The following is a 199,483-nucleotide window of genomic DNA, read 5'->3' on the forward strand; positions in this document are numbered from 1 at the left end:
GCGATCCGGAATACGACCGCATCGCGCACCCCGATCATCACGCCGGAGTCCGCTCATGATGAACGACACCCTTGATGGTCTGCCCATGCCGGCGGGCTTCGGTGCGCTCTCGGCGCTCACCGACGCCATCGGCCAGGAATTGCGCGGTGGCTCGCGCGTCGAGACGCGCGGCAAAGTCCTGGAAGTCGTGGGCACGCTGATGCGCGTGACGGGGCTCGAAGTGCGGCTCGGTGAATTGTGCGAGCTGCGCGCCCCGAACGGACAGTTGCTGCAGCACGCGGAGGTGGTCGGTTTCTCGCGCAACGTCGCCGTGCTCTCGCCGTTCGGCCGCGTGGCCGACATCTCGCGCTCGACTCAGGTGATCGGCCTCGGGCGGCCGCTGTCGGTCCCCGTGGGCGATGCGCTACTCGGGCGCACGATCGACAGTCTCGGCACGCCGATCGACGGCGGCGGGCCCCTCGGATGCACCGAGCATCGCCCGATCTTCGCCGATCCGCCGACCCCGATGAGCCGCCCGATCATCGACCGCGACCTGCCGACGGGCGTGCGCATCGTCGACGGCCTGATGACGCTGGGCCTTGGCCAGCGCGTGGGCATTTTCGCGCCGGCCGGCGTCGGCAAGAGCACGTTGATGGGGATGTTCGCGCGCGGTGCGCAGTGCGACATCAACGTGATTGCGCTGATCGGCGAACGCGGCCGTGAGGTGCGCGAGTTCGTCGAACACATTCTCGGCGAGGAAGGCATGGCGCGCTCGGTCGTGGTGTGCGCAACGTCGGACCGGTCCTCGATCGAGCGCGCCAAGGCGGCGTTCGTGGCGACCGCCGTGGCCGAATATTTTCGCGACCGTGGCATGAGCGTGCTGCTGATGATGGATTCGCTGACGCGCTTTGCGCGCGCGCAGCGGGAGATCGGCCTGGCTGTCGGGGAGCCGCCAGCGCGGCGCGGCTTCCCGCCTTCAGTCTTCGCCGAGCTGCCGCGGCTGGTCGAGCGGGCGGGATTGTCCGAGCACGGCGCGATCACCGCGCTCTATACCGTGCTGGCCGAGGACGAGACGGGGGGCGATCCGGTCGCCGAGGAAGTGCGCGGCTTGCTCGACGGCCACATGGTTCTTTCACGTGAGATCGCCGCGCGCAATCAGTATCCGGCCATCGACGTGCTCGGCAGCTTGTCGCGCGTGATGCCGCTTATCACGACGCGCGAGCACATGGATCGCGCAGGACACGTGCGGCGGCTGCTCGCGAAACACAAGGAGATCGAGACGCTCCTGCAGATCGGCGAATACCGGCCAGGCGGCGACCCGCTCGCCGACGAGGCCGTTGCGCGCATCGACGCGATTCGCGCGTTTCTCTGCCAGCGCACCGACCAGTTCTCGTCGCCGCGCGAGACGGCTGCCGCACTCGCGGCGCTCGCGAACTAAGACCCGAAGGCCTCCGATGATCGTCGTAGTCGACACGTGCGCGCCATGAAAGACAGACGACAGTCCGCCTTCGGTCTAATGCTCGACAAGCGGCGGCGCCTGGACCGGTCGTTACGCGAAACGCTTGGCGCGCAGCGCGCGGAACTCGAGCAGGCCGAAGGTTTTGCGCGCGAAAAGCAGGCGGTGCGCGATGAAGCGAATGGCGTGCTGAACGGCTGCGATCACCGGATCGAGGCGATGCTCGCGGGCCAGGAGGCGATGTCGCTGCCGCATTTCAACCAGTTGCGCGAATACCGCGTGGTCCTCGTCGAGCGCGTGACGGCTGCCGAGGCCGAGCTGCGCCGGGCCGAGGCCGATGTCGCGCGTCGGCGCGACGAGATTGCCGATACGCGCGCGCAGATCGTGCGCAACGAAGGGCAGATCGACGTCATCGAGCGCCGTATCGAGAAGCTCAAAGCCGAGGCGGAGCGCGAGCACGAAGATCGGCAGGACGACGAGATCGAGGAAATCATGGTTGCACGGGCAGTTCGGCTGCGCGCTGCCGCGATCGAGACAGGAGAGACGGTATGAACAGGTACGACGGCGCGCGTGCGGCAGTGGTGGAAGCCCCGTCGCTCAATGGCGTATGGGTGGCGTGCGTGATCGAGGCGCTGCTCGCGCATGGCGTACGCAATGCCGTGCTGTGTCCCGGCGGCCGCGCAAGCGCGATGTGTCTGGCTATGGAGCGCGATGCCCGGGTGAACGTGGCGCTCGTGAGCACCGACGAGCGCAGTGGCGCGTTCGCTGCCCTCGGCATGGCCAAGGCGCACGGCGCGCCCGTGGCGATCGTGACCACGTCGGGTTCGGCGGTGGCCAATCTGCTGCCCGCACTCGTCGAAGCGGAGGCGAGCGGCATCCCGCTCGTGGTCGTGAGCTGCGACCGGCCGCGCCATCTGCGCGGCACCGGCTTCGGACAGATGGCCGATCATCTCGGTGCAACGGCTGCGGCGACGCGCGCACAGGCCGATCTCGACGACCCCGCCGATGCACCCGATGCGGTCATGCGCGCACGGCTGAAGCTCGATGCGGCGCTGCGGCAGATGACAGGCAGCATACGCCCCGAACCGAACGATTGCGGGCACACGTCCGCGCGCCGCGTTGCACCCGGTCCGATCCATCTGAATGTGCCGTTCGCCGGCGTGTACGATGCGCTCGAAACGTTGCCCGTCCGCGCCGTGACGGTTGCGGCCCTGCGTGCGCCGCTCGAGGGCGAGCGCGACGCGCGCGCGGATGCGCACGCCGCGGCCAATACGACCACCGGTGCTTGGAGCCAGGACGATGCTTCACGCTTGGCCGGGCGTATCGGCCAATTGCGCGCGCAACGGCGCGCGAATGGCGAACCGAGTGAAACGTTGGCCGCCGGCACGGTAAACGGACTCATCGTCGCGGGGGCCGAGCCTGGCGCGACGCGCGACGCAATCCTGGCGTTTGCGGCGGCCACGGGCTATCCGGTGCTGGCCGATGTCGGCAGTGGGCTGCGTGCCCACCCGTGCGCTCGCGGCCCGCAGGCGGCACCGGCTGCGGGAGCCCTGATCCTCAATCCGTTCGACGCACTCGCATCGCGCGCGCCGATGTCCGATGCGCGTTGCGAATTGATCGTGCGGTTCGGGCTGGCCCCCGTGCTGCCGACGCTTCACGAATTCCTGAAGGCGAACGCTGACGTGCCCGTCGTGAAAATTGCCGCCTGCGCCGACGAACGAGATTATCTGCACCCCGCGCTCGATTCTCGCGATTTGCTGAGCGGCGTCGATGCGCCCGCGCTGGGTCGGCTCGGTACGCAGCTTCGCACCCACGTGGGCGAGGCGGGCGAAGCGTGGCGCATGCGCTGGGCGGACAGGGCGGCCCATGGCATGCGCGTACGCCGTGCCTGCGTCGCGCAGCTCGCGTGGGGCGAAGTGTCGGCCACGCATCGACTGCTCGATGCCGAGGGGTTCGCGTTCGTTCATGTCGGCAACTCGATGTCGGTGCGGCACGCCGATATCGGCTATGACGTTCGCACGAGCGCTCAGGATCTTTATGTCAGCCGCGGCGTGAGCGGCATCGACGGCACGCTCTCGACGTTCCTCGGCGAAGCGCTTGCACGCCGCGAGCCGGGTCTGCTGCTCGTCGGCGATCAGGCGCTGCTGCACGACCTCGCGGCGCTTGCCTGCGCGCAGCGTGTCGATGTGCCGGCGTGCGTCTGCATCCTCAACAACGGGGGCGGGGCGATCTTCGACTACTTGCCGCTCGCGGCCGATCCTGACTATGCGCGCACGATTCGCAACCGCTACGGCTTCGACTGCGCGGCGCTCGCACAGGGGTTCGGGCTTCGCTATCGAAGGGCCGTCTCGCGCGTGACGCTCGACGAGGCGCTCGAGGCGGCGCGCGGTCATGCCGGTGTGACGCTGGTCGAGCTCGTCGTCCCGCCGCATTCGGGCATCATGCAGATGCAAGCGCTCGCGCAGGCGCTGGGGACGATGTGATGGGACGCCTTCTCCGATCGCTTGATCCGCCGAATTCCAACCGGGCGCTCCGCTTCCCGTACGTCCAGCAGGAGTGCGCAGGCGCGACCCCGTTTGGCGCGGCGGGCGCAGCCGCCGATCCCGTCGCGGCGTCGCGCGCGGCGCTCGAACGCTATGCGAATGCCGAGGCGCCGGACGAAATTTTTCTCGCCGACATGCAGTCCCGGATCGACGCCGCCAGCCTCCATGCCGAGCGAACCCGACGCACCGATGACGCGCTGCGCGTGCTGCTGTTGAGCTACAGCGGCGCCGGCAATACGGGAGCCGATCTGCGCACGATCGAGACGATCGCGCAGATCCAGGACGTGTTCGCACACCGGGCCCCGCGCATCAAGCTTTTCGCGCTCGGTACGCTGTTCGATCATCGTGTGCTCGCGCGCGTGAAAAAATACGATACGCCGTTGCCATACCTGCCCGATGCGCTCGAGGCGGCCGTGGCCGAGGCCGACCTCGTGCTCAACGTCGAAGGCTCCACTTATACGTCGAAGTTCTCCGATTCGCTGGCGGGCATGCTGATCGGCGGTGTCGCGCTCGCGCATGCACACGGATGTGCGGCCGTTTCGTACGGCGTCGACAGCGGCGCGATGAGTGCGCCGCTGCAACGGTTCGTGCGGCGCAATGCGGAGCGCGGCCTTGTCATCTGCCGCAATAGCGCAGCGTGTGCGCAGTTGGCCGAACTGGGCGTGTCGGGCGAGCGCGGCGCGGACGCCGCCTGGCGCTGGCGGGCGCGTGCGCGGGGGATGGGGTGCGAGCGCGACGGGCGCGTTGCTGCGCTCTGCGTGAAGAACCCGTTCTGGTGGCCGGTGTACGCCGATGCGCCGCAGGCGCGCGCACTCGCTGCCGCCGGCGGGGAATCGCCTCTGCGTTATGGCCCGCTGCACTTTCATAGCTGGGATGCGGCGCGCGAGCGCACCTACGAGTCCTATCTGAAGCGCTTCGCCACCCTCGGCGCAGCCTTGCTCGAGCGCGGCTATGAACCGGTGATCGTCGGCATGGAGCAGCTCGACGAGGCAGCTTGCCACGATCTCGCGGCACAGTTGCCGTTCGCGGTGCGCATCGTGGCGCGCGGCCATGCGGACCTGGAAACCGTGGCCACTACGGTCGCGCATGCCGACTGCGCGGTGACGACGCGCTATCACGCGGCCGTGCTGGCCGTGTCCCATGGCGTGCCGGTTTTTGGGCTTTCGATGGACGAGCGCATCGACCGGCTGCTCGACGAGGCGGGCCTCGGCAAGTGGCACGCGCGCTGCGACGACGACGGCGCGACGGCGCGCGCGCTAGAACGTATCGCCACCCTCGAGGACGGCTGCGAGCGGTCGCGCATCGTTGCGGCCTGCGAGCGTTATGCCGGCGCCCAGCGCGCCGTGTTCGAGCAGATGGGCAGGAACCTCGCCGCGTGGGTCGAGGCAATTCATTTCGGATGACGACGGAGCCTGGCGCCCCATGACGCAAATGTTCTTGCAACTGCCCGGGCTGAACGCCTCGGTCCTCGACTTCCTGACGCTGGTGGCGCTTTGCAGCACGCGTCTGATGGTCGTCATGAACATGTTTCCGCCGACGGGCGACACGATGATGCAAGGCACCACGCGCAACGCCACGGTCATGCTCTGGAGCACCTTCATCGCCTACGGACAGACGCCGCTGATCCCGCAGCTTCATGGTGCGGTGCTCGTGGCGATGGCCGCGAAGGAGGCGATCATCGGGCTCGTGATCGGCTACGCGGCGTCGCTGATCTTCTGGGCCGCGGACAGTATCGGCGCTTATATCGACGACGTGGCGGGCTATAACAACGTGCAGATGAGCAACCCGACCAACGGACAGCAGACCTCGATCACGTCGACCCTCCTTTCGAACTGCGTCATGACGGCGTTCTGGCTGCTCGGCGGCATGACGTTCCTGCTCGGCGCCGTCTACGAGTCCTACCACTGGTGGCCGCTCGCGAGCGCGACGCCGGTGCCTTCGAACATCCTCGAAACGTTCGTTATGCACGAGACCGATTCGCTGATGGAGATCGTCGCGAAGATAGCGGCCCCGATCACGGCAATCCTGGTGCTCGTCGACATCGGTTTTGGCTTCATCGGCAAGAGCGCGCAGCGGCTCGACTTCAACACGCTGAGCCATGCCGTGAAGGGACTGCTTGCGGTATTGCTGCTGGCACTGCTCGTCGGTGTGTTCATCGACGAAGTGCACAGTCAGCTCGCGCTGACCGATATTGGCCCGCAGATGCGAGCATTGGCGGGACAGCGGTAAGTCAGGGCGCCGCGCTCCGGCGGCCGGGTGCCGCTCGGCCGCGGCCCCTCCCGTTTTGAAGCGGCCCAACATCGGGCGATGCCGTACCGCTTTTGCAGGGCCAGGCGTAGGTGATTCGACCTATCGCAACTGTTTCGACAGCCTGGTCAATTCGCTTTGCAGCGAGGAGAGCTCGGATTGGATTGCGCTCAACAAGCGTTGCGCTTGCGGACGCAGGCGCTGCGTCTGGAACGCGGCCCAGTCGGCTCGTATTGCCTTCTCGTAGTTGCGCAGCTTGTCCTGCGGGGCCGCCCCCAGCTTGTTGATTTCGCTTTGCTGCAACAGTTGCTCCATCTCGCTCGCGAGCCCTTTGAGCTGCGCGTATCGGGAGGACAGGGCGTTCGCCAACCTGCGCTTGCCCTTTTGCGTGAACGTGGAGCGCAACGCCATGCCCCACGATACCGGAGACGGGCCCGAGGCGATCCGGTTCGCCGCATTGATCGCTCGTTGCAACCCGGAGGCCACGTTCGTGTGATGGGCCGCGATGTCGTCGAGCGGATCGGTCGCGGGGCGCGAGGGCTTCTTGCGCAACGGCGCCTGTGGCATATCGATGAGACTCTGGTTGCTCGTCCCGGTGCTGCCCATGTCGGGGTCGGGCCGACGCCGGAAGAGGTCGTCGAGTCCGGCCCAGTCGTCCTGATCGGGCACTGCCGTGGAGGCGCTCCTCGTCATCCAGTCGCTGAACGATGGCGCGCGCGTCAAGCGCGGGCCGTTGCCGCTCGTGGCGGCTGGCGGCAGCGGCGGCGGCTGCTGGAATGGTTCTGCGTTGCCGTCACTGCGCACCGGTCCGGTGGACGGCTCGGGCGTGGCATCGTATTTCGCCGCGCGCTTTGCTGCGCCGGATCCGCTGCGGCTGGCGCGCGTTTTCAGGTTCTGCAACTGACCGCCCGCGGCCGGCAACGCACTCGAGTGCGGTCCTTGCCCGGCGGTTGCTGCCTTCGACGGTTCGGGCGAGCCGAGGTCGATACTCGTGGGAAGAGGTGGAAGGGTGGGAATAGTCACTGCCATGGTCGGAGGTCCGTTCGCCAAACGTGGTCAAGGAGAATCGATTCGACTGTAGTGTGGCGGAGCGTTCGGCGACGCAACGGTGCGAACTGGCGAGCGACGAGGCGAAGGGGGAAGCGGCCTGGCGCGGGTCGTCGGATTCGCCGCATGGCCATGGCCGTCACGGACGTGCACGTCGGTCCGTGCGCTTGCGGAAAAATCCAGAGCGATCGATCATCGCTCACCGGCGCTGCTTCGAGCGCTTCGCAAGCCTGCGTTCAACCGAGGCCAGCTCCGAGTAGACCGCCTGGAGCCAGCGTTGCGCTTCGGGACGCCAGCGCCGCGTCTGCGCGAGAGCCCGGTCGGCGCGCAGCGCTTTTTCGGAGCGCTGAGACGCTTGCCCATCCTCCGGGGCCACACCGCGCCGGTTCGGTTCACTCTGATCCAGCAGGCGCCGCAATTCGGCCGCGAGCCCCACGAGATCCGCGCGCTGCACCAGCAGGCGGTCCGTCACCGTGCGCCGGCCAGCGCACGTGAACGTGGCGCGCAACGCCTGTGTCCACGATTGCGGCGATGGGCTCGTGGTGATCTGCCGGGCCTTGCTGACCGCCAGCCGGAAGCCGACGGCAAGCTGCTCGTGAAGGTTGGCGGTGTCGCCGAGCGGGTCGGGCGTTGCACGCGACGGTGGCAGGCGCTCAGGCGCCGCGGCGCCATCTCTTCGCTCCCGCGTGCTCGAGGCGTCACCGGCCTCGCCATCGCCCGACGGCAGGCCATCGACGGGGCCATGCTCCGCCCCGTCGTTGCCCGCGGGCTCAGCGGAGCCGAGCGTCGTATTCGGTGGCAAAGACGAAGGACGGTTGCTGTCGCTCATGGTCGGAAGCGTCTTCGATCAAATGCGTTCGCTGGCGGTCGTGCGCGCGAGCAGTTGCCGGCACAGCGCCGGGGCAATCTTGCCGCGATGGACGACGACTTTCTCATGGCCTTGCCTCGCGCGCGCGTCCTGCCACTCGCGGTTGTAGCCGCGTTGTTCGTCCGATTTGACGTGCGCGGCGGCGAAGAGCGTGTCGGGCAGCGTGGCCAGTTCGCAGGCATGCACGGCGCGCTGGGTGTGGATGTGCAGCCACATAGGGCGAGGCAGCGTGCCGTTGCGCAGGGCCGACGGCTGGAGCCTGAGCTCGAACAGCGTGCAGGGCTCGCCGCTCAGCGGGGTGGCGGCGGCCGGCGCCAGCGCGCGTTCTGCGACGAGGTGCTCGACATGGTCCTGGATCGGAAACGGATAGCGTTTCATGTGCTCGATGGTGTCGCCCGGCAGACGTGCGCGCAGCGAGCGCGCGAGGCCTTCCGCCTGGGCCTGCAGCGGACGAAGCTGCTCGATCTTGCGATGGAGATCGTCGGCCTCGGCGCCGCTGAGCCCCCAGCGTTGGCGCGGCACATCGAGCACATTCAGGCAGTCGCGCATCGCGCGGGCCTCGTTCGCGAGGCGCCCGATCACGTTCTCGGTGACATATGCAGCATTTTCGGGTGAGAGTTGCCAGCGTGCCTGAGAGACCTTGCGTTGCTCGGCCGGGAGGTCGAATGCGAGCAGCGCGTCCAAGCGTGCGAGCCGGTCGGCGATGTCGCCGCGATCCGGCGGACTGGCTGCCGACGAATCAGCCGCCGCAGAGGCGGCCGTCGGCGCCTGCTCACTGTTCAGCAGGATGTAAGTGCCGAGCGCGGTGCGTGCGAGACCTTCGGCGCGAGGCGCTTCGGGGCGACCTTGCGGATCGGCCGCGCCAGGGACCGCGTAGGGTTCGCGCGAGGCGAGCGGCCCCGGCTGTTCACTCTGCTGCCTGCCCTCGCGCGTCTCGAGCGTCTCGATCGATTCGGATTCAGTCTGCGATGCGGGCCCGCCCCGGCCCGGCTTGCTCTTGGCTTTGCTGCCTTTGGCCTTCCCCTTCCCCTTACCTTTGCCTTTTCCCTTGCCCGCGCGGGCGGGCTGTGACGCCGAGGGCGAAGCCGCTGCGGTAGCGTCGAATGCGAGGGCGGCCGGGACGGCGCGCGCGTCGGGCGCCGGCGCCGGCTGCGGCTCACGCGAGAGTTCGACCAGCCGCAAGGCGTCGTTCGCGACCATCCAGGACAGTTCGATGAGCGGGACGCTCGCAGCGAGCGGCAACGTTGCGAAATCGGGATCGTTCCGATGGGTAGCCAACGACTCCTCGAGCGCCGCCGCGAACTCGGTGAGCCGCGCGATGAAGCCGTCCAGCACGATGCACGCACTCTCGGCGAGCGGCTCGCGCGGCGCCCTGGCCCGCCACGCGAGCAATTCTTCGCGGACCGATTGATAGGCATGGAAGATGTCGGAGTTGAACGTCTCCATCAACGTGAGCAGGCCGTTCTCCCCGTACAGTTTCCCGGCCGCGGAATCTCCGAGGGAGAGGCTTGCCACGGCCAGATGGATGGTTTCGCTGTCGGCAATGGCGCGCATTACGTTGAGCCGGCTCGAGAAGGCGACCACTGCATCGATGCGGTGGTTCGCCTCGTAACCAACGCTGGCGCCAGCCGGCAGGTACGGCAGATTCGTTCCAAGCGTCGCATCGATGTCGAGCAGGTGCGCAGCCGCGGTGGCTTGCGCGCCCCAATATTCGACGAACGGCGCCCGGCGCACCGACAACGAGTCCGCGCCGGCGCGCAACGCGGCAACCTCCTCCTCGGGGAGTTGTCTGCCCGACTCGCGGATCGTCGGCAAGTGGCCCCAAAGATGCGCGAGGCTCTCGTTGAACCGAGCCAAGTGCCCGCTGTACGCCGTCGTCAACAAGCGGGCCATCTCGGGGTGCACATAGCTCATTACGTCGTCGTAGATCTTCTCCAACTCGCTGTCGCTAATCATGCGGATTGCTTCCGCGCGCGGCAGGCTGGCGCGGTGCAGGAACAGCGCCGGGCTCGCCTCGATGATTTCCATCCGCGTGCGTATCGTCCAGTCGCCGGCGCCACCGTGCACGACGGACGCCTCGGCGTCGATCGGATGCCACTCGGCCAGCTTGTCGCGCACAGTCCTCACGAGCGCAGCGCCGGCCCGCTTCGCCGCCATCCCGCGATGCGAGCCCGACGTGCCCGGCAGCGCCGCGCGCGGCGCCGGCGTCCCCGCGGGTGCGCCCGTGGGCCGCTGCCTCAGCGACAGGTCTCTGAGCGAAGCCGAAAGCGCCGACGCGGCGGCGCTCGAGGACGGTTGTGCCGGCGTGGGCTCGGCCGTGCTGGACGCCCGGGCCGTGGGCGAGGGCGGTGACGACAGAGAAGTCTGGGATACGTCCATGAGCGAATTGGGCGCTAGATCATTCGGCTGGCGTGGCGAACAGGCCGGTCAATAGGGCGAGACCCATGGATGCAGATGGCTGATCCGTGGGCCTTCGCCTTCGGCCCAACCGATCGCATACTGGCTCGTGCCGGTGCGCGAAGGCGGCGCGTCCGCCGCATCGCTTGCGCGCACGCCATGACCGATCGTTCGGCCGTGGTCATACAGCGCGTTGATGCGCCCGCCGGGATGGCGTCCGGCGATTTCGTCGAATGCCTGCCGCGTGGTGGCGCGCAGGGCGGATTCCGGCCTGCCGAGCTCGTGCTCGCTGATCTCCGCGATCACGCGCAGCAGGTCCGCGCCCGAGCGAAAGGTCCCCGTGCGCGCGGTCCGGTTGTCTTGGCGCACGCGGGCGCGCATCTGCGCCGGCGTCTGGGCGATGTGCATCTTCAGCGCGCGCCCAAGCGCCGCCGGCGAGATCAGGCGCGAGAGCGCCGGGTCCGCAAGCGCATCACGCAAACCGGACTCGATCTCGTGTTCGATCGCGGCAGCCTGCTGGCCGCGCGCCGCGCTTTCGGCGGCGCGGCGGCGCTTGTGAGTGCGCACACCCTGCATGGTCTCGTGCGCCTCGCCGAGTTGGCGCTCGATCCCCTCGAGCTCGTCCGACGCGTCCATATGCCTCGCGCTCAGCGTGGCGTGCATTTCGAAGGTCTCGCGGTGCTTGTCCTCGTACTCGAGCACGGCGCCTTGCAGCCGGCTCACGATGATTTCGAGCCTTTCGCGATCGGGGCCCGCGTGGCCCGCCATCGCGGCTTCATCGATCGCGGGCGCCGCCGAAGAACGGCGCATCGGCGTTTTCGCGAGCTGCGCGCGTTCGGCGCCGAGCCGCTGGATCATGCCGTCATAAACGGGAGGCAGTTTTGGCGCGACTTGCCTGCCCAACTTGTCGATTTCGTCGTTTTGCGCCTTGGCCGGATCGATGGCCTTCAATTCCTCGGCGAAGGTGCGTTGCGCGCTCGCCAACACGCTGGTAAGGGCGTCCTTGTGCGTCCGGAGATGCTCGGCCAACAGCTTGAACTGCTGAAATGCCCGCCTCGAACTCTGGCCGCGATAGACGTGGTCGCGGACCAGCAGCTCCTTGGTCGGGGAGGGGCCGGTCCCGAACGCGGCGATCATGCCATCGGTTTCTTCGAGCAGCCTCGTCGCCGCCTTCTGGGCCAGCCCGCCGCTGTCGTCGACGAACGGCCTGTAGCCGGGAATGTGCTTCAGCGCAGTGAACGGAAACTGGTGTTCGAGGTTGACCCCGATCAGATAGATGGCGATCTGACGCACGACGCCTGTCTTGGCCATGTCCGCAAACGGCTCCACCTCGAGCTGAGACATCAGGTGGAAGAAGCCGGCCAATGCCTGCATCGCGTCCGTGCTACTGGCTTCTCCGCCAGCGGCGTCTTCGATGTGCCGGAATACGTCGTCGGCCGCTCGCTTGAATTGCTCGCCCGGCGTTGCCGATCGGTCTCGGCGGCCGGTGCGCTCGGGCGTCCAACTGTCGATCCAGGCGTCGATGCTGCGCTCGAGTTGCTCGTTGACCGGGTCAGCCTGCTTGCTGAAGAGCGACTTGAACGAGGTTTTCGCGATGTCCGACGCCGTGCCGAGGGCCGACCACGTGCCGAGTTCCTTGAGCTCGTCCCGGTGCGCCACCGCCAGCGCCTCTTGCGCGACCGCTTTGCGGCTGCCCTTGAGCAGACGGATTTCGCTCTCGAGTGCGCTCATGCGATCGGGCACGGTGGAGGTGGCGGCAGACGACCGCGGCCGGGCCGGCGCAGCGGGGGCAGGGCCCGCTTCCTCGAGTTTCGCTTGATATTGTTCGAGCAGGTCGACTTTGCGCGCCAGCGCAACGCCGTGGCGCGCCATCTTGTCGAATGCCGTCTTGCATTGCTGCGCCAGCACCGACACGTTCTGCTGCGCGCTGCCGCGCTTCGCTTCGAGCAGGTCGATGAGCTTACCGACTTCAGCTTCGGATGCCGGCTGTACGGCCTCGGCCTGCCCCGGCTCGGGCGGCCGCCTCAGCGCCGCGAGCTGCGCTTCTTTATCGCCGAGCGCCCGTGCGCGTTGGCTCACCGCCGCGATGTCGGCATGGGTTGGTGCGGCAACCGCATACGCGAGCGCGGCATGCAGCGCCGTTTGCCGGTGTGGTGGCGGTGTCGATGAACCAGGGCGGGCGAGCTTCGCAAGTGCGTCGGCCTGCGGCCTGCGCACTTGCGAGGGGCCGGCCTGGCTGGCGGGGCGACCCGCTTGGAGCGACGAAAGGTGTTCGAGCCTGCCGCCGGGGGCCGCACTCGGCGTACTCGACGGCTGCCCGAGCGGGCTGTCCTGGCGGACGTCCTGGGCGCCTTCCGACGGTGTGAGGTCGGGCGACGGCGAAGTCGGGCTGACGGTTTCGATTCCCATGATGGCTCGGGCGTGCGTGTGGTTGGGCCGCTGCGTAGGCGAAGTGTCGGCGCGGCGCGAATTCTCGGTGTTATCTGTGATGCTAGAAAGGCGGGCCGCATCGCTTGCGGGCGAATGCGAAGGGGCTGCTAGCGATGCGAAGCACGGCCCGCCTCTCGCGGCAATCAGTTGTTGTTGCCCGGCTTGGACATGGTGTTCTGGAACGAGTCGAAGATCTGGGTCATCATTCCCATTTCCATGCCGCCCGTCATCAGCTGCTCCAGCTGGGCGATATCCGCGTCGTTCATGCCCATCAACCCGCCGGTGATGCCGCCCATGACGCCGCCGATAACGCCGCCGACAACGCCTTCGGCGCCATTGAGGACTTTCTTGCCTACGCCTTCAATCGCATGCCCCGCCTTGCTGAAGTCATGCTTGACGCCATGCCAGAAGCTATGCCACGACATGATGTTTCTCCTTTGATGAGTTGGAAAAGCGGCAATCGCCGCGCTCCGACAGTAGCGGGCGTATCGCGTCGGGCAGGGAATCGATGCGAAGACATAGGTGGACCTGCGAAGCGCGGCACGGCGCCCGACGGATGGCAAGTGCGCCGCGCGCACGCTAGTCTCGCCGCATTCGCAAGGCCGCGATCAGTGCCTCGACGTTGGCATACGCGATGGTCGTTTCGATCGCCGGCGCCGCGGTGCTCGGTCCGGGCGCGAGGCGTAGTCCAAGCGCATGGTCGAGCTGCGCCTCGAGCTGGCCGGCCCATGTGGCCGCCGCTCCGTGCGGCAGCGCGTGCGCTAGCTGATGCAGCGCCTGCCGACCTTGAGTGCCTCCTGCATGGACGCTCAGACGCGTCGCCACGAACGCGAAAGTCGACGCACGCGTGCTCGGATCGGCCTCGGTGGCCTCGTTCGTGCGAAAGGCCATCAGGCGCGCCTCGTCTTGCAGGGAAAGGCCTCGGAGCAAAGACGCGTCGCGGGCCAGCGCTCGCGGCGGTATGCGCGCCAGCAAGGGGAGCCGGGCCTCGTGTATCCGCTCGACCAGATCGTCGTCGAGCGGCCCGGCCTCGTGACGGGCAAGCGCCTGCAATGGGCGTTCGAGGCGGGCATCGGGCAGCGCATCGAGCGCGCGCACGACGATCGTCAGCATCCGCGGCATATCGTGCGGGGGAGCGTCGAGCTCGGCCGCTCTTGCCAGCAGTTCTTCCTGCCGCTGCGCGGGAATGGCCGCAAACCGGTGTGGCTCGAGTTGATTGGCGAGCAGGTTCAGTGTCTCGTCGCGCAGGCGCGGATCGTCGAGGCGGCGCAGCGAATTGAGAATGCCGTAGGCAATGCGCCATCGCCCTTCGGCGCCCACGTGCTCGAGCATGTCATCGCGATGCGGCATGCCGGGTGTGCCAAGCAACACCATGTCGAGCACCCGCCGTTGCTCCTCGGGCCGGCTGAAGAGCGCGATCGATTCCGCGAGGCGGGCCAGCGTGAGGTCGCGGTCGGCACCCTCGAGATAAGGCAGCTGCGTGTCGAACAGATCGAGGATCAGTTGCTGCGTCGGAACAGGCGGGGGCGTGTATTCGAGCGCGGAGATCAACGACGTCACTATGACTTGCGCGGCATTGGACGGTATCGGGCTCAACCGACGCGCTTCGTCGAACATCATCGGCACGGTCTGCGCGAGCCCTTCGTCGAGACGTAGCGTGAGATGCCGCTCGAGCGCGTCATGTCGCCGGCCTTCGGGTACCTCTTCCAGGTGTTGCCATGACATGTACGCGGCATCGCCGATCGCCTCCGCGAGCGTTGCTAGCGCGTCCGCCCTCTCGCCGAGCGGCAATGCGTGGAAACGCTGCGGCGCGAGCGCCGTCTGAGCCAGCCGAAATGCGTCCTCCAATGTGCTCGCAACGGCAGAGGCGCCGATGATGTTGCGCACCGCGCCGGCCCGCGCACTCCGACCGGCCTGATCGAATTGCTCGAGCAACTGCTCCTGTGCTTGTGCGAGGGCGCCACGAGCCTGCCGGGGGACTCGGGCGTTCAGTTTGACGGCGGCGGTGGCGCACGCCCGGAGCAGCCAGCCGCAGCGGTCGACGACGTCGTCGGGGCGCGGCACGCCGTGGAGGTCGTCCGAGCCGGCTTGCGCCAGGGCGTGCATCAGCACGTCAGGATCGCGGTTTCGCAGCAGGTACCGGCCCGCCGACTCGTGGGACATCAGCTTCAGGTATCCGTAGCGCTCCTCCGGCGTACAGAGCAGGGCGTCGAAGAGCCTGCGCTGGCTCGGTGGCTGGAGCCGGCTGGCGATGTGGGCGATTGGGCCGCTGCGCAGGAACCGCGCCATGGGTTGACGCCGGATCATCGACCATCGAAACACGTGCATGGCCGGCTCCTCGCGCCACCGTGCGGCGCTTGCCGGTGCGGTAGGGGGCACGCTCGGCGCATCGCCATCCGATACTGTGCGCCGTAACCGCTTGAGCGGTCGTTCGCCGCCGTCGCCCGGCCGCGGGGCGCTGACAGTTTGCCTCGCGGCGGTGCGTCGCGCTTCGGACAGGCCGGCCAATGCGGTCAGCGGCCCGCCGATCGCCGGCGTGCGTTCGGCCGCGGGTGGTCGTGCCGGCCGGGAAGGACCCGCCCCGGCTCCGGCGTCGGACGGCACCGTGACAGGAGAGCCGGGCGAGGCCGGCAGATTTAAATCGATCATCGAGGTTCGGTAGGTCGGTAGTTTGGTAGGTCGCAATGAGGCGTGTCAGGCGGCGCGCCGTTCTAGGACGGCACCGCGCTGAGCGCGCAAGGCATCGAGCTGCGCTCGCGCCTGGCGGCGCTCGATAGCGCTCTTGGCGTCAGGGGAAAGCGCCCGCCCATGCTGCTGCAGCAGCGCGCGGCCGACCTCGGATTGCCCGGCATCGGCCAGCGCCAGCGTGTCGACTACGCGCCGCAGCAATGCCGGTGGAAGCCGGCGGCCGCCGGCGAGGCGTTCGAAGAGCTCGGCGAACTGTTCCTGAAACGGGGTTTTCGGCAAGGAGAGGAAACGCTCGGCGATGGTCTCGAGCGCGACACAGATCTCCTCGGGCCGTCGCGCTCGATCCTCGAGCGCGGCGCGCAGCGTGCTCAGTTCGCCCCCCATCCGGCTCGTGCCTTCAGCGGGCAAGAAGGCTTGGTCGAGACCGGGGCGCACGACTTGCCCGGCGCGGTAACGTGGCGCGCCGAATTCCTGCGCGAGCGCTGCCAGCCCGCGCCCGATTCCCGCGCGCCCGCCCAGCCGGATCGCGAGCAGCCGCTGTCGCGGCGCGGCCTGCGCGAACCCGCGGAACAGATCGTCGACGATCGCGCGGCGCATGGCCGGCGGCGCGTGCTCGCCGGCGATATGGCTCAGCACGACTTCCTGCAGGCGCGGGTCAAACCTCGGCAGCGCCGACGAAAGCTGGCTCGCGGCTTCCTCGGGTACGGCAATCGGGCTCGAACTGCTTACCCGTCCCCCAGCGCCCGGGTTGGCTTGCACGGCGATAGCCGAGAACAGCGCCAGCGTGTCGCGCTGCGGGGAGCCCGGCTGCAACTGCCTTGCAGTCCTGTCCCACAACGAGAGGACGTCGGCGGCTTGCTGAGGCGGCAGCGTCGGCAGCCGCTTGAGTTCGGTGCTCAATACCTGCGCCAGTGTGCGCGGTTGCAGCGTACCCGCCTGCGCGATGAACCCGTCGATCAGCGCCTGAGGCAACACGGCGGTGTCGCCTAGCACGCTCGAGACGAGATCGGATGCGCTGTCGGCAGGCAACGCCCGCATCCGTTCGAGCACGGCCGCAATGATCCGGCCGCTTTCGGCTTCGCCGAGCGTCGCTCGCGTCGCCTCGTCGGCGACGGTGCTGCCGATCAGATTGACAGCGGCACTGACGAAGGCGCCGGGCTCGCCAAGCCTCTTGACGAACGAGAGTACGGCCTCACGGCCGGCCGGCATGGCCTCGTCGTAGGCGTCGAACATATCGTTGATCGCCGCGTCCTGATTCGTCGCGTTCAGGCGGGGCCATACTTGCGCATGCAGTTCCAGGAGTTGGCGGGCGTCCTCCGGCCGGGCGCCGGCAAAGTGGGACAGACTCGTGGCGAACGCCAGCAGCGGCAGTTGTGCTATCGCTTCGCGCTCGCGGTGCTGCGCGGGAACGGCGGGAGCGCAGGCCAGCAGGACGGCCCGCACTTCGCCGCGCGCCTGGGCGTCGAGCGTCGGATAGAAAGACACGAGTTGGCGCATCTGATTGGCGGCGTCGTGCACCGGCGCCGCCGCGGCCGCGCGGTCCTCCATTGTGTGCCCCGCCGCCGCTTCGCGGACGGCTCCCGGGACCGCGCGCAGCAGCGCGATGGTCTGCGACACGGTGCGCCGCATGACTTCGGGCTCGACCCTGATGCCGTCGCGCAGCGCCTCGCGAACAAGCGTGTTGAGCATCACTCGCTCTCGTCGGCCCGAGCTGTTCAGCGACTTGCTTGCAGCGGCGCGATGAATCGCTGCGAGCGCTGCCTGCCGTTCGCCCTGGCTCAGGTTGCCGGCGCCCGCGGCCAGCAGGTTCTGCAGGTAGCGCGCTGACGAAAGCCGGCCGAACGGGCTCGAGGCAGGCCCCGTCTTGTCCCGGATCGCCTGCGTCAGCGATCTCGCGACGGCGGCACGCATCTCGGGATCTTCACCGAACACCGCGCTCAGGCGCCGGTCACGCGCGGGCGCATCGCCATCGGCCGGCAGTCCGCCACGGACCATGCACGAGAGCGCGCGAGACAGGCTGCTCGCGTCGACCTTACGGCCCGGCTGCGCGGTCGCATCGAGCAACTGGCGCAGCAGATCGCCATAGACGGGAATCAGTTCGACCGGCGCGGGGTAGCCCTCGTCGACCGTCTGTTTAAGCCGACGCTCGAGCGTCTCGAGTACCAGGTGCAGCGCTTCGTCCCTGGGGCTGCTGCGGCCTTTGACGGTTTCCATTGCGTAGGTTGCCGCATGGATCATGGCAGCGGGCGGGAACAGGGCGCTGCCTAGCACGGAGCGCTTCTTGCCGCGGGTGCGCGCGATGTCGGCGCCCGCGCTGCGCTCGCCGCTCCACGCCAGCCGCGCGGCAAGCAGTTCCCGCAGCAGGGCGGTCGACTGCACGCCGCGCAGGCTGCGCGCCGCCACCCCGATCGAGTCGAGTGCGTGCGACTGCGCCGCGTCGCTCCCGCTGAACCGGCTCGTCGACAACTGCCCCGTGACGGCGATCAGTTCCTTGGCGAGCTGCACCCGGTGCCGCGTTTGCATATGCGGCTCGGTCATTTCACGCAGGATCAGGCCGAGCACGTCGCTGACGGTTTGCCGATCCCCCGAAGCATGGCCGAACTGCGGCAGTTGCGCCGCCATGGCCTGCAGCAGCTCGAGGCGCTGGGCGGAGCCGACGACCGGCCGATGCCCGAGATCGATCATCCTGTCGTCGCGCTCGAGCAGATCCTTCACGAACTTGACGAAATGATGGCGGTGGCCGCGCAGCGCGGCCATGTTCGACGCATGCTTGATCAAAGGGCGCAGCGCAGTCCTGTTGTCGGTGTAGGAAACCGTCACGTCGGCGCCCCCCGCTGCGCGGGTGAGCCGGGAGATGCTGCAGGCCTCGATGTAGTTCGACACCCAATGGTTGCGCTGAGCGCTGTCGCCCAGCCATGCCCCGAACGCCGCCGGATCCGAGGGCAGCGCGAGCCGATCGAGCGAGACGAAGAGACTGGTCGTGCGCCGCTGTGCGATCGCCATTGCCGAGTGCTGGAGATCGCTCACTCCACGGCGGCTGTCTCGGATATCCCAGCCGTCATCGAGCGTGCGCGCAAAGCGCAGCGCCTCGTCGCGGTCGAGCGAGCCCATCACGTCGCCAAGCCGATCGAACAGCGCGACCCGTGCGAGCGAGGCAGCGCCGTTTTCTCCGTAATCGTCGGTGCCGAGCGTCGCGTGGACTTCGCTGGTCGTCGGCGCGTCGACCCCCAGTGCGCGACTGGTCAGCGCGCGGGCGAGCCGGCTGCGCTCCGGGCCTTCCGCGGGCGCGAAGTGCATCGCGACGCGAGCGAGTTCGATGCGCGTGTCGAGCGGCGTATGAACGCCTATCGCATTCGTCATCACGCGCTCGATCAGGCGACCGAGTTCGCGATCGCGCGCAGCAGGATGTTGCACATTGCGGGTAATGCTGACCGCAAGCACGGGCAACTGCGCCAGCGCGTGCCGTTGCACCGCGAGTTCCGCCATGCGAGCTTCGACGGTCTCATTCGACACCGGTGTATGCGCGGCGGGAGTGAGCAGCGGGGAGTGGGGCGGCAGCAGGATAGGCGCGGCCGCAGCCGGCGGGGCTTCGCCCTCGATCCATACGAGCGCGTCCCCGGCAGCGTCGAACAACCGACCGAGCGCATCGTGCGTTGCGCCTTCGGGGCAGGCGGCGCGTAGCGTCACGACGGTTTGCGCGGCGTCGCGCAGGACCTGCGAGATGTCGACCGCGCCGCTGCCCAGATTTTGCAGCAGGGCGCGATCTCCGGAGTCGGCCGCGCCCATCAGCGCGCGCAGGTCTCGCGCCGTGTTCGAGGCGAGCGAGGCCACGCCCTCCAGCACATGCGGGTCGCCGCCGCCTTGGTCGAGTTCGAACACGGCGGGGTGCAGCTCGCGTAGCGCGGCCACGTGCCCCAGCACGGTGGCTTCGGGCGGCAGACGATGTTCGGCGACCGCCTGTGCGACGAAGCAATGCGTCACGTCCGACTCTAGCGTCGCGAGGGCCGTGCGCGCCTGCTCGATCATCGAGCGAGCGGCGCGCAGAACCGACGATTCGTCGTCGCCATCGTCCTCATCGTCGAATGGGCCGAACGCCGTTTCGATCGTGGCAAGCGCCGCGTGGAGCTGGTCCAGATGCGCTCGAGCGGCTTCGATGTGTTCGCCCAACGCCTGCAACGGCAACTGACCACCGGAGGGGCTGCCGGCATCGAGCCGGCCCACATGAGCGGCGACGAGTGCGGCCATCGCGCCCGCACGCGCGGCCTCGGCCGCTTCGCACGCGCGGTGTGCGGCCTGCTGCGCGAGGGCCAGGACGACAGCGGGATCGTTCGATGCCAACTGGGCGCTCAACCCGTCTTCGGCAAGCGCGGACGAAGACGACGACGAGGCTGCGCCGCGCTCTGCGCCGCCTGCGCCCCGTGGGCTGCCGGGCCGGGGCGCGCCGATTCCCGCGATTTGCTCGACGAGTGCGGTGGCGCTCAGGGCGTCATATCTGCGCGCCGTGCCGCGGGGTACGAGCGCGAGCGTGAGCTGGCCGTCGTGTGCCGCTTTCAGCGCGCGCTGCCGGGGGTCGTAAAGACGCGGTTCGTCGAGCAGAGCCAGCTCGATAGGGGGCGCATGCTGCGGCTCCGGGCCGTGTCCTGCAGCGTAGGCTTCTTGCAGCGCCTGCGACCAGGCCGAGCGCCGCCAGGCGAACGCGAGCGGCGAGCGCCTGCCTGCCGGCGCCGCTCGGCCTTGCGCGCCCGGCAGGTTCCCCAACGCGCCGTGACTGCGTGCGGGCGAGCTCGAAGGCGGCCTGCTCTGCGAAGGCGCGCCCTGCGGCGCAGTGGTTACGGGCGACGTTTCTGCCGGCGCGTAGGGGTTGCTCGTGGAACTGAGCGATGAAGGGCGCATAGGATAGGGGCCTCTTGTCGGCGCTGCCAGGATGCCCGGCGGCGTGTTCTACTTTGCAACGCAACCGATGCCAGGGACGTTGCACGGCAAGCGGCCGCCGTCGAGCGAAATCGGAATGCGCAACGCGAAGACGGAGGCCAGGCGAGACAGGTCATCGATCGCTCCGTCACCGTGAATCGAGGGGGGCCTCAGGCCGCGCGTGCTGCGTACCGCAGGCTGCTTCGCTGGCCGACGCGGTCGAGGACGATGTCGACACAGGGCCCGATACCGATACGGCTCGTGTCCAGTGCGAGGTCGGGGTTGACGGGCGCCTCGTAGGGCGCGGTGATGCCCGTGAAATCGGGCAGCATGCCGCGGCGAGCCTGCCGGTAAAGCCCTTTGACGTCGCGGCGCTCGCACACGTCGAGCGGTGTCGCCAGATGGATTTCGACGAAGCGCGAGGGGCCGACGATTTTCGCGGCGAGCGCACGGTCCGCGCGGCGCGGCGAGACCAGCGCAGCGAGCACGACAAAGCCCGCCTCGTTGAAAAGCCGGGCAACCTCGGCTGCGCGCCGTACGTTCTCGCGGCGTTCGAGATCGCCGAAGCCGAGATCGCGCGAGAGGCCGCGCCGCAACTGATCGCCGTCTAGGACATAGCAGGCCCGCCCTTGGGCCGTGAGCCGCGCGGCCAGCCCACAGGCGAGCGTCGATTTGCCGGAACCGCTGAGGCCCGTCAGCCAGATCGTGTTTGCCGGCGCGGGGACGTTTGGCGAATCCGCTGCCGTAGCGGCCGTGAGTTTGGAGTCTAGGTCGAACATGGCTATCTTCCGGTCGGGTGAGCGTAGCGCCAGCATAGGAGCCGCACGCGGCCGTTTCGCCCCGGTGGGCGAAGCCCTGTCGTGAACCGCGAAAAATTCGCTCCCCGCGCGTCGGCGCGTGAGCGTCGGCCGGGATTCGAAAAAATTTCGCCTGGATTGCCCTAGGCTACTGATCATGAAGTCAAATCGAAGTCGACCGGCCGATCTCGTCGAGCGCATCGCCGGCTCGCCCCGCGGGAACCGCGAAGCTTGCCGAAGTCAAACCGACATTTCGAAATAGCCAGAGCCCGACACGCTCAATCGGGCGTGCCTGTCGCTCCTGCAGAGTCGGGCGAGGCAACGGGCTCCGCTGCGGGCGCCTGTGCATATTGGCGCTGCTCCGCACGGCTCAGGAGTGCGAGCAACGACGGCTCATGCAGCTTGTCCAACATATTTTTGATTTCTCCCTGGCAGTCCTCATCGGCATCTTCATGCCATAGCTCGTTTAGTCTTGCGAGCAGTTGCTCGACCTCTCCACGGGCGACGTCGTCTTCTATATCCCAAAAACAGTTCGAGATTCGGGTCGATATGGAAAAACTGCGATCCCACCGCACCAGCTTTTCGTAACTATCGTGCATTTGGTTTCGAGGAGTAAGCTGTCCGAAAAATGGCTCGCGCAACAGCTCCTCGGACGACGGCCTGCTTTCCGGAGGCTTCCGAACCATACTCGATACGACAGAGAGCATTTCCGCCTTATCCTCGCTCGTCATCGCCGCCAGTTCTTCCGCAAAGGGAAACGCCTCGATGGTCAACAGTTGATCATCGAAGCCTCTTACCCCAGGTTCGAATGTCGAATCTTTTAAAAAATGCGCAAATAATTGACCGGCACTATAAATGTCGCTCCTCTCGTTCGCAATCGACATGGACAGCGAGTCTGTGTACCCCTTCGCGCCCGGCTGTCTTCTTTTTCCCATTTCAGTTCCGTTACCCATATCGATCAGCTTGAATATCTTTTGATCCCGATCGTACATCACATTGCTAATCGAAATGTCCGAGTGCGCTACGCCCTCGTCCGCGCACCGCGCGATTGCGATAAGAACATCGGCTACGACCTGCTTCGCGAGGTCTACATACTCCCGATCGGTGATCACGTTTGCTCCCAGACCCGCCATGCCCTTATCGATTAATTCTCTGACATTCTCTCCGTCTATTTTCTCGCAAAGTATTCCAAATTCGCCATCAATTTCGACTAGCTCGTATACTTGCATCACGTGAGCAGTTCGGGTCAGCGCGGCAGTGATTTGAAATTCGTTGATGATGGATTGCTTTTTCTCGCGAATCAGAGATTCGATTGCCGCGACGTGGGACGTTAGATCGCCTCGAAGTGTTGCATATAGGTCACGGGGCAAAGGATTGTGCGGGTCGGTTCGCAGGATAGCCTTGAAGACGAACTCCCTCCCAAGATTCTTCCCGTTCTTGATCAGGTCTTCCGAGAGCCTTACCGAGTAGGCAGTCCCGTATCTCCCGCTTCCGAGCCGCTGCTTGAGAGATTGTGCCGCGTCGAGCGACGTAGGGGAGCCCGCCAGGCGCACCTGTCGGAATCCGGCGTTGGCCTCGGCGGCGCCAGGCTTCATCGCGGCTAGTGCGGCGGCCAGGGTCTGCTTGATCGGCTCTTGACTAAGCGTGGCGACCAAACTGGGGCTCAGTGTATCGAACGCAATCTGGTCGCCGCTCGCTTGTCGTCGGTGCCTGCGCGCGGCCCTAAGCATCCTATCGGGACGACCCGATTCAGATGGATCGAAGGGCGCCCGGGGCTTCTCGGGAACGCGATGTTCGCTCATAAAAGAAATCGATCGCCGATAGGATTGACTCGGGGGCAACGCCGGGCGGGGAGGTGCTGCCCGTACCGGGGTGAACGGCATACGGGGACTAGGAAGGTCTGCACGTCGTTGCCGCGTGGGCGTTGCGGGCCCGGCTTCGGGCGTCGAGTCACCATCGCGCTGACGCTTGAACCCGAATCTGGGCGATGCCAACGGCACGCTCGAGGCCGGATGCTTCCCTCGAGGCGTCCCGGCTTGCGTCGACACGGCCAGCCTCGAACGCGCCGAGGTCGCACCTTTTGCCGGTGATGGCCTCAGGTTGGCGAAAGCGGGGTGCGCCGGCGGCAGCGGCCGTTCATCGGCAATTCTCGCCTCTGGCGAGCGCTCGTCAATGCTCCCGTAAGAATGGGCGGGTACGTCAAGAGGCGGCAGATTGGTCTTCATCGCGATTCACTTAGAATATTTTTGCCGGGTTTGTAGCCGGAAAGACACATCGCGCGCTCGTCCGTCGATATTTTCCTCGGCCCCCGCACCCAGCTTGGGGATGGCGTGGCGCGTCATGCGCCATTCGAATACCGCAAGCCAAATTGTTGCGAGGCACCGCACGGCCGTGTCTCGATGCATGTGGCGGACGACGCGCATGATCCGAGGCTAATCGGCATCTCGCCACGATGCCGGCCATCCACCGAAGAATGCGCGCGGCAAGCGAACCCCGGTCTTCAACGGCAACAAACGAACCTAAAGACCCACTCGCGAACGGAACCCGAACCGGTGAATCTTGGCGCCAATCGCGGGGTGTTGAAAAATTTATGAATCCCCGCCGCTCCGCTGCTTCGCACGCATGGATGAACATTCGTTGTGCGCGCGGTGAACCGGGCACGGCGCGTCTATCGTCCAGGCTCATCGAAACCTCGCGGACGCCCCGAGATGGACGCCATGAACCTTGCCGTTACGCCGACGCGCGCCGCACGTGCGTTGTCGATCCTGCCCGATGCGGCGCCGGAACTGCTCGAGCTGAGCATCGAGCGCGTGGCGGAACACCATCTGCCCTGCATGGGGCTGCGCCGCGTACGCCTTGTCGTCACCGGCGAACCGGTGCTGAGCACGACGCTCGAGATGGGCGAGACGCTCGTTGCCGTCGCCGACGACGTCGTGCCGGACGCCACCGTGACGTTCGCACCCGAAACGCTGCGAGCGGCGCTCGACGCCCCGCGCCTGTTCGATGCGCGCATTCCCGAGTTTGCTTCCGGCATCCGGATCGAAGGACATGAACTGACGGCGCAGTATCTGCTGCAACTGCTCAAGCGCCCCGAGCCGCGCGTGCTGACGCGCTTCGGCTATGCGAGGGAGCTTGCTCCGCGTTGGCTGGAGCATGTCCCCGAATGCGACACGCCGGATCCGGCGCGTGTGGTCGAGTCGCTCGTCGCAAGCATCCCGCTGCGCCTGCGGGGTGCGCTTCACTGGCCCGCACTCGACTGGTCGCTCGAGGAACTGATTGCGCGCCATGGTTCCATGCCGCTGCGGCATGACAGCGTGGCGGGCCGTCCCGAAACGCTGGGCGATTTTCTCGGGTCGTGGCGCAGCGCGGCGGCCGGCGCCGACGCGCCGTATTCAGCCGGCTGCCCGCTCTCGGCGCAATTGGCTGCGCTGTTCCCGTTCCCGCTGTTTGCGGCCGGCGCCTATCACCCGGTCGCCCAGCTCTGGGCCGGCGTGCGCCGCGAGCACACGCTCGTCACGCCGCTGCATTGCGATATCGCCGCCTCGTTTCTCGCGCAGGTGCATGGCCGCAAGAAGTTGTGGCTCTACGCCCCATGGCAGCGCGAGCTGCTTTATCCAATCGAGGGGTTCAACACCTATCAGCCGTGCTGCGTCGATGTGGCCCGACCGGATCTCAGGCGCTTTCCGCGGTTTGCGCAAGCCCGTCCGATCGAGGTGATCGTCGAGCCCGGCGATCTGCTCGTGATTCCGACGGGCTGGTTCCATTGCGTCTGGGCGCTCGATGACGTGATTTCGGTCAGCCGCTTCATGGACGATACGTGGGCCGTGACGAAGCATGCGGCTGTTCAGCGGGCGTCTGCCTGACGGGCAGCCCCGTATCTCCAAGAGGAACCTTACTCATGCCAGACGATTTTCGCATCGGCTCGCACTCGCCGGCGATCGATTCACCCGCCAGTACGCCGTCGTCACCTGCGTCGCCTCACTCGCCCCCCGGATCGCGGCCCTCGCCGCCGGCTCCGAGCTCGACCTCGCATTCGGCTTCGTCGTTTGGCCGCCTCGGTCATCTGAGGGACGTCAACACGGCGCGCATGCAACGCGCCAACGCCTCGCCGCGCGCGGGCCAGACGAGCGGCACCTCCGGCGCCGCGCATCCGCTACCTGCCTCGTCGCGCGCCTCGGAGACGCCGCACGACACGAGGTTCAAATACGGCAAGCACAATGTGCCGCCGTTCAAGCGCGCGCATTTCTTCGGCTTCCCCCGGCCGCTGCGCACCCGCTTTTCGGCCCCTTGGCCGCAAAGCGGCGGCAATGAGCATTTCAATCGCGGTTTCAACTGGGGTGCGAGCGGTGGCTTCGGCGGCGGCCTTGGCGGCATCGGCCGCTTCGCGCTGCCGGCCATGGGCATGTTCCTTGGCGCGGACCTCGGCATGATGGCAGGGGCCACACTCGGGGCGGACTTTCTCATGCCCGGCTGTTTCATGCCGGGCCTTGATTTGGGGCTTGGCCTCATGGGCGGGGCGGCGCTCGGCGCGCTGGGCTGGGAGGCCGGCCGAATGTTCAACCGGTTTTCGGGCGGGCAATCGTCCGGCAGCGCATACCAGGCCCACTACATGCATCCGCCTTACGGTGGTGCCGCGGAACCGCCCGCGCAAGGCTATGCGCAGCCTTACGGCCCGAATCCCACGCCGTACGCGAGTGCAATGCCCGTCCAGGGCTACGCTCATCCGCCGCAGTACCCGCCGACCTATCCGGCCTACACGCCCTATACGCCGTATCCCGCATACGGTGGCGGGTACGGGAGCGGGCCGGGGTGGGGGTCGATGTTCGCGGGCGCGGCGTTAGGGGGCCTCGGCTTCGGTATCGGCGAAGCGATCGGCGCCGATCTCATGTTCGATGCGATGTTCTGACCGACGATGCGGTTTCCGCCGCATTCGATCGCGCCGAACCGATCGGGAACAACCGGCCCTGCCAGCGGGTAGGGCCGGAGACGTCGATCAGAAGTTGATCGTGATGCTGCCGTGCAGCGGCATGCCCCCGTTATCGAGCAGCGGGTTGTTGTTGAACGGGTTGTTGTCCGGCATTCCATTGGTGGCGCTACTCGGCATTGCGCCGGGCATCCCGCCGGGCATCCCACCGGGCATCCCACCCAGCATCCCGCCGGGCATGCCGCCCCCCATCCCGCCGGGCATGCCACCGCCCATGCCTCCCATCATGCCGCTGCCGTTTTGCTGCGACATCTCCATCATCATCATCAACAACATCATCATCAACTCTTCCAACATCATCATCATGGAAGAGGAGCCCGACATACCCGACATGCCTGGAAGCATGCTGGTCGAGCCCGGACTGCCAATTGCGCTTACGCCGTCCATTGCAACCTCCTTCGAAAAAGATCGATCAAGAACGTTTTGCCGCAGACAGGGCGCGCTTGCACAAGCCGCGAGGCGCATCGCTGGTGAGCAACTGGCAATCGATAATTGGCAATTGGCAGGCGGGACCGGCATGGCGGCGATTTCAGTTAAGCACTGGGGCGTAACGGTCCTATTGCGCATCCGAAGCGCACGGCGGAAATGCGAAGCGATGGTGTTCGCGCGAGCTTGGGCGGGCAGAGCAGACGCCAAGCGGCGCCAGCTTGCCGAGGAACGGCGGCAGGGCCGGCCTCAGGCGTACCCGTGCTCGCCGAGCATCGCCAGCCGCGTGCGTAGCTTGCCGCGAGCGCGGTGCAAGCGAGCCTTGACGGTCGTCACCGGGCACCCGGTGATCTGTGCGATCTCGTCGATCGAATGGCCGAACAGGTAGGCGAGGGCCATGGCGAGGCGTAGGTCTTCGGAGAGCACATCGAACGCTTTGGCAAGCAGATCAGGCGTCTCATGATCGTGCCAATACTCAAGCACGGCGTCGGGGTTAGCCAGCTCCACGTCGAGCAGAGTGTGCCGTTGCTCGCGCAGCGCCTTCAGCGCGCAGCGGTAGGCGATGGCCATCAGCCATGTCGAGACCGCACATTCGGCGCGGAACTCGCGTGCCTTGTTCCACACGACGAGAAACGTATCGTTGACGATTTCCTCGATCAGCGAATCGTTCGCGGATAGCCGGCGCACGAAGCGAGAGAGACGCGCGCGATAGAGCTCGTAAAGCCGCGCAAGCGCCGACGGTTCGCCGGCCGCAATGCGCGCGACGAGCGGCCGGTCGGGGTCCGTCAGGGGCGCCGTGCTCAGCGGTGAATCGACAGAAAAGCCGCGGCTGCCGTTCAGCGCATCGAACTCGGCACGGACCGCGCGCTGGCCCCGCGCGTCGCCGATCTCGTGCAACGTGCCGATGATGCCGACGATCCGTCCCGTGGGGTCATGAAGCGTTCGCTTGTATAGACGCACGGGACGCACGCCGCGTGTGGCGTGCCGCATGCCGGTCGCGTAGATCTGGGTGCCGCCGCGCGCGAACAGTTCGAGGTCGGCTCGATGGTAGGTGAGCGCGAGGTCGGACGGCGCGATATCGTAGACAGTCTTGCCCTGAATGCCTTCGCGGCCGGCGCCGAGGAAACGTTCGAAACGATGGTTGGCGCCGGTATAGAGGCCATTGACATCCTTCAGGAACACGGGCGAGTCCATGCCGTCGACGAAGCCGAGCAGCCGTGGCAGGTCGGCGCCGTCTTCGCGCGCGAGGCGCATGAGCTGCACCTGATCCTTCGCTCGCTTGATGATCGGCGCCGGGCGTTCGAGATCGGCGCGACAGGCCGCGTCGTTTGCACCCTGGGCCACCAGCGAGATGACGTCCTGCGCACGCAGTTCGGGCAGCACCGGGATGAGGTAGCCGTCGGGGCCGGCGTCGGCGCGCAGCCTGCCGAGCTCCGAGGCGGCATCGGCGTTCTCGCAATCGACAAAGATCACGGCCGGCGAAGCGGCGGCGATCGCCAGGGACGGTTCCAGCCTGCGCACACCGTGCGAGCGTACCGCACGCGGTATCGGGCGGTCGGCCTGGCTGGACCAGAAGAGACGAGGTTCCGTCGCGTTGCCCACGGTCATTTCTTGTGTTCCTTTCATGTTTCAGGCGCTGCGCTCGAAAGTGTCGCGGAGTAGAGGAAAGTCGGTTTTACCTGCCTGAGTCTGAGATCGGGACGCATTACCTGTGTTAACGGTAGCGCGGCGCTCGATTTGCAGGGTGACATACGTAGGGGTAATCCTGGTCAGGATTTCCTCGATGGACAGAAGCGCCCTATGCAACCAAGCCAACCGGCGAGCCTGCCGATCGGGCAGGGCGCGGGGTCGAACGGGGCCCGGTGCACCCATCGCGTCAGCGGCGACCCGACCGGCCGATGCGCGCATCGGCTTGGCCGATGTCGATCTCGAACCGGTCGGACTCGATCGCAGGCCCGAGTTCGATCTCGTAGAAGCTGTCCTCGTCCCCATGATCGCGATCGCTATGGTCGCCAGGTCGAGTGTGGCCAGCCGGCTCGGAGCGTTGGCTCGAGACCGAACTGGTGCGTGCGTCCCCGGCGAGCGCCGCGAGCGCATCGCGAACCTCGGCGCTTTTGTGGCTGCCGCGTCGCGCGTCCTTGCCTGTGCGTGAAAGCGGAATGTGCGCGAGCGCCTGCGCGACGGGCGAAGCCAGCGAGAGCCACGCTGCCTTGCCGACGACGCGCGCCTGACCGAGGCGGAATGCGGCCCGCGTGCGCCGGGAGGATTGCTCGCGGCGCCATGTGTAGTAATCGGTCGTGCCGTCGAGTCTGCCGGCCGTGATCTTGCGGCCGCCGACCGACAGCGTCAGTTCGTCGGCGATATCGGCGCGCGTCTCGAGCTCGTTCACCAGTGTGTCGAGCGAGGCGTCGAGTGCCTTGAAATCGAGCTGCCGGTCCGACGGCGAATAGGCTTGCGCCTCGGGCACGTCCAGCGCGAGCTTCAACGGTTCCCCCTTGCGCTTGAGTATCGCGAGCAGGCGGGCCATTTCCGTCTTCTGAAAGCGTGCGCGCTCTCCGGCAGAGTAGTGAGCCGTGATCGGTGTGCTGCCTTGCGTGATGACCTGGCCGTCCTTTTGGTCTCCGTAGTGCGTCTTCCAGGGATGGCCCTGGTTTGCGAGTATGTCCTTCTTGACGTTAACGCCAAGGCTGAATGCCGCGCCGAAGGTATTGGCTGTCGCGGCGACGGCAGCCGCTCCCCCCATCGTCATCGTGTAGCGCTCCTCTTCGCCGGCGGTCAGCCGCTTCGCCAGCCGCGTCGCTTCCACCTGCGCGCGGCCGTCGCCCGTAAAGAGCGCTTGCGCGTCGGCATCGCCGATCGCCGCGAGCGCCCGGGCGGCTGAAGCGAGCTTTTCGCGCACGGCCGCCGTGTCGCCGGCAGGCAGCTTTGCAGCCTCCTTCAGACGTGCCTGTGCTGTCTCGAAGTTGACCCAGTCGCGCAGGCTGGCCTTTAGGGTTTGCCGCTTGCCGGCCAAGCGCGTCGTATGAAATTGCGCCTGCGGTCCCGACTCGGGCGCGGCGCCCGCCTTGTGCTTGAGCAGCGCGCGCGTCGAGGCAACCACTTTGCCGAGCAGCAGACGGCCCATGCTGTCGAATCGCATGCGGTAGGGGGTCTTCCAGGCGCTTGTCACGGCGCCGGTGTTGAACTTCGCCTCGTGCGTTTGTGCGAACTGCGCGTCGAGCGCTTGCAGCGCGGCCTGGCTTCGTTGAGCGCGGTCGGCTTCGAGCACCTCCGTCACGAGGTCGAGCTCTCGTGACGGCACGCCCGGTGCCGCCGGTGCGGCGGGGTCGCCGCTGGACCCGGTCTGGGCCGACGGCGGATGTCGTGTCTCGATCCCTGCGCGGACCAGACCGAGCAAGCGCTCATGATCGCCCTGGATTTGCGTGAGCTTGTCTTTTCGTTGTGCGCGGTAGTCGGCGTAGGCCGTCCAGTTGTCAAGCGGCCGCAACTCGTCGTTCGTGCTGTCGTCGGCGGCGACCTGCCGGAGTGTTTCGAGCAGCTTGCCGCGCGCCCCCGATTTGACCGCCGGGTCGCGCGAGCGGCGCTCGCCGAGATAGATGCGGTAGGCCTCGGCACGCGCTTGTTGCTGCTTCGCGGCCTTGCCGCCCATGAGATCGGCCGATTTCGCCAGCGCGACGATGGCGCGCGTGGCCTTCGCTTCGCCGTCCTTGCTCGGGCCGGTGCTCAATTGGTATCCCACATAGGCGAGTGCGCCGACCGCGACGGCAGCCACGGACATGCCGAACGTGGCCGGCGCGGTCGGCGCGAAAATCGCCATCAGCGTCGCCGTCAGGCTGGCGGCGCCGTTGACATAGCCCAGGCCGAGATTGAGCTCATTGCCTCTGTATTCCACCTTGGCGCTTTCGGATGCGGCCTTGTACTGCGCCTTGTACTCGCTGCGGAAACAGAATGCTGCGAATGCGATGCTCAGATCGTCGCCCGCGGCACGCAGTTTCCGCTCAGCGAGGTGCCATGCCGCGGAACCCTCGGGCTTGCTCGCGCATTCGGCCTGTGCGCGTTCGAGCTCGGCCAGCGCCGCTTCCATCTCGTTGACGTCGGCGCTGATCTTGCCAAGCTGCGTCAGCAGTTTCCAGGAAGCGCCTGCGACGCTAGGGCCGTTCTTTCCGCTCGGCGGCGCATCGGCCTTGCCGTACGGCATCACTTCCTCGGTGCCCGAATTGCGAAAGCGCAGCTTCGCCGAAAACACCGCGAGCGCGCTGCTGACGGCCGTCAGCACGAGCTGTACGGTCGAGATGGCGACCTTCGCCGGGGGATGCAGGCTTGCGCCGATCTGCACGGCGCCGAGGATGCCGTTGGCCGTGGAAGAGGTGAGGACGGGCTGCCGGTGCAACGCGCCTACGCCGGCTCGCTTGAAGCTGTCGAGGATTTTCCCCATCTCCTCGTCGTCCGTGCCGATCGCCTTCAGGAAGGTTTCGACCATTGCCTCGTAGTAGTCGCCTTTGCCGGCGCCTTCGGGCAGCAGCCGCTCGGCTCTGCGCTCGGGCGGAATCTCGTCGGCATGCGCGCGTTCGAAGTTCAGGGCGAGAAGATGCGAAAGCTCGGGGATCGAGACCTTCTCGACGAGGCTGTCGCGCCATCCTTCGCAGATTTGCATTGCGGTTTGCTCGTTCCACCCGTCGACGTGCAGGGCCGGCGGTTGCGGCACTTTCCGCATGTCGATCATCTGCTCGAACCGGTCCCTGATCGTGCCGCGCGGGGGTTTGGTCGACGCCACGATGGGCGACGACGTCCCATGCACGGGCGCGGTATCGTGCGCGACGCTCGTGTCGGTGAACGTGGGCAGCGGTGAGATCGGATTGAATCGAGGCATGAAAAGGTCCTGCGGAACGGACAGATCGGTATGGTGCATTCTCGTCGGCCATGCTAGACAGCCAAGATGACGGTACCGGACGGTGTGCGATGCGATGTGCAGGAAGCCGAAGCAAGTGGGCGAGCTTGCCCTGGCACGGTGCAAGGATGCGACGCGGCGCGCTCAGGTGAGCGCGAATTCGACGCGCGGGCGGCCTGCCGGCGGCGCGGGGGCGCGCTCGGCATCGAACAGGATTTCGAAGCAGAGCACGGCCGAGCGCATGGCCCGGTAGCCGCCGAACGCGCGCTGCAGCGGATCGTGCTCGTCCAGTGCCGCCAACGCGTGCAACCATCGCTCGCCGCCGAGCGCCCGGCGGACGTGCTCCAACAGTGTCGCGCACAGTGCCGCGTCGTCATGCTCAGCGGCGATGAAGGCGAGATAGACATAGGGCAGACGTCCTTGGGGCGCCGGCAGCAGCGGCCTGCCGCGCAACGCGGCGACGGCGTTGTAGGCCGGGCGCGCCCAGGCGATGGGCCGCGCGTAGCGCTCAACGTGGGCCTGCCGCAGCGGCGCTTGATCCCATGCGGCGATCGTTGCGCGGATACGTCCGTCGTCGCCGAGCGCCAAAAAGAAGTCCTCCGCGCGTAGCGTGTCGCAGCGCCCGCCGGGTTCGAAATCGTCGACGCCGATCACGGGCGCCCAGGCGCCCCCGGTCCGCTGCGTGGCGAGAAAGCGGACGATCTCGGGCAACTCGTCCGGCCGCGCGCGCCTGATCGCCGCCTGCGTCGATGCAGGAGGACGCCGCCGGGCGCCCAGGTGAAGCGCATGCGTTTGCAGCCGGCTGAATCGCCGCAGGCGCGGCATGCCGGGGCGCCCGCTCGCGAGGCTGCGCAGCGCCGCTTCGTTGTCTTCATAGACGAGCGTGTAGCAAGGCAGGGGTTCGGCCTCGTGCAGTGCACGCAGTTCGCCGAACAGTCGCGCGACCAGCCCGCGGCCGCGGTGAGCGCGATCGACGCGCAAATCGGAGACGAGCGCCGCGCGCTGTGGCACGCCGTCGAGCAATACGGTCGCCACGCTGCGCGCGAGCGTGGCCACGATGGCGTCCGTGGCCGCCTCGCGGCAGACGATGGTCTGCATTGCGCCCTGCAGGCGGGATGCGGCGAAGTAGGACGGTTCGCGCCGCAGGCTCAGCGCGACGGCGCCCTCGATCCAATCGGCCGCCATGCGGGCGCGCAGCTGTGCGTCATCGTCCGGCTGCGCGATCGAGAATCGGTATCCGCTCATTGGCCGAGGTTGCGGCGACGCTTCGGGGCGGCAACCGACGCACCCGGTTCCGGGCCGTCCGGCAGCCAGAGCCGCGGGCCCGCGGCCAGCCAATGGCGCACGAATGCAGAGTAGGTTAGCGGCGCGGCCGTCGGATCGTCGCGCAGGCGCCGTGGCGCGTCGTGCCAGCGAGCGGCCGGATAGCGATGGTGGACGCGGTGCAGCGAGCGGTGGAGCATGAGCCAACCGAGCCCGAAGGGCAGCACGATGTCATGCGTGATGTCGCCGGGCTCTCGGTGCGTAGCGGCCCGCGCGATGGGCACCCCGTAGTGCTCTGCTTGCGTCAGCATGAAATCGAACCATGCGAGGAGGACCGCTGGAAGCGCATAGGCCCAGAGCACGGCTTGCGGCGCACGCCATGCGCCGAGGGCGACGAGCGTGAAGAGCCCGAGCATCCAGCCGAGCGCAACGCTGCGCTCGCGGCGCCTCGAGCGCGGCACCATCGGCCAGCCGACGCGGTTCTGATGCCAGGCGATCCACGGCAGCTCCAGCGGCGCGAGCGCCCAGATCCATCGCGTGCGCCAACTGAGCGCATAGAGCCGGCCTTCGGGGTCGGCCTGCGTGCAACTCGCGCGATGGTGTTGCAGATGGAAGTAGCGATAGGCTGTGAAGTTCACACCGAACAGCGCGGCGCAAAACAGGCCGACGGTATCGTTCGCACGGCGATTCGAGAGGAAGGTGCCGTGAACCGCCATGTGCTTGGCCTCCTGGCAGCCGGCCAGCAGCAGCGCCTGCGGCAGGCATAGCAGCACCCGCAGCCAGAGGTGTGGCGTGATCGCAAGCACGATCGTGTTGAACGCGACGATGGCGAGAAACAACAGGCTCGGCAGATCGGCGTGGCGGCTCGGGCGCGCCGCTACGGCAACGGCAGAAATCATGGGGGACTCCGGCTCGATCAAAGGAAGGAGGCGAGCGTGCGCGTGACGCTCGTGATCCACGCCGCGGGCAGGCGTTGCCAGACGGGGGCGAGCAGCGAGAGGGGGACCGTGCAACGCAGCAGCACGCCATAGTCGAGCGAGCGCTCGTGCGGAAAATAGTCGCGCTTCGCGCCGACGATCTTCGTAAAGCCGCGCCGGTGGTAGTAGCGCAATTGCGGATCGAACGGCCGGCCCCGACGGCGACGGTAGACGTAGTCCTCCACGCTGCCGTGCGGATGGCGCTGCCGCCATGCGCGCAGCCCGGGCACCGGGGAGCCGAGATAGATATAGCGCCAACCGCGCGCGAGCGCCCGAGGCCAGAAGTACGCGAACAGCGCGTCGACGCCGGCGGCATCCCGGCTGCTCAGGCTGATGCCGAACAGCGACCGGCTGTCGTGCGGCGACGTCGCTGCCACGCATGACTGCCAGGTTTGCGCGTCGCGATCGAAATCATCGGGCACGGGCTTCAGAAAAAGCGAGGCGAGCAACTTTCCCGTGTGCACGCAGAACGCTCCCATCGCGAGTTCGGGATGAGCCTCGATCCGTGCCAGCAGTTGGGTTCGCGACGCCGCCTGGACGGCGTTCCACTTCTCGTGCTCGAGTTCGAGCAAGGCGGGCAGGTCGCCGGGCGTCAGAAGCCGGGCTTGGGCGCGAACCCGGCTCGTGAGGCGAGCGGGTGCGGATGGGGGCGCAAGAAGGCGAAGGGCGCGGTCCATGGTGGTGAAGGGTGGCCAAAAAAGTACGTGGGGCAAAGGCCACAAGGGCATTGCAACGACCGCCGGTATTGAGCCAGACTCATGTGTCAGCGCGATGTCGTATGCTCCGAAACCCTGATTCGGTTCAACCTTCGCCCGATAAGGTCGATATGGCCATAGTGGAGCGCCGGCGAATCCGGTCGACGGCGCCACGGCAACCGGCATGGCCGGCGCAGCCTGACGCGACGTCAGTCGAACGCCGCCAAGGGAATCAACGATATGCAGCCTTCTTCTGGTGCTTCGCCGCTCGAGCAAACCGCCTCGTGCGCGCCGGCTTCATCGGCTTTGCCGGCTTCGGCCGTCCAAGCCGGCGGGGCCACGGCGAATGCGGCGATGCCGCCCAAGCCCGCCTTTACGCCGCCGGCGCCGCCCGCGACGCAGACGGGCCCGCACGGCATCCGCTTCGACTTCAACGACGGCTGCCGCGTCGCGTTGCCCGAGGGCGGTTGGCGCGTGCGGCTGCGCGATCTCGACACCGGCAACGTTATCTTCGAGACCGAACTCGACGCGGGTCTCGTGCTGAGCTCGAAAAAATACTTCGTGCGCTTCTCGATCGAGGTTTGGCGCCGCGAGGCAGCGCCCGACGCGCCGCCCTTGTTCGCGCATCACTACGGTGCGGAAGGCCGGCCGGTGCTGATCCAGTTTCCGGTCGGCACGATCGGCGATGTCGTCGGGTGGCTGCCGTATGCCGTGAAGTTTCAGCGCAAGCACCGATGCCGGTTGACCTGCGCGATGTCCGACAAGCTCATTGCGCTCTTCGCGAAGGCCTATCCCGAGATCGAGTTCGTCACGCCCGAGGCCGTGCGCCCGCAGCAGTATTACGCCACGTACAACCTCGGGCTCTTCTTCGACGATAACGAGTGCGTGCGCCAGCCCTGCGATTTCCGGCTAGTGGGCCTGCACCGGACGGCGGGCTACCTGCTCGGCGTCGATCCCGCCGAGGAGCGGCCCAGCCTCGCGCTCGACGACGACAGCCGCCCGATCGACGAGCCTTATGCCGTGATCGCGGTCCAAAGTTCGACCCAGGCGAAATACTGGAACCACCCCACGGGCTGGCGCGAGATCGTCGCGTTCCTGAAGGCCCACCGCTATCGCGTGATCTGCATCGATCAGAAGGCCACCCATGGGTTCGGTTACGTCTGGAACCACATCCCCTACGGCGCCGAGGACGAGACGGGCGACAGGCCGCTGCAGGAGCGCGTGCGCTGGCTGCGCCATGCGAGCCTGTTCGTCGGCCTGTCGAGCGGCCTTTCGTGGCTGGCCTGGGCGGTGGGCACGCCCACGGTGCTCATCAGCGGGTTCACGCACGAGACCAACGAGTTCGCCACGCCGTTTCGCGTGATCAACTATCACGCCTGTAACAGTTGCTGGAACGATGTGCGGCACCGCTTCGATCATCAGGACTTCTTCTGGTGTCCGCGTCACAAGGACACGCCGCGGCAGTTCGAGTGCACGCGGCTGATCACGCCGGAGCAGGTGAAGACGGCGCTGCGGCGCATTCCGGCGTTCGGGCAATTGGGGCGCTAGGGCGCGCGTCGTCGCTCGTCAATAGCGATAGCTCAGATTCAATTTCATCTCGGAGCCCGAGCGGAATTGCGTCGAGGCGTCGGCCGAGACCGACCAAGCGCGGCCCAATTGGGCCTGCAAGCCCGCCCCCAGCGAGACGATTTCGCGCGCAAGCGCTGCGCCGGGCGCGGCAAATGCCGTCCCATCCTGCGCGAACACGGTTACGGCGCGCGCGCGGCCCGCGAGCTCCGCGGCATACGTGAAGTCGAGGTGCAGTCGTGCTGGCCGTTCGGCACTGCCGAAAGCGTGCGCGAGCGAAATGCCCGCGTACGGCTGCAGGCTGTGAACCGTGTCGGCGCCGACGGCCAGGTCCTGTCCGCCTGCGCCCGATTCGACGAACCCCTGACCATGGACATAGGCCCAGCGCAGGCCGGCGCGCGGCGTGAGCACCGCGCCGCCGAAATGCATCGGCAAACTGGCCTGCACGGCGCCGGTCACCGCTTGAATCAGGTGGTCGCCTTCGGCCGTATCGGCGCCTGCGCTGCCGAACGGGCGCGTTTGCCCGGCCCAATGAACGCCGTAGCCAACGAGTGCGGCGGCCTGAAGCGGGCCGAGGGCATGGCTGCCGTACAAGGCGAGACGCAGCGCATCGAAACGGCCCGTGTCGGGCGAGCCGTATTCGCCGATCTGCGCATGTTCGAAGCCGAGCGCGCCGCCGACTCGCGCGTGATCGTCGCCGCGGTCAAGCCCCGCAACGGCGCCATAGCGATGCGCCCCATAGCCTGAAACATTGTCGTATCCATCGGCGCGCGCATAGCCGCCCATGGCCGTCACCCAGGCGCCGCCGTGCGCGGCGGCGGATTGCGCGCCGGCCGGTGTCGCGAGACGATCGAGTACGAGCGCATCGGTTGCCTGCGCGGCCTGGACGACGGTCGAGCCGAGCGCGGTGAAAATGGTGGTATCGATCGGAGCGACGACCGCGGCGCCGTTCACGAGTTGGAGATCGACCTCGGTCGCGCCGTAGCTAACGCTCTGGGTCAGGCCGTTCAGGTTCGCGCCCGCTGTCGTCTGCGAGGACACGGAGTCGAAGCGCCCGTTGATGGCGTTCGCGGTCAGCAGCGCATAGGCCCGCGCCGAATACGTGCCGGGGTCGTAGAGCACCGATAGCCCGCCGGAAAGGGTCGCCGTTCCAAGCACCCTCAATTGCGATCCCGCGGTCGGGCTGACCTCGATCACGAGCGCCGCGTTCGAAGCCTGGACATAGTTGCCGCCGACGGTCAGCGTGCCGATCGTGCCGCCCGGCATGACAGTGCCGGCGTTCGCGACCGAGCCGCCGACCGAGCCGTGCCCGCGCAGGGTGCCCGCGCTGCGCACGCTCACGTCGCCGCCGAGCGATGCGCTGTCCTGACCGAGCTCGCCGACGATCAGCGTTCCCGACGAGACGACGGTGGCGCCTGAGAAGGCGTGGTTGTCCGCGCTGACGATCGTCGTGCCGATGCCTTGCTGAATCACCGTGCCGCTGCCCGCAATCGTGCCCGCATAGGTCGAGGTCGTCGTCTGATCGAAGATGACCGTCCCATTGTCGAGCAGCGTGCCGTTCGCGCCGAGCGCGGTGGAGGTGGCGATGCCGCCGCTGGAAACCGTCTGCGTGCCGCCGCTGCCGATGACGGTGCCGATTGCGATGCCGCCCGAGGCGATGCTCTGCATCGCGCCAGTCGAGAGCGTGGTGCCGGAGACGAGACCGCCGCTCGCGACGGTCTGCGTGCCGCCCGACGTGACTGCCGTGCCGAACGTCCTGCCGCCGTTGCTGACGGATTGGACGCCACCGCTGCCGACAGTCGTTGCGCTGGCGACTGCCCCGGAAAAGACGTATTGGGCGCCGCCATTGGCCACGTCGGTGCTCGTCGCCGTGCCGCCGGACGAAATGTTTTGCACGCCGCCGCTGCTGATCGTCGAGCCCGAAGCGATGCCGCCGGCAAAGATGTACTGCGCGCCGCCGCTGCCGACAGCGGTGTTGCTGGCCACTCCACCGCCGAAGACGACTTGCGAGCCCACGTCGAGGACGGCGGCACCGATCGCCGAGCCACCGCTGCTCACGTACTGGTGTCCTCCGCTGCCGACGACGGTTCCGCTGGCCACGCCGCCCGACGAAACGTACTGGGCGCCGCCCCCGCTCGCTGTCGTCGCTACGGCCGTGCCGCCGAACAGAAACTGCGCGCCGCCGTTCAGCGTCGTCCCCGATACCGTGCCGCCAGTCCAGACGTTCTGCTGGGCGCCTGTCGCGATCGACGCCCCGGTCGCGGCTCCGCCTGAAAGAACGTTCTGGTAGCCGCCGCTCGCCACGGCTGTGCCGATGGCCAGCGCGCTGCTGACGTACTCGTTGCCGCCGCTGCCGACGGTGGTTGCGCTTGCCACGCCGCCGGAGTAGACATACTCGTTGCCGCCGGAGAGCACGGTGGTGCCCGAGGTTGCTCCGCCGAGCAGATACGCGCCGCCGCCGCTGCCCACGGTCGTGCCGACGGCGGTGCCGCCCGCGAGGATCGTCTCGCCACCGCCGCTCACCACGGTCCCGATGGTCGACGCGCCGCTGCTAACGTATTGATTGCCGCCGCTCGAGACAGTCGTCGCGCTGGCCACGCTCCCCGAAAAGATGTATTGGGCCCCGCCGCTGAACACGGTTGCGCTCGACGCCGAGCCGCCCATTAGGAATTGCGCGCCGCCAGCGACCTGTGTCGCGAGGGCGGACCCGCCCGTCCAGACGAACTCGTTGCCGCCGCTGAGGGTCGTGCCGCTCGCGAGCCCGCCCGAGTTGACGAACTCGGTGCCGCTCGAGAAGACAACGGTGCCCGATGCCGATCCGCCCGACGAGATGCTCTGCGCGCCCCCGCTGCTCACGAGCGTGCCGACGGCAACCCCTGCGCTGTTGATATAGACGTTGCCGCCGCTTTCGACCGTGGTCCCGCTCGCCGTGCCTCCTGCGTAGACTTGCTCGACGCCCGCGCTACCGATGATGGTGGCGCTCGCCACGCCGCCCGAGTAGATCGACTGAATGCCGCCGCTGCTGACGGTCGTGTTGGTGGCCGTGCCGCCAGAGAGAAACTGCGTGCCGCCGCTGCTGACGATCGTACCGTACGCGACGCCACCGCTGGAGACGTATTGACCCGCGCCGCTGGCGAGCGTCGTGGCGCTGGCCACGCCGCCCGAGAAGATGCCCTGAACCGAGTTGTCGGTCAGCGTGTTGCCGATGGCCGCGCCGCCGTAGAGGTCCTGTTCGGCCGTGGCCGAGAGCACGTTCGATGTCGCTACGCCGCCGGAGATCACCTGGAGGCTGCCCGAGAACGTCGTATCGGTGACCGATCCGCCGTAGACGTACTGGACAGCGGTCGCCCCGCTCACGACGGTGCTCGTGACCGTCCCGCCATCGACTTCCTGATAGCCGTCGTAGACGGTCGTGCTGGTCACCGCACCGCCGCTGACATATTGCGCCGCGAGGCCGCCGCTGATCACGATGTTCGCCGCCGTCCCGCTGTCGATTTCCTGCGTGCCGCCATCGGTCACCGAGGTATCGACGATCGAGCCGCCGAGCCCGAACTGGACGCTGCCGCTGTTGACGGTCGTGGCGCTGGCCACGCCACCTGCGAAGACGCCCTGCTGTCCGCCTGAGTTCGCGGTCGTGCCGATCGCGGCGCCGCCTGAACTGACGCTCTGGAACCCGCCGTTGAGGGTGGTATCGGTGGCGATCCCGCCCGAATTGACGGTCTGCATCTGACCGCCGTTGAGCGTCATGCTCGTGCAGGAGGTCGGGCAGGTGTACTGCGCTTGCGCGGACTCGATGAATCCGGCGCCAGCGGCAAGCGTCGCAAGCAAGACCGCAAGCAGCCTGGAATGCTCGCGCCGGCGCCGGCCGAACAGACGCAGGCCGTACTTGCGGCGGTAGGCCAGCGATGTCATGCGGAAAGCCTCGTAAATACCGGGCGCGGAGGGAAATGCGCTACAAATTGCTGCGCCCCTGGGAACCGGGGCGCCCCTGGCAGACTTTCGTCCGCGTACCAGGGGTTACGGACGAAACGCGGAAAAGTTTAGTCATGCTTTCCCTGCAGTCCCCGCGTGATCCGCATTCTTCGGGCCTCCGGCGTGCGGAATCGACGCGTCTCGCGCGGGTCGCAGCCCAGACAGCTTCGGATGTCAAGCGCCGTTCGAACCCAACCCGCTCAGATAGGGCACGATCAGCACGACCTGCGTGCGCAAGGGAGCGGCGCCGGCACCCGTGGACGAAGCCCCGGAAGGTGGCTGGCCGGCGGGCGGTGCGGCTGAGGCAGCCGCCTGCGCCGGTAAGGCAATCACGGCGCAGCGGCGCGGCCTGACCTCGGCCTGAGCCTGCTGCGTCGCACTGGCCCCTTGGGCATCGTTGGTCAGGCGAATCGTCAGCGCCACGTGCGCCGTGCCGCTCGGCGTGCCGTCGCCAGGCTCGACCACCGGGGTTACGTCCAGCGCAATGCCGGTCGCCACGTCGAGCAGTGCGTTGCCGCTGCCGTCGGCGGTTTCGTCTGCGCCGCGGTCGACGGCCTCGACGAGACGGTTCTCGTAGCGATTGACGTTGACGGGCGTGCCATCGACGGTCGTCATGTCGCGCGCGAGTTCGATGTGTGCGCGTCCATCATGCTCGAACGTGCGCAACTGAGTCAGCATGTCGGCGCCTTCGTCGTCGGTGTAGGCCACGCGCGCGGCGCCCGGGTTTTCGGCGGCGCGCCACGGCAACGGCAGGGCCGCGAGCGCATCGTTATCGACTTGCGCGACGTAGGTGACGAGGCGCACGATCGTCGGCCGCCGATCGTAGGACTCGATCATCGCGACGTCGGCGGCGAGCCGCTCTGGGCGGTCGCGAACGAGCACGGCGTTGTTCGTTGCGTCGGCCTCGAGGATCGGCAGCGGCGTTTCGTATTCGATCGGCGTGACGCCGGGTGTGAGCGGCTGTTCGCGCGCCGTGCGGGCGCGCTGGCGTATCAACGTCGCGACGCCGGGCTCGACGATCACCCGGCCACCCTGGCGTTCGTCGCGGTCCGAGGCGCGCGCCGACGTGAGCTTGACGACCCGCACGGCGGTGCGCGTGCGCTCGCGCGCGCCCCGCTCGAGCGCACGCGCGGCCTGTTCGACGTGCGTGACGAAGGCGGGCGGCCCCGTGACGGTCACGACGCGGGCGCCTTCGTCGAGTTGCGGCGGGAAGCGCGGGTCCGCGATGTGCGTTTCGCGCAGGACGCTAAAGAGTTCCTCGGGCTCGGCGTAGTCGAGCCGGATCGCGAGCGTGCGGCGCGCCGACGTGCGCGAGACGCGCACCACCGTGCCGTCGTAGTACCAGTCAAGGCCGCTGTCGGTCGTCGCCACGTCGAGGAAATGCTGCGGCGTCATATTGAAACGACCGGCAATTCGGCTATCCACGTCGGTGGCGACCACGATGGGCACATGCCCCTGCTGCGAGAGTTCAGCGAGCGCATCGCGCACGCTCGCGCTTGCGGCCGAATACTCGAAGCGCGAGCTCTGCCAGGGGGGGACGTCGGCTCGCGCTTGCGCCGCGCTTGCGGCGGCCACGCAGGCAGCGAGGGCGAAACGGCCTGCGGCGCTCCGGCGCGCGGTGCGCCGGCCCGAGGTAGCGAGGGCCGCGAAAAGGCGGTCGATTGTCATGGGGCGATTCCTTCGTCGATCTGTAACGGTTGGTCGTTGGCCGGCTCCCGCGGCGCGTCGTTCTGCGCGCCGTCCTCGGGCTCCGGGCCCAGGTTGAGCCGGTAGCCGGCGCCGTACACGGACTGGATGGTCCACGACACGTCGGCTTTTCTGAGTTGCGTGCGCACGCGGCTCACGTACATGTCGACCGAGCGCGTTTGCACCATCACGTCCCAGCCCCAGACGACGGAGAGCAGGTCCTGCCGTTGCACGACCGTGCCGGCGTGCGTGGCCAGATGCCAGAGAATGTCGAACTCCTTGGTGCCGAGCGCGTGCGGCGTTTCGCCCACGACGAGCGTCTGGCGTCCGCGGTCCAGCACCACGTCGTCGACGAGCAGCTTGCGGCCATCGTGCTGGCCCGACTCCGCGCGTCGCAGCACGGCGCGCACACGGGCGAGCAGCACGGCACGATCGAGCGGTTTCACAAGAAAGTCGTCGGCGCCCGCGTCGAGAATCTTCGCGATGTCGGACTCGGATGAATGAACGGTTTGAAAAATCACGGGCACCGCCGAGCGCGCTCGGCCGCGCACGTGCGCGAGCAACTGCTCGCCCGTGAGCCCCGGCACGTCCCAATCGAAGATGAGCAGGTCGGCCCATTGGTCGGCGAGATAGTTGCGCGCCTCGAGTCCGTTTCGAAACGACGCGACTTGATAGCCCTCGGCCTTGAGCCATGAAGTGAGCAGCGCGTGCTGCGCCGGGTCGTCCTCGACCACGAGCACGCGCACCGGCTTGCCCGAAGCGTTCTTCTTCATGGCGTCGCTTCCTCGCGCAATGGTTGTTTCATCAAAGTGCTCCTTGCTTGAATACGTGGACCGCGGCCGTGGCCGCCGGCGTATCGCCGGGCGCAAGGCACGGCAGCCGCATCACGAAGGTCGTGCCGGCCTCGTCGTTGGGTTGGGCGTGCAGCGTGCCGCCATGCATGCCGACGATCTGCGAGGCGAGCTTCAAGCCGAGCCCGAAGCCTTTCGACGAGCGGTTCGGCTGCATGTCGAAACGCTCGATACGACCTTTCGCGCGCAGTCCCGGCAGGCCGCCGGCCTGGTCGCTGACGTGAATCTCGGCGTGACCGTCGCCCACTTTGAAAAGAATCGTGACGGTGGAGCCGGGGCGCGAAGCCTGGATCGCGTTGTCTACGAGGTTCTGGAATGCGCGTGCGGTGAAGCTGCGCACGCCTTCGATCCATACCGCCGCTTCGTCGGGCAGCCACAGCCGCAGCAGCACGCGTCGATAGACCGCCGCGACCTCGAGCTGGGGCACCAGCTCGCGCACGGTCGCGCGCAAGTCGAAGCGCGAAAAATCGTTCTTGCGCAGATTGCCGAGCACCGACGAGAAGATGAAGTTTTCGCCGAGGGTGAGCGCATAACGCGCGAGCCGGCCGATCTGATCCATCCCGCCGCACTGGTCGAAGGCTGGCGCATCGCTTTCCGCAAGCTGCGAGAGCGCAATGATCGAGTTCAGCGGCGAGCGCAGATCGTGCGACAGAAAACGCAGCGAGGCGATGCGTTCGTCGAGCCCGCGGCGCAATGCCGTGACATCGATGAGCGCGACGGTTGCGTCGATGCCGCCGTGCGCCGGCGCCCGGTTGCCCGCGCCGGCTTCGACGTGGGCCAGCTTGAGCCAGAGCCAGCTCTCGCCGAGCGGGATCTCGAGCCCGCGCGCGAGCGCATCGCAGAGGGCTTCGTCGTTTGCCATGGCGCCGCTGGCCGCGTTTTCGCTCAGCGCGCCGAACACCTGCACGAGCGACGCGCCCGTTGCAACCGGGCGGCCGAGCATCTGCTGGGCGCGTGCGTTGGCGACCACCACGTGGTGCTCGCCGCCCGCGCGGCTGAAGGCGACGGTGCCCCACGGTTGGCTGTCGAGCAGCGCTTCGAGCCGCGCGATTTCCGCGTCGCGTACAGCGGCGGCCTGCGCATGGGGGAGGGCTGGGGTGGTCATGGTTCGATGATCTTGGGCGTCAGCAGGAACAGGCGTTCCATATGGGAGTCGGTTTGCTGGGTCGTTCGGAAAAGCCCGCCAATGACCGGAATCTTCGATAGTCCAGGCACGCCCGATACCGTATGCGAGCGATCGTCGACGCCATAGCCGGCAATCAGCAGCGCCTGCCCTTGCGAGATGAAGGCCGAGGTGTTGATGTTCGTGCTCGTGATGACCGGCAGGTTCGAGACGGTCTGTGAGCTCAAATGACCGTCTTGAATCGTCACGTCGAGCTTGATCTGCGTGGTGCCGTTCTCCTGCACGACCATCGGCAGCACGCGCAGCGAAACGCCCGTCGAAACCGTGTAGAGATCGGCCGATGCATAGCCCGCCACCGGCACGAAGAAGCGTGTGACGTTGTCCATGACCGCTTCGACGTTGTTGAGCGTCGTCACCTTCGGGCTGGCGTCCACCTTGGCCTTGTCGGTCTGGGTGAGCGCGTCGATGCGCGACAACAGATAGCGGCCTGCATCGCCGAGCACAGCGGAAAGCGACATGCCGAGCGGCGCAGCGTTCACGCTCGTGCCACCCGCGAGAGAGGTCGTCCCGAACGTCGGCGCGAGCGTGCCGTTATAGGTGCTTTGGGCCGCACCCGCGCCCGTCTGCAGATCGACGTGGCTGTTGTGCAGCGTCCAGTCCACGCCGAGCTGGTCGAGTGCGCCGTCCTGGACTTCGATGATTTGCGCCGAGATTTCAATGAGCTGCGGCTTGACATCCAGACGCTGTAGCAGTTGAGGATATTGGAACATGCGGTCCGGGGTGTCGCGCACCAGGACCGAATTCGTGCGCGGGTCGGCTTGAAACACGGGCAGCGTTTCGTCCTTGCCGCCGTCGTCGGGCGGCGCCTCGTCTGGACTCGCCGCGGCGCGGGCTTGCTGCAACTGCCCAGACGGCATCGGCGCGCCGCCGTTGCTGCCCGGCGGCAACGGCGGCAGGGCGACGTAACCGGCGCCACCGCGGCCGTTGCTCATTCCGCCGCCCGTCGAGCCGTACACGTCGCGCGTCGGCGTGTTGCGCGCCACATAGGCGAGCTTGCGCGATGGCCCCGCTAGTGCGCCGCTCCCAGATTGCGGGTGATACATATTGTTGAGCAGCGTGGCGACACCCGGAATGGTGACGTTCTCGCCGTCGACGTTCACCGTCCGGTCCATGGCCCAAGCGTGCGCGAGCGGAAACACGCGGACTTCGTCGCCCATGCGGCGCGTACTCTTGCGGTCCACACGCTGCGCGAGATCCTTGATCATCTTCACGTACGACGGCGGCCCGCTGACGATCGCGACGCCTTGTGCCGCGTCGTACGTGAGCGGGAAGCGTTTGTCTGCCACGCCCATCTGATCTAGCGTTGCCTGTAGCTCGCGCACGGACGTGCTGTCTAGATCGACGACGGCGTTCGTCATGTCCGACGGGGCGACGATGTCGAGCACCGTTCCGTCGTAGTACCAGATGAAGCCGAAGGTCGCCGCCAGCGTATCGAGAAAGCGCTGGGGCGGCATATGGAAGCGCCCGCTGACGGTGCCCGACACGTTGCTGCCGATCATGGCGGGAATGCCTTGGCTCGCGGCGAAGTCGCGCAGGACGTCCTTGACGTCCTTACCCTCGGCCGCGTATTCGATCTGCGGGCTCTTCCAGTGCACGACGGCTGCCTCGGCCACCGATGCGCCGGCGAGCGAAGCGAGCGTCACGCCGATCAGCGCGAGGGCAGCGACGCCGCGTGCGGCGCGCTTGCGGCGGGTGGGCGGACCCGGAGGCGGGGTCGAACGGAGCGGTTTGAATGACACGGCTTGAACTCCCTGTAGGGCTGCTGCTCAGTTATTCAGTAGTACGAATTGATGTTCCACCCGATGACGAGCGGGGTGATCGGAACGGCGCTGCCGTCCGGAGCACATGTGCTGGCTTGGTAAGGCATCGTCTGCCCGCTGTATGACACCCAACTGGTGAAAATTTGGATCAGGTACCCGTTCTGGTTCGGCATGAGCGGTAGGACGAGGTTTTCGGTGATGCCCGAGGAGGTGTCCTTGATCCCGGGCGTCTGTGACAGGTTTCGGCCGATCGTGTGGTTGTCGTCGTTGTTTCGGACGATCACCTTCTGCTCCAGGTGGCCTGAGAGGCCGGTCATTTGGCAATATTGTTCGCTCATATGCCCCCACACCGACGCCGTGATCACGCCGGGCCGAGCGAGCGTGAGCGTCCATGATTGGGTGTAGACGTACCAACCAGCGCTGTTGATCGTCACATTCGCCCCGTCGGGATAAGCGCCCGTGTATTGCTGGCAATAGCCGAAGTCGGGCGAGGGGTTGGGGCCGATGATGACGAGGCAGCCACCAGACCCCGCGCCGTTGTCGATGCGCGTCGCGTCCTGCCAGGTGCCGCCGATGCACGAGAGCATGTGTCCCGTTCCGTCGACGCTCAATTGCCCGACGCCGCCGAGCGACGCCCCGTTGTCACACGGCGAGCCCAACGTGTTCGTGGCGGTCATGGCCATCTGTGCCGCCGCGACCGTGCCCGTGCCGAGGTTGAGGTTGCCGTTGTTGTCGACGATCAGCGAATGCCAGGACGAGCCCGTGTATTCGTAGGGAATGCCGGTGTCGAGCGCGAGCGCGACATCGCCTTGCACGGCGCTGGCGCCCGTGGGCAGATCGGCCTGGCTCGCCACGGGGTCGCGCCAGTAGAGCGAGCCCGCGCTTTGCCAGTAGCCGGCGCTCGAGCACGAGAGCACTTGGCCGGAGGCATCGGTCGTGATCTTGCCGGCCGAGTTCGCGATGCCGGCGCCGCAGGCGCTGTCGCTTTGTCCGGCCACGTGGGTCTGGTCGGCTAGATAAATCGGCACGTGCATCGTGTTGGCGTCCGCATAGCCGGGCACGCCGACCCGATAGAGAAAGTCGCTGTTCGTGTTGCTTGGCCCGCTCGAATAGATTTCGGAGACGAGATGGCCGGGGCCCGTGGCCTTGCCCGTGCAACTCGCGCTGCTCGGGTTCGGCGTATTCGCGACCCACGAGCCGTAGGCGCCGTAGGCTGCGCTGTTGGCTGTGTGGGAGGTGCCGGGCTTGACTGCGGGAATCGAGCCGCCGCCGGCGCCCGAGTTGGCCGCGATATAGCCGAGCTCGATATCGGGAATGGTCTGCCCGCCCTCGGTCACGAGCAGTGCATCGAGTCCGCCTGTCGATGGCGCGAACACGAGCAGGCAAGGGGTCTGGCCATAAACGTTTTGCGCATTGAGGCCTGGCGGCAGATAGCTCGACAGTTGCAGGCCGCTGGGCGCGGTAAGCGGCACGACGGCGGGCGTGGTGGCGGTGGCCGACGAGGCGAGCGTGGCGTAGTTGGCCTGCACGAGCTGGGTCGCCGCACCGGCCACTTGCGATTGGAACTGCGCGGCCTGCTGATCGCGAATGTTCTTCATCGACGTATCGATGAGCATCGACAGGCCGATGAGCATGACGCCCGCGACAAAGAGCGCCCCGACGCTTTCGACCAGTGTGACGCCGCGTTCGCGCGCACGCGAGCGGCGGGCGCCGCGCGAGGCGAACGATCGGGTGGCGGCAGGCTGGCGGCGCATTGCCTTAGCCCCGCGTGACTTGAGCCATCCAGACGGGCGTGCCGTCCGAGATGCTGTTCGCGATGGCGGCGGGCAACGGAATGCTGAGGCCCGGCTGGCCGGTCGGGACGAGGGAGCCGCCGCGGGCGACGCCGGCGAACACCGAGCCGTGCGCGATCTTGGCGGTGAAACTCGGGAGCGAGGCCGACGTCGGCGACTGCGCGTAGACCACGACCGTATTGCCCTCGACGTAGTTGTTCCACAGCCCGTCGGAGGCATAGTGCGCGATCTTCTTCAACTGCCCCGGCGGGATCGAGCCGATGAACGAGGGATCGGCCGATTGCAAATAGCTGATCACCGACTGCCGGTACGCTGCCATGTTGAGCGCTTGGGCTTGCGCTTGCGCGCTGCTGCTGGCCTGCGCGACCGATTGCATCTGCTGCTGGCCGAAGGTCTGCCAGGCGCCGACGACCGTGGCGATGACGGCAAAGGTAGCGAAAACGTACATGGCGTCTCTCCCTCGTTCGCGAGGCCGGCCCGGGGCGGATGCGCCAGGGCCGGCATCGGGCTGACAGGCGTTAGTTGGAAGTCCAGACGATCGAGTTGGCGTTGGCGTCGCTACAGGCTTTCGTCGCGTTTGTAGGCGAGACGGGCGTCGGAATTGCCCCGGCGCCATTGACTGCGACCTGCGTGAAGCCCGAGGTCGTGCCCGTCAGCGCATCGACGCACACGTCCTGCGGCACGTTGGCGTAGCTGATCGTGAACGTGGTGGTCGCACCCGTGAGCGTGACCGCGCCGCCCCAGGCATTGCTGATCGTCGAGTTCGTGGTGTTCACGGCCATGCCCTGGGGCACGGCGCCCGCAGCGATGATCGGCCCATCGAGCGCGCCGGTCCCATAGTTGCCTTGCGTCGTCATGTAGAGCTTGCGGGCAGCGGTCTGCATCGAAGAAAGCTGCTCGAGCATCGTGTTGGCGTTGGCGCTGCCGAACGCCGTGCGCAGCAGCGCGATGGCGCCGATCACGACGATCGCTGCAATGCCGAGGTAGGCGATGCCTTCGAGCAGTGAGGCGCCCCGTTGGCGGCGTCGCGCGCGCGGCGTGCTGCGCGGTAGGGCGGCGGGCTTGACGATGCGACGGTCCGGTTTCATGTGATTCCCCCAATAAGCCAAAAAAATGTCCGGCGTGACCTGAGGCCAGGCGTTCGTCCGGTTATTTCAATGATCGCGACACCGCCGCGATCTCCTGCTGGATGCCGAAGAACCCGGTTACCAGCCACGCGATGACGACCGCAAGCAACACGATCGACATACTGTTGAGCACGCGCATCTGCGTGCCGACGATCTCGACACCGTCTTCGAGCCACTCGGCGGCCAGCACTTCGAGCGCTTGCGCAAAGCCGCTGTACTGCGAGTAGATGCAAAGATCGTCGACGATCTCCGACGACGGGAAGCGATATCCGGTGGCGCGCAGCGCCTCGCCCGCGTTCAGGCCCGACTTCACGCCGAACAACGTGTCGTCGATCCGCGCGCGCAACCAGGGCGCGGCCGTGGCGCCAAGCCGCACGAGCGACTTCTCGACGGTGAAGCCACAGGTCTGCAGCGACGAGAACGCCATCAGAAAGCCGCTGCCGATCACGAGCCGATAAAGCGAGTAGGGCGGCACGCGATCGAGCAGGACGCGCAGGCGTCCGTTCCAGTTCGGCATCGACCACGCCACCAGCGCGCAGAAGGCCATCGTCAGCGCCACGACGAGCAGCATCCAGCGCTGCGTGAACTGCGACATCAGATAAAGCGAGCGTGCCGCGCCGTGCCAGCCGCGCGGGTCGGTGAAGATCGCGAACTGCGGAATGACGCGCGTACCGAACACGTAGATGTAGGTGAAGACCATCAGCAGGACCATGCTCGGATAGGTCACGCCGCCGATGATCGACGAGCGGATCTTGCGACCCGCCACGACCACCCGCGTGACCGATTCGAGCGCCTGCTCGATGCGGCCGGCCTGCTCGCCCGCGAGAATGATCATCTGCTCGGATTGCGGCACCCAGCCCGACATGCCCTCGGCCAACTGTCCGCCGTTTTGCACTGTACGGCGCCAGTCCGCAAGCGCGATGGCAAGCGCCTCGTTCGGTTTGCGGCCGTTGTGCGAAGCTCGCGCTTCGAGGTCCTCCAGCACCTTGAGCAGCGGCAAGCCGTTGCCGAGCATCTTGCTGATCTTGCGGTAGATCCGCAGGCGCGCGTTGGCCGTGAGCTGTAGCTTCGCCCACCAGCGGTTGACGTCAGGCAGCCGCATGACGGATCCCTCCGGCCTGCTCGCGCAGGTAGTCGTCGTATTCGCCGCGCGAGGTCAGGTGTCCCACCACGCGCTCGGCCATGCGCGGATCGACGAGCCCGCCGAGGACCTTGCGGATCGCATGGTCCGTCACGGTCTCGCCGCCGAGCTGGCCGAGCCAGTAGCCGAGCGCGCCGGCCTTGTCGCCATCGCGCAGGTAGGCGAAGAACCGGGCGTCGGGCCGGATCACCTCGGCGACTACCGAGCGGCCGATCGTGCCGCGCTGACGGCAGTGCGCGCACCCGGACCCGACGACGCAGATATCGGCGAGGCGCGCCCCGGCGATCTGGTTCACACGCGCGACGAGCGCTGCATCGAGTCCGTCGCGCACCTGCGCAAAACGCAGCTTGCAATGCGGGCACAGCAGCTTGACGAGCCGCTGGCTGACGAGGCCCGTGATCACCGATTCGTCGGTGACCATGCGCAGAGGCAGACCGAGGTCGATCAAACGGTCGACGATCGAGATCGCGTTGTTGGCATGCACCGTCGTCCAGACCTGGTGGCCCGTCATCGCCGCGCGCAGGGCGCTTTGCGCCGATGCGCCGTCGCGCACTTCGCCGATCATGATCGTGTCGGGGTCGAGCCGCATCGCATTCGAGATCGCCGCCGCGAACATCGCCGAGCGGGCTTCCTCGCCTGCCGCATTGACCACGGGCGTTTGCACGGCGCCGGCGATCGGATATTCGACCGGATCCTCGACGGTGATCACGTGGATCGAGCCGCCTGTGTCTCGAATCGCGCTTGCGAGCACGCGCTGCAACGTGGTCGACTTGCCCGAGCCCGTCGGGCCGCTGATGATGTTCATGCCGATCGGCTGTTCCTTCAGGAACTCGAGTGCGGCGGCATGTTCGGCGGTAAAGCCGAGGCTTTCGAGCTCGGCGTCGTCGCCGGCGTCGTTGTAGAGCAGCCGCAGGACCATCACGCTGCCCACGCTCGTGGGCGCCGTGGCGATACGTACGCCGAACAGTTGATCGGGCAGCTTGTCGCGATCGCCAATGGCCGCGTCTTGCCGTTCGGTCGGCTTGTAGGTGTTGTCGGCGACGCTCGCCATCGCCGCATAGAGCGTGGCGAGCAACCGCTCGCCGTGCTCGCGCGTCTGCTCGCGCACGCGCACCAGTTCGTTGTGCACGCGAAAAAGGATCTCGGTGGAGTGCCGATGCACGCGAATGTGAATGTCGGAAGCGCGTTCGCGGCAAGCTTGCGCGATCAGTTCCTTGGCGACGGTCTGCATCGCCGTGTGCTCGAGCGGTTCGATGCCGTCGGCCCGGTGCTCGCGATAGGCGCGCGCGATCATGTCGAGCGCGACCGATACCGTGTGGTAAGGCTTGCGCATGCGCTCGAGCCGCGCGCGATAGGAGAGCACGTACGGGTTCATCTCCTGGCCCTCGGCGATGAGCAGCCGCCCGTCGTCGAGCAGGCACAGGAACTTGCCTTCTTCTTCGCTGGCCGCGAGTTCGCCATGGTCGCTGAGCGTCTTGGCGCAGGGCGGCTCGGTCTTGCGTTCGCCGTTGGCTCTTGTCACGGCGGGTTCGCCGGCTTTCGCCGTGGCGGCGGGTACGACGCCGTCGCGCCGCCACGCCGGCTGCAGGGGCTGCGGCGCTACGTCGGCGGCTGCGCCGATGCGGGGGAGAATGTTCGCCATTGTCAGTACCTCGGCAACGAGGGGATGCCGGGGATGCTGGGGATACCGGCGCCGACGCCGCCGGCCGCGGGCGCGCCGGCGTAGCTTTGCTCGCCCGCCGGCAACGTGTCGATGGCCATCGGCAGCGCCACGGGCTTGCGACTGTGCGCGAGTTGCGCGAGCACTTCGCCAGGCTTGACGGAGACGATGCGCATACCATCCGGCAGGGTGTCGCCCGCTTTCACTTCGACCTCGCCCTGATCGCGACTCCAGAGCGTCGCGTAAAGCGACTTGCCGATGCCCTCGACCGCGTGCACCACGAAACCACTGCGTTCGCCGGCGGCCGTGAGGCGAGTGAGCTCGGCGTTGCGCTGCGCGATTTGCGCTTCGGTTTCGAGTGCCTTCAGGCGTGCCTTGAGCACGAGCGTTTCTTCCTCGAGCCGCGTGAGCGCCTGCGCGGTCGGGGAGGTGATTGCAGGCTCGGGCGCGGTCGCCGTCGGCGCCGCTTTCGTCGATGCCTCCGACGGTGACGCGGCCGCTCGGACCGGCGTTGCGTCCGGCTGCAGCTGCGAGATGCCGGCGTGCGAGACGGCCGCATGCGCAAGCGCGGCGCCCGTGCCGGATGGGGGCACGGCAACGGCCGAGGCCGGCGCGGCGAACGCGGGCCCGAGCGCAAGCGTCAGGCCCGTCAGCGCCAGGCATCTCAGCGCCGCGCCCATGGCGTGCGCGTGTTGGCGCACGGCTGGAGCAAAGATCTCAGTTCGCATAGACGACTCCTTCGATGGACCACGTTCCGTCCTGGTAAGTCAGACGTTGGAGCCGCACGCCGGGCGCATCGAGCGCGGGCGCGATGCTTGCCGGGGAGAGCCCGGCCAGATCGGCCGAGAGGTGCCAGACGCGCCATGTGGGCGGCGGCGGGCGGTGAGTGAGCGGTGCGGCGAGACGTTCGTTCTGCGTGGGTTCGGGCCGCGGCGCAGCGTCGAGCTTCAGCTTGATCGAGAGTGACTGAAACGCATTGAAGAGACGCTCGCGCACGCGGCTTTCCGGCAGCAGCGCATCGTCGCCGCCGGGCGTAACGGTGAGCGGGACGTGCCAGGCGGCATGGTCGCCGGTGCCGTCGACCTGCGCTTGCGGAATCTGGCTCAGTAGGAACGCAATGGCCGAGTCGTGGCGGTCCCAAACATAGCTCGCCGCCGTGCTCGAGCATTCGTAGCGCGACAGTTGCCAGCCGCCCGGGGCGAACTCGCCGAATCGTTCGAGGCAGCGTGCGGCGAGCGCCGAGGGCAGCGGTTCGAACGCCCAGGGGTGCACAGCGGCGACCGGCTGCTTCTGCGCGGCCGCGACGATCTTGCGCTGCGCCTCGGCCATTCGCGCAAACGCGAGCGCTTGCTGGTGCTCGCGATACTTCACGTATCCGACCGCCCCCGCGCAGAAGATTACGGCCAGTGCCGCGGCGGCGAGCGGGAGGCGCAGGCTGCGTCGCGCGCGCCCGAGGGCCCACCAGCGATGGACGTGCGGCTTGCCGCTGCGGCGCGGCATCAGCTCTTCGAGGCTGCGCCGATAGAAGTTGTGAAAGCCGAGCGGCTCGAGTTCCTCGTCGCCGATCACGACGTTCCAGCCGCCGAGCGCGTAGTCGGCGAAGAGCCGCTCGAACACTTCGTCGCGCGTGCCGATCCAGTCGCCGTTCGGCAGGAACAGGTTGTCGCGCACGGCGAAGTACGCCCAGCGCCCGTCCGGCACTTTGAATGCGCCGATCCAGTTGGGTGCCGGCTGCTGGCGCCCGTCGTACATCGCACCTTGCCGCACAATCGCGGACGAAACCATCGTCGCCAGCGACAGCATGCCGGGCTGGACGCCATCGGCGAGGTTCGCGAAACCGGCTTCGGCATGATCGCGCTCGATACGCACGAGCAGCAGATCGAACTGCAGCTTGCGCGCAAGTTCGAGCGCTTCCTTGCGCAGCTCGCGCCGCCGCGAGAGCGATTGCCAGAACAGGCCGCTGACGAAGCGGTGGCGGCCGAGCTGGATGATTTGCGCGGACATGATGGGGTTCGTCTCGTGCCTGCGCTCAGGCGCCCGATGCCGTGCGCACGGTCAGCGGCGTGATCAGGATAACGATCACTTCGCGCGAGCGCCGGGCGTCGTAGCCGCCGCCGAGGAGGATGTTCGAAGGCTTGCCGACGCCTTGCTGGGTCGAGTTGTCGGCTGCGCCCTCGTAGCCGCTGATGACGAGCGTCTCGCCCGATTTCATGGCCACGCGCTGCAAGAAGTTGCGCGTGTCGATCTGCGGAGTCTGGATCTGCAGCGGATTGGCACCGCCGCTCGAGACCGTCTGCAGCGCATCGAGCACGGAGAGATTGGTGTAGAACTGCATCAACACGGTGCCGTCGTCCAGCATGTGCGGCAGCAGCGTCATGTTGAAGCCCGTGGTGACGGTGCCCGGCGTCAGCGAGGTTTGCGAGCCGACGTTCGCGGTGTTGGTGGTCGAAATCGACGCCAGATAGCCCTGCTGCGTGGCGACTTGGATCGGCACGGGCTGGTTGTTGAGTGTGGTCACCGAAGCCGAGGTCTTGCGTCGCACGGCTCCCTGCTTCGAGAGCGCCGAGATGAGCGCCGCGGTGCCGTCCGCCCGGCTGTTGGGCGAGATGACCTGGGCGCCGAGCGTGGTCGCGCTGGTTAGGCCCGACGTAAAGGCGCTCGTTAGCGAGAAGCGCGAGCCGAGTGCCTGATAGACGGCGCCCCAGTTGATACCGTAACTGTCGTCGGCCGACAGCGTTACCGACAGCACGGTGACGTTGACGAGAATCTGGCGCGACATTACGCGGTTTTGCTCCTCCATGAATCGCGCGACGCGATCGAGCACGTCGGGGGTATCGGTCACGGAGATCGAGCCCGTGGCCGGTGCCGATACCACGTGGCCGTAGGGCGAGAGCATCGCTTTGATGGCGGATTCCAGGCTGCCGAAGATCGACAGCTGCGAGTTCACCGCCGTGGTCGACGTGTTGTTGGACGACACCCCGTTGCTTGTGCCGCTGCCGTTGCCGCCGCCACCAGCGATGCTGCCTGCGACGCCCGCGCCCGAGCTCTGGGTGCCTCCGGTGTTGCTTGCTTCGCTGACGACATTCGCGTTGACCGACGAATCACCCGGCACCGCGCTCACCTGGAACGTGCGCGTGTCGGTGAAATAGAAATCGATGGCGCCGTCCGTGTACTTCCACGAGACGCCGAAGCGTGCGCAAGCGGTATCGAGCAAGCCCTTCAAATCGCCGCTGCGATAGAGAATGCGCACGCTCGACGCCATGAAGCCTGTGTTGGCAGTCGCAGCAGCCACCGCCGCGCCGCGCCCGGTCGGCAGCGGCGGCAAGTTGACGGTCTGGTTGGCCTTGCCGAGCCCAGCGGGTGCGCCGGAGAGGGCGCGTTCGGAAGCCACGACGGCATCGGCCGACACCTTGGCCGGCACCTGCGCGAGTCGCGTGATGCGTTCCGAAAACTCCTGCAGCGAAGCGACCTGGCGATCGAACGTGACGGGCTGCGAAAAGACGGGCGGCAGGCCCGCCGCCTGCGCGAGCTTGACGGTTCTGCCCGACAGCCAGATTCCGTTGTCGACGACCACATCGTCGATCGTGTGCGTGCGAATGTTGCCTTCGCGGGCGGAGGCCAGCATCTTGCCGCTCTGCTCGGCATCGCGGTGCGCGGCATCCGAAACCGATTGGAGCAGGCCCGTGCAGCCGGCCAACAGCAATGCGAGGAGGGCGAGGACGACTTTCATGACGCGGCTCCGTGGGCAACGATGCGCAGCACCTTGTTGCCCTTGTAAAGAATGGCCTGGATCGGCGTGTCGCTCTTGTCGAGCGCATGGACGACGGCGTGCAGCGCGTCGTCGAACGTGCCTGTGATGGTGGCGTCGGCGTCGATGCCGAAGTCGACCGGCACTTCCCACACGAGTTGCCAGCCAGCCTCCTTGGCCCAGCGCGAAAGCGCCGTCTTCACGGTGCGGTCGGAGACTTCGAGCCGCCAGGTGCGCGAGGTTTCGTCCGCCGGCACAGCGAAAGAGCCGGCTTGCGTCGAGATCGCCGAGGACAGGGCAGCGTCCGGCGGTTGAGCGGGCGCGTGGGTGGGTGCGGCGAGGGTCTTCGATGCCGCTGCGAGGGCGGGGGTAGCCAACGTTTGCGAGACAGGTGCGATGACCGCCTTGGTTGCGACTGCAGCCGACGTACCGGTTTTTTGCAAGCCTGCCGCAGCGGACTGAACCGACGGCGGCACGCCGGGGGACTGCGTCTGCGCCGCCAGGAGAGGAGGCTCCGCACGCGGCGCGGCGCCGGGCGCGGGTGCCGGGGCGGCCAGCGCCGTCGGCATGCTGGGCGCAGCCGCTTGCGGCTGGGCGGCGAGGGCGGCCGCAGCGCCGAACGGCAGCGCGCGCGAGTGCACCGTAACCATCTGAAGATTCGTATCGATCTTCGCGCTAACTTCGGGAAGACCCGCGAGCGCTTCGCGCAGCGCCGCCACGAAGGTGCGCCTGCCGTGCCAGCTCACGGGGGTCTCCGCCCACGCGCCGGCATTGGGCAGGTTGATGCTGTAGTCGGCAGGAACAATACGCTCGAGCGCTTCGCGCAGCGGGACGTCATGTCCGCCCGCGCTGACATCGCGGGCTTGCAGCCTGCCGAGCACGTCTACGCGCCCGGCTGCAGCGGCCTGGCGCGGCGCGGCCAGAGCCCTGCCAGGTTGGCCGATGCCCGCCACGAGGCCCGCCGTGACGGCGGTGCAGATCAGCGCGCGGCGCATGGCCCGACTCCATCCCATGATCCCGTCCGACGGACGTTTCCCGCGCTGGAGCGAGGGGCGTATGTTTTTTCGGCTTTGCTTCCGCCGTGCCGATTCTTTAAAGTCACGAGTGCGTCGTCATTGCAACGCTTCACGGACCCACCAACATGACCATTGAATCCAGCGGCTTGCGCGACCTCACGCGCGAAATTCTTGCGCTCGTCGATCTGCCCCAGACCTTCACCGATATCCATATCGAGCAGGATCGCCCGATCATGATCAAGACGCCGCAGGGCTGGATCGAGACCGGCGACAGCACACCCGTGATGATGGAAGAGATGCGCCCGATGCTCGAGGCCATCGACGAGCAATGGGAAACGCGACTCACGCAAGGCGCTATCGATCGCCCGTTCGTGCTCACGCGCTGCAGGCTGCGTTGCAACGTCTATCGCAGCTCGGGTGGCCGCAAGACCGTGATCTCGATCCGACGTTTGCCGCTCGAACCGTTGCCGCTCGAGAAGCTCGGGTTGCCTGCCTACATCCGCACGATGCTCGATGCGACGAAGGGTATCGTCCTGGTGACGGGGCCGACAGGCTCCGGCAAAACCACGACCATCGCTTCCCTGCTCGACCACATCAACCGAACCAGAAACAGTCATATCGTCACCATTGAAGAGCCGATCGAGTTTTACCTCGACGGCCGCCAATCGATTATTTCGCAACGCGAAGTTCCGACCGATACCCCGAGCTTTTCGGCAGGACTGCGCGAAGCGCTGCGACAGAAACCCGACGTCATCATGGTGGGCGAAGTGCGCGACCTCGAGACGGCCGAGACGGTGTTGCAGGCCGGCGAATCCGGGCACCTCGTCTTCGCGACCATGCATATCAACAGTGCCGCGAGCACGCTCTCGCGGCTGCTCTCCTTCTTCCCCTCCGAGCAGCGCGAGCGCCACGCTGCCTCGCTCGCGAATTCGCTGATCGGCGCGATCTGCCAGAGCCTCGTGCCGAGCGAAGACGGCCAGTCGTTCGTGCTTGCAAGCGAACTCCTCTTCAATACGAATCAGCAAGTGAGCAAGCTGCTCATCGATCCTGAAAAGATGCATTTCATTAGTGACTTCATTCGCCGCAAGGAGGACAACATGTCCCGTTCTTTGAACGAGCATCTCGCTTCGCTTGTGGCCCGCAACGCCATTTCCGCGCGCGATGCGATGCGAGCCGCCTATAACCGGATGGAACTTCATGAAATGCTCCTTGGTTCGGTGAAACGTTAGTGCCAGCTGAAAACGATTTGGATGCGTCGGGCACTTAAATTTTTCTTTCCGTGGGTATAAAGCTTTTATTAACCATCGGGTTCATCCCAATGGTCAGCGTGGCGCGCATGCAATCGCGCGTCCTCGCGCGAGGCTTCGCAAACCGTGCGTTCGCTTCGGGCCGCGGAGCACGGTGTCGATGAGGGGCCGGCTATAAAGAGGTCACTGCCGCCTCGTGCTTCGCCTCGGGCGGTCCGCCTATCACATCGAGACCGAGCGAGGAACACCATGCCCGTGACGGGACCAGCCCATACCAATCCGTTCGTCGACGGCCTCAACAGCACCGACGCGAGCACGCCGTCTTCCACGTCTTCACCGAGACCGTCCACACCCACGGTCTCGTCGTCTCGACCACTTGGATCGACGGGCGTGCTCGGTCGCCTGAGCTCACATTCCTCGCGAACACAAAACGTGCGGGCTAGCGGCAACCCATTCGATACGCCGAGGGTTAGCACCAACCCATTCGATACGCCGAGGGTTAGCACCAACCCATTCGATACGCCGAGGGTTAGCACCAACCCGTTCGATACGCCGAGGGTTAGCACCAACCCATTCGGTACGCCACGGGTCAGTATTCATGAGCCCGTTTCGACGATGCGGCTCGGCATGAACGAATCGGACAATCCCTCGCGCGCGCACACGCCGCGCGATGCTTCGGCGAACGAGGAGCCAGTCGCCGCGGCGGAACAGGAACGTGACGGCTCGGATCGTCCGCTCGTGGAGCCGGAACCGGGCGTGCGTCTTACGCCGCTGAAGATTCCCCCTCGCGCGTCGCTCGACGAAGAGTGGGACTCGCCCGTGTCCGTGCTCGACCTCCATACGCCCCATGCGCCTGCGTCGGTACCGGGCTCGCCGCACGGTGGCCCTTCACTTGGGCCGCGCGCCGATACGGCGTCGGCATTCGCGAAGCTGCGCAACAGGCACGGGGTTGCCTCGCCGCCTGTCACCCCGCATTCGCCGCACACGCCGCGGATCGATGCGGGACAGAAACACGAGGAGCCCGTACCCGACCTCGAGCCGGCGGAAGCGCCGCATGAGCAAGGCACTGCGGCGGCCCGGCCAGCGAAGCAGCCTCAGAACGTGCCGAACGCGGCGGCCGAATTCGCCGAGGAAACGATGGAATCGACAGGGCAGTTCATGACCCCCATGATCCAGGCCCAGATGTTCGCGGCCGAGAGCCAGATGTTCATATCGATGGTTCAGGCGCAGGTCGACGTTGCGAAAGCGGCGGCGTCCGCCGTCTCGGATGCAGCGCGAAAGAGTTAAGCCCTAAAGCCGAAGCCGTCGAAGGTAACAGACCGTCACAATCAATCGAAAACAAGACGCGCCATTGAGACGATGCATCCAACGACCCACACGTCGGAATGCAGATCCCCTCGATTCAGGAGCGCGTCATGTTCTCGAGCGTCTACTTTGTCCTTGCCTCTTCCCTCTGTGCGGCCGATGCACTACCGGCATATGCGCGCCTGGGCGGCGAGGGGCGTCTTGGCGAGGCCTGTGCAACGCTCGCTTCGCGAGCGGAGCGTGAAGACGAACCCGCTGACCCCGTCGTGTTGCAAGCCTATGCGGACATTCAACTCGCGCTCGGCCGGCTGATCGAGGCCGAGGAAGGCTACCGCAAGGCACAGCGCGCGATTCGCCAGTCGCGCGACGCGCTGCGTATCGCTTCTTGCCGGAACGCCGGCTGGCTTGCATTCTTCCAAGACCGTTTCGGCACGGCCGTGGCTTGCTTCAATCGTGTCCTCGAAGAGTCCGAGGCGAGCGCGGCGCAGCGGTTCGAAAGCCGCCTCGGCAAGTCGCTCGTCCTGCTTCATCTCGGATGCCTGGGTGCGGTCGGCCAGCAACTCGATATGCTCGAGCAAACCGCCGAACAGGCGGGCGCCGGCGGCTTCGCGGACTTGGCCGCATCGCTGCGCTACGACGCGCGCATTCAGCATGAGTTGCGCGGGGCCGAGTTGCTGCGCGACCACATCTACTGGCGCTCGGCCGCGCAAGGCGTCATGCCCGATACGTTTGGCGCGATGGCGCCGGCGCCGTTGTCGGCTTCGATGCCGTTGCTCGCTCAGCGGCTCGAATACCTCTCTCATCTGCACCGCTTCGCCTTCGGCGAAAAGGGGCTCTGCGAGCGATTCGATCCGCATCTGAAGTGGGCGGCCGCGAGCGGCCTTGCCGAATACCATCGCAGCCTTTGCCTCGAGGTCTCCGTCGCTGCTGTCGCCACGCAGGCTCCCCACACGGCGGAGACCATGCTCGGTCACTGTCGTGTCGGCAACGGGGTCGCTCATCAGCATAAGCGCTGGTATCTCGAATATCTCTATTGCCTCTCGAAGGTGCGGCAGCAGCAGGGGCGCGGACACGAATCCACGGAGCTGTATGGCCGTTACGCGCTCGCGTCGATCAGCCATGTGCGTGCCGACAGCATGCTCATGCCCGTGGTAACCGCCGAGGCCGCAAGCCCCGCGGGTGCCCAGCCGCGCGCCGACGACGTGAGCACGCGATTGCCTGCGAAGTACCGCCGCGCCTATCGCTACTTAATGGAGCATCTCGACCAGCGCGATCTGTCCGTGCGCGAGCTGGCCGCGCAGATCGGCGTGACCGAGCGCGCGCTGCAGGCCGCGTTCAAGACGCATCTCGGACTTTCTCCGAGCGAACTGATTCGCCAGCGGCGCATGGAGCGTATCCGCGAGGAACTCACGCGCGAGAACGGCGGCGTCACCGGCGTGCTCGATGCGGCTCACAAGTGGGGCATCCAGCACCGCTCGACGTTGATCAACAGCTACCGGAAGGTCTTTCAGGAAGCGCCCTCGGAAACACTCGCGCGTTGACACGCCGGACCGAGCCGCGCTGCTCAATCGCCGTTCATGTAGGAGGAGCTTGTCATGGAACCGGTCAAACCGTTGGATCCGATCGAACCGTTCAATCCGCCGCGCATCATCGAGACTGAGCGTCTCTGGCTGCGTCCTTTCGTCGAGAGCGACGCTGAGCAACTCTACTATGCGCTGCTCGGCGATCCCGAAGTGATGGAATGGCTACCGCGGCGTACGCTCGAGTCGGTCGACGAGGCCATTCTCTATATTCGCGAGTGCGACGCAGGGTGGAAAAACAAGACGATGTTCACCTGGGTGTTCGAGGACAAGCAGACGGGGCATTTGTGCAGCATGCTGGAGCTGCGTCCGGCCCTGCCGCGCATCGAGCTCGGCGTGGCGTCGGCGCAGCGGCTCGCGTGGCGCCGCCGGCGTGCATCGCTCGAAGCGTTTCGCAAGGTGCTCCACTGGACGATCGCCCAGCCGAACGTCTACCGCGTCTACGCTTGCTGCGCGCCGTCCGGCAAGTCGGCTCCCACCATGGAAAAGCTCGGCTTCAAGTACGAGGGACGTCTCGTCAATTGGGAGCCGCGGCCCAACCGCGGCCTCGTTGCCGATGACGCGCTGCTTTACGCGCTGACGCGCACCGCGCCCACTGCTGCGGAGGCGATAGCGGTGGCCGATGCGGACAAGACGCCCACGCCGGCAGCGGGCGAGCCGCAGGAGACCTCCACTCAAGAAGATGGGCGTGACATGCTGCCGGCCTGATCGGCAAAGTCGAGTGTGTCCCGTGCGAAGGCGCGGGACCTGCTGACGAGAGATTGGTCGGCCGATCGGTCGATTGCACGCGTGTTTCGCCGATGCCGCCAATGCCTTCATGCAGCCAATTCCCTTACGTGGCTAATACCCTTATGCCACTAATGCGGCCGATGCCGTCTGTGTGAGGGTTGCCGCGCCGGTTGCATCGAAGGCGGCACGCAATGCGCGCCTACGCGAGGCGAGCGCCTAAGCATGATTGCATTGAACCGTTGCGCTCGCGGCGGCAGGTTGAGCTCGCGCTCTCGCTGCCGCCGTGAGTCCGGGCCGATGGTTTATCGGCTGCCGGTATTACTGACCAGCAGGCTGATGGGCGTGCTGCGGTTGGTGCTTGTGGTGCTTCTTCGAATCGTGGCCGTGGTCCTTGGACTCGGTCTTCTTCGGTTCGGCCTTGTGCGTCGGTTCGGCCTTGTGCTTCGGCTCGGCCTTGTGCTTCGGCTCGGGCTTGTGCTTGCCTTGCATGTTGCCGAGGTGCTTGTCGAAATCCTTGCCGAATAGCTTCGAGGGATCCTGGCCCGGGTTGAACTGCGTGGGCTGCTGGAACAAAGAGAGGGAAGTCGGGGTGATCGTGGTGGGGGTGACGCCAGCCATCTGGATTCTCCTGCGTGTTGAAGATTATGACCGGACGACGCCGACGAGCGGCGTCGCGCTGCGAAAACAGCACTCGCACCACAAGCGCGAGCACTGTCCTTGCGCAGTGTCGTGAATCCGCTCGGCCGTGCCCGGGCACGGCGCGAAGACAACACTTCGTATGCGAAGCCGCCCGCATCTTTCAACGCAACCATCGCAGCAACGGCTCCATCGCCTCGTCGCCATAGCCCAAGCCCCAGCACTCGCGGCGCACGATGAGCTCGAGGTTGCTGCCCTGGGCGGACGGATTGTCGACGATCGCGGCGACGAAGGCTCCGTCCTCGATGCGCTCGACCGCCCACACGCAAAGCGCGCCCGCCGCGCACAAGAGTTCGAAGCGCAGCATCTCCTGCTCGAACGCCTTGCCCGTCTTCTCGCGTATCCAGGGCACCCGGGCCGCGACTTCCGCGTTCTCCAGCAGCGTGCGACAAAGCTGCACCGCTTCTTGCGATGCGACGATGAATACACGCAACCGAGGCGTAATGAATTTCCACTCGAAATCATCCCCGTGTTCTGCCATCTCGAAGCGAAGTCCTTGATTTGTCGTTATACGAAACCGGGAACGATCGGACGAATCGATCGCCTTTCGCCCCGAAAACGCGCAGCGGTGGCGCAGGAGGCGAATTTTTTGTCGGGCCTGCAACTTTTTTGGGCTGGAGGCGCACTCACGTGTCACGTACCGGGCATTCGCCCGGACCACTCTCGAGCCAAACGATGATTTTTTCCACCCACGGTGACCGGACTCACCTGCGCGTCTGGGCATTGCTGCCATCGGTTGTCAACGGCACGGTCTGCGCGGACGAGCGCACCGACGTCGAGCGTCATTTGTCCTGCTGCACTGCCTGCCGCGAGGAACTGGCATTCCAGCAGCGGCTGCGCGCGGCGATGACCGCGAGCCCCGCGACCGTCGCCCCCGACCTCGAAGCCGGGCTCGAACGGCTCTTCGAGCGCATCGACGGACATGCCGGAGAGCAGCGCCGGCCGCGCCCACTTTCACTCCGTTGGGCGCAGCGTCCGTCGGCGAGCGCGCTCGCGTACGGGCTGGCCGCGCTGCTCGTGCTCGGGGCCGGCGGCACGGCGCTGTTCCGTTCGGGGCTTGGCGATGCGGTTCGGCCCGCCGTCTATCGCACACTGTCGTCCGGCTCACCGGCGCTCACGCAGCCCGGGACACCGCGCGCGACAATCCGGCTCGTCGTCGACGCCGCGATGCCCATCGGCCGGTTGCAGGCGCTGTTGGCCTCGCTGGGCCTGCAGATCGTAGGCGGCCCCGGCGCCAATGGCATCTATTCGCTTGCCCCGGCTGCAGGCGAGGCCAAGGGCAATCTCGCCGAACAGATCGATACGCTGCGCGCGACCCCCGGCGTGCGCTTTGCCGAGCCGATCGAATACGGCAGCTCCTGACCGTCGGTCCGTACTTCGCATCCCCGTTCGACTCTTCGCCGGTTGCCGCACTGCGGCGCCTGCCAGGGCGCTACCTTGATCGTGCGCCGGCGGTAGGCATCAAGACCCGTGCCGCCATGTCGGGCGCATCGCAACGTGACCGTTCGGGGGAACATGAACATGAGCTTTTTGCGCAATGCCTGGTACGTCGCCGCGTGGAGCGGCGAGGTTTCCGTCGAGGCGCCGATGCGGCGCGTGCTGCTTGGCGAGCCGGTAGCCCTCTTTCGAGACAATGACGGCCGGCCCGTGGCGCTGGCCGACCTCTGCCCGCATCGTTTCGCGCCGTTGTCGCGCGGGCGCGTGCGCGATGGGGCGATCGAGTGCCCGTATCACGGACTCACCTTCGACGGGACGGGCCGTTGCGTGCACAATCCGCACGGCGACGGCCGCATTCCCGAGGCGGCGCGCGTTGCGTCCTATCCGCTCATGGAGCGCTATGGCGCCGTCTGGATCTGGATGGGCGAGCCGCAGCGCGCCGCCCAGACGCCTCTGCCCGATTTCGGCTATCTCGATCCGTCCGAAAACGAAACGAGCACCGGTTATCTGCTCACGCGCGCTCACTACCAACTCAGCGTCGACAATCTGCTCGACCTCAGCCACTTTCAGTTTCTCCATCCCGATACGCTCGGCACCCCAGCGATCACAGCCGGCACCATGGACTTCGAGGACGACGGAGAAACTGTTTGGGCGCGACGCGCGACACAGGGCGAGCACCTGCGCGATGCCGTCGCGCTGCCTTTCGGCGTGCCCCCGGGCATGCCCGTCGACCGCTGGCTCGACGTGCGCTGGAACGCACCGGCGTTGATGTCGATCGAGGTAGGCGCAACGATTGCGGGCCTGCCGCGCGAGTTCGGCTTGACCTCGTTCTCGGGCCACTTCCTGACGCCCGAAACCGAGGCATCGACACATTACTTCTTCGGCTTCGGATTGCCGAAGAAGCTGGGTGCTCGTGCGACGGAAGTAGTCGAGTATGCCGTAGAGATGCTGATGGGGCCGTTTCGCGACGAAGACCTACCGATGCTGGAAGCGCAGCAGCAGGCGTTGGGCGAGCGCGAATTCTGGTCGGCCCGGCCGCTGGTGCTTCCCATCGACGGCGGGGCCGTGCGTGCTCGCCGCATCATGGAGCGCAAGCTCGACGCAGAGCGTGCGCAGAGCGCCGAGACCGCGGGCACCGAGGCCGGCGGCGCTGAGACAGCGGATCGAGGTCGCTGCGGCGAGGACGGGCCGGGGAACACATGCGCCGGCCATCGGCGTGAAGTGCGGCTCGTGCAGGTGGGCTGAGTGAGCACGGGCGCCATCGTGGGTGCCATCGTGCCCGATCTCCTGTTTTTGCCGGCGGGCGGCTCGCGCAATTTCTTGCGGCAAGCGTTCCCCCCGATTGCCTCGAGGCGAGCCGTCGGCGGCTTTTTCTATCGTGACAGCGTGCGCTCGAGCACCGCACGCTCTTCTTCGACGTTATAGCGGATCCAAGCGGGTACGACGATGCAGGGCCACCAGCCATCCTGCCCGATCCAAGGGAGCGCGCCCTTGCAAAGGGGACAGCACACCGCGCTGGTGGGCTGCGTCGTTATCGTCCTGGTCATGCTCTCGATCGGCGCGAGCGCTTTGTTCGGCGGCCGCGAGGATGCGCAGGAGCGCGTCGTGGCGCTATCGAGCAGTGCATTGCCGGCTATGGAGCGCGCGCTCACGCAGGTGCTGCACGGCTACGACAGGGCGCTCCAGAGCGTTGCCGCCAGGGCCGGCGGCATCGAGGCGCAGGGGTTGCGCACTCCGGCGCGAACGCTCTTCAGCGGGCTGACGCCGCTTCCTTGCCTCGGCTCCATCGTCGTGCGCGACGAACATGGCCTGCTCGTCGCCGATTTCCCGACCGGGGCGGGTACGATGTTGCGCGCCGACGCCAAACCCAACCGGCAACCCTATTTCGCGCCGCAGCGCCTCGATCCGGGCCGCGGACTTGACGTCGGCGCGGCGCACCGAGCCGGGCAGCCCACGATGCTGATGCTGAGTCGCCGCGTCGACAAGCGCGACGGCGCCTTCGGCGGCGTCGTGACGGGGGCGGTGGACGCGACGTGCTTGCGGCGCTTGGTCCCCGATCTACACGTGAGGCCGCACGGGCAGGTCGCACTGCTGCTAGTCTCGAACCGGGACGCGAAGCCCATACCCGATCTCTCCGGCACCGTCATCGGCCTCGACGAGAGCGGCGCCGAACCGTTCAGCGTCATGCCGGCGAGTGTGAAGGGTGCTTTCTCGAACGACATGCCCGTGCAGAGCGCGCAGCGCCTTTATTTTTTCAAGCACCTCGATGGGTTGCCGCTGATGCTCGCCGTTTCTTTTGCCGAGGACGACGTCTATCGCGCCTGGCGTGCGCACGCGATCGACATGGCTGCCTTCATGCTCGCGTGTACGGTCGTCTTCCTGGGCCTGGCAGGCTATCTGGCGCTGCTGATCTCGCGGCGCAACCGGATCGTGGCCACGCTGCAGCAACTCGCGCGTCTGGATGAACTGACACGGCTCGACAACCGCCGCTCGTTCGACGGCCGGCTCGAGACAGAATGGCGCCGGGCCGTGCGCGACGGGCGGCCGCTCTCGATACTGTTCGTCGATATCGATCACTTCAAGAACTACAACGACAGCTATGGCCACCAGGCTGGCGACGCGGCGCTGGCGGCCGTGGCGCGTTGCATCGTGGCGAACCTGCGCCGGCCGGCCGACTTTGCGGCACGCTACGGTGGCGAGGAGTTCGTCGTGGTCCTGCCCGACACCGACGAGACGGGCGCCCATGCAGTGGCGCAGACGCTGCGCCGCGCGGTCGACGAACTCGACGTCAATTGTCCCGGCGCGGGACGCCACGTAACGGTCAGCATCGGTGCCGCGACGAGGGCCGCGCACGCCGAACGCGAGCCGAGCGCGCTCGTGAAAGCTGCCGATGAGGCGCTCTACCTGGCCAAGGCCGCGGGGCGCAACAGGGTACTCATGGCCCGTTTTGCCTGAGATAAGGTCGCGCCGCCGATAAACGCGCGGGCTTCGTGACTTAGGAGGCGGCTTCGCGCGCAGCGCGTCGGCCGCTGCCGACTTTTTCCATACTCGGCTCCTACATGGCGCATAGGTGTCCCGCCGCTCGTTCCGCATGGCGGGGGCATCATCGCGTGCGCCGATCCGCAGGCGGAAGTGTCGAGGAGCATGGGACATGAAAATAGGAAACTGGATTTCGGCTTGCTTCAGCGATGCGAGCGGCGCCGATCGGGGAAAGACGAGCGGCAGGCGCAACAGCACGCCGTCGAGCCGGCGCTTGTCCGGAAGCAGCGTGCTGAGCAAACTGACCTCGCTCGGCAAGGGCAGCAGCAAAAAGAGCAAGGGCAACGCGGGGGCGAGCATGGAGCGCCCGCCTTCGTCCGATCCGGGCCGCTCGGCCCTCGTCGAAGATGCCGTGGAGTATCTGCGCAGCGGCGGCCGTTGGCAGGGCGCCCCAAAAAAAGAGAGCGAGTCCACGGGCAAGACCGAAGGCGAACCGACGCCGAATGAAACACTGCCTAATGCGAGTGGGCACAAAGGCTCCCTTGCCGAGTTGTCGGCGCAGACCTCGATGCGCGACACCGCCTTGCGCATGGCCGCGCATGCCGTGCGATGGATCCCGGAAATATCGGCAGAAGAGACCGCGGCGGGCGCGGGCGCGCATGGCGTCTTCTCCGGTTCGGCGTTCGTGCCTCGTCCCGCCATACGGCCCGGAGAGGAACTCGACGGCAGCGAGGCGCCGCTCGTCGGGCAACAGCGCGAGATCGACCCCGCGCCCGTGCGCGCATGGCTGGCCAACCGCGGGATCGAGACTGTGCCGAACAGCGGCGCCGGCATGAACTGCCTGTTGATCGCGCTGCTGCAGCATGCCACGGGCCGCTACGACAAGGACTTCGAGCCAAAGCTGGCCGACGAAGCGCAAAAGTGCCGCGCCGTGCTCGAGCAAGCGCACCCGGAGATCGCCGAACTCGACCGGATGCTCTATGCGGACGAGCCGGCAATCAAAAGCGCGCTGGCCTATATCAACACTCGCTGTGGCGCGAACCTCGACGTGCATTGGGTCGAACCGCATGCGGATGGCCATCCCGTGCGCTGGCTGCGTTCGAGTACCGGCGAAGATCCCGTCGCGATCATCCGCTTCGGTAACCATTTCGAGGCGCTGCGCTCGGCGGCAGGCAGCGAACCGCCCCATCACGAAAGGGGCGGCGACGACTCGGGCTCGCTGAGTTCGGGCAATGACGAGATGTACACCGACTTTGCCAAACGACTCGGCATTCACCACGGCAGCAGCGGCGATCTCAGCCCTCCCAGCGAGTTCGATCTGGGCGGCGGCGGAGATGATGGCTTTAGCGACAGTGGCAGCTTTTCGATTCGGTTCGGTGGCAACAACGAGGCGCACGTAAGCGAAAGCGAGAGCGAGTTCGAGACCGAGGTCGATATCGATCCCCCGACCGGCGATGGTCGACTGGCGGAAGCGTCGGGCGGCGCCGGTGTGCTCGGCAAGGTGAAGCAGGCGATCAAGGACGGCATCGCCGTCATGCGCGATCCTGACAAGCGCTATTACCATGGCTTTGGTATCTCGTCGACGACAACTTCGACGCCAATCCGCAGCAACACCTGGACGCCGCAACCGAAGCCCTACAAGGGCTTCCGCTACGACAACGACGTGGCGGTCGGCCTGCAGTTCAGCGAAGACGCGCTTCCGCCGGGCACCGAGTCCGCGGCATTGCGCCAGCGGCTCGTGCAACTCGCGCAGGACAAGGGCCTGACGGAGCACGAGGCCGCGCGGCTCACTCAGTCGCTCAAGAGCGCATTCGGCACGAGTGCGGACCCCGCGCGCGACGCACTGGCGGCGCTCGACATGATGCTCGACACCAGCCTCGTGGACGGTGTTCGCACGGTGGGTTTTCGCCAGCCGCCGCGTCCGGCCGGTATCGACGGCGTCTGGACGCTGGCACAGCACATCGTCACCCCGGCCTCGAGCGAGGGCGGCAACCGCCCGCTGCATGACGACATCGGCGTACGGCTGATCGGCAAGCTGTCCGTGCCGTCCGTGACCTCGCGCCCGGCTGGCGCCGATCCGGCGCTCGGACAAGCGGACGCCGCGATGGTGGGGGAGTCGATGGCCGTGTTTCTGCGGGCGTCGCGCGAGGCGCTGGCCGAAGCCGACCCCGCCGGCGTGCGAGGCAGCGATCCTGCGTCGGTGTTCGCCACAGGCCGCCTCGGCGAGGCGACCCGGGGCCGCAGCGCCGGGCGCAACTGGCCGGGCCGCGACGGCACGCCCGTGCCGAACGACCTCACGCGCGCGCAAAAGGCGCTGCTTGCCGTCAAGAACCAGCTCACGGCGTGGTCCGATCACGTGAGCGATCCCGCCAGAGCCGGCACGGCGTTCGCAGTGGACAAGGCCGCCGCAAAGGCGATGAAGCCGTTCGCCACCACGGTCGCGACGCCCGAGCCGACGCGCGTCGCCGTGTCCGGCCGGCCGGAGGAGCCGGCGATGACGCATCCTGTGCTCGAAGGGCCATCGCGTGCACGGCCGCGCGAAGCGCCGCCCGCGCCCGAAATCGTGTCCCGGCTCAACGACGCAGCGGCGTTGAAAGCCGTCTTCGACGAGAATCCCGATCTGCTGAGAGGGATCCAGCGCCCGGCAGTGTTCGAGGCGCTCAGCGCGCTGCGGCAAGAACAGGTCGAGACTGCGGGACTGACGCCGGAGCAGATCAAGGCACAAACGGACGCACAGGCGAACAAGCTGACCGGCCCCGAAACCGTGATGCTGACGCACGCCCTCGATCTCGCGTTCGGCAAGGATTTTGATCCTGCGGGGCAGGCGCTCATCGCGTTGCGGGCGCTGCAGTGCACGAACCTGCTCGACGGCTTGCGTCAGGTGGGCGGGCATGGGCCGGTGCCGGCGGCGCCCGAGGGTGCCGACGGTGCATGGCGTCTCGCGCAGGAAATCGTGCAGATTCCCGGCGGCGTCGGCAAGAGCCTGATCGCCAAGCTCACACCCGCGCCGGCGGTACCGCGCGATCCCCGTACGCATGCCTCGGTGGCCGACAAGGAGCGGCTCGTGCTCAATGTTTTCCTCAAGGCTTCACAGCGCCTGCAGCAGGAAACCGTCGCATCGGCTGGCAACAAGGTCGCGCCTGCCTTGAAGAACGATCCGGCCTCGATTTTCAGTCACGGTCGGCTTGGCGATGTGACGCGCGGGCGCAGCGAGCAAGACTGGCCCGGCCGCGACGGCGCGGCGGTACCGCGGAATTTGTCGATCGCGCAAAAAGCGCTGCTCGCCGTACGCGACGAATTGCGCGCGCTGGACGAGCACGCCGGGGATCCCGAGCGCCTTGCCACGCCGTTTACGCAAGGCACGCATGGTTGCCGGTTTGCGATTCCGATGATTCGCAACGGCATACTGACCGACGAGCCCCGCGATCTGAACGGCAAGACAAGCGAGTTTCGTGCGATCGAATCACGCCTTGGCAAGGGCTTCGGCAAGCACGTGGACCGCGCCATGCGCAACCCCACGGGCTGGGGCAAGTTCAAGTCCGATCTGCGGCGCATCGTGTCGCCGTTCACGGGCAAGAGCCCGTTTCTCACGCACAATCACATCGCCGAGGAATCGCCGGCGCGCGGCATCGGCGTCGTCAACCAGGGCGGCACCCACGCCGCGCGCGCCCAGGCCGACATGATGGAGGCCGTAGCCGCGGCGATCGACGCCACGCCGCAGTTGAAGCGGGACGCTGTGCGCGACGATGAGCACGGCAACGGCGCCTTGCGACTGGTCGTGCGTGCGGAGGTCGCGCGGCAGGTGAAGGCGCAGGCGCTTTTCATGACGCGCCATTCCACGCCGAAGCGCCTGCTCAATTTCACGAAAGACAAGCTGATCGCCAAGCTGGTCGACGAGCTCGCGCCATCGGCGCCGGGCGATGCCGACGAAGCCGAGCACGCCGCCAATCAGGGCCTGCGCGATGGTTTGCGTGCGCGTGTCGCATCGATTGTCGAGCAAGAGAACCAGGATGTGTTGACGCCGCACACGTTGCTGCGCTGGGCGGCCGACGTCGGCGGCCCCGGCAGCCCGATCGCGGCCCAGAGGCTCGTGTCCAACGAGGCTGCCGATCCTCGCTGGCGAGCGTTCAGCAAGGACTTCATGCTGCTCACGAAGGGCAGCGAGCCGCCGATCGCGATGGAGCCGTTCAAGGGGAAGGAGCGCAAGGACGTGGCGGATATGCTGGCCAAGGTCATCGCCGCCGAGGAACTCGGCTCTGCGATCTCGCTCGACAATGCCGGCAACGTGACGGTGACGACGAAAGGCGTTCAAGACACCATCACCGCGGTGCTCTCGGGGTTCGTGGCCAAAGTCCACGTCGATCTGGGCGGCGGCCTCGTTCGCACCGTGCAGTTCGAATCCTCGAACACGACGGACCGCAGCCAGGTGCGCGTCACGGTGCAGACGCTCAAGAAGGTGGAGACGGGCGTGGGCGGCTCGCTCGGCACCGGGCCCGTGCCGCTGAAGGGCTCGATCGACGTGGGCTATGCCTACGATGTCGTGCACCAGGAAGGCGCAGTACTCGGCTTCCCGCGCAATCTGACGGGCGGCTCGCCCGGCGATCGCGCGGCCAGCGCACGCAAGGCCGAGGTCGTCAAACTGCTCGTCAACCATCCCGCAGTGGGTGGCGCAGGCGGCGACTACGCGCGGCCCGGCAATGAGGAAGACCGGCGCTCGCTGATCAAGAGCGCGTTCCACGCATTCGGCGACGATCTCTCGATCGGCTACTTCGAACAGACGCGCAGCGATCATACCGGGTCCGGCTCTGTCGGCGCCGTCCTCGGTCTCGAGGGACTCGATCTCGATGTCTTCGGGCATCAGATCGCGGGCGTGGTTGGAGCAGGCATCGACGGGCGCTACGAAGGCGCCACGATGCGTTACCGCGACCGCTCCGGCTTCTTGAGGACTGAGCGCGACACCTCGCAAGGGGCGTGGCACGGCGGGGTGCACGGCGGGCTGACCGGTGTGCTGGGGTTGGGAGCGATCGACCCCGACCCGCACGCCTCGCCGCCCGATCCCGTCTCCGACGTTCTCGCGATGCCGACGTCGCTCTACTCGGCCAGGGCGGATGTTTGGCGCAAGGGCGTGACTTATCAGAGCAGCGCGATCGTCCAGGATGGCGAGGAGCATCCGACGAGCTATGCCACGCACACGTACCTGCGGCCGGCCGACTTCATCCGCAACACGCGCGATCTGCTCCCCGAGATGGCGGAAGGCAAGAGCCGCAAGTTCTTCGGGGCCGAACACAACCACGACGATCCCGCGATTCGTGCCGAGCGGCTTGCGCTCGAGGAGGCGTACCTGAAAGAGTTCTCGGCCTGGGCCGTCAGTCAGCGCGATACGACGGCCACGCCGCAGATCTATTACGAGTTCGACGCCAACGTGGCAACCTCGAATCAGTTGCGGGCCTACGAATACGTCATGGCGCGCAGCGGCAGGCTGGCCGAGGCGAAGCAAGCCCGCAGCGACATCGAGACGATCCACGCCGATCCACGTTACCGCGAAGCCCACTTCGTCACGTATCCGCAGCACCAGCAGGAAGGGCGCACGGCCGGCGTCAACGGCATCTTCGGCGTCACCTACGCCGGCGCGGGCAACCGCGCACAGCAGGTGCTCACGTTTACGTGATCGCGCCTGCCGGCCGGGGCGGCCCCAAGCGCTCCGCGGGGCCGCCCGGCGGAGCGCGGCAGCGCTTGCGCGAGTGCGCGGCGAGCGCCTGGAGTTGCCGCCGAGCCGATGATGTCGAATACTTCCGGCTGCAACAGGTCGTTTTCCGCCGGGAGTGGCTGTGAATCTGAAATTTCTCGAGACGTTCATCTGGGTGGCGAAGCTGCGTAGCTTCAGCCTCGCTGCAGACAAGCTGCATTCGACACAAGCTGCGATTTCGAGTCGCATCTCTTCTCTCGAGGACGATCTCGGCAGCAAGCTGTTCGTCCGCGATCCGAAGGGTGTGAGCTTGACCCGCGAGGGCGAGCGCGTGCTTGAGCATGCCGAAGCGGTTTGCGAGTCCGTAGAGCGGCTGCGCGCCTCGCTCGCCGACGGCTCGCTCGCAGCCGGCGCCATTCGCATCGGTGCGATGGACAGCGTCATCCACTCCTGGTTCATCGATTTCGTCAAAGATGTAGCGCAGCATTATCCGAACCTCGATATCGAGGTGACGTCGGATACCGCGCTCAATCTCATCGACCAACTGCGCCGTGGCGCGCTCGACATCGTCTTCCAGACCGACATGCTGCGGGACGAGACGATCCGCAGCGCCGAGCTGCTGCGTTTGCCGATTGCTTGGGTGGCGTCGCGCGAGTTCGCGCAGCTCGATGCGGCTGGCGGCGACACGCCCGAGCAGGCGCTGCGCACGCTCAGCCGCACGCGGCGCATCATTACGTTCTCGCGCCATTCGCGGCCGCATCAGGATCTGCTGCTGCTGCTGCGGGCGTACGGCATCAACGACGCTCGCGTGAGCTGCGTGAACTCAGTGGCCGCCATGCTGCAACTGACGCAAGCCGGCTTCGGTGTGGCGGCGATGCCGCGCGCGCTCGCGCTCGATCGGATCGAACGCGGCGAGCTGGCCGTCATCGAGGGGCCCGTGTCGCCTCCGCCGATGCCGTTCGTCGCAGCTTGGCGCGACGGCATCGAGTGGGCGCAGCGGCTCCTCGAGATCGCGTCGGTTACGACGCGCCGTGCGGCGGAGCGGCTTGGGGAAGGAGCGGTGTAACCGGCGCCGCAAAGCGGCGAAGGGGGTGAGATGAGGGTGAAGTGAAAAAAGGGCGCATGACAGCGCCCTTTGTGCCGATTATTGCGCGCCCGAACGACCGCCGTTGCAAGCGACGCCCGAAGCGCGGGGCGCCTGATCGGCCGGCCCCCCCGCACTGCCGCTTGTCGTCACGCCGCAGCGGCAGCGCCCTCCACCGCCACGTCGGCCACCGCACGCGCCAGGTTGTCGAGCAAAGACTGCCCCGACGCCACGTCGTTCAGGGGGTACTTGAACGAGTAGAACGCGTGCCCCGTCTCCGGATGCAGCGAAAGCGTGCCCCGTCCGCTCGCGTCGAGCTCGAAGTTGATCTTGAGCAGCAACTCGAACGCACGCTTTTCGTTGCTCGACGGCTTGCCGAGGTCGACGTACACCGACAGGTGGTGCTCGTCGATCTCTTCGTCGTGAATGAACGTGATGATGTGATCGCCAGCCTTGATGCGGCCGCCGGAGGCGAGTGCGCGTGTGTCGGTGAAGCCGAGTACGCGGCTCAGTTCCGTGAGGACGCGTTCATAGTGCGGGTTGGCCATTGCGGTCTCCTATTGGAGGATGTCGGTTGATGGACGATGTGACGAGACTTAGGCGAGAGGGCGCGTAGCCGTCTCGGACGACGTGGATGCGTCGCGGCGCCAGCCAGCCGCTTGCGGGCGCGCTGCATCGCCGCCTGCCGCGGCCGGACGGAGCGACGACTCCGGCTTGTCGATCAGCGGCTTGAGCAACTGCATGTCGAACTTGCGCGAGAAGTCGACGCCGGACATGAGGTGGAAGTTCGTCTTGGCCCCGAGGAACGTCTTGGCCGATTCGCGCACGTCGCTTTCCTTGCCCGACGTGATGACGATCGGATCGAGCGAGGCGCGGCGGCGGTAGCGCGGGTGATCGGCCTGGCCGGCCGCCTTGTCCATCGATTTTTCGATCGCCTTGGCCTGCACCGACATCGGATCGATGACGGGGATGTCGATGCCGCGTTCCTTGAGGTAGTTCTCGATAAACGGCTTGTAGGCCGGATAGTGCGTGCAGCACAAAAAGACGGACGTCGCGTCGGCGGGAATCCGGTCGACGATCTCCTTGATGTCGGCCATCATGATCGCGCGTGTCTCGGGCTTGCTGTACATCTGGTCGAAGTTGTTGATGAACGGCGCCCAGTTCGGCGCACCGATGGTCGTCGTCATTCGTTCCTCTCGATTGCCGAGTTTCTCCGCGCTTTCGTTGATCGCCTTCAGGTAAGCCATCGAATTGATCGTGGCAGGGGTGGCCAGGACGGCTGGACGCGCGCCGCCCGTCTTGACGATTTCGTCGGCGGTCACCTCGATCAGATTCAGTACTTCGATGTTCTTGACCTGCTCCAGAGCGTGCGGGAACGTCGTGCAAGCCGTGTTGCAGGCCATGGCGATCATATCGACGCCCATTTCCTCGCTGGCGCGCAGACCGTTGCCGACGAGCGTGATCAGCTGCGGATGCGCTTCGCTGCGCTTGGCCAACTCTTGCGGCGTTGCATCGGCCGAGGTGAAGACCGGGACGTCGTTCGGCCCGCCCGTGTTGAACTCGCTGAAACGGCCGTACGGCGCGTTGGCATGATCCACGACGATCGTAAACCGCGCGTTGTGCGGCGAACGGTATTGCAGATAGCCCGCGAGGTTCTTGGTGGCAATGAGGCCGCCGTTGCTCGAATCGAACGCGGAGATCCGGAAGGGTGCGTGGCCCTTGGGCGTCTTGCTGGCGATCATGGGGTCCGTCGGCAATTCCGTCTGCGTGATGGCGCGCACCAACGAGAGCATCCTGCCGTGCGTGCTCGGCGAGAAGCCGTCGACCCCGGAGGTTTTGCCGTCGATCTCTTCATCGACCTTGGCGCCGCGCGTCACGCCGTCGACCGCGCCTGCAGCCATCGAGGCTTCGATCATCTCGCGTTGCTGATCGGGTGTGTGCAGCTTGTCGAGTTTGCCGTGCAGTTGCAGCACGGCCGCCCCAAGCGCTTCGGCCCCGAGGTTCGAGTTCCACGACGTGATCTGGTACTTGGCAGTCGGTACGGCAGCCATCTCGCTGCCGTCCAGCGCCTTCGGAATGCCGGGGCGTCCGCCCATGCCCGCTTCGTTGCCGCCATCGCCGACACCGAACGTCGGGATACCGCGGTTGTGAGCTTGGATCAGCACTTCGTCGACAGCGCCGTTGACGTTGTCGATCGACACGCCGCGCATATTGCTTCGGTAGCCGTTCACGTTACGGCCCGGCAACTCGATCGCGCCCACGAAGTCGGGTTTGTACTCGTCGAGCAGCCGGTTCGCGTGCGGCGCAGCATCGGCTTGCTTGTGGTCGAAGTTGACGAACTCGGTGAATTGCGCCGATTCCTTGTTCGCGACGGCAAGAGGAGCGCGCGTCGGTGCTTCGTTCGGCTTGTCCGTCACGATGATGACGGTCTTGCCGACTTGCTGCAGCGCGTGCGCGAGTGCTGCCGTCCCCGGCGGCCCATCGGTTTCCGGCAGCGGCAGGCCCGTTTCAGGATGCGCGCCGACCGAAAAGCCCGTCAGCAAAATGACCTTTTTAATGTGTTCGGGTGCCAGAGCGCGGGCCGCCTGAATCAAACCCTCGGGATTTTTGAAGTGTTCGATATTGCGGCCTTTGAACCATGTCAGAACATGCTTATTCATTTCGGCCGTGAATTTTGCATCGACATCCGTTTGGCTGCGCGCGAGCGTGGCTCGAACCTGCGAATGCGATGCACTCTGCGTACGCGGCGTGCGAGGCATATTGGAAAGCGCGCCGTGCGTTGCGCGCGGGCTGCTCGACTGTACGGTGGGTTCGGATTGACGCGCTTGTCCCGTTTGCGCCGATTCACTACTCGACGGCAATTCGGGCAGATGCGCCGAATTATTAATCGAATCGATTGCCATATTAAAACTTCCTCGGAGAGTTGACAAAAAGAGGCCCGCTCAGGCAGTAGGCCTGATTGCGGTGTCATCGGATATGCGAAGTGACGAGCGAATCTTAGGCGTGCAGTATCACGGCGCCGCCGATGGGGCGAACGTTCGATCCGAAATGCGAAGGAAAAGTGAAAACCCGGTGAGGGGCGTAAGTTTGATGCGTGCGGTATTGGTCGCGGCAGGAGGAAGATTAATTAAACTGTGTCATCGATTATTAAAATCGAGTCAACTTTATTCGATTTTCGTGTGTGAAATCGATTTAGAACGGCAACACGGGGCGACGCGACTCAGTCTGTCAATGGTTCGAATAGATTATATTGCGCCAATACGGCGCGTGCCATTTGCACGAGCAACGCCGAATCCTCGTTTTCTTCGTCGCGCGGGTAGGCAATATAGTAAGTACGCGGCGCAAGTGCCGGCCGAGTGACGAGGTACTGCAGCATCCCGCGGTCCACGTCGGCTTGGACGATCGATCTGGGCAGCGCAGCAATGGCATGCCCCGCTGCCACCAGTTGCGTGATCAGCGAGATGGAATTGCAAGTGCTGTAATTGTCGAGCGACACCCCGCCGGCGCGGAACCACTCGGCGGCTGCGCCAAACAGCGTGGAGGGCGGCGGCGTCAGGACGATGGGCAGATCGACGAGATCAGCCGGTGTCGAGGTCGCACGGGGCGGGGCGAAGCGGGCGGCCGCCACCCAGCACAGCGGGGCGCGGCCGATCGCGATGTCGACGATGCCGGGGGCCGAAACCGGCTCCATGAGAATGGCGACGTCGAGTTCCTTGCCGTTCAGCTTGCGGCTGAGCGCGCTCCCGATGTCGATCGTGAGTTCGACGCGCAGCGACGGGTAACGGGCTTTCAACTGCGTCAACATATCGATGAGGCCGCTCATGGCCGTCGATTCGTTCGTACCGAGCCGCAGGAGGCCTCGGAACGGGTTCGTCGCGCGCGCGGCATCGCCGAAGTCGTCCGCGAGCCGCAGGATTTTCTCGGCCTGCGCCAGCAGCCTGCCGCCCAGCGCGGTCAACTCAGTCCGATAAGCGCCGCGCTCGAATAGCTTGCTTCCTAGGACCTCCTCGAGCTCGTGAATCCGCGCGGAGATGGTGGGCTGCGTGAGATGCAGCCGCCGGGCCGCCGCGTGGAACCCGCCGAGCCGCGCGACCCAGTAGAAAGTCTCGATTTGCCGCAGTGATGCCCGCATGAGGGTGCCTTGATCGGAAATTTCTATCGAAATGGACCGAGATGTCCGATTAGGTTCAATCGGCGGGCGGATTATAGACTGTTAGATGGTGCCGCCGTCAACGCCGCCGGCTCGGACCGGCCATTCGTTTGTCTGTGGCCCCGGCGTCCACTCTTTTATTTTTCGAATTCTTTCAAGGCCAATGAACATGGAGACCTCGAGCTTTCACGCCCTCACGCCCGCGCAGTTGCGCGCCGCCATCCGCCGAGGCGATTGGAGAAAGCCCACGGCTGGCCTCGCGCCCCGCTACGTGCAGGTCAATCTCGCGATCCTGCCTGCTGCCGACGCGGCGGAATTTCAGCGCTTTTGTCAGCGCAACCCGAAGCCGTGCCCGCTGATTGCCGTGTCGGAAGTCGGCGATCCTCGCATGACGATGCTGGGCGCCGACCTCGACATTCGCACCGACGTACCGCGTTATCGCGTTTTCCAACACGGCGAGGAAGTGGCGCAGCCGAACAACGTGCTCGACTATTGGCGCGACGATCTGGTGACGTTCGCCATCGGTTGCTCATTTACGTTCGAGCATTCGCTCATCGAGCATGGGATCGGCATTCGCCACATCGAGCAGGGGCGCAACGTGCCGATGTTCCGCACGGGCGTGCAGACCACGCCAGCCGGTAAGTTCTCCGGACCGATGGTCACGACGATGCGCCCGATGAAAGCAGCGGACGCGATTCGCGCCATCCAGATCACCTCGCGCTTTCCGGGCGTGCATGGTGCGCCTGTGCATATCGGCGATCCTTCGCTGATCGGCATTTCGGACCTGAGCAAGCCCGAGTACGGCGACGCCGTCGACGTGCGCGAAGGTGAGATCCCGGTGTTCTGGGGCTGCGGCGTCACGCCTCAAGCCGCATTGCTGCAGGCCAAGCCCGAGTTCTGCATCACGCATGCGCCGGGATTTATGCTGATCACGGACCTGCTCAATAGCGATTACGCCGTGATCTGATTTCGGCGCAGGCAAAAAGGAGGCCACCGGGGGGCGCCAGCGGTCGGCTACGGGCCGCATCGTTGGAGCAGCCCCTCGAGATGTTCGTCGCGGATGCCATGGGCCTGCAGCCGTGCGACGGTCTGGGCCAAATACTCGAGCGCACTGCCGTGCGGCCTCGCAGCGTGTCGCAGTACGTGTCGCACGAGCGTATCGGTAGTATCGGTGGTATCGGTGACTTCGCCCGCATGGTTGGGCGCCCCTTTGCGCAGCACAAATGTCAGGGCCATGACCTCGCGCCCGCCGTCTAGCAGGCAGGGGAGCCAGCGTGGCCGGTAGGAGTCCATGACGAGCTCGCGGTCCCAAAGCGCCGCAAGCGCTGCATCCACATGCTCGGCATCGATTCGATGCGCGACGCCGCGGCATTCGCCGCCCTCGTCCAGCGCCAGCACGAGCCGCGGCCTTTTGTGCGTGCCTCGGCTGACGCAGGACCATAGACATAGCTTGCGATGGTAGCCCTCGACGAGAGCGCCAACGGTCTCGGCTGCGGGCAGCGCAGGCCGCCAGATGCGTGATCCATACGCGAAAAACCAGATCGGTGCGCCCGGCTGATGGACGTCGAGGGCCTCGCGCAACAGCCATGCGCGTTGCTCGTCGCTCAGCATGCCGCGAGGATTCCATACATTGCAGCGAGCCGCACTTTTGCTCCTTTCGGCAACGAATAGGCGACATTGGCCGGTGTATTGAATGACCGACGGTAGTGTCGTTCAATCGATGCGTGTTGGCATTCTACGAATGCCGCGCTGATAGAACATAATCGAAAATGACTGCCCCAAATGATCGGGTATTTTTATTGGAGGGGCCAGGCGGAGGAGGAACATTGCCGGAGTGTCGGCGCCGATATCGATCGGGCGCCGGGCTCGCCTGTGGTGGCGAGTCGCGTTGCTTGCGGCACGTTCGCGATTTAACCCCTGGGTTTGCCGCCAGTCATGAGTTCCGTTTTCATCGCCTCCGGCAACGACGTTTGATGAATGAGGTCTTCGTACAGATTCAGCAGATCCGAGTGCCCGGCTCGTTCGGCGCGCGCTAAAGCAGTCGTCCCATCCGCACTTCGCGCTGCGATGAGTTCCACCTTGACGGCGTCGGGTAGGTTGGAATGGCCGATTTGCTTGACGAAGCGCATGACCGTGTAGGCATCGCCGCGTTCCATGGCGTGCGCGAGCGCAGGCGTGCCTTGAGCGTCCTTGGCCGCCAGCAACTGCGACTTGATGGTCACCGGCAACGTCGAGTGCAGGATCGTTTTCATCAGGAGCCCGGCCGCTGCGGCGTTTCCGGACTTCGTCGCCCCCAATAACGCGGGCGCGCCCTCGGGATCCTTTGCTTCCAAGAGATCGGCCTTTACCTGTGCCGGGAGGTTCGCCTCCGCGACTACCTCGGCGAAGGTCTCGATGGTATCCAAACTGTTGTAATGGGGCACTTGCATCATGCTGTTGAACACCGGCATGCCGAGCTGAGCCATGACTCCGAGCAGCTTGGCGTGCATGTGCGGCGGCAGCCCCGCCTTGTCGAGCAATCGGCCGTATGCGCGCACGGCTTCGCTGTTGCCGAGCGTAAGCGCTTCAGAAAGCATTGAAGTGCCGGAAGCTTCTCTCGCTTCCAGCATGCCCGCCAGTTTTTCATGATCGATGTGAGCGAGCCCGGTCTCGCTCAGTTGAGCTGCAACGAGATCGAGCGCTTCCGGTACGTTCTCGCGTAGGGCGAGGCCGATCCGTGCTTTGACGACGCCTTCCTCGGCGGTGACCGCTTTGCCCTCGAACCCCGCGGGCATGGTCTTCGACATGACCGCCACCGCAGCGGCGTTCGCATAGCTGACACCAGGGTCGACGAAATCGCGAAATGTAAGGCGCTCGAGCGAATGCAGATCGGTCACCCTGACTCGTTTATGCGTAAGGGTATGGTTCGGGTCGTAGAAGGTTACGACGTAGACCGGTGTGCCTTTGTCGGGATCCGCTTTGACCTTTATCGTCATGGCCATAGCATGCCCCGTGTAGGACTGCGCCGCTGTCTCACTATAATCCGCCACATTGAGGACGGCCGAGGCATGCGATTGCCCGGTCGATTCCAGCTTTTTGAACGCGTTCGCCAGTGACGCGCCGAAACGATCGCTGTCCACGACCGCGCGAGCCGCATCGGGACCCAGCCCTGCGCCATGCAAATAGTTGCGAGGCTGCAAATACTTGTCGCGCCATGCTTTGTCGACAAAATTATCGTAATGCAGTGGGCCGGAGACGGACAGCTTGTCGAAGTCGAACTTGCCGTCGTTGTCGTCGGAAGCAAGGCAATAGGCGAGGGCCAGGTGTCTGCACCACAACTTGTCCACAGTGGTGTCGGTGGGTTCCATGCCTTTTTCGAACGCGATCTGACCGTTCAGGTTGGTCAGCGTTCGTTTCGACGAAAAATAGGGTGCCTCCTTCGTCAACCGGGCGGCGGGAGGCTCGGAGAACAGTGCCGAGAAGGTCCGCCGAGGAACGCGATAGCCGTCGTCGGCCATCTTTCGCGCGCCGTGGGTGTAGAGCAGATGCTGCTCTTGCGGCGCGATCGTCCCCTCGCTCCAGGCATGGTACTCGAGCCGTTCCGCCACTGCGTTTCGGACTTCGGGAGGGAGCGCCGGATCGCCGATCACGCTCATGAAGTTGTCGAAGGCCTTCGCGTACTCGGGCCGCTCGTCCGACTGGTAGTACTGGACTCGCGTGCTCAGGAGGGCGGGCAACGATACTGCCGCACCTACGACAGTAGCGCTCGGTATCGCGTTGGCGACCTGCTGCGACCGATGCAACTGCTGCTGCAAGGGGGAGTGGGTGCGCAAGCGTGCCTGCTGGACCGAGAGCCACATCGTCAGCGCTTCACGGGCAGCCGGCGTATTGCCCCGCATCGTTCGGGCAAGCTCCGTTTCGAGCTCGTCGCGCTGCTCCGGCAGCAAGCTCTTTGCGTACAGATATTGCTCGGACGCGGACTTCTTGAACCACCGCTTGACGCGCTTGTCGGAAAGCGTCGACATATCGGCGACGGCCGTCTGCACGTCCCACGGTTTCTGGCGAGCCATCGCTCGCGGCGGCACTTTAGGCGCAGTGCACTGCAAAGCACTGGCAGTAGGCGGCATGGCGGGCGCTTGCTTCTTGAACGGAGACAGGCATGCCAGCGGCCCTGACAAGGCCCGGCGCGCATTCGACGAGGGGCGCTGAGCCGTCGGCGTAGCGGCGGGCGCCGAGGAGCGATCGGCCGACAACGCTTCGGGCGTAAGCACCGGCGCGGCCGAATTGATAGGCGTGGGCACGCTGACCTCCAGGATGTGGTCTTGGCGAGTAACGGCGACTTCACCGTGACCCCAACGTACCGAAGCCATGTTGCGGATTGCGCTGCACCATCCGCAGTCGAGCTCGAAATTACGAAGTCGCAGGTAACGTTTTCATTTCGCGCTCGTTTTAGAGCGCTTCGATGAGTTCGCCCGGTTGACTCAGGCAATACTCTGCGCAGGCTTCGTGCGCCGCATTCAAGGCTGCGTTGACGGTTACGCCAGCATCGGCCCGGGCGCACAGAGAAATCACGATCGGCGGGGGCGCCGGGCGCATAGGTATCTCGGCGAATTCGCCGCTCGAGAGGGCGTCGGCCACGAACAAGCGCGGGATCGCGGCCACGCCGTAGCCGTCACGTACGAGCTGTACGATGGCGGCCACGGACGGCGAGCAAATGATCCGCATCTGGTCGGTCCGCATGCCATGCTCTATGGCAAGGCCATGCACGATGTGCTCGAGCGCGATCTGTGGGGTCGTTCCGCGCCCGAAGGTCAGCACCGGTCTCTTGAGGATCTGCTGTGCCAGGCCGTCGGAATGCTGCGCGAGCAGGTCGCGCCGCGCGATCCAGCGCACCGGATAGCTGGCGATGGCACGGGACACCACGCGGGCGCTGTCGACGCCTTCGACGCGCAGCGCCACATCGAGTTCGCCCGCGAGCAGCCGCTTTTGCAATGCGGCGCTCGTGTCGACCGAGAGATCGACCTCGAGCGTCGGAAACCGCGCGTTCAGATGCGAGAGGTAATGCGCGAGCCAACTATGTACGACCGTCTCGTTCACGCCGAGCCGCAAGGTGCCGCCGACAACCGGCTCGGCGCCGGCCGCCTCCCGCAGCGCGCGCGTCGCGTCGATCACGTCCCTCGCGAAGCCGACGAGATATTGACCGGCCGGGGTGAGCAGGAACGTGCGCGAACGCCGGTCGACGAGCTCGCATTTGAGCTCGTCCTCGAGCGTGCGGATGCGCAGCGAGATGGTCGCCGGCGTGGCGTGAAGACTCCGTGCCGTCGCCCGGAAGCTCTGGAGCTGGGCGAGCGTCACGAAGGTTTCTAAGAAGCGGGTGTTCATCGCACCAAGGCCCCTTCACGCCGGCCGGGTTCAATCGGCCGAACCGTAGCCACCGCCGCCCGGGGTTTCGATGACGAACACGTCGCCACGCTGAACGACCGTCGTATGTGTGGCGCCGAAATGCTCGATAGTGCCATTGGCTCGCTCCACCCAGTTGCACCCGGCGCGTCCCTGTTCGCCGCCTGCGAGGCCGAACGGCGGCACTTCGCGGCGGTTGGCGAGGATGCTCGCCGTCATGGTGCGCGTGAAGCGAATACGCCGCACCGCGCCGTCGCCGCCCGATTGACGGCCCCGGCCGCCGCTGCCGCGGCGGATCGCATGCTGCTCCACGACAACGGGGAAGCGCCATTCGATGACTTCCGGATCAGTCATCCGCGAGTTCGTCATGTGCGTCTGAACCACCGAGGTGCCGGGATGGTCGGGGCCCGCGCCCGAGCCGCCCGCGATCGTCTCGTAGTACTGGTGGTCGTCGTCGCCGAACGTGAAGTTGTTCATCGTGCCCTGCGACGCGGCCATGATCTTCAGCGCGCCATAGAGCGCGTCCGTCACGGCCTGCGAGACTTCGACGTTGCCTGCCACGACCGCCGCCGGATAGACGGGGCTCAACATCGAGCCTTCCGGAATCACGATGTCGAGCGGACGGAGCACTCCCTCGTTCATCGGAATCGAACCGGCCAGCAGCGTGCGGAATACGTAGAGCACGGCTGCCTTGCACACCGAGCGCGGCGCGTTGAAGTTACCGGGGCGCTGCTCGCTCGTGCCGGTGAAATCCACGCGCGCCTGGCGGCGCTCGCGGTCGATCGTGACGCATACGCGAATCTGAGCGCCGTCGTCCATGCCGTAGGTGAACTCGCCGTCACCGAGTGCGCTGATGGCGTTGCGCACCGCTTCCTCGGCGTTGTCCTGCACGTGGTTCATATAGGCCAGGACGACCTCGGCGCCGTAGCGGCGCGTTGCGGCCAGCAGTTCGGTCGTGCCGCACTTGCAGGCTGCAATCTGCGCCATGAGATCGGCAATGTTCTGGTCGATGTTGCGCGCGGGGTAGGGGCCCGAGGCGAACAGCGCTCGCACCTGGGCTTCCAGGAACGTGCCGCCGTCCACGATCTGTACGTTGTCGAGCAGGACGCCTTCCTCTTCGATGACCGTGCTGTTGGGGGGCATCGAGCCCGGCGTGATGCCACCGACATCGCCATGGTGCCCGCGTGCCGCCACGTAGAACAGCAGTTCGTCGCGCTCGGCCGCGTGCACGGGCATCACCACGGTGATGTCGGGCAGGTGCGTGCCGCCGTTGTAGGGCACGTTCAGCATGAATGCGTCGCCACGCTTCATCGTCGCGCTGTGCTCGCGGATCACCGTCAGCACGCTGTCGCTCATCGAGCCGAGGTGCACCGGAATATGCGGAGCGTTGGCGATCAGGCCGCCGTTGCGATCGAAGATGGCGCACGAGAAGTCGAGACGCTCCTTCATGTTGACCGAGTACGAGGTCTTCTCGAGCGTCACGCCCATCTGCTGCGCGATCGACATGAAGACGTTGTTGAAGATCTCGAGATGAACCGGGTGGACTTCGGTCGTGATGACGTTGGCCGGTTTGGCTGCGCCCTCGCGCTCCACGTCTTCCTGGTCGAGCCGCAGCGTGCCGTCCTCGAGCATCGTCGCGCGCCAGCCAGCGAGCAACACGATAGTCGAGATGTCTTCGGTGAGCAGCGCCGGGCCCGTGAGCGAGTCGCCGACCGCGAGCGTGTTGCGGCGCACGAGGGGCACGTCCGTCCAGGCGCCGTCAGCGAACATGGCAATGCGCGTGCCGGCCTCGATGGCCGTTTCGGCCCGTCCATGCGCTTGTGCATGGCCGACGGCCGCACCGTTCTCGGTGATGCCCACGGCCTCGATGGCGATCGACTCGACCACCAAGGGCTTCGCTTCCATCACGAATCCGAAACGCTTCTGATGGAGCGCCTCGAAGGCGGTCTTCATCGCGAGCGCATCGCCGAACGGGACTTCCAGGGTCGAGTCGGTGTTCTGGTACTTCAGGCGTGCGGAGCGAATCGTGCGCACGCGCTGGCGCGGCACGCGCTGGGCGAGGACCTCGTCCACGGCCGCGCCCTCGAGTGCCTGATAGCTCTCGCGCAGCGCTGCCACGGTCTCGTCTTCGAGCACGGACTCGATGGCCTTCTCGCGCAGCACGCGCAGATCGGCCAGGCCCATGCCGAAAGCCGACAGCACGCCCGCGAACGGGTGCAGCACGATGCGCCGCATGCCGAGCGACTCGGCCACGGCGCAAGCCGCCTGGCCGCCTGCGCCGCCGAATGCGCACAGCGCGTAATCGGCGACGTCATGGCCGCGTTCGACAGAGATCTTCTTGATCGCCTGCGCCATGTTGTCGACGGCGATCGTGAGGAAGCCCTCGGCAATGGCTTCGGGGGTCATCGTGCGGCCCGTCTCGGCGCTCACGCGCGCCGAGAGGGTTTCGAACTTTTCGCGGACGGTCGCCACGTCGAGCGGTAGATCGCCGTTCGGCCCGAAGACGTGCGGAAAATGATCGGCTTGCACGCGGCCGAGCATGACGTTGCAGTCGGTGACCGTCAGCGGGCCGCCGTTGCGATAGGCCGCGGGGCCGGGATAAGCGCCGGCCGACTCGGGCCCAACCAGGAAACGGCCGTTCTCGAAGCTGCAGATCGAACCGCCGCCGGCGGCCACGGTATGGATGTCCATCATCGGCGCGCGCACGCGCACACCCGCAACCTGCGTTTCGAAGACACGCTCGTAGGCGCCGTCGTAATGGGCGACGTCGGTGGAGGTGCCGCCCATATCGAACGTAATGACCTTACGCTCGCCCGCGGCTTCCGACGTTTTCACCGCACCGACGATGCCGCCGGCCGGGCCCGAGAGGATCGCGTCCTTGCCCTGGAAGTGCGTTGCTTCGGCCAGGCCGCCGCTCGATTGCATGAACATCAGCGGCACGCTGCCCGTCTGAGCCATGACGCGCTCGACGTAATCGCGCAGCACCGGCGAGAGGTAGGCGTCGACCACGGTGGTGTCGCCGCGCCCGACCAGCTTCATCAGAGGGCTGACGCGATGGCTCACGGAAATCTGCGTAAAACCGCATTCGCGCGCGATCTCGGCCACCCGCAACTCATGCTCCGGGAACCTGTAGCCGTGCATCAGCACGATCGCGATCGACGTGATGCCGGCTTTGCGCGCCTCGGCCAGCGCGCTGCGAGCATGCTCCTCATCGAGCGGTGCCAGCGTATTGCCATGCGCATCGACGCGCTCGCGGATCTCGGCGACGCGCTCGTACATCTGCGAGGGCAGCGCGATGTGACGGGCGAAGATGTCGGGCCGCTCCTGGTAGCCGATGCGCAACTGATCGGCGAAGCCTTGCGTGATGGCCAGCAGCGTGCGTGCGCCCTTGCGCTCGAGCAGCGCATTGGTGGCGACGGTCGTGCCCATCTTGATGACTTCGATGCGCCCGTGCGGCAGCGCTTCGCCGGCTTCCACGCCGATCAGTTCGCGGATGCCCTGAACGACGGCGTCGCGATAGCGTTCGGGGTTCTCCGAAAGCAGCTTGTGGGTGACGAGCGAGCCGTCGGGACGACGCGCGACGATGTCTGTGAACGTGCCTCCGCGGTCCACCCAGAATTGCCAGCGGCCGGCGCCTGCGCCATGCGTCGAAGGGGCGCTACCTTGCTTGTCGTGATTCGAAGTCATCTCCATCGGTCTCCTCAAATGGACATACGGCCGTGGTTCCGAAACGAAGACGGTCCATCGGCGAGTGGAGCGGATTATCGAAGCGTGGTCGAACCAGTGTCGAGGAAGAAATTTGAATGTTGGTTACAAGAAATTTTTATGCGCATACCTGCGAACTACACAGCACGAGCGGTTCAACCGGCGGCGGAGACGATGGGGGGTGGGATAACCCTGACATTTCTGTCAAGGAAATATTGACACTGACGGCTGCAAATCCTCGCTGGCGCGTGACGTTTAGGCGACTTAGTATCGTTTCCATCCTTGAAGGGAAACTCCGATTCGGTCGCATGCATCTTGGCTAGGGCAGCGGCCGGTAACGCTTTTACACACGATCCACCTGGAGACTAGCTATGACCACAAAAGCACAATACGCGGGGGACGCGCAGGGAGCAGCAGCGGCCGATGGGCCGTTCGGCTGGTATCGCCGTGCGAGTGCGAGCGCGCGGCGCGCGTTCTGGAGTTGCAAGATCGGCTATGCATTGGACGCAATGGACACGATGTTCCTCGCGTTCGTCATTCCGGCGATCATGGCAACCTGGGGTATTTCGCGGGCCGACGCCGGCCTTGTCGGCACGGTGACGCTGCTGTCCTCCGCACTCGGCGGCTGGGTGGCCGGCATCTTGTCGGACCGCATCGGCCGTGTAAAGACGCTGCAGGTCACGATCGTCTGGTTTTCGGTCTTCACATTCCTTTGCGCACTTGCGCAGAGCTACGAGCAGTTGCTCTGGGCGCGCGGCTTGATGGGCCTGGGTTTCGGCGGTGAATGGACGGCGGGCGCCGTGCTGATCGGCGAGGCGATTGCCGCGGGCGATCGCGGCAAGGCGGTCGGCACCGTGCAGGCGGGCTGGGCGCTCGGTTGGGGCGTCTCGGCACTGCTTTATACGGTCGTCTTCTCGCTGCTGCCTGGCGAGATGGCTTGGCGCGCGCTTTTCGCTATCGGCCTGCTGCCCGCGCTGTTCGTGATTCCGCTGCGCCGGATGGTGCAAGAGCCTGAAGTCCACGCACGGCAGAAGGCGCGCGAAGCGAGTTCCGGCGAGCATAGCTCGTTCCTTCAGATCTTCAGCAAGTATGGCGCCACGACTTTGCGCGCAGCGATTCTGACGACGGGCGCTCAAGGCGGCTACTACGCGATCACCATCTGGATGCCGACGTGGCTGAAGACGTCGCAGCATTTGAGCGTGGTCGGCACGGGTGGCTATCTCTCGGTGATCATCGTCGGTTCATACATCGGCTATCTGACGAGCGCGGCGCTGAACGACCGCATCGGCCGGCGCTTGACGCTGATCGGCTATGCCGTGGCTTCGATGGCGATCGCCTTTGTCTATACACGCATCCCCATGAGCAACGGCATGCTGCTTGCGCTTGGGTTCCCGCTCGGCTTTTGCGCCTCGGGCATCTTCGCGGGCATGGGCGCGTATTTGTCGGAGTTGTTCCCGACGCGGGTGCGCGGCAGCGGCGCCGGTTTCTGCTACAACTTCGGCCGTGCGGTCGGTGCAACGTTCCCGTTCTTCATCGGGATTGTTTCTAAGACGATGACGCTCGGCGCGGCGATCAGCGTGTTCGCGGCTTCCGCTTATGGCCTCGTGATGCTCGCCGCATTGATCCTTCCCGAGACGCGCGGCGCGCAGCTCGAGGATTGATCGACCTCGCTTGGCGCCTGGCCACGCCCAGGTGTCCGAGCGTGCCGTTGCAGGGCTTGAATCCGTCGCGGTCGATTACACGACCGCGACGTTTTTTTGGGAGCGCGCCGCCTGCATGGTGGCGCGCTTCGGTCGTTCGTCGAGCACGAAGCGATTGAACCATCCCGTCACCGTCAGTTCACTGTGCGTCGTGCATCGTGCGATCGTTCAGCCTGTCTTCGACCAAGCGCTTTACGCTTTTCGTCGCTTTCCGATTTAGGCCCGGTGGCGAGTGCACTTCCGACAAGCGGCGGAAGTTTCCAAGATGCGCACGCGCCTTCGCGTTTCGTGTTTCTCGACCGGATTTCGCAAGCGGGACAATAGAAACGCCCTGCTCTCGGTAGCGTACCAAGCTCGGGAGCGAACGCGGCGCTGACGCCCAGCGCCGTACACGCCCTGTGCCCCTGCGGCCGTCGCACCCGCCGCTACGCCAACCATTGCCTCGATGGGCGCCAAGCCCTGTCGGCCGGACATATTCGAACAACATGACGAGCACCGATAATAGCGACAACCTGCCCGATTGCATCTGCGTCGATCCACAAGAAGCCCTCCATCAAGTCCGCGCGCTGTGCGCGCAAAACAAGCTGGCACAAGCCAGGACGCTATGTCGTGAGATCTGCGTTGCAGAGCCGACGTCGGTCGAGGCATTGAATCTGCTCGCGGCGATCGCGTTGCAAGCGCGTGATTATGAAGACGCCATTGCCACGATGCGGCAGGCGCTTCTTGCGGGCGGCAATGCGGCCGTGACCCACTTCAATATTGGCGTGGCACTGCGCGAACTGGGTCGTTTCGACGATGAGGTTGCCGCATACGACGAATCGTTGGCGCATCGCCCCCGCTTCTTCGAAGCGTGGTTCAATCGTGGTAACGCGCTGCGCTTGCTGGGACGTCACGATGAAGCCATTGCGAGCTTTGATCACGCGATAGCCATCCGGCCGGAATGCGCCGAGGCGTTCAACAATCGGGGCAATGCGCTGGGTGACCTAGGCCGGCACGGAGAAGCGATTATCAGTTTCGACCGTGCATTGACTTTGAAGCCGGATTACGCCGTGGCGCATGACAACCGGGGCAATGCACTCGAAGGTCTCGGACGTCATGACGATGCACTGCGCAGCTACGAGGAGGCGCAGCGGTGTGCGCCTGACTACGCGGATGCTCACTGGAACGAAAGCCTGTGCCGATTGCTCATCGGCGACTACGCCAGGGGCTGGGAGAAGTACGAATGGCGTTGGCGCACCGGCACTTATGTTCGCGATGAATGGCCCCGATTCTCGGTGCCGTTGTGGCTCGGACGCGAATCGCTTGCGGGTAGAACCATCCTGCTGCACGCAGAGGGCGGGCTGGGCGATACGCTGCAGTTCTGCCGCTTCGCGACCTCCGTTTCCACGCTCGGGGCAAGGGTGCTGCTCGAAGTCCAGCCACAACTACACCGCCTGCTGACGGGTCTGGACGGGGTGGACGAGCTACTGGTGCAGGGGCAGCGGCGACCCGCTTTTGATTTTCATTGCCCACTCATGAGTTTGCCGCTCGCGCTTGGAACGCAAAGTGACGCGATCCCCGCGTCGCTACCGTATATCACCCCTGATCCGGAACAGGTGTCCGCCTGGGGGCGACGGATCGGAGAGGACCGCGATCGGCTTCGCGTCGGGCTCGTCTGGGCCGGCAATCCGCGACTGGGCATCGCGACCTCGCACGCGATGGACAAGCGGCGCAGCATGCCGTTTGCGCGTTTCGAACCGCTCTTTGACTTGTGCGGTATCGACTTCTACAGCCTGCAAAAAGGCGATGCTGCGCAAGCCCAGCTCAGGGGCAGTCCGCTCGCGCAGCGTGTCATCGACGTCACGGATCAGATCGAAGACTTCGCTGATACGGCCGCGCTCGTTGCGCATCTGGACCTGGTCATCGCCGTCGATACCTCGACTGCCCACCTGGCGGGTGCGATGGGCAAGCCCGTATGGCTCCTGAATCGGTATGACACGTGCTGGCGCTGGTTTCTCGAACGGTCCGATTCGCCGTGGTATCCCAAGGTAATGCGAATTTTCCGTCAGCCTGAGCCGGGCAACTGGCACGCTGTCGTCGATGAAGTCGGCGACGCGCTTCGACAGCTGGGCGATGGATTTAACCGTGCAGAGACATCCGGACCAGGAAATACACAAGGGTGGCAGCACACGCGGTAAGCAGAAGCCCCGCGCGCGTCGAGAAAGTGACAATGGCCGCTATGGCAATGGCCGCAACGGCGGCTGCGGGCGCAGTGTTGATCTCGGTCCAGGCAATGTACACCACGAAGTTCAGAAAAACGGCCATGGGCAGTACTCGCTCGAGTAAGCCGCGCGCCGTGGGGCCCAGACGCAACCGAACGAACACCGGCAGTACCCGCACGGTTATGCTCGTTGCAAACAACGCCAGAATGGCGAGGGCATGCGAAGAGAAGCTCATGCGCCCGCCCTCCAGAGCCGCCACGTGCTGAAGCCTATGCTGGGGAGCCAGAACCAGGCCCGGCCTAAGAGCGTGAACAGCAACAAAGCGACAGCAACGCAGAGCCCGATTTCCAAAAGCCGGCGACGCCATGACGCCGAAATCTGGGGTACACGAGCCTTGAGTTGACCAAGGGACAACACCAGCAGCACAGCACTCGCAGGAAACCCCAGATTGATGTCCCCAACAAGCAGGCTGTGCGGGATCAATTGAGTTGCGAACGCGCCGACAAGGGTAGACAAAACCCAAGCGCCGTAGATTGTCAAACGGATGGCGAGAATGGATGCGTGAGGGTCATGAGGCCGCTCCACGGCATAAGCCTCATCGCCCAACAAATGCGCAAAAAAGGCGCGTCGCACAGGGTGCCGGGGCAATCGCGAGGAAGTGGTAAAGGCGATTGGGATGTATCGGCAGTTGATCGAAATAGCCATTAACAGCATGGTCAGAATACCGAGTCCTTGATCGGCCAACGGCAGCAATGCAAACTGCCCGCTTCCGGAGAAGCCGAGCAAACTGAAGATCAGCACGTCGACCGCCCCCCAGTTTGCCTGTGCTGCTAACACGCCAAAGAGCATGCCGATCGGCAGGAGGGCCACCCCTGTGGGGACAGCGCGGAGAAATGCCGTCCACGGACCATCCGGCGCGATCGGAGAGGCGTGTGTCCCCGACGTCATGCGGTAGCCTCGGCCGAAAGCGTTGCCTCGCTAGCGCGGCGCTCGTGTGCCGGGCCATAGGCACGCTTGTGCCAACGATTGATTTCGATGACCCAAATATCCCGATGCCCGATGGTACCCTGCGCCGGCGCAATATCTGTCGCGTAGTGAATGTAGCGTTCGTCGTCAATCAACACGGCCTGATTCTCGCCAAGAAGCTGTTGATGAACGATTTGGCGAGACACCGGGTCAATGACCTGCGTTTCCCCACCGGCGACGTTGTGGCGCCCTGCGATAACAATCACGCTGAATTCGTGCCCGTCGCGATGCGGTCCCTCTGGCACAGTGACGCCCTTGAATTCGGCGTTTGCTACCACACGGATCTGATTGACGTTGAGGTGGTAGCGTTCATTTTCATCGATTGGGAGCGCATCGAGAACGGCCACCATCAGCGGCGACGGATCGCACTCGAGTTGTTCGCGATGGCGCATTACGCCGCCGGCCTCAGCCAAACGGATGTATTCGGCCGACTGGACGTACTTGCGCTGTGGCAGCAATGCAAAGATCCATTGTCCTTCCTCACGATAGCCGAAGTACTGCGACAGGCGTATCTGTCGCAAGCGCTTCAAACTGTGCCCGTCACGCGGCATATTGTTGAAGGATTCCAGCACTTGCTCAGGCAGCGGCGGCGTATCGATCACGGCGTAGCCGTGCGTTTTGAAGTGGTCCGCACCGGTTACGGTGGCACGCTCCAAGGCGTGTGCGTCCATGAAGTTTTTCCTCGCTGGTAGATCAGGCTGGTTGCAGGTCGAATGTGGCAATTTCGAAGGGTTGCAGCGATTCGATGTGCTTGCGTGTAATTCCTCGATAGAAGTCGCACGCCGATGGTTCGACGACATCGATGGCGGCATATTTCTTTTCGAGCGGGCCAAGACAGAGGCCGGCGCAAAAACCTTCGATCTCGCATCCATGGCAAAAACTTGGATTCTCGTGGCGAAGCTTGGCATGCTCCACGTAGGCAGGTGCATCAAGAAGGCTCGTTCCTTCCTCTATGGAGCCCAGCAGCGTCGAACCGGCCTTGCATGCAAAAACCGAACCGTTCGGCTCGATGCTGAACTGCGCACCTTTAGCCGAACAATTCTTGAAACCGCGTTCGGAGACGGCATCGTGGCCAAGGAGTACCTGGAATATTTGATGCCAGTAACCCGTCAAAACCACACCGCGCTGCCGACCATATTCGACGACGCGCCACAAGCGCTCGACGATGTTCTGTGCTCCGTAACGGGCATAGAAGCTCGGATCGAAATCGACCACCACGCCGATCTCGCCTGCGCCAACATCGACCGCCAAATCGACGATGGATTCGTCGAAGTCATCCCAGGTAGCAGATGTCAGCGCCGCATTGATTGCGATTCGATTACCTTTTGCCTGTAGGCGCCGCAGACCCTGCATAACTAACGGCGTACTGTCGTCACCGTTCTTTAGCGGACGACTCGGGCTTGTGGGTGAATCAAAGCTAACGCAGACCGCAACACGATGGGCAGCAAAACTTTCAGCGACTTCATCGGTGATCAGAGAGCCGTTCGTCACGGTGGAGTAGGCGATGTGCATGCCATCACGCTCGCCATTGCCAAAGCGGTCGAGGACGGCGGCGATGGCCTTCCAGTTAAGCAATGGCTCGCCTCCGAAGAACTGAACCATCACACTGCGAACGCCAGAGGCGCGCGAAACTGCCAAGGCGTTCTCGACGTAGCGCACTGCATCGTGCGGCTTCATGTGCCTGTTCTTCGGGTCGTACTGGTGATCGAACCGCTCTTTGGAGGCATACATTGAATCGTTGAGATCGACCTTGATCTCATCGCGGGCCCTCAGTCGACTGAGGTCGACCTTGGCCACTTCGGCTTCCGCCGACATTTCCTTTCCTTGAATTCCTTCGAAGCAATAGGTACAACCGAAATTGCAGGCGTTGGCCAGAATGAGCTGAATGATGTTGACTTTCTTCTCGATCTCTGTCGGGGTGTTTTTGTCTGTAGCCTCGTCAACTACTATAAAACCGCGCGCCAATAATTGCTGGATCAACTCGACCTCCCGACTGGAAGCCTCGTCTTCGATCCACGATGTCGGTAGTGCTCGACCTGAACGAAATCCCTGCAAGACATTGAGTGCGGCATCATCAAGCATACACAGCCCACCGCGTTTGCGATGATAAACTGCAGTGCGAGCACCCACAGCAAGTTCAACAACGTCCTTAGACAGGGTGTATCTATTGTTCACCATGTGCATCGGGCCTTCTTGCATAATTAGATAAATACAAGGAACACGAGTCGCGTTTGTGAAGCTACGCGACTCGTGCAGGCCTTACTTGCTCAGACGAGTCTTGAGCAGCATACGCTGGTTGCCCGGCAGCGTGCCACCAACAGTCCCGCCTACCGTGCCACCCACCGTACCGCCGACCGTGCCGCCAACGGTTCCACCTACGGTGCCGCCGACCGTACCGCCCACAGTGCCGCCGACCGTGCCGCCAATGGTGGAGATATTCAAAGAGTTGCCTTGCATTGAAATTCCTCGTTGCGTTGAAAATGGGCCAGTGTCCGGCCCGCTGAATGCATCCGTCGTGCGGATGCAAACTCTGATCCACACAGACTGGTAGCCAAGGTACGCAACGGGTATTAGTGAACCGCACATGTCCTACTCATAGCAGGGCACTCTCTTTGTGCGCTACCGAAGACAGCGCCGTGACGTTGTGTGTCAGCGGTATGCTGTCCAAGTCGGGGAAATTCTTAATAATTTGTAGATAAAGCAGTCTATCACGCGCCTTTGGAAGACTGCCCGTCCCGTATAGAAATTAATCTGCATAAAAAGAATTTCTTACCGCAAGACGTGAAAACGTTTACAACTGATAGCAGCCGATAGGGGCGTGCGAAATGCATCGGCTATATCACTGACTTATTATCGGCAGGCATGGATCTCCGGTGCCTCATCTAACGCATTCCATTACACACGAGTTGGCGTGAGCGGCCTTGTAAACTCTCGCGGCTTGCCATTTACTCTTGCTTTTTGCGCGGCACGCGAATGGCACGAACGACGCAGAGCTGGGCGGCAATCGAATTCGAGGGTGTCGATCTGGGCGACAAGCTCCTGAACCGGCGGGCGGGTTGGCTTTGAACGCATTCGGCCAACGCCGCAGGCGTCTTCGCGAAGTTGTAGACGACTTCGCCGATCAGGCTATGAATCCAGCTTCGGTCAGCGATTGTTTAGCTGAAACAAACGAAACACTGCGTGCCCGCAGGCAACACACGGGCGCCGCAAAAGCGCAAGCGCGCGACATTCGACATTCGACATTCGACACAACAGGGAGTCTCATGCGAGCAGATCGGGGCAGCGGAACCGCTGAATACGTGGCGATGCATCGCGCAGCGCATCAATTGCTCGATGTGCCGGCCATCTTCGACGATCCGTTCGCCGTAGTCATGACAGACCCGCGGTTTGCGCGAGCGTTGCTAGCGGATCCAGAGCCGGAGCAGCGGTGCCTGGCGCCGGGCCGTCGAGCGTTTTTGGCTGCTCGCAGCCGTTATGCTGAAGATCGGCTCGCGCTTGCGATCGAGCAAGGTTGCGAGCAGTACGTCGTGCTCGGCGCTGGTTTTGACACCTTCTGCCTGCGAAACGTAGACAAAGCGCTTCGGGTTTTCGAAATCGATCATCCGGCGACACAGGCAATCAAATTGGCCAGGCTGCGGGAGGCGGGGATCGGCATGCCGGCGAGGACCTCGTTCTACGCGGCCGATTTCACGCGTCAATCGTTAGGGGAAATTCTGCGCGAAGCTGGGGTAGACCATCGCCAACGCACGTTTGTGTCATGGCTCGGCGTTGCGCAATATCTGCCGACCGAGACGGTTCGCGCGGCGCTGCAAGACATCGGCTCGTTCGGCTCCCCGGTCGAGATCGTCTTCGATTACACCCTTCATTACGACCTGCAGAGCGCTGCGCAACGACGCGTCTTCGACGAGTGGCGCAGTCTCGCCGATTTCGGGGGGGAGCCGTTTCGAAGCATGTTCACTCCAGACGAGGTGATCGCGTTGTGCGCTTCAGCCGGATTTTCGGCGGTCACAACTGAGAGCCTCGAGGAACTGAATGCACGCTATTGCGCGCCGGCCGGCAACGGATTGCGAATCGAGGGGATCAATCAATTGGCGTACGCCGCCGTGCGCTAGCGTCCCGCCTTTCGCGCGACGACAGTCGGAAACATCCTCGCCCGATCGTCGATGAAGCGGATGTCCTCGAATCCAGCCTCTTCGAGTTGCCGCGCGGTCTGCGCGTGCGTGCGAAATGCGCTCCATTTCGCTTCGATAATCCGTACGAAAAGCAGATGTTGGAGGGCGAGGGCCGTGTGATCTATCGCCGCTGCGTGCCAGGGAGATTCGGCAGACAAAGCGGGCGGGGGTGTCAGAAAGCTCGTGACGAGGTGACCTCCCGGCTTCAGCATCTCGAAGAACGTACGATACAGTGCCGTCACGCGCGCATCGTCGGGCTCGTAGATGTTCAGACCGTTGCTCGTGACGACGTCCGCCTCCTCGGAAAACCCGGGCTGCCAGGCGTCTGCGCAACGGAGCGAGACTCGATCGGCCAGGCCCCGCTGCGACGCCAGCGTAGCGGCGCCAGCCAGCGCCTCCCTGTCCAGATCGATACCCATCAGCCTGACGTCCTGATGTTGCGCGTAATCGAGCAGCAGCAATTCACCCATGAGCCCGCACGGCACCGATGCCATGACGGCCCCCGGGCGCAGCAGCGCCTGCAATTCGGTGCGGAAGAGACCGAACCGCTCGCGAGTCGCGAGCGTTGCCGGCAATTTTTCGAAGACTGTCTGCTCAAGGCTGCCGTCCGCAGCCGTGCCGGGAATGTACGTGACGACACGATGTGTCCACTGCGCATTGAGCCCGCGATTGATGAGCAGGAAGCGACCCAATTCAAAGCCCGTCAGTTCATCGAGCAGCGCGAGTTGCCGCTCGACGCTCGCGCCAGGGGCATCGCCCCCCTCGCGCAGGCGGCCCCTTATTGCCTCGAGGCGCGCCTCCCATGCCACGTCCGAATCTGCGCCATGAGAGATGACTGTGGTCGATGTGTGTCCCGTCATTCGTACCCTCCGAAATGGGAGGATTTTAAGGCAACGTCATGCGAAGTCGAGAGGCGCGCTTGCGCGGTAACGCGATATGCCTTGTTGAACCGCGGCTTGCTCGTGCTGCATCAATCTCCCTGCCCAATTCTGCCCGCGCCGGCATCGGACAGCACGATCGACTCGACCTGACTCGTTGGATCGAGGTGCGTGATGCCGCCCGCTCCCGGGCCCGATCCCGTCGGGGACGACGAGAGGTCGACGAGTTTGCCGTTGACTAGCGAACCGCTATCGGTCAGATGGCCGGACGATCCGAAGCGTTTGACCAGGCGCTGCTCGCTGATGCCCGTCGTTTCGAACGCGTTGTTTTGCGATGTCACGTTGGCATCGACGCCTATGCCGAAGTTGTACTGGAAGCGATTCGACTGCGTCGAACTATCCTGATAGAGATTGTTGGCGACTTCGACATTGCCGAATCTCACGCGCGGGTCTCGCTGCGACAGGCCCGAGAACAGGTTGTGGTCGATCGTGACGTTGAGCTTGCCCTTGTCGCTCGTCATGCCATCGCTCGAGCCAATCAGGATCGACTTGTTATGGCTCAAAAACTGGTTGTAGGAGAAGGTGGCGTAGTTCGCCCCGTCCGTGAAGTCGATCTGATCGCCGGAGATGGACCCGGGCGGCGCGGAGCCATCCGTGAACGTGTTGTGATCGACCCAGAGGTTCTGCGTACCTTTGGCCTCAATACTGTAGACGCGCCCGTGCGGATTGCCTTGCGCATCCTTCCCGGGGAAAAAGTCGTAAGGCGAACTCATCGTCAAATTGCGGATGATGATGTTGTGCGAATTGCTGACGTTGAAACCGCCGCCGGAAACGCCGGCATCCTTTCCCACGCCGATGATCGTCGTGTTCGGGCCGACATTGATCATGTCATGATTCAGTTGGTCCTTCTCGTTGGCGAAATCCCGCTTGGTCAGTTCCTTGCCGTTGCCATCCTTGTTTAGATCGATGTTGCCCTTGATCAGGATGATCTTCGGTGTTGAATTCGATCCATTCGTGGCGTTGTTTCCGCCGAGCGCCTGGACCAGTTGCTCGCGGTTCGTGACCGTGTAGACATGCGAAGAATCGGCCTTCGAGCCGCCCGTCACGCCGCCGTTTTGCGCACCCCATCCATGTCCTGCGGCCAGCGTCTCCCGAGAATGGTTCCCACCGCTGCCAGCAACCGGGGATGGACTGCCGGTCGATGAATGCGTCGCCGGCTTTTCGGACGGTGCGGGCTCGTTCTGCTGATAATGAACGGGAGTCGGATGGCTCGCATGATGCGGCGACGTCGGGGTCGGCGAATCTTTGCGTCGGTGGGCGCCATGACGATGATGAGACGAGGACTTCCGCGTTCCGTTCTGTTGCTTAATCAGATTGGTGAAATCCTGGTGAAGACTGCCCAGTTGAGTTTCGAAATCCCGCTCGAGCGAGGCCAACTGTTGTTGGACCATCGAATCGAACTGCGTCGATCCGGAAGGTGGCAATAGCGGGAAAAGACTGCTCGAATTGACCGTCGTCATCGCGCGCTCCGGCAGGATGGGCTGAGAGGGGCCGAGGAGAAGGGCACCCAACGCGAATGAGATTAAGGCGCTCGCAGCCAAGCAGATCGGGTGCAGCGAAGCTGTGTATTCGGATGCGAAGCGTGCTCAGGAGACCAGATGAGACGCGGCCCGTCCCCGCTGGCGCTGTAACTTCAGCGTCCTTGGGGCATCTTCCCGCAAGCTACGATCCCGGATGGAGGTCTGCGCGCGATGGGCAGCCGCCGTACACCGCGCCTGAAGCCCGATCGCGGCTATCGGGGAGAACACGGGAAAACGCGGCTTCACCGGCGTCTGGCCTTGGCGCTCGCTTTCTTGTCCTTCTGTTTGTCGGGCCGGGACGAGCCCGCGCCGGTAGCGGCCCGCGCCCGAACCGGCACACGCTTCAATTGATCGCGGCAGTCCTGCACTTCGCGCCTGATCTCATAGTTTTCCCGTACGGCGCTGGTGATTCGTTCGTTGCGATCGACCCGGCTGGCGGAGATAAGAATCTTCGTCCCGGCAGCAAGATGCTGGTCGATCAGATCGAGCAGCGCGTCGGCAGCGGGAGGAACCGCGTCGGGCGGCCCGGCCAGGCGGGCAGTCAGGGCGCGCACGGTTGCACGCAACCATTGCCGCTTCGCCGAATCGAAGTCCGCGACATAACGCCACTCGAGACCGAGTGTGAAAGACTCAATCTCTTCGATCTCGCGCGCGGCGATCGTCGCGGCATGCTCGGTGGGGTGCCGGGTACCGACCGACGCAATCAGCTGTTTGCGCGTGGCGTCGATGTCTTTGGCGGCGCTGTCTACGACAGCGGTCTGTCGCTCGGCTGCTTGCTGGAAGCGTAACGGGTCCAGTATCGGCTCGCGGCTCAGCGTCTGCGCTCGTTGGTATACGTCCGAAATATCAGCGAGCACGCCCAGGGTGTAGTGAATGGATCGCGCAGCCCGCGCCAAACGCCGAGTGAATTGCAACGTGCGTAATGCACGTTCGCCGGCAACGCCGCGGGTCAAATGCCTGTTTCGCCCCAAGGCCAGCACATCCGCGGCTCGGTCACCCGCGCGTTGCGCTTGGCCTGCGAGGCGCTGCAGATGGGCCGCGCAGCCTGCGGTTGGCCCTTCGTGAATAGTGCGGCGTGCCTGCGCGCAGCATTCGATCAACTCCGCGAGGGTGTGTTGTGCCGTGGCGATCGCACTGAGGTTCAGTTGCAAATTGGCGTGGTTTTCGATAATGGCCGTATTCGCGTCTGCCGGAGGCGAAGGCATCCTGGCGATGTGCGCTTGCACGTCCCGCGCCGCCTCGCGTGAACTTGCGATCAGTTCGCGTTCGGCCGCTTCGGCTTCCTGCGCCGCGGCCCGCTCTTTCGGGGAAGGGTCGAACCAGACGACGGGGAGCGATTGACGCAGTTCGTAGACGCATTGCAACGCTGGCGTCATCGCAGCGGAAGCCTGTACGCTGAAGTTCACCGAATCGTCGTGAGCGATCTGAAACGCGCTGTTCAGAAGCCGCGTACGCTGTCTCGCACAGTCGGCGGAGAACTGTCGAAGCGCGGGACCCCACACCCGCCCGGAGGCCGACACCGCGCTGTCTGCGGCCAGCGCAGCTTTGCGCACGTTGTTCGCGGCGTCGAGCATATTCGCGTCTCTTCCCAGCATGCTTTCGCAATATTGCTCGAGTGCGGCAAAGGGCAGTGCCAGGCGGCCTGCATCGAAACCGCCCGCATCCTGCGGAAACGTCGACGCCTGCAGCTTGCCGCGCAGCGTCTGGCACCGTGAAAGCAGATCAACGTTGATCAACAGCTCCTCAGTCGTAAGGGCGCCTATGCCCGCGGTCGGGTCAGGGTCGGTTGCCAGCGACTCGCGCGTCAGCGTCGCCATCGTCGAGAACAAGCCGATCAGCGCCTCGCGCGTTTGAAGCAATGCCGAGTCGCGCGCTCCGACCAGGTCCGCGCGCCACTGCTGCGCCTCGGGCGCTGACCGCGCTGCATCCGGCCATGACGCCGTCGAGTCGCCGAACACGCGCAGCGCATCGTCATACGCGCGAGCAGCCTCGTACCAGGATTCGAATCGGGCGGTGAGATCGCCGAGCGAGCGCGACGGATCGCTCGGGCGTGCCTCTGCTGCCGCGAGAAGCTCGCGAGCATGGCCCATCGGCGCAGTGAGTGCCGAGCGCAACGTGCCGAGCAACGCCGGCACGTTCAAATCGCCTCGTAAGAGAAGCGGAAGCGCACTCAAAACATAACCGAGAGACGAAACGGCGGAGTCGCGCTGCTCCGCCCATTGTGGTCGTGTGTCCATCGCACCGGCGGCGGACCGGCGGCCTAGCGCATCGGAGATGGTCTGGAGCTCCGCATCGAAGCCCTCTACCGGAGCCGAGTCGAGCGGCAGCGCGCGAAGCGCGTCGCTTTCGCAATGGTCGAGTGCCGCGCGCAAAGGCGTGAGCACCATCTTGAGCGCACGCAGGTCGCCACGTTCGACACCATGCCGATTGCGCTTGTACTGGATAATGCCCGTAAGCAACCAAGCCTTGATGGCGAACCGCTCCGTTTGGGCGTAGCAATGCGCAGCAGCGCCCTCGAGTCGCTCGAGCTCGCCGGAACTCAGGCCGACCTTGCGCGCAACATCGAGTGCGGCGTGGTATTGATCGGCAGCGGTCTGCCAGCTACGGCCGGCATCCTCGCACTCGAAAAGGGTTTTTCGGAGCGGCCCGTGAATGTCAAAGTTCTGGAATACATCTCTGAAGTCCGTGGTGGCGGAAATGGGATGAAGGGTTTCCGCCTGACGACGCAATTCGTCCGCCCCGTCGGCTAGTGCCTGCGCATCGGCTGGGATGCTCGACAAGGCTACCCATTCCTGCAAGGCCTCCCGACGCTGCGCCCGCCGCGCACCGCCCGACCAAAAATCAGGATGTCCTGCAAGCGACGATTCGGCTTTGACGAGGAAGTCGTCGCTGGTGTCCGACTCCCCTTCGTCGATCGATGAAGTCGACGAACTTGACGCGCTATCGTGCAAACGCATCTCGTCGAACTGCTGGAGCAGGGCGCGCTGAAAGCGCGGCCCGCGCACAATGGGTTGGTCTGCTGCGGCCGAGAGAGCATCGTTGCCGCCGAACTGCGGCGTGGCGGCGCGTCCCCCTCGAGGCGCATGGCGCGCCTGCACAGGGGATCTCGGCAAAAACGCCAGCGCCCCCCGTGGCGAGAGACTGCCGCTACCGGATGGCGTGACTACCGGGCCGGCGTCGGGGGGGGCATCTGCGGCGGAGGGTGGATCGAGCGGCGCGATAGTGCTCGGCAGAGTTGAGCGATCAATGGGCATCGTTGGTTACATGTGCGGATCGGCTCGCGTCAAGCGAGTCGATCGTCGTGGGCCCACGGCGCGGGCTAAGGTTCAGGCGGAAATCGTCAGCATCGCGGAGCGTAGCGGAGGCGGCGAACCTGAAAACACCCCCTCGCGAAGAGGCGTTGCACACAGCGAACACCGATCAGACCCGTATCAACCAGATGGTATGCGAGCGCGTTCGTTCATCGCCTCGCTCTCTGCGAGTGTCGGGCAGGGAAATATTGGGGAATCGATGTTCGCTACGGCACAACGGGAAAATTGATGAAATTCGGCGAGAAATCACGTTATTTCACCGCACGACAGATATCGATATCTTTTACGCCGAGAAATCGTTACTTCGCTTCGATTGTTTTTAATATTTATCCGGCTCTACATGGGATCGATCGATCCAAAAATGATGAGATTCGACATGAGCGCTATGGAACAACGGCTCGTTTGAGTTTGCTTAACGCCTCACAAGCTGTCTAATCATCTATACCATCGATAGATGCAGATTTTTGTTGCACCCCGATTTTCATTGCCGTTCGAATCAGATTTGGCTTCGCTCCGAGCGACACGTTTTCGCTGATTTGATCAACATCAGCCACTTGTCACTGCATTGTACCGACGAAGCCTGGCCATTGCCGGTTGGACCATGCATTCCACCAGGAATGCGAATTGAATTTACAGCATCTGTAGCCGCTCGGCGGCATGACAATCGAAAATCCCGATGACATTTAAAACGACACCCAGTTCTGCGCAAACCACTTACTACTCTCCGAGCGATACGACTCAGACGGCCGAGCCCCATGAATATGTGCAGGGTAGCCCGAGCCGCCGGTCAGTACCGAGCGAACTCGCGCCGCTGTCGGCGCGTCCAAGCCGCGACCGCAGCCAAACCACCGACCATAGCTATAGCTATAGCCCTAGCGAACGCTACGACCCGAACAGCGCAATGAGCGTATTCAGCGCCTGGGGATCGATGCTCTCCGACGATCCGGGCGCGGGACTCGAGAGCAACTGGTTTCACGATCAGCGCAGCCAGTCTGCGTGGGGCGGTAACGCATCGCAACACGGCAATACGACTCATACGAGTGCTGATGCGCCCCCCAGCAGCACGGCCGCCCCAGACTTCCTTAGCGATCTGGCGTCGGTCTTCTCCGCGCCCCCGGGCACTGAACACGAAGGCAGTTGGTTCCATGACCAACGAGCCTATTCGCGGTGGAGCCGTGCGGCCCAAGATAGCGACACTTCCTATGTGAGCGCGCAGACCTCTTTCACCAGCACGACATCGAGTCTTTCATCGCTCTCGGAAGCCGCGAGTCACGTCGCGTCGCATGTACCTCGTTCGAACGCGGGGAGTCGATCTTCAACCTCTATTTCGGGTTCTCATCTCACCAGCAGTGTTTCGTCCTTGCATGCGCTTTCCGAGGCGGGCAGCGCCCCGCAATCGAGCGCGGCGGAACGGCAGAACCGTCTGCCGTCCGTGTCGTCGGGCGGATACAACGCAAGCCTCACCGGCTCGGAACGGGGGGCCATCGCCACGGCGCGCGACGCCGGGCGTTTCCGCGTGGATTCCATCGCGGGCTCCGGATACAGCGCGCGAAGCATGACCGGCTCCGAGCGGCAGGCTATCAACAATGCTTTCGGCACTGGGCGATTCGGCCGGGCGCAAGGCTCGACCACCGCCACGTTGACTCGCGACGGCGGCCTCGGCTCGGAGGAAGCGCGTCGAGCCGCGAAAGGCAAGGGCGTTGCCACCAGCACCGCCAGTACCGCTAGCACCGCCAGCGAGTGGATTGCCGCGTCGAAGATTGTATTCAGCGATGGGGACGGCGGGCCCTTGCCGTCCGACCACTACGTGTATCCGCTGCACACCGATTCACGTGCATCGGGTCTTCCCCCGGAGCGGCCGGCACCGCGTCCGCCGCGCCGCTGACCGCTGCGGCCGGCATTGACCATCGTGCTTGCGTCAAGCCGGCCGGTCGCGCCGGCGGGGCGTTCACGCGCGTAGCCCCCTATTGCAGGCGATCGAGACGGCGCCGCCACCGCGCCCTTGCGTAACCACGAACAACCGGTATCAGAGAGAAAGATGTATTGCAGACGGATAGACAACGTTTCGCTCCCGATCAACCTGTCCCTGTCTCGTCGCCGCGACGAGCAAGAGCCTCCCGCACAAAAGCGGCGAAACGATGCGTCGCATTTCGAGGCGCTCACGTGGATCAACGATCAACGCCGCCGCTCGAATGAGCTTCGGCAGACAGCGGTAACCCGGCTGGACAAAGCGAAACCCGGCCAGAATGTCGAACTCGACCATCTCGCGCTGACCGAGTTGCCTGACTTCCTGGCAGAGCGGGCGTGCGGCGCAAAAGCGATCTCCCTCGCCGGCAACAGTCTGGCAGCGATTCCTCGCGCGATCTTGAGCTTTGAAAAGCTGAAGAAGCTGGATGTCTCCGGTAACGAACTCGGCGCGCTGTCGCCGCAGATCAGTCAGATGACGAAGCTGCGCGAATTGAACGTGTCGCACAATGGACTCAGCGAGCTTCCCGACGAAATCGGGGGAATGTCCAGTCTCGAACATCTGAACGTGGGCGACAACGCGCTCGGAAACCTGCCGCCGACAGTCGGCGGACTGGGCGCGCTCAAGACGCTCAGAGCGAGCGGCAACATGATGAAAGACCTGCCGGCGGAAATTGCGCGCTGCACGCAACTCGAGACGCTCGACCTGTCGCGCAATCACTTTGCGCTGCTGCCCAGCGAGATCGGCACGTTGGCGAAGCTCGAAACGCTGAATGTCGCGAAAAATCAATTGGCGGACGTCATCGACACGGCGCCCGTCGTTGCACCCGACGAGCCGGCCCAACCTCGCGCGGCCGCGCGCTACCGCGCGATTCCGGAGTCGATCGGCAGGCTGAAATCGCTGCAGCGCCTGGATGTCAGCGGCAATCCGTTGGCCACGCTGCCGAACAGCTTCGGCCCTTTCGAATATGCGTCGAAAAGCCGACTGGAAATAAAGCTGCAAGGCGCAGGCACGTTTTTGTCAAAGGGCATCCGCATCCAGATCGATAACACGCCGCTTCCCGTCGAGCTCGAACGAGATGGACGCCTCGGAAAATTGACCGGCGTTTATGCGCCGCGACCGCCCGTCTACGAGCCGTTGTACAGTAAGCAATTGAACCGGGCCGAAGAGGCGGGTGAGGATGACGGCGAAGCGCCGCAACCGTTCGAAGCGAGGCCACAGCCGCTGGCGCAGATGGCAGCAGTCATGCCCGAATTGCTATCGGCCTACTCCGCGCTCGGCGCGACAGGCGCCGACGTCGCTGCGCTCAACGAGCTCCTGAGACAGGCAGCCATGCACCAGGTCGCTCGCGCCGGCGTCATGGAGCAGGCGCCCCCCCAGCACGCGCGCCCCGAGCACGCGGTCCAACTGCCGCAAGAACCTGCCCATCCGATACAGACTGCGAGGTTTACGCCGCCCCCATCCGTGCGCGGCACGGGCGATGGAGCGACTTTCGAATTTAAGCCGCCGCGGCACAAGGCCGTCAGTACCGGCGCACACAGCGTGTTCAGCGACTCGTCGGAAGATCTCGACGACGAATTCGAGGTCGAATCTCTGTCACACGTGCGCAGCGTGCCACCGGTGGTCAAGACGCACCCGGCCGCCGGGACCGGGCAGGTGAATGCCGCGCAATACTCCGGCGTCGCGCGGACCATGCCGTTGTTCGGCCCTGCACCGGTTCCGGTCGTGCCCGCACAAACGATCGGGACGCAGCCGGTCCCGATGGCTTCGACCTCGGCCCAGCCGACGCCGATCACGTTCGCGCAGCCGATGCCTGCCGACCCGATTCTCGCGGGTGCATACGCGCATGCGTCGCCGGTCGACTCGAACGCCGAATTGATCGCGCAGATCGTTCAACAAGTGGCAAACATGATGCGGCCGCGCGAACCCGTGCCGCCGCCCATCTATGCCGCGCCGGTCTCCAGCGAGAGCGAGGAGTGGTTCGACTATACGGAAGCGGCATTCGGCGACCCGGACCATCAGTTCAACCTCGATATGATGGGTCTTCACGACGTGCTGCACAGCTCTCTGTACGGTCTAGCCGACGCGCACCGCGGACGCCTGTATTTGCAGGACGAAGAGCTCGATCACCGCGTCGAGCAGGCGAAGCTGCGCGCGACGCGCAGCCCTCAGCCCGGTGAGACGCTTGCGCGCAACCTGCGCGCGCTCGGCGGCATGATGTTCCGTCAGGATGTCATTTGCCGTCTCGCGGAATCGGTGGCTGAACTGAACAAGCAAAAGAAAGCGGCGGACCCTACCCGTTCGCACCTGATCGAAGACCCGCTACTGATCGCGTTTGTCTATCAGACCATCGTCTGCCGAAGCAACGAACTTCAGATTATCGGCTTTGGCGAGATGCGCAACTCTTTGGAAAAAGACCCCAACCTGCAAAAGATTTTTGGTCTCGTCGTATCGCCGGAAAAACTGCCGGAAATCCAGGCGCAGATCATGAGCGAAGTGCGCCGGGCAGAGAGCAACGACGGTGGCAACGATACTCGGGCGTTCCTCCATGCCCAGCCCTTCTGGAAAGAGTTCCTCGAAAGCCAGAAGAAAGCGGTAGCAGCGGAATGGCGCGTTAGACACGGTTTCCGGTAATGCGCCGTCGCAGTCGGCGAAACAGCGTACCCGTGATCTGAATGGGACAAATCCTGATGGGACACAATAAGTTTTCAATTTTTTCGTGCGGCGGAAGCCACGCAGCCAGCTGCATTCCGCCCGCACCGCGGCCGAACCATGGCCGCACGGCCGGTAACGATGGGCCGCAGCCGGTTTCATCGAGGGCCGCAGGGCTCGACGCGAGACTCGCGCCGCTGAGCCCGAGACGACGCGCGGCGTTTAGGAACGAACTCGACAACTGGGCCAAATATGCAAAGAAAGACAGAATGGGCGAGCCGACTGAAAACCGGGTCGAAGCCGCCGAGCGCATCGCGACGGCCGAGATCACGCAGGCGCGCGAGCTCGACGTATCGGCGCTGAAGATCAGACGCCTGCCCGCACGGATCGACAAGCTCCAGGCATTGGTGAGGCTCAATGCAAGCAATAACGAGCTTCAGCGCGTGCCGGAGGAGATCGGCGCCCTGTATCGGTTGCAGTCACTCGACCTCAGCGGCAATGAACTGCACGAGCTACCGACGTCAATCGGGCGCCTGGCACAGCTCACGCGCCTGAATGTCAGTCGCAACCATCTGGCGCGGCTGCCGGACGAACTGGAAGGGCTCAGCAATCTGCGCAGCCTCGACGCGCACGCGAACCAGTTGTCGCGAGTGCCCGCGTCGCTAGGCAAGCTGTCGCAGTTAAAGGAAATCAATCTGCACAAGAACAGGATATGGACGCTGCCCGACGCATGGGATGGCCTGTTCAAGCGCCTACGGCAGATCGATCTGAGTGACAACGCGCTACAACAATTTCCCGAGGTGTTCAAGCCCGGCATCGAACCCATCGAAATTCGCTTGCAGAACAACCCGATCGCGCGGCTGCCTGTCAGCTTCGGCGGTTTCGAATATGCGAGCTGGCTCAATGATCATGAGCTCCGTAACGCGTTGCGCACCATCTTCGTTCATACGGAAAACACGGGGCTGCGCATGGGGCTCGTTCAGGAGGGGCTCCTGCAGCCTGGTCGCGGCATCGATGCTGCGCAGATTCCCCTGCGCGCGAGCGAGCGCCCTGCCGCACCCGGCGAGTTGGAGGCAGACGTCGGATCGGTGTACTCGGTGCTCGACTATATACGCGAGCACGGGCAGCCGGGGCAGATCGAGGGGATCGAGCGCGTCGGATTGACCGAGCCGCCAGGCCCGTCGGGGCCGAACGTATCGGGCGGGCCGCCGGACTGGACCAAGCCGAAGCCAGAGACCGATGCATGGCTTAGCGAACAGGCGCAGGCCTATGCCAACCGACATGGCGCTGCGCCTGCTGCGCAGCCGCAACTTCAGCCACTGCAGCAACCCGTGTCGTTCGACTGGGCAGCCTGGGCGCATGCGGGGCTGCCTACGGCAGCCGCAACCAATCCGCGCACGGCAACGCCACGCTTCAATTTTCAACTGGGGCCTCAGCCGGCGCAGCCAGCGATACAACCGAGGTCTCAGCACACAACACCGCAGATGTCCCATCAGACGTCGGCGGGCGTCGATGCCCATCTGATTGCACAGATCGCCGCGCAGGTGCTGCACGCACGGCAGCCCACGCCGGCGCCGACGCCAGTACCGGTTCGGCCTGCAATGCCCAAGCCTGTCGCGCGGCCAAGCCCGCTCGCCGAGCCGTCGCCGTTCGTCACCGGAATGGGAGTAGGCATCGGGGAGTCGTCGGCCAGCACCCCGCCGTGGGGCGCCTCACCGCTCGCGAACAGGAGAACGTCGGCCGCGGCGGGTGGCGCCCGCGTCCCGCCAGCGTGGATCGCTCCCACGAAGGCCGCGGATCCGCCGGAGGAGCAATCGATCGACGAAGCCTATCCGTGGGGCAGTTCCTCATATGGTGAGGTGTACTCCCAACAGGGTTATGCGATGACCCCGCCGGGCCATGCCGAGGACTACCGCAATGCGGACGGTTACGGCTCGCAGCACTACGACGAACCTGCGCGGGAAGATCCGACAGACTTTCTGACGCAAATCGAAGAAGCGATGACCCGGTTCATGTCGATGTAAGCAAACGCCGGGCGTCAACGAGTCGCCCGGCTACGCACGAACCGCGAACGTCATCAGGCTACCGGTATCCGGCAAACAAACAACAGGTCACTTATCTTGAGCAAAGTCAACAGCACCTCCGATCTCCAGTCCATGTACAGTGCGCAGGCCGACGACCCATCCGGTCCGCCGTCGCGCGTCTCGTCGTCGCGCAGCCTGGGCGCGAGCAGTGGCGTATTGCGGGATCTGTCTCCGCGTCGCTCCAGCGTGTCGTCGGCAAGTACCTCGTATGCGAGCGCGGCAAGCTCCTTCGGCAGCGAGCACGGCTCGAATGCGGGCTCGGCATATGCGCTGTCGCGCACGAGCAGCGCACGTTCGAGCGATAGCGCATGGACCTTCTACTCCAAACCGCACAGCGAAGTCGGCTCCGTCGCGGATGCCTCCATCGACGACATAGTCGAGCAGATGTCGCAGGCGAGCGCGCGATACTCGAACGCTTCCGTAGCGAGCAGCGGGCACAGCACCCATAGCAGCAGCCGCATCGAAGTCGATCCGAATTCGGGCAAGGCGCGCTATGCGGACCGCTCCTCTTCTTCGAGCAAGGCCTCCGAAGTGCTGTCGGAAGCGGGGGACCTGCCACCGTATCGCCGCAGTCTATCCATCGGAGGTGGACGCAGCAGCGTGGGTTCCGATGTGTCCTCCCACGCAGCGTCGGCGGCCTCGTCCCCTACGCCGTCGCGTAGACGGTCTGGCTCGAGCAGCGCGACCTGGAGCGAGACGGGCAGTTTCCATCTGTCGGACCACAGCAGTATCGGGGCGGCGCTCGCCACGCGTCGAATGGGCTATTCGAGCGATTCGTCGCGACGTCTTACGTCGGACGAGGGACCGAGCAAGGCGAGCGGCGTGCCACCAAGCGTACACGGCAGCCAGTACAGCATCGCGCCGAGCTATCGCGCGAGTCTTACACCGTCATCGGAGTTCGCGGTGCGGGCGGCATTGGCGGGCGGCCGTTTCAATCGCTCGGATTCCCAGACGGACCGCCGATCGTCCGTGTCGGCGAGCACAGTCAGCAGCCTGCATCTGAGTGAGGAAAACGACAGACTCACGCCCCTCCCGCCGTCGCGGTTCCGCCCGGTCCCCGAGTCGGTGTCGAACGCGCCCAGCGAAATTCGCTCCGCGCTCAACTCCTCGCGGCTCAGCACGGCGTTGAGCTCCTCCCGGCGACTCGGATCCACCGGGATTGCGCCGCGCGTCGCGCGGGCGGATATAGAAGCGCTGTCCAATGCGAGCGTGCTGGAAGGGAATCTGCGTCCGGCCGGACGCAGAAACCCGCAGATCTCGCCCGATGAATTTTGGGCCTTCTTGGACAAGTAACAATGGCCCTGCGCACCGCGCTTTAGCGTACGCCCGCCAAGCGCAGTGATTCGTCGATGGCATCGATCAAACGCTCCACGATGCGCGCTATATCGTCGGCTGTGCAAATGAAGGGCGGCGCCAGCAACACGTGATCGCCCGACGCGCCATCGACGGCCCTCCTATCGGATCGACCATCAGCTCCGCTCGATCTTTGTTGATTCGCTGCCGTCGACGAGGGTTCGCATTGATACGGCAGCCGCCACCCGGGCCACGCTAACGTGCGTGCTCATGCCAATTCGCACAATGAGCCATTAACTGGAGAGAGGGCCATGAAGATCGCGCCCGGTTCAGACGCCTCCGGCAGTTCGGATATCTCACGGGTCGGGGGCAGCGCGTCCGGACCCACAGCGGCTGCGTCAAGAAAACGTGCGCGCTCACCGGGCTTGCTATCGGAGCTTGCGGACATTTCCCGTCCCGCGCCGGCCTTGCGCCGCAGTGCGTCCACGTCCAATCTCCCAATCGCGTCGGAGGTCGAAACGCCGCTCTTGCACGAAGTGATTGGAACGGCGCGCGCCGGCGAACTCGACGCTCGTTTCGGCAGCCTTCAGCCGGTTCGAACCAAGAACGACGACGGGATTCACGAGTGGGAGCGTGATGCTCGAGGGCGGCCGCTTGTGCACCCCAATCGCCTGCCGTTGCAGGACAGGACGGGGGCACAGCCGGGGCTATCCAGAGCCGAGTTTGAGCGCGCGGTGGATATTGAAGCGCTCAAGCGCAAGGAAAAACGCTACATCTGGGCAGTAGGCGCCATGGGTCGCGTGTTCGTCGGCGAGGAACTACCGCTTGGTCCTGATCCAGTCAGTGGAAAGACGCGCTATCAAGGCCACCCACTGCTTGTAGCAGGCGGCAACGCCCGTATCTGCGGCGAATTTGACTACAACGCCCAATCGGGCAAGCTCAAGCTGATCAATAAGTCCGGACGTTACTCGCGATACGAAGACCGTTCCGAAGCGCACCTAAGCGAAGTGGCGAGCGTGATCGGTCAGTGCGTGGCGCCGCTCGGCCTCGAGGTCGAAACTGAGTTCCTGTCGGGCAAGGAACCAGAGCCCTTGATTCTGCCGAATGTCGATCCTGCGCGTGTGTCGGGTGGGATCCGTACCGAAAAAAGGGCAGACGAGAACTGAAGCGTTTGCCTCCCACCGGCGAGGTCCTCGCCCGTGACTCAGCGCCCCCACTGCCCATTTCGGTCGAGCCTCGCATACGGTTCGAACTTGCCGTCGTGCACCGTCACGGCCATGAACGCTGCATTGACGCGATCTCCCTTCTGATCGAACGCAATGTCCCCGGTCGCGCCGTCGTACTTCTTCAGCGCGTGCAGCGCGGCCTCGATATCCTCGGGCCGGCTCGATTTCGCGTGTTTGATCGCCTCCGCGGTCACGCCCACCGCGTCGTACTCATACACCGAATAAGGTCCCGGTTCGCGGCCATATGCTTTCAGATAGGCTTTCACGAACTGGCGGGCGCGTGCGTTGTCGAGAAATTGCGGCAATGGCGAAGTTGTGACGATCATGCCTTCGACCGCCTCGCCACCCTTTTCGATGAGCGAGCGATCGGCTGCTCCGTTGCCCATGAAATACCCGATGCCAGACTTGGCCTCGCGCAAATTCTTAGCAAGCACCGCTGCCTCGGTGTAATACCCCGTGAAGTAAAGCACGTCAGGGTTCCGCTCACTCACCGCTTTCACGGTGGCGAGATAGTCCTTCTGTCCGGGCGAGATCGCATCGTCATACACCACGTCCACACCGTCGCGTTTGAGCGCCACCACCGCACTTTGGGCGAGTCCTTGCGAGTACGTGCTGCCATCGTTCATCACGGCGGCGCGCTTGGCATGCAATGCCCCTTTCATGAGGCTCGCCGCGAGCACACCTTGTGCGTCGGTGCGGCCAATGGTGCGAAACGCGTTATGCCAGCCGTGCTCAGTCAGTTGCGGAAACGTCGAAGCATCCAGCACGTATGGAATGCGCTGAACGTGAAATACGCGCAGCTCCGGCAAGGCGGCGCTCGAGCAATACCCACCCGCGATGGCCACCACGCCTGCAGCAGCAAGCTTGCCAGCCGCTTGCGCCGCTTGATCCGCATCGCAAGCATCGTCTTGCGAGATCAATTCGATCTTTTTGCCCAGCACGCCGCCGGCCGCGTTGATCCTGTCCACCGCGATTTTCGCGCCATCGACGATGTCGATGCCCGCGTCTTTGTAGCTGCCAGACAAGGGGGCGAGGACCCCCAGCTTGATCGTTTCGGCCGGTCCGCCGGCGAACGCAGCCGCTTCGGGGAGTCCCGCCGCCAGCGCAACCACGAGCGACGCGACAGGGTAACGAGCGAACCGGAAGCGAAGCGAGATCCAACGCGCAGCGATGCTACGACTTCTCTCGATTGTCATTTCGTCGTCTCCTAGATAGTCGTCCACGGGCCGCACGCGAGTCGCAACCGTTCGAACGCTCCACCGGCGACTGCGACGCCCATTAGCTTGCATTGTAGGCATGCGATCGTGAACTTTCGCGCCGAGTCATCACACTCGGTAAGTACCGGCCTGATGCCCAAGGTCGGAGCGACGCGGCTCAACGCAGTAGCGCTGGGTAAGAATCGAACCGAGAAAAGGTGCGGACCCCAATGCGTCAAACCGTAGTCGCATCGATGCCAGCTTGCTCGCCCGCGCTTAAAGACATTCGATCTCAGCGCGCAGGGGCGCGGCGACGAATTCCAATAAATCAATTGACAGTGAAAGAGAATGGATTCCGATCTGTTTTACAGGAAATTCTGAGGACGCGGCGTGTTGACCAAAAAAGGCGCAATGAAAAAGGTCGCCGCCGTTCAATGACGAGTCGATGTCGATCTTCAGTAACAACATAAAGTCGGACCATATAAAGCGACTACTAAAAAAGTGCGGGAGCGTGCTCGCCGTCTGCAAGCTACCGGGTCCGCCTTTTTTCAGCCATGCGAGCACCCGCTTCGTGCAGACTGGGCTCGCCGCCGTGGAAAATCATGCCGTCATCGGGCTTTCACGATTCTCCGTAGGTGCATTTTTTCCGGTGAGAATTTATGCGTCCCACATATTCGACGACGATAAGTAACATATGCCTATTTCCGGGTCGTTATCCGAAATAGATCGAAATAATCCCCCACGGCCCCTTGTAGTCAGGCTACTTATGCGCTATTACTAGTTCCGAAGTTTGGCTACATACGCGCGGCAAGCCGTTTCGACCAAAAGTCGTCATCGGCATCAATCCTCGCCGCATCGCATGACTCAGTTTCATCCGTAAGACGCTTTGTGCCGGGACCTCGGTCCCGCGCGTTTGCTCGCCCATGCGCGGCGTATGGCGCCCGTTGCGAAGCGGTGCATGACCAAGCCATCAATCACGGAGACAAGCCCATGCAGGCAAAACGTTTATCCCTCGCATTCGCTTCCGCAGCACTGTGTCTGTTCGCTCAGTCCGCGGCACACGCGGTCGAGCCCGTCACGGATAGCGCATTCATGGACGACATGGCGCATCGCCGTGCCGATATGCTGGTGCGTCAGCTGACGCTCGACGAGAAGTTGCAACTGATCCACTCGAAATACCAGATGAGCGACGTGCCGGGCGGCGGCGCAGGCTACATCCAAGGCGTGCCGCGCCTTCACATTCCCGATATCAACATGGTCGACTCGGCCACGGGCTCGGGCAGCACGGTGCAGCCGAGCACGACGTTTCCCGCGACGATCGCGCTCGCGGCCAGCTGGGATCGGTTCCTGGCTTACCGCTTCGGCGCCACGATCGCCGATCAATTACGCGAGCAAGGTTTCTCGATGGGGCTAGGCGGGGGCACGAACCTAGCGCGCGATCCGCGCGGCGGCCGTCTGTTCGAGTATCTCGGCGAGGACCCCGTGCTCGCGGGCGAGATGCTGGCGGCACGCACGCGCGCGACCCAGGACCACCGCGTCATTGCCACGGTCAAGCACTATGTCGGCAACGAGCAGGAAACGAACCGGTTCGGCGGCAACGACACGATCGATGAGCGCACGCTGCGCGAGCTCTATCTGTTGCCGTTCGAGATTGCAGTGAAGCAGGGGCGGCCCGGCAGCGTGATGTGCAGCTACAACAAAATCAACGGCGATTACGCGTGCGAAAACGCACACGTGCTCAACGATGTCTTGAAGGGCGATTGGCGCTTCCCGGGCCAGGTGCAATCGGATTGGGGCGCCGCTCATAGCACAGCCAAGGCGATCAACGCCGGGCTGGACGAAGAGGAAGATGTCGGCCCGACCGTATTTTTGACCCCCGACCTCGTCAAGCAGGCGCTGACTAGTAATCAGATCACGCAAGCGCGCCTGGACGACATGGTGCGACGCAAGCTCTACGTGATGATTCGCACCGGCGTGATGGACGACCCGGCCAAGGGCGGCCAGCCGATCGACTTCGACGCCGCTCGACGTTTCGCCCAGCACGCGGAAGAGCAATCGATCGTTCTCCTAAAGAATCAAGATCGTCAATTGCCGCTCGATGCGGCTAGCGTGAAGAAGATCGCCGTCATCGGCGGCCACGCCGACGTCGGTGTCATCACCGGTGGCGGCTCGGGCGATACGCGCGACCCCGTGACGGGCGCATTCCCCGGCTGCGGCGGGCTCACCTTCCCAACGTCGACGGGTTGCAGCTGGTGGCCCAATCCGTGGATCAAAGTGCCCACGCCCCTCACGGCGGCGATCAAGAAGCTCGCTCCGAATGCGACGGTCACGTTCGCCGGCAGTGAAGACATGCAATCGCCGTTCAGGGCCTACACGCAGCAGGAAATCGATGCGGCCGTGAACCTGGCGCGGCAATCAGATGTCGCGATCGTCGTCGTCACGCAACCGTCCGGCGAAGACTTCGGCGAGCTATACAGTCTCGCGCTCTCCAATCCCTCGAATCAAGACGCCCTTGTCCAGGCCGTGGCGCAGGCCAACCCTCATGTGATCGTCGTGCTCGAAAACGGAAACCCGGTATTGATGCCGTGGAAGGACCAAGTGTCTTCCATCGTCGAAGCCTGGTACCCGGGTGAAGGCGGCGGCAATGCGATCGCCAACGTGCTGTTCGGCAAGGTCAATCCTTCGGGCAAGCTGCCGGTCACGTTCCCCTTGCGCGATGCGGATACGCCTACTTGGAACAACGGCACGCCAGCGCAAAACCCGGTCTACGCCGAAGGCCTGAAGATGGGCTATCGCTGGTACGACGCGCAAAACATCCAGCCGATGTTCCCCTTCGGGCATGGCCTGTCGTACACGCACTTCGCTTATTCGAATCTACGCGTCCACCCCAACTTCGACGGATCGACGACGGTGTCGTTCTTGCTGCGCAACGACGGCCCCGTGGCGGGCGCCGAAGTCCCGCAGGTCTATTTGGCAGGCTTGAGCGATCCGGTCGAGCCGCCGAAGCGACTGGTCGGATGGGAGAAGGTTAGTCTGAACCCGGGTGAGATGCGCCGTGTGCGCGTGACGGTGCCCGCACAAATGCGGCGTATCTGGGATACGAGCAAAAACCGTTGGAAGATTGCCAATGGCGGGCGGTTCTACGTGGGCGCTTCGTCGCGTGACATCCGTCTCGAGCAATAGCAAAAAAAATAGCAGTCTGAATCGGAGGCAAAGTTAGGATGCCTAAGCAACGTCGGCACTAACCGAAGCCTGCGATGGCCGATCGAGCATTCCTCGGTCGGCCGCTTTTTCCGTAGCGTCGGCCCCGGGTCGCGCGTCTTGCGTTACGGGCGCGCGCTCCGGTTCGCGGTTGCGCTGCATCTGTGCAAAAACGTTCTTGCGATGCATCTCTTCCGTTCCGCCGGCGCTGATCATCGCGAGCGCATCGGCGACAAACGTCGATAGCGCGCCGCTTCGGTACCCGTCGCTTCCGTGAATCGCGAGCAGGTCGAGCGCCGATTGAGTCAAGTCCTGCGCGGCGACGATCTTGGCGATGGAGCAACTCTCCAGTGCCTGCGCTCGATCCCTCAGCAGTTCATCGAGCGAGGCCAATGCCATCCAGCGCGAACGCTGCGCGCGCATTCGCACGTCGACGAGCCTGCGCTGCACATGCTGATGGGTGTCGACGGCCACGCCCAGTATGCGGCGTGCAGCCGCGTGTCGAAGTGCGTCTGCGAGGAACGGTTCGACCACGTTCGCGCACATCAGCGCGAAATACGCGGTATTCATCGACGCGATGCGCATGAGCGCGTGCAGGCCGTCTCGCGGCGAGCCGAGCAGATGCGCGGCATCGATGCGCACGGCGTCGAAGCGCAGCTCTCCGATCGGCAGATCGCGCACGCCGAGCGTGACTTGCGGGGCGCTGCGAGCCACTCCGGCCATGCCGCCGTCGATCAGCACCATTGCCGTTTGGGGTTTGGCGGCGGCCTCGTATCGCGCCGCCACGAGCATGAGCGATGCGTGCGGCGCCAGGCTGATGTTGTACTTATGACCGTCGAGCCGCAAGCCGTCGCCGTCGTCGCTCAAGCGCGTTTGCAGCGCGCGAATCTCGCTACCCGTGCCGCTTTCGGAGATCGCGGTCGCCCCCGGCTCACCGCCGACGAGGCGCGGTAGCAACGCCGCCCGTTGCTCCGGCGTGCCCAACGACTGTATGGCGTCGATCAGCGTCGCCTGGTTTGCCACCGCCATCGCGAATCCGATCGAACGCATCGCGCCGCACAGGCCTTCGAATGCCGCGATGAATTCGAAAGGGTCGTGTTCGAGCAACGGCAGGCGCCATATTCCAGCATTCGTGACGGCATGCCATGCCTGCCAGTCGAAGCCGTTGCCATCGCCGCTGCCGGCGCGTGCATGGCGCAGACCGAGATCGCGATAGCGCCGGTTTTGCCGCAGTTGACGCTCGGTGTAGGCGAAGTCCATCGCATTGCCGCGCAAGGCGTCCCGCAAGTTCGAATGCGCGAACTATAGGTGTGACGATAGCGGGGCGAAACTGGCAGGAATGTCAGTGAGTCGCTTGCTGGGATTAGATCGAGCGATGATCGCACCGTGACGAGGTACGCGACACCGCAGCGAGACCAGGCGGCGCTATCGCCCGCATAGAAAATGTCAATTGGGGAACGGTTGGCGTTCATCCTAGATTCAATAGACGACGCACTGCGTCTCGCCCGACGCTGCGCGCGTTCCCCATACCGCAGAATATGATCGGCCACGAGAGCCGACACGCGGGTCCTGTCCATGAAGGAGGCTCACAATGGCTCAGTTGAAAGGCTCCAAGACGGAAGACAATCTCAAGGCCGCATTTGCAGGCGAATCGCAAGCGAATCGCCGCTACCTGTATTTCGCGGCGAAAGCCGATGTGGAAGGTCAGAACGACGTGGCGGCGCTATTTCGCTCGACAGCCGAAGGCGAGACCGGCCACGCTCATGGTCACCTCGAATATCTCGAAGCGGTAGGCGATCCGGCAACGGGATTGCCGTTCGGCACGTCGCGGCAGAACCTGCAAGCGGCCATCGCAGGCGAAACGCACGAATACACCGACATGTATCCGGGCATGGCAAAAACCGCGCGCGAGGAAGGCTTCGACGAGATCGCCAATTGGTTCGAGACGCTTGCCAAAGCCGAGCGTAGCCACGCCAATCGCTACACGAAAGCGCTCGAAGCCTTGTCCGATTGATCGCGGGTTGCGCGGTCGTCCATCGTTCGCCACGGCGGCGCCTGCGTTGCGCGGATAAGGCTCGCGCGTTCGGATCGAACGGTATCGACACCGCTTGCGGCAGCCATGGGATCGTCACGGAGCGCAGCCATGCCCCACAAAGAAGGAAGTCTCGAGGCGCCGACGCGGCATCCGCTCGATTGGCGCTCCCCGGACTTTTACGATCAAGCCGCGATCGATACGGAACTCGCTCGCGTCTTCGATATCTGCGCAGGATGCCGGCGCTGCGTGTCGCTATGCGGCGCGTTTCCTTCGCTGTTCGACCTCGTCGATGAAACCGACAGCGGCGAGGCGCATGATGTCGAGCGCAGCGCGTTCCCGAAGGTGGTCGATCAGTGCTACCTCTGCGACCTTTGCTATATGACGAAGTGCCCCTACGTCCCGCCGCACCCGTGGGACGTGGATTTTCCTCATCTGATGCTGCGTGCGAAAGCGGCGCGTTATCGACGCGGCGAAGTCGCGCTGCGTGACAAATTGATTTCCAACACGGATGCGCTCGGCCATTTGGCGGGCATTCCGGTCGTCACGCAAGCCGTGAATGCGGTCAATAACACCAAGCCCGCGCGCGCCGCAATGGAGCATGCGCTGGGCGTCGATCGCAACGCCTGGCTGCCCGGCTTCGCGGCGCGAAAGTTTCGCCCGCATGCCAAGCCCTCGCCCAAACACGCGGTGCGCGACGGCGAGCGTACGCCGGGGAAGGTGGCCGTTTATGCGACCTGCTACGTCAACTTCAACGAGCCGGGCATCGGCCACGACTTGCTCGCCGTGCTCGAGCACAACGAGATTCCGTACGTGCTCGTGGACAAGGAGGCATGCTGCGGCATGCCGTTGCTCGAACAAGGCAACCTCGAGGGCGTGGCGGCCAAAAAGGAAAAGAACATCCCTGCGCTCGCTCGTTATGCCGACGAAGGTTTCGCGTTGTTGGCGGCGATCCCAAGCTGCGTGTTGATGTACAAGCTGGAACTGCCGCTGATGTTCCCCGGCGACGCGCATGTGCGGGCCGTGGCCGAGGCGTTCTGGGATCCGTTCGAGTACTTCGTCGCGCGTCATAAGGACGGCCTGCTGAAGACCGACTTTAAGCATGCGTTGGGCGCCGTGTCGTATCACGTTCCTTGTCATGCACGCGTGCAGAACCTGGGCCGAAAAACCTACGACATGCTTTCATTGATACCGGGAACCGCATTGAAGGTGGTCGAACGCTGCTCGGGACACGCGGGAACGTTCGGTGTGAAGAAAGCCTTTCACGCAACCGCAATGCAGATTGGCAAGCCCGTCTTCAAGGCGATGTCCGAGCCGCAGCCTGCCTATATCGCTTCGGACTGCCAACTCGCTGGCCATCACATTGAGCAGGGTATCGGAGCGCAGGGAGTGGAAGTCCCGACGCTCGCCCATCCATTGACGCTTCTGCGCAAGGCATACGGAATCTAGGGCGTCGGTTAATGCAGTTGCGAGGAAATGTAAATGACCATCTCACGCAATTCCCTCTTGACCCTTGAAGCCTACGCAAAAATTCGTGACCGCGCGAGAGCCGAAGTTATCGAGCACAAGAAGAGTCGGTACGTCCAACTCGGCAATCATCTGACTTTTCTGTTCGAAGATGAAACGACCATTCGGTATCAGATACAAGAAATGCTACATATAGAAAAAATTTTCGACGAAGAGGGAATTGCTGCCGAGTTGGCGGCGTATTTACCGCTTGTGCCGGACGGCAGCAACTTCAAAGCGACGATGCAAATCGAGTACGAGAACGAAGCAGAACGGCGGGCGGCGCTGGCACGCCTAATCGGTATAGAGCGCCGGGTGTTTATGCGGATTGGGGACGAGCCGCCCGTCTACGCAATCGCGGACGAAGATCTGCCGCGAGACAATAGTGAAAAAACTTCCGCTGTTCATTTTCTTCGTTTCGAATTGACCGATTCGCTTAGGTGTGCCGCCAAGGCCGGTGCACCGCTGGCGTTGGGCTGCGACCACGCGCATTACCCCATAACGGCGTGCGAAATCAAGCCCGACGTAGCGCAATCGCTCGTGGCCGACCTGGATTGAAATTGGGGTACGTTTGCACCGCGCAAACGATTGCGTGTTCCGTTTATTGCGCGAGATGACAGATTTGATCGCCATTATGAGCGCTGAAATCGTTTCGGAATCACTTCGTTACATATCGCCCGATTGCGGGCGACAAAAAATATTCTAATATTGACACCTCTCACAGGAATTCACATCGGGCGTGGTGCCTCGCTCGGATGATTGGCTATGCGCGATATTTAGCGTGGCATGATTTTTGTTACGTCGTCGCGATGGTATGCTTTCTGCACTATTTTCCCATGCACGAGCGAGAACGCCTTTTGTGCGTCAACCGAGGGCAAAGTCGCACAGCCGTTGTGCGATTTTGATTCGCAGTAACACCAGAACAAAACAATGTGTGCAACCTGGCGGTCGCCGGGAGTAGGCCATTCTCGTCGACCAAGTGTCGCAGCCGGGCCAGGCTGCGTGGAGAAAAACATGTTCTTTGAGGAATTGACCGACGACGAGTGGGCTCGTCTAGCGCCGCTGGCTGCGGACGAGCCTGTGCATCCGCATCGCCGCGGCCGGCCTCGCGCCGAACCGCGTGTCGTAGCCAACGCGGTGCTCTGGATATTGACTACGGGTGAGCGGTGGTCCAAATTGCCTGCCCGCTATCCCTCCGGACCGACGTGCCGGCGACGTTTCGACGACTGGCTGGCCGATGGCACCTTGACCAAAATTATCAAGGTGCTATCGGAATTCGGCCGCACGTTCGCCTATGTGCCGCAGCCCGAGGCCGCCCCGCAGACCCCGGCGCCCAAGGCCGCGCCCGTGCCGGCGCCTGAGTCGCCGCGTCTGCGCGGCGTATTCTGGACCAACCCCGAGTCGTGGCAGTCGACGAACGGCGAGTTCGACGGCAGCGAAGCGAACGAGCGCGCCGCCGCGATCAACGCCTGCTCACATACGGTACGTGGCGAGGTGCCCGTCGCTTCGTCTCGGCGCGCCCCGACGCTCGGTGCGCAATTGCGTGCGAGCGACGATCATTCGCACGACGCGCAGCGCGTCGATTCGATGATCGTGACCAAACGCTCCGAGGAATACCGTCGTCACATCATTCACGCATCGGCCCAACCCGTCGCCAAGCAATTCCAACTCACTTATCGGGCGTCGACCGAAATCGTCAAGGACGGCCGGCGCGTCGAACGCTCTGGCTTGATCGGGCCGCGCTTCACCGATCGCGACAGCGCCGAGCGCTACGCCCTGGACTGGGCGCGCGATTGGATTGATCGGCACGAAGCCGCCGCTCAACCGCGCCTCGAAGTCGTTGCGGATGCCAGTGCCAGCGAGACGCCGCAAGCCGATGCGCAACCGGGGGTGCAAGCCGAGGCTGGCGCACCGGTGGCCGCGGCCGCTTCGCAAAGTGCGCCCCCGACGATCGAGCCCAGCTTGATCCGCAGCAATCGCACGCCCGAATGGCTGCTTCACACGCACGCGGACGGCCGCGGCGATGCGAAGCCCCCCGAGGTGCTGTACCACGCCTGAGCGGGGTCCGCCAAGCTGCCCCCGCTCGACGTAACGGCCTTGTGGTTCGGCTGTGCGCGCTGAACGCGAGCGCGCACAGCCTTCGGCTTGCTCCACGCGGTAGCCGAACCTGCTCGCCTCACATCGAAAGCGCCCAGCGCCTGTCCGACTATCGTGGAACCGGCCCGCCCTCGCGTGTCGATCGGATACGCGTGTGCGCCGGTGTGCGATTGCGCCGGCGCCACGCGGGCATCGAACGAATTCACCACCGAGCAGACAGCCGGACATCGGAGAAGTCACATCATCACCTGGCGTTGAGACCACCAAAGTGTGACAGGAAGTAAATCGACAAAAAAACCGTAACCGGCTTGTGTTGGTGCGCATGGCGGATTGCTTGCGTCTGCCACAAAAAAATCCGAAAGATTATCGGCTCACGCGAACTCCGAAATTTTCACGGTATTTTTCTGCCCTTGCTGTCAGCTTTTTGTTGGTGCCTGATAACCGCTCTGCCGGTCGGCGCGCTCGCCAGCAAGCGCGTCCACCATGATCCATTGCACCCCGTTTCTCGTTGTTTCTTGAAGGGCCACCACCATGAATGTGACCATCATCGGCTGCGGCTACGTCGGCCTCGTGACGGCGGCTTGCCTCGCGGACGTCGGCAACGATGTCTGTTGCTTCGACGTCGATCGGGACAAGATCGATCTGCTCGAGTCAGGGGGCATTCCGATTCACGAACCCGGCTTGCACGAAATCGTCGCACGCAACAAAACGGCAGGGCGGCTGTCGTTTACTACCGATCCGCATCGCGCGATGACGCAGCGCGAAGCGATTTTTATCGCCGTCGGCACGCCGAGCGGCGAAGACGGCTCGGCCGATCTGCAGTACGTGCTCGCCGCCGCCAGCGAGATCGGTCGCTACATCGAAGGCTTCACCGTCGTCGTGGACAAATCGACGGTGCCGGTGGGCACCGCGCGGCGCGTGCGCGACGCCATTGCCGAGCAATTGGCGCAGCGCGGCGTGGATTGCATGTTCTCCGTCGTTTCGAACCCGGAGTTCCTGAAGGAAGGAGCGGCCATCGAAGACTTCACGCGGCCGGAGCGAATCGTCGTGGGTTGCGATGAAGACGTTCCCGGCGAGCGCGCGAGAGAGACGATGAAGCGCCTCTATGCACCGTTCAACCGCAATCGCGAACGTATGCTGTTCATGGACGTGCGCTCGGCCGAGTTCACGAAGTACGCCGCCAACGCCATGCTCGCCACGCGCATCTCGTTCATGAACGAGCTTGCGAATTTGGCCGAGCGCGTGGGCGCCGACATCGAGTCCGTGCGTCGCGGCATCGGCTCCGATCCGCGCATCGGTTATCACTTCCTTTATGCGGGCTGCGGTTACGGGGGGTCGTGCTTTCCGAAAGATGTGCGCGCGCTGATGCAGACTGCGCAAGACTACGGACATTCGCTGCGCATTCTCGACGCCGTGTCGTCCGTGAACGCCGCGCAAAAGCAAGTGCTCGTCAACAAAATCGTGGCGCGCTTCGGCGAAGACTTGAGCGACTGCGTATTCGGCGTGTGGGGCCTCGCGTTCAAGCCCGGCACCGACGATATGCGCGAAGCGCCGAGCCGTGTCGTGATCGGTGCGTTGCTCGAGCGCGGCGCGCGCGTCGTTGCATACGATCCGGTCTCGATGAAAGAAGCCAAGCGCGCGTTTGCGGCCGATCTGCGAAGCGAACCGGCTGCGCTCGCTCGGCTGACCTTCGTGGAAGATCAGATGGACGTGGCGGCCGCCGCCGATGCGCTCGTCGTGTTGACCGAGTGGAAGGCGTTCAAGAGCCCGGACTTCGACAGTCTCAAAGCGCGCTTGAAGCAGCCTATCGTGTTCGACGGGCGCAATCTGTACGAGCCGAGTGCGATGGAGGAGATCGGCATCGAGTATTACTCGATCGGGCGGCCGCGTAGCGGCGCGCCGCTGCACGAGGAAGCGCTTCAGCCTCGGGACGCTGCCGTCGCCGCATACGGACGGTGAGGGTTTCCGGGAAACGCTGATCGCCGGCGGTTTCGTTTCGGCGCGAAACCGTGCGGCGGCACGGGTTCGAGCGCGCGGGTGGGCGAGCGTGTATCATCGCCCCCGCGCCGCTCAAATCCCGAAATATCCTCCCGAACACGATGTCTGTCGCCGAACTCAAGCGCCGCCGCACGTTTGCGGTCATTTCCCACCCCGATGCGGGTAAAACCACGCTCACCGAAAAGCTGCTGCTTTTTTCGGGCGCGATTCAAATCGCGGGCACCGTTAAGGGTCGGAAGAGCAATCGCTATGCGACCTCCGATTGGATGGAGATCGAAAAGCAGCGCGGCATCTCGGTGGCCAGTTCGGTCATGCAGTTCGAATATGGCGACGCCGTCATCAATCTGCTCGATACGCCGGGCCACGAGGATTTCTCTGAAGATACCTATCGTGTTCTGACGGCCGTCGACGCCGCGGTCATGGTGATCGACGGCGCCAACGGCGTCGAGGCGCAGACGCTGAAGCTGCTCGAGGTTTGCCGCAGCCGTCGCACGCCGATCGTCACGTTCATCAACAAGCTCGATCGCGAGGTGCGCGCGCCGCTCGATCTGCTCGACGAAATCGAGCAGCATCTCGGCGTGGCCGCCGTGCCGTTCACCTGGCCCATCGGCATGGGCAAGGAATTCCAAGGCGTATACGACGTTACGCGCGATCAGGTGCGCGTTTTTCGTGCGGGACAGGATACGGCCGGGGGCGCGGTCGAGACGTTGTCGAGCCCGAGCGATGAAGAAGGCGAACGGCGTTTCGGCTTTGCCTGGAAGAAGGCAAAGGAAGAAATCGACCTGATTTGCGCGGCGACCCCCTCGTTCGATCGCGAAGCGTTTTTGGCGGGCCAGCAATCGCCCGTGCTGTTCGGCTCGGCGATCAACAACTTCGGCGTCAAGGAAATTCTCGACGCGCTGGTCGAGCTCGCGCCGCCGCCGTCGATGCGCATGGCCGTGCAGCGGCCCGTGCAGCCCGACGAGGGGAAGTTCACCGGCGTCGTGTTCAAGGTGCAGGCCAATATGGATCTTGCGCACCGCGATCGCGTCGCGTTCATCCGGGTGTGCTCGGGGCGTTTCGAGCGCGGCATGGCGCTGAAGGTGACGCGCTCGGGCAAGACGTTCCGCGCCAACAACGTGGTGACGTTTCTTTCGCAGCGGCGCGAAACGGTGAGCGAGGCTTATCCCGGGGACATCATCGGCATTCCGAACCATGGCACGCTGAGCCTGGGCGACACGCTCACCGAAGGCGAAATGCTGCAATTCGTCGGCTTGCCGTTTTTCGCGCCGGAAATTTTCCAAACGGTGGAAGTCGTCGATCCGATGCGCGCGAAGCAGTTGGGCGAAGCGCTCAAGCAACTCGGCGAAGAAGGCGCGATTCAGGTGTTTCGTCCGGCACATGGCGGCTCCATCATTCTCGGCGCCGTGGGGCAACTGCAGTTCGAGGTCGTCTCGCACCGGCTTTCGGCCGAATACAAGGTCGACGTGCGCATCATGCCGGCTCGCTATCGGATGTCGCGCTGGGTGACGTGCAGCGATCCCGCGGAGTTGCGGCGCTTCACCGATGCCTATGCTGCGCGCATGGCGTTGGACGCCGCCAACGCGCCAACGTACCTCGCTTCGCATATCTCCGAAATCGAAGTTGCGCAAAAGGCGTGGCCGAACATCGTGTTCAACGAGTTGCGCGAGCATTCGGGCGCGCCGTTCAAGAAGAACATGTAAGCGGGTAGGGAGCGTGCAGGTTCGCCGCCGCGACGACGAAGCGCTTCGGCTAGTCCATGAGACCGGGCAGTTGCGCGGCAAGCGCATCGACAGCGAGCCGCACGCGCAGCGGTAGATGCGGCGTCTGCATCCATAGCGCGTAGGCGTCGTAAAGAAACTCGCGTCGATCAGGCAGCAACTGCACGAGCGTGCCCGCCCGGATTCGTTCGCGCACGAGCCAGTAGGGCACCCAGGCGAGGCCCATCCCATCGGCCGCCGCGTCGGCGATGGCGTCGAGATCGTCGAGCCGAATCCGGTTCGACGGTGTGACCTCTTCGACGATGCCATCTTCGCGCGGAAACAACCATGGTCGCACGCGCCCCGAGCGGCGGTAGATCACGGCTTGATGCCGCGCTAGCGTTGCGAGATCGCGAGGCCGCCCATGCGCTTTCAAATATCGCGGCGCGGCGCATACCACCATGCGCTGCCGCGCCACACGCCGGGCCACGACGCCGGCGTGGTCTTCGAGATCCCCCGTTCGTATCGCGAGCTCGTAGTCGCCTTCGGCCAAGTCGACGAAGCGGTCGTTGAACGACAGATCGAGTTCCAGTGACGGATGCCGCTTCGCCAGTTCGTAAAGGATCGGAGCGACGCAGCGCCGGCCGAAATGCACGGGCATCGTCACGCGCAGCTTGCCGCGCGGCTCCGACAGTTGATCCGCGGCGAGTGCATCGGCGGCTTGCGCTTCCGCCAGCACGATGCGACAGCGCTCGTAATAGGCGCGCCCGAACTCCGTCAGGGCTTGCCTGCGTGTCGTGCGTGTCAGCAAGCGCACACCGAGCCGCTCTTCCAGAAACCGGACATGCTTGCCGACCATCGGCCCCGATAGCTCGAGGGCATCGGCCGCGGCCGCGAACGAGCCGAGATCGACGGCTTTGACGAACACCGCCATGCTGGTGAGACGATCCATGATTCGAAACCGTTAGTTATTTCTGTTTTAGTCAATGGAGATTTTTCGCGAGAACGGCTACGTGCATAGTGTATTCAATCCGTTTACTTTCGAGTGATTCGATATGACACGTGTCGTTCGGTTTCATCGCCATGGCGGCCCTGAAGTGCTGCGCATCGAAGATGTCGATCTGCCGGGCGCAGCGGCCGGTGAAGTGCAAATTCGCGTGAAGGCGCTTGGGCTCAATCGCGCCGAGACGCTGCTGCGCAAGGGGACATACATCGAGCAGGCTGTATTCCCGTCCGGGCTCGGCTTGGAGGCTGCGGGCATCGTCGAGACGGTTGGCGATGGCGTAGAGGGCTTCGCGCCCGGCGATGCCGTGAGCGTCGTTCCGCCGTTGTCGATGGTGCGTTGGCCGGCTTACGGCGAGCGCGCCACGTTTCCGGCCGAACTCGTCGTCAAGCATCCGGCGGCGCTCGGGTGGGAAGCCGCCGCCGCCGTTTGGATGTCGTATTTGACTGCCTATGGCGCGCTGATCGATATCGCGGCGCTCGCCAAGGGAGAGTTCGTTGTTGTGACGGCTGCGTCGAGCAGCGTCGGCCTGGCGGCGATTCAGATCGCCAATGCGATCGGCGCGATCCCCATCGCAGTGACGCGAAGTTCCGCCAAGCGGCAGGCATTGTTGGAACAGGGCGCCGCTCATGTCGTCGCATCGGCGGAAGAGGATCTGGCGGCGCGCTTGAGCGAAATCGCGGGGGCGCCAGGCATCCGCGTCGTCCTCGATGCGGTGGGTGGTCCCATCTTCGAACCGCTGACGGCCGCGATGTCGCGCGGCGGCATCCTAATCGAGTACGGCGGCCTCAGCACGCAGCCGACGCCTTTCCCGTTATTCGCAGTCCTGAGCAAGACGCTGACCCTGCGTGGTTATCTCGTGCATGAGGTCATTAGCAGTCCTAAGCGATTGGACGCGGCGAAGGCGTTCATCATGCGGGGACTCGGATCGGGCGCATTGCGACCGGTAATCGCGAGGACGTTTGCCTTCGAGGATATCGTCGCGGCGCATCGCTTCTTGGAGTCGAATGAGCAGTTGGGCAAGATCGTTGTTATGGTGTAGGCCGCTTTATGCGCATAAATCATGTTTTACATTGTGCAAATGGTGCGCCGGATCAGTGTGCGGCGGCGCTTCCGGCCTCGTTCGCGGCGGCTTGGCCGTGCGCCCAGTCTTGTGCCGAGCCGCCCATGGCCGCGTACCACTGCGCGGTGTCCACATAGCGTTGCCCCTTGGCTCTCGCATAACCCAGGCGCGCTTGCGCGTAGAGCCGTTGCGCCTGCAACACGTCCACCAGGCTCGCCGTCCCGACGCGGTAGCTTTCCTGCAATAGACTGAGCGAGCGCTCTGCTGCATCCAACGCCGCCCGTTGCGCGGCCAGCTCTTCAGCGTCGTGTTGCAATGCGCGCAAGGTATCGGCTACTTGCCCGAAGGCTTGCAGTACCGTTTGCCTGTAGACGCCGAGTTGCGCCTGAAATGCATCGACGGCCGCCTGCTTCTGCGCTCTCAATGCGCCGCCGTGGAACAGCGGCGCCGTAAGTTGGGCAGCGACGGCCCATAAGCCGTTTGCCGAATCGAAGAGCGGGCCCATCGAAGCGGCGCTTTGCGTCCATGCGGCGCTGAGCGTGACGTGCGGATAGAGCTGCGCGGTCGCGACGCCGATCGCGGCGCTTGCCGCATGAAGCTGGGCCTCGGCCGCGCGCACATCGGGGCGCTGCACTAGCCACGCCGACGGTAGCGCAACGGGAACGTCGGCCGGCAGTGTCAGCATGACGAAGTCGAATGACGGCGGCTGCCATTGCGCTGGGGTCGCGCCGACCAGGATCGCCAGCGCATGCTCGGCGGCGCTCAACTGTTGCGCGAGCGGCGGCGACAGGGCGAGATCGGCCGCCAGCTGGGCTTGCGCGGCAAGCAGGTCGGCCAACGCCGCCTTGCCGACATCGCGCTCGATCGAGACGAGTTCGATGTTGCGGCGATCGATCGCGATGATGTCGTCGACCGCGCGCAACTGTTCGCGCGCCCCGGCCGCGATCAACGCTTGCGTCACGGTGTTGCCGGTCAAGGTCAAGTAGGCCGCGGCGAGTTGGTCGCGCTGATACTCGGCTAGGGCCATCTGCGCCTCGATTTCGCGGCGAGTGCCACCGAACAGATCGAGCGCGTAGCTGACGGTCGGGCCGACGCTCAGCAGGTTGCTCGTGGTACTGCCGCCTGCGCTGCCTGCGCGTAGGGAGCGCGCCCGGTCGCGCTCGGCGCTCGCGTCGATGTCGACTTGCGGATAGAGTCCCGCGCGCGCAACGCGGATGGCTTGCTGTGCTTGCGCGAGCGTCGCGCGTGCCGTGTCGAGCGTCGGGCTGTCGGCGATGGCGCGCGCGACGGTGTCGTCGAGGGGCGGCGATTCGAACGCCGTCCACCACCGTTGATCGAGATTCGCGCCCCATTGCAGCTGTTGAGCGGCGTCGGCCGGGCCGGCGCCCGGCAGCGCGAAGGGCTCTGCGAGGTACCCCGTTACCGCCGGCGTCGCGGGCCGCGCAAAGTCCGGGCCGACGGCGCATCCCGCGAGCGCGCAAAGGCCCAGAGTCAGGGCCAGCGCCAGCGCGATGGGCGTTGTGTGCGCAGAGCGCGTCGTATCGGCTACGGCGCGACCGGTGACGGACACGGTGCGGTCATTCATAGCGGAGCGCCTCGATGGGGTTGAGCCGCGAGGCCTTCTTGGCGGGGTAGTAGCCGAAGAAGACGCCGACTGCTGCGGAAAAAACAAAGCCGCCGAAGATGGCTGCGGGCGAGAGCAAGGTGGGCCAATGGGCGATGACGGTGACGAGCTCCGACGCGGCGATGCCGAAGACGATGCCCCCGATGCCGCCGCTCACGCTCAAGAAGATGGCTTCGACGAGAAACTGGAGCAGCACGTGCAGCCTGCGAGCGCCAACCGCCATGCGTAATCCGATTTCGCGAGTGCGCTCGGTGACCGAGACGAGCAGGATGTTCATGATGCCGATGCCGCCCACCAGCAGAGAGATCGACGCAATCGCGGCCAGCAAAAGCGCCATGATGCGGCTGCTGCCCTCGGCTGTTTGCGCGATCTGGCTCAGGTTGCGCACGGCGAAGTCGTTATCGTCGGAAGGGCGCAGGCGGTGACGCCGGCGCAGCGTGTCGGTCACTTGCCTGATGGCCGTCTGCACGAGTTGCGGGCTCGCCGCTTCGACGTAGATCTGGTTGACGTAGCCGGTGAGGCGAGGCGGGATGCCGTAGGGGTTGGGAACCGGCGGGAAGTAGGGGTTCGCGCTCGTCTGCGCCTGGCTCGGCACGGCGACGCCCAGCACTTTGCGCTCGGCGCTGCTGAACGGGATGATGACGACGTCGTCCTGATCCTGTCCGAACGCCGTTTGTCCCTTGGGGGCGAGTAGGCCCACCACACGCAGCGCCGCGCCTTTGACGAGGATTGTCGCGCCGATCGGATTTTCTCCCGCGGCGAATAGTTGCTGATAGACCGTTTGCCCGATGAGCGCGACCATGGCGGCATCGCGGTCGTCTTCTTCGTTCACGGCCCGGCCCGATGCGATATGCCAGCCCGTCGTGTCGAGGTAGGCCGGCGCGATGCCTTGGATGCTCGTCGACCAATTGCGCCCGGCATATTCGATTTGGCCCAGTTGCCGGATCAAATAGCTGACCGTGCCGACAGCCGGATCTTCGCGCTTGAGCGCGCGCGCATCGTCGACGGTCAGCGTCGACGCGCTGCCCGAGCCGGCGCGCACGCCCGTCGACGTCGTCGCGCCGGGCACGATGACGAGCAGGTTGGTGCCGAGGCTCTCGATCTGCTTGCGCACGGCCTCGTTTGCGCCTTGGCCGATCGCCACCATCGCGATCAGCGCGGCCACGCCGATGAAGACGCCGAGCACGGTCAGGGCAGAGCGCATCTTGTTGCGCCACAGCGCGAGCGCGGCAGCCGATAGCGTCATCTTCGCGAAGCCGGAGTGCGTGGCGGCAGCAGGCCGCAGCGGCGCGAGCACACCCTCGCCAGCGACGGGCGATGCAGGCGATGCGGACGCGGCTTCGGGCGGCTTCTCGCAGTTCGAGCACTGAGGCCCGTTCGGGCTGCTCGATGCAACAGGCCCAGATGCTTCGGTTACGTCGATCTTTGCATTCACTGCTGGCGCGCGGCGCTCGTCCGAAACGACGCGGCCGTCGCGCATCGTTACGGTGCGATCCGTGTATTGCGCGATATCGGACTCATGCGTCACGACCACGATCGTGACGCCTTGCTCGCGATTGAGCGTGCGCAGCATCACCATGATTTCGTGCGAGGTCCGCGAATCCAGGTTGCCGGTCGGTTCATCGGCGAGCACGATGCTCGGACGCCCGATCAACGCGCGTGCAATCGCCACACGCTGCTGTTGCCCGCCCGATAGCTGGCTCGGCCAGTTGCGCTCGCGTGCGCTAAGGCCGACGAAGCTCAGCGCCTCTCGTGCGCGCGCGAGCCGCTCGGCGTGGGTCGCCGGCCCTTCGGCGGAATAGAACAGCGGCAGGGCGACGTTTTCGAGCGCGCTGGTTCGCGCGAGCAGGTTGAAGCTTTGAAAGACGAAGCCGATGCGGCCGCTTCGAATACGCGCCAGCTCCGGCTCGGTCAGCCTGGCCGTGTCCGCCCCTTCGAGAAGATAGCGCCCCGAGCTCGGCCGATCGAGACAGCCGAGCACGTTCATCAAGGTCGACTTGCCCGATCCCGAGGAACCCATGATGGCGACGAATTCGCCGCGTTCGATGGTAAGGCTCACATCGTCGAGCGCGTGCAACTCGGTGCCGCCCGCCGCGTAGATCTTGGTCGCGTGGGTGAGTTCGACAACGGTATCGCGCATCGCCGGCCTCGCTGTGTCACATCCGCAGGCGCGGCGCGGCGGCCGGGGCAGACCCCGTCCCCGAGCGCTCGCTCGTTTCGCCGATGATCACGGCGTCTCCCTCGTGCAGATCGCCGCTCGTTATTTCGGAGTACGAATCATCGTCGAGGCCCGTCGCAACCTTGATCGCGACGGGCCGCCCGTCGCGCAGCACCCACACATGCGGGCCGCCGAGGCTGCGTTCTTGCGTTGCCGCCTGCGACGGCGCAAAGCGCAGCGCTTGATCGGGCACTCGCAGCACCTGCGGGCGCGTTTCGATGACGATCCGCGCGGTTGCCGTCATGCCGGGCTTCAGGGTCAGGTCGGGGTTCGACGCGCCGATCACGACGTCGTAGGTCACGACGTTCTGCACGGTCTGCGGCGCTTGCCGCACCTGCATCACTCGGCCCGAGAACTGCCGCTTCGGAAACGCTTCGACGGTAAACGTCGCCGAGGCGCCTTCATGCAAGCCACCGATGTCGCTTTCGCTGACGTTCGTGTCCACTTGCATCTGGGTCAAATCGGTCGCGATCAGAAACAGCGTCGGCGTCTGAAAGCTGGCCGCGACCGTTTGTCCGATCGTCACGTTGCGCGACACGACGGTGCCATCCACGGGGGACACGATGTTCGTGTAATCGAGGTTCACCTGAGCCGTTCGCAACGCGGCGCTGCGTTGCTCGATGGCCGCGGCGTCGACTGCCACCTGCGCGCGCGCCTGGTCGTACGCGCTGCGCGCATTGTCGGCCGCGTCTTGCGAGACGATACCGTGGTCGAGCAACTGCATCGCGCGCGAAAAAGCGTTCTTTGCATACGCGAGCAGCGCGCGATCCTTGGCAAGCTGAGCGCGCGCGTTGTCGAGCTCGGCCCGCGCTTGGTCGACGATGGTTTGATAGGGCCGGGGATCGATCTTGGCGCAGAGCTGCCCTTTGCGCACGCGCGTGTTGAAGTCGCAATACTGCTGCTGAATGACGCCCGAGACATAGCTGCCGACGATGATCGTCAGCACCGGGTTCACGGCGCCCGTGGCGTTGACCGAATGCACGATGTCGCCGCGCGTGACCGGTAGCGTCTGGTAGTGCGGTGCAGCGGGGCGCGTGTAAAACCACCATGCGGCAATGACCGCTCCCACGACAGCCAGGACGGCAGCGGCGGCGGCCACATAGGCAAAGGGCGCCGCCCTGGCCGATTGCAGCTTCGTCACGCGTGTTCTCCTTTTTTCGGGAGCGACGGCGCGGCTGTAAGCGGAATCGCCGGTTCGCGTCGAGCGTCCCGATGCGACCATCATCGTGGTGCCTATGCTCGCGCAGCTTGACGCTTGTCAAACGATTGGCGTTCTCATCTGCGTAAAGTGCTGAAATGGCCCCAGAACCTTCCCCGCCCCGGCGTGCTCGTCTAGGCGCGTATTCGAAGCGCGTCTCGATACCGGTTGCGCTCGCGCTGGTTTTTGCGCTCGCCGCGAGCGCCTATGGGGCATGGCGTTTGTCGGCGATCTTCAGACCGGAGAGCCCGCCGCCTCGCATCGTCGTGTCCGGCAACATCGAGGCGCACGAGAGCGTATTGAGCGTGACGCAAGTGCAAGCGCCGATCATCTTCCTTCCCTTCGACGAAGGCGCGCGTGTGGCGCGCGGCACGGTGCTCGCGCGGTTGGACGACCGGCTCTATCGGCGTCAGGTCGACATTGATCGCGCCAATCTCGACGTGCAGGCGGCGCAAGTGAGCGCCAATCGCAGCACGCTCGACGCCGCGTCGCGCAGCGTCGAGAGCGACCGCTTCGACTTCGCGCAGAAGCAACTCGATTTCACGCGCGCCGATACACTCGCCAAGCACGACGCCGTTTCGCAGCAAGCGCGCGACCTTGCGCTCACGGCGAAAAACCAATCGGCCGCATTGCTTGCGCATGATCGCGCCTTGGTCGAGGTGGCGCGCAACGCCGTCTCGCTGGCGATGGCCAACGTCGAGGCGGCACGCGCCAAGCTCGCGCTCGATGAGACGACGCTTTCGTACACCGAACTGCGCGCGCCGTTCGACGGTGTGATCGCCGTGCGTCAGGCCGAGCTGGGGCAGCTGGCCGGCCCCGGCGTGGCCGTGTTTACGCTCGACGAACTCGATCACGTTTGGTTGCGCGCCTACGTGAACGAACCCGACATCGGCCGCGTTCGGCTTGGCGATAGCGTCGACGTCAGCACCGACGCCTACGCTTCTAAGGTCTACCGAGGCCGCGTGAGCTTTATTTCGCCGCAGGCCGAGTTCACGCCGAAGACGGTTGAAACACACGCGCAGCGCGTGACCCTCGTCTATCGCATCCGCATCGACATCGATAACCCGACACACGAATTGCTGCCGGGCATGCCGGCCGATGCGTCCATCGCTGCGCGCGCGAGCGGGCAATGAGCGCGCCGGCTGTCGTCGCCGAACGGGTCGGAAGGCGCTTTGGCGCGGTCCAAGCCGTGCGCGAGGTCACGCTCGCCATCGAGCGCGGCGAGATCTTTGGTCTCGTGGGGCCGGACGGCGCGGGCAAGACGACGCTCATGCGCATGCTGGCCGGCGTGCTGCGTCCCGACGCGGGGCGAATCGTGCTCGAAGGGATCGACGTGGCCGCCGATCCCGAGCAGGCCAAGACGGTGCTCGGCTACATGCCGCAGCGGTTTGGCTTGTATGAGGATTTGACCGTCGACGAAAACGCATTCTTCTACGGCGAGATTTTCGACGTTCCGCGCGAGCGTTATCGCGTGCGCGTCGCGCAGCTGCTCGAGGCGGCTGGGCTCGCGCCTTTCAAACGCCGTCTGGCCGGGCAGCTGTCAGGCGGCATGAAGCAAAAGCTCGGGCTCGTGTGCGCGCTCATCCATACGCCGAAGGTGTTGCTGCTCGATGAACCCACCACCGGCGTGGACCCGGTCTCTCGGCGCGATTTCTGGGAGATCTTGTATCGCCTGCGCGACGAAGGCGTGACGATCGTCATGTCGACGGCCTACATGGACGAGGCGCAACGCTGCGGACGGCTTGCCCTGTTGCACGAGGGGCAAGTGCGCGAGTGCGCGACGCCTGCCACGCTCAAACGCGCGTTGAGCGGCGCGCTGCTTGCGATCGCCGGCAACGATCCGCGCGCCATTCGCACGGCGCTCACGTCCGCGCCGGGCGTTCTCGGCATCCTGCTCATGGGCGATCGCGTGCATGTTCACGTCGATGATCGCGCGCTGCGCGTTCCCGAATTGGAAGCGCGGCTCGATGCGGGCGCGGTCGCGCATGCGCCGATCGAAACGGTGGAGGCCAGCATCGAGGACGTATTCGTCGCGCTCGTAGGGGAGGCGGTATGAGCGCGTCTTCGCCGCCCGAGCCTTCTTCGGCGAAACCGCCGGCGCCGCTGCCCTCGTCCCCGGACGCGCAGCCCGCGCGCGAGAGCGTCGTGCTCGCCCGTGGTCTAACCAAGCGCTTCGGAAAATTCACCGCCGTCGACCGTCTCGATTTGACGATCGGCAAGGGAGAAGTCGTCGGCTTCATCGGGCCTAACGGCGCGGGCAAGTCGACCACGATCCGCATGCTCTGCGCATTGCTGACGCCGAGCGCGGGGGCCGCATCGGTGGCAGGATACGACGTGGCGAGCGAGCCGGAATCCGTGCGCGCCCATATCGGCTATATGTCGCAGAAGTTTTCGCTGTACGACGATCTGACCTGCCGCGAGAACTTGCGGTTCTTTGCTGGGATTTATCGTGTGCCGCGCGCATTGCTCGGCGAGCGCATGCGCTTTGCGATCGCCATGGCCGGCATCGAAGGCCGCGAAGACGCGCTCGTGAGAACGCTCGCGGGCGGGTGGCGTCAACGGCTCGCGCTTGGCTGCGCCATCTTGCATCGCCCGCCCGTGCTGTTTCTCGACGAACCGACTTCGGGCGTCGAGCCGCAGGCGCGCCGGCGGTTTTGGGACCTCATTCATCGGCTGGCCGGAGAGGGCGTGACGGTGCTCGTCTCCACGCACTACATGGATGAGGCCGAGTATTGCAATCGGATCGCATTGATCGACGCGGGACGCTTGATCACGGTCGGCAGCCCGAGCGAATTGCGCAGCGAGCAATTGGGCGGTCGATTGTTCGAGCTAGACTGTGCCTCGCTCGGCGAGGCCGTCGCCATTTTGCGCACCATGCCGGCCGTGCGCGACGCCGCCATCTTCGGCGACAAGCTGCATGTGCTCGTAGCGGATTCGGGCGACACGCCCGCCGCGTCGGTTGCTGCGGCGTTGCCGGCCCGGCTGGCGCAAGCCGGCATCGAAGCGTCCACGCCGCAGCCGATCAGGCCCGGCCTCGAAGATGTGTTCGTGCAACTCGTGTCGCGTCAGAATCGGCGCGCGACGAGCGAACGCATGGCCGGAGACGCCGCATGAACCTGCGTCGCCTAATCGCCGTTGCGCGCAAGGAAACGCTACAGATCTGGCGCGATCCGCGAAGCCTCGCCATCGCTTTGCTGATGCCTTTGATGCAAATGCTTCTGCTGGGCTATGGCGTCAGCCTCGATATCCGGCACGTGCCGCTGTGCGTGCGCGACCAGGCGCACACCCAGGCTAGCCGCGAACTCGTCGCGCGGTTCGTCGCGTCGGGCTGGTTTGCACCGCAGGGGGAGCTTGAAAGCGAGCGGGCGGGGCGCGAGGCGATCGACCAAGGACGTTGCGCCGGTGTCGTGACCATCCCTGTCGACTTTTCGCGCGTGCTGGCGACGACAGGCGTCGCGCAACTGCAGACCGTATTCGATGCGACCGATACCAACACGACGAACATCGCAATCGGCTACGCCCAAGGGGTGATCGCGCAAACCGCGGCCGCATTCGAGGCGCGCTGGGCTGCCGATCACGGCGTGCCGCCGCCTGCCGTGGGCACGGTCGATTTCCGGCCGCGCGTTTGGTACAACGAAGGTTTGGACAGCCGCAACTTCATCATTCCCGGGGTGGTCGCGGTGATCCTGGCGCTCGTCGGCGCACAGCTCACGTCGTTGACCGTCGCGCGCGAATGGGAGCGCGGCACGATGGAGCAATTGATTTCGACCCCGGTCACCGCGCTCGAACTCATGCTCGGCAAGCTGATTCCGTACTTCGCGATCGGTTTCGTCGATGCCGTCTTTTGTCTCGTGGGCACGGTTTATTGGTTTCATGTGCCGTTTCGCGGCAGCTTGCTGACGCTCGCGGCGACGACGGCGATGTTTACGCTCGTCGTGCTCGGCATCGGCTATCTGATGTCGGTGCGCATTCGCAGCCAGCTTGGCGCGAGCCAAGTGGCCTTGCTGTTGACGATGCTGCCAACCACGATGCTCTCGGGCTATACGTTTGCGATCGAACAGATGCCCGCGCCAATCCGCGCGCTGACGCTGCTCGTCTACGCGCGCTATTACGTGACTATCTTGCGTTCCGTATTTCTCAAAGGCAGCACCTTGGTCGATCTCGCAGTTCCGTTCGCCGCGTTGGCGTGTTACGCCTTCGTGATCGGCTGGCTCAGCGTTCGCGCGTTTCGTAAGCACCTCGATTGATGTATGGGTTCATTCGTTCGATTGGGACATAAGTTAAAGGTCGGAGCCGGCGATGTTCGAACGCGTGTACGCGATGCTCGTGAAAGAGTTTCTCGAATTGAAGCGAGACCGCTGGGCGTTGTTTCGACTCGTCGTGCCGCTCGTCTTGCAAGTGTTCATCTACGGCTACGCGGCGACGTTTACGGTGAGCCATGTATCGACCGCCGTGCTCGACCTCGACGGCAGCCAAGCCAGCCGCGATCTCATCGCACGCTTCACCGCCAACGGCCGCTTCGAGATCGTCGATTTCCCGCGCTCGCAAAAGGACATCGCGCATGAATTGGATGCGGGGCGCGCACAAGTGGCGGTGATCATTCAAGCAGGCTTTGCTCGCGCGCTGCAGCAAGGGAGGGGGGCGCCGTTGCAGGTGCTCGTCGACGGGACGAATTCCAATACGGCGTTGATTGCGCTCGGCTACGTGAGCAAGATCGTCGCGCAGTACCAAGGCGATTGGTTGGCAACGGGATGGCATGCGCGCGCCGGCGCGGCGCCCCCTGCGATCACCGTTGCGCTGCAAGAGCGGCCGTGGTTCAACGAAGGGCTCGACGACAGATGGTTCTTCATTCCCGGCGTGGTCGGCACGCTTACCTTGCTGCAGGTGGTCAGTCTCACGGCGTTCGCCGTCGTGCGCGAACGGGAAGTCGGCACGCTCGAGCAAATCATGGTGAGCCCGATTCGCCCCGTCGAATTCATTCTCGGCAAGACCGCGCCGTCGTTCTTGATCGGTCTTGGCGATGTTGCGATCGTCGCCACGCTCGGGGTGGCGTGGTTCGACGTGCCGTTCGTCGGCAGCATCTTCGTCATGTTGGTCGGCGTCATGCTGTTCTTGCTCGCGGTCATCGGTCTCGGCTTGCTGCTGTCGACTTTCTCTCGCACGCAACAGCAGGCGTTCGCGCTCAATTTCATCCTCGTCAATCCGATCTTCATCTTGTCGGGCTTCGCGTTTCCGATCTCGGCGATGCCGCGTGTGCTGCAATGGCTGACGTATCTGAATCCGTTGCGCTATTTTCTCGTGGTATTGCGCGCAGTCTTTCTGAAGGGCGTCGGGTTCGGCGTCCTTTGGCCGCAACTCGCGGCGATGACGGCGCTCGGACTCGTGATGTTGGGCGTGAGCGTGGCGCGCTTCAAGAAGTCGCTCGATTGATGGGCGGGCAACGCAGGCGGGCATCGCCTATGCTTACGAAATCGGTATTTCGCGCCGCGTGCGGCGCCTTCTCCTCCCATCCTCCACCCTCGTTAGACGCGCGCTATGACCGTCCGCAATCTCGATGCGCTGTTTCAACCGAAATCCGTCGCCGTCATCGGTGCGTCGCTTCGCCCGGATAGCGTTGGCGCGAAAGTGTGGCGGCGGGTACGCGAAGCCGGGTTCAGCGGCCCCGTGTGGCCCGTCAATCCGAAATACGCGGAACTCGACGGCTGCGCCGTGTTTGCCGATGCGGCCGATTTGCTCGAAGCGCCGAGCGTCGCGCTCATTTGCACGCCGAGCGAGACCTGGGTCGATGTCGTCGGCAAGCTCGGCCGCCTTGGCACGCGTGCGGCGGTGATCGTCAGCGATACCGACGATGCAGGCTCGCCAGTCGTGTCGCGCGTGCTCGCGGCGGCGAAACCGCACCTGCTGCGCATCGTGGGGCCGGGCAGCCTCGGCGTCGTGACGCCCGCGGTCAACGCGCACTTCGGCGCGCCTTCGTCGATGGTGAAAACAGGGGGCGTGGCGTGGGTCTCGCAATCGAACGCGCTGACGAACGCCGTGCTCGGCTGGGCTGCGGCGCGCGGGCTCGGGTTCTCCCATGCCATCGCACTGGGCGGGGAAGCCGATGTCGATGCGGGCGATGTCCTCGACTATCTCGCGAGCGACCCGGCAACGCGGGCCATCTTGCTCGAACTGTCCGTCGTGCGCGCCGCGCGCAAGTTCATGTCGGCCGCGCGCGCGGCGGCGCGCAACAAGCCCGTGCTCGTGCTGCGCACCGGCCGCTCGGATCCTTCCGATGCGCTGTATGGCGCGGCGTTTCGGCGCGCGGGCATGGTGCGCGTCGATTCGCTCGACGATTTGATCGACGAAATCGAGACGCTCGGCGTGGGGCGCATTGCCGCGAGTTCGTCGGCGACCCTCATCACGAGCGACCGTGGCGTTGCAGCGCTCGCGGCCGATGCGTTCGCCGCGGCCAACACGACGCTCGCTCACTGGCCCGATGCGGCGCAGGCAACCGTGGCTCGCGCTTTACCGCGCGCAACGGGTGGCAATCCGCTCGTGCTCGGCAACGACGCCAAGCCTGAACATTTCGGGCTCGCCTTGGAGGCGCTCGCACCGCATCGCGAAACCGGCACGGCGTTCGTGGTCCATGCATCGACGCTGGGCGCGCCCGTGGCCGAGGTCGCGCGCGTGTTGATCGAGCGCCAGCGTTTCGCCTACCGCGGCGTGCTTGCTTGCTTTTTCGGGGGCGTGGACGACGAGACGCGCGATGCGCTGCGGGCGCACGGCATCGCCTTGCATTCGACGCCGCACCGGCTCGCCCGCGCCTTCGCGCGTCTCGTCGATTATCGGCTCGGCCGCGAACTGCTGATGCAAACGCCGCAAGGATTGCCCGCGCAGGTGCCCGTCGCGATCGAGGCTGCGCAGGCGAGCGCGAAGGCGGCACTGGCGGCGGGGCATACGATGCTCGAAGGCGCCGATGCGGCCTCGCTGTTGAGCGGATTCGGGCTCGAGGTGACGAGCGATGCGGATTCGGCCGCGCCCGCGCCCGCCGAAGGCCTGCACGACGATGAGCACATCGTCGATGTGACCGTGACGCTGCGCGACGACGCCGACTTCGGCCCCGTCTTCGAATTCACCGCGCCGCCGGCCGACGAGGCGTCAGCGCCGTTCTCGGTGTACGGTTTGCCGCCGCTGAACCCGATCCTCGCGAGCGAGATCGTTTCGCGTTCGCCCTACGCGCAGCGCGCGCCGGTCGCGCCCGTGCTCGATGCGTTGACGGCGTTGTCCGAGGCCGTCTGCTGCGTGGAGCAGATCGTCGGCTTGACGGCGGTGCTGCGGGTCACGCGCACGCGTGCGCGGCTCGTCGGATCGCGTCTCGCGCTCGGGCAACAACGCGGCCGCCTTGCCATCGTGCCGTATCCGCGCCAACTCGAAGAAACGCTCGATTGGCGCGGACGGCGGCTGACGATCCGTCCGATCCGGCCCGAAGACGAGCCGGCCCATAGCGACTTCATCGCCGGGATGACGCCCAACGATTTGCGCATGCGGTTTTTTGGCGCGGTGAGCGGCTTCGATCACTCGCAACTCGCCCGCATGACGCAGATCGACTACGACCGCGAGATGGCGCTGATTGCCACGACGGAGGAAAGCGGGCACGCACGCACGCTCGGCGTCGTGCGCACGATCACCGATCCCGACAACGAAAATGCGGAGTTCGCCGTGGCCGTGCGCTCCGACCTGAAAGGACTGGGCCTCGGTCGAATGCTGATGGAGCGGATGGTGGCCTACGTGCGCGGGCGCGGCACGCGTTGGATCGTCGGCGAGGTGCTGCGCGAGAACGCGCCGATGCTCGGTCTCGTCAAGGCTTGCGGCTTTACGATGAGCCCCACGGCGGACCCGGCCGTCGTCGAGGTCAAAATGCCGCTGCAAAGCGACATGCGCGCACCTTAGTGCGATTGGTAGGCCTCGCTTTGCACACTTTGCGGCCGGGCGCGCGTTGGTGCGTTGCGTGCCCGGCCGCTGACGAAACGCTAGCCCGGGGGCCAACTGCCCTGGCCGTCCGTCAAGCGGCCAGCTTCGCGGCGGCTTCGTCCACTTGCGTGCGGGAAATCGCGAGTTCGTCGAGCCATGCATCGGCATACACGGCGCCGGTTTCGCGCTCGAGCCGCGCGATCGTGGCGGCGTTGCGCACGGCGTCCTTCGGGGTAGCCAGGAACGGCTTGACCGATTGACCTGCTTTGAAGGCGTCGAACAGCGGCACGCGGATATCGTCGGGCAACGCGCGCGTCCATTGATAGGTCTTGCCGCCGAAGGTCAGTGCGGGCGGTAGCGCACGCTCTTTCTTCGCCGCGGCGATCAGGCCATAGGCGCGCGCCGCTTCGCCGATCTTCTCGGGGGAAAACAGTTCGTCGGGCGTAATGTCGAATTGAGCGATGTGCGCTTCGATCGCTTGCATCGCGGCCGCGCGGTCGTCGCGTTTTTGCTGCGCGCGCTCGACGATGGTGCGCAACTCATCGGCTTCTTCGCTCGTGATGGTGAAGCTGGCTTGCTTTTGCTGCAGTTCGGAAAAGCGCTGGAATTCGAGATCGGTCAGAAGTTTTGCCATGGAATCGAACGACGGCGCGCACGCACGGGGTGTCGCGCGCGCTTTTTTGAAGGGTCGCCATTCTAGCGCCCCTTGCGGCTGCGATCCAGCGTCGGACCTGTCGTGCGCGTCAGCCTTCGTGGCAGACCGCTTCGATGTTGTGGCCGTCGGGATCGAGCGCGAACGCGCCGTAGTACCCCGGGTGGTACTGCGGCCGCAGGCCGGGCTCGCCGTTGTCGCGGCCTCCGGCGGCCGTCGCGGCGCGATGAAACGCATCGACGACGCCTCGATCGGCCGCATGAAACGCGATATGAACGGGCGGATCGTTCGGCGTGCCGCGGCTGATCCAAAAATCCGGCACGCCGCCGGCGCCAAAGCCCGCTACGTCCGTGTGTCCCGTCACGGCTGCCGTGAATTCGCGCAGCAACTCATAGCCGAGCGGGGCGAGCGCCAGCTGATAGAAGCGCTTGCTTTTCTCGAAATCGCTTACCAGTACGCCCGTATGGTCAATCATGTCTTGCTCCTTGCAAGTGGTGGATCGGTGGACTCAATGCTTGAACGTGAGGCCCAACTCTTCCGCCTATCGGTTCATGCGCCTTCGTCGCCGTGGGGCGCATCGTGCTCGTGATCCAGCGACGACGCGTTGGGGCCGTCGCCGACGCGATTGATCGTCCCTTGCGCCAAAGCGACGAGGGTTTCCTTCTCTCCATCGATGACGTAGACGCTGCATTGGCAGATGGCATGGCCGCGCCCCGCGTAGATGAGCTCGGCGCGCGCGAGTAGCGTCCCGCGCACGGCGGGCCGCAGGTAATTGATCTTGTATTCCCCGGTGACGACGCGCGGCCCGAGGGCGAGTGCGCCCGCGAAGGTGAGCGCGTTGTCGGCCAGGTAGCTCGTGACGCCGCCGTGGACGAACCCATGCTGCTGGCGCAAATCGTCGCGGATCGGCAGTTGCAGGGTCACCTCGCGCTCTCCGATCTGGACGAGCTCCGTGCCGAGCAGCATGCTGAACGGTTGCGCGTGCAACGCACCGCGCGCGAGGTCGAAAAGATCGGTCATGCCGTGGCCCCTTCGGGGCAGGGCCCCGTGTCATGTCGCGTTCCACTCTAGGAAGGCCGGGTGCACGGCGTCAAGGTGACGTGAGTAGGCGCTCACGTCCAAGACGGCCCGCCAAAGCGCGCAAGCGACCGGTGGCAACGGTTGTCCGGCTGTGGGGAGCGCCCTCAAGCAAATCGCGCGATTGCCGTAAACCCTGATGACCGCCGCTTCGGCATTGCTTTCGTTTTCCTTTCGGATATTCCAGATGTTCAGCAAGATCAAGCTCGCTTCGGGCCTGTTGTTCGTATTGGCCGCGTTTTGCCTGTTGCAGCTCGTCACCGGTGGAATCGGGTTCTGGTTCTTGACCAGCACGCACCGCGACGTCGGCCAACTGGCGAACGTGGCGCTCGTCCAAGTGAACGCCGTCAACGAGACCACGCAACACCTCATGGACGCGCGCATCAACCTGTCGCGCGCGGGGACGCGGATGATCGGCGGCGGCGCGGAACCCACCGCCATCGTCGAGCATGCCCGCGAGCAACTGGCGCTGGCCGATAAGTCGTTCGCGCGCTTTACCGACGCGCCGAAAGCGAGCGACGAAAACCGTGCACATGCCGCGGCGCTGGCCGAGAAGTATCAAGCGCTGCATACGGCGCTCGGCGAACTCGTGCAGTACCTGGACGGCAACAATGTGAAGGCGTTTCTCGATCAGCCGACACAATCGTTCCAAGACGCCTTCCTCAACGAACAGCGAGCCTTCACGCAATTCGGCGATGCGCGAAGCAGCGCGTTGCTCGAGTCGATCGATTCGCGCCTGGCGATGTTTCGCGGCGTGAGCCTGGCCATCCTCGCCGCGCTGCTCGGCGGCACGGCGATCGTTTACGCGGCGCTCAAGCGCGGCGTCGTCGCCCCCCTCGAAGAAGCCGGCCGCCATTTCGAGCGGATCGCGCGCGGCAAGCTCGTCGAGCCGATCGCCTCGCGCGGCACGAACGAAATCGGGCGGCTGTTCGCGGGCCTTGCCCGCATGCAGGCCAGCGTCGCCCAAACCGTGAAGACGGTGCGCGACGCCGCCGATTCGATTCACACGGGCGCCGATGAAATCTCGACGGGCAACGCCGATCTGTCGGCGCGCACCGAAAACCAAGCGGCTTCGCTCGAAGAAACGGCCTCGAGCATGGAAGAGCTGACGACGACGGTGCGCCAGAACGCCGAGCACGCGCGCGAAGCTCACGCGCTGGCCGATGAAGCGCTGCGCTCGACGTCCGACGGTGCGAGCGTCGTCGATAGCGTCGTCGACAAGATGCGCGGCATCGCGCAAAGCTCGGATCGCATCGCCGAAATCATCAGCGTCATCGATGGCATCGCTTTCCAGACGAACATTCTTGCGCTGAACGCGGCGGTCGAAGCCGCGCGCGCAGGCGAACAGGGGCGCGGTTTCGCGGTGGTGGCAGGCGAAGTGCGGGGCCTCGCGCAACGCAGCGCTCAATCGGCCAAGGAAATCAAGGCGCTCATCAGCGAATCGGCCTCGCAGATCGAAGGCGGATCGGAACTCGTCGAACGCGCCGGCAATGCGATGCAGAAGGTGTCGACGTCGATCTCGCGCGTGGCGCAGATGATGGGCGAAATCAGCGCGTCCTCGCTCGAGCAGAGCACGGGCATCGAGCAGGTCAATCAGGCGGTCGTGCAGATGGACCGCATGACGCAACAGAATGCGGCGCTGGTCGAAGAGGCCGCTGCTGCGGCTTCTTCGTTGCACGATCAGACGCGGCAGCTCAAGGAAGCGGTGTCGGTCTTCGAGATTTCGCCGGCTGTGCTCGGCGACGCACGCTTCGCGGCTGCCGCTCATGCGGCGGTCAGCGAGCCGGTCCTCGCTTATCGGCGCTTTGAAGGACTCGGCGACGGCCGCTAGAGACGGCGCGGCGCTGGGGCGCTCAGACTCGCCCGAGCCGACCTCCGAGCGAGCTTACCTAGCGCCGCTCAGTATGGCAACGAGGCGTACGCCGTGGCGAGGTGGTAGGGCGTGGTGGAGGGCATATCGGCGCGCGCCACGTCGCCTTGCGGCGTGACGCATTCGTACCAGCCGCGCGGATGGAGGAAACGCGCTTGAAAGCGCGGGATTTGCAACGCGAGCGTTTCGAGATCTTCATCGCGGCCGCGCGTGGCGAGCGCGCGCAAATACTCGGTTTGTGCCCAAATTCGCTGCGTTGCGTCTTTCACGCCGCCGCTTTCGTCGAGCGCAGCGCAGACACCGCCCGTCGCCCGATCGATACCGTGGCGCTGCGCGAAATCGAATGCGCGCGCGAGTTCCGCCTCGAGTCCTGACGCGGCAACCACCGGCCCCGCTCGCTTGACGAGATAGAACCACTCGAATTGATGCCCCGGCTCGAGCCGATTGTCCGCACTGCCGATGGGCAACTCGGCGATCGCTCCCGTGGGCGTATGAACGAAGCGGCGCGCCACCGATTCTGCCAATCGCGCGAGCGCCGTTTCATAAGCCGGCTCGCCCGTCGTCTCGTAGGCGGCCAGGTAGGCTTCGGTCAAATGCATGAGCGGGTTCTGCAGCGCTCCGGTACGCACCGTGGCGAAGTCTTGCGTGAGCGCGGCGTGAAGCACGCCGTCCGCCGCGGCGAAGCGGGCTTGAACCAGCGAGGCCGTTTCGGCGATCACGCGCAGCGCATCGCGATCGCCCGTGGTCGACGCGTAGTGCGCGCAGGCGAAGATGACGAACGCGTGGGTGTAGAGATCCTTGGTCGCATCGAGCGGCGCGCCCCGGGGATCGACGCTGTAAAGCCACCCCCCGTGCTTCTCGTCATGGAAATAACGACACATCGCATGAAAGAGTTGCTCGGCATGCGCGGCTTCCCCCGCCTGAGAAAAGACGAACAACTGCCGGGCGCAAGCCATGGCGCGATAGCGGACGGGGGGCAGGGGTGCGTGATCGGCGGCGGCGACGGCCTCGTACGGTAATTGCAACGCGCTGTTGAAGCCCGGCCCGCGCCAAATGGGCAGGACGGTTTGCGCATAATGCGTACGAAGGGCGGCGGCTTCGGCCGCGATCGAACGATCGATCGAAACGGACATGATGCGAAATGGCTCGGCGACGAGGTGGCGCGTGCCTCGTAAAGCATCGCGCAAAGCGCAAAGCATAATCCAAAGGCGCGGCGCGCGGCAGGTTGGCCGATACCAAAGGACGAGGACGAAAGGAGGGCTGGACCGTGGCGAACAATGTGGAACTCGTTTTAAGGCTGATTCTCGCCGCCATCCTCGGCAGCGTCATCGGGTTCGAGCGCGAGCGGCAATCATGGGCGGCGGGGCTGCGCACGCATATGCTCGTCTGCGTGGGCGCGGCGCTCGTCATGCTCGTTTCGCAATACGGCTTCGCCGAGGTGTTGAGCCGCCCCAACGTCGTGCTCGACCCTTCACGAATGGCCGCGCAAGTCGTCTCCGGTATCGGCTTTCTCGGGGCGGGTGCGATCTTGCTGCGCGGCGAGGTGATTCGAGGGCTCACGACGGCCGCGAGCCTATGGTCGGTTGCCGCGATCGGCTTGGCCGTGGGCGCCGGAATGAACACGGCCGCGATCGCTGCGACCATCATCATTCTTGCGATCCTCGCCGGCATGAAGCCGATCGAGCGGCGCTACATCGCCGTCCGGCTGCGGCGGCGGCTCTCACTGCGCGCGGACCGTGGCGCGCTCACGCTCGACGCACTGCGCGCGATTCTCGGGCCGGCGAGCGAGCGCGTGAAGCAATTCATCGTTCAGCAAAGCGAAGAGGCCCCCGATTGCGACGATATCGTCATCGGCTTCGCACGCATGCCGCCGAGCGAGTTCGAGAAGCTTTGCCAGACGCTGCGCAACGCGCCGGGCGTGCGGGCGCTGCGTGAAGACGCCGCGGACGGCGAGGAGAGCGGCAACGGGCATGCAGACATCGGCGAGGGCCGGTGACGGCCGATTCCCGTGCGGCTGAGGGGACGCAGGCCCGACCGATCGTGAGACAATGCCGCGTTTGCAACACGCTCGATCACCATTCCAATGCGCCGCGCCATGCCGCGGCCGCTCCCACACGCCATGGCAGATTCCGCAGCATCCTTCTCTTCTCGTTCACCAGGCGCGAGACCGGCGAAAGGCCGGGCGCGAGCGGCTTCCGCGGGCGATGAGCACAGCGCGGCGCGCACCGCCGTCGATCCGCAACCGCACCCGCACGTACTGCGTGACGATGCCGGCGAGGCGGGCGAGAATGCGCCTTCGCTGCACTTCGATCCGCGTCAAGGGACGCTGCTCGGCTTCGAGTTGCCCGCCGAGGCTTTCGTGTCGATGTCGTCCGGAGGGCAGCGCGCGGCGGGCGAGCCAGTAGGAGTAGGAGCGATCGAAGGCGCGAGCTTGCCCGTAGAGAGTGGGCTTGCCGAAGAGAAGGCCGTTGCGGCACGGGAGCCCATCGCTGGCGAGAAGCCGGTTGCACCGCTGCCCGTCGCCAGTGAGAAGCCGGTCACGGCGCAGCAACCCATCGACGGTGAGACGCCCGTTGCAGTCGATAAGCGGGCCGTCGCGCGCCGGAGTGGCGGCACGGCTAAAACCGCTGCAGCCCAAAGAAATACACCTACCGCGCTGCAGGGTGCGAAGGGGGCGGGCGACGCGGCCCATGCCATCGCCGCTGAAGGCGCGGCGACCTTGTCGAAGGCCGAAGCGCCGGAGTTGGATCAGCGAGCCGAGGCGAGCGAAGCGAAGGCGGAAGTCGCAGCCGGTTCGCCGGACGAGGCTTCGCCCGCTTCCCAAAGCGCGCCGCTGCTCTCGCCCGGGGCGGCGCTCGCTAGCGTGCGCCAGCAAGGCTCACGGCGGCCTGCCGACACGATGCGCGCCGCAGCGAAAGGCGCGGCGGCCCAAGCGGGCGCGGGGACCGGAAGCGCTGGCGACAGCACGCGCGCCGGGCGCGGCGCGCGGGCGCTTCCGCTTCCACCCGCAGAGCAACCCGACTTCGCCCGTGACGCCGAGGACGATACGGCGCAGCCGTTCGACGGTCCGGAGGCGAACGCGCTTACGCAAACCGTTGCGTCGCTGCAAGCAGCGTTCGACCAAGCGCAGCACGCGGCACAAGCTCGCTGGCGGCGTACGCGGCACTGGCTCGCGCTCACCTTGGCGGGCCTTGCGGTATTGCTGATCGTATCGGTGGTGCAGACGGTTGCGCTGATCGGGTTCGTGCATCGCTCGGAGGCTGCGCAGCAGCAAGCCCAATCGGCTTCGAGCCAGCAGCAAGCGGCGTTGGCGAGTCTGGCGAGCGCGGTATCGGCGCTACCGGTGCGAGGGCAAGCGGCGCAACGATCGGCATCGCCTGCGGATGGCGCTGCCGCAGCGGGCAGCGCGCAACAGCCGGCCAAACGCGCCACGGGGGCGCATGCCCGGCACGCCGCCGAAAGGTCCAAGCCCGCCACGCATTGACCTGCAGTCGGCCGCCCGGTGAAAGGATCGGGCGCAACGGTCGAGGCAGGTCGCCAGCATGCGCTGCGAGCGCTGCCTGCGCGGGCCTCAAGCGCGCTCGACGCCCTTCCACCGCTTGAGCAACAGCGCGTTGGTGACCACGCTGACGCTCGAGAACGCCATCGCAGCCCCCGCCAGCATCGGGTTCAGCAACCCGAGCGCGGCGAGCGGAATGCCGATCAGGTTGTAGACGAACGCCCAAAACAAGTTCTGCTGGATCTTGCGATAAGTGCGGCGCGAGATGTCGATCGCATCGGCGACGAGCGCCGGATCGCCGCGCATCAGCGTAATGCCGGCTGCGTGCATGGCGACGTCGGTTCCCGTGGCCATGGCGATGCCGATGTCGGCTGCGGCCAGCGCGGGCGCGTCGTTGATACCGTCGCCGACCATGGCGACGATCTGCCCCGTGCCTGCTTTCAATTGCGCGACGATGTCGGCCTTGTCCGCGGGCAACACCTGGGCGTGGTACTCGTCGATGCCGAGCGCGGCGGCGACGGTGGCGGCTGCGCCGCGATTGTCGCCCGTGATCAGCACGCTTTTCACGCCGCGTGCGGCCAATTGTTCGACGGCGATGCGCGCGGTCGGCTTCACGCTGTCGCCGAACGCGATCAGCGCGAGTGCGTCGGCAGGCGCAGCTCCCCCGCTCTGGCGCATCAGCCAGGAGATCGTGTTGCCCGCGGCCTCCAGTTGCGCCGCGCGCTCGCGCGCCGCGGGCGGCGGCTCGATGGCCAGTTCGGCAAGCCAGCGTGCGTTGCCGACGCACAGCGTGACGCCGTCGATCTGCGCTTGCATGCCGCGGCCAGCGACGGCTTGCGCCTGCGCGGCGGCAGGCAGGCGCGCACGCGCGTCGCCCGTTGCGGCCGTCGCGGCCGAAGGCGGCTCGCCCGCGGTGCGCGCTTCGTACTCGGCAACGAGTGCGCGAGCGAGCGGATGATCGCTGCCGCGCTCGACGGCGGCGGCCAGCGCAAGCGCCTCGTCATGCGACATGCCGAGCGGCTCGAACGCGGTGAGCTGGGGCTTGCCGACCGTCAGCGTGCCGGTTTTGTCGAATGCGACGATGGACACGCGCTGCGCGAGTTCGAGCGCTTCGGCGTCTTTGATCAACACGCCGTGTCGTGCCGCGACCCCCGTGCCCGCCATGATGGCAGCCGGCGTAGCTAGCCCGAGCGCGCATGGGCAGGCGATGACGAGCACCGACACCGCATTCAGAATCGCCGTCTCCACCGAAGCGCCGGTCAACAGCCACAACCCTAACGTGGCTGCGGCCAACGCGAGGATCGCGGGCACGAACACGGCGCTCACGCGATCGACGAGCCGTTGAATGGGCGCTTTTTCCGCCTGCGCGCTTTCGACGAGCCGGATGATGCGTGCGAGCGTGGTCTCGGCGCCCGTGGCCGTCGTCGTCACCTCCAGCGCGCCTTCGCCGTTGATCGACCCGGCCGTCACATGCTCGCCCGGCCCTTTCGCGACCGGCAGGCTTTCCCCGGTGATCAACGATTCGTCCACGTGCGTGCGGCCTGCCGCGATCGTTCCGTCGACCGGCATGCGTTCGCCGGGCCTGACGACCACTACCGTGCCGACGCGCACCTGCGCCAGAGGCACCTCGCGCTCGTTGCCGAGTTCGTCCTTGATGTGCGCGCGCTCCGGCCTGAGCGCGCTCAGCGCGCGAATGGCGTCGGTCGTTTCGCGTTTGGCGCGCGCTTCGAGCCATTTGCCGAGCCGCACGAGCGTGATGACGACGGCGGACGCCTCGAAATACAGGTGCATCGTCTCGCCGGGATGCGCGATCATCTGCCACACGCTCAAGCCGTACGCCGCCGACGTGCCGAGCGCTACGAGCAGATCCATGTTGCCCGCTCGCGCGCGCACGGCCCGGTAAGCGCTCCCGTAAAAGCGCGCGCCGCACACGAATTGGACGACGCTTGCGAGCACGAGCTGCAACCAGGCGGGTAGCGCGGCTTCGACGCCGAAGGGGGCGCTGAGCATGGGAAGCATGAGCGGCACGCTGAGCAACGCCGACAAGGCAACGACGGCCAGCTCGCGCTGGGCGCGGCGCGCGCGGGTTCCCTCGGCCGTCGCCGAAGCGTTTTCGCCGGTATCGGCCGCTTGCGTTGGCGACACGACAGGCTGCGCCCCGTACCCTGCATCGACGACGGCTTTGACGAGCCGGTCGATATCGACGGCTGCGAGCGGCTCCGATGTGCGCACCGAGGCGCGCTCGGTCGCGAGGTTGACGGAAGCGGCGGCGACGCCGGGGACGCGCGCGAGGGCTTTTTCGACGCGGGTGGCGCACGAGGCGCAGGTCATGCCCTGGATCTCGAGTTCGGCGCTCGGTGCGTCGGCGATGTCGGAAGGTGCGAGTTCGGTCATGGGGATTCTGACGACGGAAACGGCGGGGCCGCAACAAGACGATTCACTATCGACCTTCCCATGATTGGAAGGTCAAGCGATATCGGCGGCTGCCGGCCGGACGGGCCCGCCGGGCAGATTGTGAGACTGGCCGGAAGAGCGCTGAGCGTCAAAGCGGCGGGCGCGAGTGTTGCGGCTTTATCCTCGAGTTTTCGCTGATCCTTGCTTAGCGGCCGAGGATACGATACAACGCTCTCGCGATTCGAGCGAGAATCGACGTGGCGCGAGATCCTGGCCGGGTTGAACGCCGTACAACGGCGAAGGCGCAGTCGCCTGCCCGATGCCCTCGTAAAAACAGACCGTACACATGACAACAAAAACTCGAAACCTCAAGCTGCCCGCGGGGGCCCGCTCCTGGCTGGCGTGTGTCGCCGCCGTCGTTTTTGCCGGGTGTGCCGCGCCGGTCAAGGCGCCGCCTCCACCGCACGCGACGGGCTGGACTCAAGACGAAGTCGTGGATTCCTACGTGTTCGGCTATCCGCTGGTCGTCATGACGACGGCGCGCGCCGCGGCGTTGGCAGGGGCCGGCGCCGGCACGGATCCGGGCACGGTGCTCAACACCTTGCACCCGGTGCCCGTGACGACGACGGAGGGCGACGGACGGCCGCCGCTGGCGGACGTCGACACGCTATCCGCGAACGCGTGGCTCGATTTGTCGCAGGAACCTGTTCTCGTGTCCGTGCCCGACACGCATGGGCGGTTCCTCGATGCTCGCGTGCTCGACATGTGGACGAACGTGGTTTGGTCGACGGGGCCGACCGCCAACGCCAGAACCGGGGCGCCCAAGCCGCAGACCATCGCGCTCGTGCCGCCGGGCTGGGATGGCCAACTGCCGTCTGGCGTCGTACGCGTCGCGGCGCCGGCCAAGGATCTCTGGCTTGGCGTGCGCATCGCTGCGCTCGATGCGAGGGCGGTGCCGGGGGCTCGCCGGTTGGAGAACGAGGTGCGCGTCGTGCCGCTGTCGGCCTATCTCGCCGACGAACACGAACGCCATGCCGCGCGCGGCAAGCACGCGAAACGGGGGCGGCGCGCGAGCCAGGCCGATGCGGCGGATCCGAACGAAAGCGTCGCCGAGGCATTGGCCGGGCTTGCCGCGAATGCCGCGGCCGTCGCTCAGCTCGATGCGGACGCTTTCTTCCGCAAATTGGCCGATGCGCTACGCGAGAATCCGCCATCGACCGACGATGCCCATGCCGTCAAGGTGCTGGCCGATATCGGGGTGACGCCGGGGGAGGCGCCGCATTTTCCCGCCGGCTCGGCCGAAGCGATCGCGGCGGGCGTTGCCGAGGGTTTCAAGCGCGTGCAGACGCCGCCTGTCAACGCCATCTCGGGCAACGGCTGGAACTGGCTGGGCGAGAGCGTGGGCCATTACGGCGACGACTACGCATTGCGGGCGTACGCAACCTATGCCCATCCCGGTGTCGCGACCAAGCAGGACGAAGCGTTCCCGGCCGCCTTGGTCGATGGGGCGGGCAAACCGCTCGACGGCAACCGCGCTTACGTGATGCATTTCCCGTCCAGGGCGCTGCCGCCCGTGCGCGCCTATTGGACGATCACGGCCTACACGGCGAACGGCGAATTGGCTCCCGGGCGGTTGCCTCGTTACTCGATCGACTCGCACGATCGTTTGCGCCGCAATCGCGATGGCTCGATCGACGTCTATGTGTCGTCGAAGCCACCGGCTCGCGCGCATCGGTCGAACTGGCTGCCCGCGCCGCCGGGGCCGTTCCAACTCGTGATGCGGCTATACGCGCCGCAACCGAGCGCGACCGATGGCAGCTGGCTGCCGCCGCAGGTCGAATCCCGATAAGCGGGGACCTGGGCGCGATGCGCATCTCAACGGAGTGGGGCAAGCGAGCGTGAACGGAGCAGTGCGATGACGAACGAACCGAAGGGCGGCGCGCTGGCCCGCTTCGGGGAAACCATGCGGTCGCGCGGGGCGCGTCGCACTGCAATCGGCGTGGTGATAGCCATCGCGCTGTATGGACTGCTGGGCTTTTTCGCGGCGCCGCCGCTGATTCGGCATATCGCCGAACAGCAGCTCACACAAGCGCTTTCACGGCCGGTGTCGATTCGCAGGGTGACGCTCAATCCATACACGCTGCGTCTCGAAGTCGATGGCTTGCGCGTGAGCGAGCCCGGCGGCGCGGGCGAGTTTGCCGCCATGGAGCGGCTGGTCGTGCGCGCATCATGGATCACGCTGCTGCGCTTTGCGCCGATCGTCACCGAGTTGCGCATCGATTCGCCGCGGGTCAACGTCGTGCGCTACGACACCCAGCGTTTCAACTTCAGCGATATCGTCGAGAAATTCTCGAAACCGTCGAAGCCGCAAGCGGGGCCGACCTTGTTCTCGGTCTCGAACATCGCCGTCGAAAACGGCCGCGTCGATTTCGACGATCGGCTGCTTGGCATGCGTCATGTCGTCGAGTCATTCTCGCTAGGCGTGCCGTTCATCGCCACACTACCCGCGCAGACCGACATCTTCGTCGTGCCGCGCTTGTCCGCGCGCGTGGACGGCAGCCCGATCGAAATCAGAGGGAAGACCAAGCCGTTCACGAAAACGCGCGATTCGGACGTGGCCGTCACGTTCCATGGCCTCGATGTGCCGCACTTGTTGTCTTACGCGCCGGCCAAACTGCCGCTGGAAGTGCAAAGCGGCAAGCTGGCCGGCGATTTGAAGCTGCGCTTCGTGATGTCGGGGGACAAACCGAGCTTGACCGTCTCGGGCACGGCCGATTTGACCGATGCAAGCATCGTCGATCCGGCGCATGCGCCGTTTTTCTCGGCCCGTGCGTTGCACGTGGCCGCGGCGGGACTGCAGCCGCTTGCGGGCGTCTATCGCTTCGACGAAATCCGGCTCGACCAGCCGGCGCTGCATTTGACGCGCGAGCATTCAGGCGAACTGAGCATTGCGCGCGCGTTTGCTCCGGCGCCCGCGTCTTCGCCCAAGGCGGCGGCCGCTGCCGGCGAGCCCGTCACGCCGGCCGCGAGCGCCGCCCCGACCGCTGCCTCGGCGGCGGCCTCCGCGCCCGATGCGGCGTCTACGCCGGCCGCGAGCGCCGCCGCCAAACCGGCGCCGCTCGATGTATCGATCAAGCATTTTGCACTGAACGACGGTAGCGTTGCGCTCGAGGATCGCGTGCCCGATCGCCCCGTCGCGCTCGATTTGACCAACCTGAAAGCGACGCTCGACGATTTTTCGACGCTTGGCTCCGCCAAGGCTCGTTATGCGATCCAAACGGCGCTCAAGCAAGGCGGCAGTATCGGGGCGACGGGCACGCTCGCATTGGCGGCGAAACGCGCCGACGCCAAACTGTCGATCCAAGAGTTGGCCTTGCCCATCGCGCAGCCCTATTTGGACGGGGTCACGCGTGCGCGCATCGCGGCAGGACGGCTGGGAGCATCGCTCTCGCTCGACGCCGACTGGTCGCGTCCGGCGGCCGAAGCGCGCGTGGGCGCGGGGGAACTGACGCTGAAGGCGTTGCAACTGACCGGCGCCGATACCGCGAAGGGGGCCGCGCCCGACATCGCGCTGGCGCAGGGCCGTGTCTCGCTCAAAGGCATCGATGTGGCGGCCCGCACGGCGGACATCGAGCGTATCGAGGCGACGGGGCTGTCGGTGACGGGCACGCGAGACAAGAACGGCCGCATCAGCTTGACACAGCTGGCCGAGCCGCCGGAATCGGCACCGCATTCAGAGCCGGCTCATGCGACCGCCGCCGCCCATGAGCGGCACGCGCGCGAGCCCAATCGCGGCGATGTATCGAAACCGGCGAGTGCGGCGCAAGCGGGCTGGCACTACCGGATCGGCGCACTCGAGGTAAGAGACGCTTCCGCCGATATCACGGACGAAGCCGCGCCGCGCCCCGTGAAGCTGCACATCGCCCCCTTGCAGCTCGATGTTCGCAACGTCACGGAAGACCCGCGCAGGCCGCTTGCCGTCAAGCTGGAGGCTTCGCTCAACGGCAAGGGGACGCTGAATCTGGACGGCGACCTCGTGTCCGCCCCGCTCGCCGCCACGCTGACGGTGCACGCGAATCGACTCGATCTCTCGCCCTTTGAACCGTACTTCGGCAACCGGCTCAATGCAAAAATCGCGGCTGCCCAGTTGAACGCGCGGGGCCAGTTGAAAGTCTCGCTACCCGCGAGCGGCGCCCCGTCGTACTCGTATCGCGGCGGCGCGGCGCTCGTCGATGTCCGCCTGCTCGACCGCATCAACGCTGCGCCGCTCGCCGGGTGGGGCACGCTCGGGATCGGCGGCATCAACGCGCGCTACGACGAACACGGCGTCAATCTCGACATTGCCCGCGTGACGTTTGCGCGGTTCTTCGGACGTGTATTGCTCGATTCGAACGGTAAGCTGAATCTGAACGATGTGCTGGCAGAGGGACGCGCCGCATCGGAAGCGTCGGCCCAACCCAAGCAAAAAGCATCGACGACGACCGCACACGTGCAGACCTCCCCGCCTACCGGCCCCGCCTCGACGCCGTTGCATGCCCGCATTGGCCAGGTGGTGTTGCAGCAAGGCCATGTGAACTACACGGACGACTTCGTCAAGCCAAACTACACGGCCAACCTCGTCGACATCGCGGGGACGATCGGCACGTTCGGCACCGATGTCGCAACGCCGGCCCCGGTGGACGTCAGCGCGAGCTTGGCGGATAACGGGCCGATCGCGATTCGCGGCACGGCCAATCCGCTCGCGCCCAAGCCGATGCTCGATCTGAGCGCCAGCGCGCACGACATCGGCTTGAAGAATCTCACGCCCTATTCGCTCAAGTACGCAGGCTACCCGATTACGCGAGGCAGCCTGAACGTCGATCTTCATTACAAGCTCGAAAACGATCAGTTGACGGCGCAGAACCATCTATTCATCGACCAACTGACGTTCGGCGAGCACGTGCAGAACGATACGGAAACGCACTTGCCCGTGCGTCTCGCGATTGCGCTGCTGAAAAATTCGAGGGGCCAGATCGACGTCAACATCCCAGTTTCCGGATCGCTGTCGAATCCGCAATTCAGCTTGGGTAGCCTGATCTGGAGCGCGGTCGCGCATCTGATCGAGAAGGCCGTCACCGCGCCGTTCTCGCTGCTCGCGAACGCATTCGGAGGTGGCGCGAATGGCGAGGCGAGCGCGCAACAGCTGCAATTCATCGCGTTCGCCCCGGGTTCCGCGGCGCTGACCGATCAGTCGCGCGAGAAACTGGATACGCTTGCCAAGTTCATGAACGAAAAGCCCGCGGTGAAGCTCGAACTGAGCGGGCGCGCCGACGCGAACGTCGACATGCCGGGGCTTCGGCTCGCTTACGTCGACGATCTCGTCAAGAAGGAAAAGGCGAAGGCGACGGCGAGCGGCGGGAAACAGGTCGATCCGTCCACGGTGACGCTGTCGCCCGACGAGTACAGCCATTATTTGAAGGAGGCGTACAAGAACGCCGATTTCAAGAAGCCGCGCAACTTCATCGGCTTGACCAAGACGCTGCCCGATGACGACATGAAGCGGGCGCTGGCTTACCACGCGCCGGTCGACGATACGAGCTTGCACGCGCTCGCGGAGCAGCGCGCGCAGAACGTTCGACAGTATCTGGTCCAAAAGATCGAGGCCGGTCGCATCACGATCGGGACGCCCCACTTTGGGACGGAAGGGATGAAGGACAACGGCCCCTCGACGCGGGTGGATTTGACGCCGGTGGGCTGAGCACCCCTTGCGCGGCCGTAGTGCCGCGCGAAGGAAGGCGGTGCAAACCCACGTCCCTCGCGTCGGCTTGCGCACGCGTATTACGAGACGCTGCTAAACTGCAGGTCTATTTGGCTTTCGTTTCACATTTCACTTCAACCACCTAGGGAGGCGTTCGATGTCCATCACCACGCTTACTGCCGTCCCGAACGTGGCACCTGCTCGCCCGGGCGACATGCGACGCTGACGTCGCTTCTTCTCGCCGTGTTCAGCCGGGGTTTCCCGGCGCGTAAACCGGCTCTCGCATTCTCCTAGTCAATGCGCCGCGATAAGCGGCGCGCCGTTGTCGTCGGTGCTCGGCCTTCGGGGCCGCGCCGCGCAGCGTTTTTCATTGAATTTTCGTATCCCTGAGCGCACCGCGCCCAGGGCGGAGCGCCTATGAATCACAACAAAATCGATCTCGGCGGACGCACGTTCAAAGACGTCTTCGGCTTCGCCTTCATGCATTGGCGCCGCCAGCGGCATCGCATTGCCGCAATCATCTGCGTGGCGCTGTTGACCGCGTTGGCCGACATCATGACGCCCTGGTTCTCGGGCCATCTCGTCGATGCGCTGGCGGGCGCGGGGCTGGGCAAGTCTCACGCCTTGCATGCGGTGCTCGCGCCGTTCGCGTCGTTGATCGCGCTGGCTTTGGCCGGTGCGCTGCTGCGCTATTTCACCTACTTCAGCATCACCGGCCTTACCTTGCGGATGATGAGCGACATTGCGGGCGACGCTTTTCACCGTGTGCAGCGCCTGTCCACCGATTGGCATGCGAACAGTTTTGCAGGATCGACCGTGCGCAAAATCACGCGCGGCATGTGGGCGCTCGATCTGCTCAACGATACGCTGCTGATCGGCCTCTTGCCCTCGTTCATCATGCTCGTGGGCGCGACGGCGCTGCTCGGCGCCCGCTGGCCTGTCATGGGCGTCGTCGTCGGCGCGGGCGCGCTCCTGTACATCGCCGTCACGATCGCGTTGACGCTCGGCTTCGTCGCGCCCGCCGCGCGCCTGGGCAATGCCTGGGATACGCGGATGGGCGGGGCGCTAGCCGATGCCGTCACCTGTAATGCCGTGGTCAAAGCATTCGGCGCGGAAACGCGCGAGGAGCAACGCTTATCGCGCGTGATCGGCAAGTGGCGGCATCGCACGCGCCGCGCTTGGTTGCGCGGCACCTTCAACGGCAGCTTGCAAAACGTCATGCTCGCCGCGATGCAGGCGGCGATGCTGGGCGTGGCCATCGCGCTCTGGTGGAACGGTCGAGCCGGCGTGGGCGACATCGCCTTTGCTTTGACGATGTTCCTCGTGCTGCAAGGATATTTGCGCGACGTCGGCATGTTGGTGCGCCAACTGCAGCGCTCGGTCAACGATATGGAGGAACTCGTTCAATTGACGCACCAGCCGCTCGGCATCGAAGACCGGCCCGGCGCGGTGCAGTTGGCGGTGGAGCGCGGCGAGATTCGCTTCGAGCACGTGACGTTTCGTTACGACGCGCACGCGGCGCCGCTGTATTCCGACTTCTCCGTGCGCATTGCGCCGGGGGAGCGCGTGGGCCTGATCGGTCATTCGGGATCCGGCAAGACGACCTTCATCAAGTTGATTCAGCGGCTGTACGACGTGGCGGAAGGCAAGATCACGATCGACGGGCAGGATATCGCCGGCGTTCGTCAAGCCTCGCTGCGCGCGCAGATCGCGATCGTGCAGCAAGAGCCGCTCCTGTTTCACCGCTCGCTGGCGGAGAACATCGCTTACGCGCGGCCCGGCGCGTCGCGCGCCGAGATCGAACGGGCGGCGCATCTTGCAAACGCGCACGATTTCATCGTGACGCTGCCGCACGGCTACGACACGCTCGTCGGCGAACGCGGCGTGAAGCTATCGGGCGGCGAGCGGCAGCGCGTGGCGATCGCGCGCGCGTTTCTGGCCGATGCGCCGATCCTCATTTTCGACGAGGCCACCTCCAGCCTCGACAGCGAGAGCGAGGCATCGATTCAGCAAGCGATGGAGCGGCTCATGGTGGGACGGACCACGCTGGTGGTGGCGCACCGGCTGTCGACCGTGCGTTCGCTCGATCGCCTGCTCGTGCTCGATAGGGGGCGGGTGGTCGAGGAGGGCAGTCATGATGCGTTGATCCGCATCGACAATGGGCTGTATCGGCGCCTGTTCGAGCGCCAAGCGCTCGAACTGACCAAGGGCTTGGTCGATCACCAGGCCGGCCCCAGCCTTGGCCCGCGGCGCGCTTCGACGTGTGCCGCCGAAGCTTGAACGTCGTGCACTGCCGAAGCGAAGCGAAAGGCCGACGCGAGTCGGCCTTTCGTTTATGCCGATGCGATATCGATACCGGTGTCGATGTCGATGCCGATGTGGATCCAATGCGGCTAGGGCGAGCCCCTCATCGCGGTCGCGGAAGTTGAGCTATCGGCATGCGCTCGGCCATCGATATCGAGAAAGCGCTGCAAGCAAATTCGTAATTCAAAAGGCATGCGAATTTTTCACCGATAGCCCAAATCGGAATTCTATTTATGGCTTGTTCTTCGTAATAAAAATGAAAGAAATCATACATTATCAGATAAACAGATTAGTGATACCTGTCTAAATCAAGAGAAATCCTCTTACGCAAAAACCCGTTTACTGCTTCACTCCAATGCGCTGAACCCACGACAGCCAAGCCTTGTGCCGTGGCACCGTTTTAAAACACCGTTTGAATGCAATCGGTATTTCGCCCGAATAAAAATTGGAGGAAACGGCATGAATAAGACGTTAACGAACAAATTCTTGGCCGCATTGACAGCATGGACGCTCGGTAGTGCGTCGCTGACGGGTTTAATAGCATCGGCTGCGCTGATTTCATTGACGCAACCGTCCCTCGCCTACGCCGATACTGCGCAGGCGGTCGACCACTACGCCTCGACGCAGTACCCGATCGTGCTCGTCCATGGCCTGACGGGCACGGATCGCTATGCGAACGTGCTCGATTACTGGTACGGCATTGCATCCGATCTCGAGTCGCATGGCGCGAACGTCTTTGTCGCGAATCTGTCGGGCTTCCAAAGCGATCTCGGGCCAAACGGGCGGGGAGAGCAACTGCTTGCATACGTCAAGCAGGTGCTCGCCGCGACGGGTGCGCGCAAGGTCAATTTGATCGGTCATAGCCAGGGCGGGTTCAGCGTGCGATACGTGGCGGCGGTGGCGCCCGAACTCGTCGCGTCGGTGACGACCATCGGCACGCCGCACCGCGGTTCGGAATTCGCCGATTACGTCGCCGGCGTGCTCGCGAAAGACCCGACGGGCTTGGCGGAGCCGCTGATCGGCAAGTTCGCGAACTTGCTCGGCACGCTCTTTAGCAGCAACTTCAATACGAATCAGGATGCGATTGCCGCGTTGACAGCGCTCACCAGCACGGGCGCCGCGCAGTTCAACACCGCCGTGCCGAGTGCGGGCCTGGGCGCGCCTGGCTCGTGCCGAACGGGCGCGCCGACCGAGACCGTCGATGGCCATACGCACTACCTGTATTCGTGGGCCGGCAGCGCGATTGCGCCCGCCTGGTCCGCGCTCGGCCTGCGCGGCGCGAGCGATTCGAGCGTATCGGGTCCGTTCGACTGGGCCAATTTCGCAGATCCGTCCACGCTGACGTTGCTCGGCTCGGGGACGGTCATGATCAACCGCAATTCCGGTCCGAACGACGGCCTCGTCTCGGTTTGCAGTGCGCTGTTCGGCCAAGTGCTGAGCACGAGCTACCACTGGAATCACGTGGACGAAATCAACCAAGTGCTGGGCGTGCTCGGGCAAAAGGCGGAAGATCCCGTTGCGGTCATTCGCACGCATGCGAATCGTTTGAAACTTCAGGGGCTGTAACCCGTGAGGCGCACCGGCGATGCTAGGAAGACGGTTTACACGTGCGTGCTGCTAGGCCTCGTCGGCATTGCCGCTGCGGCCGCGATCCGGTATCTCGATGCCCCGTCCCCGTCCCCGGCGTCGCAAGCGAGCGCGCAGCGCGCTATGCGTGCGGTGGCGCCGCCGCCGCTCTCGCAAGCGGCGCAGGCCGGATCGGCTTCCGCTACGCTGCCCGCCTCGCTCGCAGGCTCGACACCGCCCCGGTTGCCGCTCGATGCGCGTGGTCACCTGCTCAAAGCGCGCGGGGTGCGCGACTTTTTCGACTACTTTCTCACCGCGCAAAACGAGTTGCCGCCCAGCGCGCTGGACGCGCTCGTGCGCGCGCAGATCGCCGCGCAATGGGACGGGACTGTCGCGCAATCGGAAGCGCTCGACATCTGGCAACGGTATCGATCGTACCGGCAGGCGCTCGTTCGTCTTGGCGCGCTGTCCGCGCCGGCCGCCTCGAGCGATGCCGCCGGCGCCAGCGGGGTGCAACTCGATGCGATGCAGGCCGCGCTCGACGAGCGCGCGTCGCTGGCGAGCAGCACGCTGGGCGCGGATTGGAACGAAGCGTTTTTCGGCCCCGATTGGCGACGGGCACGCACGATGATCGAGCGGCTGCGAATTGCGCGCGATCCGTCATTGACCGCCGAGCAAAAGGCCGCTCGCTTGCAGGCCCTCGAAGCGGCGATGCCGGCGCAGGAGCGCGGCGCACGCGAGGGCGAACCGCGTGCGCACGCAACGGTCGACGCCATTGCGCAGCTCGAGCGGCAAGGCATGACGACCGACGAGTTGCGAGCGAAAGCCACGCAGACGCTCGGGGTGCAGGCAGCCGAGCGAGTGGTCCAACTGCGGCGGGACGAGGACGCCTGGCGCGCGCAGTACGCGGACTACGCGGCGCAGCGCGCGAGCATCGATGCGATGAACCTCGGGCCCGGCGAACGGGAAGCGCAGCTTGCGCGGCTGCGTGAGCGCATGTTTTCGAGTTCGGCGCAGCGGCTGCGCGCCGCGTTGCTTGATCGCGGGGACGCGCACTGAGTGTCGTGCGGCGCGCGCGCAGCGGCCGGTTCCGTCGATCGGACGCTCGATCGGTCGAATCGGGGCGCGCCACGCCGCGTCGTCAAGCGACTTGCATCGCACCCGCATTCATATGCTGCTCGATCACGCGCGCGAGCGTATCGAACGCCGGCCCGATGCGGGCGTTCGGCACGCACGCATAACCGAGCAACAGCCCGCGGCGCGCGACTTCTTCGCTGCTGTAGTACGCCGCCAGCGGCCGCACGATCACGCCTGCTTCGAATGCCGCGGCGGTCACCGCGCGGTCGTCCACCGTATCCGGCAGCCCGAGTACGAGGTGTAGCCCGGCTTCGTCGCCCATCACGGGCAGCGTGTCGCCAAAGCGCGCGGTGATCGCATCGATCAGCATTTGCCGGCGCTCACCGTATAGCGCGCGCATGCGCCGCACGTGAGAGGTGAGGTAGCCGCCCAGAATGAATTCGGCCAGCACGGCTTGATGCATCAACTGCCCTTCGCGATACAGCTCGGCCACGCCGGTGCGGAACGTTTCGACCAAGTGCTCGGGCGCGACCATGTAGCCGATGCGCAACCCCGGATAGAGAATCTTGCCTAGGCTACCGACGTAGATGACACGGCCCGCATCGTCCAACCCTTGCAACGACGCGATCGGCCGGCTGCCATAGCGAAACTCGCTGTCGTAATCGTCTTCGACGATCCACACTTCATGCTGGCGCGCATATTCGAGCAACGTGCGCCGCCGCGCGAGGCTCATCACCATGCCGAGCGGATACTGATGCGAGGGCGTTACGACCGCGAGGCGGGGCGGCGCGTGCGGTGCGGCTTGCGCCAGCTCGAGCGGGTTCAAGCCTTCGCCGTCGACAGGAATCGGCTCCAATTCGAGCCCGGCCGATTGCAACACGCTGCGAGCGCCCCAATAGCAAGGCTCTTCGACCCAAGCGCGATCGCCGACGTCGGTCAGGAGCCGGACGGCGAGGTCCATCGATTGATGTATACCCGTAGTGATGATGATCTGGTCGGGCGAGCATTTGACCGAGCGCGCCACGCGCAGATAGTCGGACAACGCGCGCCGCAAGGGGCGGTAGCCGCCGCCGGGCGCGTAGGTCAGCAAGTCGGGGTTGGCTTCCTTCCACAGGCGGGCCTGCAAGCGGCTCCACGTGCGCGCGGGAAACTCGGTCACGTCGGGCACCCCGGGCATGAAAGCGCCCCATTGCTTGGGCGCCACGCCCGCCCGGCCGATCAGGCGCCTGCCCCGGGTGGACAGGCTCGCGTGAGCGCGGTTTTCCCGGGCGGGACCGGGTTCGCTCGCACGCACCAGCGTGCGCGGCCGCACGGCTGCGGCATCCGGTCGCGTGTCGGCCACATAAGTGCCGCTGCCTGTGGTTGACAGCACATAACCTTCGGCGGTCAATTGGTCATATACGCGCAGGACGGTATTGCGTGCGATGTCGAGGTCTTCCGCCAGCGTTCGGGAACTCGGCAGCTTCGTGCCGGGCGCGAGTTGCCCGGTCAGAATGGCGTGCTGGACGAGGCGCAGCACCTGGCGGTACATGGGTTCGGGCGCGGTGCGCTCGAGGCGGGCGCCCAGCCAGTCCGACAGAATGATCGTATCCAAAGTGGTTCCCTTCGGAATAATGAAATGGTTCCGTTGCGTGGAACCGTAAACGATTATATTGGATTGCAAATGAAATGCGGTGCTCGCATGTCGATGGAGCCAATCGGAGGTAGACGATGAAATCGGATCAAGTGATCGTGAGTTTTCGCGGCGTGCGCAAGACGTACGACGGCGAAACGCTGGTGGTGAAGTCGCTCGACCTCGACATCTATCAGGGAGAATTCCTGACGCTGCTCGGCCCGTCGGGATCGGGCAAGACGACTTGTCTGATGATGCTGGCGGGATTCGAATTCCCGACCGGCGGCGAGATCCGGCTCGATGGGCAACTGCTCAACGCGGTGCCGCCGCACAAGCGCAACATCGGCATGGTGTTTCAGAACTACGCCCTGTTTCCGCACATGACGGTGGCGCAGAACGTCGCTTACCCGCTGACGGTGCGCAAGATGGACGCCGCCGAGCGCGCGGACCGCGTGGTCGAAGCGCTCAAAATGGTGCGCATGGAAAACTTCGCCAAGCGTTATCCGGCGCAACTTTCGGGCGGCCAGCAACAACGGATCGCGCTCGCACGGGCGCTCGTGTTCGCACCGCGGCTCGTGTTGATGGACGAACCGCTGGGCGCGCTCGACAAGCAACTGCGCGAGCACATGCAGTATGAACTCAAAGCGCTGCACGAAAAGCTCGGCGTGACGTTCGTCTACGTCACGCACGATCAGGGCGAAGCGTTGACGATGTCCGACCGTGTCGCCGTCTTCGACAAGGGCATCGTTCAGCAATTGGACACGGTCGACCGGCTTTACGAAACGCCGTGCAATGAATTCGTGGCGAACTTCATCGGCGACAGCAACCGCTTGCAAGGCACGATCTCGGATATCGACGGCGAGTTTTGCCGTCTGCGTCTGCGCGACGGCACGCACGTCGTCGGCCGAAACGTGGGCAACGCGCGGGCGGGCGCTCAGGCGATCGGCTGCATTCGCCCCGAGCGCCTGCGTCTGGCCTCGCATGCCGGGACGCGCCAGGGCGGCAATGCGCTCGCGAGCGAAGTGCGCGGCCTCATCTATTACGGCGATCACGTGCGCATGCGCTGCGCGGTGCCCGAGCAGGACGAATGCTTCGTCAAAGTGCCGCTGAGCACCGAAGCGCTCGATACGTTCGTGCCCGGTGCACCTGTTGCACTCGAGTTCGCCCCCGAGCATTTGCGCATTTTCGCGTGATCGATAGCGCGGGCGGATAGCGCCGTTCGCGAGCAGAAAGCATCGCCCTGTCCCCGGTTTGGCGGACGCATTGATGACAGTCCACGTAGAGGAGAACCTAGATGAAGACGAACACAAACGTTGCGCGTCGTACCGCGGTGACGCTGGCCGTCGCTTGTTTGTCGACGATGTTCGGTGCCGCAGGCGCCGGCGCCGCCGAGTTGACGGTCGTGAACTTCGGCGGTGCGAACGCCGACGCGCAGAAGGTGGCGTACTACCAACCGTTCGAGCAAAAGACCGGCGATAAGGTGACGGCCGTCGAGTACAACGGCGAAACGGCCAAGATCAAGGCCATGGTCGAAGCCAAGCACGTGAACTGGGACGTCGTCGAAGTCGAATCGGGCGACCTGGGACGCGGCTGCGACGAAGGCCTCTACGAGAAACTCGACTGGTCCAAGATTGCGAAGAAATCCGAGCTGATTCCCGAATCGCCGAGCACGTGCGGCGTGGGCTTTTTCGTCTGGTCGACGGCCATTGCGTACAACGCCGACAAGCTGAAGACGGCGCCGACCGGTTGGGCCGACTTCTGGAACGTGAAGAAATTCCCCGGTAAGCGCGCATTGCGCAAGGGCGCGCGCGGCAACCTCGAATTCGCGTTGATGGCCGACGGCGTTGCACCGAAGGATGTCTATAAGGTGCTGGCGACGAAGGCCGGCCAGGACCGCGCGTTCAAGAAGCTGGACGAATTGAAGCCGAACATCCAATGGTGGGAGGCGGGCGCGCAGCCGCCGCAATTCTTGGTTGCCGGCGACGTCGTGATGTCTTCCGCGTTCAACGGCCGCATCGACGCCGCACAGCGCGAAGGCAAGAACCTGAAGGTGGTGTGGAACGGCAGCATCTACGATCTGGACTACTGGGTCATCCCGAAGGGCTCCCCCAACAAGGCGCTCGCCGAGCAGTTCATCGCCTACTCGGTCTCGTCCAAGCCGCAACAGGTGTATGCGCAGCACATCGCATACGGCCCTGCGAACCGTGACGCGATCAAGTCGCTCGATGCCAAGACGCTGTCCAATCTGCCGAATTCGCCGGCGAACGGCAAGAATGCGGTCTTGCAAGACGCCGCCTTCTGGACCGACTACGGCGACGAGCTCGAGCAGCGCTTCGCATCGTGGGCGGCGAGATAATGCACGCGACGGCGGCTCCGGCGATATAGCCGGAGCCGCCGCACGGTAGGACGTTGAGCATTTTTTTGCGCTCGAACGCCGCGTCGCCGAGGCGCCACCGCCCGGAAGCGCGGTGCGAGAGCGCAAGAAGCACGAAGCAGTAAGCAAGAGGCAAGGCAGGAGACAAGCGTGCAAACGATGACGATTTCGAGCGAGCCGGGCAACGCGTCGACGGCGACGTTGAAGCGGGAATTGAAGGCGGCGCAAGCGCGCAAGCGAGCAGCGGCGTTGCTCTTGATCGCGCCGCTGGCGATCTTCCTGTTTTTGATTTTCGTCGTACCGATCGCCGCGCTGTTGACGCGTGCGGTCCAAAACCCCGAGGTAGCCGACGCGCTACCCAAGACCGTCGTTCAGCTTCACGCATGGGATCGCAAGGGCGAGCCGCCGGTGACAGCCTATGTCGCGCTCGCGACCGATTTGGCCGCCGCGCAGGACGGCGAAGTCATGGGCAGCTTGGCGCGGCGGTTGAACGTGGAAATCCCGGGTTACCGATCGCTCGTGGCGAAGACGGCGCGGGCGCTGCCTTTTGCCGACGATGCCGGCCATCCGCTTGCGCTCACGCCCGAGCAAATGCGTGCGAAGCTGATCGATCTCGATGGGCGCTGGGGCGAAGTGCGCTACTGGCGCGCGATCGCCAAGAACGGCTCGCATTATTCGCCGTTCTATTTGCTGGCTTCCCTCGATCATCGTCAAGACGCGTTCGGCCATATCGAGCGCACCGACCCGGATCAACGCATCTATCTGAGCGTGTTCGGCCGCACCTTCGTGATTGGCGCCGTGGTGACGCTCGCGGCGTTGCTGCTCGGTTATCCGCTCGCCTATTGGATTTCGACGTTGAGCGAGCGCCGCGCGAACCTGGCGATGATCCTCGTGCTGATTCCGTTCTGGACATCGATCCTCGTGCGCGTGGCGGCATGGATCGTGATCTTGCAGACCGAAGGGCTCGTGAATCACGCGTTACGCGGGCTCGGCTTGATTCACACGCCGTTGGAATTGCTCTTCAATCGCACGGGCGTCTACATTTCCATGACGCATATCCTGCTGCCGTTCATGATCTTGCCGCTCTATAGCGTGATGAAGTCGATTCCGAAGACGTATCAACGCGCGGCCGTATCGCTCGGCAGCCACCCGTTCGCAGCGTTTTGGCGTGTCTATGTGCCGCAGACGTACCCCGGCATCGGCGCGGGCGCATTGCTCGTCTTTATCCTTGCGATCGGCTACTACATCACGCCTGCATTGCTGGGTGGTCCCAACGATCAGATGGTGAGCTACTACGTCGCTTACTTCACGAACGTGACGATCAACTGGGGCATGGCGTGTGCGCTCGGTGGTCTCTTGCTTGCCGCGACCCTTGTTCTTTACGCGGTGTACGGCCGGTTCACGCGTGGACAACCGAGCCTATGAGTACACGGTCGCTTGCGATGAGATCGATCGTGTCGAGCCTTTCGGCGTCTGTGACGTTCTCGCCCGATATACCCCTGATGCACTCGTGAGGCCTTCGAGCCGGAGCCGACGATGAAACTTTCCAAACCTTTGTTCGCCCCGCACACGTCGCTCGTCGAACGCGGGTGGTACTTCTTGCTGCGCGGCTTGGCCGTGCTCACGCTGTTGTACTTGATATTGCCGGTGCTCGCGATCGTGCCGTTGTCGTTTTCATCGAGCACGTTTCTCGCTTATCCGATCCCGGGCTGGTCGATGCGCTGGTATCAGAATCTCGTCATGTCCGACGAGTGGCGCCTCGCCGCGAAGAATAGCTTCATCGTCGCGCCGTCGGCCACCGCTCTGGCCACGGTGCTTGGCACGCTGGCCGCGTTGGGCCTCGCGAAGGCGAATTTCCGCGGAAAAGCGATCGTCATGGCCGTGTTGATTTCGCCGATGATCGTGCCCGTCATCGTCGTGGGCGTGGGCATGTATCTGTTCTTCGCTCCGCTGGGGCTGGCCAATACGTACATCGGGCTCATCATGGCGCATGCCGCGCTTGGCGTTCCGTTCGTCGTGACGACGGTCGGCGCCACGTTGCAAGGGTTCGACGGAAACCTCGTGCGGGCGAGCCTCTCGCTCGGCGCGAATCCCACGCGCACGTTTTTTCGCATCACGTTGCCCGTGATCGCGCCGGGTGTGATTTCGGGGGCGTTGTTCGCGTTTGCGACTTCGTTCGATGAAGTCGTCGTGACGCTGTTTCTCGCGGGCGCCGATCAGACGACGCTGCCGCGGCAGATGTTCACCGGCATTCGCGAGAACATCACCCCGACGATCGCGGCGCTCGCGACCATCCTCATCATCTTTTCGACCGCGCTGCTGCTCGCGCTCGAATGGCTGCGCGGCAAGAACGCGGCGCGCGCGGTCGCCTGAGAGTCGGCGCGCTGCCCGCGTCCGACCATCGTCTCCCGCGCCGCCCGCAACCGGCGGCAGCCAGCGGCGAGGTCCCGGCCCACCGCGGGCCGGTCCTTGCACGCTGGCGAGTGCTGGCGAATCAGAGAATCAGAAGTTGAACTGATCGATATTGCTGGCGTTGAAGGTCTGCGGCGGCCCGAGAATCACCTCGCCGTCCTGACCGATCGTGCGCGTGCCGAGCTTGCCTGCCGAGAACGTTTCGCCCGCCTTGCCCGTGATTACGCCGGATGCGAGATTAGCCGCGGCGTAAGCGGCCAAATATCCGAGCTGGCCCGGATCCCACAATTGAAATGCCGTAACGGTGCCGTTCTTGACGAACTCGCGCATCTGATTGGGCGTGCCGAGTCCGGTCACTACCACCTTGCCCTTGCTCGGCGACGACGAAATATAGCGCGCGGCGGCAGCGATGCCGACCGATGTCGGCGCAATGATCGCCTTCAGATTCGGATAGGCCTGAAGCAAGCCCTGCGTTTCCACGAAAGACTGCTGATCGTCGTCATTGCCGTACGCGATCTTGACGAGCTTCATCTTCGCGTATTGCGGCTTTTTCAGTTCCTCCTTCATCCATTTGATCCACGTGTTCTGGTTGGTCGCATTCGGCGTCGCCGATAGGATCGCGAACTCGCCTTCGTTGCCGATCAGGCTCGCCGCCAATTGGATTTGGCCGCGGCCGATCGCTTCGGCGTTCGTTTGATTGACGAAGATCGTGCGACCCGCCGGCGCCGTATCGGAGTCGAACGTCACGACTTTGATGCCGCGGGCCATGGCGCGCTTCAGATAAGGAACGACGGCGTTGGGATCGTTCGCGGCGATCACGATCGCGTCGACATGCTGCGTGGTGAGCGTATTGATGTACTGAACTTGCGAGGATGCGCCCGCATCCGATGGACCGACCACTTTGCCTTCGCCTTTGAAATCCTTGATGGCGGCCATGCCGCCGTTGTCGGCGGTCACCTCGTAGGGATTGTTGATCTGCTTGGGCACGAATGCGATTTTCAGCCCTTCCTTGATGCTCGCCGCGCCGGCCGTCGACGCGAGCCCCAGCAGCAAGCCGGCCAAGATCGCCGCGGTCGCGGCGCGCACTGGTTTCTGCATCATCTGTCTCCTCCTGATTTTCTGTCACATGAACGAGCGGTCGGCCGATGCTCGCCGCTCAAGGTATCGCTCTTGCCTTGCACCTCCTCCCGTCAACGTTTCGCCGCGACGACGCTCAGCTTGTCCTTGCGTGCTCGCCAGCCAGCAGCGAGATTCGGGATCAGGACGGACGAAAGCAACAGCAATCCGGTCACGATCGTCAGCGTTTCGCTCGACACATCGACGAGCGTCAACGCATTGCGCAGCACACCGACGATCAAGAGCGAGAGCAGCACGCCATAGAGCGAACCGCGTCCGCCGAAGATGCTGACGCCGCCGAACAGCACCGCGGCAATGACCGCGAGTTCGAATCCTTCGCCGTTGTCGCCCCGCGCGCTGGTGAAGCGCAACGTGAAAATGATGCCGGCGATGGCGCTCACTAGACCCGACAGCACGAATAGCCGCAGCTTGATCTTGCGTACGTCGATCCCGGAGAAGCGAGCGGCCGAGGCGTTTGCGCCGATGGCGTAAAGGCTGCGCCCGAAGGGCGTCGCATGCAGCACGACGCTGAACAGCGCCGCGCCGGCAATGACGATGACGAACGGCAACGGGATCAACGTGGCGCCGAGCGTGTCCATGCCGAACGCCGTATAGGAGGCCGGGAAGTCAGCCACGGCTTGATCGCCGAGCAGCACATAGGCAAGGCCGCGAAAGAGGGCGAGCGTGCCGATCGTCACTGCCAGCGACGGCAACTCGAGGCGCACGACGAGCCACCCGTTCAACAGTCCCGCCGCTGCGCCACCGGCGATGACGAGTGCCATGACGGCCGGCATCGGTAGACCGGCATGCCAGAGCGCACCCATCAGCGCGCTCGACGCGCCGAGCACCGACGCCACCGACAAGTCGATCTCGCCCATGACGATGATCAAGGTCATCGGCAAAGCCATGAGCGAGATTTCGGTGATGTCGAGCAGGATGTTCCCGAGATTGTCGGCATTGACGAACACCGGCGAGAGCAGGCGGCCGAACGCGAACGAGCCGAGAAGAATCACCGTGAGCAGCGCCTCCCACGAGACGGGCACGGAGCGTTTGGGCGTCGTATTGCGCGGGCGGAAGTTAGCCATGGTCGCGTTTCCTCATCATGCGTTTGGCCAGCGAACGGGCGATCAACGTGTCGGTGGCCACCGCGGCGACGATCAGCGCGCCTTGGATCGCTTGTTCCCAAAACGGAGAGATGCGCAGCACGACGAGCGCGATGCTGATCACGCCCAGCACGAGCGAGCCCAGGGTCGAACCGAGGATCGTGCCGGCGCCGCCGGTGATGGCGACGCTACCCACGACGGCGGCGGCTACGACTTGCAGTTCGATGCCTTTGGCTGTGCTGGCGTCGACGGTGCCGAAGCGCGCGAGCCACAATGCGCCCGCGAGCCCGGCAATCGCACCCGAGATCAGAAAGCCGCGCATCACACGGCGCTCGACCTGAATGCCGGCCAAACGAGCCGCTTCGGGATTGGAGCCGATCGCGTAATGCTCTCGTCCGCCGCGAAACTGCTTCAGGTAGATACCCAGCCCCGTCAATACGATGGCGGCAATCAGTGCTAGCGTCGGGACGCCTAGCACCGAACCGGTCGCGAGCTTCGAGAACGCGTGGGGCAGGCTGCTCGCATTGATCTGTCCGCCGCTGACCCAGGCATAGTCGGCTCCGCGGAAGATATACAACGTCGACAGTGTCGCGACGAGCGACGGCACGCGCCCGATTGCAACGAGCGCCGCATTGACGAAGCCCGCGAGCAATCCGATCGCCACGCCCGCTGCGAGCGCGACGAAGACCGGCAGATGCGGAAATGCGACGAACAGCGAGCCGACGGCGTAGGCGCTGACGCCGACGATCGATCCCACCGAAAGATCGATGTGGCGCATCAGCATGACGACGGTCATGCCCGCGGTCAGCAGGCCGACGATCGATACATTGAGCAGGACGTCCCTGAGGTTTTGGAGATTGAGAAATTGCGGACGCGCGATTGCCGTGCAAACGATCAATGCGACGAGCACCACGAAGAGGGCCGTTTCGCGGCGCTTGGCCAACGAGGCCAGCCAGCCTGGGAAGGCGGGCGAGGCGGCAGGGGCGTCTCGATGCATCGTATTGGCGTGAAGGGTCATGCTGCTCGTCCCAAATGGCTGTCGGCATGTCCGAGCGCGGCGCTCATGATGCGCTCCTCGCTTGCTTCCGCACGCGCGATCTCGGCGCTGATGCGTCCTTCGTGCATGACGAGTACGCGATCGGCCATGCCGAGCACTTCGGGCAACTCACTCGATATCATGAGCACGGCCATGCCGCCGCTGACGAGATCGGATAGCGCGGCATAGACCTCGGCCTTCGCGCCGACGTCGATGCCGCGCGTGGGCTCGTCGACGATCAATACGTGCGGGCCCGTCGCGAGCCATTTGCCGAGCACGACCTTCTGCTGATTGCCGCCCGACAGCGTCGCCACAGGCGCATCGAGGTCGCTCGCTTTGAGCCGAAGGCGCGCGCCCCAATCGCGCGCGAGCGAAACTTCGCGCTGCCGTGAAATGAGGCCGAAGCGCGTGAGGCGGCCAAGCACGGTCATCGACGCGTTGCGGGCAATGCTCAATTCGAGCGCGAGGCCTTGTTCGCGACGGTCTTCGGGCACCATCGCAAGGCCGGCCGCGACTGCGAGATCGGGCCGGCCGTGTGCGATGCGCCGGCCCGCCACGTGAACTTCGCCGCCATCGAGCGGATCGATGCCGAAGATGGCGCGCGCGACTTCGCTGCGGCCCGCGCCGACGAGCCCTGCGAGCGCGACGATTTCGCCGGCCCGCACGTCGAACGACACATCCTTGAACACGCCGATGCGCGTGAGCCACCGCACCGACAGCTTGACCTCGCCGGGCTCGATCCGCGCCTTCGGGTAGAACGTGTCCAAGTCGCGCCCGACCATCTTGGCGACGATCTTCGCGGTCGTCATTTCGGCGGTTGGCGCATCGAACACCTTCGCGCCATCGCGCATGATCGTCACGTGCTGCGCGAGCGCGAAGACCTCTTCGAGCCGGTGGGTGATGAATAGGATCGCGGCGCCGCGATCGCGCAGCGCCCGCACGATGGCGAACAACCGTTCCACCTCGGGCAGCGAAAGCGCAGCCGTCGGCTCGTCCATGATCAGGACGCTCGCGTTCAGCGACAACGCCTTCGCGATCTCGATCACTTGTTGATCGGCGATCGACAGACCGCGCACTAACTGTTGCGGTTTCAGATCGACGCCGAGCGATGCGAGCAGGTTCGCGACTTCACGATGCATCGCGTCGTAATCGATCCGTCCGAACCGATCCACGGGTTGGCGGCCCATGAAGATGTTCTCGGCGATCGACAAATCGAAGAACAGCGTCGGCTCTTGATAGATGACGGCAATGCCCGCATTGCGCGCGTCGGCGGGCGATGTGAAGCGCCGCGCGACGCCGTCGATCTGCAACTCCCCGGCATCGGGCGTATGCGCGCCGGCGAGGATCTTGACGAGGGTCGATTTGCCCGCGCCGTTCTCGCCGAGCAGCGCATGGACCTGGCCCGGCAGGAGGACGAGATTGCCGTCGACGAGCGCGCGCACCAGCCCGAACGACTTGCTCGCGCCGCGCAATGCCAGCCGGGGCGCCGATGGCGATGTGTCGTGTGTGTCCAAAATCATCTCCGTCGTGTTTCGCATCGCGTTGCGTCGCAATCAGATCCGATAGATGCGCTCGGCGTTGCTCCGGAACAGCGCGGTGCGTTCATCCTCGCTCGCACCCTGGACGATGCGTGCGTACGCATTCCACAAATCCTCATACGTGCCGAATAGACGATCGACCGGGAAATTCGAAGCGAACATGGCCCGCTCGACGCCGAATGCGTCCAGCGCTTCGAGAACATAGGGCCGCAGGCTCTCGACCGTCCACCGGTGGTCGAACATGGCAAGCCCGCTGATCTTGAGCGCGACGTTCGGGCATGCCGACAACGCCCGCAATCCATCGCGCCATGCACGGTATCCGTCGAGGCTGCTGCGATCGACGAACATACCCGTATGGTTGAGCACGAGCTGCGTAGCCGGATGCGCGTGCGCAAGCTGCACCGCCTCGTGCATTTGCGACGGATAGAGTTGCAAATCGAACGAAAGGCCATAGCGCTCGAGCAAGCCGAAGTTTTCGCGCCAGAGCGGATCGCGCATGAAGTGTCGATCGACGTAGCCATACAACGGATCGGCGTGCACATTGAGAATCTGCCGGATGCCGCGCGTATTGGCGAAGGCGGCGTGTTCGGCCAGCGTGGCTTCGACGTCGGGCGCGGATAAATCCGCCGCGGCCACGATGGCGATCGGCAGCGCAGCGCCCGAGCGGCCCTCGGCATCGTTCCCGCCAGAAGCGTCCGACAGCGACTGCAGCCAGCGGGTTTCCTCGACCGGATCGGCCGGGTCGTGGTTGGCTTCGACGTGAACGACTTTGAGGACTTCGATGACGCCGGCGTCCCGCAGCAAATCGCTCGGCATGTAGTCGTGACGGAGCCGTTTCGCATCGCCCACGAACGACGTGCCGGGATGCGCAAGCCAAGGGTAGTGGTGCGTACTCAAGTCCCAGAAATGCACGTGGGGATCCACTACTTGCATCGTCTCGTCTCCGCTCGTTATGTGTGTTTCTCGATCCGGTATCGGTAGGTTGCAAGGACTATAAATCGCCGTGCGATAACAAACCAATCCGTTATCATCATTAGGCGATCCACAAAGCGAATCACCCCATGACCCCGTCCGCTGCTGCTCTGTCGCTCGTCAATCGGCTCAAGTTCAAGCATCTGGCGCTGCTAGTCGCGCTCGACGATACGCGCAACGTCCACCAAGCCGCCGATCAAGTGAACGTCGCGCAGCCCAGCGCGAGCCGAATGCTCGGCGATATCGAAGACGCCTTCGGCTTTCGTCTGTTCGAACGCAACGCGCGCGGCATGACGCCTACCGCCCTGGGCGCGGTCGTGCTTGCGTATGCGCGCCGCGCCCTGGCGGAGTTGACGCGTTTCGCCGAGGATCTCGACGTCAAGCGCAAGGGCGGCCACGGGCAGTTGACGGTCGGTGCGATCATGGGCGCCGCGCCCGATGTCCTGGCGTTGGCGGTGGCCGCGTTGAAGACGGAACGGCCGTTGCTCAACGTGCGCATCCTGGGCGAGACGAGCGACCAAATCGTGCAATTGCTCTACCGCCGCGAGATCGACCTTGCACTCGCCCGTCTTACCACCTCCCTGCAACACAATGACTTTCACTTCGAACTGCTGGCTCGCGAAACGCTGGTTCTCGTCGTGCGCACGCGCCATCCGTTGGCGCGCCGAGCCGAGGTATCGCTCGCGGAACTCGTTCAATGGCCGTGGGTGGCGCAGCCCGTGACGAGCCCCGCCCGCGTGCTATTCGAAGAAGAACTGGCGCAGGCGGGCTTGAACACGCCCGCGAACTTGACCGAATGCGGCTCGGTCTTCGCTACCTTGCAATTGATCGAAACGTACGACGCGGTGGCGATGTTGCCCGAATCGGTCGTGCGCGACCACGTGCGCGGCAAGCTGCTCGTGGCCCTGCCGCTCGAAATCGGTAAAAGCCTGCCGGGCTACGGTATCCTCTTGCGCAAGGAAGAAGCGCTGCCCGAGGCGGCGCACCATTTCGTGAACCTATTGCGGCGCTTTTCGCAGCCGATGGCGGACGCGCCGGCCCGCCCGCCAAATCATTGAAGGTTGACGAACATGCCGCCGTCGACGAGCAACGCGGCGCCGGTTACATAACGCGCCAGGTCCGACGCCAGGAAGACGACGCAATCGGCAACTTCATCCGGCGCGCCTAGCCGGCCGAGCGGAATGCGCCGCTCGAAGTAGGCGCGTTTCTCGCTGTCTTCCAAGTCCTCGGCATTCAGATCGGTCGCAATCGTGCCCGGCATCACCGAATTGCATCGGATGCCGTAGGGGCCGAGCGCTATCGCGCACGATTGCATCAACGAGTGGACGCCGGCCTTCGTGGGCGTGTAGTGCGTTTGCATCCCACCGCCGACCAGTGCGCTGATCGAGCTCGTCGCGACAATCGCGCCACCCGTGCCTTGCTCTTTCATTTGGCGCGCCACCGCTTGCGTGACGTAGAACGCGCCGTTCAGATTCACGCCGATGGTGCGCTCGAGCACGGAGGGCGGCATGTCGAGGAAGGCGTGAAACGGGCAGATGCCGGCATTGCTGGCGAGCACGTCCACTTTCCCGAAGGCCTCGACTGCATGCCTAACTAAATCGACACCGGTTTGCGGCAGCGCGACGTTGCCTTCGACCGCTACGGCGCGCCGGCCGCTTGCTTCGACGTCGCGGATCACTTCGTCGATCGCCGCACGCCTGCCGTACGACGCATCGTTGTCGCTCCAATAGTTGATGACGACATCCGCCCCTTCGCGTGCGCAGGCGAGGGCGATTGCGCGGCCGATCCCGCGCGATCCGCCGGTGACGATCGCAACTTTGTTTTCGAGCAGCACGTCATGCCTCCTTGCGTCGTGTCGCCGACGAAACGATTCGATGGTCAATGCGTGTGCGGGCGCACCAGCGCGCACTCGGGGTTCAGCCGCACACCGAACCCCGGCGTTTCCGGCACCTTCATGCGCCCATTGACGGGAACGGGCTCATCGAGCAGTAGCGGGGTAAACATCGGGACGACGCGGTCGGCCTGCGGCGCCATCATGAGAAATTCCGCAAACGGCGAATTATGGCGCGTCACGACGAAATGGTAGCTGTACACCGACGAACCGTGCGGCACGACCATCACATTGTGCGCATCGGCGAGCGCCGAGATCTTCATCAATTCCGTCAAACCGCCGCACCAGCCGACATCGGGTTGAATGAGGTCGCAGCAACCCATTTCCAGCAACATGCGAAAGCCCCAACGCGTCGCCTCGTGTTCGCCCGTCGATACCATCATGCCGCGCGGCACGCTGCGGCGTAGCTCGGCGTAACCCCAGTAGTCGTCGGGCGGCAGGCATTCCTCGATCCATTTCAGGCCATGCTCGTGCGCCGCTTGCGCGAGCCGCGTCGCGTAGCGCACGTCTAGGCTCATCCAGCAGTCGTACATCAACCAAAAATCGTCGCCGACGCGGCTGCGCATGTCCGCGAGCGTCTCGATGTTTTGGCGCAGGCCTTCTTCGCCTTCCGCGGGAGCATGCCGCAACGGCAGCTTGCCGCCGATGAAGCCCATTTGCTGGGCGAGGTCGGGGCGTGCGCCGGTTGCATAAAAGACGAGTTCCTCGCGCACGGGGCCGCCGATCAGTTGAAACACCGGTTCCTTGCGGATTTTGCCGAGCAGATCCCAAAGCGCGAGATCGACGCCCGAAATCGTATTGAGCACGATGCCTTTGCGCCCGTAGTAAAGCGTCGCGTAGTACATTTGATCCCACATCGTTTCGATGTCGGTCACGCAGCGGCCCTCGAGAAAGCGAGCGAGATGCTTTTCGACGATGAAAGCGCCAATCTCGCCGCCGGTAGTCACGGCGAAGCCGACGTTGCCGTCGCTGGCCTCGATTTCGACGACGAGCGAGCCGAGCACATTGATGCCGAACGATTGGCGGCTTTGACGATACTCGGGATAGCGGGACATCGGCGTCGCAATGTGATCGTCGATCCAATGGCCGCCCGGCTGATCGTGATAATCGGCGCCGCCGCCGCGGACCGTGAAGGCGCGCACGTGTTTGATGGTTGGCATGGCCATGGGTGACATCCCGCGTGAGTAGTCAATAAGTGGCGCGACCGCCCGAGAGGTCGAACACCGAACCCGTGCTGAAGGCGCAATCTTCCGACGCGAGCCAGAGAATCATCGACGCCGCTTCGTCGGGCATGAGAAAGCGGTTCATCGGAATCTTCGAGAGCATGTAGTCGATATGCTGTTGCGACATCGAATCGAATATCTCGGTCTTGCACGCGGCTGGCGTCACCGCATTGACGAGGATGTTTCGGGTGGCCAACTCTTTGCCGAGCGACTTGGTGAGTCCGATGAGCCCGGCCTTCGATGCGCTGTAGTGCGACGCGTTCGGATTGCCTTCCTTGCCGGCCACGGAGGCGATATTGACGATGCGCCCGTAGCCGTGTTCCAGCATGCGAGGCACGACGGCGCGGCAGGTCAAATACGAGCCGACGAGGTTCACCTCGATGACGCGGCGCCACACGGCCGGATCGAGCTCCCAAGTCGACCCGTTGCCACCCGTGATGCCGGCGCTGTTGACGAGAATATCGATCGAACCGTGCCGCGCGAACGTCGACGCAGCCGCTGCTTCGACGGCGGCGGCGTCGGTCAGGTCGACGGTGACGGTGGACATCTCGCCCCATTCCGAGAGTTCGCCGCGGCTTCGCGCGAGGCGGTCCGCATCGACATCCCATAGCGCGACGGCTGCACCCGAACGCAACGCGCGCTGCGCGACCGCGTAGCCGATGCCGCGCGCCCCGCCCGTGATCACGGCGGTACGGCCTTTCAAATCGATCGCGTTCACAGTGCCTCCTCGATACGTGCTTGGACGGTGCGCTGATGCTGTTCGCCCAAGCCGGCGATGCCCAGGCGCATCGTCTGGCCCGGACGCAGGTAGACCGGTTCGGGCTTCTGTCCCATGCCGACGCCCGGCGGCGTGCCGGTGGAGATGACGTCGCCCGGCTGCAGGCTCATGAATTGGCTGATGTACGAGACGAGCGTCGCCACATCGAAGATCATCGTCTTCGTGTTGCCGTTTTGATAGCGCTTGCCGTCGACTTCGAGCCACATGTCGAGCGCTTGCGGATCGGGGATTTCGTCGCGCGTGACGAGCCAGGGGCCGAGCGGGCCGAACGTGTCGCAGCCCTTGCCCTTGTCCCATTGACCGCCGCGTTCCAATTGATAGGCGCGTTCGGAGACATCGTTGACGACGCAATATCCGGCAACGTAGTCCAATGCGCGCTCGCGCGTCACGTAGCGCGCTTGCCGGCCGATGACGACGCCGAGCTCGACTTCCCAATCGACCTTTTGCGCGCCGGGCGGGATTTCGACATCGTCGTTCGGGCCCGCGATCGCGCTCGTCGCTTTCATGAAAAGGACGGGCTCTGTCGGCACGGGCATGCCCGATTCGGCGGCGTGGTCGGAGTAGTTCAGGCCGACGCAAATCAGCTTGCCGACGCGGCCCACACAGGGCCCGAGGCGAATGCCCGCGGGCGCGATGGGCAACGACTCGGCGTCGATCTCGGCGATAGCGCTCAAGCCCGTGGGGGAGAGCGTGTCCGGCGCGAAGTCGGACACATGGCCGGACAGGTCGCGGATGCGGCCTTGCCGATCCACGATGCCCGGGCGTTCATCGCCCGGATCGCCAAAACGCACCAGTTTCAAGGTGGCTCTCCTCGTCGAAGTGGGACTGCTGTTGACGCACGACTATAGAGGCGCACCGATAGCGGAACAATTCGAAAGACGGATTTGGCGATAACAAAAGCGAATTGGCGGAGGGATTGCTGAGCGAGATCGGGCGACGCGGATGGCGACGGCTTACGGAAAAAACGACCCGGTCGGTCGGTTACGAGCTGGCTGCGGCTCCGTCTAATCCGAACTCATGCCGCACCGCCGCCGCGATGCCGTCGACAACGTCGGTCACGAGCCGCCGCCCCTTTTCGCGGGTCGAATCCTTCGCGGACGAGAGCACGCCGCTCGACGGAACCCATGCCGTGCGCGCGGGATACATGTCGTAGGATGGAAATTGCGCGGGCCCGTGCGAAGGGATCCGCTCTAGCGAAACCAACTGCGGATGGTAGTGAAGCATCATCGACGTCTCGATCACCGCGGCATGCTCGAGCGCGATCCCGGGAAAGCCGTCGGGGAACACGGCGTCGAGCGTGTCCTGTCGACAGAACTCCCAATGCTCGACACGCATGACTTCCATTGCGCCGTGTTCGCCGATGTCGCGCATCGCGAGTTCGATCCCCTCGGTGACGAACCATTGGTTTTCATAGTGCCCGACGACGATCACGAGACGCCTGACGCCATGACGGTGAAACTCGCGTACCGCATCGCGGATCAATCCGCTCAACGTCGCGCCGTCGACGCTCGTCGTGCCGCAGAAATGCTGACCGCCGCCGCTTCTCGGCTGCGACTTATAGCCGTATGAAATCGCCGGCGCCACGATGCCGCCCACGGCGCGGGCCACGTCTTCGCTGATCGCACTGGCGAGCAACGCATCCGTGCCGAGCGGAAGATGAGGGCCATGTTGTTCCGTCGCGCCGCAGGGCAGAAAAACCACCGCTCCCGCTTCCACCCGCCGTTCGTATTCCACCCAGCTGATGTTGTCCATCCGCACGCTGTTCATGTCGAGCTCCCGTTGTCGACGAGCGGCGCTTGCGGCGAGCGCACCGCACGCCGCGCCAAATAAAAGACGTAGTAGCTGCCGCCGCCTGTGGCTAGACCCGAAAACCACGAGAGATCGATGCCGCCCAGCGCCATGGCGAGGGGCCCTTGCATCGACTCGATACTGCCCACTTGAAAGAGCCAGGCCGCGATCACGCCGAGCGCCAAAGCCGCCATGCCGGGCCAGTTGACGTCGCCGCAGGAGCTGGTCGAGTGATGACGGTAGAGCGCTTCGACGTCGATGCGGCCGCGGTGGATCGCGAAGAAATCGACGAGCACGATGCCGGCCCACGGTGCGATCCACACGACGAAAAAGACCATGAGATTTTCGAATGTGCTTGCGAATGCGCCCGAATGCAGGAATAGATAGAGAATCGAAAGCGCGACGATGCCCGACACGACGGATACGACCCACCGCGCAATGCGCAGATCCAGCGAGAGCGTGGCGAGCGCCGCCGAATAAATCACGACGATATTGGTCGCAATGGGGCCGTGGACGAGGACGAGCAGGACAGGCAGCGCCATCGCACCGAACACGGCAATGATGAGCTGCGCGGGATCGGCGCCGCTGCCTGCCGAGGCGATCGCCGCTCCGAGCAGCGCGAGCCAGACGGTGGGCACGAACATGCCGAGCGAGGTCGCGCGAAACACCTGCCGGCTCGTCAACGCGGGCTTCGTGAAGCGGGTGTAGTCGGATGCGTAGACGAGCCAAGAAATCCCCCAGCCGATGCCGATTGCGGTCATGAGTTGGCTCATGGCGGCGAGCTTGCCGATACCGTGCGCGGTCGAACTGTGCCAATGGATGTCGACGTGCGTGAACGCAAGGACGGTCATCGCGATCATGATGAGCAGCACGACCGGCATCGTGTAACGCTCGAAATACCGAATCGCATGAAATCCCCACGTCGCGATGCCGACTTGAATCAGCATGACCGCGACGGCGATCGCATATTTGAGTTCCATGCCGCCGCTCATGCCCATGCGTTCGAGCGCCGCCACCGCAAGATCGAGCACGATCCAGGTATTGATCGCCACCCATCCCATCGGCATCAGCACCTGCATCAGCGTGGGAAGCCATGCGCCCCGGCGGCCGAATGCCAGCCTCGACAGCACCATTTGCGGCACGCCCGAGCGATGTCCGACCACGCACATCGCGCCGAACAGCGCGCAACCGAGCACATTGCCGATCACGATCACCATCAATGTTTCGACCAGGCTCAGGCCCAGTTGGATGCCGATGGCCCCGAGCACCCAGTTGATCGGGGCGACGTTCGCGCCGGCCCAGATCCAGAACTGGTCCAACTGCCCGGATGTCCTGTGCTCGTTCGGGACGGGCTCGATACCGTGCACGTCGAAGGCGGCGCCGGTACGCTCGTGCGCCTGCGAAATCTCATTGTTTGACACGACTGTCTCCTCCTAGGATTGCCGCACTCAATCGTCGAGTGCGCTCAATGCGTATTGGAGCGGAGACAAATCCGGGGCGAAAACGATGTTTTCTCAACCGAGGTTGAGGAAAATTCGACGCCCGTTGTGGGCCACGGCGATGGGTCGCGGTTGAGATTTACTCAACGCCGCAAGAAAATTCATCAATCGCGCGGACGCAAGCGTCGTGGCTAAATCGGTGTTCCGGATTTCCGAGTTTCAGCACGAAAAGGAACACACACGATGACCACGCTTTTGCACATCACGGCCAGCGCACGCAGCGGCCGCTCGCTCAGCCGCAAGCTATCGAATGCCTTCGTCGACGCTTGGAAGGAGCTCGATCCCGCGGTCGGCATCATTTCGCGCGACGTAGGCGCCAATCCGCCCCCTTTCATCACCGAAGCGTGGATAGCGGCCGCCTTTACGCCCGACGAGGCGCTCACGCCCGAGCAACGCGAGACGCTGCGCTTATCCGACGAACTGATCGGCGAAGTCGACCGCGCGGACGTGATCGTGATCGGCACGCCCATGTACAACTACGGCATGCCCGCGACGCTCAAGTCGTGGTTCGACAAAGTCATCCGCGTGCGCAAGACGTTTACGTTCGACCTTGCGCGCGGAGACTTCCCGCTGGAACCCGTTATGAGCGGCAAGAAGCTCGTCATTCTGAGTTCGCACGGCGAATTCGGATTCGGCCCCGGCGGCGTGCGGGAAAAGATGAACCACTTGGATACGCATATCCTGACCTGCGCACACTATCTCGGTGTCGAGGAAAGCCACGCGATCAGCATCAGCTATCAGGAGTTCGGCGACGCGCGGCACGAGGCGTCGGTGGCCGATGCCTTCGCCGCGGTGCCGGTACTGGCGCGCCAGTTGGCGGGTGCGAGCGTAACCGCATAACCCGCACGACGTCATGCCGACCCCTACGACGATGAGCGAAATCGCGCGAAGGCTCGACGACGCAAGCCTAGACGCCTTCGAACTGGTGCGTACCACAGTCACGCGAGCGCATGCCTCTCGCGGCGTCTTCATCTCGTTCATCGAAGGCGCGCTCGAACAGGCGCGGGAAGCGGCGCGCAGACGCAGCCGGGGCGCACCGCTTGGTCGCCTAGACGGGATCCCGTTCGCAGTGAAGGACATGATCGACGTGGCGGGCAGCAAGACGAGCGCGGGATCGCTCACGCGGATCGACGCGCCACCCGCATCGCGGGACGCCGCGGTGATTGCCGCGATGCGGGCGGCCGGCATGATTCCGATCGGCAAGACGAACTTGAGCGAATTTGCCTTCTCTGGACTCGGGCTCAACCCGCACTTCGGCACACCAAGCGCGGACTTCGGCGCGCACGACAGGGCGCCGCGCGTACCGGGCGGCTCGTCTTCGGGCTCGGCCATCGCCGTGCAACGCGGGCTCGTTCCCGCGGCGATCGGGACCGACACGGCGGGATCCGTCCGCGTGCCGGCGGCATTCAACGCGCTCGTGGGTTTTCGCGCCTCGACTCGCCGTTACGACATGGGGGGCGTGCACCCGCTCGCCGTCACGCTCGACACCCTCGGGCCGATCGCACGCACCGTGGAGGACTGCGTGCTGCTGGACGGCGCGATGCAGGGCCGCTCGGACATCTGCTTACAAGCGCTGCCGCTGGACCAGGTACGGTTCGTCGTCGATTCGTCGGTTCTCGAGGATCCGGCGCTGGAGCCCGACGTGGCACGCAATCTCCACCGCGTCGTGGCGCGGTTGCAGCAGTGTGGCGCGCGCGTGCAGGAGCGTCCCGTCGAAGCATTCGCCAGCACGCGCGGCTTGATCGCGACGCAGGGTTGGCTTGGCGCAGTCGAGGCTTGGACGCTTCTTCGGGATGTCGTCGAAGGACCATGCGGCGACCAACTCGACCGCCGCGTTCGCAATCGACTGCTGGCCGCCAAAGCCATCGATCGGCGGGTGGAGGACTTCATTCGCGCTCAACGTGTCGAGCTCATGCTGAACCTCTTGCACGAGCTCGGCGACGATGCGGTGCTCATTACCCCGACAGTCAAGCATGTCGCGCCTGAGCTTGCGCCGTTGGAGGCCGACGACCACGTGTTCGCGGCGGCCAACCTAGAGACGCTTTCGCTGACCATGCCAGGCAGCTTTCTCGATATGCCGGGCGTCGCCATGCCGTCGGGCGTCGACCGGCAGGGACTGCCGACCTCGGTGCTTTTTTCCGTCCCGCAAGGGCACGACGATCGGTTGTTACGGACGTGTCTCGCGATCGAATCGGCATGGCGGGCGCGGCCGACTCAATGACAACTTTCCGGAGAACAACGCATGAATCCGATATCCCCCGACAAAGACATCGACACCGGCAGCGCCCTTACCCGTATTCCCGCGCGCAGTGGCGTGGCGGTCAGACTCGCCAAAGGCATGACCATCAAGGTGATCAATACGCACGGACATCAGGTTGTCGACACCTGGGCGTTCAATCAGCATGACATCGGCGAATCGATGTCGATGGAGCATAGCCGAACCGCCATGCTCAAGATCATTCCGCAGGTGGGCGACACATTGCTGACGAACCATCGGCGCGCGATCCTGACGTTGGTCGAAGACACGACGCCGGGCGTGCACGATACGTTGATCGCAGCGTGCGACAGGCATCGCTACGCGCAGTTGGGGGTGGCCGGCCACCATGACAACTGCACCGACAACCTCGCCGCCGCGCTTCGAACGCTCGGGCTGACGGCGCAAGAAACCCCGTGCCCCTTGAACTTGTTCATGAACGTGCCCGTATGCGAAAACGGCGGGCTGAAATTCGTGCCGCCCGTCAGTCAGGCCGGCCAATACGTCGCGCTGCGCGCTGAAATGGACGCGATCGTCGTGATGTCGGCGTGTCCGCAGGATGTCACGGCGGTCAACGGGATGATGCCGACCGACGCGCACTATTCGATCGCCTGAACGCGCTCTTGCCGTTGAGCGGCGGCACGCTCGGGGGCTGGCGGCGCGTCGCGGCGAGCTGCGCGAGCGGCCGGCCGGTTTGGGTAGAATGCATTCACCGTCACCGGCCGGCTTCGGAATGAAGGTCTATCGCCATGCGCAAGTTGCCACCGCTCAATTCGGTCCGCGCCTTCGAGGCCGCGGCGCGGCATCAGAGCTTCACCGCGGCCGCCGATGAACTGTCCGTGACCATCACGGCCGTCAGCCACCAAATCCGTCAACTCGAGGCGCGCCTCGGTCAGAAGCTGTTCGAACGAACCGGGCGAGCGGTCGCGCTGACGCCGGTGGGCAAGACGATCTACCCGCTCGTCAGAGACGGCTTCGATCAAATTGCCCAGGCCTTCGAGGCCGTCAGCGCGCGTACGAGTGAGGACTCGATCCAAATCTCGGCCACTCGCGCGTTCGCGCAGCGCTGGTTGATGCCCAGGCTGTCGCAATTCAATGCCGTGCACCCGAACGTTACGGTGCATATTCACGGTTCCGAGAATCTAGTCGATCTGCGCGCCGAAGAGATCGACCTCGCAATTCGCTATGGTCCGGTCGCATCCGATCAGCGCGAGTCCGTCATTTTGGAGGACTGTTATTTCGCGGTAGCCGGTCGCGATATTTGTCCGCAGGATCGCAAGCCGGCGATCGAGGACTTCGCTTCGCGCCCGCTGATTGCCTACAAGTGGGGAAACCGCGCTCTGAATGCTCCGGATTGGTCGACGTGGCTCGCGCTCGTCGAACACGATCGAAGCATCGACTTTCGGATGTCCTGGTATAGCGAGGAAATGCTCGCGCTCTATGCCGCGGAGTGCGGCTTGGGGCCGCTGATGTGCAGCAACGTGTTGATCGATGAAGAGCTGCGCACCGGCCGTTTGCGCAAGATCGAAGGCCCCTGTCTGCCGGGGTTCGCGTACCGCCTGGTCGAGTCGCCTTCGACGCGTCCCAAGAAGGGGCTTCGTCTTTTCACGGCTTGGCTGCGTGAAGCGGCGCGCTCGTTTCGCGACGAATCTTTCGTGCCGGAACAGCCGTAAGTCGAGCGTTCGAATCGTCGCGACGCATTCTCTATCAGGTCCGCGCGCGTGCGCGCTGGCTCCGGCGGGCGAAGCGGGGCGCTTTCGGCGTGAGACGCGGTTCGCGCAGCGACGCGATGCTCGTTATCATATCTCCCCACGTTCACTGCACATCGCTGCGACATGACCCAACCCCTTCGCGATCTCACCCCGATCGAAGCCCGCGTACTTGGCGTGCTGGTCGAAAAGCAGCATACGGTTCCGGATACGTATCCCTTGTCGCTGAATGCGACCACGGCGGGCTGCAATCAGAAAACCGCTCGCTCTCCCGTCATGAGCGTCACCGAGGGGGAAGTGCAGGGTGCCATCGACGGCTTGAAGCGGCTGAGCCTCGTGATGGAAGCGAGCAGTAGCCGCGTCACACGCTACGAGCACAACATGAATCGCGTGCTCGGCGTGCCGAGCCAGGCGGTTGCGTTACTAACGGTTCTTCTGCTCAGAGGCCCGCAGACGGTGGCGGAGTTGCGCCTGAATGCCGCACGTCTGCACGGATTCGCCGACAATTCCTCGGTCGAAGCCTTCCTCGACGAGCTGGTTGCTCGTGAGCCCGCGCTCGTGGTGAAGCTGCCGTGCGCGCCCGGCGAGCGCGAGAATCGCTGGATGCACTTGATGTGCGGCGAAGTGAATGTGGAGCAGCTGGCGGCCACGTTCGCGCGCGCGCCAGGGGCGGCGCCGGCGGGCGAACTCGATGCGTTGAAGGCGGAACAGCAGCGCTTGGCCGACGAAGTGACGCAATTGCGAGCCCTCGTTGAACGCATGGCGGCGGACTTGGGTATCTCGATCGACCGCCCGTCCTCGCAGAACTAGCGCGATGATGCGCGACTCGCGAGGTCCGGGACGATTTGGCGCGTGCCCGGCATCGCGAGGCAGCGGTGGCTATCGCTATAGTTGAAATCGAAATATAGCCGACCGGTCAACCCTGAAGATCAGTGAAATGTGCGTCCAACTGATTAGGCGGTAGCCGTATTTTTCCAGGTACCTATATATTTCAGAGCTCATTACGTCTCTAATCGAAAACGATACGCTTTCGACGATGATGATTTTAGGTTTGTATCGATCGAGGTTGATCGATCGCAGCACGTGATAATCATGCCCCTCCGCATCGATCGAAAGCAGATCGATTTCCTGGTTCGAGTAGCGGCTATGTTCCAACACGTCGTCGAGCGTGGTCGTCTCCACGTTGCGGACCGATACGGGTGCCTGGCCCTCCGCAGCGGCTGTTTCGGGGTCGAGAGTCGAGGTCAGTCCGTACTTGGAAAAGTTGTAGGCCTGTTTAACGGTTTTCTCGCTTGAGATCGCCGCGCAAATATTGACGTCCGAGGCCCTGGCGAGCTTGAATGCTTCGATTTTTATGGGATCCATGTCGATGTTGATCCCGCGCCAACCGCGTTTGTGCAAGGCGTACGTATTCGAAAATTTTATTGGATGGTATGCGCCGACATCGACGTAGATCCCTTTGTTGCACGCCGGGCTGATTATCTCCCGCAGCACTGCGTCCTCGCCAAACTGCGAATAATATAGCCGCGCGACACGCGTAATCCATGTCTTTCGCACTAACCAAAGAAAATGTCCGGCGCTTTTGAATGTGTTCATATGAATGCACACCGTGGGAGCCGATCGATTGCGGTAGATTAGCTTATTTCGATCTATTTTCAAGGGTAACGCTATTAATCGATAATCGTCTGATCATCACAAGAAAGCCAATCTGAATGTATGTCGAATGTCGAATCCCGATATTTGGGAGATTGCTGCTTATCTTTTCCTTGGTGCATTCTTTGTTATTTTGGTGATTCGTTCAAAGAGCGGGTATGAAATATTTGCTGGCGATTGGTCGAATCATTTTGCGGTATCAGGTGGTGAATTGTTGACCGGTGGCCAATTTTAGCGTGTCGCGTTGGCCGAAAAATCCGAAAAAGGGGTTCGGCAGCGAGATCACATGTAGCGGTTACGATGCATGGCTGCGTTCAATCGGCAAATGTTTTCGGCGCTCGGCAACCGGCGAAGAACCGTAATGCAGAGACGGCAAGCAATGGTCGCCGCTCGCATTCCGAACGGCGAGTCGATTTGGACGGTGGCCCGCGATCTGTACATTTGACCGATGGAGCGGGGCATCCTACGATATCCGCCATGAATCCCGATCACTTCAGCGCCGTCGCCAAGCAGTATGTTGCGTCGCGGCCCACGTATCCGCCGGCGCTTTTCTCGTGGCTCGCCACGCAATGTCCCGTGCGGGAGCTCGTGTGGGACGTTGGGGCGGGCAATGGTCAGGCGTCGATCGCTTTGGCTGCCCATTTCGCCAAGGTGTGGGCTACCGACTTGAGCGAGGCTCAGATCTCGCAGGCGCCTGCGCACGAACGCGTCGAGTATCGCGTCTCGCCGGCGGACCACAGCGGCCTAGGCGACAGCACTGCAGACGCCGTCACCGTCGCGCAAGCGCTGCACTGGTTCGACCTCGATCGCTTTTACGCCGAAGTGAGGCGCGTGCTGAAACCCGGCGGTCTGATCGCGGCCTGGACCTACGGGGTGCTGCATGTCGAAGGCGATGCGGTCGAAGAACGGGTGAGCCACTTTTATCATCAAGTGGTCGGCCCTTATTGGCCTGCCGAGCGGCATCATGTCGAAACGGCGTATGCGGAGCTGCCGTTTCCCTTCGAACCCGTCGCAAGTCCCCCATTTGCTATCCGGCTCGCTTTGACGCTCGACGAACTGCTCGGCTACTGCCGCAGCTGGTCGGCCACGGGGCGCTATCGCAGCGCAACGGGCAGCGATCCTGTCGCCGCGCTGGCGGCCGAACTCGCTCCCGTCTGGGGCGAGCCCGATCGACGCCGTGAAGTGACGTGGCCGATCGCGATGCGGGCGGGCTTTCGCTGAAGCCAGCGTGCGCTGTGCAATGGCGCGGCGAGCGATGGCGCGCCGCGCGACCTCGCACTCATCTCATCTCGATAGTGTTCCGGGCGGTGGCCGCCGCGATGTCAGCGCAATCGCATGCGATAATGCGCCCGCTCGCGACAGGTTCGTGGTCGCCACGCTTTGTGTGCGCATCTTCGTTCCAGGGGTCGTCCCGCCGGTTGGCGGGCAGGTTCGGTCCGAAATCGGATTTTTACCCCGCTTCGCACCACTTTTCGCCAGCGCGCCGTTATGCCAGCCGCGCTGGCGTGACCCACCTCAACGGATGTTCGCTGCCCGCGAACCACCCTATTCGAAGATGGCGCAGTCGGCCATTGCATGCAGGAACAGCTAGTGAAACAACTCGGTCATGCCTTTCTCATCGCGCTGCTGCGGGCGTTGTCGATTCTTCCTTACCCGCTGGTCGCGAGGTTGGGTAGCGCTATCGGCGCGGCGCTCTATGCAGTGCCCAGCCGACGCAAGCAGGTCGTGCTGGTGAACTTGCGCCTCTGCTTTCCGGAGAAGACCGAACTCGAGCGCCAAACACTCGCGAAGGCGCATTTTCGGCACGTGGTTCGCAGCTATCTCGAGCGCGGGATTCAGTGGTTCGGCAGTGCTCGGGCGATCGAGGATATCGTCCAGATCGAAAGCAAGATCGACCTGGAAGACACGAACGCTCCGCCCACCATCTTCATGGGATTTCACTTCGTGGGCATCGAAGTTGGGTGCATGCGCTACTCGATGCAGTTGCCCGTCGCGTCGCTGTTCACGCCGATGTCGAACCGGCGCTTGTGCGATCTGGCGAGGCGGCAACGCGGTAGATTCGGCGCCGAGATGATCGAACGCGCCACGAGCGCCAGAAAAGTCATCGGCATTCTTCGATCTGGCAAGCCTGTCATGCTCGCGGCGGACATGGACCACGGCATCGAGAACTCCGTCTTCGTTCCGTTCTTCGGTGTTCCCGCTTGCACGCTGACCTCCATCTCGCGCCTTGCGAAGCTGGGCCGCGCGAGGGTGGTGCCGTTCGTGACGGAGGTGTTGCCGGATTTCAAAGGATACAAATTGTCGATCTTCGAGCCGCTCGAAGGGTTTCCTTCCGAAAGCGACACGGACGATGCCGCGAGAATGAACGCATTTCTCGAGGCCCAGATCCTGCGCTTTCCCGATCAGTACTACTGGGTGCATCGGCGCTTCAAAAACCGGCCGGCTGGGGAGCCGGGGGTTTATTGAGGGGACGCTAACGGCTAGTACGCCTGAACGAGAATTTCCACGCCACCAGGCTCGAGTTGAAGTTTGCCTCCGGAAAAGCGCCGTTTCGAGAACGCGGTCGAGTAGTCGCCCATTGGGACGCAAACCCGCTTCATTTCCTTGGAAAGATTGAGCACGAAAGTGATCCGCCTGTTGTCGGCGCTCCTTACCGCAATTTCCACGCCATCGGGGAGTTCGAGTCCGGCGCCGATGCCGGCCGATGCGCCCCAGCAGCAGTCGAGTTGATTGCTCGTCCAAAACGGTTTCGATGTAATAAACGCTGCCTTTGCCGTGTAGGTTGCGCGTGATCGCGGCCCCGCCCGCAAAATATTCGCTGGCGTAGGTGGCAATCGTCTCGCCTTTCGAAATCGCGAGCTAGGTGTCGATGCATCGACCCGATGCCCAGCGCAAGCGCAGCCGGCTGGCGATGCGCTCGCCTATTCGGCACGGATGATCTTCGGCAAATAGCTCGCCAGCACGATAGACGTGGTGACGGGCCCGAATCTGGCAAGCGCATCGATTGCGCTTTCCAACTGGCTCATTTCTTCGACCACGATGCGAACTAGGAAGCAGTCCTCTCCGGTGATCCTATGCGCCTCGATGATTTCGGGCATTGCCTCGAAAGCGCGCAGGCAATGCGCGATTTCGGCGTGAGTGGTGCGGATTCGCACGAGTGCGGCGATCGGCCGACCGACAAGGCGGGGATTGACGCGGGCCGTGTAACCTTCGATGACCCCTTGTTCCTCGAGCCGCCTGATCCGGGCGGTGACAGCGGGTTGAGACAGCCCAATCTGCTTGCCAAGCTCCGTGTTGGTGATGCGAGCATTGCTCTGCAGCACCTCGAGAATCCGCCAATCAAGCTTGTCCAACACGACCGACTTAGTTTTCATTCGTGAGCACCGATCAATTCAGTGAATTTGTTCGCGCATGAGCAGCAATTCATTCGATCTCCGATGTTGCCTGAGTTCGCGCGCTTTTACACTGGGCACTCGTTCATTCACGGAGATCGGGCAGATGAGTTCCCCAGTTTTTGTCGTTCCCGGCATCGGTAATTCCGGCCCATCGCACTGGCAAAGCCTATGGCTGAATGCACACGGAGACTGGCTCCGCCTCGCTGTCGAGGATTGGGATCACGTAGTCTGCGATGACTGGGTATCGGCGATCGACCGGCAATTGCCGGCAGACTCGAGCGAGGTGGTCATCGTCGCACACAGCCTCGGATGTTTGGCCGTGGTGCACTGGGCTTGTCGATGCGCCCGGAACATTCGCGGTGCGTTGCTGGTGGCCGTGCCTGACCCGGCGTCCTTGGCATTTCCGCGGGATGAGGCTAGCGGCTTCGAGCCGCTGCCCGCACAGCGATTGCCGTTTCCGACGACGATCGTATCGAGCAGCAACGATCCTTATGCCAGCGTGGAACATGCGCGTGGCTGTGCAGCCGCATGGGGCGGTGAACTCGTCGGAGTCGGGGCGAAGGGGCATCTGAACGCAGACAGCAACTTGGGTAATTGGGACGAAGGGTTTCAATTGCTGAAGAGGATGAAGAAAGACTGATCTGGGGCGCACCGGCCAGTGTCGCCGCTCGTCGTGGCGAACGGCCGCGCCGCCTGCATCGCCAAAATTGGCCTCGCAATGAGGAATAAAGCCGACTTGCGTCCTCGTTTTTAACGTCCAAGACTGGGCGTCAATCCGATTCGCCAGATAGTTGTCCGGTATATCGGATAAACGGATGTCTGAGTCGACGCATTCGCGCGTGCCGATGGCGCCGATGCCGGTTCGTCCGTCCCGGAATGCTCTCTCCGACGAGGACCCAAGTCATGAAGCTTGCGAAACGAGGCGCCCAGGCTGCGCTGTTGCTCTCATTTGCCGGATTGCTCGCGATGACCGCCTGCACGAAGGTGTCCACGCCCGCCTCGCCGCAAGCCACCGCAGCACCGTCCACGCTGCAGGCCGTATTGCAGAGAGGCACGCTGCGCGTCGGCGATTGTCTGACGTTTGCGCCCTTCGGGTTTTACGACAAGAACGGGCAGCCCGATGGCTATGACGTCGACTTGGCGAAGGAACTGGCCAAGGAGATGGGCGTGAAGCTGGAAGTGGTGAATACGACCAGCGCGAACCGCATTCCCAATCTGCAGACGAGCAAGGTCGATGTCGTGTTCTGCAATTTCACGCGCAATCTGGAGCGCGCGAAGGTCATCGAATTCACCACGCCATACGTCGTCGCGAGCGAAGCCCTGCTCGTCAAGAAAAGCAGCGGCATCAAGTCCATCAAGGACATGAGCAACCGTACGATCGCCACGGTCAAAGGTTCGACCAATGGCGACGAAGTCCGGGCGCTGAACATGGCCGTCAAAATCCAGGAGTACGACAGCTCGCAAGCGGCGATTCTGGCCGTCAAGCAAGGCCAGGCCGATGCCATGATCGAAGACAACAACTTCCTTGCCTATCAAGCGAAGCTCGATCCCGATCTGACGGTCACCGACGAAGCGCTGGTGCCACTCGAATACAACGCGTTCGGCGTCAAAGCCGGAGATCAAGCCTGGCTCAACTACTTGAACTTGTTCCTGTTCAACATCAATGCGTCCAAGCTCAACGCGCAGCTTTACAAGAAGTGGTTCGGCGTCGATCCACATTACTCGCTGAATCCGCAGTTTTAAGGCGCGCAGCGCGCCGCGTGCGGACGAGTTCCAACGATGCGGAGGGCGAGATGGGTTACGAGTGGTTGACGCTCTGGGGCTATGTGCCGGAGTTCATCAAAGCGAGTTGGCTGACGTTGCAGGTGACTGTGCTCTCGTTCGTGTTGGCGGTGGCGCTGGGATTGCTGACAGCGCTCGCGAGCGTCTCCGCGCTCGGCGCGCTGCGTTTCATCGCGCGCGCCTACGTGGAAATCATCCGCAATACGCCCGTCCTATTGCAGATTTTCATCGTCTTCTTCGGCTTGCCATCCGCCGGCATTGCTCTGGACGCGTACTGGGCCGGCGTGATCGCGCTTGGCTTGAACGTCGGCGCTTACTTATCTGAAGTGTTTCGCGCTGGCATTCAATCCGTGCCGCGGGGGCAGTTGGAGGCTGCCGCGATCCTCGGACTCGAGAGGACGCAAATTTTCAAGGAGATCGTGCTGCCACAAGCGGCGCGTGCGGTGTATCCGACGATCGTGAATTATTTGATTCAGTTGCTGCTGGGCACGTCGCTGCTATCGGCTATCGCGCTGCCGGAATTGACGGGGACGGCGACGGTGATCAATTCGCGAACGCTGCTTTATGTGCAGACGTTCGCCGTGACACTGGCTGCGTACCTCGTGCTCAGCAACGCACTGTCGTGGCTCGCTGGGCAGCTTGGCGCGCGCGTCTTTCATCCCCCCTTGCTCATTCGAGCGCGCACGCGTTCGGGCGGTTGGCCGCTGCGCAGAACCAATCGAGCTTGACCTACGCATTGGAGCGGGACCATGTCAGTCGATTTGTTGAAAACCAGTCTTGCGATCCTGCTACAAGGACTGGAGACGACGTTGCTGCTTTCAGCCGCGGCAATCGTAGGCGGCACCTTGATGGGGCTCGTCGCTGCAGTGTTGCGCTCGTTCGGGCCATGGGGCACGCCCGGCATCGCCAAGCTCTATACCGAACTCTTTCGCGGCACGCCGGTGCTCATCACGCTGATGTTCATCTACTTCGGCGTCTCGTACTTCGGGTATGCGATCGATGTGTTTGCGGCGGGTGCGATCGGCCTCAGTGTTTATCAAGGCGCGTATATCGCAGAAGTGTTCAGGTCGGGAATCGAGTCGGTGCCGAAAGGGCAGTGGGAAGTGTCGCAGATTCTCGGCTTGAGCAAGATTCAGGCGTTCTTTTTCGTGGTGCTGCCGCAAACGGGGAGGATCGTATTGCCTCCGCTCGTGGGCCAGTATCTCTCGCTCATCAAGGACACGTCGATCGTCAGCATGATCGGCATGTCCGAGTTGATGCATGGCGGCCAAGCCATCGTCGACCGAATCGGCAAACCCGTGGAAATTTACGGGCTCGTCGCGCTCATTTACTTTGTCGTGTGCTTCCCGCTTTCGCAATGGGTGCGCCATCACGATAGGAGGAGATTGTCGTGAGCACTGAAACGATACTCAAGCCCATCATTTCGCTTGCGGGTGTCAGCAAGTCATTCGGTTCGACGCGTGTGTTGAAAGAGATCAATCTCGAAGTGGGAGCGGGGGAAGTGCTGGTGCTGATCGGCGCGTCGGGGTCCGGTAAGAGCACCGTGTTGCGCATCATGGCTGGCCTCGAAACGTCGGATTCGGGCGAGGTGTGGGTCAACTCGGTGCCGTTGCACGACCCGCGCCGTGCGCGCGAAATTCACGGCCACGTGGGCATGGTTTTTCAGCAATTCAATTTGTTTCCCCACAAGACGGCGCTCGGAAACGTCATGCTCGCATTGATCAAAGCGCGCAAGATGAGTCCTGCCGACGCGCGCAAGCGCGCGATGGACGCGCTCGACCGAGTGGGCCTGGCGGATCGGGCCGAGCACTACCCCAGCCAATTATCGGGCGGGCAGCAGCAGCGCGTTGCGATTGCGCGCGCGCTAGCCGTGGAGCCGGGCATCATGTTCTTCGACGAAGCCACATCGGCGCTGGATCCGGAACTGGTCGGCGAAGTCACGGAGGTGATGCGCGGCCTGGCGCGCGACGGGATGACGATGGTCGTCGTCACGCATGAGATGGGCTTTGCGCGCAAGACCGCCGACCGGGTCGTTTTCATGGACAAGGGCGTGATCGCCGAGCAAGGCGAACCGGAACAAATTTTCGTCAATCCGGCTAACGAGCGCACGCGGCAGTTCTTGCATAGAGTCCTCGACCATTGATGCGTGGATTGCGTTGCCGTGCTTGCGAGTGCGTGCCCGCGGTAGACTCGCTTACTTGGCATGCCGCGTGCGGCGCATGAACGGTTGGATGGAGTGAAAGGATGACTGGTACGGAATCGTCGCGGGCAAGGGGTGTGGATCGCGTCATCGACATCTTTCGGCAATTGCATCTCGCACAGCGCCCCATGACGATGCGCGAGTTGATCGAGGCAACGGGGGCGCCGCGTTCGAGCATCTATGAGTTGGTCGCCATTCTCGGCGAGGCCGGCTGCCTCGAGACCTCCGCCGACGGCAACGTGTTCTTCGGGCGCGAGATGCACTACTACGGCTCCGACTACGCGACGCACAACGACCTGATCAGCTGCTCGCATCAGGCGCTATTGGCGTTGGTGAGGAAGTACGAAGAGACGGCGCAGCTGTGCATGCTCGAAGGGAATAAGTACACCGTCGTGTTGTCGGAGCGTAGCGCGCGGCCGTTCAATATCAGCTCGGATATCGGCGTTAGAGTGCCGATTCCTTGGACGGCCACAGGCCGTCTGCTGCTGGGTCATTTGAATGCCGAGGAAATCCGCGCCCTCATTCCAAGCGAGGATTTCGTTCTCGATAACGGCGTTCATATCGGATTCGACGAGTTCTTCCAAGACGTGCAGCGCGCCAAAGACCAAGGCTACTGCTGCACGGAAGGGCTCTCCAACGCGTTTCGATTGTGCATGGCGGCTCCGATACGAGATCGCTCGGGTCAGCCGATTGCAGCGCTGTGTTTCATGACGGGCCGTGATACGAGTCCCGAGCGGCGAGATGCGATGCTCGACGATCTGCTGCAGTCTGCGAAAGCGCTGTCGCACCGGTAAGCTCGTGCGCGGGGTGCTGCGCTGGTGAGGGCCGAGCACTCAACGATTTTCAAAGGAGAGAAACGATGAAGCGTTATGGCGTGGAAGGCGGCAAAGGTACGGGCGGTCAGCACATGCCCTTTGCACGCGCTGTCGAGGCGGATGGTTGGCTATTCGTTTCGGGGCAGACGCCGATGGTGGACGGGGAAGTCGTCAATGGCGGCATTGTCGAGCAGTCGCATCAGGCAATCAAGAACGTGTTCTCCATTTTGGAGGAAGCCGGTTACGGCGCGGAACATGTCGTGCGCTGCGGCGTGTGGCTCGATGATCCGCGCGATTTTGCGTCGTTCAACAAAGTGTTCCGCCAGTATTTCGGCGAGCATCCGCCCGCGCGTGCGGCGGTGGTGTCGAGCATGGTGATCGATTGCAAGGTGGAGATCGACTGTGTTGCGTATAAGGCGCCGCAAAAGTAGCGCGGGGGAGATTGCGCCCGTTGCGAGCATTCGCTCGGGTGCTCGGACGCGCGCCGACGTGGCAAGAGCCGGTTGGCGACCCGGACCAGCGCGACTGTTGCGCACGGGGCAAACGAGATAGATGCCTGGACGCGTGCGATACACAGCATGATTCCGAGTGTCGCCACCACGCCAACGGCCGCGCGCGCTATGGGTTTCAGCGCGTGCCCAACGCTCGCCGAGATGTCGACGCGCGCTCATGGTGGAACAGTTTCTATAGAATGCGAGCGCCTAAAAAATCACGCGCTCGATGTCCAAGTTAGAAATAGCCATCTGCGAGACGCCGGCCGAGTTCGCACATAGATTCGGCCGGCTGACCTATCAGGGTAGCCTGTGGGACCTCACTCATCTCGACCCAATTGCATTTCAATGTGACCTGGATTTGGGGTTTCGATCGACGGTGCTCGTGCTGTTTTCCTGCCATTGCTTCACCCGCAGTTTCGCTTGGGATTCACGCGTCCGCATAGAAATTCCGCGTGATGAAATCTATAACGATGGGCGAGAGGAAAGGGTCTTGTGCCCAGAGCGATACGAAGCATCGCGTCAAATGTTGCGCGATCTCGTTCTAACGTTGCCCGGACGGCGCATCATCATGGCCGACCAACGTCAACAGAACTTCGTGACAGTCGAAACGACGACCGCGTCGGGTGAGCGCTCGCTGTATGCGGTGTTCTTCGAGGTGGAGAAGGATAGGACACGGAAACATCGGATACTGCTCCGTATACAATCCGCTTATACGCTCGAGCAGGGCCTGACGAAGCGCCAGAAAGAAGCTAAGAAGGTTACATTGCGAAGCGTTCTGCGAGCGACTGCGGAAGGCCGGAAAATCCACCCATAACGCAGAATGACCAACGGCTGCCTTTCGGCAGCCGTCGCATGCGAGGCTCTCTATCCACCTTGCGGCAGAATTCCCACTCCAGGTGGGACCCGGTCACCCGGGCGGCGCTACGTTTTTTGCACTCGCTCACACGTAGCTTTCGTCAGGACTATAACGATTCCCACCGCTACCGTCAAGACAAGGCCTTGTCCAATGGCAAAGGAGTCCGAGCGGGATGACAATGGCTGTTCTCCTTCGCCAACTCGTGCTGATGCGCTTGTGATCATCTACCCGCCGATCGTCCGACCTTCCGTCCCTAGCAACTCGCAGGGATAGTCGGAGCCTTAAAACCCGGCCAAAGCCCGGTTTAGCATCGCCGCGCTTCGAAACGACGAAGCGCGGCGCCTGTGAATCAACGGTTCGCTGACATCGAGGTTTTACGCCGCGAGCAGCGAGCGCAACACGAACGGCAAAATCCCGCCGTGCTTGTAGTAGTCGACTTCGATCGGGGTATCGATACGAAGCAGCACGGGCACACGTTGCGTCGCGCCGTCCTTGCGATGGATCACGAGCGTGACTTCTTGCTGCGGCTTGAACTCGTCACCCAGGCCTTCGATATCGTACGTTTCCTCGCCCGTGATGCCGAGCGATTGCACGCTGTCCGTGCCGACGAACTGCAGCGGCAGCACACCCATGCCGACGAGGTTCGAACGATGGATCCGCTCGAAGCTGCGCGCCACGACCGCCTTCACTCCCAGCAACTGCGTGCCCTTGGCCGCCCAATCGCGCGATGAGCCCGTGCCATACTCCTCGCCCGCGAAAATCATCGTCGGCGTGCCCGCGTCGATGTACTTCATCGCCGCGTCATAGATCGACAACTGCTCGCCACTCGGCTGGTGTACCGTCAGCCCGCCCTCCACGCGCGTGCCGTCGGCCTTCGGCGGAATCATGAGGTTCTTGATCCGAACGTTCGCGAACGTGCCGCGCATCATCACGTCGTGATTGCCGCGGCGCGAGCCGTAGCTGTTGAAGTCGGCCTTTTGCACGCCGTTCGCCTTGAGCCACTTGCCGGCCGGCGAATCTTCCTTGATCGAGCCCGCCGGGCTGATGTGGTCAGTGGTGACCGAATCACCGAAGATACCGAGCGCCCGCGCGCCTTGGATCGCCGGGATCGTGTCCGACGGCGTCATCGAGAAGTCCGTGCCGAAGAACGGCGGCTCCGCGATGTACGTCGACTTCGGCCAGTCGTACACCTGACCTTCTTCACCCGCGATCTTGCTCCAGAGGTCCCCCTGCTTGGTGAGCTGCGAGTAGTTCGTGCGGAATGCATGGGCATCGAGCGCGAACTTGAGCAACGCGTTGATCTCTTCGCTCGTCGGCCAAATGTCGCCGAGATAAATATCCCTGCCGCCATTGCCCTTGCCGACCGGCTCGGTCATCAAGTCGCGCGTGACGGTGCCCGCAATCGCATAGGCCACGACGAGCGGCGGCGAGGCGAGGAAGTTCGCGCGAATGTTCGGGTGGATACGCGCTTCAAAGTTGCGATTGCCCGACAACACGGCAGCCGCGACGACATCGTTCTTCGTGATCGCTTCGTTCAACTCCGGCGTGAGATCGCCCGCGTTGCCGATACACGTCGTGCAGCCGTAAGCGGCCAGTTCGAAGCCGAGTTTCGACAAGTACGGCATCAGGCCCGTCTTCGTCAGGTATTCGGTGACGATGCGCGATCCCGGCGCCAACGACGTTTTGATGTGCGGCGCCACCGTCAGCCCGGCTTCCACGGCCTTCTTCGCCAGCAAGCCGGCGGCCAGCAGCACGCTCGGGTTCGACGTGTTCGTGCACGACGTGATCGCGGCGATCAGCACGTCGCCGTTCTTGAGCTTCACGCCATTGGATGTTTCGTACTCGGCGTCGAGATCGGCCGGCTTCTTGGCGAAGCCGTTCTCGCCGACGGGCTTGACGAACAGATCGGCGAACGTCGATTTGACGTGGCCGATCTCGATGCGGTCTTGCGGGCGCTTGGGGCCGGCCAGCGAGGGCGCCACGGTGGCGAGGTCGAGCGTGACGACCTTCGTGTAGTCGATCTGACCGGCCTTCGGAATGCCGAACAGCTCTTGCGCTTTGAAGTAGTTTTCGAACGCGGCAATTTCCGCGTCGGTGCGCCCTGTGCCCTTGAAGTAATCGATCGTCTTTTCGTCGACGGGGAAGAAGCCCATCGTCGCGCCATACTCGGGTGCCATGTTGCCGATGGTCGCGCGGTCGGGCAGCGTCAGCGATGCCGTGCCGTCGCCGAAGAATTCGACGAACTTGCCGACCACCTTCTCCTTGCGCAGCATCTCGGTGATCGTCAACACGAGGTCGGTTGCCGTCACGCCTTCGCGCAGCTTGCCCTTGAGCTCGACGCCGACGACATCGGGGGTCAAGAAGTACACCGGCTGGCCGAGCATGCCCGCTTCTGCTTCGATGCCGCCCACGCCCCAGCCCACCACGCCGATGCCGTTGATCATCGTCGTGTGGCTGTCCGTGCCGACGAGCGTGTCGGGGTAGTACACGGTATCGGCGCCTTCGGTCTTCTTATGCACGCCGCGCGCGAGATATTCGAGGTTCACCTGGTGAACGATGCCGACGCCGGGCGGCACCACCTTGAATGTGTCGAACGCCTGCATGCCCCACTTCATGAACTGATACCGCTCGTTGTTGCGCTGAAACTCGAGCTTCATGTTCAGATCGAGTGCGTCCTTTTGACGGAAGTAGTCGATCTGCACTGAATGGTCGACCACGAGATCGACGGGCACGAGCGGCTCGATCGTCTTGGGGTTCTTGCCCGTGCGCTTGGCGACGCCGCGCATCGCGGCGATGTCGGCCAACAGCGGCACGCCCGTGAAATCCTGCAGCACGACCCGCGCGACCACGAACGGAATCTCGTCCACGCGAGGGGCATTCGGTTTCCAGTTGGCGAGTTGCTTGATGTGCTCTTCCGAGACCTTCTTCTCGTCGTAATTGCGCAGCACCGATTCCAGAACGATACGGATCGACACGGGCAGCCGGTCGATCTTGACGTTCAACGCCTTGCCGAGCTGGGGCAGCGAGTAGAACTTGCCCTTGCCGGAGCCGCTGTCGAATTCCTTGAGCGTGTTGTGCAGATTGTGGGCCATGGTTTTTCCTAGGTTAGAGCGAGGAAATGACGTTGCTACGTTTTTCTTGAACCTTGAACCAGCGTTCGGACTTGCCTAGATCTTGCCTAATTCGGGACTGTCTAAATGACGTACATATCGACGTACTCGTGGACAGGCATCGTTTCGAGCCTCGCTTGGTCGAGCGAGACATCGAGAATTGCCTGGCGCTGTTTCTCGGGGAAGCGGCGGGCGAGGTTCGTCTTGAACTTTTCCACGAGCAGCGGCATGCCTTCGGCGCGGCGCCGCTTGTGGCCGATCGGATATTCGACGACGACTTCATCGAGCTTCGTGCCGTCGGTGAACTCGACCGTCAACGCGTTTGCGATCGAGCGCTTGCTGGGGTCGTGATAGTCGGCCGTGAAGGCGGGGTCTTCCACGCACACCGTCTTCGCGCGCAGGGCGTCGATGCGTGGATCGGCGGCGATGTCGTCTTCATAGTCGGCCGCCGTCAAGCGCCCGAAAATCATCGGCACGGCCACCATGTATTGGATGCAATGGTCGCGATCTGCCGGATTGGCGAGCGGGCCTGTCTTGTCGATAATCCGTATCGCCGCTTCGTGCGTGCGAATCGTGATTTTCGCGATGTCTTCGATGCGTTTGCCCGCCGCATGCAACCGGCCGTGCAGCGTCATTGCTGCTTCAGCTGCGGTTTGCGCGTGAAACTCGGCCGGAAACGAAATCTTGAAGAGCACGTTTTCCATCACGTACGAACCGTAGGGCCGTTGCATCTTGAACGGTTGGCCCTTGAACAGAACGTCGTAAAAGCCCCATGTCTTCGCGGTCAGCACCGAGGGGTAGCCCATTTCGCCCGTTTTGGCGATCAGGGCGAGCCGCACGGCGCGCGCGGTGGCGTCGCCCGCTGCCCACGATTTGCGCGACCCGGTATTCGGTGCGTGCCGGTAAGTGCGCAGCGAATGCCCGTCCACGAACGCGAGCGAAACCGCGTTGATCAGTTCGTCGCGCGAAAGGCCGAGCAACTGTCCGGCCACGGCCGTCGACGCCAGCTTGACGAGCAGGACGTGGTCCAGCCCGACCTTGTTGAACGAATTCTCGAGCGCGATCACGCCTTGAATTTCATGCGCCTTGACCATCGCCGTCAAAACGTCCTTCATGACGAACGGCGGTTTCCCGGCGGCTACGGCGGTGCGCGATAGCCAATCGGCCGTTGCCAGGATCGCGCCCAGGTTGTCCGACGGGTGTCCCCACTCGGCGGCGAGCCACGTGTCGTTGAAATCGAGCCAACGGATCATCGCCCCGATGTTGAAGGCGGCTTGGACGGGATCGAGCTGAAATTGCGTGCCGGGCACCTTGGCCCCGTTGGGCACGATCGTGCCGGGGACGATCGGCCCCATCAGCTTCGTGCAAGCAGGGTACGAAAGAGCCTCGAGCCCGCAGCCGAGCGTATCGATCAAGCAATGTCGGGCCGTATCGAGCGCCAGCGCGCTATCGATGCGGTAATCCAGGACGTAGTCGACGATGTCGACCAGCACCTGATCCGGCGCAGGCCGGACATTGAGGATCGGGGCAGACATGGGTCGAGGCTCCCGGCCGGTGCTTAGCCGCCCGACTTTTGCAGTGCGTTCGACTGCGTCGGGGCTGGAGCGCCTTGCACCATTTGCGCCGTCTTGCATTCGTCGGCGAGGCGCGAGCCGTCGTGATCCGAGAACAGCATCGCTTTAGTCGGGATCACGACGAGGTCCATACCCGTGGCGGCGTCATGGAAACGATCGGCGCCCGTGGTCGTGGCTTCGCGCGGCAGCTTGTAGTTCTTGTTGCCCCAGTGAACCGTAACGATTTGGTCACGCTTCATGTCGCCCTTCAAATCGAAAGACAGCCCTTCGTTGCAGGACCAGAGCACCGAGCCTTCCGGCACCGGATCGGTTTTGGCGACCGACTTTTTCGATTTGCGCTTGATGAGGCGGTGCTTCGGCGCGGGGGCCTTCGCTTTGGTGGCCGCTTTCTTGGTGGCCGTGGCCCCGTTTTGCGCGAATGCGGTGTTCGCGGTGACAAGCGACGTGGCGGAGAGCGCGGCGACCACGGCGGCGATCAGCAATTTCTTCATGGAATCAAGGCCTTGTGAATAACGATGAGACAAATAGAACGGAACTGCGCGGCGGGCGGTGTCGCTCGCGCCGGCTACGCGCGCGGCTTATTGTTTCGCGCGGCGGTCGCTATTTTCTCCTATTTAGCGGTACAAACTTCAGATTTTCGGGTCCTGTGTAGTTCGCGCTCGGCCGGATGATCTTGTTGTCGACGCGCTGCTCGATGATGTGCGCGCTCCAGCCGGAGGTGCGCGAGATGACGAACAGCGGCGTGAACATGGCCGTGGGCACGCCCATCATGTGATACGACACGGCGCTGAACCAGTCCAGATTCGGGAACATTTTCTTGGCGTCCCACATCACCGTTTCGAGCCGCTCGGCGATGTTGAACAAGCGCATGTCCTCGGCTTCCTTGGACAGCTTGCGCGCCACTTCCTTGATCACTTTGTTGCGCGGGTCGGAAATCGTATAGACCGGATGCCCGAAGCCGATCACCACTTCCTTGTTCTCGACGCGGCGGCGGATGTCGGCCTCGGCTTCGTCGGGCGTGGTGTAGCGCGTTTGAATCTCGAACGCCGCTTCGTTGGCGCCGCCGTGCTTCGGGCCGCGCAGCGCGCCGATTGCACCGGTGATGGCCGAATAGATGTCCGAACCGGTGCCGGCGATGACGCGGCCCGTGAACGTGGAGGCGTTGAACTCGT

At 64.5% G+C, this 199,483-nt stretch carries 145 protein-coding genes and 2 pseudogenes (1 of these 147 running past the window's edge); 70 read left to right on the forward strand and 77 right to left on the reverse strand.

What is annotated here, in order from left to right:
• The 6 genes in view from sctL to sctT are tightly spaced (at most 45 nt apart) and all read left to right on the forward strand, a layout consistent with a single transcriptional unit that may run on beyond the window.
• Positions 1-59: the end of a type III secretion system stator protein SctL gene (gene sctL, locus MMB74_RS14620; RefSeq protein ID WP_277429363.1), read on the forward strand. It extends 1,069 nt beyond the left edge of the window; the window shows 59 of its 1,128 coding nt (coding positions 1,070-1,128); its start codon lies beyond the left edge, outside the window; its stop codon occupies positions 57-59.
• Positions 56-1,417 (forward strand): type III secretion system ATPase SctN, encoded by a 1,362-nt coding sequence (gene sctN / locus MMB74_RS14625; protein WP_277429364.1) that lies wholly within the window; start codon positions 56-58, stop codon positions 1,415-1,417. Before sctL ends, sctN begins: the two co-directional genes overlap by 4 nt.
• A 45-nt stretch (positions 1,418-1,462) precedes the next feature.
• Entirely contained in the window at positions 1,463-1,987 is a 525-nt protein-coding gene (locus MMB74_RS14630; RefSeq protein WP_277429365.1) for a hypothetical protein, read from the forward strand.
• Complete coding sequence (gene menD, locus MMB74_RS14635; RefSeq protein ID WP_277429366.1) at positions 1,984-3,918, forward strand: 2-succinyl-5-enolpyruvyl-6-hydroxy-3-cyclohexene-1-carboxylic-acid synthase; 1,935 nt, start codon at positions 1,984-1,986, stop codon at positions 3,916-3,918. The genes MMB74_RS14630 and menD overlap by 4 nt, the downstream gene beginning before the upstream one ends.
• Positions 3,918-5,381: a polysaccharide pyruvyl transferase family protein gene (locus MMB74_RS14640; RefSeq protein WP_277429367.1), complete on the forward strand. Its 1,464-nt coding sequence runs from the start codon at positions 3,918-3,920 to the stop codon at positions 5,379-5,381. The genes menD and MMB74_RS14640 overlap by 1 nt, the downstream gene beginning before the upstream one ends.
• A 19-nt stretch (positions 5,382-5,400) precedes the next feature.
• Positions 5,401-6,207, forward strand: coding sequence for a type III secretion system export apparatus subunit SctT (gene sctT / locus MMB74_RS14645; RefSeq protein ID WP_277429368.1), 807 nt, complete (start codon positions 5,401-5,403; stop codon positions 6,205-6,207).
• A gap of 120 nt (positions 6,208-6,327) precedes the next feature.
• On the opposite strand, the gene MMB74_RS14650 is transcribed toward sctT, so the two are convergent.
• The 9 genes from MMB74_RS14650 to xopAU all read right to left on the reverse strand — a co-directional run bounded on the left by MMB74_RS14650 (position 6,328) and on the right by xopAU (position 23,588).
• Positions 6,328-7,254: a hypothetical protein gene (locus MMB74_RS14650; RefSeq protein WP_277429369.1), complete on the reverse strand. Its 927-nt coding sequence runs from the start codon at positions 7,252-7,254 to the stop codon at positions 6,328-6,330.
• A 217-nt stretch (positions 7,255-7,471) separates the two neighbouring features.
• A complete protein-coding gene (locus MMB74_RS14655; protein WP_277429370.1) occupies positions 7,472-8,101 on the reverse strand; it encodes a hypothetical protein in 630 nt (209 codons plus the stop codon).
• An 18-nt stretch (positions 8,102-8,119) separates the two neighbouring features.
• Positions 8,120-10,519 carry a hypothetical protein gene (locus MMB74_RS14660; RefSeq protein ID WP_277429371.1) on the reverse strand — a complete coding sequence of 800 codons (2,400 nt, stop codon included), beginning with the start codon at positions 10,517-10,519 and terminating at the stop codon, positions 8,120-8,122.
• Positions 10,520-10,567: 48 nt separating this feature from the next.
• Entirely contained in the window at positions 10,568-12,946 is a 2,379-nt protein-coding gene (locus MMB74_RS14665) for a hypothetical protein (RefSeq protein WP_277429372.1), read from the reverse strand.
• Between the two features lie 164 nt (positions 12,947-13,110).
• Positions 13,111-13,392, reverse strand: coding sequence for a hypothetical protein (locus MMB74_RS14670; RefSeq protein WP_277429373.1), 282 nt, complete (start codon positions 13,390-13,392; stop codon positions 13,111-13,113).
• Between the two features lie 154 nt (positions 13,393-13,546).
• The gene (locus tag MMB74_RS14675) at positions 13,547-15,616 is read right to left on the reverse strand and encodes a hypothetical protein (protein ID WP_277429374.1); all 2,070 of its coding nucleotides are present in this window, start codon (positions 15,614-15,616) and stop codon (positions 13,547-13,549) included.
• A 45-nt stretch (positions 15,617-15,661) separates the two neighbouring features.
• Positions 15,662-20,548, reverse strand: coding sequence for a hypothetical protein (locus MMB74_RS14680; protein WP_277429375.1), 4,887 nt, complete (start codon positions 20,546-20,548; stop codon positions 15,662-15,664).
• Positions 20,549-20,736: 188 nt separating this feature from the next.
• Positions 20,737-21,345, reverse strand: coding sequence for an adenylyl-sulfate kinase (gene cysC / locus MMB74_RS14685; protein ID WP_277429376.1), 609 nt, complete (start codon positions 21,343-21,345; stop codon positions 20,737-20,739).
• Positions 21,346-21,641: 296 nt separating this feature from the next.
• Entirely contained in the window at positions 21,642-23,588 is a 1,947-nt protein-coding gene (gene xopAU, locus MMB74_RS14690) for a XopAU family type III secretion system effector serine/threonine kinase (protein ID WP_277429377.1), read from the reverse strand.
• 492 nt (positions 23,589-24,080) lie between these two features.
• On the opposite strand from xopAU, the gene MMB74_RS14695 reads away from it, so the two are divergent.
• Positions 24,081-25,226, forward strand: a complete 1,146-nt coding sequence (locus MMB74_RS14695; protein WP_277429378.1) for a cupin-like domain-containing protein — start codon at positions 24,081-24,083, stop codon at positions 25,224-25,226.
• A 224-nt stretch (positions 25,227-25,450) separates the two neighbouring features.
• On the forward strand, positions 25,451-26,269 hold the full coding sequence (locus MMB74_RS14700; protein ID WP_277429379.1) for a hypothetical protein: 819 nt from the start codon (positions 25,451-25,453) through the stop codon (positions 26,267-26,269).
• 87 nt (positions 26,270-26,356) lie between these two features.
• Here the strand turns inward: MMB74_RS14700 and MMB74_RS14705 are convergent, their stop codons facing one another.
• The 6 genes from MMB74_RS14705 to MMB74_RS14730 all read right to left on the reverse strand — a co-directional run bounded on the left by MMB74_RS14705 (position 26,357) and on the right by MMB74_RS14730 (position 34,578).
• Positions 26,357-26,734 (reverse strand): hypothetical protein, encoded by a 378-nt coding sequence (locus MMB74_RS14705; protein ID WP_277429380.1) that lies wholly within the window; start codon positions 26,732-26,734, stop codon positions 26,357-26,359.
• Positions 26,735-27,022: 288 nt separating this feature from the next.
• Positions 27,023-28,381 (reverse strand): sigma-70 family RNA polymerase sigma factor, encoded by a 1,359-nt coding sequence (locus MMB74_RS14710; RefSeq protein ID WP_277429381.1) that lies wholly within the window; start codon positions 28,379-28,381, stop codon positions 27,023-27,025.
• Between the two features lie 268 nt (positions 28,382-28,649).
• Positions 28,650-31,643 (reverse strand): hypothetical protein, encoded by a 2,994-nt coding sequence (locus tag MMB74_RS14715; protein WP_277429382.1) that lies wholly within the window; start codon positions 31,641-31,643, stop codon positions 28,650-28,652.
• A gap of 162 nt (positions 31,644-31,805) precedes the next feature.
• A complete protein-coding gene (locus MMB74_RS14720) occupies positions 31,806-32,906 on the reverse strand; it encodes a hypothetical protein (RefSeq protein WP_277429383.1) in 1,101 nt (366 codons plus the stop codon).
• Positions 32,903-33,823: a fatty acid desaturase gene (locus MMB74_RS14725; protein ID WP_277429384.1), complete on the reverse strand. Its 921-nt coding sequence runs from the start codon at positions 33,821-33,823 to the stop codon at positions 32,903-32,905. Before MMB74_RS14725 ends, MMB74_RS14720 begins: the two co-directional genes overlap by 4 nt.
• A gap of 17 nt (positions 33,824-33,840) precedes the next feature.
• Positions 33,841-34,578, reverse strand: a complete 738-nt coding sequence (locus MMB74_RS14730) for a hypothetical protein (protein WP_277429385.1) — start codon at positions 34,576-34,578, stop codon at positions 33,841-33,843.
• Positions 34,579-34,836: 258 nt separating this feature from the next.
• Here MMB74_RS14730 and MMB74_RS14735 point away from each other — a divergent pair, with 258 nt between their 5' ends.
• Positions 34,837-36,144 (forward strand): autotransporter strand-loop-strand O-heptosyltransferase, encoded by a 1,308-nt coding sequence (locus MMB74_RS14735; RefSeq protein ID WP_277429386.1) that lies wholly within the window; start codon positions 34,837-34,839, stop codon positions 36,142-36,144.
• A gap of 18 nt (positions 36,145-36,162) precedes the next feature.
• Here MMB74_RS14735 and MMB74_RS14740 read toward each other — a convergent pair whose 3' ends face one another.
• The 14 genes and pseudogenes from MMB74_RS14740 to MMB74_RS14805 form a co-directional block, all read right to left on the reverse strand.
• Positions 36,163-40,074, reverse strand: coding sequence for an AIDA repeat-containing protein (locus MMB74_RS14740; protein ID WP_277429387.1), 3,912 nt, complete (start codon positions 40,072-40,074; stop codon positions 36,163-36,165).
• A 234-nt stretch (positions 40,075-40,308) separates the two neighbouring features.
• Positions 40,309-41,802, reverse strand: coding sequence for a secretin N-terminal domain-containing protein (locus MMB74_RS14745; protein ID WP_277429388.1), 1,494 nt, complete (start codon positions 41,800-41,802; stop codon positions 40,309-40,311).
• Positions 41,799-42,593 carry a response regulator transcription factor gene (locus MMB74_RS14750; RefSeq protein WP_277429389.1) on the reverse strand — a complete coding sequence of 265 codons (795 nt, stop codon included), beginning with the start codon at positions 42,591-42,593 and terminating at the stop codon, positions 41,799-41,801. The genes MMB74_RS14745 and MMB74_RS14750 overlap by 4 nt, the downstream gene beginning before the upstream one ends.
• Before the next feature lie 31 nt (positions 42,594-42,624).
• Entirely contained in the window at positions 42,625-43,776 is a 1,152-nt protein-coding gene (locus MMB74_RS14755) for a HAMP domain-containing sensor histidine kinase (RefSeq protein WP_277429390.1), read from the reverse strand.
• Positions 43,773-45,497 carry a type III secretion system outer membrane ring subunit SctC gene (gene sctC, locus MMB74_RS14760; protein WP_277429509.1) on the reverse strand — a complete coding sequence of 575 codons (1,725 nt, stop codon included), beginning with the start codon at positions 45,495-45,497 and terminating at the stop codon, positions 43,773-43,775. The genes MMB74_RS14755 and sctC overlap by 4 nt, the downstream gene beginning before the upstream one ends.
• 131 nt (positions 45,498-45,628) lie before the next feature.
• Positions 45,629-47,368: a shufflon system plasmid conjugative transfer pilus tip adhesin PilV gene (gene pilV / locus MMB74_RS14765; RefSeq protein WP_277429391.1), complete on the reverse strand. Its 1,740-nt coding sequence runs from the start codon at positions 47,366-47,368 to the stop codon at positions 45,629-45,631.
• 4 nt (positions 47,369-47,372) lie between these two features.
• Complete coding sequence (gene pilM, locus MMB74_RS14770) at positions 47,373-47,855, reverse strand: type IV pilus biogenesis protein PilM (protein ID WP_277429392.1); 483 nt, start codon at positions 47,853-47,855, stop codon at positions 47,373-47,375.
• 70 nt (positions 47,856-47,925) lie between these two features.
• A complete protein-coding gene (locus MMB74_RS14775) occupies positions 47,926-48,495 on the reverse strand; it encodes a type 4 pilus major pilin (RefSeq protein ID WP_277429393.1) in 570 nt (189 codons plus the stop codon).
• A 61-nt stretch (positions 48,496-48,556) separates the two neighbouring features.
• Positions 48,557-49,636 carry a type II secretion system F family protein gene (locus MMB74_RS14780; RefSeq protein ID WP_277429394.1) on the reverse strand — a complete coding sequence of 360 codons (1,080 nt, stop codon included), beginning with the start codon at positions 49,634-49,636 and terminating at the stop codon, positions 48,557-48,559.
• Complete coding sequence (locus MMB74_RS14785; protein WP_277429395.1) at positions 49,623-51,317, reverse strand: ATPase, T2SS/T4P/T4SS family; 1,695 nt, start codon at positions 51,315-51,317, stop codon at positions 49,623-49,625. The genes MMB74_RS14780 and MMB74_RS14785 overlap by 14 nt, the downstream gene beginning before the upstream one ends.
• A gap of 2 nt (positions 51,318-51,319) precedes the next feature.
• Positions 51,320-52,063, reverse strand: a complete 744-nt coding sequence (locus MMB74_RS14790; RefSeq protein WP_277429396.1) for a hypothetical protein — start codon at positions 52,061-52,063, stop codon at positions 51,320-51,322.
• Complete coding sequence (gene pilO2, locus MMB74_RS14795) at positions 52,053-53,339, reverse strand: type 4b pilus protein PilO2 (protein ID WP_277429397.1); 1,287 nt, start codon at positions 53,337-53,339, stop codon at positions 52,053-52,055. Before pilO2 ends, MMB74_RS14790 begins: the two co-directional genes overlap by 11 nt.
• A gap of 25 nt (positions 53,340-53,364) precedes the next feature.
• The gene (locus tag MMB74_RS14800; protein ID WP_277429398.1) at positions 53,365-55,065 is read right to left on the reverse strand and encodes a PilN family type IVB pilus formation outer membrane protein; all 1,701 of its coding nucleotides are present in this window, start codon (positions 55,063-55,065) and stop codon (positions 53,365-53,367) included.
• Positions 55,062-55,313 (reverse strand): annotated as a pseudogene (locus MMB74_RS14805) (toxin co-regulated pilus biosynthesis Q family protein); the annotation flags it as partial. The pseudogene MMB74_RS14805 and the gene MMB74_RS14800, both read right to left, overlap by 4 nt.
• Positions 55,314-56,224: 911 nt before the next feature.
• Between MMB74_RS14805 and MMB74_RS14810 the strand changes: the two are divergent.
• The 4 genes from MMB74_RS14810 to MMB74_RS14825 all read left to right on the forward strand — a co-directional run bounded on the left by MMB74_RS14810 (position 56,225) and on the right by MMB74_RS14825 (position 60,939).
• Positions 56,225-57,328 (forward strand): ATPase, T2SS/T4P/T4SS family, encoded by a 1,104-nt coding sequence (locus MMB74_RS14810; RefSeq protein ID WP_277429399.1) that lies wholly within the window; start codon positions 56,225-56,227, stop codon positions 57,326-57,328.
• A 645-nt stretch (positions 57,329-57,973) separates the two neighbouring features.
• Positions 57,974-58,633, forward strand: a complete 660-nt coding sequence (locus MMB74_RS14815) for a hypothetical protein (protein WP_277429400.1) — start codon at positions 57,974-57,976, stop codon at positions 58,631-58,633.
• 128 nt (positions 58,634-58,761) lie between these two features.
• Positions 58,762-60,192, forward strand: a complete 1,431-nt coding sequence (locus tag MMB74_RS14820) for a helix-turn-helix transcriptional regulator (RefSeq protein ID WP_277429401.1) — start codon at positions 58,762-58,764, stop codon at positions 60,190-60,192.
• Between the two features lie 54 nt (positions 60,193-60,246).
• The gene (locus MMB74_RS14825) at positions 60,247-60,939 is read left to right on the forward strand and encodes a GNAT family N-acetyltransferase (RefSeq protein WP_277429402.1); all 693 of its coding nucleotides are present in this window, start codon (positions 60,247-60,249) and stop codon (positions 60,937-60,939) included.
• A 339-nt stretch (positions 60,940-61,278) separates the two neighbouring features.
• On the opposite strand, the gene MMB74_RS14830 is transcribed toward MMB74_RS14825, so the two are convergent.
• Together MMB74_RS14830 and MMB74_RS14835 are read right to left on the reverse strand one after the other, a co-directional pair.
• The gene (locus MMB74_RS14830; RefSeq protein WP_277429403.1) at positions 61,279-61,578 is read right to left on the reverse strand and encodes a hypothetical protein; all 300 of its coding nucleotides are present in this window, start codon (positions 61,576-61,578) and stop codon (positions 61,279-61,281) included.
• Between the two features lie 181 nt (positions 61,579-61,759).
• On the reverse strand, positions 61,760-62,137 hold the full coding sequence (locus tag MMB74_RS14835) for a hypothetical protein (RefSeq protein WP_277429404.1): 378 nt from the start codon (positions 62,135-62,137) through the stop codon (positions 61,760-61,762).
• Between the two features lie 194 nt (positions 62,138-62,331).
• On the opposite strand from MMB74_RS14835, the gene MMB74_RS14840 reads away from it, so the two are divergent.
• Together MMB74_RS14840 and MMB74_RS14845 are read left to right on the forward strand one after the other, a co-directional pair.
• Positions 62,332-63,018 carry a hypothetical protein gene (locus tag MMB74_RS14840; protein ID WP_277429405.1) on the forward strand — a complete coding sequence of 229 codons (687 nt, stop codon included), beginning with the start codon at positions 62,332-62,334 and terminating at the stop codon, positions 63,016-63,018.
• Positions 63,019-63,177: 159 nt separating this feature from the next.
• Positions 63,178-64,338: an aromatic ring-hydroxylating dioxygenase subunit alpha gene (locus MMB74_RS14845; RefSeq protein WP_277429406.1), complete on the forward strand. Its 1,161-nt coding sequence runs from the start codon at positions 63,178-63,180 to the stop codon at positions 64,336-64,338.
• A 128-nt stretch (positions 64,339-64,466) separates the two neighbouring features.
• Here the strand turns inward: MMB74_RS14845 and MMB74_RS14850 are convergent, their stop codons facing one another.
• On the reverse strand, positions 64,467-64,640 hold the full coding sequence (locus MMB74_RS14850; protein WP_277429407.1) for a hypothetical protein: 174 nt from the start codon (positions 64,638-64,640) through the stop codon (positions 64,467-64,469).
• Between the two features lie 88 nt (positions 64,641-64,728).
• On the opposite strand from MMB74_RS14850, the gene MMB74_RS14855 reads away from it, so the two are divergent.
• The 3 genes from MMB74_RS14855 (at position 64,729) to MMB74_RS14865 (ending at position 72,824) form a co-directional block, all read left to right on the forward strand.
• Entirely contained in the window at positions 64,729-66,048 is a 1,320-nt protein-coding gene (locus tag MMB74_RS14855) for a diguanylate cyclase (protein ID WP_277429408.1), read from the forward strand.
• 196 nt (positions 66,049-66,244) lie between these two features.
• Complete coding sequence (locus tag MMB74_RS14860) at positions 66,245-71,740, forward strand: hypothetical protein (RefSeq protein WP_277429409.1); 5,496 nt, start codon at positions 66,245-66,247, stop codon at positions 71,738-71,740.
• A 160-nt stretch (positions 71,741-71,900) separates the two neighbouring features.
• Positions 71,901-72,824: a LysR family transcriptional regulator gene (locus tag MMB74_RS14865; protein ID WP_277429410.1), complete on the forward strand. Its 924-nt coding sequence runs from the start codon at positions 71,901-71,903 to the stop codon at positions 72,822-72,824.
• Positions 72,825-72,991: 167 nt separating this feature from the next.
• On the opposite strand, the gene MMB74_RS14870 is transcribed toward MMB74_RS14865, so the two are convergent.
• The 3 genes from MMB74_RS14870 to MMB74_RS14880 form a co-directional block, all read right to left on the reverse strand.
• Positions 72,992-73,390, reverse strand: a complete 399-nt coding sequence (locus MMB74_RS14870) for a CesT family type III secretion system chaperone (protein WP_277429411.1) — start codon at positions 73,388-73,390, stop codon at positions 72,992-72,994.
• A 48-nt stretch (positions 73,391-73,438) separates the two neighbouring features.
• A complete protein-coding gene (locus tag MMB74_RS14875; protein WP_277429412.1) occupies positions 73,439-75,745 on the reverse strand; it encodes a glutamate cyclase domain-containing protein in 2,307 nt (768 codons plus the stop codon).
• A 317-nt stretch (positions 75,746-76,062) separates the two neighbouring features.
• Entirely contained in the window at positions 76,063-76,974 is a 912-nt protein-coding gene (locus tag MMB74_RS14880) for a LysR family transcriptional regulator (RefSeq protein WP_277429413.1), read from the reverse strand.
• Between the two features lie 187 nt (positions 76,975-77,161).
• Here MMB74_RS14880 and MMB74_RS14885 point away from each other — a divergent pair, with 187 nt between their 5' ends.
• Positions 77,162-77,959 (forward strand): putative hydro-lyase, encoded by a 798-nt coding sequence (locus tag MMB74_RS14885; RefSeq protein ID WP_277429414.1) that lies wholly within the window; start codon positions 77,162-77,164, stop codon positions 77,957-77,959.
• Positions 77,960-78,006: 47 nt separating this feature from the next.
• Here MMB74_RS14885 and MMB74_RS14890 read toward each other — a convergent pair whose 3' ends face one another.
• The 4 genes from MMB74_RS14890 to MMB74_RS14905 form a co-directional block, all read right to left on the reverse strand.
• Positions 78,007-78,603, reverse strand: a complete 597-nt coding sequence (locus MMB74_RS14890; RefSeq protein WP_277429415.1) for a gamma-glutamylcyclotransferase — start codon at positions 78,601-78,603, stop codon at positions 78,007-78,009.
• 299 nt (positions 78,604-78,902) lie between these two features.
• On the reverse strand, positions 78,903-80,579 hold the full coding sequence (locus tag MMB74_RS14895; protein WP_277429416.1) for a ShET2/EspL2 family type III secretion system effector toxin: 1,677 nt from the start codon (positions 80,577-80,579) through the stop codon (positions 78,903-78,905).
• Between the two features lie 841 nt (positions 80,580-81,420).
• Entirely contained in the window at positions 81,421-82,353 is a 933-nt protein-coding gene (locus tag MMB74_RS14900; RefSeq protein ID WP_277429417.1) for a LysR family transcriptional regulator, read from the reverse strand.
• Between the two features lie 30 nt (positions 82,354-82,383).
• On the reverse strand, positions 82,384-86,058 hold the full coding sequence (locus tag MMB74_RS14905) for a hydantoinase B/oxoprolinase family protein (protein ID WP_277429418.1): 3,675 nt from the start codon (positions 86,056-86,058) through the stop codon (positions 82,384-82,386).
• Between the two features lie 389 nt (positions 86,059-86,447).
• Here MMB74_RS14905 and MMB74_RS14910 point away from each other — a divergent pair, with 389 nt between their 5' ends.
• A complete protein-coding gene (locus tag MMB74_RS14910; protein WP_277429419.1) occupies positions 86,448-87,737 on the forward strand; it encodes an MFS transporter in 1,290 nt (429 codons plus the stop codon).
• Between the two features lie 524 nt (positions 87,738-88,261).
• Positions 88,262-89,953, forward strand: coding sequence for a tetratricopeptide repeat-containing glycosyltransferase family protein (locus tag MMB74_RS14915; protein WP_277429420.1), 1,692 nt, complete (start codon positions 88,262-88,264; stop codon positions 89,951-89,953).
• Here MMB74_RS14915 and MMB74_RS14920 read toward each other — a convergent pair.
• From MMB74_RS14920 to MMB74_RS14940, 5 genes are all read right to left on the reverse strand, one after another.
• Positions 89,895-90,212 (reverse strand): hypothetical protein, encoded by a 318-nt coding sequence (locus MMB74_RS14920; protein ID WP_277429421.1) that lies wholly within the window; start codon positions 90,210-90,212, stop codon positions 89,895-89,897. The genes MMB74_RS14915 and MMB74_RS14920 overlap by 59 nt on opposite strands.
• The gene (locus MMB74_RS14925) at positions 90,209-90,925 is read right to left on the reverse strand and encodes an AzlC family ABC transporter permease (RefSeq protein ID WP_277429422.1); all 717 of its coding nucleotides are present in this window, start codon (positions 90,923-90,925) and stop codon (positions 90,209-90,211) included. The genes MMB74_RS14920 and MMB74_RS14925 overlap by 4 nt, the downstream gene beginning before the upstream one ends.
• Entirely contained in the window at positions 90,922-91,674 is a 753-nt protein-coding gene (locus tag MMB74_RS14930; RefSeq protein ID WP_277429423.1) for a 2OG-Fe dioxygenase family protein, read from the reverse strand. Before MMB74_RS14930 ends, MMB74_RS14925 begins: the two co-directional genes overlap by 4 nt.
• 22 nt (positions 91,675-91,696) lie before the next feature.
• On the reverse strand, positions 91,697-93,187 hold the full coding sequence (locus MMB74_RS14935) for a radical SAM protein (protein ID WP_277429424.1): 1,491 nt from the start codon (positions 93,185-93,187) through the stop codon (positions 91,697-91,699).
• A gap of 75 nt (positions 93,188-93,262) precedes the next feature.
• Positions 93,263-93,460, reverse strand: a complete 198-nt coding sequence (locus tag MMB74_RS14940; RefSeq protein ID WP_277429425.1) for a hypothetical protein — start codon at positions 93,458-93,460, stop codon at positions 93,263-93,265.
• Between the two features lie 806 nt (positions 93,461-94,266).
• On the opposite strand from MMB74_RS14940, the gene MMB74_RS14945 reads away from it, so the two are divergent.
• Positions 94,267-95,115 carry a class I SAM-dependent methyltransferase gene (locus tag MMB74_RS14945; RefSeq protein ID WP_277429426.1) on the forward strand — a complete coding sequence of 283 codons (849 nt, stop codon included), beginning with the start codon at positions 94,267-94,269 and terminating at the stop codon, positions 95,113-95,115.
• Here the strand turns inward: MMB74_RS14945 and MMB74_RS14950 are convergent.
• The 3 genes from MMB74_RS14950 to MMB74_RS14960 form a co-directional block, all read right to left on the reverse strand.
• A complete protein-coding gene (locus MMB74_RS14950; protein ID WP_277429427.1) occupies positions 95,112-96,035 on the reverse strand; it encodes a class I SAM-dependent methyltransferase in 924 nt (307 codons plus the stop codon). The genes MMB74_RS14945 and MMB74_RS14950 overlap by 4 nt on opposite strands.
• 110 nt (positions 96,036-96,145) lie before the next feature.
• A complete protein-coding gene (locus tag MMB74_RS14955; protein ID WP_277429428.1) occupies positions 96,146-97,573 on the reverse strand; it encodes a hypothetical protein in 1,428 nt (475 codons plus the stop codon).
• A 302-nt stretch (positions 97,574-97,875) separates the two neighbouring features.
• A complete protein-coding gene (locus MMB74_RS14960) occupies positions 97,876-100,746 on the reverse strand; it encodes a hypothetical protein (RefSeq protein ID WP_277429429.1) in 2,871 nt (956 codons plus the stop codon).
• 1,099 nt (positions 100,747-101,845) lie between these two features.
• On the opposite strand from MMB74_RS14960, the gene MMB74_RS14965 reads away from it, so the two are divergent.
• From MMB74_RS14965 to MMB74_RS14980, 4 genes are all read left to right on the forward strand, one after another.
• The gene (locus MMB74_RS14965) at positions 101,846-102,829 is read left to right on the forward strand and encodes a hypothetical protein (protein WP_277429430.1); all 984 of its coding nucleotides are present in this window, start codon (positions 101,846-101,848) and stop codon (positions 102,827-102,829) included.
• A gap of 153 nt (positions 102,830-102,982) precedes the next feature.
• A complete protein-coding gene (locus MMB74_RS14970; protein WP_277429431.1) occupies positions 102,983-105,544 on the forward strand; it encodes a hypothetical protein in 2,562 nt (853 codons plus the stop codon).
• Positions 105,545-105,831: 287 nt separating this feature from the next.
• The gene (locus MMB74_RS14975) at positions 105,832-107,586 is read left to right on the forward strand and encodes a hypothetical protein (protein WP_277429432.1); all 1,755 of its coding nucleotides are present in this window, start codon (positions 105,832-105,834) and stop codon (positions 107,584-107,586) included.
• A 96-nt stretch (positions 107,587-107,682) separates the two neighbouring features.
• Positions 107,683-108,939, forward strand: a complete 1,257-nt coding sequence (locus tag MMB74_RS14980; RefSeq protein WP_277429433.1) for a hypothetical protein — start codon at positions 107,683-107,685, stop codon at positions 108,937-108,939.
• A 22-nt stretch (positions 108,940-108,961) separates the two neighbouring features.
• Here the strand turns inward: MMB74_RS14980 and MMB74_RS14985 are convergent.
• Positions 108,962-109,119, reverse strand: a pseudogene (locus tag MMB74_RS14985) (aspartate aminotransferase family protein); the annotation flags it as partial.
• Positions 109,120-109,250: 131 nt separating this feature from the next.
• Between MMB74_RS14985 and MMB74_RS14990 the strand changes: the two are divergent.
• Positions 109,251-110,105, forward strand: coding sequence for a type III effector protein (locus tag MMB74_RS14990; RefSeq protein ID WP_277429434.1), 855 nt, complete (start codon positions 109,251-109,253; stop codon positions 110,103-110,105).
• A gap of 38 nt (positions 110,106-110,143) precedes the next feature.
• Here the strand turns inward: MMB74_RS14990 and MMB74_RS14995 are convergent, their stop codons facing one another.
• On the reverse strand, positions 110,144-111,361 hold the full coding sequence (locus tag MMB74_RS14995; protein ID WP_277429435.1) for a branched-chain amino acid ABC transporter substrate-binding protein: 1,218 nt from the start codon (positions 111,359-111,361) through the stop codon (positions 110,144-110,146).
• 990 nt (positions 111,362-112,351) lie between these two features.
• Here MMB74_RS14995 and MMB74_RS15000 point away from each other — a divergent pair.
• A complete protein-coding gene (locus MMB74_RS15000) occupies positions 112,352-114,544 on the forward strand; it encodes a glycoside hydrolase family 3 C-terminal domain-containing protein (protein WP_277429436.1) in 2,193 nt (730 codons plus the stop codon).
• Positions 114,545-114,586: 42 nt separating this feature from the next.
• On the opposite strand, the gene MMB74_RS15005 is transcribed toward MMB74_RS15000, so the two are convergent.
• The gene (locus tag MMB74_RS15005) at positions 114,587-115,822 is read right to left on the reverse strand and encodes an acyl-CoA dehydrogenase family protein (RefSeq protein ID WP_277429437.1); all 1,236 of its coding nucleotides are present in this window, start codon (positions 115,820-115,822) and stop codon (positions 114,587-114,589) included.
• A gap of 331 nt (positions 115,823-116,153) precedes the next feature.
• Between MMB74_RS15005 and MMB74_RS15010 the strand changes: the two genes are divergently transcribed.
• From MMB74_RS15010 to MMB74_RS15035, 6 genes are all read left to right on the forward strand, one after another.
• Positions 116,154-116,576 (forward strand): rubrerythrin family protein, encoded by a 423-nt coding sequence (locus tag MMB74_RS15010; protein ID WP_277429438.1) that lies wholly within the window; start codon positions 116,154-116,156, stop codon positions 116,574-116,576.
• A 129-nt stretch (positions 116,577-116,705) separates the two neighbouring features.
• On the forward strand, positions 116,706-118,043 hold the full coding sequence (locus MMB74_RS15015; protein WP_277429439.1) for a heterodisulfide reductase-related iron-sulfur binding cluster: 1,338 nt from the start codon (positions 116,706-116,708) through the stop codon (positions 118,041-118,043).
• Between the two features lie 33 nt (positions 118,044-118,076).
• Positions 118,077-118,658, forward strand: a complete 582-nt coding sequence (locus MMB74_RS15020) for a DUF3501 family protein (RefSeq protein ID WP_277429440.1) — start codon at positions 118,077-118,079, stop codon at positions 118,656-118,658.
• Between the two features lie 456 nt (positions 118,659-119,114).
• Positions 119,115-120,158, forward strand: coding sequence for a transposase (locus tag MMB74_RS15025; RefSeq protein WP_277429441.1), 1,044 nt, complete (start codon positions 119,115-119,117; stop codon positions 120,156-120,158).
• Positions 120,159-120,728: 570 nt separating this feature from the next.
• Positions 120,729-122,156 carry a UDP-glucose/GDP-mannose dehydrogenase family protein gene (locus MMB74_RS15030; protein ID WP_277429442.1) on the forward strand — a complete coding sequence of 476 codons (1,428 nt, stop codon included), beginning with the start codon at positions 120,729-120,731 and terminating at the stop codon, positions 122,154-122,156.
• Between the two features lie 140 nt (positions 122,157-122,296).
• Positions 122,297-123,898, forward strand: a complete 1,602-nt coding sequence (locus MMB74_RS15035; protein ID WP_277429443.1) for a peptide chain release factor 3 — start codon at positions 122,297-122,299, stop codon at positions 123,896-123,898.
• A 49-nt stretch (positions 123,899-123,947) separates the two neighbouring features.
• Here the strand turns inward: MMB74_RS15035 and MMB74_RS15040 are convergent, their stop codons facing one another.
• Positions 123,948-124,847 carry a LysR family transcriptional regulator gene (locus MMB74_RS15040; protein WP_277429444.1) on the reverse strand — a complete coding sequence of 300 codons (900 nt, stop codon included), beginning with the start codon at positions 124,845-124,847 and terminating at the stop codon, positions 123,948-123,950.
• A 103-nt stretch (positions 124,848-124,950) separates the two neighbouring features.
• Here MMB74_RS15040 and MMB74_RS15045 point away from each other — a divergent pair, with 103 nt between their 5' ends.
• The gene (locus tag MMB74_RS15045; RefSeq protein ID WP_277429445.1) at positions 124,951-125,940 is read left to right on the forward strand and encodes a zinc-dependent alcohol dehydrogenase family protein; all 990 of its coding nucleotides are present in this window, start codon (positions 124,951-124,953) and stop codon (positions 125,938-125,940) included.
• A 52-nt stretch (positions 125,941-125,992) separates the two neighbouring features.
• Here MMB74_RS15045 and MMB74_RS15050 read toward each other — a convergent pair whose 3' ends face one another.
• The 3 genes from MMB74_RS15050 to MMB74_RS15060 are packed head-to-tail and all read right to left on the reverse strand — an operon-like array spanning position 125,993 to position 130,944.
• A complete protein-coding gene (locus tag MMB74_RS15050; RefSeq protein ID WP_277429446.1) occupies positions 125,993-127,546 on the reverse strand; it encodes an efflux transporter outer membrane subunit in 1,554 nt (517 codons plus the stop codon).
• Positions 127,539-129,725: an ABC transporter permease gene (locus tag MMB74_RS15055; protein ID WP_277429447.1), complete on the reverse strand. Its 2,187-nt coding sequence runs from the start codon at positions 129,723-129,725 to the stop codon at positions 127,539-127,541. The genes MMB74_RS15050 and MMB74_RS15055 overlap by 8 nt, the downstream gene beginning before the upstream one ends.
• A 16-nt stretch (positions 129,726-129,741) precedes the next feature.
• Positions 129,742-130,944 carry an efflux RND transporter periplasmic adaptor subunit gene (locus MMB74_RS15060; RefSeq protein ID WP_277429448.1) on the reverse strand — a complete coding sequence of 401 codons (1,203 nt, stop codon included), beginning with the start codon at positions 130,942-130,944 and terminating at the stop codon, positions 129,742-129,744.
• Positions 130,945-131,099: 155 nt separating this feature from the next.
• Here MMB74_RS15060 and MMB74_RS15065 point away from each other — a divergent pair, with 155 nt between their 5' ends.
• The 6 genes from MMB74_RS15065 (at position 131,100) to MMB74_RS15090 (ending at position 138,930) form a co-directional block, all read left to right on the forward strand.
• Positions 131,100-132,134, forward strand: a complete 1,035-nt coding sequence (locus MMB74_RS15065; RefSeq protein ID WP_277429449.1) for an efflux RND transporter periplasmic adaptor subunit — start codon at positions 131,100-131,102, stop codon at positions 132,132-132,134.
• The gene (locus tag MMB74_RS15070; protein WP_277429450.1) at positions 132,131-133,057 is read left to right on the forward strand and encodes an ABC transporter ATP-binding protein; all 927 of its coding nucleotides are present in this window, start codon (positions 132,131-132,133) and stop codon (positions 133,055-133,057) included. Before MMB74_RS15065 ends, MMB74_RS15070 begins: the two co-directional genes overlap by 4 nt.
• The gene (locus tag MMB74_RS15075) at positions 133,054-134,115 is read left to right on the forward strand and encodes an ABC transporter ATP-binding protein (protein ID WP_277429451.1); all 1,062 of its coding nucleotides are present in this window, start codon (positions 133,054-133,056) and stop codon (positions 134,113-134,115) included. Before MMB74_RS15070 ends, MMB74_RS15075 begins: the two co-directional genes overlap by 4 nt.
• A complete protein-coding gene (locus MMB74_RS15080; RefSeq protein WP_277429452.1) occupies positions 134,112-135,248 on the forward strand; it encodes an ABC transporter permease in 1,137 nt (378 codons plus the stop codon). Before MMB74_RS15075 ends, MMB74_RS15080 begins: the two co-directional genes overlap by 4 nt.
• 52 nt (positions 135,249-135,300) lie before the next feature.
• The gene (locus MMB74_RS15085; protein WP_277429453.1) at positions 135,301-136,431 is read left to right on the forward strand and encodes an ABC transporter permease; all 1,131 of its coding nucleotides are present in this window, start codon (positions 135,301-135,303) and stop codon (positions 136,429-136,431) included.
• Positions 136,432-136,536: 105 nt separating this feature from the next.
• Positions 136,537-138,930, forward strand: coding sequence for a GNAT family N-acetyltransferase (locus MMB74_RS15090; RefSeq protein ID WP_277429454.1), 2,394 nt, complete (start codon positions 136,537-136,539; stop codon positions 138,928-138,930).
• Between the two features lie 112 nt (positions 138,931-139,042).
• Here MMB74_RS15090 and MMB74_RS15095 read toward each other — a convergent pair whose 3' ends face one another.
• From MMB74_RS15095 to MMB74_RS15105, 3 genes are all read right to left on the reverse strand, one after another.
• A complete protein-coding gene (locus MMB74_RS15095) occupies positions 139,043-139,585 on the reverse strand; it encodes a hypothetical protein (protein ID WP_277429455.1) in 543 nt (180 codons plus the stop codon).
• A gap of 109 nt (positions 139,586-139,694) precedes the next feature.
• Entirely contained in the window at positions 139,695-140,078 is a 384-nt protein-coding gene (locus tag MMB74_RS15100) for a VOC family protein (RefSeq protein WP_277429456.1), read from the reverse strand.
• A 74-nt stretch (positions 140,079-140,152) separates the two neighbouring features.
• Positions 140,153-140,623 carry a PaaI family thioesterase gene (locus tag MMB74_RS15105; protein WP_277429457.1) on the reverse strand — a complete coding sequence of 157 codons (471 nt, stop codon included), beginning with the start codon at positions 140,621-140,623 and terminating at the stop codon, positions 140,153-140,155.
• Positions 140,624-140,867: 244 nt separating this feature from the next.
• Between MMB74_RS15105 and MMB74_RS15110 the strand changes: the two genes are divergently transcribed.
• A complete protein-coding gene (locus tag MMB74_RS15110; protein ID WP_277429458.1) occupies positions 140,868-142,511 on the forward strand; it encodes a methyl-accepting chemotaxis protein in 1,644 nt (547 codons plus the stop codon).
• A 68-nt stretch (positions 142,512-142,579) separates the two neighbouring features.
• Here MMB74_RS15110 and MMB74_RS15115 read toward each other — a convergent pair whose 3' ends face one another.
• A complete protein-coding gene (locus MMB74_RS15115; protein WP_277429459.1) occupies positions 142,580-143,683 on the reverse strand; it encodes an AGE family epimerase/isomerase in 1,104 nt (367 codons plus the stop codon).
• 134 nt (positions 143,684-143,817) lie between these two features.
• Here MMB74_RS15115 and MMB74_RS15120 point away from each other — a divergent pair, with 134 nt between their 5' ends.
• Together MMB74_RS15120 and MMB74_RS15125 are read left to right on the forward strand one after the other, a co-directional pair.
• Positions 143,818-144,546, forward strand: a complete 729-nt coding sequence (locus tag MMB74_RS15120; RefSeq protein ID WP_277429460.1) for an MgtC/SapB family protein — start codon at positions 143,818-143,820, stop codon at positions 144,544-144,546.
• Between the two features lie 123 nt (positions 144,547-144,669).
• Complete coding sequence (locus MMB74_RS15125) at positions 144,670-146,034, forward strand: hypothetical protein (protein WP_277429461.1); 1,365 nt, start codon at positions 144,670-144,672, stop codon at positions 146,032-146,034.
• An 87-nt stretch (positions 146,035-146,121) separates the two neighbouring features.
• On the opposite strand, the gene MMB74_RS15130 is transcribed toward MMB74_RS15125, so the two are convergent.
• Positions 146,122-148,380 (reverse strand): heavy metal translocating P-type ATPase, encoded by a 2,259-nt coding sequence (locus MMB74_RS15130; protein WP_346780680.1) that lies wholly within the window; start codon positions 148,378-148,380, stop codon positions 146,122-146,124.
• Between the two features lie 409 nt (positions 148,381-148,789).
• Between MMB74_RS15130 and MMB74_RS15135 the strand changes: the two genes are divergently transcribed.
• The 5 genes from MMB74_RS15135 to MMB74_RS15155 all read left to right on the forward strand — a co-directional run bounded on the left by MMB74_RS15135 (position 148,790) and on the right by MMB74_RS15155 (position 159,109).
• Entirely contained in the window at positions 148,790-150,292 is a 1,503-nt protein-coding gene (locus MMB74_RS15135; protein WP_277429463.1) for a DUF1214 domain-containing protein, read from the forward strand.
• Positions 150,293-150,358: 66 nt separating this feature from the next.
• A complete protein-coding gene (locus MMB74_RS15140; RefSeq protein ID WP_277429464.1) occupies positions 150,359-154,180 on the forward strand; it encodes a DUF748 domain-containing protein in 3,822 nt (1,273 codons plus the stop codon).
• A gap of 417 nt (positions 154,181-154,597) precedes the next feature.
• Positions 154,598-156,460 (forward strand): ABC transporter ATP-binding protein, encoded by a 1,863-nt coding sequence (locus tag MMB74_RS15145; protein ID WP_277429465.1) that lies wholly within the window; start codon positions 154,598-154,600, stop codon positions 156,458-156,460.
• A 483-nt stretch (positions 156,461-156,943) separates the two neighbouring features.
• A complete protein-coding gene (locus tag MMB74_RS15150) occupies positions 156,944-158,050 on the forward strand; it encodes a triacylglycerol lipase (RefSeq protein WP_277429466.1) in 1,107 nt (368 codons plus the stop codon).
• 45 nt (positions 158,051-158,095) lie between these two features.
• The gene (locus MMB74_RS15155) at positions 158,096-159,109 is read left to right on the forward strand and encodes a lipase secretion chaperone (protein WP_277429467.1); all 1,014 of its coding nucleotides are present in this window, start codon (positions 158,096-158,098) and stop codon (positions 159,107-159,109) included.
• An 82-nt stretch (positions 159,110-159,191) separates the two neighbouring features.
• On the opposite strand, the gene MMB74_RS15160 is transcribed toward MMB74_RS15155, so the two are convergent.
• Entirely contained in the window at positions 159,192-160,721 is a 1,530-nt protein-coding gene (locus MMB74_RS15160; protein ID WP_277429468.1) for a PLP-dependent aminotransferase family protein, read from the reverse strand.
• A 116-nt stretch (positions 160,722-160,837) separates the two neighbouring features.
• Between MMB74_RS15160 and MMB74_RS15165 the strand changes: the two genes are divergently transcribed.
• The 4 genes from MMB74_RS15165 to MMB74_RS15180 all read left to right on the forward strand — a co-directional run bounded on the left by MMB74_RS15165 (position 160,838) and on the right by MMB74_RS15180 (position 165,486).
• A complete protein-coding gene (locus tag MMB74_RS15165; RefSeq protein ID WP_277429469.1) occupies positions 160,838-161,932 on the forward strand; it encodes an ABC transporter ATP-binding protein in 1,095 nt (364 codons plus the stop codon).
• 101 nt (positions 161,933-162,033) lie between these two features.
• Positions 162,034-163,095, forward strand: coding sequence for an ABC transporter substrate-binding protein (locus tag MMB74_RS15170; protein WP_277429470.1), 1,062 nt, complete (start codon positions 162,034-162,036; stop codon positions 163,093-163,095).
• A 177-nt stretch (positions 163,096-163,272) separates the two neighbouring features.
• Positions 163,273-164,538, forward strand: a complete 1,266-nt coding sequence (locus tag MMB74_RS15175; protein ID WP_277429510.1) for an ABC transporter permease — start codon at positions 163,273-163,275, stop codon at positions 164,536-164,538.
• A gap of 111 nt (positions 164,539-164,649) precedes the next feature.
• Positions 164,650-165,486 carry an ABC transporter permease gene (locus tag MMB74_RS15180; protein WP_277429471.1) on the forward strand — a complete coding sequence of 279 codons (837 nt, stop codon included), beginning with the start codon at positions 164,650-164,652 and terminating at the stop codon, positions 165,484-165,486.
• Between the two features lie 129 nt (positions 165,487-165,615).
• Here MMB74_RS15180 and rhaS read toward each other — a convergent pair whose 3' ends face one another.
• From rhaS to MMB74_RS15205, 5 genes are all read right to left on the reverse strand, one after another.
• Positions 165,616-166,623: a rhamnose ABC transporter substrate-binding protein gene (gene rhaS / locus MMB74_RS15185; RefSeq protein ID WP_277429511.1), complete on the reverse strand. Its 1,008-nt coding sequence runs from the start codon at positions 166,621-166,623 to the stop codon at positions 165,616-165,618.
• A gap of 92 nt (positions 166,624-166,715) precedes the next feature.
• Entirely contained in the window at positions 166,716-167,726 is a 1,011-nt protein-coding gene (locus tag MMB74_RS15190; protein ID WP_277429472.1) for an ABC transporter permease, read from the reverse strand.
• The gene (locus tag MMB74_RS15195; RefSeq protein ID WP_277429512.1) at positions 167,719-168,741 is read right to left on the reverse strand and encodes an ABC transporter permease; all 1,023 of its coding nucleotides are present in this window, start codon (positions 168,739-168,741) and stop codon (positions 167,719-167,721) included. The genes MMB74_RS15190 and MMB74_RS15195 overlap by 8 nt, the downstream gene beginning before the upstream one ends.
• Positions 168,742-168,758: 17 nt before the next feature.
• Positions 168,759-170,294 carry a sugar ABC transporter ATP-binding protein gene (locus tag MMB74_RS15200; RefSeq protein ID WP_277429473.1) on the reverse strand — a complete coding sequence of 512 codons (1,536 nt, stop codon included), beginning with the start codon at positions 170,292-170,294 and terminating at the stop codon, positions 168,759-168,761.
• Between the two features lie 39 nt (positions 170,295-170,333).
• On the reverse strand, positions 170,334-171,251 hold the full coding sequence (locus MMB74_RS15205) for an amidohydrolase family protein (RefSeq protein WP_277429474.1): 918 nt from the start codon (positions 171,249-171,251) through the stop codon (positions 170,334-170,336).
• A gap of 128 nt (positions 171,252-171,379) precedes the next feature.
• On the opposite strand from MMB74_RS15205, the gene MMB74_RS15210 reads away from it, so the two are divergent.
• Positions 171,380-172,348: a LysR family transcriptional regulator gene (locus tag MMB74_RS15210; protein ID WP_277429475.1), complete on the forward strand. Its 969-nt coding sequence runs from the start codon at positions 171,380-171,382 to the stop codon at positions 172,346-172,348.
• Here MMB74_RS15210 and MMB74_RS15215 read toward each other — a convergent pair.
• The 6 genes from MMB74_RS15215 to MMB74_RS15240 all read right to left on the reverse strand — a co-directional run bounded on the left by MMB74_RS15215 (position 172,342) and on the right by MMB74_RS15240 (position 178,391).
• Entirely contained in the window at positions 172,342-173,124 is a 783-nt protein-coding gene (locus tag MMB74_RS15215) for an SDR family NAD(P)-dependent oxidoreductase (protein ID WP_277429476.1), read from the reverse strand. The genes MMB74_RS15210 and MMB74_RS15215 overlap by 7 nt on opposite strands.
• A 44-nt stretch (positions 173,125-173,168) precedes the next feature.
• A complete protein-coding gene (rhmD, locus tag MMB74_RS15220) occupies positions 173,169-174,347 on the reverse strand; it encodes an L-rhamnonate dehydratase (protein WP_277429477.1) in 1,179 nt (392 codons plus the stop codon).
• Positions 174,348-174,369: 22 nt separating this feature from the next.
• Positions 174,370-175,122, reverse strand: coding sequence for an SDR family NAD(P)-dependent oxidoreductase (locus MMB74_RS15225; RefSeq protein ID WP_277429478.1), 753 nt, complete (start codon positions 175,120-175,122; stop codon positions 174,370-174,372).
• Complete coding sequence (locus MMB74_RS15230; RefSeq protein WP_277429479.1) at positions 175,119-175,982, reverse strand: fumarylacetoacetate hydrolase family protein; 864 nt, start codon at positions 175,980-175,982, stop codon at positions 175,119-175,121. The genes MMB74_RS15225 and MMB74_RS15230 overlap by 4 nt, the downstream gene beginning before the upstream one ends.
• Before the next feature lie 181 nt (positions 175,983-176,163).
• A complete protein-coding gene (locus tag MMB74_RS15235) occupies positions 176,164-176,949 on the reverse strand; it encodes a creatininase (protein WP_277429480.1) in 786 nt (261 codons plus the stop codon).
• The gene (locus MMB74_RS15240) at positions 176,946-178,391 is read right to left on the reverse strand and encodes a cytosine permease (RefSeq protein ID WP_277429481.1); all 1,446 of its coding nucleotides are present in this window, start codon (positions 178,389-178,391) and stop codon (positions 176,946-176,948) included. Before MMB74_RS15240 ends, MMB74_RS15235 begins: the two co-directional genes overlap by 4 nt.
• A gap of 261 nt (positions 178,392-178,652) precedes the next feature.
• On the opposite strand from MMB74_RS15240, the gene MMB74_RS15245 reads away from it, so the two are divergent.
• The 5 genes from MMB74_RS15245 (at position 178,653) to MMB74_RS15265 (ending at position 183,242) form a co-directional block, all read left to right on the forward strand.
• Complete coding sequence (locus MMB74_RS15245; RefSeq protein ID WP_277429482.1) at positions 178,653-179,309, forward strand: NAD(P)H-dependent oxidoreductase; 657 nt, start codon at positions 178,653-178,655, stop codon at positions 179,307-179,309.
• Between the two features lie 13 nt (positions 179,310-179,322).
• The gene (locus MMB74_RS15250) at positions 179,323-180,690 is read left to right on the forward strand and encodes an amidase family protein (protein WP_277429483.1); all 1,368 of its coding nucleotides are present in this window, start codon (positions 179,323-179,325) and stop codon (positions 180,688-180,690) included.
• A 21-nt stretch (positions 180,691-180,711) separates the two neighbouring features.
• On the forward strand, positions 180,712-181,338 hold the full coding sequence (locus tag MMB74_RS15255) for an urea carboxylase-associated family protein (RefSeq protein ID WP_277429484.1): 627 nt from the start codon (positions 180,712-180,714) through the stop codon (positions 181,336-181,338).
• A gap of 134 nt (positions 181,339-181,472) precedes the next feature.
• Positions 181,473-182,396: a LysR substrate-binding domain-containing protein gene (locus MMB74_RS15260; protein ID WP_277429485.1), complete on the forward strand. Its 924-nt coding sequence runs from the start codon at positions 181,473-181,475 to the stop codon at positions 182,394-182,396.
• Positions 182,397-182,558: 162 nt separating this feature from the next.
• Complete coding sequence (locus tag MMB74_RS15265) at positions 182,559-183,242, forward strand: YceH family protein (protein WP_277429486.1); 684 nt, start codon at positions 182,559-182,561, stop codon at positions 183,240-183,242.
• 75 nt (positions 183,243-183,317) lie between these two features.
• Here MMB74_RS15265 and MMB74_RS15270 read toward each other — a convergent pair whose 3' ends face one another.
• On the reverse strand, positions 183,318-184,028 hold the full coding sequence (locus tag MMB74_RS15270) for an FkbM family methyltransferase (RefSeq protein ID WP_277429487.1): 711 nt from the start codon (positions 184,026-184,028) through the stop codon (positions 183,318-183,320).
• Between the two features lie 127 nt (positions 184,029-184,155).
• On the opposite strand from MMB74_RS15270, the gene MMB74_RS15275 reads away from it, so the two are divergent.
• The 3 genes from MMB74_RS15275 to MMB74_RS15285 all read left to right on the forward strand — a co-directional run bounded on the left by MMB74_RS15275 (position 184,156) and on the right by MMB74_RS15285 (position 186,551).
• Entirely contained in the window at positions 184,156-184,320 is a 165-nt protein-coding gene (locus MMB74_RS15275; protein ID WP_277429488.1) for a hypothetical protein, read from the forward strand.
• Positions 184,321-184,562: 242 nt separating this feature from the next.
• Positions 184,563-185,306, forward strand: a complete 744-nt coding sequence (locus MMB74_RS15280; RefSeq protein ID WP_277429489.1) for a class I SAM-dependent methyltransferase — start codon at positions 184,563-184,565, stop codon at positions 185,304-185,306.
• A 369-nt stretch (positions 185,307-185,675) separates the two neighbouring features.
• Positions 185,676-186,551 carry a lipid A biosynthesis lauroyl acyltransferase gene (locus MMB74_RS15285; protein ID WP_277429490.1) on the forward strand — a complete coding sequence of 292 codons (876 nt, stop codon included), beginning with the start codon at positions 185,676-185,678 and terminating at the stop codon, positions 186,549-186,551.
• A gap of 455 nt (positions 186,552-187,006) precedes the next feature.
• Here MMB74_RS15285 and MMB74_RS15290 read toward each other — a convergent pair whose 3' ends face one another.
• Entirely contained in the window at positions 187,007-187,459 is a 453-nt protein-coding gene (locus MMB74_RS15290) for an Lrp/AsnC family transcriptional regulator (RefSeq protein ID WP_277429491.1), read from the reverse strand.
• A gap of 124 nt (positions 187,460-187,583) precedes the next feature.
• Between MMB74_RS15290 and MMB74_RS15295 the strand changes: the two genes are divergently transcribed.
• From MMB74_RS15295 to MMB74_RS15330, 8 genes are all read left to right on the forward strand, one after another.
• Positions 187,584-188,120 (forward strand): alpha/beta hydrolase, encoded by a 537-nt coding sequence (locus MMB74_RS15295; protein WP_277429492.1) that lies wholly within the window; start codon positions 187,584-187,586, stop codon positions 188,118-188,120.
• Between the two features lie 263 nt (positions 188,121-188,383).
• Positions 188,384-189,223, forward strand: coding sequence for a transporter substrate-binding domain-containing protein (locus tag MMB74_RS15300; protein ID WP_277429493.1), 840 nt, complete (start codon positions 188,384-188,386; stop codon positions 189,221-189,223).
• Positions 189,224-189,273: 50 nt separating this feature from the next.
• Positions 189,274-189,990: an amino acid ABC transporter permease gene (locus tag MMB74_RS15305; RefSeq protein ID WP_277429494.1), complete on the forward strand. Its 717-nt coding sequence runs from the start codon at positions 189,274-189,276 to the stop codon at positions 189,988-189,990.
• 21 nt (positions 189,991-190,011) lie between these two features.
• The gene (locus tag MMB74_RS15310; RefSeq protein WP_277429495.1) at positions 190,012-190,656 is read left to right on the forward strand and encodes an amino acid ABC transporter permease; all 645 of its coding nucleotides are present in this window, start codon (positions 190,012-190,014) and stop codon (positions 190,654-190,656) included.
• Positions 190,653-191,405 carry an amino acid ABC transporter ATP-binding protein gene (locus tag MMB74_RS15315; protein WP_277429496.1) on the forward strand — a complete coding sequence of 251 codons (753 nt, stop codon included), beginning with the start codon at positions 190,653-190,655 and terminating at the stop codon, positions 191,403-191,405. The genes MMB74_RS15310 and MMB74_RS15315 overlap by 4 nt, the downstream gene beginning before the upstream one ends.
• Before the next feature lie 101 nt (positions 191,406-191,506).
• Entirely contained in the window at positions 191,507-192,256 is a 750-nt protein-coding gene (locus MMB74_RS15320; protein WP_277429497.1) for an IclR family transcriptional regulator, read from the forward strand.
• Positions 192,257-192,321: 65 nt separating this feature from the next.
• Complete coding sequence (locus tag MMB74_RS15325) at positions 192,322-192,708, forward strand: RidA family protein (protein WP_277429498.1); 387 nt, start codon at positions 192,322-192,324, stop codon at positions 192,706-192,708.
• 289 nt (positions 192,709-192,997) lie between these two features.
• Positions 192,998-193,585 (forward strand): hypothetical protein, encoded by a 588-nt coding sequence (locus tag MMB74_RS15330; RefSeq protein ID WP_277429499.1) that lies wholly within the window; start codon positions 192,998-193,000, stop codon positions 193,583-193,585.
• A 416-nt stretch (positions 193,586-194,001) separates the two neighbouring features.
• Here MMB74_RS15330 and acnA read toward each other — a convergent pair whose 3' ends face one another.
• The 4 genes from acnA to MMB74_RS15350 all read right to left on the reverse strand — a co-directional run.
• Positions 194,002-196,719, reverse strand: coding sequence for an aconitate hydratase AcnA (acnA, locus tag MMB74_RS15335; RefSeq protein WP_277429500.1), 2,718 nt, complete (start codon positions 196,717-196,719; stop codon positions 194,002-194,004).
• A gap of 101 nt (positions 196,720-196,820) precedes the next feature.
• Entirely contained in the window at positions 196,821-198,272 is a 1,452-nt protein-coding gene (locus MMB74_RS15340; protein ID WP_277429501.1) for a bifunctional 2-methylcitrate dehydratase/aconitate hydratase, read from the reverse strand.
• A gap of 23 nt (positions 198,273-198,295) precedes the next feature.
• Positions 198,296-198,802 carry a hypothetical protein gene (locus MMB74_RS15345; RefSeq protein ID WP_277429502.1) on the reverse strand — a complete coding sequence of 169 codons (507 nt, stop codon included), beginning with the start codon at positions 198,800-198,802 and terminating at the stop codon, positions 198,296-198,298.
• Between the two features lie 109 nt (positions 198,803-198,911).
• Positions 198,912-199,483, reverse strand: a 572-nt coding sequence (locus MMB74_RS15350) for a citrate/2-methylcitrate synthase (protein ID WP_277429503.1), incomplete at its 5' end; no start/stop codon positions are given.

The sequence above is a fragment of the Trinickia sp. Y13 genome (assembly GCF_029522115.1).
Lineage (GTDB): Bacteria > Pseudomonadota > Gammaproteobacteria > Burkholderiales > Burkholderiaceae > Trinickia.

Coding starts and splice junctions, on each gene's coding strand:
- sctN (WP_277429364.1), top strand. CDS start 56: ATGATGAACGACACCCTTGATGGTCTGCCCATGCCGGCGGGCTTCGGT.
- MMB74_RS14630 (WP_277429365.1), top strand. CDS start 1,463: ATGAAAGACAGACGACAGTCCGCCTTCGGTCTAATGCTCGACAAGCGG.
- menD (WP_277429366.1), top strand. CDS start 1,984: ATGAACAGGTACGACGGCGCGCGTGCGGCAGTGGTGGAAGCCCCGTCG.
- MMB74_RS14640 (WP_277429367.1), top strand. CDS start 3,918: ATGGGACGCCTTCTCCGATCGCTTGATCCGCCGAATTCCAACCGGGCG.
- sctT (WP_277429368.1), top strand. CDS start 5,401: ATGACGCAAATGTTCTTGCAACTGCCCGGGCTGAACGCCTCGGTCCTC.
- MMB74_RS14650 (WP_277429369.1), bottom strand. CDS start 7,254: ATGGCAGTGACTATTCCCACCCTTCCACCTCTTCCCACGAGTATCGAC.
- MMB74_RS14655 (WP_277429370.1), bottom strand. CDS start 8,101: ATGAGCGACAGCAACCGTCCTTCGTCTTTGCCACCGAATACGACGCTC.
- MMB74_RS14660 (WP_277429371.1), bottom strand. CDS start 10,519: ATGGACGTATCCCAGACTTCTCTGTCGTCACCGCCCTCGCCCACGGCC.
- MMB74_RS14665 (WP_277429372.1), bottom strand. CDS start 12,946: ATGGGAATCGAAACCGTCAGCCCGACTTCGCCGTCGCCCGACCTCACA.
- MMB74_RS14670 (WP_277429373.1), bottom strand. CDS start 13,392: ATGTCGTGGCATAGCTTCTGGCATGGCGTCAAGCATGACTTCAGCAAG.
- MMB74_RS14675 (WP_277429374.1), bottom strand. CDS start 15,616: ATGATCGATTTAAATCTGCCGGCCTCGCCCGGCTCTCCTGTCACGGTG.
- MMB74_RS14680 (WP_277429375.1), bottom strand. CDS start 20,548: ATGCGCCCTTCATCGCTCAGTTCCACGAGCAACCCCTACGCGCCGGCA.
- cysC (WP_277429376.1), bottom strand. CDS start 21,345: ATGTTCGACCTAGACTCCAAACTCACGGCCGCTACGGCAGCGGATTCG.
- xopAU (WP_277429377.1), bottom strand. CDS start 23,588: ATGAAGACCAATCTGCCGCCTCTTGACGTACCCGCCCATTCTTACGGG.
- MMB74_RS14695 (WP_277429378.1), top strand. CDS start 24,081: ATGAACCTTGCCGTTACGCCGACGCGCGCCGCACGTGCGTTGTCGATC.
- MMB74_RS14700 (WP_277429379.1), top strand. CDS start 25,451: ATGCAACGCGCCAACGCCTCGCCGCGCGCGGGCCAGACGAGCGGCACC.
- MMB74_RS14705 (WP_277429380.1), bottom strand. CDS start 26,734: ATGGACGGCGTAAGCGCAATTGGCAGTCCGGGCTCGACCAGCATGCTT.
- MMB74_RS14710 (WP_277429381.1), bottom strand. CDS start 28,381: ATGACCGTGGGCAACGCGACGGAACCTCGTCTCTTCTGGTCCAGCCAG.
- MMB74_RS14715 (WP_277429382.1), bottom strand. CDS start 31,643: ATGCCTCGATTCAATCCGATCTCACCGCTGCCCACGTTCACCGACACG.
- MMB74_RS14720 (WP_277429383.1), bottom strand. CDS start 32,906: ATGAGCGGATACCGATTCTCGATCGCGCAGCCGGACGATGACGCACAG.
- MMB74_RS14725 (WP_277429384.1), bottom strand. CDS start 33,823: ATGATTTCTGCCGTTGCCGTAGCGGCGCGCCCGAGCCGCCACGCCGAT.
- MMB74_RS14730 (WP_277429385.1), bottom strand. CDS start 34,578: ATGGACCGCGCCCTTCGCCTTCTTGCGCCCCCATCCGCACCCGCTCGC.
- MMB74_RS14735 (WP_277429386.1), top strand. CDS start 34,837: ATGCAGCCTTCTTCTGGTGCTTCGCCGCTCGAGCAAACCGCCTCGTGC.
- MMB74_RS14740 (WP_277429387.1), bottom strand. CDS start 40,074: ATGACATCGCTGGCCTACCGCCGCAAGTACGGCCTGCGTCTGTTCGGC.
- MMB74_RS14745 (WP_277429388.1), bottom strand. CDS start 41,802: ATGACAATCGACCGCCTTTTCGCGGCCCTCGCTACCTCGGGCCGGCGC.
- MMB74_RS14750 (WP_277429389.1), bottom strand. CDS start 42,593: ATGAAGAAGAACGCTTCGGGCAAGCCGGTGCGCGTGCTCGTGGTCGAG.
- MMB74_RS14755 (WP_277429390.1), bottom strand. CDS start 43,776: ATGACCACCCCAGCCCTCCCCCATGCGCAGGCCGCCGCTGTACGCGAC.
- pilV (WP_277429391.1), bottom strand. CDS start 47,368: ATGCGCCGCCAGCCTGCCGCCACCCGATCGTTCGCCTCGCGCGGCGCC.
- pilM (WP_277429392.1), bottom strand. CDS start 47,855: ATGTACGTTTTCGCTACCTTTGCCGTCATCGCCACGGTCGTCGGCGCC.
- MMB74_RS14775 (WP_277429393.1), bottom strand. CDS start 48,495: ATGAAACCGGACCGTCGCATCGTCAAGCCCGCCGCCCTACCGCGCAGC.
- MMB74_RS14780 (WP_277429394.1), bottom strand. CDS start 49,636: ATGCGGCTGCCTGACGTCAACCGCTGGTGGGCGAAGCTACAGCTCACG.
- MMB74_RS14785 (WP_277429395.1), bottom strand. CDS start 51,317: ATGGCGAACATTCTCCCCCGCATCGGCGCAGCCGCCGACGTAGCGCCG.
- MMB74_RS14790 (WP_277429396.1), bottom strand. CDS start 52,063: ATGCGAACTGAGATCTTTGCTCCAGCCGTGCGCCAACACGCGCACGCC.
- pilO2 (WP_277429397.1), bottom strand. CDS start 53,339: ATGTCCGCGCAAATCATCCAGCTCGGCCGCCACCGCTTCGTCAGCGGC.
- MMB74_RS14800 (WP_277429398.1), bottom strand. CDS start 55,065: ATGAAAGTCGTCCTCGCCCTCCTCGCATTGCTGTTGGCCGGCTGCACG.
- MMB74_RS14810 (WP_277429399.1), top strand. CDS start 56,225: ATGACCATTGAATCCAGCGGCTTGCGCGACCTCACGCGCGAAATTCTT.
- MMB74_RS14815 (WP_277429400.1), top strand. CDS start 57,974: ATGAACGAATCGGACAATCCCTCGCGCGCGCACACGCCGCGCGATGCT.
- MMB74_RS14820 (WP_277429401.1), top strand. CDS start 58,762: ATGTTCTCGAGCGTCTACTTTGTCCTTGCCTCTTCCCTCTGTGCGGCC.
- MMB74_RS14825 (WP_277429402.1), top strand. CDS start 60,247: ATGGAACCGGTCAAACCGTTGGATCCGATCGAACCGTTCAATCCGCCG.
- MMB74_RS14830 (WP_277429403.1), bottom strand. CDS start 61,578: ATGGCTGGCGTCACCCCCACCACGATCACCCCGACTTCCCTCTCTTTG.
- MMB74_RS14835 (WP_277429404.1), bottom strand. CDS start 62,137: ATGGCAGAACACGGGGATGATTTCGAGTGGAAATTCATTACGCCTCGG.
- MMB74_RS14840 (WP_277429405.1), top strand. CDS start 62,332: ATGATTTTTTCCACCCACGGTGACCGGACTCACCTGCGCGTCTGGGCA.
- MMB74_RS14845 (WP_277429406.1), top strand. CDS start 63,178: ATGAGCTTTTTGCGCAATGCCTGGTACGTCGCCGCGTGGAGCGGCGAG.
- MMB74_RS14850 (WP_277429407.1), bottom strand. CDS start 64,640: ATGACCAGGACGATAACGACGCAGCCCACCAGCGCGGTGTGCTGTCCC.
- MMB74_RS14855 (WP_277429408.1), top strand. CDS start 64,729: ATGGAGCGCGCGCTCACGCAGGTGCTGCACGGCTACGACAGGGCGCTC.
- MMB74_RS14860 (WP_277429409.1), top strand. CDS start 66,245: ATGAAAATAGGAAACTGGATTTCGGCTTGCTTCAGCGATGCGAGCGGC.
- MMB74_RS14870 (WP_277429411.1), bottom strand. CDS start 73,390: ATGGCCAACCCGCACTATGAACGCGTCCTCACGGAACTGAGCCGCGTA.
- MMB74_RS14875 (WP_277429412.1), bottom strand. CDS start 75,745: ATGGCAATCGATTCGATTAATAATTCGGCGCATCTGCCCGAATTGCCG.
- MMB74_RS14880 (WP_277429413.1), bottom strand. CDS start 76,974: ATGCGGGCATCACTGCGGCAAATCGAGACTTTCTACTGGGTCGCGCGG.
- MMB74_RS14885 (WP_277429414.1), top strand. CDS start 77,162: ATGGAGACCTCGAGCTTTCACGCCCTCACGCCCGCGCAGTTGCGCGCC.
- MMB74_RS14890 (WP_277429415.1), bottom strand. CDS start 78,603: ATGCTGAGCGACGAGCAACGCGCATGGCTGTTGCGCGAGGCCCTCGAC.
- MMB74_RS14900 (WP_277429417.1), bottom strand. CDS start 82,353: ATGAACACCCGCTTCTTAGAAACCTTCGTGACGCTCGCCCAGCTCCAG.
- MMB74_RS14905 (WP_277429418.1), bottom strand. CDS start 86,058: ATGACTTCGAATCACGACAAGCAAGGTAGCGCCCCTTCGACGCATGGC.
- MMB74_RS14910 (WP_277429419.1), top strand. CDS start 86,448: ATGACCACAAAAGCACAATACGCGGGGGACGCGCAGGGAGCAGCAGCG.
- MMB74_RS14915 (WP_277429420.1), top strand. CDS start 88,262: ATGACGAGCACCGATAATAGCGACAACCTGCCCGATTGCATCTGCGTC.
- MMB74_RS14920 (WP_277429421.1), bottom strand. CDS start 90,212: ATGAGCTTCTCTTCGCATGCCCTCGCCATTCTGGCGTTGTTTGCAACG.
- MMB74_RS14925 (WP_277429422.1), bottom strand. CDS start 90,925: ATGACGTCGGGGACACACGCCTCTCCGATCGCGCCGGATGGTCCGTGG.
- MMB74_RS14930 (WP_277429423.1), bottom strand. CDS start 91,674: ATGGACGCACACGCCTTGGAGCGTGCCACCGTAACCGGTGCGGACCAC.
- MMB74_RS14935 (WP_277429424.1), bottom strand. CDS start 93,187: ATGCACATGGTGAACAATAGATACACCCTGTCTAAGGACGTTGTTGAA.
- MMB74_RS14940 (WP_277429425.1), bottom strand. CDS start 93,460: ATGCAAGGCAACTCTTTGAATATCTCCACCATTGGCGGCACGGTCGGC.
- MMB74_RS14945 (WP_277429426.1), top strand. CDS start 94,267: ATGCGAGCAGATCGGGGCAGCGGAACCGCTGAATACGTGGCGATGCAT.
- MMB74_RS14950 (WP_277429427.1), bottom strand. CDS start 96,035: ATGACGGGACACACATCGACCACAGTCATCTCTCATGGCGCAGATTCG.
- MMB74_RS14955 (WP_277429428.1), bottom strand. CDS start 97,573: ATGACGACGGTCAATTCGAGCAGTCTTTTCCCGCTATTGCCACCTTCC.
- MMB74_RS14965 (WP_277429430.1), top strand. CDS start 101,846: ATGAGCGTATTCAGCGCCTGGGGATCGATGCTCTCCGACGATCCGGGC.
- MMB74_RS14970 (WP_277429431.1), top strand. CDS start 102,983: ATGTATTGCAGACGGATAGACAACGTTTCGCTCCCGATCAACCTGTCC.
- MMB74_RS14975 (WP_277429432.1), top strand. CDS start 105,832: ATGGGCGAGCCGACTGAAAACCGGGTCGAAGCCGCCGAGCGCATCGCG.
- MMB74_RS14990 (WP_277429434.1), top strand. CDS start 109,251: ATGAAGATCGCGCCCGGTTCAGACGCCTCCGGCAGTTCGGATATCTCA.
- MMB74_RS14995 (WP_277429435.1), bottom strand. CDS start 111,361: ATGACAATCGAGAGAAGTCGTAGCATCGCTGCGCGTTGGATCTCGCTT.
- MMB74_RS15000 (WP_277429436.1), top strand. CDS start 112,352: ATGCAGGCAAAACGTTTATCCCTCGCATTCGCTTCCGCAGCACTGTGT.
- MMB74_RS15005 (WP_277429437.1), bottom strand. CDS start 115,822: ATGGACTTCGCCTACACCGAGCGTCAACTGCGGCAAAACCGGCGCTAT.
- MMB74_RS15010 (WP_277429438.1), top strand. CDS start 116,154: ATGGCTCAGTTGAAAGGCTCCAAGACGGAAGACAATCTCAAGGCCGCA.
- MMB74_RS15015 (WP_277429439.1), top strand. CDS start 116,706: ATGCCCCACAAAGAAGGAAGTCTCGAGGCGCCGACGCGGCATCCGCTC.
- MMB74_RS15020 (WP_277429440.1), top strand. CDS start 118,077: ATGACCATCTCACGCAATTCCCTCTTGACCCTTGAAGCCTACGCAAAA.
- MMB74_RS15025 (WP_277429441.1), top strand. CDS start 119,115: ATGTTCTTTGAGGAATTGACCGACGACGAGTGGGCTCGTCTAGCGCCG.
- MMB74_RS15030 (WP_277429442.1), top strand. CDS start 120,729: ATGAATGTGACCATCATCGGCTGCGGCTACGTCGGCCTCGTGACGGCG.
- MMB74_RS15035 (WP_277429443.1), top strand. CDS start 122,297: ATGTCTGTCGCCGAACTCAAGCGCCGCCGCACGTTTGCGGTCATTTCC.
- MMB74_RS15040 (WP_277429444.1), bottom strand. CDS start 124,847: ATGGATCGTCTCACCAGCATGGCGGTGTTCGTCAAAGCCGTCGATCTC.
- MMB74_RS15045 (WP_277429445.1), top strand. CDS start 124,951: ATGACACGTGTCGTTCGGTTTCATCGCCATGGCGGCCCTGAAGTGCTG.
- MMB74_RS15050 (WP_277429446.1), bottom strand. CDS start 127,546: ATGAATGACCGCACCGTGTCCGTCACCGGTCGCGCCGTAGCCGATACG.
- MMB74_RS15055 (WP_277429447.1), bottom strand. CDS start 129,725: ATGCGCGATACCGTTGTCGAACTCACCCACGCGACCAAGATCTACGCG.
- MMB74_RS15065 (WP_277429449.1), top strand. CDS start 131,100: ATGGCCCCAGAACCTTCCCCGCCCCGGCGTGCTCGTCTAGGCGCGTAT.
- MMB74_RS15070 (WP_277429450.1), top strand. CDS start 132,131: ATGAGCGCGCCGGCTGTCGTCGCCGAACGGGTCGGAAGGCGCTTTGGC.
- MMB74_RS15075 (WP_277429451.1), top strand. CDS start 133,054: ATGAGCGCGTCTTCGCCGCCCGAGCCTTCTTCGGCGAAACCGCCGGCG.
- MMB74_RS15080 (WP_277429452.1), top strand. CDS start 134,112: ATGAACCTGCGTCGCCTAATCGCCGTTGCGCGCAAGGAAACGCTACAG.
- MMB74_RS15085 (WP_277429453.1), top strand. CDS start 135,301: ATGTTCGAACGCGTGTACGCGATGCTCGTGAAAGAGTTTCTCGAATTG.
- MMB74_RS15090 (WP_277429454.1), top strand. CDS start 136,537: ATGACCGTCCGCAATCTCGATGCGCTGTTTCAACCGAAATCCGTCGCC.
- MMB74_RS15095 (WP_277429455.1), bottom strand. CDS start 139,585: ATGGCAAAACTTCTGACCGATCTCGAATTCCAGCGCTTTTCCGAACTG.
- MMB74_RS15100 (WP_277429456.1), bottom strand. CDS start 140,078: ATGATTGACCATACGGGCGTACTGGTAAGCGATTTCGAGAAAAGCAAG.
- MMB74_RS15105 (WP_277429457.1), bottom strand. CDS start 140,623: ATGACCGATCTTTTCGACCTCGCGCGCGGTGCGTTGCACGCGCAACCG.
- MMB74_RS15110 (WP_277429458.1), top strand. CDS start 140,868: ATGTTCAGCAAGATCAAGCTCGCTTCGGGCCTGTTGTTCGTATTGGCC.
- MMB74_RS15115 (WP_277429459.1), bottom strand. CDS start 143,683: ATGTCCGTTTCGATCGATCGTTCGATCGCGGCCGAAGCCGCCGCCCTT.
- MMB74_RS15125 (WP_277429461.1), top strand. CDS start 144,670: ATGGCAGATTCCGCAGCATCCTTCTCTTCTCGTTCACCAGGCGCGAGA.
- MMB74_RS15130 (WP_346780680.1), bottom strand. CDS start 148,380: ATGACCTGCGCCTCGTGCGCCACCCGCGTCGAAAAAGCCCTCGCGCGC.
- MMB74_RS15135 (WP_277429463.1), top strand. CDS start 148,790: ATGACAACAAAAACTCGAAACCTCAAGCTGCCCGCGGGGGCCCGCTCC.
- MMB74_RS15140 (WP_277429464.1), top strand. CDS start 150,359: ATGACGAACGAACCGAAGGGCGGCGCGCTGGCCCGCTTCGGGGAAACC.
- MMB74_RS15145 (WP_277429465.1), top strand. CDS start 154,598: ATGAATCACAACAAAATCGATCTCGGCGGACGCACGTTCAAAGACGTC.
- MMB74_RS15150 (WP_277429466.1), top strand. CDS start 156,944: ATGAATAAGACGTTAACGAACAAATTCTTGGCCGCATTGACAGCATGG.
- MMB74_RS15165 (WP_277429469.1), top strand. CDS start 160,838: ATGAAATCGGATCAAGTGATCGTGAGTTTTCGCGGCGTGCGCAAGACG.
- MMB74_RS15170 (WP_277429470.1), top strand. CDS start 162,034: ATGAAGACGAACACAAACGTTGCGCGTCGTACCGCGGTGACGCTGGCC.
- MMB74_RS15175 (WP_277429510.1), top strand. CDS start 163,273: ATGACGATTTCGAGCGAGCCGGGCAACGCGTCGACGGCGACGTTGAAG.
- MMB74_RS15180 (WP_277429471.1), top strand. CDS start 164,650: ATGAAACTTTCCAAACCTTTGTTCGCCCCGCACACGTCGCTCGTCGAA.
- rhaS (WP_277429511.1), bottom strand. CDS start 166,623: ATGCAGAAACCAGTGCGCGCCGCGACCGCGGCGATCTTGGCCGGCTTG.
- MMB74_RS15190 (WP_277429472.1), bottom strand. CDS start 167,726: ATGGCTAACTTCCGCCCGCGCAATACGACGCCCAAACGCTCCGTGCCC.
- MMB74_RS15195 (WP_277429512.1), bottom strand. CDS start 168,741: ATGCATCGAGACGCCCCTGCCGCCTCGCCCGCCTTCCCAGGCTGGCTG.
- MMB74_RS15205 (WP_277429474.1), bottom strand. CDS start 171,251: ATGCAAGTAGTGGATCCCCACGTGCATTTCTGGGACTTGAGTACGCAC.
- MMB74_RS15210 (WP_277429475.1), top strand. CDS start 171,380: ATGACCCCGTCCGCTGCTGCTCTGTCGCTCGTCAATCGGCTCAAGTTC.
- rhmD (WP_277429477.1), bottom strand. CDS start 174,347: ATGGCCATGCCAACCATCAAACACGTGCGCGCCTTCACGGTCCGCGGC.
- MMB74_RS15235 (WP_277429480.1), bottom strand. CDS start 176,949: ATGAACAGCGTGCGGATGGACAACATCAGCTGGGTGGAATACGAACGG.
- MMB74_RS15245 (WP_277429482.1), top strand. CDS start 178,653: ATGACCACGCTTTTGCACATCACGGCCAGCGCACGCAGCGGCCGCTCG.
- MMB74_RS15250 (WP_277429483.1), top strand. CDS start 179,323: ATGCCGACCCCTACGACGATGAGCGAAATCGCGCGAAGGCTCGACGAC.
- MMB74_RS15255 (WP_277429484.1), top strand. CDS start 180,712: ATGAATCCGATATCCCCCGACAAAGACATCGACACCGGCAGCGCCCTT.
- MMB74_RS15260 (WP_277429485.1), top strand. CDS start 181,473: ATGCGCAAGTTGCCACCGCTCAATTCGGTCCGCGCCTTCGAGGCCGCG.
- MMB74_RS15265 (WP_277429486.1), top strand. CDS start 182,559: ATGACCCAACCCCTTCGCGATCTCACCCCGATCGAAGCCCGCGTACTT.
- MMB74_RS15270 (WP_277429487.1), bottom strand. CDS start 184,028: ATGAACACATTCAAAAGCGCCGGACATTTTCTTTGGTTAGTGCGAAAG.
- MMB74_RS15275 (WP_277429488.1), top strand. CDS start 184,156: ATGTCGAATCCCGATATTTGGGAGATTGCTGCTTATCTTTTCCTTGGT.
- MMB74_RS15280 (WP_277429489.1), top strand. CDS start 184,563: ATGAATCCCGATCACTTCAGCGCCGTCGCCAAGCAGTATGTTGCGTCG.
- MMB74_RS15290 (WP_277429491.1), bottom strand. CDS start 187,459: ATGAAAACTAAGTCGGTCGTGTTGGACAAGCTTGATTGGCGGATTCTC.
- MMB74_RS15295 (WP_277429492.1), top strand. CDS start 187,584: ATGAGTTCCCCAGTTTTTGTCGTTCCCGGCATCGGTAATTCCGGCCCA.
- MMB74_RS15300 (WP_277429493.1), top strand. CDS start 188,384: ATGAAGCTTGCGAAACGAGGCGCCCAGGCTGCGCTGTTGCTCTCATTT.
- MMB74_RS15305 (WP_277429494.1), top strand. CDS start 189,274: ATGGGTTACGAGTGGTTGACGCTCTGGGGCTATGTGCCGGAGTTCATC.
- MMB74_RS15310 (WP_277429495.1), top strand. CDS start 190,012: ATGTCAGTCGATTTGTTGAAAACCAGTCTTGCGATCCTGCTACAAGGA.
- MMB74_RS15320 (WP_277429497.1), top strand. CDS start 191,507: ATGACTGGTACGGAATCGTCGCGGGCAAGGGGTGTGGATCGCGTCATC.
- MMB74_RS15325 (WP_277429498.1), top strand. CDS start 192,322: ATGAAGCGTTATGGCGTGGAAGGCGGCAAAGGTACGGGCGGTCAGCAC.
- MMB74_RS15330 (WP_277429499.1), top strand. CDS start 192,998: ATGTCCAAGTTAGAAATAGCCATCTGCGAGACGCCGGCCGAGTTCGCA.
- acnA (WP_277429500.1), bottom strand. CDS start 196,719: ATGGCCCACAATCTGCACAACACGCTCAAGGAATTCGACAGCGGCTCC.
- MMB74_RS15340 (WP_277429501.1), bottom strand. CDS start 198,272: ATGTCTGCCCCGATCCTCAATGTCCGGCCTGCGCCGGATCAGGTGCTG.
- MMB74_RS15345 (WP_277429502.1), bottom strand. CDS start 198,802: ATGAAGAAATTGCTGATCGCCGCCGTGGTCGCCGCGCTCTCCGCCACG.